This window comes from Limnovirga soli, assembly GCF_013106755.1.
Lineage (GTDB): Bacteria > Bacteroidota > Bacteroidia > Chitinophagales > Chitinophagaceae > Limnovirga > Limnovirga soli.
The window spans coordinates 115,343-346,028 of record NZ_WHPF01000004.1; the positions used below are offsets into that span (position 1 = coordinate 115,343).

158 protein-coding genes and 1 pseudogene (2 of these 159 cut by a window edge) are annotated in these 230,686 nt (G+C 37.9%); 102 read left to right on the forward strand and 57 right to left on the reverse strand.

Translation table 11 applies throughout. The features are described 5' to 3' along the window. The 3 genes from GD597_RS06215 to GD597_RS06225 form a co-directional block, all read left to right on the forward strand. On the forward strand, positions 1 to 6,342 hold the 3' portion of the coding sequence (locus GD597_RS06215; RefSeq protein WP_171606965.1) for an FG-GAP-like repeat-containing protein. 297 nt of this gene lie to the left of the window's left edge; the window shows 6,342 of its 6,639 coding nt (coding positions 298-6,639); its start codon lies off the left edge, out of view; its stop codon occupies positions 6,340 to 6,342. 9 nt (positions 6,343 to 6,351) lie between these two features. After that, a complete protein-coding gene (locus tag GD597_RS06220) occupies positions 6,352 to 6,795 on the forward strand; it encodes a T9SS type A sorting domain-containing protein (RefSeq protein ID WP_171606966.1) in 444 nt (147 codons plus the stop codon). 252 nt (positions 6,796 to 7,047) lie between these two features. After that, positions 7,048 to 7,284 carry a hypothetical protein gene (locus GD597_RS06225; protein WP_171606875.1) on the forward strand — a complete coding sequence of 79 codons (237 nt, stop codon included), beginning with the start codon at positions 7,048 to 7,050 and terminating at the stop codon, positions 7,282 to 7,284. Here the strand turns inward: GD597_RS06225 and GD597_RS22190 are convergent. Continuing rightward, entirely contained in the window at positions 7,250 to 7,465 is a 216-nt protein-coding gene (locus GD597_RS22190; protein ID WP_171606967.1) for a DUF4403 family protein, read from the reverse strand. The two genes, GD597_RS06225 and GD597_RS22190, sit on opposite strands and share 35 nt — an antisense overlap. Before the next feature lie 336 nt (positions 7,466 to 7,801). Between GD597_RS22190 and GD597_RS06235 the strand changes: the two genes are divergently transcribed. The 17 genes from GD597_RS06235 (at position 7,802) to GD597_RS06315 (ending at position 45,793) form a co-directional block, all read left to right on the forward strand. Next, complete coding sequence (locus GD597_RS06235) at positions 7,802 to 7,951, forward strand: hypothetical protein (RefSeq protein ID WP_171606968.1); 150 nt, start codon at positions 7,802 to 7,804, stop codon at positions 7,949 to 7,951. Between the two features lie 871 nt (positions 7,952 to 8,822). After that, the gene (locus GD597_RS06240) at positions 8,823 to 12,002 is read left to right on the forward strand and encodes a hypothetical protein (protein ID WP_171606969.1); all 3,180 of its coding nucleotides are present in this window, start codon (positions 8,823 to 8,825) and stop codon (positions 12,000 to 12,002) included. A 15-nt stretch (positions 12,003 to 12,017) separates the two neighbouring features. Then, positions 12,018 to 13,124 carry a hypothetical protein gene (locus GD597_RS06245; protein ID WP_171606970.1) on the forward strand — a complete coding sequence of 369 codons (1,107 nt, stop codon included), beginning with the start codon at positions 12,018 to 12,020 and terminating at the stop codon, positions 13,122 to 13,124. A gap of 41 nt (positions 13,125 to 13,165) precedes the next feature. Next, complete coding sequence (locus GD597_RS06250; RefSeq protein WP_171606971.1) at positions 13,166 to 20,605, forward strand: hypothetical protein; 7,440 nt, start codon at positions 13,166 to 13,168, stop codon at positions 20,603 to 20,605. Positions 20,606 to 20,630: 25 nt separating this feature from the next. Next, positions 20,631 to 21,383 carry a hypothetical protein gene (locus GD597_RS06255; protein ID WP_171606972.1) on the forward strand — a complete coding sequence of 251 codons (753 nt, stop codon included), beginning with the start codon at positions 20,631 to 20,633 and terminating at the stop codon, positions 21,381 to 21,383. 10 nt (positions 21,384 to 21,393) lie between these two features. Continuing rightward, a complete protein-coding gene (locus GD597_RS06260; RefSeq protein ID WP_171606973.1) occupies positions 21,394 to 29,745 on the forward strand; it encodes an RHS repeat-associated core domain-containing protein in 8,352 nt (2,783 codons plus the stop codon). A 2-nt stretch (positions 29,746 to 29,747) separates the two neighbouring features. Next, positions 29,748 to 30,074: a hypothetical protein gene (locus GD597_RS06265; protein WP_171606974.1), complete on the forward strand. Its 327-nt coding sequence runs from the start codon at positions 29,748 to 29,750 to the stop codon at positions 30,072 to 30,074. 1,121 nt (positions 30,075 to 31,195) lie between these two features. Beyond that, positions 31,196 to 31,927: a T9SS type A sorting domain-containing protein gene (locus GD597_RS06270; protein ID WP_171606975.1), complete on the forward strand. Its 732-nt coding sequence runs from the start codon at positions 31,196 to 31,198 to the stop codon at positions 31,925 to 31,927. A gap of 694 nt (positions 31,928 to 32,621) precedes the next feature. Continuing rightward, positions 32,622 to 32,774: a hypothetical protein gene (locus GD597_RS06275; protein WP_171606976.1), complete on the forward strand. Its 153-nt coding sequence runs from the start codon at positions 32,622 to 32,624 to the stop codon at positions 32,772 to 32,774. 979 nt (positions 32,775 to 33,753) lie between these two features. Further along, positions 33,754 to 33,951: a hypothetical protein gene (locus tag GD597_RS06280; protein WP_171606977.1), complete on the forward strand. Its 198-nt coding sequence runs from the start codon at positions 33,754 to 33,756 to the stop codon at positions 33,949 to 33,951. A 29-nt stretch (positions 33,952 to 33,980) separates the two neighbouring features. Then, complete coding sequence (locus tag GD597_RS06285) at positions 33,981 to 34,838, forward strand: glycosyltransferase family 32 protein (RefSeq protein ID WP_216368526.1); 858 nt, start codon at positions 33,981 to 33,983, stop codon at positions 34,836 to 34,838. Positions 34,839 to 34,987: 149 nt separating this feature from the next. Beyond that, a complete protein-coding gene (locus tag GD597_RS06290) occupies positions 34,988 to 37,045 on the forward strand; it encodes a family 16 glycosylhydrolase (RefSeq protein ID WP_262888845.1) in 2,058 nt (685 codons plus the stop codon). A 35-nt stretch (positions 37,046 to 37,080) separates the two neighbouring features. After that, on the forward strand, positions 37,081 to 38,715 hold the full coding sequence (locus tag GD597_RS06295; protein WP_171606979.1) for a carbamoyltransferase C-terminal domain-containing protein: 1,635 nt from the start codon (positions 37,081 to 37,083) through the stop codon (positions 38,713 to 38,715). Between the two features lie 469 nt (positions 38,716 to 39,184). Next, complete coding sequence (locus GD597_RS06300; protein WP_171606980.1) at positions 39,185 to 40,639, forward strand: DUF3375 domain-containing protein; 1,455 nt, start codon at positions 39,185 to 39,187, stop codon at positions 40,637 to 40,639. Next, positions 40,636 to 41,205, forward strand: coding sequence for a DUF4194 domain-containing protein (locus tag GD597_RS06305; protein WP_171606981.1), 570 nt, complete (start codon positions 40,636 to 40,638; stop codon positions 41,203 to 41,205). Before GD597_RS06300 ends, GD597_RS06305 begins: the two co-directional genes overlap by 4 nt. Then, positions 41,202 to 44,603 carry an ATP-binding protein gene (locus GD597_RS06310; RefSeq protein ID WP_171606982.1) on the forward strand — a complete coding sequence of 1,134 codons (3,402 nt, stop codon included), beginning with the start codon at positions 41,202 to 41,204 and terminating at the stop codon, positions 44,601 to 44,603. The genes GD597_RS06305 and GD597_RS06310 overlap by 4 nt, the downstream gene beginning before the upstream one ends. Next, the gene (locus GD597_RS06315; RefSeq protein WP_171606983.1) at positions 44,600 to 45,793 is read left to right on the forward strand and encodes a Wadjet anti-phage system protein JetD domain-containing protein; all 1,194 of its coding nucleotides are present in this window, start codon (positions 44,600 to 44,602) and stop codon (positions 45,791 to 45,793) included. The genes GD597_RS06310 and GD597_RS06315 overlap by 4 nt, the downstream gene beginning before the upstream one ends. Before the next feature lie 499 nt (positions 45,794 to 46,292). Here the strand turns inward: GD597_RS06315 and GD597_RS06320 are convergent, their stop codons facing one another. Continuing rightward, positions 46,293 to 46,619, reverse strand: a complete 327-nt coding sequence (locus GD597_RS06320) for a transposase (protein WP_171606984.1) — start codon at positions 46,617 to 46,619, stop codon at positions 46,293 to 46,295. Between the two features lie 17 nt (positions 46,620 to 46,636). Between GD597_RS06320 and GD597_RS06325 the strand changes: the two genes are divergently transcribed. From GD597_RS06325 to GD597_RS06355, 7 genes and pseudogenes are all read left to right on the forward strand, one after another. After that, positions 46,637 to 46,792 carry a hypothetical protein gene (locus tag GD597_RS06325; protein WP_171606985.1) on the forward strand — a complete coding sequence of 52 codons (156 nt, stop codon included), beginning with the start codon at positions 46,637 to 46,639 and terminating at the stop codon, positions 46,790 to 46,792. Then, entirely contained in the window at positions 46,789 to 47,841 is a 1,053-nt protein-coding gene (locus tag GD597_RS06330) for a restriction endonuclease subunit S (protein ID WP_171606986.1), read from the forward strand. The genes GD597_RS06325 and GD597_RS06330 overlap by 4 nt, the downstream gene beginning before the upstream one ends. 96 nt (positions 47,842 to 47,937) lie before the next feature. Further along, positions 47,938 to 53,541: a hypothetical protein gene (locus GD597_RS06335; protein WP_171606987.1), complete on the forward strand. Its 5,604-nt coding sequence runs from the start codon at positions 47,938 to 47,940 to the stop codon at positions 53,539 to 53,541. Then, complete coding sequence (locus GD597_RS06340; RefSeq protein WP_171606988.1) at positions 53,519 to 54,781, forward strand: 5'-methylthioadenosine/S-adenosylhomocysteine nucleosidase family protein; 1,263 nt, start codon at positions 53,519 to 53,521, stop codon at positions 54,779 to 54,781. The genes GD597_RS06335 and GD597_RS06340 overlap by 23 nt, the downstream gene beginning before the upstream one ends. Next, a pseudogene (locus tag GD597_RS06345) lies at positions 54,778 to 57,939 on the forward strand (type I restriction endonuclease subunit R). Before GD597_RS06340 ends, GD597_RS06345 begins: the two are co-directional and overlap by 4 nt. Before the next feature lie 14 nt (positions 57,940 to 57,953). Beyond that, the gene (locus GD597_RS06350; protein ID WP_171606989.1) at positions 57,954 to 58,697 is read left to right on the forward strand and encodes a hypothetical protein; all 744 of its coding nucleotides are present in this window, start codon (positions 57,954 to 57,956) and stop codon (positions 58,695 to 58,697) included. 236 nt (positions 58,698 to 58,933) lie between these two features. Continuing rightward, positions 58,934 to 59,233, forward strand: coding sequence for an STAS-like domain-containing protein (locus GD597_RS06355; protein ID WP_171606990.1), 300 nt, complete (start codon positions 58,934 to 58,936; stop codon positions 59,231 to 59,233). A gap of 512 nt (positions 59,234 to 59,745) precedes the next feature. Here the strand turns inward: GD597_RS06355 and GD597_RS06360 are convergent. The 5 genes from GD597_RS06360 to GD597_RS06380 form a co-directional block, all read right to left on the reverse strand. Further along, positions 59,746 to 60,885: a VWA domain-containing protein gene (locus GD597_RS06360; RefSeq protein ID WP_171606991.1), complete on the reverse strand. Its 1,140-nt coding sequence runs from the start codon at positions 60,883 to 60,885 to the stop codon at positions 59,746 to 59,748. Between the two features lie 190 nt (positions 60,886 to 61,075). Then, positions 61,076 to 63,340, reverse strand: coding sequence for a DUF5682 family protein (locus tag GD597_RS06365; RefSeq protein WP_171606992.1), 2,265 nt, complete (start codon positions 63,338 to 63,340; stop codon positions 61,076 to 61,078). Positions 63,341 to 63,618: 278 nt separating this feature from the next. Further along, positions 63,619 to 64,701 (reverse strand): ATP-binding protein, encoded by a 1,083-nt coding sequence (locus tag GD597_RS06370; protein ID WP_171606993.1) that lies wholly within the window; start codon positions 64,699 to 64,701, stop codon positions 63,619 to 63,621. Positions 64,702 to 64,727: 26 nt separating this feature from the next. After that, complete coding sequence (locus GD597_RS06375) at positions 64,728 to 66,215, reverse strand: DUF5691 domain-containing protein (protein ID WP_171606994.1); 1,488 nt, start codon at positions 66,213 to 66,215, stop codon at positions 64,728 to 64,730. Next, entirely contained in the window at positions 66,215 to 67,516 is a 1,302-nt protein-coding gene (locus GD597_RS06380) for an SWIM zinc finger family protein (RefSeq protein WP_171606995.1), read from the reverse strand. The genes GD597_RS06375 and GD597_RS06380 overlap by 1 nt, the downstream gene beginning before the upstream one ends. 746 nt (positions 67,517 to 68,262) lie before the next feature. On the opposite strand from GD597_RS06380, the gene GD597_RS06385 reads away from it, so the two are divergent. The 17 genes from GD597_RS06385 (at position 68,263) to GD597_RS06465 (ending at position 98,313) form a co-directional block, all read left to right on the forward strand. Continuing rightward, on the forward strand, positions 68,263 to 69,954 hold the full coding sequence (locus GD597_RS06385) for a hypothetical protein (RefSeq protein ID WP_171606996.1): 1,692 nt from the start codon (positions 68,263 to 68,265) through the stop codon (positions 69,952 to 69,954). Between the two features lie 16 nt (positions 69,955 to 69,970). Beyond that, positions 69,971 to 71,785: an SdrD B-like domain-containing protein gene (locus GD597_RS06390; RefSeq protein WP_171606997.1), complete on the forward strand. Its 1,815-nt coding sequence runs from the start codon at positions 69,971 to 69,973 to the stop codon at positions 71,783 to 71,785. Between the two features lie 694 nt (positions 71,786 to 72,479). Continuing rightward, positions 72,480 to 73,127, forward strand: a complete 648-nt coding sequence (locus GD597_RS06395; protein WP_171606998.1) for a lysyl oxidase family protein — start codon at positions 72,480 to 72,482, stop codon at positions 73,125 to 73,127. A 13-nt stretch (positions 73,128 to 73,140) separates the two neighbouring features. Continuing rightward, the gene (locus tag GD597_RS06400; RefSeq protein ID WP_171606999.1) at positions 73,141 to 75,213 is read left to right on the forward strand and encodes a hypothetical protein; all 2,073 of its coding nucleotides are present in this window, start codon (positions 73,141 to 73,143) and stop codon (positions 75,211 to 75,213) included. Positions 75,214 to 75,236: 23 nt separating this feature from the next. Beyond that, positions 75,237 to 76,991 (forward strand): M43 family zinc metalloprotease, encoded by a 1,755-nt coding sequence (locus tag GD597_RS06405; RefSeq protein ID WP_171607000.1) that lies wholly within the window; start codon positions 75,237 to 75,239, stop codon positions 76,989 to 76,991. 104 nt (positions 76,992 to 77,095) lie between these two features. Next, the gene (locus GD597_RS06410; protein WP_171607001.1) at positions 77,096 to 78,847 is read left to right on the forward strand and encodes a hypothetical protein; all 1,752 of its coding nucleotides are present in this window, start codon (positions 77,096 to 77,098) and stop codon (positions 78,845 to 78,847) included. Between the two features lie 6 nt (positions 78,848 to 78,853). Further along, complete coding sequence (locus GD597_RS06415) at positions 78,854 to 79,723, forward strand: hypothetical protein (RefSeq protein WP_171607002.1); 870 nt, start codon at positions 78,854 to 78,856, stop codon at positions 79,721 to 79,723. Positions 79,724 to 79,883: 160 nt separating this feature from the next. Further along, on the forward strand, positions 79,884 to 81,473 hold the full coding sequence (locus GD597_RS06420; protein ID WP_171607003.1) for an OmpA family protein: 1,590 nt from the start codon (positions 79,884 to 79,886) through the stop codon (positions 81,471 to 81,473). Between the two features lie 976 nt (positions 81,474 to 82,449). After that, positions 82,450 to 82,650, forward strand: coding sequence for a transposase (locus GD597_RS22195; RefSeq protein WP_394353236.1), 201 nt, complete (start codon positions 82,450 to 82,452; stop codon positions 82,648 to 82,650). A gap of 2,310 nt (positions 82,651 to 84,960) precedes the next feature. After that, positions 84,961 to 86,310, forward strand: a complete 1,350-nt coding sequence (locus tag GD597_RS06430) for a hypothetical protein (RefSeq protein WP_171607005.1) — start codon at positions 84,961 to 84,963, stop codon at positions 86,308 to 86,310. Between the two features lie 17 nt (positions 86,311 to 86,327). Continuing rightward, a complete protein-coding gene (locus GD597_RS06435) occupies positions 86,328 to 90,497 on the forward strand; it encodes a hypothetical protein (protein ID WP_171607006.1) in 4,170 nt (1,389 codons plus the stop codon). A gap of 15 nt (positions 90,498 to 90,512) precedes the next feature. After that, a complete protein-coding gene (locus GD597_RS06440; protein ID WP_171607007.1) occupies positions 90,513 to 91,031 on the forward strand; it encodes a glutathione peroxidase in 519 nt (172 codons plus the stop codon). A 51-nt stretch (positions 91,032 to 91,082) separates the two neighbouring features. Continuing rightward, positions 91,083 to 95,693 (forward strand): DUF6443 domain-containing protein, encoded by a 4,611-nt coding sequence (locus tag GD597_RS21875; RefSeq protein WP_216368528.1) that lies wholly within the window; start codon positions 91,083 to 91,085, stop codon positions 95,691 to 95,693. 38 nt (positions 95,694 to 95,731) lie between these two features. Continuing rightward, positions 95,732 to 96,136 carry a hypothetical protein gene (locus GD597_RS06450; RefSeq protein WP_171607008.1) on the forward strand — a complete coding sequence of 135 codons (405 nt, stop codon included), beginning with the start codon at positions 95,732 to 95,734 and terminating at the stop codon, positions 96,134 to 96,136. Between the two features lie 189 nt (positions 96,137 to 96,325). Continuing rightward, complete coding sequence (tnpA, locus tag GD597_RS06455; protein WP_171607009.1) at positions 96,326 to 96,544, forward strand: IS66 family insertion sequence element accessory protein TnpA; 219 nt, start codon at positions 96,326 to 96,328, stop codon at positions 96,542 to 96,544. A gap of 585 nt (positions 96,545 to 97,129) precedes the next feature. Beyond that, the gene (locus GD597_RS06460) at positions 97,130 to 97,936 is read left to right on the forward strand and encodes an RHS repeat-associated core domain-containing protein (protein WP_317170292.1); all 807 of its coding nucleotides are present in this window, start codon (positions 97,130 to 97,132) and stop codon (positions 97,934 to 97,936) included. Positions 97,937 to 97,938: 2 nt separating this feature from the next. Further along, a complete protein-coding gene (locus GD597_RS06465) occupies positions 97,939 to 98,313 on the forward strand; it encodes a hypothetical protein (protein WP_171607011.1) in 375 nt (124 codons plus the stop codon). Between the two features lie 527 nt (positions 98,314 to 98,840). Here GD597_RS06465 and GD597_RS06470 read toward each other — a convergent pair. From GD597_RS06470 to GD597_RS06500, 7 genes are all read right to left on the reverse strand, one after another. Beyond that, a complete protein-coding gene (locus tag GD597_RS06470) occupies positions 98,841 to 99,710 on the reverse strand; it encodes an RHS repeat domain-containing protein (RefSeq protein ID WP_317170293.1) in 870 nt (289 codons plus the stop codon). A 323-nt stretch (positions 99,711 to 100,033) separates the two neighbouring features. Continuing rightward, on the reverse strand, positions 100,034 to 100,753 hold the full coding sequence (locus GD597_RS06475) for a hypothetical protein (RefSeq protein WP_171607013.1): 720 nt from the start codon (positions 100,751 to 100,753) through the stop codon (positions 100,034 to 100,036). A 75-nt stretch (positions 100,754 to 100,828) separates the two neighbouring features. Continuing rightward, entirely contained in the window at positions 100,829 to 101,716 is an 888-nt protein-coding gene (locus GD597_RS06480) for an RHS repeat-associated core domain-containing protein (protein WP_262888843.1), read from the reverse strand. A 92-nt stretch (positions 101,717 to 101,808) separates the two neighbouring features. Beyond that, the gene (locus GD597_RS06485) at positions 101,809 to 102,876 is read right to left on the reverse strand and encodes a tyrosine-type recombinase/integrase (protein WP_171607015.1); all 1,068 of its coding nucleotides are present in this window, start codon (positions 102,874 to 102,876) and stop codon (positions 101,809 to 101,811) included. A 455-nt stretch (positions 102,877 to 103,331) separates the two neighbouring features. After that, positions 103,332 to 104,516 (reverse strand): ATP-binding protein, encoded by a 1,185-nt coding sequence (locus tag GD597_RS06490; protein WP_171607016.1) that lies wholly within the window; start codon positions 104,514 to 104,516, stop codon positions 103,332 to 103,334. A 642-nt stretch (positions 104,517 to 105,158) separates the two neighbouring features. Continuing rightward, the gene (locus tag GD597_RS06495; protein ID WP_171607017.1) at positions 105,159 to 106,703 is read right to left on the reverse strand and encodes an alpha-amylase family glycosyl hydrolase; all 1,545 of its coding nucleotides are present in this window, start codon (positions 106,701 to 106,703) and stop codon (positions 105,159 to 105,161) included. Between the two features lie 120 nt (positions 106,704 to 106,823). Beyond that, positions 106,824 to 107,660, reverse strand: a complete 837-nt coding sequence (locus GD597_RS06500; RefSeq protein WP_171607018.1) for a phytanoyl-CoA dioxygenase family protein — start codon at positions 107,658 to 107,660, stop codon at positions 106,824 to 106,826. Positions 107,661 to 107,789: 129 nt separating this feature from the next. Between GD597_RS06500 and GD597_RS06505 the strand changes: the two genes are divergently transcribed. Further along, positions 107,790 to 108,635, forward strand: coding sequence for an AraC family transcriptional regulator (locus GD597_RS06505; protein WP_171607019.1), 846 nt, complete (start codon positions 107,790 to 107,792; stop codon positions 108,633 to 108,635). A 428-nt stretch (positions 108,636 to 109,063) separates the two neighbouring features. Here GD597_RS06505 and GD597_RS06510 read toward each other — a convergent pair whose 3' ends face one another. Both GD597_RS06510 and GD597_RS06515 read right to left on the reverse strand, forming a co-directional pair. Then, entirely contained in the window at positions 109,064 to 109,915 is an 852-nt protein-coding gene (locus tag GD597_RS06510; RefSeq protein WP_171607020.1) for a hypothetical protein, read from the reverse strand. Between the two features lie 330 nt (positions 109,916 to 110,245). After that, positions 110,246 to 110,434, reverse strand: coding sequence for a hypothetical protein (locus GD597_RS06515; protein ID WP_171607021.1), 189 nt, complete (start codon positions 110,432 to 110,434; stop codon positions 110,246 to 110,248). A 390-nt stretch (positions 110,435 to 110,824) separates the two neighbouring features. Between GD597_RS06515 and GD597_RS06520 the strand changes: the two genes are divergently transcribed. After that, positions 110,825 to 113,113: a carbohydrate binding domain-containing protein gene (locus GD597_RS06520; RefSeq protein WP_171607022.1), complete on the forward strand. Its 2,289-nt coding sequence runs from the start codon at positions 110,825 to 110,827 to the stop codon at positions 113,111 to 113,113. Positions 113,114 to 113,299: 186 nt separating this feature from the next. On the opposite strand, the gene GD597_RS06525 is transcribed toward GD597_RS06520, so the two are convergent. The 9 genes from GD597_RS06525 to GD597_RS06565 form a co-directional block, all read right to left on the reverse strand. Beyond that, positions 113,300 to 114,007: a class I SAM-dependent methyltransferase gene (locus GD597_RS06525; protein ID WP_171607023.1), complete on the reverse strand. Its 708-nt coding sequence runs from the start codon at positions 114,005 to 114,007 to the stop codon at positions 113,300 to 113,302. Between the two features lie 202 nt (positions 114,008 to 114,209). Further along, entirely contained in the window at positions 114,210 to 114,752 is a 543-nt protein-coding gene (locus GD597_RS06530) for a hypothetical protein (protein ID WP_171607024.1), read from the reverse strand. A 133-nt stretch (positions 114,753 to 114,885) separates the two neighbouring features. Then, on the reverse strand, positions 114,886 to 115,500 hold the full coding sequence (locus GD597_RS06535) for a hypothetical protein (protein ID WP_171607025.1): 615 nt from the start codon (positions 115,498 to 115,500) through the stop codon (positions 114,886 to 114,888). 278 nt (positions 115,501 to 115,778) lie between these two features. Next, a complete protein-coding gene (locus tag GD597_RS06540; RefSeq protein WP_171607026.1) occupies positions 115,779 to 117,197 on the reverse strand; it encodes a Glu/Leu/Phe/Val family dehydrogenase in 1,419 nt (472 codons plus the stop codon). Positions 117,198 to 117,498: 301 nt separating this feature from the next. Further along, positions 117,499 to 117,726 (reverse strand): CcmD family protein, encoded by a 228-nt coding sequence (locus tag GD597_RS06545; RefSeq protein WP_216368529.1) that lies wholly within the window; start codon positions 117,724 to 117,726, stop codon positions 117,499 to 117,501. Then, positions 117,719 to 118,396 (reverse strand): cytochrome c biogenesis protein CcsA, encoded by a 678-nt coding sequence (ccsA, locus tag GD597_RS06550; protein ID WP_171607027.1) that lies wholly within the window; start codon positions 118,394 to 118,396, stop codon positions 117,719 to 117,721. Before ccsA ends, GD597_RS06545 begins: the two co-directional genes overlap by 8 nt. Before the next feature lie 144 nt (positions 118,397 to 118,540). Then, positions 118,541 to 119,203, reverse strand: coding sequence for a heme exporter protein CcmB (locus GD597_RS06555; RefSeq protein WP_171607028.1), 663 nt, complete (start codon positions 119,201 to 119,203; stop codon positions 118,541 to 118,543). Between the two features lie 181 nt (positions 119,204 to 119,384). Further along, on the reverse strand, positions 119,385 to 120,236 hold the full coding sequence (locus GD597_RS06560; RefSeq protein WP_171607029.1) for an alpha/beta hydrolase family protein: 852 nt from the start codon (positions 120,234 to 120,236) through the stop codon (positions 119,385 to 119,387). 147 nt (positions 120,237 to 120,383) lie between these two features. Then, positions 120,384 to 120,854, reverse strand: coding sequence for a hypothetical protein (locus GD597_RS06565; protein ID WP_171607030.1), 471 nt, complete (start codon positions 120,852 to 120,854; stop codon positions 120,384 to 120,386). Between the two features lie 213 nt (positions 120,855 to 121,067). Between GD597_RS06565 and GD597_RS06570 the strand changes: the two genes are divergently transcribed. Then, the gene (locus tag GD597_RS06570; RefSeq protein ID WP_171607031.1) at positions 121,068 to 121,292 is read left to right on the forward strand and encodes a hypothetical protein; all 225 of its coding nucleotides are present in this window, start codon (positions 121,068 to 121,070) and stop codon (positions 121,290 to 121,292) included. Between the two features lie 491 nt (positions 121,293 to 121,783). Beyond that, complete coding sequence (locus GD597_RS06575; RefSeq protein WP_171607032.1) at positions 121,784 to 122,311, forward strand: hypothetical protein; 528 nt, start codon at positions 121,784 to 121,786, stop codon at positions 122,309 to 122,311. Positions 122,312 to 122,513: 202 nt separating this feature from the next. Here GD597_RS06575 and GD597_RS06580 read toward each other — a convergent pair whose 3' ends face one another. From GD597_RS06580 to GD597_RS06590, 3 genes are all read right to left on the reverse strand, one after another. Continuing rightward, positions 122,514 to 122,999: a GNAT family N-acetyltransferase gene (locus tag GD597_RS06580; protein WP_171607033.1), complete on the reverse strand. Its 486-nt coding sequence runs from the start codon at positions 122,997 to 122,999 to the stop codon at positions 122,514 to 122,516. Positions 123,000 to 123,024: 25 nt separating this feature from the next. Then, the gene (locus GD597_RS06585) at positions 123,025 to 124,902 is read right to left on the reverse strand and encodes an Nramp family divalent metal transporter (RefSeq protein ID WP_171607034.1); all 1,878 of its coding nucleotides are present in this window, start codon (positions 124,900 to 124,902) and stop codon (positions 123,025 to 123,027) included. 127 nt (positions 124,903 to 125,029) lie between these two features. Further along, positions 125,030 to 125,695 (reverse strand): metal-dependent transcriptional regulator, encoded by a 666-nt coding sequence (locus GD597_RS06590; RefSeq protein WP_171607035.1) that lies wholly within the window; start codon positions 125,693 to 125,695, stop codon positions 125,030 to 125,032. 81 nt (positions 125,696 to 125,776) lie between these two features. Between GD597_RS06590 and GD597_RS06595 the strand changes: the two genes are divergently transcribed. From GD597_RS06595 to GD597_RS06605, 3 genes are all read left to right on the forward strand, one after another. Next, a complete protein-coding gene (locus tag GD597_RS06595; RefSeq protein ID WP_171607036.1) occupies positions 125,777 to 126,730 on the forward strand; it encodes a hypothetical protein in 954 nt (317 codons plus the stop codon). Positions 126,731 to 127,044: 314 nt separating this feature from the next. After that, complete coding sequence (gene glgP, locus GD597_RS06600; RefSeq protein ID WP_171607037.1) at positions 127,045 to 128,697, forward strand: alpha-glucan family phosphorylase; 1,653 nt, start codon at positions 127,045 to 127,047, stop codon at positions 128,695 to 128,697. Between the two features lie 147 nt (positions 128,698 to 128,844). Next, on the forward strand, positions 128,845 to 129,924 hold the full coding sequence (locus tag GD597_RS06605) for a Gfo/Idh/MocA family protein (RefSeq protein WP_171607038.1): 1,080 nt from the start codon (positions 128,845 to 128,847) through the stop codon (positions 129,922 to 129,924). Positions 129,925 to 130,223: 299 nt separating this feature from the next. Here the strand turns inward: GD597_RS06605 and GD597_RS06610 are convergent, their stop codons facing one another. The 4 genes from GD597_RS06610 to GD597_RS06625 all read right to left on the reverse strand — a co-directional run bounded on the left by GD597_RS06610 (position 130,224) and on the right by GD597_RS06625 (position 133,062). Then, positions 130,224 to 130,604 carry a hypothetical protein gene (locus GD597_RS06610; RefSeq protein ID WP_171607039.1) on the reverse strand — a complete coding sequence of 127 codons (381 nt, stop codon included), beginning with the start codon at positions 130,602 to 130,604 and terminating at the stop codon, positions 130,224 to 130,226. A gap of 435 nt (positions 130,605 to 131,039) precedes the next feature. Further along, positions 131,040 to 132,269, reverse strand: a complete 1,230-nt coding sequence (locus tag GD597_RS06615) for an RNA polymerase sigma factor (protein ID WP_171607040.1) — start codon at positions 132,267 to 132,269, stop codon at positions 131,040 to 131,042. Between the two features lie 51 nt (positions 132,270 to 132,320). Next, complete coding sequence (locus GD597_RS06620) at positions 132,321 to 132,668, reverse strand: YciI family protein (protein WP_171607041.1); 348 nt, start codon at positions 132,666 to 132,668, stop codon at positions 132,321 to 132,323. Positions 132,669 to 132,678: 10 nt separating this feature from the next. Continuing rightward, positions 132,679 to 133,062: a VOC family protein gene (locus GD597_RS06625; protein WP_171607042.1), complete on the reverse strand. Its 384-nt coding sequence runs from the start codon at positions 133,060 to 133,062 to the stop codon at positions 132,679 to 132,681. A gap of 493 nt (positions 133,063 to 133,555) precedes the next feature. Between GD597_RS06625 and GD597_RS06630 the strand changes: the two genes are divergently transcribed. Then, positions 133,556 to 134,467: a PsbP-related protein gene (locus GD597_RS06630; protein ID WP_171607043.1), complete on the forward strand. Its 912-nt coding sequence runs from the start codon at positions 133,556 to 133,558 to the stop codon at positions 134,465 to 134,467. Between the two features lie 229 nt (positions 134,468 to 134,696). Here the strand turns inward: GD597_RS06630 and uvrA are convergent, their stop codons facing one another. Then, positions 134,697 to 137,537 carry an excinuclease ABC subunit UvrA gene (gene uvrA / locus GD597_RS06635; protein WP_171607044.1) on the reverse strand — a complete coding sequence of 947 codons (2,841 nt, stop codon included), beginning with the start codon at positions 137,535 to 137,537 and terminating at the stop codon, positions 134,697 to 134,699. 205 nt (positions 137,538 to 137,742) lie between these two features. Here uvrA and GD597_RS06640 point away from each other — a divergent pair, with 205 nt between their 5' ends. The 10 genes from GD597_RS06640 (at position 137,743) to GD597_RS06680 (ending at position 146,182) form a co-directional block, all read left to right on the forward strand. After that, positions 137,743 to 138,324 carry an RNA polymerase sigma factor gene (locus tag GD597_RS06640; protein WP_171607045.1) on the forward strand — a complete coding sequence of 194 codons (582 nt, stop codon included), beginning with the start codon at positions 137,743 to 137,745 and terminating at the stop codon, positions 138,322 to 138,324. Between the two features lie 407 nt (positions 138,325 to 138,731). Next, complete coding sequence (locus GD597_RS21955; protein ID WP_235954200.1) at positions 138,732 to 138,977, forward strand: hypothetical protein; 246 nt, start codon at positions 138,732 to 138,734, stop codon at positions 138,975 to 138,977. A 14-nt stretch (positions 138,978 to 138,991) separates the two neighbouring features. Further along, entirely contained in the window at positions 138,992 to 139,780 is a 789-nt protein-coding gene (locus tag GD597_RS06645) for an arginase family protein (protein WP_235954201.1), read from the forward strand. Further along, a complete protein-coding gene (locus tag GD597_RS06650) occupies positions 139,773 to 140,339 on the forward strand; it encodes a hypothetical protein (protein ID WP_171607046.1) in 567 nt (188 codons plus the stop codon). Before GD597_RS06645 ends, GD597_RS06650 begins: the two co-directional genes overlap by 8 nt. An 8-nt stretch (positions 140,340 to 140,347) precedes the next feature. Then, positions 140,348 to 141,646 (forward strand): radical SAM protein, encoded by a 1,299-nt coding sequence (locus GD597_RS06655; protein ID WP_171607047.1) that lies wholly within the window; start codon positions 140,348 to 140,350, stop codon positions 141,644 to 141,646. Positions 141,647 to 141,840: 194 nt separating this feature from the next. Then, complete coding sequence (locus GD597_RS06660; protein WP_171607048.1) at positions 141,841 to 142,755, forward strand: S66 peptidase family protein; 915 nt, start codon at positions 141,841 to 141,843, stop codon at positions 142,753 to 142,755. Positions 142,756 to 143,043: 288 nt separating this feature from the next. Beyond that, on the forward strand, positions 143,044 to 143,535 hold the full coding sequence (locus GD597_RS06665) for an asparaginase domain-containing protein (RefSeq protein WP_171607049.1): 492 nt from the start codon (positions 143,044 to 143,046) through the stop codon (positions 143,533 to 143,535). A 77-nt stretch (positions 143,536 to 143,612) separates the two neighbouring features. Beyond that, positions 143,613 to 144,425, forward strand: a complete 813-nt coding sequence (locus GD597_RS06670) for an alpha/beta hydrolase (RefSeq protein ID WP_171607050.1) — start codon at positions 143,613 to 143,615, stop codon at positions 144,423 to 144,425. Between the two features lie 24 nt (positions 144,426 to 144,449). Next, positions 144,450 to 145,262 (forward strand): alpha/beta hydrolase, encoded by an 813-nt coding sequence (locus GD597_RS06675; protein WP_171607051.1) that lies wholly within the window; start codon positions 144,450 to 144,452, stop codon positions 145,260 to 145,262. A 491-nt stretch (positions 145,263 to 145,753) separates the two neighbouring features. Continuing rightward, positions 145,754 to 146,182 (forward strand): phage tail protein, encoded by a 429-nt coding sequence (locus GD597_RS06680; RefSeq protein WP_171607052.1) that lies wholly within the window; start codon positions 145,754 to 145,756, stop codon positions 146,180 to 146,182. A gap of 136 nt (positions 146,183 to 146,318) precedes the next feature. On the opposite strand, the gene GD597_RS06685 is transcribed toward GD597_RS06680, so the two are convergent. The 5 genes from GD597_RS06685 to bla all read right to left on the reverse strand — a co-directional run bounded on the left by GD597_RS06685 (position 146,319) and on the right by bla (position 153,873). Beyond that, positions 146,319 to 148,568 carry a glycoside hydrolase family 3 N-terminal domain-containing protein gene (locus GD597_RS06685; RefSeq protein ID WP_171607053.1) on the reverse strand — a complete coding sequence of 750 codons (2,250 nt, stop codon included), beginning with the start codon at positions 148,566 to 148,568 and terminating at the stop codon, positions 146,319 to 146,321. A gap of 264 nt (positions 148,569 to 148,832) precedes the next feature. Then, the gene (locus tag GD597_RS06690) at positions 148,833 to 150,401 is read right to left on the reverse strand and encodes a hypothetical protein (RefSeq protein WP_171607054.1); all 1,569 of its coding nucleotides are present in this window, start codon (positions 150,399 to 150,401) and stop codon (positions 148,833 to 148,835) included. 119 nt (positions 150,402 to 150,520) lie between these two features. Next, positions 150,521 to 151,390 (reverse strand): ABC transporter ATP-binding protein, encoded by an 870-nt coding sequence (locus GD597_RS06695; RefSeq protein ID WP_171607055.1) that lies wholly within the window; start codon positions 151,388 to 151,390, stop codon positions 150,521 to 150,523. Positions 151,391 to 151,688: 298 nt separating this feature from the next. Then, positions 151,689 to 152,933, reverse strand: coding sequence for a multidrug effflux MFS transporter (locus GD597_RS06700; RefSeq protein WP_171607056.1), 1,245 nt, complete (start codon positions 152,931 to 152,933; stop codon positions 151,689 to 151,691). Positions 152,934 to 153,015: 82 nt separating this feature from the next. Continuing rightward, on the reverse strand, positions 153,016 to 153,873 hold the full coding sequence (gene bla / locus GD597_RS06705) for a subclass B3 metallo-beta-lactamase (RefSeq protein WP_171607171.1): 858 nt from the start codon (positions 153,871 to 153,873) through the stop codon (positions 153,016 to 153,018). Positions 153,874 to 154,070: 197 nt separating this feature from the next. Here bla and GD597_RS06710 point away from each other — a divergent pair, with 197 nt between their 5' ends. Continuing rightward, positions 154,071 to 155,120, forward strand: a complete 1,050-nt coding sequence (locus tag GD597_RS06710) for a YncE family protein (RefSeq protein ID WP_235954203.1) — start codon at positions 154,071 to 154,073, stop codon at positions 155,118 to 155,120. Between the two features lie 144 nt (positions 155,121 to 155,264). Here the strand turns inward: GD597_RS06710 and GD597_RS06715 are convergent, their stop codons facing one another. The 3 genes from GD597_RS06715 to GD597_RS06725 form a co-directional block, all read right to left on the reverse strand. Next, positions 155,265 to 155,846: a DUF1566 domain-containing protein gene (locus GD597_RS06715; protein ID WP_171607057.1), complete on the reverse strand. Its 582-nt coding sequence runs from the start codon at positions 155,844 to 155,846 to the stop codon at positions 155,265 to 155,267. A 354-nt stretch (positions 155,847 to 156,200) separates the two neighbouring features. After that, on the reverse strand, positions 156,201 to 156,413 hold the full coding sequence (locus tag GD597_RS06720) for a hypothetical protein (protein ID WP_171607058.1): 213 nt from the start codon (positions 156,411 to 156,413) through the stop codon (positions 156,201 to 156,203). A gap of 130 nt (positions 156,414 to 156,543) precedes the next feature. After that, positions 156,544 to 157,206: a 3-keto-disaccharide hydrolase gene (locus GD597_RS06725; RefSeq protein WP_171607059.1), complete on the reverse strand. Its 663-nt coding sequence runs from the start codon at positions 157,204 to 157,206 to the stop codon at positions 156,544 to 156,546. Positions 157,207 to 158,262: 1,056 nt separating this feature from the next. Here GD597_RS06725 and GD597_RS06730 point away from each other — a divergent pair. The 16 genes from GD597_RS06730 to GD597_RS06805 all read left to right on the forward strand — a co-directional run bounded on the left by GD597_RS06730 (position 158,263) and on the right by GD597_RS06805 (position 182,285). Next, positions 158,263 to 161,802, forward strand: a complete 3,540-nt coding sequence (locus GD597_RS06730) for a T9SS type A sorting domain-containing protein (RefSeq protein WP_171607060.1) — start codon at positions 158,263 to 158,265, stop codon at positions 161,800 to 161,802. Positions 161,803 to 162,112: 310 nt separating this feature from the next. Beyond that, the gene (locus GD597_RS06735; protein WP_171607061.1) at positions 162,113 to 163,237 is read left to right on the forward strand and encodes an esterase; all 1,125 of its coding nucleotides are present in this window, start codon (positions 162,113 to 162,115) and stop codon (positions 163,235 to 163,237) included. Between the two features lie 126 nt (positions 163,238 to 163,363). Then, positions 163,364 to 164,617, forward strand: coding sequence for a flavin-dependent oxidoreductase (locus GD597_RS06740; RefSeq protein ID WP_171607062.1), 1,254 nt, complete (start codon positions 163,364 to 163,366; stop codon positions 164,615 to 164,617). Positions 164,618 to 164,620: 3 nt separating this feature from the next. Next, positions 164,621 to 165,085, forward strand: a complete 465-nt coding sequence (locus tag GD597_RS06745; RefSeq protein WP_171607063.1) for a DUF3237 domain-containing protein — start codon at positions 164,621 to 164,623, stop codon at positions 165,083 to 165,085. An 18-nt stretch (positions 165,086 to 165,103) separates the two neighbouring features. Continuing rightward, positions 165,104 to 165,979 (forward strand): alpha/beta hydrolase, encoded by an 876-nt coding sequence (locus GD597_RS06750; RefSeq protein WP_171607064.1) that lies wholly within the window; start codon positions 165,104 to 165,106, stop codon positions 165,977 to 165,979. A gap of 161 nt (positions 165,980 to 166,140) precedes the next feature. Beyond that, positions 166,141 to 167,289, forward strand: a complete 1,149-nt coding sequence (locus GD597_RS06755; protein ID WP_171607065.1) for an alpha-hydroxy acid oxidase — start codon at positions 166,141 to 166,143, stop codon at positions 167,287 to 167,289. Between the two features lie 233 nt (positions 167,290 to 167,522). Beyond that, positions 167,523 to 170,219: an alpha-L-rhamnosidase gene (locus GD597_RS06760; protein ID WP_171607066.1), complete on the forward strand. Its 2,697-nt coding sequence runs from the start codon at positions 167,523 to 167,525 to the stop codon at positions 170,217 to 170,219. Between the two features lie 231 nt (positions 170,220 to 170,450). Continuing rightward, entirely contained in the window at positions 170,451 to 173,207 is a 2,757-nt protein-coding gene (locus GD597_RS06765) for a family 78 glycoside hydrolase catalytic domain (protein WP_171607067.1), read from the forward strand. A 142-nt stretch (positions 173,208 to 173,349) separates the two neighbouring features. Next, positions 173,350 to 173,646 (forward strand): Dabb family protein, encoded by a 297-nt coding sequence (locus tag GD597_RS06770; RefSeq protein WP_171607068.1) that lies wholly within the window; start codon positions 173,350 to 173,352, stop codon positions 173,644 to 173,646. 108 nt (positions 173,647 to 173,754) lie between these two features. Further along, positions 173,755 to 175,179 carry an arabinose isomerase gene (locus GD597_RS06775; RefSeq protein WP_171607069.1) on the forward strand — a complete coding sequence of 475 codons (1,425 nt, stop codon included), beginning with the start codon at positions 173,755 to 173,757 and terminating at the stop codon, positions 175,177 to 175,179. A 214-nt stretch (positions 175,180 to 175,393) separates the two neighbouring features. Continuing rightward, positions 175,394 to 176,485 (forward strand): L-rhamnose/proton symporter RhaT, encoded by a 1,092-nt coding sequence (gene rhaT, locus GD597_RS06780; protein WP_171607070.1) that lies wholly within the window; start codon positions 175,394 to 175,396, stop codon positions 176,483 to 176,485. Positions 176,486 to 176,546: 61 nt separating this feature from the next. Continuing rightward, positions 176,547 to 176,909 (forward strand): four helix bundle protein, encoded by a 363-nt coding sequence (locus GD597_RS06785; RefSeq protein ID WP_171607071.1) that lies wholly within the window; start codon positions 176,547 to 176,549, stop codon positions 176,907 to 176,909. A gap of 25 nt (positions 176,910 to 176,934) precedes the next feature. Further along, the gene (locus GD597_RS06790) at positions 176,935 to 179,055 is read left to right on the forward strand and encodes a bifunctional aldolase/short-chain dehydrogenase (protein WP_171607072.1); all 2,121 of its coding nucleotides are present in this window, start codon (positions 176,935 to 176,937) and stop codon (positions 179,053 to 179,055) included. A gap of 260 nt (positions 179,056 to 179,315) precedes the next feature. Next, positions 179,316 to 179,630 (forward strand): L-rhamnose mutarotase, encoded by a 315-nt coding sequence (rhaM, locus tag GD597_RS06795; protein ID WP_171607073.1) that lies wholly within the window; start codon positions 179,316 to 179,318, stop codon positions 179,628 to 179,630. A gap of 10 nt (positions 179,631 to 179,640) precedes the next feature. Continuing rightward, entirely contained in the window at positions 179,641 to 180,915 is a 1,275-nt protein-coding gene (locus GD597_RS06800; RefSeq protein WP_171607074.1) for a sugar isomerase, read from the forward strand. Then, on the forward strand, positions 180,915 to 182,285 hold the full coding sequence (locus GD597_RS06805) for an FGGY-family carbohydrate kinase (protein WP_171607075.1): 1,371 nt from the start codon (positions 180,915 to 180,917) through the stop codon (positions 182,283 to 182,285). The genes GD597_RS06800 and GD597_RS06805 overlap by 1 nt, the downstream gene beginning before the upstream one ends. Before the next feature lie 291 nt (positions 182,286 to 182,576). Here the strand turns inward: GD597_RS06805 and GD597_RS06810 are convergent, their stop codons facing one another. Further along, a complete protein-coding gene (locus GD597_RS06810; RefSeq protein ID WP_171607076.1) occupies positions 182,577 to 184,457 on the reverse strand; it encodes a M1 family metallopeptidase in 1,881 nt (626 codons plus the stop codon). 363 nt (positions 184,458 to 184,820) lie between these two features. On the opposite strand from GD597_RS06810, the gene GD597_RS06815 reads away from it, so the two are divergent. After that, the gene (locus GD597_RS06815; RefSeq protein ID WP_171607077.1) at positions 184,821 to 185,702 is read left to right on the forward strand and encodes a cupredoxin domain-containing protein; all 882 of its coding nucleotides are present in this window, start codon (positions 184,821 to 184,823) and stop codon (positions 185,700 to 185,702) included. Between the two features lie 236 nt (positions 185,703 to 185,938). Further along, complete coding sequence (locus GD597_RS06820) at positions 185,939 to 186,730, forward strand: 3-keto-disaccharide hydrolase (RefSeq protein ID WP_171607078.1); 792 nt, start codon at positions 185,939 to 185,941, stop codon at positions 186,728 to 186,730. 125 nt (positions 186,731 to 186,855) lie between these two features. Here GD597_RS06820 and GD597_RS06825 read toward each other — a convergent pair whose 3' ends face one another. Continuing rightward, the gene (locus GD597_RS06825) at positions 186,856 to 188,217 is read right to left on the reverse strand and encodes a GH1 family beta-glucosidase (RefSeq protein WP_171607079.1); all 1,362 of its coding nucleotides are present in this window, start codon (positions 188,215 to 188,217) and stop codon (positions 186,856 to 186,858) included. 303 nt (positions 188,218 to 188,520) lie between these two features. On the opposite strand from GD597_RS06825, the gene GD597_RS06830 reads away from it, so the two are divergent. From GD597_RS06830 to GD597_RS06845, 4 genes are all read left to right on the forward strand, one after another. Next, positions 188,521 to 188,958 carry a hypothetical protein gene (locus GD597_RS06830; protein ID WP_171607080.1) on the forward strand — a complete coding sequence of 146 codons (438 nt, stop codon included), beginning with the start codon at positions 188,521 to 188,523 and terminating at the stop codon, positions 188,956 to 188,958. 142 nt (positions 188,959 to 189,100) lie between these two features. Then, positions 189,101 to 189,646 (forward strand): hypothetical protein, encoded by a 546-nt coding sequence (locus GD597_RS06835; protein WP_171607081.1) that lies wholly within the window; start codon positions 189,101 to 189,103, stop codon positions 189,644 to 189,646. 167 nt (positions 189,647 to 189,813) lie between these two features. Continuing rightward, positions 189,814 to 190,314, forward strand: coding sequence for a hypothetical protein (locus tag GD597_RS06840; protein ID WP_171607082.1), 501 nt, complete (start codon positions 189,814 to 189,816; stop codon positions 190,312 to 190,314). Between the two features lie 482 nt (positions 190,315 to 190,796). Further along, positions 190,797 to 194,063: a S41 family peptidase gene (locus GD597_RS06845; protein ID WP_171607083.1), complete on the forward strand. Its 3,267-nt coding sequence runs from the start codon at positions 190,797 to 190,799 to the stop codon at positions 194,061 to 194,063. Positions 194,064 to 194,209: 146 nt separating this feature from the next. Here the strand turns inward: GD597_RS06845 and GD597_RS06850 are convergent, their stop codons facing one another. Then, positions 194,210 to 195,046 (reverse strand): 1,4-dihydroxy-6-naphthoate synthase, encoded by an 837-nt coding sequence (locus GD597_RS06850; protein ID WP_171607084.1) that lies wholly within the window; start codon positions 195,044 to 195,046, stop codon positions 194,210 to 194,212. A gap of 11 nt (positions 195,047 to 195,057) precedes the next feature. Continuing rightward, complete coding sequence (gene mqnB, locus GD597_RS06855) at positions 195,058 to 195,735, reverse strand: futalosine hydrolase (RefSeq protein ID WP_171607085.1); 678 nt, start codon at positions 195,733 to 195,735, stop codon at positions 195,058 to 195,060. Between the two features lie 152 nt (positions 195,736 to 195,887). Between mqnB and GD597_RS06860 the strand changes: the two genes are divergently transcribed. The 6 genes from GD597_RS06860 to GD597_RS06885 all read left to right on the forward strand — a co-directional run bounded on the left by GD597_RS06860 (position 195,888) and on the right by GD597_RS06885 (position 202,277). Continuing rightward, positions 195,888 to 196,298: a 6-pyruvoyl trahydropterin synthase family protein gene (locus tag GD597_RS06860; RefSeq protein ID WP_171607086.1), complete on the forward strand. Its 411-nt coding sequence runs from the start codon at positions 195,888 to 195,890 to the stop codon at positions 196,296 to 196,298. A 185-nt stretch (positions 196,299 to 196,483) separates the two neighbouring features. Continuing rightward, positions 196,484 to 196,900, forward strand: coding sequence for a 6-pyruvoyl trahydropterin synthase family protein (locus GD597_RS06865; protein WP_171607087.1), 417 nt, complete (start codon positions 196,484 to 196,486; stop codon positions 196,898 to 196,900). Positions 196,901 to 196,960: 60 nt separating this feature from the next. Next, a complete protein-coding gene (gene folE / locus GD597_RS06870; protein ID WP_171607088.1) occupies positions 196,961 to 197,557 on the forward strand; it encodes a GTP cyclohydrolase I FolE in 597 nt (198 codons plus the stop codon). Positions 197,558 to 197,831: 274 nt separating this feature from the next. Beyond that, a complete protein-coding gene (gene fabD / locus GD597_RS06875; RefSeq protein WP_171607089.1) occupies positions 197,832 to 198,725 on the forward strand; it encodes an ACP S-malonyltransferase in 894 nt (297 codons plus the stop codon). A 308-nt stretch (positions 198,726 to 199,033) separates the two neighbouring features. Continuing rightward, complete coding sequence (locus GD597_RS06880; protein ID WP_171607090.1) at positions 199,034 to 201,724, forward strand: reprolysin-like metallopeptidase; 2,691 nt, start codon at positions 199,034 to 199,036, stop codon at positions 201,722 to 201,724. Between the two features lie 217 nt (positions 201,725 to 201,941). Next, positions 201,942 to 202,277 carry a cupin domain-containing protein gene (locus GD597_RS06885; RefSeq protein WP_171607091.1) on the forward strand — a complete coding sequence of 112 codons (336 nt, stop codon included), beginning with the start codon at positions 201,942 to 201,944 and terminating at the stop codon, positions 202,275 to 202,277. Positions 202,278 to 202,384: 107 nt separating this feature from the next. Here GD597_RS06885 and GD597_RS06890 read toward each other — a convergent pair whose 3' ends face one another. After that, the gene (locus GD597_RS06890) at positions 202,385 to 203,698 is read right to left on the reverse strand and encodes a cryptochrome/photolyase family protein (RefSeq protein ID WP_171607092.1); all 1,314 of its coding nucleotides are present in this window, start codon (positions 203,696 to 203,698) and stop codon (positions 202,385 to 202,387) included. 66 nt (positions 203,699 to 203,764) lie between these two features. Beyond that, positions 203,765 to 204,616, reverse strand: coding sequence for an aminotransferase class IV (locus GD597_RS06895; RefSeq protein ID WP_171607093.1), 852 nt, complete (start codon positions 204,614 to 204,616; stop codon positions 203,765 to 203,767). Between the two features lie 155 nt (positions 204,617 to 204,771). On the opposite strand from GD597_RS06895, the gene GD597_RS06900 reads away from it, so the two are divergent. The 3 genes from GD597_RS06900 (at position 204,772) to GD597_RS06910 (ending at position 208,400) form a co-directional block, all read left to right on the forward strand. Further along, positions 204,772 to 205,872: a Nif3-like dinuclear metal center hexameric protein gene (locus tag GD597_RS06900; protein ID WP_171607094.1), complete on the forward strand. Its 1,101-nt coding sequence runs from the start codon at positions 204,772 to 204,774 to the stop codon at positions 205,870 to 205,872. 115 nt (positions 205,873 to 205,987) lie between these two features. Continuing rightward, the gene (locus GD597_RS06905; RefSeq protein ID WP_171607095.1) at positions 205,988 to 206,743 is read left to right on the forward strand and encodes a zinc ribbon domain-containing protein; all 756 of its coding nucleotides are present in this window, start codon (positions 205,988 to 205,990) and stop codon (positions 206,741 to 206,743) included. Positions 206,744 to 206,834: 91 nt separating this feature from the next. Beyond that, on the forward strand, positions 206,835 to 208,400 hold the full coding sequence (locus tag GD597_RS06910) for a tetratricopeptide repeat protein (protein WP_235954204.1): 1,566 nt from the start codon (positions 206,835 to 206,837) through the stop codon (positions 208,398 to 208,400). A gap of 9 nt (positions 208,401 to 208,409) precedes the next feature. Here the strand turns inward: GD597_RS06910 and GD597_RS06915 are convergent, their stop codons facing one another. From GD597_RS06915 to GD597_RS06945, 7 genes are all read right to left on the reverse strand, one after another. Next, positions 208,410 to 208,850, reverse strand: a complete 441-nt coding sequence (locus GD597_RS06915) for a hypothetical protein (RefSeq protein WP_171607096.1) — start codon at positions 208,848 to 208,850, stop codon at positions 208,410 to 208,412. A 129-nt stretch (positions 208,851 to 208,979) separates the two neighbouring features. Next, complete coding sequence (locus tag GD597_RS06920) at positions 208,980 to 211,064, reverse strand: glycoside hydrolase family 97 protein (RefSeq protein WP_171607097.1); 2,085 nt, start codon at positions 211,062 to 211,064, stop codon at positions 208,980 to 208,982. 328 nt (positions 211,065 to 211,392) lie between these two features. Then, positions 211,393 to 214,164: a T9SS type A sorting domain-containing protein gene (locus GD597_RS06925; RefSeq protein ID WP_171607098.1), complete on the reverse strand. Its 2,772-nt coding sequence runs from the start codon at positions 214,162 to 214,164 to the stop codon at positions 211,393 to 211,395. 495 nt (positions 214,165 to 214,659) lie between these two features. Further along, positions 214,660 to 215,154 carry a hypothetical protein gene (locus GD597_RS06930; RefSeq protein WP_171607099.1) on the reverse strand — a complete coding sequence of 165 codons (495 nt, stop codon included), beginning with the start codon at positions 215,152 to 215,154 and terminating at the stop codon, positions 214,660 to 214,662. 9 nt (positions 215,155 to 215,163) lie between these two features. Further along, entirely contained in the window at positions 215,164 to 215,880 is a 717-nt protein-coding gene (locus GD597_RS06935; RefSeq protein ID WP_171607100.1) for a hypothetical protein, read from the reverse strand. A 227-nt stretch (positions 215,881 to 216,107) separates the two neighbouring features. After that, a complete protein-coding gene (locus GD597_RS06940) occupies positions 216,108 to 216,761 on the reverse strand; it encodes a response regulator transcription factor (protein ID WP_317170294.1) in 654 nt (217 codons plus the stop codon). Between the two features lie 17 nt (positions 216,762 to 216,778). Further along, entirely contained in the window at positions 216,779 to 218,764 is a 1,986-nt protein-coding gene (locus tag GD597_RS06945; protein WP_171607102.1) for a sensor histidine kinase, read from the reverse strand. Positions 218,765 to 218,992: 228 nt separating this feature from the next. Between GD597_RS06945 and recN the strand changes: the two genes are divergently transcribed. From recN to GD597_RS06960, 3 genes are all read left to right on the forward strand, one after another. Further along, positions 218,993 to 220,648, forward strand: coding sequence for a DNA repair protein RecN (gene recN, locus GD597_RS06950; RefSeq protein ID WP_171607103.1), 1,656 nt, complete (start codon positions 218,993 to 218,995; stop codon positions 220,646 to 220,648). Positions 220,649 to 220,721: 73 nt separating this feature from the next. Next, the gene (locus GD597_RS06955) at positions 220,722 to 221,534 is read left to right on the forward strand and encodes an enoyl-ACP reductase FabI (protein WP_171607104.1); all 813 of its coding nucleotides are present in this window, start codon (positions 220,722 to 220,724) and stop codon (positions 221,532 to 221,534) included. 189 nt (positions 221,535 to 221,723) lie between these two features. Beyond that, on the forward strand, positions 221,724 to 221,981 hold the full coding sequence (locus GD597_RS06960) for a SemiSWEET family sugar transporter (RefSeq protein WP_171607105.1): 258 nt from the start codon (positions 221,724 to 221,726) through the stop codon (positions 221,979 to 221,981). A gap of 179 nt (positions 221,982 to 222,160) precedes the next feature. Here the strand turns inward: GD597_RS06960 and GD597_RS06965 are convergent, their stop codons facing one another. Next, positions 222,161 to 222,382: a DUF2795 domain-containing protein gene (locus tag GD597_RS06965; RefSeq protein WP_171607106.1), complete on the reverse strand. Its 222-nt coding sequence runs from the start codon at positions 222,380 to 222,382 to the stop codon at positions 222,161 to 222,163. A 158-nt stretch (positions 222,383 to 222,540) separates the two neighbouring features. On the opposite strand from GD597_RS06965, the gene GD597_RS06970 reads away from it, so the two are divergent. From GD597_RS06970 to GD597_RS06990, 5 genes are all read left to right on the forward strand, one after another. Then, entirely contained in the window at positions 222,541 to 223,197 is a 657-nt protein-coding gene (locus tag GD597_RS06970) for an ABC transporter ATP-binding protein (RefSeq protein ID WP_171607107.1), read from the forward strand. Between the two features lie 77 nt (positions 223,198 to 223,274). After that, positions 223,275 to 225,239, forward strand: coding sequence for a sialate O-acetylesterase (locus GD597_RS06975; protein WP_171607108.1), 1,965 nt, complete (start codon positions 223,275 to 223,277; stop codon positions 225,237 to 225,239). A gap of 224 nt (positions 225,240 to 225,463) precedes the next feature. After that, positions 225,464 to 226,126 (forward strand): protein-L-isoaspartate(D-aspartate) O-methyltransferase, encoded by a 663-nt coding sequence (locus GD597_RS06980; RefSeq protein WP_171607109.1) that lies wholly within the window; start codon positions 225,464 to 225,466, stop codon positions 226,124 to 226,126. Positions 226,127 to 226,356: 230 nt separating this feature from the next. Next, entirely contained in the window at positions 226,357 to 227,757 is a 1,401-nt protein-coding gene (locus GD597_RS06985) for a sulfatase-like hydrolase/transferase (protein ID WP_171607110.1), read from the forward strand. Positions 227,758 to 227,939: 182 nt separating this feature from the next. Further along, entirely contained in the window at positions 227,940 to 229,349 is a 1,410-nt protein-coding gene (locus GD597_RS06990) for a sulfatase-like hydrolase/transferase (protein ID WP_171607111.1), read from the forward strand. Between the two features lie 229 nt (positions 229,350 to 229,578). Here GD597_RS06990 and GD597_RS06995 read toward each other — a convergent pair whose 3' ends face one another. Further along, positions 229,579 to 230,004 (reverse strand): response regulator, encoded by a 426-nt coding sequence (locus tag GD597_RS06995; RefSeq protein WP_171607112.1) that lies wholly within the window; start codon positions 230,002 to 230,004, stop codon positions 229,579 to 229,581. 635 nt (positions 230,005 to 230,639) lie between these two features. After that, positions 230,640 to 230,686 carry the 3' portion of an alkaline phosphatase PafA gene (pafA, locus tag GD597_RS07000; RefSeq protein WP_171607113.1) on the reverse strand. The gene runs 1,603 nt beyond the window's last position, so only the last 47 of its 1,650 coding nucleotides appear in the window; its start codon lies beyond the right edge, outside the window; it ends in the stop codon at positions 230,640 to 230,642.

Below are 230,686 nucleotides of genomic sequence, written 5' to 3' on the forward strand. Positions count from 1 at the left end.
TGGTTTAAACTTAATACCGATGCCACTAATCCGGTTTTGTTTGCTTATGGCGGAGCGCCATGTGGAACTTCTTTTTTTTCTACCATTAATCAAACCAGTTTTGCCAAACGTTACACAGTACAGGCCCATTGTTGGGTAGATTCCTGCTCTACAAATAAAAACTATCCTGCCAACAATGTATGGACTAACTGGACAATCAGCAGCGGAAATAATGTAACAAAGTTTTATATTAATGGTATTCTTACCGAAACGTTTCAAAACAGGGATTTTAATGGAACTGCTGTTTTTGGAAGGGAGTTTTCATTTGGTGTTTGCACTGGACCAAACACTGGAATTGCTCCTTATATTGATGGTGAAATTGGCTATTTAAATGGATCACTTGATGATATTATTGTTTATAACAGGGTTCTGGATGACAACTCCGTAAGTCAACTTTACAGTGATTTTAGCACAAATCAAAATACAGCTACAACTTACACAACCGGCTATACCAATGTAGAAACAACCGTTGGCGAAAACGGGGAAGCAATAGCTTCAGTAAAACTCAATTTACCCAAAGGCACATTTGTACAACCTTCTATTTCATTGGATTACAGTAGCCAGAATGCAGGTAGCCTTGCCGGGCAGGGAATGGTTTTAAGCGGGGTAATGCAGGCAATTACCAGAACAGCTCCCACCTATGAGCAGGATGGATTTTCAGAAGGGATAAAATTCAGTCCGGTAACTGACAGATATGCTTTAAACGGTGAAAGACTGATGGCAACTTTTCCTTACACTAAATTAGTAGGTGATTATTTAGCCAATGCGGCACAAGGAGAATTCAAAACTGAGCAGGAAACTTTTCAGAAAATAATACCGCATGTTTCTTTTAGTGCAACAAACGGATGGAAGGCAGACAGTTTCACTGTTTATACCAAAGATGGCCTTATTATGGAATTTGGTTATACCCCTGATTCTAGGATTGAAGCAGCAGGTACAGCAGATAAAGTATATGCCTGGTTATTAAATAAAGTGTCAGACAGAAATGGAAATTATTATACCATCATTTATACTGAAGATAATATCAATGGTGAATACAGGCCAGCCCAAATTCTTTATACAGGCAATACACAAAAAGGTATTTTGCCCTATAATAAAATAAATTTCAGCTACGAAACGCGGCCAGATGCAATAACTAAATTTTTTGATGGATATTCTACTATTACCACTAAACGACTAACGGCAATATCGATTTATGACCATGATACACTTTACCGGAAATACACGATGAATTATCTGCCTGTGGTAGGCACCTCCAAACTCACAAAAATAACCGAGTTTGGAAGAGATAGTGTTACCGCCTTAAAGCCAGTTGTTTTTAATTGGGCAAATTCCACTTTTGTAGGTTTTAATAAGGCAGGAAGTGGTAATTGGACTGGGCATTCTCTTGGAATTGCAAATAATTTTATTGCCGATTTTAATGGAGATGGCAAATCAGATATGGCAGGATATGAAAGTAATGGTAATTGGAAAATTTGTCTTTCTACAGGAACAAATTTTAATGTAAGCACATGGACTGGCCATACATTGGGGAATACAAATAACTTGATTGGTGATTTTAATGGCGATGGCAAGTCTGATATGGCTGGTTATGCTGGTATTGGTTCCTGGCAAGTCAGCATTTCAATGGGTAATTATTTTACCACTAGCACGTGGACGGGCAGTTTCCCCGGACCAAATTATACAAAAAAATATGTTGGCGATTTTAATGGCGATGGTATTTCTGATATTGCCGCCTATGCCGGGGGAGGTAATTGGGATATATATCTATCAACAGGTGTAGGATTTCAGACTTCTACATGGAATGACGGAAACGCTGCGGGAACTGGGGTTAGTACATTAGGGGATTTTAATGCTGATGGTAAAACTGATATAGCCTCCTATAGCTCCGGAGCAATTTGGAGGGTGGCTCTATCAACGGGATCCGGATTTATTAGTAGTTGGTGGAATGGACATGCCGGCGATGGAAATAATAGTCTTTCCGGAGACTTTAATGGAGATGGTGTGACAGATATAACAAGGTATGAATCAAACGGCCTTTGGAATATGTGCATGTCTGATGGGAAATACAGTTTTGCCTGCCAAACAGGATGGATTGCAAATTCTAATGGTACTGCTGGTAATGTAGTCGGAGACTATAATGGTGATGGGCTCTCTGATTTGGCTTGTTTTATAGGAAACTCTCTATGGAATGTTTCTTTTTCAACTGGTGTAGGGTTTCTAAAGTCAGACTATATTGTTGGTCATAATGGAGGGATCTCAAATAATGCAGTTGGGGATTTTAATGGAGATGGAATTACTGATCTTATTAGCTACTCGGGTGTTGGTTCATGGAATGTTGCTTTAGCAAATGTTGACAGAAATTTTGTTTCCTCAATACAAACAGGTAATGGGGCATTGTTTTCATTTGAATATAAGCCTATTACTGATCCTAATGTTTATACAAAGGGCGGTGATAGCAAATATCCCAATATTGATTTTGATGCTCCTTTTTACGTAGTCAGCAAACTAACCAACAATAACGGTATTGGCGGTACCAGAAGTCAGTATTTCAAATATGCAAATGGAATCATCAATTTAAAAGGAAGGGGTTTTAGGGGGTTTGGCTTGGTAACACGTATCGATTCTGTTTCCAATGCAGTGCAGGCTACTACCTATAATACAGACTATAGATATGTTGGTGCCAGACCGGTTAGGATAGAGTTACGAACTGTGGATGGGAAATTGCTGAATCTTACCCTAAATACAGTTGGCTTTACTAAAACAGGATATAATCTTGATTCTGTTTGTTTTTCTTATTTTTCAAAAGTCGAAGAACTCTCTTATGAGCTTGATGGTTCTTTAATGGTTGATAAGAATACCTTTTATACATATGATATCTATGGAAGCGTGACACAGCTAAACGAAATTTTCAATAACGCCTATACAGTTGTTACGGACAATGTATATACAAATGATGCTGCAAAATGGATACTTGGAAGACTTACCTCTGCAACTGTTTCAAAGTCAAAACCAGGTAAACCAAGTATTGTAAAAAATTCCTCTTTCACCTATAGTAATGGATTTTTAACACAGGAAATATTGTTGCCATCTGATACAAAGCTGAGACTTCAGAAAGATTACATATTGGATAGTTTTGGAAACAGGATACAAACAACTATTTCCGGCCCCGGCATTGCTACCCGCAGCGAAAAAGTGACCTATAGCAGCGATGGCCGTTTTGTGATTCAAACACAAAATGCTATTGGTTTTACAAATAAAACAAGCTACAAAAATGGTTTCCCGGCAACAATTATAGATGCAGAAGGCAGGGTTACAACTGTAACACGGGATCTGTTTGGACGTGAAATAAGGGTTGATTATCCGGATGGCACATTTAAAACAACTTCTTATAATGATTGTGTTGGTGGCAATTGTCCTCCAAACACTATTTGGTTTCTGCAGGAGCAGGCTTCTGGCTCTGTAATCAAAAAAACATATTTTGACATTTTGGACAGGCCCATTAGAAAAGAATCAGAATCTTTTTCTTCAAATAATATACTGTCTGATATTGTGTACAATGCAGATGGAACAGTAAATAAGGAATCGGATAATTATTTTAGCAACTCAAGCCCTTCTAACTGGACAACTTTCACCTATGATGAAATAAAGAGGTTGCTATCAAAAACAGAACCTGATAGCCGTACAACACAGATCCAATACAATGGGCTCTCCAAAACAGAAACCAATCCCCAAAACCAAAAAGTTACCAAGATTGAAAATCAGCAGGGTAAACTGGTTACAACAATTGATAACCAAGGCAATCAAATACTTTTTGACTACGATGCTGATTTTAACCTGAATTCTATTACCGACCCCAATGGAAATAAAGTAAGTATGACCTATGACCTGCGGGGTAATAAAACTGCAGTTAATGACCCAGATATGGGCAATTATACATACCAATACAATTGCCTGGGTTTATTAACGAAACAAACAAATCCGAAAGGGGAATCAGTTATATACACATATGATTTATTAAACAGGCAAAGCAAAAGAACAGAGCCGGAGGGAACAACGCAATGGGTATATGATCCGGCAAATGGAAAAGGGCAGGTGTACCAGATAAAGACAAACAACGTAATAGTTCAAAAGTATTCCTATAACAGCTTTGGTAAACTAAGCCAGGTTACGTATACAAGAAATGCAAAAAATAAACTGTTTTCCTATTCTTATAATAACGCAAATGGCATGCTGGAACAAATCAATATGCCCAACAACGTTTCTATAAATTATGTGTATACCACAAAAGGGTATTTGAATAATGTAATTGGGATTGGGTTAAAACCTGTAAATGTTACTTTATGGTCTGCCAATAATTACGATCAGAATAATCAGCTTACGAGTTTCATTACTGCCAATGGCGTGGTTACAAATAGGGTATATGACCCTTCTACATTTTACCTCACAGGTATTAAGGCAGGTATAGGTTCCGCCATAGATTCATTGGAAAACCTTAGTATGCATTATTCATCTATTGGAAATCTCCTGGAAAGAAAGGATGTGAAATTAAATCTGCGGGAAACATTTAATTATGATGATTTAAACAGGTTGTTAACGGCGCAGGTTGACGGTCAGAACCCATTGACCATGCAATATGATATATTGGGCAATATTTCTTTTAAATCAGATGTTGGCTCATATAAGTACGGGGAAGCTGGTAAGGGCCCTCATACACTTACCTCAATAGACCATAGTACAGTTGATTCGTGTGTATATGCTTTTAATCAAATCATAGCATACACTTCTTATAATTATACTGCCAAAATTACCAATGCAAATACTGAAATCGCCTTCCTCTATGGGCCGGGAAGGGAGAGAGAAGTGATGACGGTAAAGAAGAACAATATTTTGATTCAAACTAAGAATTACTATGGAGGGATGTATGAGGAGGTAACAGATTCAGCTGGGAAAGTTTCCTATAACTATTATATAAAAGCCGGCAATGAAGTGGTGGCAATGGTTTATAGCCCGAGTAATAAAGTTAGAAATAATAGTAAAATATCCTATCTTTTATTCGATCACCTTGGCTCTGTATATGCTTATACCGATGAAGCCGGTAAAATTACTGAAAGAGTAAGCTATAATGCCTGGGGGCAACAACGTGATCCTTTCACCTGGCAGGTATTTAAAATACCAAAGAACCTCCCATCATTTCAAAGGGGCTTTACCTTCCACGAAATGCTTGATATGGATTTCCTGGTTTGCATGAATGCCAGGGTATACAACCCGGTACTTGGCAGATTTCTTACCCCTGACCCCTATGTGCAGTTCCCGGATAATCTACAAAGCATGAACCGATATGCATATGTATTAAATAACCCCCTTTCATTTACTGACCCTAGTGGATATTTTTTAAACGGGCTAAAGGGCTTTTTAAAGAAAAATGCAAGTGCTGTTGTTTCTATCGGAATAATGATTGCAACTGGTGGAACTGGTGCAATTTTTTCTACAGTTTTGGGTAGCTCCTTTTTGGGTGCGGTGGCTTCGGGTGCAGCAGTTGGATTTGGTGCATCATTTACAAGTGTTCTTGTGAACGGAGGTAGCATAGATATCGCTTTTAAGGCTGGAATACAAGGCGGTGTAATAGGAGGAATAACAGCTGGGATTACATATGGGGTGGGAAAAGCATTTGATACAAAAACATTAAATTCAATGAATGCGTATAATATACCGAAGTCAATAGTAAACGGTGTAGTTCAAGGAGAATTTAGTAGGCTTCAGGGAGGGGAATTTAATACTGGATTTGCAATGGGATTCGCAAAGGAATTTCTTTACGGAAATTTTAAAGATGAGGCAAACAGTATAACTAATCAGATTTCGAATATTAAGGATAAAATTGGTTCTTATATAGGGGAAGGCCTTTCAAAACTTCAAGAGTATAGAATATTTAATTATCCTGGTACTATAACTATGCAGGGTCCATTCCAAGGAGGTATTACGTTCCCCCCATTAATACTTATAGAAAATGGTTTTGAAACCCCGGTTGATATTCTTGATGTATATCGTCATGAGTATGGGCATTTTATTCAATTCGGATTGATGGTAGCTTCTACACGCAACCTAAAAACCAGTTATTTAATGTATTTAGGAATGGTTGGAATTCCTAGTTTAATCAGTGCAAATCATGCGAACCAAGATAACACCTATAATCATCAGAATTTTTGGACGGAAAAATCGGCAAATTCACTAAGCTATTTTTTTAGAGGTAGCCCTTCAGATTGGAATCATAATGACTATCCAGTGTACGAAATATTTAAATAATTATTTTATATGAAAAAAAATTATGTCTTTTTATTATTATTCACGCCGCTATTGTCTTTTTCGCAAAACAAAACCACCTTCAATTACGATGTGAAAGGCAATCTGTTATCAGCAAGCTATGTGGGTAATAACAAGTGTAATAATGCACCCCAAAGTATTATTGCGGCAGATACAGCAGCTGCGAAAGAAGCAGATAATAAATTTCGATTGGTAATTACTCCTGTACCTGCACATTCTGTGATAACAATTTATTATACTATTCCAGTTTCCAGCAATGCAAGTTTAGAGATATATAATATGGTTGGGGAAAGGATGGCTAAAGTAAAATCTGGTATGCAAAAAGCAGGCAATTATACCGAGTATTTTGATATTCAAAGCTTTGCATCGGGCATGTACTTATGTGTGTTGCAAACGAATAAAGAAAGGCAGGTAATTAAATTCCTAAAGCAATAAATTAATCAAAATAAAAAATGGCTGTTTAAAAAATAAACAGCCATTTTTTTTAATTCGCCCTTTGTTTTATCAAAAAGAAATTTTATTTTACAACACATTGTAGCAAGAAAATAAGTTACAGCATCAACCCTGGTTAACGATACAAAATACGTGAGAATAAATCCACTATTTATTTAGATCGCCGAAACATTATTATCAGGTTTTATTTTTTTTCACATTTTCATAAAGAGGTGATTACCAGGTTAATTTATTATGAGATATATACTATTGGCGATAATGTATTGTCTGCAACTTAGCATAGCAAATGCACAAATCATTAACCCCGGCGGCGTTAAAGGAAATCTGTTATGGTATATAGCATCTAATTCTGCCAACACCGCTTATTTTAAATCCCTCAGCGATTTAAAAAATAATCTAACTCCGCAAGCAAATAATACGGTATCTGTTTCTCAATTTAATTTTCATCCCGCCATACTAAAGGTTCATTAAGTTTTGTAGTTACATCTTGCTTAAATTTTTCGACCTTATCAGAAAAATTAAAGCACGATTTTTCTCTAAGTATCTGAGTGATCTTGCTGTTTAGAATCCATTTTGCCAGATTGAATAGAAGACTATTGGTCTTGGCATCAAACTGCAAATCTGGAAAAGAGATAGCATTCGATAATATCATTTGATTTTATTAAATGCTTAATAGAATATTACAATTGCAACTAATGATTTTTAAAATATTGTTTAAACTTCTAAGTGTGATGATATTTTCATTTTCAAATTTTATGCAACGATTTTAGCAAATGAATGATTGAATGAATAGAATGATTTTAAAATAAAATCGTGCCAAACATTCAAAATGCTATAATCATTAGCCAAAAACGTGATAAATCACGGGCTGCGTGATTTATCACAGACCAAATTGCGTGATAAATCACGTTGTTTGGTATTTACCAGATTAATATTTTTGCTGTATTGTTTACCATAACTCAATTTTGATAACAATAAACCTAAACATATGCCTAACCTAAAGATTGGACTGTGGAGTGCGTTTTTTTTGGCATTGATAATTTTTGCAGGCGGTGTTGCAATGGGATGTATAATCATCTCAATATATAACGATCATGTAAAAAAAAGAGATTTAAAGGAATTGGATGAAAAATTATAAATGCATTTACTTGGAGCATAGTTATACATAGCCCGGGTATTTTAATACAAGGGCTTTTCTTAAAAAATTGATTTCTTGGTTCGTATCATTTTTGGGTTTTAATGTTAGTCATGCATGTGTTGTATGTGAACTTTATGTATCTGTTAGAGAAATGAGAAGGAGCTTTATTTGCCTTTACCGTTTTTGATATTATGGACATTAGCTTTAAATAAGTGTATAGATAACACTAATATTTTTTGATTCAATAAAAATGTTTAAAATTTTAAGGTAAAATACTTTTCTATTTAAAATATTTTTTCTTCCTTCACATCTCCTAATAAAAACTGTTAGCTTAAATATATCCTACATTAAAAACTTATTAACAACCAAACCTGATTACCGTATGCTATTAACAATTTGCACATAGTGCATCAACCCAAATGCAAAAAGATAAATGTTATAAAAAAGGTTAACGCCGATATTGTAGCGAAGCACTCACACCTTGTTTTATTCTGTTTTACATTTTGCTGGACAAATAAAAATTACTTGCCGTTTATTCCATGTGATGCGTGCATGCAGTAATTGTATTGCCCAATATAGAGGTGATTATGTTGCTGTATTAGCCTATGGCATTGTATTTCGTGAAATAAATCGTTGAATAGTTTTGACAATATTGTCATTGTGTAAACTACTTTGAAAAAGTGGGTAGGGGGATTTTATGCGTCAAAACGTTCTCTTGTTGCATCTGCAATTTGATAGTATTTGCGGATGAATTATTCCTAAAATGGAATGAAATGGTATGTTATTTCTGTACAAAAAATATGAAGTGTTTAATTCGAAGTTCATATACTTTTTTTATTGCATTTATTACACAAAAAGTAATCATTTTGGAATGAGAAATTACTTATTTATTGTAATGTTATTACTGGCAGGAAGAGTATATGGACAAGATTCAGTAAAAGCGCAAATACCGGAGAGTTTTAATGAAAAAATTAATAATTCAATAATAGAAAATGCTTCCAATTACCTTGATGTAATAAGCACTAAGTATGTCAAAATCAACAAGAACATAGAAAATAAAAATCTACAATATCTAAAAACTATTCAAAAGGAGGACGAACTAATTCGCCAAAGGTTACAAATGATATTTAGTAAAAAGGAGAAAGTATTGTATGCAGGTATTGCAGAAAAATATAAGTTCTTTCATAACAAAATGGAAAGACTAGCTAGTCCAAACAAAAATGTTGCTAACGGAAATATTGCAAGACTTGATAGTATTGAGGTAGCTATTGATTTTATTAAAATGAATGCGTTGGAAACACCAGGTTATGCTTGGGGTAGGATACAAAAAATGGAGGCTCTATCTAAGCAGATACAAACATTTCAATCAAGGTTACAACAATCAAATGACTTGTTGTCCTTTCTGTTTGGAAGAATTGAATCTTTAAAATTGGTATTAGAAAATGCAGGTCTAAATAAAAATTTGGTAAGACTGCAAAAACTGGCTGTAGAATATCAGCAACAAATTATTGCGTATAAAATAATGGTTACCAGTTTTGAAGAGGATGAAAATAAAGTTGTTGAAATACTAAATACAAGTGCGGAATTTCAAAAATATATGCAAACGAGGCTTATAACATTAAGATCAAAGGAGATGCTAATGATACATCAGCAAATCAATAGGGCACCCCAACATATACAGACAAAGAACAGTTCAGGTAATTGGTATTATTTATCTGATACAAATGAGATTCAAGAATTACACCCTAATCTGATTTTCGTAGGGATCAAGCGTAATGCTTGTAAATCATTTTTATACATCTATTTGGACACAAATCATTCAGCGCAAATTTTAACTTCAAATAGTATCAGAACACCAAAAAGTCTGGTATTTCCAGTACAACCTGTCAAAAATCCATTTTTAAAAATTCATGGCAATATTTATTACAATGTATTTTATCAATCCAATGTTGACACGCCATATTTGGAACAAGACTTATACCAGCATACCATCAGGACATATCTGGATGTCACAGTAAAAAATCAATATCCTCTTAAGGTAAATTTCACCACACGGTTTAGCAATTCATCTGTATTTAAGGATTTTAGTGGACTTGGTTTTCAGTTCAATACACAATCCTTTAAAAATACTATCAGGGCAAATCTGGAAAATTGGGCATTGCAGCAATTAAGTCAAAAAGTGTCATTAGACAAATTAAAGGATCTTTTAGAACGTAAAAAGAATGAGTTAGCTACACTTGGGTCCTGGATTAATGGGCCATCTACTGCACAACGTCTTATTGAAGAACGGGAACGTGCATTTCTCAAAGGCAAACAAATAATTGATACGAGTGCTTATAGTATAGTCAACAATCCTATAACAATGGATGTGGATGATCTGGATCAAATAGCAGTATCGAAATACTCAATTAATTCCGGGAAAAGACAGGCATGGTATTCATACCTAAATGCATCGAAAGATAGCCTATTTTCAAAAGCGGATTTTGATAGTGCCAAGGTCAATAAGTATGACAGCATCTTTACTTCTTTTGAAGCTGTTTATGAGAATAACAAAAGGAAATATGATTCACTCAGCAAGGAGGTTTCGGGGCTTCAACAAAAATATGAGGAAGATAAAACGGCATATAATAACATCCGAACTCAGTTAGCTGGGGACCTTACACAAATAAAGGATGTAAATAAATTGGCTGAAAAACTAAAGACATTACAACTTCCTGACACCTTACTGCCAAAAGGATATAAAACACTATTGGCAATAAAATCATTTGGTATTGGACGCACTATGTTGGATTATTCAGAATTATCTGTAAAGAATATCAATATAACCGGACTCCAGGTAGAATATAACCCGTCGTGGTATATTGCAGTAGCAAGTGGGGTAGTTGATTATCGGTTCAGGGATTTTATTGTTAATGATGGTGGCAGACCAAAACAATACCTAAACATAGTTCGAGTTGGTAAAGGTATAAAGGAAGGGAATAATGTAATATTCACCTTCTATGGTGGCAAAAAGCAATTATATAACTATTATGTTTCCAGTACGGTCAATAATCCCAATCAACCATCTCCCAATTATCATCTGACTGGTTTTACTATAGAGACCCGCCGTCAACTTGATGCCAATAATTATGTCATTCTGGAGGTGGGTAAATCCTCATTGCCCTATTATCTCCTTAATACAAATAAGCAAAGTCTTATTGGCAGTACATTTTTGTTTAAGAACCGCAGTAATGAAGCTTATTCTATCAAATTAGCCTCCTATATACCCGCGACCCGTACAAAAGTTACCGGATTTTATAAACACATGGGAGCGAATTTTCAATCCTTTACATTATTTACCACGAATGCAACACAAAGTGCATGGTCTATAAAAGCCGAGCAGCCATTATTTAAACACAAACTCAATATTGTAGGGGCAATTAGAAAAAATGATTTTTCAAACCCCTATCTCGCTAATAGTTTTCAAAGCAATACTGTATTTAAAAGTATCCAGGCAACAATGCGAATAAAAAAAATGCCTATTGTTTCGGTTGGTTATTTCCCAAGTTCACAACTGACCAAACTCAATGATTCTCAATTTGTAGAAAACCTGTTTTATACGTTTGTGGGTACCGTCAGCCATTACTATAAATATCGTGGCACTCAGATGAATACGCTGATATCCTACACACAATTTTATAACAAACAGACTGATAGTAATTTTGTGTACTTCAATACAAAAAATATCCTGATAAGCCAATTTGTCTTTCTTTCAAAATGTAGCCTTCAACTCAATATCTCAGCAGCGTCAAATACTACATACAATCTATTTGGTATTGGCGGGAATGTACAATATCAAGCAAGGAAATGGGTAAGTATTGGTGGGGGATTAAAATACAATCGGCAAACTGTTATCAGTAATGAACAAACAGGATTCAATCTTAATGCAACGATTAAAGTACCAAAACTTGGCGAGTTCCAGTTTTTTGGTGAAAAAGGTTTTCTGCCGGGGATTAACCGGCAATTGGTTCAAAACAATGTAGGCCGGTTTACCTATTACAAAAATTTCTAAAACAAGGAAAGCATTATGTATAAGAAGCTCGTATTCCTTTCAGCACTGCTTATAGCAATTTCTGCTAAAGCACAATTGACCATGACGGTGGAAGCACCGCCTTCTGGTCTGTTTTATAAAACCCAATTATGGAATATTTTAATGATTAATAGCGGTACTGATGCCACGCAAATGAGTATTGAACTAATACTAACCAATAGCAGTGGTCAAACAGTATTAACAGGCACCACTCCATTTATTCCTGTCAGTGCTGGCACAAAACAGTTACAGGCCGCGGATTTTTCACCTATTCAATATGAGTACCTTTCAACTGAAGTAACAGATCATGATCCTAATGGCTTTTTACCTATTGGAACTTATGATGCATGTTATAACTTAAATGTAATTGATCAGGGGCACCCCAAACAGTTGCAGCAAGATTGCATCAGTATCACTGTAGAACCTCTAAGCCCGCCAATACTCAGTCTACCCTTAAATGAAAGTGTTTCTGAAAATCCATATCCTCAATTCACCTGGTTACCACCAGTCCCATTAAATATGTTTAGTTTACTAACATATGATTTTGTATTGGTGGAAGTTCAGGAAGGGCAAACCTCAGCGGAAGCCATTGTACAAAATATGCCAGTTTATTTCCACAGCAATGAATCAAATATTTTTATTAATTACCCAGCCTCTGGTACACCCCTGGATACAGGCAAATTATATGCGTGGCAGGTCATAGCAAAGAATGAAGATGTCTTTGCGGCCCAAAGTGAAGTCTGGACATTCAAGGTAAGGGAAGACAGTCTTTGGTCAGTGCTTGCTGATGGACAATCTTTTGTAAAACTTACACAGGACCCCGTATCTGTAATAACATGCCAGGATATTTTAAAAATGTATTACAACAATGAGGCAGATGATACCAGTCTGGTATACAGTATTTCCAGTTTGGCCAACGAAGATTTAGGTGCTGTAGTAAAAACGGGAACTATACCGATTCAATTTGGTGAAAATTTTATTGAATTACCATTAACCAATGGAGATCGGTTGTTGGAAGGCAAAGTCTATTTGTTTTCTGTGATTAATTCACGTAATGAAAATTGGGGAATAAAAATAATGTATCAGCAAGGTACAAATCAATAAAGCTATTCAGGAATCAAGAATCAATACTAAAAAATAAGACAATGATATACGCCCTCTCCCAGAAGTATCAAAAATCAGTGGCCCTGCTGCTTATTACGGTCTTTTATGCTGAGTTTGTACTTGCTGGTTATAATCAGATAAGACAGAACAATCAGGCGCGATATCAGGCCAATAGTAACAGCTATATCAAGAGCGGGAAAAATGAATTTTTAAATAATATGGCTAGCAGTTCTGATAATGGGGGTATAGAAGAATTTGCTTTTTCCAAAAATGATGAGTCTTTCGAATTGATGACATCAGGTGAGGTTCCTTACAACATTGTAGAGGATTCAACAGAAATCAGTGGCCCCTCCCAGCCCGAAATGTCCTCTTTTAAATCGGTAGGGAGTGATAATATGGTTGACCTATTTACAGGGGATTTCTCATACAATGTCCCATTAATGGATGTTGGAGGTTATCCTGTCAATATTTTTTATAAAAGTGGTATTTCGATGGATCAGGAGGCAAGTTGGGTGGGGCTTGGCTGGAATATAAACCCCGGGACTATTACCCGTAATATGCGTGGATTACCGGATGATTTTGATGGCAGTAATGATCAGATAAAGAAGACACAAAGTATAAAGGAGAATAAAACAATTGGCGCAACACTAGGTGCTGATTTTGAATTATTTGGTTTGCCGAGTGCTTCATACACCATAGGTGCCTCATATAATACGTATAAGGGATGGGGTTTGGAAACGGGAATTAATGCGTCCCTTATGTCAGGAGATCCCAGTAAAGGTGGTTTAACTGGCGGCATGTCCTTATCGCTTAATAATAGTACCCAGGATGGATTAACTGTTACCCCTTCAATATCTCTAACGCTTTCAAAAAAAATGGGTGATGACATGGATGGTGCGATTGGAAGTAGCACTCTTAGCAATTCATTGAGTTATAATACCAGGTCTGGATTAAAAGCCCTTCAGGTTTCAACAGGTTTTAATGTAAAAACCTTTCAACGTGGGGAGGTAGGTAATATTTCTGGAGACTTGTTCTCTTCCTCTATTTCATTTGCTTCACCTTCTTATACCCCAACAATTTCAATTCCGTATACCAGCAGGCAGATAACTTTTACCGGAAAACTAGGTAATGAAAAATGGGGGGCATTTAATAATGCTTCTGTGAGCGCATATTTTTCCAGAAATGCTATTGCTGCTTTAGATACGACTATTTCAATGCCTGCATATGGGTATTTAAACTATCAATCGGCCTCAGGTAACCTATCGGCATTGCTTGATTTTAACCGGGAAAAAGATATTCCCTACCATGAAAAACCAGTGGTGCCAAATATAGGTGTCCCATCATATACTTATGATTTATTTTCTATAGCCGGGGAGGGGACAGGAGGTATGTTCCGAGCCTATCGTGGAGATATAGGCTATGTGTATGACCACCTGATGAGTTCTAAAAGTGAATCGGAATCATTTAGTGGTGATGTGGGAATAGGTGCCCTGGTGCATGTGGGTGTTGATCTCAATCAAAATTATGCGGTAACACAAACCGGTCCATGGATAAATAATAATGCACTTAAAAATAGTATCGGATTTAAAAAATCCGATTCAGTCTTTGAAGCAGCTTATTTTAGAAACCCCGGCGAAAAATCAGTTAACTCCAAAGCATTTTATGATGCAGTAGGAGGGGATGATGTAGTGACGGCAGATCTATATCAGGCTTCCATAAGTAGCCCTGACATCATTGCAACAAATAATCTAAAGCGGTATCGTAATGCAGTTCAAGTTGGGACAAGTGTTTTGTCTTCTGCTGTGTATAAGAAAAAAAGAGACAAGCGCAGTGAAATAATTACCTATCTCACTGCACAGGAAGCAAGTACTGTTGGACTTTCAAAATACATAGAAAATTATACGGTGAACCGGTGGGGGCTCAGAAACTGTAATAAAAATTTCAGCGGGTCCGTTGATACCATGAAAATTAATGATACAGTCTCCATTGAAAAAAGGGTCAATAGTTTTCGAAAGGCAAATCATATTTCCGAAATCAATGTACTCAACCCGGATGGCAGGAGGTATGTTTATGGGATACCTGTATATAACCTTCTTGAAAAAGATGTAACTGCATCTGTAAATGCTGTAAATGGTAATATGCAGGAAGGGATAGTGAAGTTTAATGCTGAGGCAGATAATCCTATAAAACATCCGGATTCGACTTCGATTGGCAGAGACAATTATTATAGTAAGGAGGAAATTCCCGGATATGCCCACTCGTTTCTATTAACTGCAATTCTTTCATCTGATTATTCAGATATCACCGGAGACGGAATTTCAGACGATGACCTTGGGGATGCAATAAAATTTAATTATTCAAAGGTTTCTGGCATTGCAAATCCGTACCAGTGGCGAGCACCTTATATTACGGATAGTGCTACTTACAATGAAGGTCTTAGAACAGATTTACGTGATGACCGGGCCAGTTATATCTATGGGAAGAAGGAGTTGTGGTATATCAATTCTATTGAATCCAAAAACATGATTGCGACATTTACGTTGGATACCACTGCGGATAGATTACCGGCAGATGAAAATGGGTATAAAAACGGTGTACGTGCCGCAAGAAAACTAACCGCAATCAAATTATATTCCAAGGCAGATTTCTTGCAAAATGGCGTTAATGCCAAACCTATCAAAACAGTACATTTTGAATACAGTTATGCATTATGCCCTGGCGTTAACAGACCAGTTAATGCAACTACAGGAAAATTGACACTTACCGGCGTATGGTTTAGTTACAATGGGAACACTAAAAAGCAAAACTATTATCGATTTTATTATAATACACTTAATCCCAATTACACCACCAAATCAAATGATAAGTGGGGGACATACAAAGATCCCATGCAAAACCCCGGATCTGTGTCAACGAATTATATCAGCAATGCTGAATACCCATATGCTATACAGGTAGATAGTTTAGCAGCAAAAAATGCTGCCGCATGGACATTGGATTCTATTGTCCTGCCTTCTAAAGCAAGTATAAAAGTGAATTATGAAAGTGATGATTATGCATTTGTTCAAAATAAGCGGGCCATGCAAATGTTTAAGGTCATGGGTTTTAAACAAGATACCTCAGATATCCTTACTCAAAACCTATATGATGTGTTAACAACAAATGGTAACCTGATAGTCTATGCAAAAGTTACGGATAATGTGTCTAATGCGCAGGAGGTCTTTAATAAATACCTGCAGGGAATAAATAAACTATTTTTCAAATTACACATTGCATATGGGGCCGGATACGAATTTGTGCCTTGCTATGCTGATATAGATTTAAGTGGCGGGGCGAATCAGGCATACGGAATCGTTTCCGGTGACAGCAAACAAATCTATTTCAAAATAAAAGGCATTAATATCAATGCCAATGGAGATGGTAATTATAGCCCGCTTGCAAAGGCTGCCACAGGGTTTTTGCGGTTGAATTTACCTTCACTTGCCTACCCCGGATCCGATGTTGGGGATAAGGTTGACTTGAAAGAAGCGGTATCAATGGTGGTGGGGCTAATTACCAATGTAACCGATGCTTTTTCCCAATTTGATGTAGGGGCCATGTGGAAAGGTTTGGGAAATCATTTTGACAGCAGCCGATCCTTTGTAAGATTAAATAATCCAGTATATAAAAAATTGGGTGGAGGGTTACGTGTAAAGAAAATAATGATTTATGATAATTGGAAAGCGATGACAACGGTTAACTCGGTTCCTGGTCAGCGTGAATCTATTTATGGTCAGGAATATACCTATACAACATCTAAAGAAATTAATGGTGTACAGACAAAAATCAGTAGTGGCGTAGCTTGCTATGAACCCTCAATTGGCGGTGAAGAAAACCCATGGAAACAACCACTTGAATATGTTGAAAAGGTGGGCCCTTTGGCACCAACCGCACTAGGATATACAGAAACTCCTTTGGGTGAAGGATTTTTTCCATCCGCTTTTGTAGGATATAGTCAGGTAAATGTCCGTTCCATACATGCTGATACAGTAAAATCATCAAATGGATATGAAGTAACCAAATTTTTTACCACATATGATTTTCCAACAATTACTGATTTTACAACATTAATTGACAACAAGAAAAGATATAAACCGGCTATCGCAAATTTTTTACATATAAATGCAAAACATTTTATAGCAGTATCTCAGGGATTTAAAATTGAACTCAATGACATGAATGGCAAAATGCGTTCCCATGCCAGTTACCCCAAAACAGATTCATTAAATGCCATAGCTTTTTCGGAAAATTTTTATCGGGTGGATGACCAAAGCGCAGAGTTTAAACACCTGTCTAATAGGGCGTATGTAATTGATCCATCAGGGGTGGTAGATACAACTGGTACTATTGGTAAGGATATCGAATTAATGGCGGATTTGAGGGAACAGCGTTCCGTCACAGAAGGGGCAAATATCCAGTTAAATGTCGATGTAATTCCATTGATATTTCCATTGGGAGTCACTCCATTTCCTATACCCTCATTATGGTTTATGCCGCAAAGGGAAGAAGATTTGTACAGGTCAGTAGCCATGACAAAGGTAATCCAGCGCTATGGGGTTCTTGATAGTGTGATACAGGTAGATAAGGGGAGCAGGGTTTCATCAAAAAATTTATTGTTTGATAGTGAGACTGGGGATGTTTTATTAACAAAAACGCAGAATGAATTTAACGATCCTGTTTACAATTTTACTTATCCGGCACACTGGGCATATAGCGGTATGGGCCCTGCGTATAAAAATATTCAGGCAATATTTAATTCTGACTCTTCAAATATGGTAACCATCAGTAATGGTGTACTTAGTTCAACCAGTAAATACCCTGGGATGGTTAATTATTTTGAAAGTGGGGATGAAATACTTGCAACAGGGTATGAGAAAACTGGAGAAATAGCACCTGGTACAGATTGCTGGGGCAACGAAACTGCATGTAGTCAAAATATTTGGGCAACCAGTATGACTTCTAAATTGATTTGGGCGATTGACGCAAAAAAATCCGACCCTTCCAGTACAGCAGGTGTGTTTTTTATTGATAGAAATGGAGCTCCTTACAGTGCTACAAACCTGCGATTAAAAATAATACGATCAGGAAGACGCAATATGAGTATGAACCCAGTTGGGTCGCTCACTTTTCTTAGTAACCCGCTAAAAACAGTATCAGGAAAATTAATGCTGGTACTGGATAGTAACTCAAATGTGGTAGCAAGTTCTGCTCTAGGAATAAAAGATTACTGGAAAGCTGCTGAATCAAGAAAGCCAACCCCGATTGATTATACTTGCACCTGTGCGCCACTTAAGGCACTTTTTGATTATTTAATTGCTTCGCAAAGGCTTTTTATTCAACAATCAAATGGAGTTACCGTTGATTCAATTGTACGTGCAGCCTCACTTGCAGGATATCCTGTTAACATAAATGACTGCGGTTTATTATCTTCAAATAAAACGGGATTATTTTATGCGTTGACAACCGGAATATCAGGTACAATTTACAGAGCACAGATAGGGAATGTAACTATAGCCATAACCTCAAATGTATCTAAACAAATTTCCTTTTATAGCCTCCAAAGTAAGGCTTGTGGCAATGACGGTAAGGTATATTATCAGGATAATTCCAGGATACTTTATAATTATCAAGCTTACAATCATGACTCTATTAGCCTACCTGTGTACTACACTAATTGTAATGGTACAGGAGGCTCTAATGTAATAAATGTATTGCCATATTCACTTTCTACTTGCTTTTATGCCTTAAGAGGTCAAATAAGCCCTCCGTCATATGTTGACACAATGCTTTGCAATCCTGTAACCACACAATCTTGTGATACAAACGCCATATTCCTGAGTGTAGAAGCTTGCAGTAATTGCCCTGCAAACAACTGTTACAATGCAATTTTAGATACAATAATCAATCCATATGTATATGGGATATTGGGAAACTGGCGGTCTGACAAAGACTATGTATACTATGGCGACAGACAACAAACAGATTTTACAAATGCTACAGATATCAGGAAAAATGGGGCCATCAAAAGTTTTATTCCGTACTGGTCTTTTGGCGCATCTTCCTTGCAGGCTTCTGTTGATAGTACCAGATGGGTATGGAATGCACAGACAACCTTGTTTAACCGAAAAGGATTTGAGTTAGAAAACAAAGATCCTTTGGGCAGGTATAATTCCGGACAATATGGTTATAATGAAACAATGCCAGTTAGTGTTACTCAGAATAGTAAGTTCAGGGAACAGTTTTTTGATGGATTTGAGGATTACGGTTACGACAATAAAAGTTGTACGGAAGCATGTGTGGTGCCAAGATCAATTAATTTTACTAAAGGCAATGGAGTCTTATCAACTTTGTATTCCCATAGTGGAAAATACAGTTTGAAAATAAATGCCGGCGATTCTGTAACACTAAACACTAAAGTGATTGCTGCCAGCAAAGACACAGTTTCCGCAAAACTGACATATGATATGCAGTCAAAGTATCTGAGAGATACAATTGTGACTCTTAATGGAACAGGATTAACAGCAGCGCAAACTGGTCAAGGGAAAATATGGTATGGTAATCTTATAACAAAATATACCGGATTCTATACCATTAGAGAAACTAGTGTTTGCCAAACAAGCGGTAATAATAATGGGAAATATATTTACACATTTTCGGTTGGGAGCAACACTGTAATCAGTGATTCAGTTAATAATGGGGTACAGAGGACTGATTCATTGGTGCATATTTTTCTTGTTGCCGGCACAACCTATCAAATGATCATAAATGCGAAATATAGTATACAAAATGTTACTTACGATTTCCCTAAACCTTCACCGATTATCTGGAGGCAATTAAGTGGGTGTCAAACCGTGAGTGCTTTAAGTGATGCAAATATTTTAAATAATTCAACAAATCCTTCTGTCGTTATCAATATTGATACCTGTACAGTACTTAAAGACTTCAAAACGGATAGTGCTGCATTATTACCTTCCTATTCACTCACCAAGGGTGGAAAATACTGGTTTAGCGCCTGGGTAAAAGAGGAACAAGACTGTTTGTGTCAGAAGTATACAAATAACCAGGTTCGCTTTGTATATACAGATAGTGCCAATCAGCAAACCACTGATACGGCCAAACCAACAGGGATTATTATTGAAGGCTGGCAGCGCTATGATTTTGTGTTTTCGGTTCCGGTCAATGCTGCATCGATGACATTAAAACTAAAATCAACGGGTTCTACAAATATTTATTTTGATGATATCCGGTTGCATCCTTACAATGCCAATATGCAAACATTTGTATATAACCCAGTTAACTTGAGACTCATGGCTCAACTCGATGAAAACAATTATGCATCTTTCTATGAATATGATGATGACGGTACATTGATACGTGTTAAAAAGGAAACAGAAAGAGGTATACAGACTATCAAAGAGACCAGGAGTTATTTGGTACGGTAATTTTTGAATTCAATAAAAATAAATAATGAAAATACGATTTCAAATCCTTGTTTTGTTTTGTTTTTTAATGATGCAAAATAAAACAATATACGCACAGACAGGTAGTGAACCAGTTTTGCAGGTTTTTGCCAGGCTCCAGCAGGTGTATCAAAATATTCCGGCATTAAGTTTTGATGTAAAGTACACTTATAGTAATGAAACAAAGCCCGCAGAAATACTAGATTCACTTTCTGGCAAATTTGAAATAAATCAAGGCAATTACCACTATTTATTGGATAGTACAGAAACCATTCATAATGAGCGGTATACCATCGTATTATTCAGAGAAGACAAATTGTTATACCTCACAAAATCCTCTGAAGAACAAAAAGTAAACCCGGTTAGTACTATTAACGATTTACTAAAAAACAAAGAGGGATTGACTTTTGATGTCTCCGATAAGGATAAATTAACCATGTTAAAGATTGGTTATCCTCCCGGCAAAGAATATAAATCAGTAGAGCTTATAATAGATACTGCAACTGGGTATTTGGCGAAAGCGGTTTACATTGTTCAAACCAAATTGTTAGTAGATGCACAAGGTGCAACAGATCAGACATCGTTGAATCAGTATGATGAATATGCCAGGGTAGAAGTTAGTTTTTTAAATTATAATAGCAACACCGTAGACACATCAATTTTTGATGAGAAAAAAATCTTTTTTAAGGAAGGAAAGGATTTCAAAACTACGGCAGCATATAAAGAATATAAAATATTTCTTGGTTCATTAAACCTTTAAAAATACGTGTATGAATTATTTTGCAAAAATAGTATTGCGTTTGGTCTTTGCATTCATGCTTGGATCATTTGTAAATAAATCTATTGCTGCCAATGACCCGCCCTATATACTTTCATTAATTGGTTATAAAGGGCAGGTAAAAAAGGATTCTTCAGTACTTGTAACGGATGCTAATTTTTATTCCGGGGCACTCGCTTCGCAATTAAATAAGCCCTACTATGAAAAAAATATCATTACACTAAAGCTTAATGAGGATACCAGTTTCTATCTGCCACCTTCATTTAAAGTAACCGTAAAAGTAAAACTCAAGTATACCAAATACAGGTCACTTACAGACTCCCTTGTTGATACATTAACCAAAACACTCGTCATCAGATACGACAGTTCGGGCAAGTACGAGAGTAGGAATAGTTTTGTCTTTGACAGCGCTCAAAGGGTTCAAATAAAAATTGTCGATGTCACAATCGATAGTACAAACTTGAAAGACCTGGTAAACAATTCGCTGATTCTTGAAAATCAGATACAGCCTTATTCTGACTATAAATTTTCCTGCTCTGCCAATGCCGTCACCGCGGTCACGGTGGACAATAATGCAAGTAGAATCAATTCAACAGGAGAGCTATTGGTTAATTGGGCCAATATTATAGGTGCAGACCAGTATGATCTCGAATGGGTTTATATTGATCAGTATGCGCTAAATGCAGGTACTTATGGAAATGCCAATACACCTGATTCAGCTTTTGTTTCAAATATCTTTTTAAACAATGCAACAAGAATATCCACCACAAAACTTTTTTATGGAATACCACTGGTATTTCCGGATACCGGCACACTCTATATCCGAGTCCGCTCAGTTCAACTAAAGTCGGATGGTTCTGCTCTGGCATCCAACTGGAGTTCAAAGACGCTGCCTAATGGCTTAGGTAAATACTATTTTTATGGCCATCAGCTCAATATTAACTGGCAGTCTTCAGTTACGTTTGCGGAAGAAGGCAAGCGCAAAGTTGTTGTTCAGTATTATGATGGAAGCTTAAGAAGCAGACAAACGGTCACGAAGGATAACTCGGTAAATATTATTGATGTTGCTGAAACCTTTTACGATTATCAGGGAAGGCCGGTGATACAGGTATTACCTGTGCCTACTTTGTCTTCGGCAATAAAATATACACAGTTGTTTAATGTGGCAAATACGGGTGAGTATGATAAGAGCGTTTACGATAAATTGACAAGCCCAGATCTTTATTGTGATTCTTCTGCTCCAGCCATGAGTACTAGTAGTGGGGCATCAAATTATTATTCTTCTTCTAATGGAAATATCAGTGGTATTGAAAGATTTATTCCGGATGCAGAAGGATATCCTTTTACCCAAACCCAATATACCCAGGATAATACAGGAAGGATTGCTAAACAGAGTGGAGTTGGCCCTGTTTTTAAAATCGGAAGTGGCCACGAAACAACATATTATTATGGTTCGCCGGATCAGGATGAATTAGATGCGCTATTTGGGACAGAAGTAGGGGATAAAAGCCATTATTTTAAAAATGCAGTACAGGATGCCAACGGTCAGTTTAGTGTTAGCTATGTAGATATGCATGGCCGTACGATTGCAACGGCATTGTCAGGAGGGAATCCCCCCGGGATGGATACAATCAGCTCATTTTTACGAAAGAATGAGATTACAGAAACCTTATCAGACCCGACATCGACAATTATTAATGACCTGGTGATGGAAAGTCATAAAAGTCTACTGGTTACCAGTCAGGGTATTGATACTTTTACATTTAACTATGATTTAAACCCGCAAAGTTTTGTAAATAAGGATTGTCAGCAGGCCGATATTTGTTATAACTGTCTCTATGATCTTGAAATAACAATTACGGATGATTGTAATAACCAGAAATTACCTTCGGGTCAGCCATTTAAGCAAACAGTATATAAAGGGTCTCTAGCTGCATTAAATGATACATGCAACAAAACATCTGCTGGAATGCATGTTGATTTTTCGCTTCCATTAGCTGCGGGTACTTATGAAATTACAAAGAAATTATCCGTTAGTAAATATGCCGAGGATTTCTACAGGACCAATGTATTCACTGCAAAAAATATCTGTAATACACTCGACACTTTTGTAGCAAGGGCAAGATTGCTTTTATCTACCCAGTGCACACCCAGTTACAGAGCATGTAGGGATAGCCTTGGCTCTTTTTCTGATTTTTATACCCGCTATATTGTTAAAACTGGCGTTGATACACAGGGCGATACCACCGGCCTATGGAAAGAAATATGGAAAACCTATCAGGATGGACTCAATGCCTGCTATGAATTAGGAGATACTGCCCTTACAGTGGATGATGATATCAGAAGGGAAATGTTACTGGATGTTAGTGCGCCGGGAGGCCAGTATGCCAATCCTGACAGCACACAGGATGTTTATTCTATTTTTCATGCAGCAGCTGGAAGTACCTATCCACGCTACCAAAAACCGGGTATTGTTTACCTGGATGATTTTGGCAATCCTGACCATGTGATAAATGATTTGACGGGCAGACTTGTTACTCCCGATTCATTGGATGTAATACAATTTGCGAGGAAGTTTAAAAGTTCATGGGCAAATGCATTATTACCCTATCACCCTGAGTATTGTAAATTGCAATTATTGGATGCATACAATTCCAGTCTCGCATGGAATAAGGATTTTGAGAAAACTGATAATTACCAGGTTGCTTTAAATAAAGGCTATTTAACGCCATTGGGAAGCAATATGGATCCGATTGCAGGAGCTGCCAGAACAAAACTTCAAAACCTATTTAATGCCTATTTGACACAAGGCACAAGCCTGTCTATGACCCAGGCAGCGATATTGCCAGTGTACTGTGTATCAGGAGATACTAGTTGTATTTCATCTTTTTTTACAACTCCCAAAGGATATGCAGATTTAAGTTGTGATCCGGCAAGGGACATGGCCTGGAGGAATTTTCGGGAAATATATCTTTCGACAAAAAAGAGGATCATAGATTCATTAATAAGTAAAGGTGGCTGTACGCCGGGTTCTCAGGCATTAATCAACGCATATAGAATGCCTCATTTTTATTCCGTTGATACAGCGGTAAGTTTGAGTAACCTGAGTTTTTTCAACAACACAAATAATTCACTAACAGTATTGACAGATTCTATTAAATCCAGAATGGATAGTGCATATACACAAAATTGCAGATCATACACAACACTTTGGCTACAGCAACTGCAATCCTGTGCGAATTACCCCCTGGATAGTATTAATAAAGTAATCATACCAAGGCTTATTCAGGTATGTAAGGAAGGTTCTAATACAACACATCCATATGGCTCCAGAGAAATATGCCCTGATAGCGCTTTGGTAGAGGGTAAATACAGCAGCTTTGATGATGTAATCAATGATTATAATCTCACGCATGGAATTGCCAGAAGCGAATTTTGCAATGCGGACTTAATTACATATCCTGAATTATATGATAAGCAATCCACCAGTACAAAAGCACCCGCTATTGTATATACAAAACCTGACGATTGTACCTGTGAGAAAATCAATCTGTTGCATACAGAATTTACAATGTATAGTTCGGGATTTACTAACTTCTCTGATTATTTGTATAAAAGATACAATACGAGTATTAGTCAGAATAATCTTGATTCGTTGATGGGGTTATGCAATAACACCAGCTCTTGCAAATATGTGAGTACACCAATTGCTATACCTGCTGTATTGCAATGCAACAGCGCCAGTACCTGTGCCACCTGTTCTTCATTTCAGGAAGTGTATAACGCATTTACAAGTTTGTATCGTTTTACACCGACCAGAACTGAAACCGATACAATACAACAAAGAAGAAATGCCCTATTCACGAGCTATATGAATGCGCACCTGGGATTTGCAAAGCAAACATGGGAGTATTTGGATTTTAAAGATAGATGTAACAGTACTGCACCAGTGGCGAACATCGGTACATCAAATAAATGTGTTGATTGCGATAGTTTGCAAGTGCTAATAAATGCATATTTTAATCAAAGCGGAGTATATGGTGGTAGTGAAACTGCAATGCTTCTGTATATCAAAGATGCTTTAGCCAATAAAGGGCTTAATACAACAACAGACAATATTAAATCTGCTTTATCTGTTTGCCATATTGGTTGGGAGAAAAATGTTGCATTTGGCGGAACAACAGTGGCTCCTGGTGCTTATTATGTTTTTAAGGATAGCACATCCAATATGAATATTGGTTCTAATGGAAATCCATTTACGATTGAATGTTGGGCAAATTTTGGTAATGATAATCTGGAACAGCCTTTACTCTATAATATTAATGCCAAAAATTCAACTTATTTTGGACCACAATTTGCTTGTACTGATAATAAAAATGGATATTATATTTATGAGGCAACGGAAAACTCTAAAAAATATTTATTTGCAAGAATCAGTGATACCCACTCCGATACTTCTAGTTATTATATTGTAAGAAGTACGGATACTCTGGTGCCATTGAAATGGTATCATATTGTTTTGACAAGGAGCGGCAACTCGGTTTCTGGGTTTAAAATGTATTTGAATGGGCAGCTAACTGGAAATGTATTGGTTAGAGGTTCTGGTAATTTACAAAATGGTAATATAACTCCATTAAGCCCTATGCTAAATGGAAAATACTTAAAGGGTCTATTTTTATTACATAATAATTATACTGGAGGTACAAATTCCACAGCATACTTAAAGAATCTTCGGTTATATGGAAGGACATTGGCACAAAATGAAGTATCCTCAAATTACACGAATTGTGATGGAATACCTTATGATACAACATCCCTAAAATTGTGGGCAAAACTAATCGAAGCCGGTAATAGACCTAAAGATTATAGTCTTTACAATACACCTGGTTATTGGTTAACAAGAGCCTTGAGTAATTGCGACACTACTGGTAATTTGTACTCTAAGGATTCGGTAGGTAGATGGAAGGGGCAAAGGGGAACTGTAGCATTAGACTCTTGTATACCAGCGTTGACGAGTGTTTTATGTAATTACCCAGATGATATATTACTCTGTGGAAATACCACACCTTATATCGCAGATATTAATCAGATAACAAATTGCAGTGACAGTGCTTTTTTTGCTTTCAGTGCCGGAATGGAGCGGTACAATGATTATTCCGATTCACTAAATAACTATTTTGACAGTGTATACCGAAGTAAATGTTTACAGGCATTTAAATATGAATTATTTACGGTTACCCATAAGTCTTCGGAATACCATTATACGCTGTATTATTATGATCAGGCCGGAAATCTGGTTAAAACTGTGCCACCACAAGGAGTGATCCCTAACCGAAACAGTACCTGGCTACAACAAGTGAAAACAGCAAGGGCTACAGGAACTGTGCAGGTGCCTGTCTATCAATTAACAACAGAATATAGATACAACTCTTTAAATCAGGTTATTGCACAGATAACACCTGATGGAGGTAAGTCTTCATTTTATTATGACCGGTTGGGAAGATTAGTGGTATCACAAAATGCGAAGCAGATTACAGCCAGTAATTATAGTTATACAAAATATGATTTGCTTGGGCGTATTACCGAAGTGGGGCAGATACACAGTACAACTTCCATGAGTCGTACAGTGAGCAAAACACAATCGCAATTAGATACCTGGTTTAATAACGCTAATAGTAGCCGGACTGAAATTACCCAAACACACTATGATAGCTCTTACTATGTATCTCTAGCGCCCTATTTATCTGCCACTGATTTGCGAAACCGGGTAGCATGGACTGCCCTATATAACACAGCAGGAAGTATAGACTCTTTAAACCATGCTACCGCCACTTTTTATAGCTATGATATCCACGGTAATGTAGATACATTATTGCAGGACTTTAAGAGTGGCATCATGGCTACAAGTGGAAATAACCGGTTTAAGAAAATCGTGTATCAGTATGACCTGATTAGTGGGAAGGTGAACCAGGTTGCCTACCAGGCAGGACAACAGGATGCGTTTTATCATAGGTATACATATGATGCCGAGAATAGGTTAACAGACGTAGAGACTAGTGCTGATCAACTGTACTGGGAACATGATGCGTTTTATAAATACTATAAACATGGACCACTTGCCAGAATGGTGATTGGTGACCAGCAGGTACAAGGAATTGATTATGCCTATACTTTGCAAGGGTGGTTGAAAGGGGTGAACAGTACAACATTATCGCCAACAGATGATATGGGTAGTGATGGAAAAACTACGGGAGGAACTTCAAGTCCAGTAGGTCGAGATGCCTTTGGGTATGCGCTTCAGTATTATGGCCGTACCGACTACACGCCGATATCAAATGCAAGGAAAATGTTTGCTGATGGTTATGATACTTTAGCGTCATTTAAAGCTTTGTATAATGGGAATATTGCAGCTATAAGTTTGAATATCCAATATCCGGCATCAGCATCTGGAATAGCATATACTGGTGGTTTGTTTTACAACTACAAATACGACCAGTTGAACAGGCTGACCAAAATGAATGCGTTTAATGGATTGAATACATCTACTAATACCTGGAATCTTAGTTCTATACAGGATGATTATAAAGAAAACATTAGTTATGACCCTAATGGAAATATTATTGGTTACCTGAGGAATGGTACTCAGGTTGGCGGTACACCACGTGCAATGGATAGTTTAAATTATCGGTATTATTACTCAAAAACCAGTGGGACATGGGGTACATATATCCCTTCTGCATTACCAACGGATGCTGCCAAACTGACTAATCAACTTGCCTATATTACAGATAGTGTAAATGCGAATAACTATACTGATGATATAGATAATCAAGGTGCAAATAATTACAGTTATGATTCGATTGGTAATCTGACGAAAGATATAAAGGAAAATATTGACAGCATATACTGGACAGTGTATGGGAAGATAGCACAGATTAATAAACATGATGGAACCGTTATTAAATATGCATATGATGCTTCGGGAAATAGGATTAGTAAAATAGTTGGATCAAAGCAAACATGGTATGTCCGTGATGCGAGTGGTAATGTATTGAGTTTGTATACCAGTGGTGATACAACAAATGCGGGGCATCTAACGCAAAGTGAAGTGGATATTTATGGCAGCAGCAGGTTAGGTTTATTGAAACCGAATATTGATGTAACATTAAATATTTCAATGCCTGGTGTAGGTAGTAAATATTTTACTACTTTCACAAGAGGGCAGAAGATCTTTGAATTGAGTAACCATTTAGGGAATGTATTAGTTGCTATAACAGATAAAAAACTAGGTGTTAGAAGTACATCTGATACCACTAAGTTTTCTTATTATAATGCAAATATTCTAAATGCAAATGATTATTATTGCTTCGGAATGCTAATGCAAGGAAGGACTTATAGTTCATCTATATATCGTTATGGGTTTAATGGAAAGGAAAGTGATATTGAGGTAAAAGGTACTGGTAATCAGCAGGATTATGGAATGCGAATATACGACCCAAGATTGGGAAGATTTCTAAGTGTTGACCCAATCGCGGCAAAATATCCTGAACTTACACCATATCAATTCGCAAGTAATAGGCCATTAGATGGGATTGATTTGGATGGATTGGAGTACATGCCATATCTACCACGATTTAATACCGAAGGAAGAAGCTTCAGTTCGTACGTAGCTGCATTCGATAACGGGGCTATTGCAATTTTAAATACAGTCCCAGAGTTGTGGAATAGTATGATAGCATCCGGGTATTCACTTAAAAAGGGTACATATGGAGAAGATCTTAGGACGCAAACAAAACAATTGGTTAATGGGATTAATCGGACCACTAATAAGATTTGGAATGAACCCTTGAAAACGTTGTCATCCCCTGACGCATTGGAGTTTTTAACTAGTGTATATTTAAGTGCTAAGGTACCATTGCCTAGTGGAGGTAGTAAAGTTAATTTGACAGCGCCGGTAAAAAGTGGGGTAAGTCTTAGCGCAGAATTAACTGAAGGTACGCAAGTGGCAGGCTTGTCATTTAAAAAGCCAGTGCCTCTCAGTGTAAAACCATTAGCTCCAAATTTAATTAGTTATGGTTGCGAAGCTCTCGCAAAAAAAGTCCAAAATGTTATCGGTGGTGATTTCTTGCAAATCACACCAACCCAAGGAAAATTTTTAGGACCAGTAAATTATTCAGAAGGGTCAGTCAACGGTTGGACACATCACGTTGCGGTTTTAAAGAATGGGAAAGTATTTGATGCAATGACAGGATCAGCGGGAATGAATTTGGATACATACAAGTCCATGTTTGAGTATTCAGATGCCTTAAAATTTGAACAAGTAAAAAATATAACAGTTAAATAATTATGGAAATTACAGATAAGATTGTTGAATGGATTAAAATTTTGAAGACTAAACCCAAAATGGTTATTGCTACCTCAAATATTGATTATTTAATTTTGAGAATATATATCGAAGGATATATAGATGGAGTTAGTCTTATTGTAAATAGAAATATTGGCAAGGATATAACATTTTGGTTTCAAGAGAAAATAGATCAAAGATCATCTAACTATTGGACAGCTCATATTGCTTTTTATTATCAAGGGAAGACCGAAGATGAACTTAAAGCAATTTTACTTGATACTACTGAAATGTTTTTTCTTGAGAATCCAGATTGGTATAAGGAGTAGAAAATTCCGAAACTTCGTTACTAAAACCTTCCACGCTGGCCTAAGATGATTTAAGAAATAAAAGTGTGAATTTTTTTTTACTAAAGTATGGTAGATACAGTTCGGAATCCGATTCACTCATTTTAGATTAAATATTTAAAATGATTCATAATTCATCATTAAAAATTATTGAATTTAGCTATGACGAAGGGTGAATGTAAACAATTAAAATTTTAATGATTATTTGGAGGATTAGAATAAATCTGGGAAGTTATATAAGTTATTTAATTACTTTATAAAATATAAGGTTATGGCTGACAAGAGAAGATCTGAAGAGAAAAAATATTAAGGAGGTGAATATTTTATAGAATGCAACTATATTAAAAGGGGGTTTAACTGGAGAAGGAGGTGCAAACAGAAATATATAAATATGGTTACATAATACACGATACTTTTTTTAGGACTTATGATTCCGATTTCAAACAATATGATTTGCATCATTTGAATAAATTACAAGGCTGCAACTTCAAATGGTGAATAACAGGAACAAATTAGAATTTTAGTGATACAAAAAGCAAAAAGGCTTGCAGTGTTGGTTTATTATAAATATTAGTTATTTTTTTTCTTTTTTCTTGAGTCATTTGCTTTCTTCTATAGGTTGTTAATTTTTCATAAAAGGGTAAAATAAAAACAGTTCGAGAGCTGGTTTTTTTGCGGTAGAATAAGCCATTTAATCTTTATGGTCAAGGAGAAAAGCATCCATTAGAACAAACAAATGTGCTTTGTCGAATGGAGAGAGTTGTTGTATATCAGTGATAAGTGTTACTGGGAAAGCTTCAATACCCAAAGTTGATAAAATGGAAATAAAAGATTTATCGGAAAATGCATTTTATTACTTCAGTCAAACTGAGTTGAAACACAAAATAATTTTAAAATTTTATTAATACTTATATTTAAATTTTCATTCAACTATTTTTTTGATTCCATTTATATTCTAAGAAAATTATTTTTTATGTAGGCTTAATATTTGGTTCATCCATACCCAAAAAACAATAAATTAGACTAAAATTATTGTCCAAATACTTTCTCTACTAAGTTTTTTTTAATATCTTGAAAGTATTATATACCTTAAAAAAAATGTAATGAAAAACAAATTTTTATCTTTCCTCCAATTCGCATTCATCTTCCTGTTTCTATCAGTAGTAAAAGCAAATGCCCAAACAGATTCCTGTTGTTCTGCACCAGATAGCTTAAAGGTTACATTTGTCGGGGATAGTACTTTTTGTGTGTCATGGGTGGTTATAAAATCACCACTTTGTGACTCTGCTGCAAGAGGAACAATTGCATGGCGTCCAATAGGAGATTCAGTATGGCTAACGCATTCAGGTAACTATAGCCCTGCTACACATACAGTTACCTATTGTGATTCTATAAAGCCCGCTACAAAATATCAATGGAGGGTACGCAATACTTGTATAACCTATGATAGTCTTACCCATAGAGATACGGTCATTCATAGCCCATGGATAAAAGGTCCAAATTTTACATCTGATACTGCCAGCTTTAAAAAAAATGGGAGCATTGATCAATTAAGTTTGCAAACTCTTCCGCAAATCAATACTAGGCAATCTATAAAAATGTATCCTAACCCAACTCATGATATAGTTACGATTGAAGGGTATGCTGCGGCTTCTTCAAATCTAAAAATTATCGTAACAAATACTGCCGGGAAGAATGTAGCAATAAGGGATTTTAGTGTACCTATGGGTTCATATAAGATTCCATATAATATTAGTACGCTAACAAAAGGGTTTTATTTTGTTACTATTAATGATGGCAAAGCATCCTCTTTTCTTAAATTAAGAAAGGAATAATCTGATTGAATTATTTGCAATATAAGCAGTACAATTTTGTACTGCTTTTTTATTTACAGAAAAGGAAAAAAGGTCTCTCTTCGGCTTTGTCGGCAAGGAGTACGCCAAACTAATGCAGTAAAAAGCATATTCTTTTAAAAGCCTTTTAAGGAATGCTTTTACCTGCATTATCCTGCGGATGCTTTGCAGTTTGTCATACTCCTTGCTACTCCTACAGCCTACGTTCGGATAACTCTTGTGACCTTCACCCAACTTCGTTCATTACTTCCTTCGTGAGCTTCATTACACCATGCTCGCTCCCAAGCTCTGAACACAAAGGGATGAAACACTTTGTTATTATGTAAATGATTCTTTTAAGTGTCCATCCCTTTGTGTCTTTACCCATACCCAGCTTGCTTGGTTCCATTTGCTCACTACATCATCCATTCTCTTCAGTATGGTTCAGTTCACCCGTTGTCCATAATTTTGCTCGCCTTGCGTGCCTGCTATGGCTACGGGTTTGTCATGCTTTTAGTATTAAAATAAACAGGGAAATGCTAAGGGTCAATTTAAGCTTTTTAGCCAAAGCTTTTTGCTACTTTCAAACAGAGTACCCTTTCAATTATTTGGAGCCCGGCGGCTGCCAATTTATCAGGCTTTACTTGCGTCGCACTCTTGTACGGTTAGATTATAGCCTTTTGAAAAAATAGTCCCTATGAAAAAAAAGCAAAAACCAACTACGGTAGAGCGTTTTGAACCCATGAGCAGTAAGTATTTGGATATTATTTTACAGGGACAGCGTGAAGAGCAGCAGTCTTTTATTGTTTTTCTCGGTATGATCTATTTTGCATGGAAAGGCTTCACATGAGCAAGCATTTATAACATTGAAAGCTGAATAATCGTCAAATACCAAAACGACCTTCAATTATGTATGCCAGATGGTATTTTATATTTTGTTTCTGCGTTCCTTATAACCTGTAGTTTTTGTTCTTAAGGACATACTATGCCTTTTATGTGTACCATTTGTAAAGATAGAAATGCCCTGTAAAAAATAAAATCATGCCAAAATATCGCCTTGCTACAAAACTTAGCCAAAAACGTGATAAATCACGGGGTGCGTGATTTATCACACCCTTGAATGCGTGATAAATCACGTTGTTTTGAATAGTTGGATGCTATACATTTGGTTCAGAATTAACCATACATTCCTATGTACCTATATCAATAATTTTCTTGGTAGCAATGGGAGCGTAAAAGCAGTTATTATCACTAAAAAAAGGGCACATTAGCTATATTTTTATTTGCAGGGCTATTTTGGTAGCCGGCACTAAACAATAATTCCCTAATAGGGCTGTAGCGTTAATTTGGTTGGCTACATGAATTTAAATAAACCGGGTTAGTTGCTTATGTGACTGACAGTGGCAGCGCCATATTGGTTTGGAAAATATGTTTTTTTAAATTGAATTAACCCTAACCCTTATTTAAAGTGTGCCAAAGGCTACCTGTATATAACCCAAATCCCTTATATAAAATTAATTAAGCGTTGTGGTAATAGGTCAAGAAGATTGACCTATTATAATTTATTCCCATATTAAAGGGTGAATGCTCCTTATGCTAATGCAATAAAGTTACAGTTTAAGCTACCCTATTGTTTGGACGCTGAAGTGTGCGACGCAAGGATGTATCATTAATAATGTAGTGCCGGGCTAATACCTGTAGAATTTGGCAAAAAGTAGTATTGTGGTTCTGTTAACTAGTTATAAATTTTTAATGGAGTAAAAAATTGAATTGTATCATTAGCTATTACCTACAAATGCGTTTGCCACCACAATTGTAACCTTATTCTTGTGCAATTTGCATCAAATATTTCCTGGAATAAAAGGATAAAACAGGTACCTGGTGCCAAATGGAGCAAAACATTAAATGGCTGGACCATACCCAATACAAAAGAAAACAGGGTAAAATGTAAGTTGGAATCATCCGAAAGCAATTTGTTAAGTTACCCGGTTATTAATAAAAAAAGCATGACTAATAACCCAAAATAAACTTTGATAAAATTTCAAGGTAATAAGGAATGAATAATCCTATGAATATTGAAAAACCCGATAAAGTAGACCCTCTAACTGAGAAGGAGCGAGATCGCTCAAATTTCGTTCGAAAATTTGTTCAAGGCTATAAAGAACCTGACCAAATGCTTAAGGATTATGACACTGGAATCCCTAAGCGTATAGTTCACTACTGGAATGATTTGGACAATTTACCTCAAGATGTAAATGAATGTATTGAGTCGTGGAGATCCCTTAAAGAGTCAGGGTTCGATTTTGAGATTTTTGACGAAAATTCTGCAAGAGAATTTATCAAAACCAATTTAGGTTCCAGATTTGAGAATGCTTTTAACCTATGTTATCACCCCTCAATGCAATCTGATTATTTTCGATACAGCTATATTTTTGTAAAGGGTGGGTTTTATATTGATGCAGACGATATTTATCACGGTATGTCTATTGATGATTTCTTTAAGGATGGGAGATTGAAATTGCAACCGTTTTGTTATGATATCGAAACGGCTCAAATGATTTCGGCTTCTAATTTTGTTTTTCAAGGTGCAGATAAATGGAGCTGGATCTTCTATTTCAATACGACACCATTAATCGCGGCAAGTAATCATCCGATAGTTGAACGAGTATTATTGAATGCTACACAAGCACTTGAAAATTGTACAAAAGAAGAATTACCCGAAGTTCAAGCGACCACAGGGCCTGGCATTCTAACCGAATCAATATTAGAAGTGATTTCTGAGCAAAAAAATCCAGAAGAAACTATGCTTGTTTTGCATAATTGGGAGAAAATCTCAACAAGTAAATGGTCACTTAGTTATCGAAATGACCAAAGAAACTGGAGACTCTCGAACCAGAAATCTTATCATTCTTAAGTGAAAATAATGAATAGATGAATTTGTTACCCGAACGTTCAGCAATTATCAGTCGTGCTTTTAGGCTTTGGTTGATTATAAGAAAACTAATTCCAAGGCGAAAGTGTCAAGCATTTGGCGCCGATAATGAGAATAATAGCCGACAGATAATGAGGGTCTATGTCATAAACCTAGATAGAGCCCCCAAACGCTGGTTCAAGATGAAGCAAGAACTTAGTCGAATATTGAACTCTTCGGGAACTAGACTTCTTGATTTAACTGAACGTCTTGTTGCAGTTGATGCTAAAGATTTTATTGAAGATCCAATCCCAGATGATAAGGTTACCCCATTTTATACACTGAGTGACCAACTTTTTGTAGAGCCTCAACCATTAATCCTTCCAACACAATTAGAATTAGATAGTCTAATTAAGATGACTCGAGCCGAATGCGCTGTTGCTCAATCACATATTAAAGTTTGGGAGAAAGTCGCGGCCGGTGAAAATGAATATACACTTATACTTGAAGATGATATCTGGTTTCATTTCAACTTTACAATAAAAATGGATAAAGTTTGGAATGATGTGTTATCAATAAGTGATGCCAAGACAAGTTTTGATATACTTTATCTATCCTATCTTGAAGTAAAATATGGTGCGCCAAAGACACTTCTTTCAAGGAATTTGTTTCGTCCAGTTCGTGGCCTTTGGCATTTATCTGGTTATGTTCTGTCAAGAGAAGGCGCAAAAAAACTAATTGACTCACTTCCAATACAAGGCCCCGTAGATCTTTGGATAAATCATCAGTTCAAAGGGTTAGATGTACTAGCATCTAAGCAGTCATTAATTAGTCAACGTAGAGATATTACATCGTCAAATTCGTATTCAATACTTCCAACCTTAACTACAATCGGAGCAATTAATAGTGAAGGTGCTTCTTTGTTTAACATATATCCTTCCGAAAGACCAGTTTTTGTATTCGGTTCCGGAGGATCAGGTCTATCATCATTAGCAATGGCTTTATCTATGCTGGGGTATCGATGTTGTAGTGATTTTGAGGACTTACCGAGTTGCGAGATTCAACGGGTTTTCGAGGGAAAAGGTGATAGGGTTTTCGATGCATACGTGAACATCGGTACTATGTATTCTAGAGTTTGGGAATTAAAAACACGATATCCACAAGCAAAATTTATTCTTACTGCAATTGAAAATATAGAAGAAGACTTTGCGCTGTTTAAGATCAAACAAATCCTTGAAGATACTGACTTGACCATCCTTTATAAAAGGGAACTTAATAAATGGCGAGTTGTTTGTGAGCATTTAAGGAGTGCACCTCCTAATTGTAGCTATCCTGAACTACATGAGGTTGGACAAAGACCGATTCGTTCTGAAAATATTGAATTTGACCACGGTGTTAGATTTACTCATCCAAAACGTGACACTTCACCATGGCTTATAGATTCTAAGAAATGCTGGCAAGGAATTAATTCTATAGCGGAAGACGGCGTGTCTAGTATCAATAGTGAGACTGTAAAAATTTCGGATCGGTTGGAATTCTGTGACACTAATCGTTGGTTAATACGGAGCGATACATTCACAGATAATTTAGCCTTGTTTAGGCCGAATAATGTGAATTTTGCACCAAAAATTGGCGCAACTCTTTCCATTAAAAGTGAATCACTTGGAGTACGAGAGTATTCGTCTGCATCTATTAGTAGTAAGAGTCAATATTTATATGGAAGGTTCGAAGCTACTATAAAAGTCTCCAATACTCCGGGCGTAGTTACAGGTTTTTTTCTTCATCGTAACTCTCCTCGCCAAGAAATAGATATAGAGATAGCAGGAAATCGACCAAACCGACTATTGGTCAATGTTTTCTACAATCCAGGAGACATAGGTGCAAATTATGACTATGGATATAGAGGGTCTCCTAGCTACATTGACCTTGGATTCGATGCATCTAAGGAAAATCACAGATATGCTATAGAGTGGAGTCCAAATGAGATTCGATGGTTTGTCGATGATGAATTAGTTCATAGGCGAGGTATTTGGGAACCTACTCCTATTCCACATCTACCAATGACACTCCATGCCAATAATTGGATAACCCGTTCTACTCAACTTGCAGGTCGAATCAATAATAGAAACCTCCCTACTGTTTCTATTTTTCATAATATCGAGGTTAAAGCAAAAATTAATGGCGCCGATTACGAGGTAAAAACTAAATAGGACAGGGCATTGAATGAATTTAAGAAATACAAAAAATGAAAATATTATCATATAACCCAGGCCATGATGGCACCTTGGCTTATCTTGTAGATGGTCGATTGGTAATCTCGATCGAGGCAGAAAAAGACTCACACTATCGACATTCACCTCTATCTATACTAGATGTACTTAGCATTTTTGGAGATATAGCAGAGCTGCCAGATATCCTCTGTAGAGGTGGATGGTGGCCTGGAAATAATAACTTAACAGAACAAAGACTAATTTCAGGATATTATGGCATAGGTAATGATGACATGGTAATTAGTCATGAACATCTATTCGGGAAAAAGGTACATTACTTCTCATCTTCACACGAACGTTCTCATATATTATGTGCTTTTGGGATGTCAAATTTTCCTAAAGGTACTCCCTGTTATGCTTTAATTTGGGAGGGAGTGTTTGGCTCGTTTTACGAAATAGATAACGAATTAAACATAACAAAGATTGCCGATGTAATGCCAGAACCAGGACATCGTTATGCATTGCTTTATGGTATAGCAGATCCAACTTTTGATAAAAGCGTTGCTGAATTTTCGAGATTGTCTGATGCAGGAAAGCTTATGGCTCTCGCTTCTTTTTCGAAACGAAATAAACCTACTAATGAAGAGGAAAAGTTAATTTTATTTCTAATGCAAGATTGTAAGCACCTTAAACCACTGCAATGTCAGACATTAAAAGATTATCGCCATTACAATATTGGATTAGATGATGTTGAATTTCGAAATTTTGCCGGAATTTTTAGTGATCGCATATTTGAACGCTTTTATCAATATGCTAAATTGAATTTGAAGCGTAACATGCCATTATTAATTGCCGGGGGATGTGGACTTAACTGTGATTGGAATACGAAATGGAAAGAGACTAATTTATTTTCAGAAGTTTTTGTGCCACCTGTAGCTAACGATTCTGGGTCGGCTATTGGAACTGCTATTGATGCTCAATTATATTTCACAGGTGACCCTAAGATAGAATGGAGTGTGTATTCTGGTCGTGAATTTGTAACCAATGGTTCATATGATGCAACCTTATTTGACGAGTATGAAGTCAGCTATGAAATGGTTTCTGAAATGTTGGCCAATAATTTAATTCTTGGATGGGTAAACGGAAAATACGAAATAGGCCCCCGTGCATTAGGAAATCGTTCAATTCTAGCAGAACCATTTCAAGATAGTACACGGGTACGATTGAATGAGATTAAGCAACGTGAACAGTTTCGCCCAATTGCACCGGTTTGTATGGCTGAAGACGCAGAAAAATTGTTTTCTTGCGATCGACCCAGTCCATTTATGTTGTATACAAAACTTGTTTCGACCGATAACCTAGCCGCAGTGACACATGTAAACGGAACTGCAAGGGTCCAAACCGTCTCTTCTGAAACTAATAATCACTTGTACAACCTGCTAATTGAATTTAAAAGGCTTACGGGTTTTGGTGTTTTATGCAATACTTCTTTAAACTTTAATGGAAAGGGATTCATAAACAATATTTCTGACCTTGCTGACTATACAGTTGAACATAAATTGGATGGTTTTGTAATTAAGGAACGATGCTACATGCTGAAATCTTCGCCGTATTATCATAAATATTTAACTATGAAAAATAGGAATAATGATCTTTTAATCCAGAGATAAAATTAATACACACAACAAAAGTATTTGCAAAAGCTGGGGCTTGACGGAAGTACAATCGGCGGCAAATCCAAACTTTTTTTCGGGCTGGAAAAGCAAACATCAACTTAAGTACAAAATTTCAACTTTTATTTTTTAATTTAGCAACAGTAGCGGGCAGAAGGAATATTAATATCCCATTTGCAGCAATACTTGGACGTTGTACATCATCCTAGACAACATCCTACCTAAATTCAAACTAACATGACTTTGCCGACACGACCCAACGCTATTTTTAGCACATTGCAAGGCACACAAAACCCCGACACAAAGCCAACCTTGCAAAGAGCTAAAAATGCCAACTCACAGCCCACCCACCCCGGCTGAAGGAATTCTTATCAGTTTTATACCAATACTTCCGCAAAGAGCATCATTCGCCAGGCCTAAAATAGCAGTCAATAATATTTATATTTGTTAGCGTAGTTATAATTCAATGACATTTAGCACAATATATCAGTTACTTAAAACTCATCGGACAGTTACCCTAATAACTGCCGACAGTGCTGCATTGATTATTAGTTTTCTTTTTAAGTCATTTAAACAAAATCCAAATGGGTTTAAATCAGAGACGATTTCTGAAAAGGATTTGATAGAACAGCTTTCAGACTACCTCTATATTCTTAATAAAGACGAAAATCAGTTTCCACGACAGCCGAAACAATATTTGACTGACTGGACTAACGCTGGTTACTTAAGGAAGTACCCAATAAAAAACGATGAGTTTCTTTATGAGCTGACTGCTGCAACCGAGAATGCTTTTAAGTGGATTGATAGTTTAGATAAAAGGGAGTTTGTTGGGCAAGAATCTCGTTTAAAAAACTTATTTGAAAGCCTTAAGGAACTTTCAACTAAATCTAAAAGGGATTATGCGAGTCGCTTAAAAGAATTAGAAGCAAAGAAAAAGCAAATTGAACAGGAGATTGAAGATTTGAAACATGGTAAAATGGAGGTACTTGACGAGAGACAGATTAAAGAGCAGTATTTCTTAATTGAGGAAACAGCCAAAAATCTGCTTGCAGATTTTAAGCAGGTAGAGCAAAATTTTCGAGACTTAGACAGACGATTTAGGCAAAAAATAATTACTACAAACTTAGCAAAAGGAAAAGTTCTGGAAGACCTTTTTCAACAGCAAAGTAATCTGTTAGAAGAAGACCAAGGGAAAAGTTTCAATGCATTTTGGGAGTTTCTCCTTTCTCAATCTAAGCAAGACGAATTTGAAAAGATGCTGAATGAAGTATTGAGTCTTCCCGCAGTGCAGGAAGTTCAACGTGAAAGTTTCAGTATAGCTAATGTTAGAAACGATTTGATTGAGGCAGGCGATAAAACAAAACGTTCAACTAATTCTTTACTTGAGCAGCTAAGAAAATACCTTGAGCATAAATCTTTTACCGAGAATAAGAGAATCTACGACAATATTCAAGAAGCTTTAAGGATAATTACGATAAACACTGATAAAGATTTCAGTAAACTTGACTGGTTAGTATTGGACAATGTAATTGATATTAATTTGATTTTAGGGCATGGTTGGGAAATTAGAGGGTTCAAGCCGCCAGAGAAAATCAAATTTGCCAATAATAACCTCGAAGAAGGCAAAAACACAAACGATAACAACCAGTTGTATAACCAATTTGAGATTAGTGTTGCAGAATTGAAAAACAATATCAAAACGGCTCTTAAAAACAAATCTCACATTGCTTTCTCTGATTTTGTAAAAGAGTTTGAAATAAGTAAAGGTGTAGCGGAAATAGTCGCATATGTTGAAATTGCATCAACTGAAAAAAGTCGACACATTGTCAAAAACGATGCATATGACTTTATTGAAATGAAAAATTCTAAAACTAATAAGAACTTCAAAGTGAAAGTTCCTCAAATTGTTTTTTGCAAATGATTAAACAATATTCACACATATTAGTTGCTTTACTTAAAGGGATAGTTTACAGTCATCAGGAAAAAGTATGGGATGAACTACTTAAGCCTGAAAATGAATCTGATGTTAAAAGGTATTTTGCTGACATTAATCTTGAACTAATAATTGATAAATCTGAAGGATATGCCTACTTGAAGCAAAAACAAAGTGAAGAGGAAGATGAGGAAGCACCAAAGCTTATTGAAAGGCGACAACTCAATTTTCATGTTTCCCTTTTGTGTTTACTCCTTCGCAAGCACTTAATAGAGAATGATAGAGAAGGTGAATCAACAAAAGCAATTCTAACCAGAGACGAAATAATTCAATTAGTAAAACCCTTTTATAGAGAAACAACCAATGAGGCAAATCAGCAGAAGCAGATTGAAGCGGCAATGAAAAGAGTAATTGAAGAGGGATTTTTACGAAAAATGAAAACAGAAGAAGAACAATATGAGATAAACAGAATTATCAAGGCATTTGTAAACGCTGACGTTGTAAAAGATGCTTTAGATAAACTTCAAAACTATGCCAACCAATATTCAGAATGAGTGAATTAGAGTTTAATATTGATAATACAAAAACAGGCTTCCGACTTCATTCGGTTGAACTGCTTAATTGGGGAACCTTTCACAACAAAATATGGAAGATAGAACCGCATGGGAATAATTCTCTTTTAACAGGCGATGTTGGTTCAGGAAAGTCTACACTAGTAGATGCCTTGACCTGTTTAATTGTACCGCACTATAAGATAAGCTTTAATAAAGCTGCTGGTGCAGAAAAAAACGAAAGAAGTTTACTTACTTATATAAAAGGCGAATACAAGAATACAAAAAACGATGATAACGATTCAAGAGAAAAAGCTGTTTCACTTCGTTATAACAATCAAAGTGATTCAACTTTTAGTGTAATTGTTGCCAACTTCACAAATGAAGGTTATAGAGAATCAGTTTCATTGGCACAGGTTTTTTGGATTGAAAATGACAAGCCACAAAAATTTTTAATTATTAGGGAAAAGTTCTCTCTTTCAATAAAAGAAAACTTTTCAAATATTGAAGATGCAAAGGAGTTAAGGAAGCGAATGAAAGACCTTCCAAATACCGAGATATTTGACGATAACTTTTCAAAGTATAGCCAGCGATTTCGTCATTTATTTGGGATGCAAACAGACAAAGCAATTGATTTGTTTTATCAAACAGTTTCAATGAAGTCAGTTAGCAGCTTAACTTTTTTTGTAAGAGAGCAAATGCTCGAAAGAACAGAAATTAAATCCCAAATTGAAGATTTAAAGAAACGTTTTGATGATTTGAACAAAGCATACGAAGCAGTTCAATTAGCACGGCGACAGAAGGAAACTCTTGAACCACTAGTTGACTTCTGCAAAAGTTTCAGAGAGTTTGAAGAAAGGATTCAGGATATTGATAATATTGTAAGTGCAGTACCAAGTTATTTTGCTTCAAAAAAAATCTCGTTACTTGAAGATGAAATTGGTGATTGCGAAAGAAAGCTGCTTCAAATTACAGGACAACTATCAAGCATTGAGGAATTGCTCAACACTAAACGAGATAATTTAAATCAGATTAAGCAAAACATAAGAAGTAATGGAGGAGAAAGATTAGAAAAAATTGCAGAAGAAATTCAGGCAAAAGAAAAATTGGCGGAGAACAAAAAAGGAAAACACAAAGAATATTCAGAATTGACTTCGCTTTGCGAATTGGAAACGGCAAATACCGATAAAACATTTTTCAAAAATAAGAAAAACGCAGAAGAAAAAGTAGAAGCATTAAAAACAAGACAAGATGAAATCCTTTCTGAAATAGGAAAAATCGCAGGAGCTAAATCAACAGTTGAAGAATACATACAAGCGGAATCTAGAGAGTTGGAATCCTTGAAGCAAAGAGAAAATCAAATCCCTTTAGAGTTTTTAAATATTCGTGGGCAATTATCTGATGCGTTAGAGATAGACGAAGAAGAAATTCCATTTGCAGGAGAGTTGCTACGAGTAAACGAACACGAAGAAGATTGGGAAGGTGCATTGGAAAGGTTATTGAGAGGTTTTGGTGTTAGCTTGTTAGTTCCTGAAAAGCATTACAGTCAAATCAGTAACTACATCAATCAAAAAAGATTGATAGACAATAGAAACAAAGGAATGAGGTTTGAATATTTCAAAGTTCCTTATTCCTTCAAGCAATCCAAGTATGCCGAAGTTGATATTGATTCGGTTGTATATAAGATTGAAATTAAGTCCGACAGCCCTTTTGAAAGTTGGTTAGAAAATGAGCTTCAAAAACGATTCAACTTGCGTTGTGTTTCACTCGACGAGTTCCAAAGATTGTCAAGTGATGTAATTACTAAGGAAGGTCAATATAAAGTTGGCAATCAAAGACACATTAAAGACGACAGGCGTGATTTGTGGGATAGAAGAAATTTTGTTTTAGGTTGGAGTAATCAAGAAAAGATCAAAGCAGTTGAAAAGCACTTGAACCAATTGCGAATTAGTTTCAAAGAATTTGAGGATAAAGAAAAAGATTTAAAAACAGAGAATAAGAACAACAGCATTATTCAAAATAAACTTTCACAACTTCTTGGTTACAAAAATTGGTTTGAGTTAAATTGGAAGGATGAAATAGAAGCTATTACAAAACTTGAGAATGAGAGAAATGAACTACAAGACAGTAATAACATTCTAAAAACCTTACAAGAAAAATTAATTGTTGTTCAAAGTGAAATAACTGAACAAGAGAAGCTACAAAAAGAAAAGTTAGGAGATGAAAGAAGTTTAAAAGATAAAGTCAAAGAGTATGGCGATGAAGTAACTGAATGTACGTCAACTGTAAATACCCTTCTTCAAGGAGAGAAGGAAAAATTCTATCCCAAAATAGAACAGGAAATAAAAGACATTACCTACACAATAAAGAACATAGATAAAGTTAGAGATAATCTTGTAAGAGAACTCAACGAAGAACGAAAAAGAGTTTCAGGAAGACAAAATACAGTAAGAGATAAAATTATTCAGAAGATGAGGGAGTACAAAGATAAGTTCCCTTCCGATTCGCTTGAACTATCTGATGACATTGAAGCAAGAGGGGAATACTTGTACAAACTCGAAAAGATTATAAATGAAGGATTGCCAGTACATGAGGCAACACTTAAAACAATGTTGAATAAAAACACAATTGATGACATTGTTGCTTTTGATAATAAACTTGACATTCACGAAAAAGAAATCAGAATCAAAATAAAAAACATTAATGAGCATTTAAGAGAAATTGAATTTAATAAGGGCACTTATATTGAGTTGATTGCCGACAGAAACAGAGACCAAGAGATAAAAATTTTTAAAGAGGATTTGAAGGCATGTTACAGTAATATTTTAGATACGAACGATGCTTACACAGAAAACAGATTTAATGATGTTCAAAAAATTCTCAACAGGTTTAGGAGTAACGAGAATAAGGATATCGACTGGACAAACAAAGTGACTGATGTAAGAAATTGGTTTGATTTCAACGCAAGTGAAAGATACTTTGTAGACAATTCAGAAAAGGAGTTTTACGCTGGGAGCTCAGGCAAATCAGGTGGACAAAAGGAGAAGCTAGCTTATACAATTATTGCTTCAGCATTGGCTTATCAATTCGGTTTAAAAATTGGAGAACCAAAAAGTAAATCATTCCGTTTTGCAGTAATTGATGAAGCGTTTGGAAAAGGAAGTGATTCGAGTGCTGAATATGGACTTGAACTTTTTAAAAAATTAAATTTGCAATTACTAATTGTTACACCTCTTCAAAAGATTCACGTCATTGAAAATTATATTAGCTCAGTTAACTATGTGTCGAATACAGAAGGAAACAATTCAGAAATTCAAAACTTGACAATTGAGGAATATAAAGACAAGAAATTTCTTTATAATACAAATAGCAAAATTGAAGTTGTAGAAGCAAAAGAATGATAACACCAAAAGATATAAAAGAGCATTGTATTAAATGGTGGAAAGAGATCTTACTTTCTTCTGTGGATTCTGCCCCTTGTTTTCCAAGGGAAATTAACAGAATTGGCAAAGTTGGTTCAAAAGATATTTTGAGCAAGCTTTCTGTCTATAAAGAATCTATTGAATTGCTTCGAAATAACTCAAAGGCAATCAAAAAGCATGGTTATAGCTTAATCTTAAGCGAAAAACTTTTCGATAAAATTGGACGACAATCAGTTCCTGAAAAAATTTCAATTGACAGTATTGAGGATTATTTAAAAATTACAGACAAGGAAAAGGAATATAATGTTTTCTTGAAAAATCTGTCACTTATCAAAACTGAATTACCTCGGCTTATTGAGTGGGTTAAATTGAATCCAACAAAACTCGTCGAACATAATACTTGGGCTGATACATTAAAAGTTTGTCAGTTTTTTTTGGAAACACCATTACCGAATATGTATATACGGCAATTGCCAATTGACATACATACCAAGTATATTTTGGAAAACAAAAGTATTATTCAACCCCTATTAGACTTTCTAATTCCTGAATACCTGAATAAAGATGAGACTAAGTTTGAACTCCGTTACAGTCTTAAATATTCCGAGCCACTTATTCGTATTCGATTTTTAGATACATCCCTTTCACCAATTTATAATGCTACTGATATTTCATTGACTCTTTCAGAGTTCAGAAACATCAAAACGGATTGCGTCAATATTTTTGTTGCAGAGAATATAATGAATTTCCTAACTCTACCCTATTTGTCAAAGACCATTGCAATTTGGAGTGGTGGAGGCTTTAGTGTCAGCTATCTGAGAGACATTGACTGGATTAAAAGAAAACAGTTTTTTTATTGGGGCGATTTGGATGCACAAGGTTTTCAAATACTCAATCAGTTCAGAAAATATTTCCAGAATACAGTTGCCGTTATGATGGATGAAGAAACTCTTTCAAGTTTTAAGAGTGCATCCGGGACACCAGCATCAAATCAAAATTTACAACAGCTGACTGATAAAGAATTAAAGCTTTACAATTATTTGAGGCAAAACAATATTCGTTTAGAGCAAGAAAAAATCACTCAGACATTTTCTGAGAAAAGTATATATGAATTATACAATAAAATGAAATTACCCAATCAAATAGACAATCATATTCACAAAACCTGACAGCCAACGCACCAAGTCAGGCACATTTGCAAGGCACACAATGCCGACACACAAAGCCAACCTTGCAAAAGAGCCTGCCTTGTTCCTATGCTTCCTGGACAGACCCTACTTCGTTAGACACACACTTTCAGTTCAAGTCACCAAGACGAAGGGCGAACATACAACATGGGGTTTGCCAAAATGGGGGCAGACGTAAGCCGTGTTTCAACTTTTGTTTTTCAATTTGGCTTCATATCCAGCTTGATGTTAGTAATTTGGCTTTAGAATATGTCATCAACTTATTATCTTTATTCAGCAACAGTTAGCCGGGGCGGACGAAATCCTATTTCCCCCACTTCGTAAAGCCCTGTTCGTCAGACTGTGAAAAAACTTAAAAACATAGAAAAAGAGCCTTTAATTTTTTCACCTAAAGCTAATATCAACACTTTTAGGCAGCTTTTAAAAATCGAAGGGAATATTTGATCAGAAAAAAGGAGGGCTTATTTTCGCTGTAAATTGCTTAGATCTGTTCTTTTTTAAAAGGGCCTAATACTTTGGTATAATCTGGTTGCCAGTTTTTGATTGTTTGCAACGTTTTTTCAAATCTAAGTATGTTTTTGGTTCGCATAAAATTGTAGCAAAACATAATCAGGTTCATTTCCCCGTTAACTTTTTGCAATCCTTTTAATAGTGTATGCGTATAACCCCAATGCCTTTTAATACTACTAAAAGGATGTTCGCATATTGCCTGTCTTCGTTTATAATATTGTGGGTTTTGTTTGATAATGTTGTTGTTGATGTCTACCGCATTCTGGTATTCACTGCGATGAATAATTCGTTTGGGCAACTTGGTAATATATTGGTTTGCCAGATGACGAAGATGATTTTGATTTTGCTGAAAGAATAGATAACCTAAAGAAAGAAATAAAAGAACAAATGCACCAAGAAGTAAAACTAAATCAGACTATTCAAAAAAATTTTGAAAAGATTGTTATGACAGAAACTGCACAAGTACAATGAATAATTGGAAAGAATATAAATTTTCTGACTTTGTTTTTATTAACCCCACTATTAAGCTAAAAGGGGGAGAAAAATATTCATTTGTTGAAATGAAGGATTTAGATAACATTCAAAAGTATTGTGAGCCTAAAGTTGAAAGAATAATGACAGGAGGCGCAAGATTTCAAAATCATGATACACTTTTTGCACGAATCACTCCTTGTTTAGAGAATGGGAAAATTTGTCAGGTAAGAAATCTAAGAAACAATATAGGTTTTGGTTCGACAGGGTTCCTTGTATTCAGAAATAGGGATGGTATTTCAGATTCCGATTTTATTTTTTATTTATCACGCTGGGATGATGTACGAAATTTTGCGGAAATAAATCTTGACGGTACATCTGGTAGGCAGAGAGTTTCAAAAGAAGCATTCAATAACCTTTATCTTGAATTGCCTCCTCTTATTGAGCAAAAAGCAATTGCTGAGATATTAAATAGTTTCGATTCAAAAATTGACCTATTGCATAGCAATAATCAAACCTTGCAAGATTACGCAGAAACCATTTTTAGGCAATGGTTTAAAGAGCAAGCAGGCACATGGCAGAAGGGTACAATTGAAGATGAGTTTGATTTCATTATGGGACAGTCTCCAGCAGGCTCATCTCTTAATGAAACGGGACAAGGAGTATTATTTTTTCAAGGGAACGCTGATTTTGATTTTAGATTTCCCAAGGCGAGAGTTTATACAACAGCACCAAACCGTATGGCAAAAAAGAATGACATACTAGTAAGCGTAAGAGCACCAGTAGGAGATTTAAATATGGCTATAAATAATTGTTATATTGGAAGAGGCGTGGCGACATTTAGGTACAAGCATAATAATGATTATTACTCTTATACTTTTTATAAAATCAATTCTTTGTTAGCGCCTATTAAACAATTCGAAGATAATGGAACTGTCTTCGGTTCAATCGGTAAAGATGATTTTAAAAAACTTGAAAATGTTATTCCTCCTAAAAACCTAATCGAGAAATTTCAAAGGGCCATAAATCCAATTGATGAAAAGTTTTAAATAACACCTTGCAAATTAATAACCTCAGAAAACTCCGGGATACATATTTATCTAAACTTATGAGCAGAGAAGCAAAAGTAAAAATGTAAAATCAATATGCCAGATACAAGACACATAATTGAGTTCGGTCCCAAATTTTGCCAAGCGCAATTTGATTTTGTGTTGAGGGAAGATGTAGCTTATAAAGATTCAGAAGGTAACCCACGAAAAATAAGTCATTGGAAAAGGAGTTTTTCCCCGGATGTTACAGAGGTGGTTTTTGATTTGACGCTTACTGAATGGGTATCAGCCGAAGAAATAGCTTTTTTATTTGCATGGATTAGAAATATAAAAGAGTCCGGCAAAAAGCTAAAAGTAAATCTCCCATTCAGGAACAATATTGAAAACTATCTCAGCAAACCTAAACTACAGCAAGTAGCTACAATTTATAAAAATTCAGATGGTAGTTTATACAAAGATAGTGAAGAAAAAATTGAGAGGCGTCGCCGTAGTTCAGCTTTCCTTATGTCCGTTTATGGCCTTTTTACAAGAACGGGGTTAGAAGATAGTGACTTTGTAAATATGGCTGACCCTAAAACCTATTTTAAAGAGTCTGAAAGATTAAGAGAGAATATTCATCAAATTATACCTTTTACACCCTTCGACCTTTCAGCTAACAGGCAACACATAAAGTACGACACTCACTTTCATGATGTAATCAATAATAATTTAGATGCTCAGGCGAAGACAGGAAACATCTTTGAATTGCAAAACAATATTCAGCAAATATTAAAACAATATGCTTGTTACACTCCATTTGAAAGTAAAATATTAAGCAATGTTGTTACGCAAGAACTATATATAAATTCATTACAGCATTCGTTTGAAAACCCAAAAGATGAAAACCTTATACATGAGTGCTACATAACCGCATTTCTCTCTAATAAGTGGAAATATCCTGGAAGCAAAAAGTTTATTCCTTCTTTTTTAGATGAAAAACTTCCCGAAACTCTAGACTTTTATAAAGATAAAGGCAAGATATTGTCGACAATAAATGCTTCCCTAAAACAGCCAAAGCATAAAAACATTGAATCAAGAGAAGCGGATTTAGAGAGTTTTAATGAATTTAAAAACAGCTCATTTCTTGAATATACTTTTCTCGATTTTGGAGAAGGGATCCATAATTCACTTGAAGTTGAATTTAAAAAGGTAACTGGTGAGGATAAAAAGGGAGGTGAAGAAGCCGTAAATCAATTGTTAAGTAATCCGGATTTATCTGATGGTTTTAAGGCAGCCAATAAGCACTCGCAAATGCTTGAGTACGCTTTTTTGATGGATACATCAAAAAATCCCTTAGACAAAACTATAGAATATTATGAGCTAGTCCCACGGGGCTTATATTTCCTGATTGATATGGTTAGGCGATATAAAGGTTTACTAATTGCAAGAAGTGGAAATGGAAAATTAATTTATGATTTTTCAGACCGCATATTTATTGAAAATAAAGGCGATAAACCTGTTGCAAAAATAAAAAGCACTTATAAAATTAGAGATGCTGTAAAATTTGGTAAGAGCAAAGATTCCGCTTTCTATCCGGGAACTATTTATACAATTGTTTTACCTGAAAAATTGCCGGAAGAAAAACCAAACGACAATACTGTAATTCCTGCGGTTCGATTAGATACAGAAATACTTTCAAATTACGCATACAGTTTAACTGATAAACTTTTTATACCCGCTGAGCACCCAAAGGAAAAATTTTACCCCAACGAATTTGAATATGTTAGTATTCTGTTTCTATATAACAGTATTATAGAGCAATTAAAACAGGAAGAAAATGAAATCCATGTAAAAGATATTTACAACAGGCTTTTCTATGAAATAAATAAAGTTCTTGACCAACACAAGAATAATAACTGCATAATATTTTTTGACTTTGCAGGTTTGAGAACCGGGAATGCGTCGTGGATTAAAATATTGTACTATTTAATTCTTACTCCTAAAGTAAATGAAGTTACAAAAGCAATAATTGTAAATCTGCCATCAGATGAGGATAAAATAATAAAAGATTTAAAAGAGAATTATGTGTATTTTGACATAGTTGGCATAAAAAGAAAGATAAAGATTCCCGAGCCATATTTATATAAACCAATCCCTTGCATAAATTTTAAAATTGATGCAAAAGATGATGAGGATTTAGTTGAATGGGTTGGCCTAAAAGAAAGTAGCGATGAAAAATTGTTAACACAGCTTTTGATTGGTAAAAACCATGATAACTATCCTTCCGAAAGATTCACCAACCCGAAAAATACAGAAGGTAGCCTTTTTGTAAAATCAAATGATAGAGTCTATCCAACTTATACAGGCATCAGTAATTTAAGAGAACGCTTCCTTGAAAAACAGGAAATAGCTACTACAGCTTTTTTGAAGCAATACATTGAGAGTGGTTATGATGAAACTTCTCAGAATGAAAATTTTGTTTATCTGGCTTCGAATGGCGGCTATCAGTTCCAATATCTTTCATTATATGAATTGCTGCACGATAAATATGTAGCAAGATATTTTGCGAAATCTCTTCTTGATAATTATTGTTACTATGTATATAGAAACACTTCTTTGGGTAAAGAGTTAACAGACTATAGATTTTCAAAGATAATTACAGTTACAGTTAGTAGTCAATTGATAGGGGTTGCAATTCGAGATTTAATTGAGGAGGATGATAATTACTCTTTTTTAAGAAAGGAGTATAAAGGTGCTGGTGGTTCAGACTCTGCTCCCGATTTGATAATGTTGTCAAGCTATTATTCATTTGAAACCGAAAAACCTTTCGACAAAATAGAAGGTAGTGACAGGATTTTAATAGTAAATGATGTTATTTCAACTGGTAGTCTTGTTAAAAAACTTTTGTTTAAGCTCGATACGATAAAGAAAGTTGCAGTTAATGCTGTTTTCTCAATTGCGGATACGAGAATACCCAATGAGGATATCGATATTAAAATAGAAATGCCTTCGGAGTTTTTTGGAACTGATGAGGAACGTTTTTTTACTCTTGCATCTTATGACGATGGTGTTGTTTTGAGAAAATTTAAAGGTCCTTATAGAGGTATAGCTGAAAAAAAGAGAATAAATCCGTTGTTAAATACAATTGTTGAACTGAAAGCTGAACATGGGGAACAAAACAAGATATTATATCCTGATTCGTCGGTATTAATTAATGATACGAATATTTATTCCTCTTTCTTTAAAATTGGCCACTTTCAACAAAATCTAACACATAATGGCTATTTGACTGACATGCGAACTTTATTTGCATCTGATAAAGGTCTGTACATAATAAAACTGCTAAAAGAAGCAATAGAAGATAAGCATAAGAAAGGAGCGACCAACCACGCAAAGGAAAATCTGGTTATTCGAATCGTAAGTATTCAAAACCAATTGCAATCAATTGAAAATATATTGGAAGGTGACACTCATCATGGTCAAATTGAGAAAATATCAACCGAGCTTTTATCTCTCAAAGAAAACATGATTAATGATACAGAAATACATTCTAAAAGAAACGTTTTTAATCCTGACTTTATATTTTATCCTGTTTTCTCGGGTATTGAAAAAATCAGCCATTTTGAGCTAAGTAACATTTTTAATACCCACCCTGATAATATAATTGGACTACAAAGATTTGATACACCTAAGGGCTGGAGATTTCCTTTTCCTGCAAAAAGATTTAATGAATTAACCAAAAACAAATCAGTATTGATTATTGATTCCGGCTCGTTAACTGGGGAGTCGCTTGTTCAATTAATAGACAATATAGGATTTCTTGACGTCAAAGAAATTGTCGTGTTATCAGTTATTACGAGAATTGAGGATTTCTATAGAGAGTTTTATTCAAGGCTTAAATCATTAAAAGTTAAGCGTCTTAAAGGGAAGAAAGAAAAGAGAGAGTTAGCTAATACAATTCGAGATAATAAATTTGGGGAAGAAAGAATTGTGCCCATAGAAGTTTTATTTGGTATTAATCTGCATATTCCGGTTTATTCTCCAGGTGTTTCTTGCCCTTTTTGTAGCGAAGTAAGCTATTTAAAAAGTGTTAGTACCAGAACACACATTGTTAACCCTCCTAAAGATGTAAACCGTTATATACAAAAAAGGATAAAAGACTTAAAAATACTTGTTACATCGAAAGACACTTTGGAGAATATTTCCTATTTACCCAGGATTAAACAGACCAATGAAATTGACACAAAAGGTATTTTTAATACCCGGGATATTATTGGAAAGATTGATAGCTATAGGTTTTACCCAGAATATTTTGAAGCTTTTAAAACCTTATTGGCAAGAATAAATAGCGAAGAAGTATGGTATCTGAAAGATGAAAATAAAAAAGAAGTTGAACTAATATTAATCTGTATTCTGCATGAGCCGAATTTAGTTGACCTCATAATTAATATGTTCAGTGAACTTGGCCAACATCTCAAAAAGTATTTGAGTATTATAATTGATAAAGGGGATTTATTCGAAACTAATTATAACTGGAATAAATCATCGTTGATTCAGCTTTTTTTAATGATTAATAGCCAGGAATTTTTAGATGTAGAATGGTTTGAAAAGCTTGTAGCTTATTCTGATGACGATGCGTTGCAACTTATCCAATTCAAAATATGGGATATGCTCTATGCGAAAGGTAATAGTGCCCAAAGCAAAACCGTTACAGAAAAGCTATTACTTGACTTTGAAAAGAGACATCAGGTTATAAAGAGAAGCGATGATAAGGTAGAGGAGGAAAGTGTGAAAATAATAAAAATACTTACAGATTACTATAAGCAACAAAATTTACATGAAGAAGAACTACTTACAACAGCGTTTTATAACTTAAAGAAATTTTATTTGAATGGGAAGTATCAAGGCAGACATTTTTTATTAACTGAAAAATTAAATAAGTTATTTGAATATGCTTCCAGTACAAAACCAAGCTTACATGTAATTAGGGAAGCTTTGCAGCAAGTACTCAGTCTAGTGGAAAGTGATATAAAACCTAACATTGAAAAAATAATCACTGACGAAAATATAGGCAAGTACTATAAATTAATAGAGACGACTTTAGGAGAGAAAAGGCCTGGTGTCCTATTTTATACTACGGAACTGGAATCCATTAATGAATTTTTGCAAAACCAATTGCAGACTGAACTATCAAGCTTGAATAAGGAAATTACAACTGTAAAAAGAATTAGTAGAGAGTTAGTTAAAAATATTTTAAAGGAGGATAATGATAGAATAGGATTTTTCAAATTATGTAACCAATACCCTTGTTCTGTTTTTGATTCTTTACAACATATAGCAGATAAAAATCCAGCAATTGAAATATATCCTGAATTAGCGAGTCAAAAAGGTGGTAACGTGATGGTTGCAATCCATACTGAGATATTCGAGAAAATGATGGAAGAAATTATTGGAAACGCATCACGAATTTGTGATGGGACTTTGAAAGTTCAAATTACTTATGAACTTTTTGATACAGGAATAAAGATTCGAATAGAACAAAACCATCCTTTTGTTGTGGAGGGCAAATTAAAAGAAGGGGGATTAACTCATAATGTTAGATATTTTGCTGAAAAATTTGGAGGCTCTTGTATTGACAATGCTGAAGAAAGTTTAGCTATAGGGAATAATTTCGTTATTACTTTAAATCTACTACGCCATGGATTCAAAATCGAAGATTAATATTGTCGTTATTGCAAAGGCAAATTCAGACAAGGATGCAGCATTTTATGAACTGCTTTTAAAGCATGATTCTTTCATGAGAAGCAAGGCATATGTATATATGGTTTCTTCAGTTGACGATTTTGCAAATCTACTGGGCAACGTTAGAATTGATTTCAGCTTTATTCTTTTTATTCACAAAGGTAATAGGGCTTCAAATCCTTCATCCGATGGTAATAGTATTGTAAAGAGTCTTAAAAAATTGCTTTACTATGATAAACTAGCTTACTATATGCTTTCCAGGGATGCAGTCGGGCAAGATATTGATGCTATGGATTTTCTGGATGAGGAATATAAATATGACCAGTTTATCCTGAATAATGTAGGGGCTTTACTTGAAATTGAGGAGAAGGATGCAGGGATAAATAAAATTGAACATTTTGATTTTGCCATATTAACAGCACTCGACAAAGATGAGAATGATGTTTTCAGAGCAAATCTTCAGGAAGAGTCACAAACTATCATTGATTTACAAACTGTAAAAGGAGCATTTAAAAAGCACTCTAGCTTCAATGATTATAAGGACAACTTCATTGTTGCCAAACAGCAAGAAATGGGAATGGTTGACGCTGCATTCTCTTCATCAAAACTCGTTCATAATTATAAACTCGATTATCTTATAATGAGTGGAGTTTGCGGGGGAAGAAAATCAAAAGTAAAAATGTTTGATATAATAATACCTAAGAAGGTTTATGATTTTTCATTTGGTTCTTTAGAAGATGGCAAATTCCTTCAAAGGGACTTGGATGCCAAAATTGACGATAAACTTATCAGCTACCTTAATACAACTGAGAGAATTAAAAAAATAAAGGCAGGTATGCTCGCTTTAGTTGATACACTGAATAATACATGGGAGCCCTATGTAAGAAATGTAGAAATTCATTTTGATGTAATGGCTTGTGGTCCTTGGGTGGTAAAAACCGAAGACTTTCTGGAAACTTTGAGTCAAGAAAAAAACAATTTAATTCGTGGTCTCGAAATGGAAAGTTATAGTATAGGTCGGGCATATGAATTATTTCAAGATAATAATCTCAAAACATTGGTAGTAAAATCAGTAATGGATTATACTGATACAAAAAAGGGTGATGAGTTTAATGGTGTCCCTGTAAATAAATTAGCTGGTTATATGAGCTACCTATGCGTAAGAGCAATTATGCCAATGCTAATAGAGTATCGAGACCAATTTCATAAACAAAAATGACCAAAATAGCTGAATCCCATATAGAAGAACTTGCAATAGCTGAAATAGAATCACTCGGCTGGCAATATTTTTATGGTCCACAAATAGCATTTGATGGAGAGTTTCCGGAAAGAGATAATTTCCAGGATATTATTTTAAAAGAACGGCTAAGGCAGGCAATTGCAAGAATCAATGTTGATGTGCCATATCCTGCCCAGGATGAAGCATTACAAAAAGTGCTAAGAATTGGCACTTCAGACTTATTGAAAAGCAACGAAGATTTTCATAATTATCTTGTGAATGGAGTGGATGTAGAATATGATTCTGAAAATGGAACAAGTGGAGATAAAGTTTTTTTGCTTGACTTTTGTCCCGGGGGTACAGGAAATGAATTTCTTTGTGTAAACCAGTTTACAATTATTGAAAGCAATAAAAATAAACGACCAGATATAATTCTTTTCATCAATGGTATTCCTTTAATAATGATTGAACTAAAAAATCCAGGAGACGAAAAGGCTACAGTAAAAAAAGCGTATACACAATTCATGAATTACAAAGATGCAATTCCATCTTTATTTTATTATAATGCTCTGCTTCTAGCCACTGATGGTTTGGAAGCGAAAACTGGTACACTAACTTCTGCCTTTACCCGTTTTATGGCAAGGAAAACGAAAGACGGTAAAAGGGAAGCATCTCATTTGGAAAGCCAGATGATAACTCTTATTGTTGGCATGTTGAATAAAGAAACTGTTATCGACTTGCTCAGGCATTTTATTGTATTTGAAAAAACAACTAAAGAAGACCTTGCAACAAAACAAATTTTTGTAGATACCGAAAAAAAGGTAGCGGCATATCATCAATATTATGCGGTAAACAAAGCTATACAATCGTCAATAATTGCATCAGAAGAATATGGTAATAGAAAAGCAGGCGTAATATGGCATACACAAGGAAGTGGCAAATCACTTTCCATGGTTTTTTATGCGGTTAAACTGGTATTACAACTGGATAATCCAACTGTGGTTGTAATCACTGATAGAAACGATTTAGACGACCAATTGTTCGACACCTTTGCCGTCTGCCGGCAGTTGTTAAGACAAGACCCATCCCAAGCTGAAAATAGAGAAGATTTAAAGTCAAAATTAAAAGTAGCAGGGGGTGGGATTGTATTTACCACAGTCCAAAAATTCTTTCCTGAAGGTGAAGAAGAAAAATTTCCACTTTTAAGTGACCGGAAAAATATTATTGTAATTGCAGATGAAGCACATCGAACGCAATATGGTTTTGAAGCTAAAGACACCTATGTAAAGGACAATGAGGGTAATGAAATTGGTACAAAAACAAGCTATGGCTTTGCGAAGCACATGAGGGATGCTTTGCCTGGTGCAACCTACATCGGCTTTACTGGAACACCTGTTGAGCTAACAGACCGAAATACAAAAACTGTCTTTGGCGACTACATTGACATTTACGATATACAACAGGCGGTAGATGATGGAGCAACGGTTCGTATTTATTACGAAAGCAGATTGGCACAAGTACATTTATTAGAAGAAAAAAAAGACAATATAGATGATGAACTGAATATTCTTGCTGAAGATGCAGCCGAATATGCGGTAAACAACGCCAAAGCTAAATGGACACGGATTGAAGCCATTGTTGGGCAAACAAATCGTTTGGAAGCAGTTGCAAAAGATATAGTCCAGCATTTTGAAACAAGGCAGCAGGTATTTGAGGGAAAGGCAATGATTGTAGCGATGAGTAGAAGAATTGCTGTATCTCTTTTTAATGAAATTATTAAACTCAAACCAGATTGGCATAATGCAGATGATGACAAAGGTTTTATAAAAGTAATCATGACGGGCTCTTCCTCCGACCCGAAAAATTTTCAGCCACATATTCGTAATAAGGAAAAACGAAAGGCAATTGGGGAAAGATTGAAGGAACCTAAAGATAGTTTGCAAATTGTTATTGTAAGGGATATGTGGCTTACTGGTTTTGATGCTCCATGTTTAAATACTTTGTATGTGGATAAACCAATGAAAGGCCACAGTTTGATGCAGGCTATTGCAAGGGTTAACAGGGTTTATAAAGACAAGCCTGGGGGGCTGATTGTTGACTACATTGGTATTGCCCAGGATTTAAGAAAAGCTTTAGCTGTTTATACAGAAAGTGGGGGAGCAGGTAAACCTACTTTGGATATTGATGAAGCAATTAATGCAATGATGGAAAAGTTAGAGGTTGTCCGGCAAATCATGCATGGCTATGATTATTCAACTTATTTCACTGCTCCATTATAAGAAAAACTAAGTATTATCCTTACTTCCGAAGAGCATGTTATTTGAGTAAAAGAAGGGAAAGAAAGATTCATTAGAGAGGTAACCCTTCTTTCTAAAGTATTTGCTTTATCGAAATCTTCACCCGAAGCAGAAATTATTGCAGCAGAAGTTTCTTTCTTTCAGGCTGTAAAGGCAAGATTACCAAAATTTGAAAGTAGTGGTTCAGGAAGAAGTGATGAAGATATAGAAACAGCCATCAGGCAGTTAGTAGATAAAGCAATAGTATCTGAAGGTGTAATTGATATATTTGATGCAGCCGGTATTAAGAAGCCGGATATTTCAATTTTAAGTGATGACTTCCTTGAAGAAATAAAAGGAATGAAACACAAAAATCTTGCGTTGGAATTACTTAGAAAAATCTTGAATGATGAATTAAAAACCCGGTCAAAATTTAATCTCATTCAAAGTAAGAAGCTGTCTCAGATGTTAGAAAATGCTATCAAAAAATATCAAAATAATTTACTCACAGCAGCAGAAATCATAAGCGAATTAATCGCAATAGCAAAAGATGTTAGGGCATCCGACAAGAGAGGAGAACAACTCCATCTTTCAGTTGATGAATTGGCATTTTATGATGCGATTTGTGATAATGGTTCTGCAAAAGAATTTAAAAAAGATGATGCATTGAGAGATATAGCAAAAATTCTGGTTGATAGAGTTAGAGCGAATACTTCAATTGATTGGCAGATAAAGGAAAATGTTAGGGCTAAACTTCGTGTAATTGTCCGCAGGGTTCTTAGAGAATACGGTTATCCGCCTGATAAACAAGAACAGGCTGTTCAGACTGTATTGCAACAGGCAGAAATGCTTGCCGATATTTGGGCAAAGGGCGAAGAATAACTAACACTTAATGAATGACGAAATACGTTATCGATATTGATTTTAGAAAGTATACATCTCACCAACAATTGGTTGATGATATTTCTCCTGCATTTGCTGCCGTTAGCGACGATGAAGTAGAGATTACAATTCACCTTATCACTTATTATAGGTTCCTTTATTCTGATTTTTTATTATTGGTTGTTGCAGCAATCCAACAATTAAAAATGAATGGTGTAAAAGTATCAGGAAGAGTATATGCAGATTCAAATGATGAAAAAGTTAAGTATGCAAGCAGGGTAAATTTCTTTCATCAATTGGGGCTCGATTTCCCTGAAGACTTTACAAGATATAGCGGTACTGGAAAATTTACAGAAATATCAACCTTTGATAAAGATAGTATTTACAAGTTGCAGGACGAGTTAGCAATTATTTTGCATAAAAATGGTGGGATTAATGTTGAAGTATTGCAGATGCTGTACTGGTGTCTAAATGAGATTATGGATAATTTTCTTGTCCATTCAAAATTATCAACAGGTTGGGTTTCAGAGCAATTTTTCCCCAAGCAAAAAGAAATAAGGATGATTATTTGTGACACAGGAATTGGGATTCACAGAGCCTTAACAACATATCCTGGTAGCAAATATCAAAATATTTCAGAAGAAGAGGCATTAGGTCTTTGCATACAAAACAGGGTCACAAGTGGTGCGGGCATGGGTTTTGGGCTTTTTGCTTCATCAGAATTTATTAGGCAAAATGCTGGAAGTTTATTAATTTAATCTGGAAATTACTATCTCCATAATAATGATAAGCCTTTCAGCGTTACAAAAGGAAGCTTTTGGCACGGAACTTTCGTATTTCTACGTATAAATACTGACATACCAGTAGATTATAAACAAATTTTACCGGCGCATCATAGTTTACCTGACGACTATCAGGAATTTATAGAAAAAGTATTTGGAATAAACAGTGACCTATGGTAACTTTACCACCTTATTTTTAAACTAAGACCATTATGTTAATAGAGTTTGGTCAAATCGGAACACACCTTGGAACAAGGTTCGCTGGTGCTTCAGTTCGTGAAAAAATCATTTCTTCATTCGGTGAAACAGACAAATTTGTATTTGACTTTACCGGAGTTGAAACTGTTTCTAATTCATTCGCTGACGAATGTTTTGCGAAATTGATTTTTAATTTCGAGATGGAATACATCAAGGGAAAAACAACTTTCCAGAATGCTTCTCCTTTTATTAAAGCAGTAATTGCAAATGCTTTTAAAGAGAGGCTTTCTAAGTCAAGAGAAGTAGTAGTTTAAATTCCTCTGCCATTATTTGCGGAAAGTATTTTTATTGCGTTTAGGTAATTTGATTTAATTCGTTGCCTGTATTTCAATTTATACATACGTGGTGATTTTGCTTTCTGTAATCCACACATATAATTCACTTCGATTAAAGTAAAGTTTCTTGCCTTTTTTGAAATTTGGAATATTCCTTTCTAAAGTTTTTTTGTACAAAGCAGATTTTGACAAGCTAACATATTCTGGAAAATCCAGTCAAATTGACCCCCTAATACCAGCGTAAACTGACCCCCTACCGCCAGAGTGTGCTACCAAATTGGAAAATCCAGTCAAATTGACCCCCTTTCGCCACGGGAAACTGACCCCCTTCCGCCATTTTAAATTGACCCCCTAAAAACGGGGAAGGTTACTTTACAAGTAATTTGGGGGCATTCATTTTTCAATAAAAAACTAACTACACTAATATTCCTTCATGCGTCACCGAAAGTAGTGAGCTAAGTAGTCATCAAAAATTCGTAAATAAAAGAATCTTACTTTTTCATCACAATATCTTCTTTCGCCGCCCATTGACTAATATCCTGTTTACTTAATGCAGCAGCCATAAGATCAGGAAATTTATCTGGCGTGCATGCAAAAATGGGAATGCCGAGATTAGAGAAAAACTGTACATTGCCGTGGTCATATCCCGGCGCACCATCATCATTCAAAGCAAGTAATACAATGAGCTGCACACCCGCTGCAACAAGCTCTCCAGCCCGCTTACGCATTCCCTCTGCATTACCACCTTCGTACAGGTCTGTTACTAATACCAAAACAGTATCCATTGGCTTGGTAATGATCTGCTGACAATATGTTAAGGCTGCATGGATATCTGTACCGCCACCTAACTGTACACCAAATAATAAATCTACAGGATCATTCAGCTCTTCTGTAAGGTCCACAACAGCCGTATCAAATACAACCATCTTTGTTTTAATGGCAGGTATAGATGCCATCACAGAACCAAAGATGCCGGAGTAAACCACGGAAGTTCCCATAGACCCGCTTTGATCAAGACAAAGCACAACATCTTTCAATGATGATCTTTTACGGCCATAACCAATGCGTGTTTCAGGGATAATGGTTTTGTATTCAGGTTGGTAATGTTTTAGGTTCTTTAAAATAGTTGTATACCAGTTTATCTCATTATGCCGCGGCCTCCTGTTTCTTGCACTCCTGTTCAAACTGCCAATGATAGCCTGCTGTGTGGGTTGTGCCAGTTTCTTTAAAAGTTGATCTACTACTTTGCGAACCACCTGTCTCGCTGTATCCTTCGTTTTATCAGGTATCACCCTGCTTAAACTCATCAGGGTTGCTACAAGTTGTACATCAGCTTCAACATTTTCCAGCATCTCTTTTTCAAACAACATTTGTGTTAGGTTCAAACGTTTTAATGCATCCTGCTGCATTACCTGCACTACTGTTGATGGGAAAAATGTACGTATATCGCCCAGCCACCTGCTAACATTTGGGGAAGAAGGCCCAAGCCCGCCCTGTTTATCATTGTCGTACAATGCTTCAAGTGTTTTATCAATAGAAACATCTGTTTCCTGCAGCGAAAATCCGGTGCCGTCATTTTGCTGACCGCCCAATATTAAGCGCCATTTACGTGTATGCTGTTCGTTGCTCATTTTATGTATTTTATTAACCAAGCTAAGAATATGCATGATACTTCTCTTGCGTCGCACTCTTGTACGGTAACAATTCTATTGAGCAATTCCAATGCTATCCCGCTGCACTTTTTGCAAGCTATGTATAGTGAATGTTGCTCAGCAAAATTCCAGGAGTACAAGTGTGCGACGCAACGATGCTTCATCTGTGTTACTGCTGCCGGTAACCTAATAATTGCATCACAACAGGTATTCCTTGTTTCGCTCTTTCAAAATCAAAATTACTTTCTAATTGTTGCGCAATAATTCCGGTATTTACCGAATCACTTTTTTTAACTTTCTCGCCCAGTTTTCTTCTTTCAGCATTTGTGAAACCGGAAAAAGTTCTGCGCAACAAAGGCAATATTTCATTAAATACATTATCGTCCAGTTCCTTTACCCAATTATCAACTACACTCCACAGGTCGTTATCAATTAACAGTATGGTGCCGCTTCCTTTTAAAAAGCCTTCGAGCCACGCAGCGGCTGTGGCTGGCGGCGTTGCGGCAGACATAGCATAATAAAATACATGTACCAGCTCTTCTCCCTTCAGTAATTTATGATCTGTCAATAATCTTGTTGCATAACCTGCAATAATCGGCGAAGTATTTTTGTTTTTGACAATGGAGGATAAAGTTTGCTTCCATTGCAGTGTGATCTCCATTTGCTGAAGCACATTAATAGCATCATTCATTTTATAGAATAGTTCTAGCAAATGCTGCGAGGCAGTTTCATCAACTGCAGTGCAAGCGGCAGGCAGGCTGATACAGATTCTTATGATCATGCTGTTGATAATACCCAGCACCAATTCTGCATCTGTTTTTCTTACGTTGCCATAACGGTTTACGGTAACAAGATTGGGTATTACCTCCATTAACTGGATGACATCACCGGCAGCAGCCGCAAGGTTATTAACGCGGTTGATAAGCACTTCAATGGCCACAGGCATTTCAGCAGGAATAGTATTTTCAAGCAATGCACATACTTCTGTCAATGCATTTGCTTTTACCGCTTTTTCTGATACAAATTTCGTAGCGGCTTCTTCAACTGTGTTGCCCCAGGTTCCCTTTTCAATAATGTCAATAGAAAAAGCAGGGTCCCACTGTAGCCGCCATTGTTCTTTGAAAGTTCCTTTGCCGGAGACAGCATACTTGTTCCCCCATTTTATTTCGAGCAATTGCAAACGATGTAAAAAAATACTTCTTTCTAAATCATTTTCTTTCCGCAGGTCCAGTATATAATCTTTAAAATCCGCCGTGGGTGGAAGCCGCAATCGTTTTTGTATTTTTTCTATATCGTTTTGCAGTGGTGGCTTGGGTATATCCGCAGGCACTACACCAATGCGGTTACCTACAATCAGTTCATCTTGGATCAGTTGCAATAAAATGGTTTCTCCATTGCACAAAACACTCAATGTTGCTTCATTCAATTCCTCCAAACCAGCTTTTGACAAGTGACGTAAAGATGCCAATGACTCCGCCAACCGCACAGCTTCTATTACATTCGCAACAGAAGTATCCATTTGTTTTTTGCGCAACAGCTTGGCTACTTTAGCCATCCATCTTGTTCCATCATCTTTGGGATACTTCCATATATGATCATACCAGCCGGGAGAAGCAATGCCTGCACCATAACCACAGTAAAAACTTAAACGGTTATAGGTCCATAGTATCCAGGTACAATCCACTTTTGCTTTTGGTAATCCCTTCAGCAGTTCATTATCATCTTTTTGTTTGGGCATGTTTAATAAAGCAGGAGCGTGCCATGCACCACAAATCACAGCAATGTTTTGAAACATTTCTTTTTCAGCCTGCCTGATGGTTTTGCGCATGTGCGCTTCACGTAATTTTTCTATTCTGTCTTCTTTCTTTGGAAATGCTTCCCGTAAAACCTGCATAGCTTCTGCCACTGCATCAAAAACCTGGTCATTGTCGTTACGGTATTCAAACATTTGTTCCCACCATTTTTCGCCATCATCATAACCTGCTGCTAATGCGAGATAGCTAATAGGATCAATTTTAATTTCTTCTATCGCTTTTTCTTCATCAATTGTTTCAGCGTTATTATTTAATGAAACTGGAGCATCGTTTTTCAATGCTTCATTTTTTGTTTCCTGCTCTAATGCAAACTGATGCCCGATGGGCAAGTCCATAAACCGGACATGAATATTCTTTTTCCTCGCATAAATAATCGCCTGCCATTCCGGTGAAAATTCTGCAAAAGGATAGAAGACCGATTGCTGTGGATTATCGGGTTGATAAGCGAGTATGGCAACAGGTAGTTTTAACTCGTCATGCGTTGCCCATTGCAAGATAGCATCTGCCTCCGGCGGACCTTCCACCAGCACAATATCTGGTTGAATCTCTTCAAGAAATGCTTTTACATTTCTTGCCGAACCAGGACCATGATGCCGTATGCCTAAAATATGAACAGCCATTTTATATTTATATCTCTAATAAAGAATGAGGTACTCTAAGGTGAAAATTTAGTTATGGGCCTTGTACAATTATGATCGTTCCTTGTTACGGATTTGTTACTTCGTCACCCAAATTCCTCACTTGTACGTTCGGAACAATTTTGAGTCAAAAGCGATCAGCTATAAAACAGGACTTAATATGGAAACCTGACTGTTTGTTGCTGAAACATATTATGCAGTACAAGAGTGCGACGCAAGAATGCTTCATACATATTCAAAAGCAGGCTTCATAAATAATTTTACGAACCCATATCCCTGCATGCCCTGTAAATATCTTTCCAATCTTCTCGTGGCTTAACAACCGTTTCAAGATATTCCAGCCAGACAATTTTATCCTGCACAGGATCTTTCACTATGGAACCAATAATACCAGCGGCGAGATCGGCGGCATTTAACTGGCCATCACCAAAATAAGCAGCCATCGCTAAACCATTGTTCACAACAGAGATAGCTTCAGCAGTACTTAAAGAACCACTGGGTATTTTGATTTTTGTTTTACCATCAATTGTAACACCACTGCGCATTTCGCGAAAGATGGTTACAATACGCCGGATCTCTTTTAGAGCCGGTGGCTCGGCGGGTAATTCCATTATTTTTTCAAAACTTTCTACACGGCGTTTTACAATATCTATTTCTTCTTCTATTGAATCCGGCACGGGAAGTATCACGGTATTGAATCGGCGTTTTAAAGCGCTTGATAATTCGTTCACACCCTTGTCCCTGTTGTTTGCTGTAGCAATAATATTAAAGCCGCGTATTGCCTGCACTTCTATATTTAATTCAGGAACAGGCAAAGTTTTTTCTGAAAGGATGGTGATTAATGTGTCCTGTACATCGGCGCCTATTCTTGTCAACTCTTCAATCCTGGCAATTTTGCCATCTTTCATTGCACGTACAACTGGTGTTTCCACCAGGGCATTTTCTGATGGTCCTTCTGCAAGCAATTTTGCATAGTTCCATCCATAGCGCACCGACTCTTCACTAGTACCTGCTGTGCCTTGGATGATTAAGGTAGAATCGCCGCTGATTGCTGCAGCCAGGTGTTCACTGACCCAGCTTTTAGCAGTACCAGGCAGCCCATATAATAACAAAGCCCTGTCTGTAGTGAGTGTAGCAACAGCTATTTCCATTAGCCTTTTATTGCCTATATATTTTGGGGTAATTTCAAAACCGTTTTTTAATTTCCCGCCTATAAGATAGGTTACTACAGACTGAGGAGAGAGTTTCCAGTTTTGCGGGCGTTTATCAGAATCCTGCTTATGCAGTTCTTCCAGTTCTTCTGCAAATAGTTGCTCTGCATGTTGACGTAGGATTGTTGCCATATTTTTATTTTTACTGTTGAGTTTTATTATTGATTAAAAGCTGATAATATTTGCTGTTTTAATTGTATAAGTTTTATAATATACTCACACATATTACTCCACATTTTAGCGTTGTACTCTTCGGGTGGCGCATATTTTTCGAGCTCTTTAATAATCGTTGCCGGAATAAGGTGAATGTGTTCATTATAAAAATTACGGTTATACTGGTAAGGATTTTTTGCTGTATGTTTAAAAATAACACTTGTTAATTCAGGGCTCCATTCTTCATTTTCGTTACTGAGAAATTGAATAACTGAATCAGCAAAAGCTTCAATTTTATTTAATAAATATTTTATTCGTATATCTTTTGTAAGTAGGGGAAGCAAATCCTGATAATATTTGCTTTCTTCCTTGATAAACAGAATGGCCCATTCATTATTTTTAAATCTCCCAGTAGCAAGGCCTAAAGCGGGAAGATATCTTTCCAGGTCTTTATTATTGCTAAAAAGAATGTATACATTTTCAGCTGTATCATTAAAATGTTCCTGCCATAAATTAGGCGGCGTAAGACTAATAAGCTGATAGATAATATATTCTTCCTCGCTTATATTTTTTTGACTACTTAATTTTTCGATGCCTGTTTTAAAAATGCTTTCATCAATTACATTTGGTAATTTTATTTGTAAAACTGTTTTGGAAGATAAACCCAGCAATTTTTTTTCTTTTTTCAGCTCAATGCTTTGCTGCAGCAGGTTCCAATATTGCAGAATAATACCTGATGTCGGAATCAACTTTAATAAATGAAGTATTTCATCTTTTACCTTTTGGCTTTTTTCATTTAATAAACTTTCGAGCCAATTGATATCTTCAGCTGAGATATTGATCTTTAATTGCTTTAATAATTCCGCTTTACTATTTGCATTTTCTGTTGACCAGGATTGCGTTAGCCATTCCCTTGCTTTTGTAGGATCAGTTTCACGAAGCAGTTGCAATACTTTTTTTCTTTCATCGGGTGTTCCTGTTTGCCATAATTCTTCTGCCGTTGCCCGAACAGAAAAATTCCAATCAGGATTGAATTCACTTAGCCATTCACCACGCTTGCCACAGCACGCGGTTATAAACGGCCGTAATGTTTTATGATGACGACCAATATCTAATAAGGTTGGTATTAAATCGAGAATTACTAATTGTTGATTAACAACACATTGCTGTAACCAGAATTTTAGTAATGGAATACTTTCTTCATCCAGTATTTCCTTTAATATCTGTAATGTCTGCTTATTACAATAGGGCAGTTCTTCTGGCTGTGCAACCTTGATCGTAATTTCTTTCCGCAGAACAGGTGTAATACCGCTCTGCCGGTAATTAAATGCTATTGCTGCAATGTGAAGGAATTTTTCTTCTTTGTCAAGTGTTTCATTTGAACTCACATCGCCAAATATTGAAGACAGGTCAGGACATAATTCACCTGCATTCACCTGTTTTTTATCGGTGCCCAATAAAGCTGTATTTATGATGTTATCCCAAAATTGCATTAAAATATTTTGTACTCATGATTATACCATGCACCCAATGGTGTGTATTTATTCTCTTTACCTAGCACAGCAACAGGTAGTGCCTCACCTCCACTTATTGATAGAAGTTTCCATATGCCTTGATAATTTTCTGCAACAGCCATCATTTTCTGATCAGCATCCTGTAGCCACCATTGATTATTAAAATGTACAGGTTTCAACTGCTGTATCACGAATGGATATGCTTCTGCAAAAGGATAAAAGCTGTTGTTTGCTGTTTCTTTTGCCACAACCTCTTCCCAGTTCTGAAAAGCCTTAACAGGTAATAGATTTTTTGTGCTGAATTGTTGTTTTACTAATGCACGGATTGGAAAAGAACTACTATAGAAAACAAGTTCGGCGTCTGTAACTAATCCTGGCGTTAATGTAACAGATGGCACTTGGTTGCGTACATAAAACTGGAGTACCAACGCATATTGGTTTGTGTGTATGCCAAATAGCCAGTTACGTTCAACAGTGAGTTGTTCTTCCTGACTTACCTGTTTACCTAATACAAACCAATCATCTCGAATGCCCTGCTTTACCTTCAGTTCATCCTGGTTCTGTGTAAACCCAATAAGACTGCGGATATCATTCTGCAGTGTTTCATTTAATGATCCGGTATTTTTATATCCCTGAATCACTAGATATATTTTTACTATTTGATCCAGGAATAAAGTTTGCCATCCTTCTTTATAAAAATTAATATCCTCCAGAACGCGGACCATGCCAGCTAAACCAGGTGCCTGTGCGTCGACCATTCTCCGCGCTACGTTTTCATAATAAGCAGCGGTCTTTTCAGGAATATTAATGATGCCATTCCGAATAATATCTTTAATCCAAAGCAGAAGCTCATCTAAGCCGTCATCAACTTTTTGTTCACGGGCCTTTTGCCGCTTTGCCTGAGCAGCTTCATCAACTGGCTTATCTTTTTTGTCTGTTTTATTCTCTTCTTTTTCTGCACGTTTATTAATCCATTCACTCACCCAAGCCGGTCCTTCAGAGATTGAAAAATCTTTTGCCTGCCTTGAGTATAATAATAATAAACCTATTCCGTGTTTACAGGGGAATTTGCGGCTGGGACAAGAGCATTTAAAAGCAAGGTTTACTATATCAATTTGTGTTTGATATGGCTTGCTGCCGCTCCCCTGGCATTCGCCCCATAATGCCATCTCATTAGCTCCTTTGCTAATCCATTTGGCAGGATTAGCTAAATCTTTGCCCGATTTTTTGGATGATTCATCGGGGGCAAGTGCTAATATTTGTTCGTCTGAAAATTGCAAGGATTTAGAAATTTGGACCTAAGTTAAGGTTTTGTATTTTATTAAGAAATGTTTACACTAGTGAGTTTACATGTACTCATACCCTTATCCTAAAAAGATTTTAATCAATGAATAATCCTTACTCGCAAGGCCAGAAATAAACCAAATTAACAAGAAAGGCGCTATTCCTACAGGCAGATTTAAAGTGGAGAAACCTTTTTTGCATGGGATTTCCGGGCAAACCAATTCACAAAGAGCAAGGTTAACACCTATCAACCGGTCAAATTTTTCCGTAAGAACGGGAGGAAGGGATGGTTTTTTAATTCATCATACAGGGCCTTAAGGCTGTGATGGTGAGGTCCTCCCTTATTCGATAGTATTTTAAAATATAGAATTTGGGCTTATTTGCTTTAATTTCTATGGATGTGATTTGATATTTTTTCTGATGCTGCTTAAGCATTTTTTGTAGTTGCAAAAAAGATCAAATCACATCCAGATGCTCCCGGCAGGGATTCGATTTATTATACTCAATTCTTTGTAAGTGAATCGAAAAGGGAAGTAAAATTAACTTTAAATAAAAATGGGAGGCTTCAATATTAATTGACTTCCATGATAAAATATTTAGCGCTTTGCTATTGCCCCTAATTTTTTTAAATGAGGATATAATATTAATTTTTTAAATAAAAAACGCATTAATAAAAAAAAATATTAAATTGTTTTAGAATACGAATTGTCCTTTCTTTTCCCATCATGAAAACTCTCCTTATATGTTTAAAAAACAATGCCTTACTATGGTATGTTTTATCTGCAGTTTTATGCTCCATGCCCAGGAAAATGCAATCTCTGTCAGCAACTTTACTGTAAAGAATCAACTGCAATCAAACATCAGCGAATGGGGCAACACGCCGGGCGCTCTTTTACTAGTAGCGCAAAATAGTAGCTGGGGCGACAGGCCTGTAAAGTTGTTAATTGCTGTAAAAAAGGGCGATAGTAAAATTTGCGGAATTGCAGATGGTATTACCCTAGACTATTTTAAAGCACGCAGCTTTGGAACAAATGAATTGCTGGCAGGGCTTGGCAATTGCGAAACGCTGCCACCCGGTATTTATTCATTGTGTGTCCAGTTCAGGGGAATGAGCGATAACCGCCAGTGGGTAAATATTAGCCCAGAAGTATGCAAACCGTTTACTGTGGATGGCGGCACAAACAATCAAAAATATACAGGGCCTGCACCAATATTTCCTGAGAATAATAAAATATTTACTGAGCAGGATATTAAAAAGCCTCTTACATTCAGATGGACTCCAGTAGTTCCTAAACCGCAAGAACCAGTAACATATCGTTTAAAAGTATGGCAGCTTATGCAGGGCCAAAACAGTACGGAGGCTCTAAGAACAAATCCGCCAATAGTAACAAAGGATGTTGATAATTTTACGCAAACAATTGTTGCAAATTTGCTAACTGGCCCATGTAAACCACCTTACCTCTGTGATTTTGTTTGGACTGTGCAGGCTATTAATAGAGAAGGAAAGCCTTGGGGTGAGAATATTGGAGAAAGTGAACCAAGTTTATTTAGTGTAAGTAGTGCCGGTTGCGGAACAAATAAAGATATTGTAACAATTACCTGTAAAGGATGGGTAAATGGATTGCCAACATACAATGTATCTATTGTGTTTAACAATGTGATTCCAATTACAGGTGGACAACAATGTACTACAATGATGAATGGGATAACGGCTACTCTAGGAACTATAAGTGGAATAAATACATTGCCCGTGACTATTCCAGTTGGCGGAAATTCACCTGCAATTTCTTTTACTTATACACCTGCAAATTCAACGCAAACCGCTGTAACATTTAATTATACCGGGATTTGGAATGATGGAAATAATAACACCAGCAATTTTAATAGTGGACTAATAACCTTACCCAGCTGCGTATGCAATTCTTGTGACCTCATTCAATGGAATATCGGTACGGCTACACAAGCATTGTTAGGCAACTACATGAATATTATACAGCCCTTTAACCCAACAGGTTATGGAAACATAGTTGGTGTAAAAGCCGAAATAATAACTTTTGAAAGATATGTAGGTGATAGCTGTATGAGCTGCAATAAAGACTGGAATCAATGGGGTAATTTTACAGCAGGCAATTATGCAGGTCTTAGCGGAAGTTTAGCTGCCGCTTCACCCCCCATTACGGGGTTTACTCACCATGCAATTTATTTCAATGCAACAGGACCTGGTAGTTTTAACCTTAGTATAAGTACACCACCTTTAAGTAATTTAAGTTGTTGTTGCGACAGGGTGGCTGTTACCATTCGTTACACTTATACTTTCAAAGCAAGTGATGGGACTTGTACATACTGCAGTTTTGTAAAAAGGTATGAATTTTTTAAAGGCAATTGCCGGGGAATTCCTGTTCCGATTGATACACCCGTTAACCCTACTAAATAATTATAAAAATTATACGATGAAAAAGATATTTTATATAAACTATTTAATTCTTATAGTTAACATTATAGAGATTAATCCTGTAAAAGCGCAAAGTTGTGTTCTTACAAATAATTTAAATGTAAGTACAGGGATTAGCACAATAGGATCAAACCTTACAACTAACGGGCAAATAGACCCATATTGGCAATTAACAAATGTTGCTCCTCCATCTGTGAATACAGTTGGAGGAATAAATATTCCTAATGCATACACAATAATATCGGGATCTTCAGTGGGTTATTCAAATTGGTGCCAGATTCCGGGAACTGTTTCTTTGAATGTTATTCCAAACTATATTTTTGGCACTAATAATATAAATCTAACACAACCCTGGAAATTTAGGAGAAAATTTTCAGTAACAGCATCTGGAACGATTACCATTAGTGGAAGTTATATAGGTGATGATCAATCTGAATTACATATCTGTGATCCTTCAGGAACAGTTTTGTTTACAGATAATCAAGCTGGTTGGAGTATAATAAAACAATTTAGCAAAACCCTTCAGGTTAACCAAGGTTGTTATTTTATCGAGCTTTCATTAACAAATGTTGGCTCAGGATTAATGGGCTTTGCAATGAATGCTAATATCACATCTACAAGTAATATTCTGTCTAATCCTTCTTTACAATGCTGCTCCGCTTCCATTATTTCAGGACAGAAATGGATTGATAATAATTGTAACGGAAAAATTGATGCTGGGGACGCGCCTGGGGCAGGGTGGGTGTTCAATTTATTGAATGGCAGCACCATAATTCAAACATCTGTTTCTGATGCTAATGGTCAATTCTATTTTAATAATATTCCAATTGGCACTTATACAATTGCTGAAGTTATTCAATCGGGTTATTCTCCTATTAGCCCCGCTGGAGGCACTCAAACAGTAAGCGTATCACAAAATAATAGCGTAATTCTTTTAAATAATTTTTTGAATTGTAAAGCGCCTCCCTGCCAATGTGGGCAATTCGACTCATTAATATATAATAATACTACATACACAACAAATTGGCCAAATCTTAGCTTGGGCCAGGGGCTTGCTTCAGGCATATTGACTGCTTTTTATCATTGTAATCCTAGTACCGAAGGTTGCACAACTTCATATAATTGGCAGGTTTTGGCAAATGGTACTCCACTTAGCCCTGCAATCATAAGCACAACAAACAGTTTCAATTTATCGTTGCTTAATGGCTTGGCTTGCGGCACGTATACTATAAAAGTAACTCCAACCTGTGGTACAACGGCTTGCACTCCTAAAACTATTCTTGTAAAATTTGATTGTCCGCCGCTCCCATGCCCATGTGTGGGAATGCCTCCTGTTATTACACAATCTGCGGTAAATGTTATTACGCAAAATAATGCAAGCAATGCCAATCCGGTTTCTACAATAACAACAAATTTTACACTTACAACATCAGTTCCGATATCAGAGGTGAGGATACTAATTGATGAGTTCAGGTTAACAACCACAGCAGGTAATGAAAATTGTATGCTTTGCAGAAATAAGCCTCAAACATGGGCAAATATCAATTCAGCTACTTTAACTGGTGTAACAAATCAAACAATTGTTAATCCATCCGCTTTGGAAAAAGATATACGAGAATTGGTATTTAATAACGGTGCGGGCACAGCCTTTAACCTTAATGGAAATATATTGAGCTTAACCCTTGGCCTACCTGGTGTTACAGGTCTCGATTGCTGCACACTTAAAGCAGATGTTTGCATCAAGTTTATCATCAGAGATGTGAACTGCTGTGAAAGGGAAATAATGAAATGCTTCACGTTTAACCTGCAATAGAAATGAATAATATTATAATACAAAGCAGGAAAATTAATATGCCTGCTTTATGTATTATTTTAACATGCTGATTTTTTTGTAATACAACGGCACAAACATTTTCTGTAAAAAATGTAGGACAGTATGATTATGCTAATAAGTTTTTTATTCAGGAAATTCCCATATATGTACATGAGTTGCCAAAAAAAGCTGATGCATATTTTGGCATTGAAAAAATACAGTTAACAATTCATCATACACGGGTAAGTAATTTAAAAACACAATTACAATCACCAAACGGGAGCAATATTTAGGTTGCCAACCCAAATGGGGGTACTAATGGCCAAAACTATATACACACTACATTTCGGCAATATGGGAAAAATGGTTTAATAAATAAGTCGAAACCGCCTTTTACAGACAATTATACATCAGACGGAGAATTGTCAAGTTTTAACAATGGGAGCAACCCAAATGGGATATGGAAATTGCTGATCGAGGATTTGAAAGAAGGTGAAACAGGTTTTCTGGACTCTGTAAATATTACGTTTGGCAGCAAGCCTGCCTTTATAAGGCAAAGACAATATTGCAATTTTAATCAGCCTGAATTATGTGTTTGTAATAAGAATGAAAAAACTTGTGAATTGTTTCCGGATTTAGTGGGGGTCCTGCAATTTTCAAAAAACAGTACAATGAGTTTGCATGGAATGACCCCATGTATCCAGGCCAGTTGAAAATAGCTGTGGCTATTGCCAACATTGGTTTAGGTCCTTTGGAAGTAGCACCAGAAACAACATTAACAGGCAGTTGTTGTGAGGGAGATACAACTGAAAATAAAGATGAAAAAAGATATTGCCTGTTTCAGAAAATATATACAAAAACAGGTAACGGCTTTTCAGAAAGAAAATTTAAAACAGGGACTATTTATTTTGAAAGCAAACCTGGCCACCAGCACTTACATGTAGATGACTGGATTGAAATGCGGCTTATAAAGATGAGTAAAGGAAAAAGAGTTGTTGCATGTAAAGGTCAAAAAGTAAGTTATTGTTTATTCACTACAGGTATGTTGTATGATAAAGACAGCAGCAGTTATTTCAATAAAAAGTTTTACGGAGAAGGCATGCCCAATTTTGCTTTGGGGGAATATTATGCATGCAGTCTTGCAAAGCAAGGCATTAGTGTTGGGGGGTACGATTATTATGGCATGATGTACGAAGGTCAGTTTTTACAACTACCAAAGGGTTTTAAAAATGGTGAATATATTATGGAATTTGAAATAGATCCTGCTCATAAATACATAGAGAGCAATAAAGCAAACAATATTTTTTCAATGAAAATAAATATTCAAAAACAAAAATTATAATAAAATCAGAAAAATGAAAAAAATATATCATATACTTTTCATACTGCTATTGAATAGCAGCTTACTCCATGCCCAGGAAAACGAAATCTCCATCACCAATTTTACAGTTAAGAACGAACTGCCGCCAAGCATCGGCGAATGGGGCAATACGCCCGGTGCTCTCTTACTGGTAGCACAAAATAATACCTGGGGTGACAGGCCGGTAAAGTTATTGATTGCTCTAAGAAAAGGGGATAGTAAAATTTGCGGTATAGCAGATGGTATTGCCTTAGACTATTTTAAAACCGGCAGTTTTCAAACCAAAGATATGCTGGCAGCTTTAGGCAACTGTGAAGCATTAACCCCCGGCGATTACACTTTATGCGCCAGTTTTAGGGGGATGAGCGATAACCGGCAATGGGTGGATATTAGCGCAGAAATATGCAAGCCATTTACAGTTGGTGGCGGCAGTTCAGATAACCAAAAATATACAGGCCCTTCAATTATTGCTCCAGCTAATAATAAGGTAATTGCAGAGAAGGAAGCAAATGCACCCATAACATTCCGATGGACGCCTGTTGTTCCGAAGCCAAAGGAGCCGGTAACATACCGCTTAAAAGTATGGCAGCTTATGCAGGGGCAAACAGGTGCACAGGCCATGAAAGTAAACCAGACAATAGTGGAAAAAAATGTAGAAAACCTTACTCAAACAAATATTACCAGTGGGTTATTTCCATGTAGCCCAAATTGTCGGTTTGTGTGGGCAGTACAAGCTACAAACAGCGAAAGTAAGCCTTTTGGAGAGAATAATGGAATGAGTGACATTGCACAAATCTATTTTGACAATGATGGTCAAAATAAAACTTCAAACTTGACTAAAACTTCTAATAAAATCAATAGTGTTGGTAATATAAATAATTCACAAAACAGACAAGATCCTAATATAGATCCTAGCACTTGGAATGATCCGAATTCCTGTGCATATATAACTCCATGGTATACAGGAGGAAACTCTAATCCTTTAAACTCAACTGCAGGAACATGCACCAATCAGGATTTTATTTTAAAAGCAAATGATAATAAAGCACTTTGGGTTAAAACCAATAGCAACATAGGTATTGGAACTGAATACCCTAATCGAAAGTTTAGTGTAAACGGAGATGTAAGTATTGGACTTGGGTATAGTAATGCAGGCATTGGAGGTAATGGAATTGAAATATTAGGAGGTGGGCAGGTGCCCACACGAAGAGGAATAAGTACTGATGCTGATCCAAATGGGCACTTTGATTTCTTTATTAATGGATGGCAATCTGCGAATGGTATTCCTGAATTCAGATTTAAGAATGGTATTTTAAATAACGGAAATGCAGGAAATTCTGCTATTGCGCCTGATTTAATGCGAATAGATGGTTTGGGCAGGATAACAATTAACAACTCTAACACTACTTTGACTGATAAAGCTTTTACGATTGTTAACAATACAAACCCGGTATTACCATTTGACTATTTTACCGTGAATGGTGATGGAAGAACGGTGATTAATTCAACTAACGCAACTCCATTTAAATTATGGGATGGGCCTGGTGGGACTTATAACTATGAATTCAAGCAATCAGGAGGTAAGCTAGGTATATGGACGCTAAATAGTTTATTTTCTTATGGTTTTGGTATTGATAATAGTGCAGTAGGACATATTTGGGCGGATGTAAATCAAAAGCACCAGGTGATAAATTTCAAAATGGGTTCCTTCGGTTCATCACAGGTTTGGATTGGTGATAAACAGCCAATTGGCACTCATTCAAACTATAGATTAGCAGTAAAGGGAAAACTTGTTGCACAATCATTATATATTACTGCTGCTACTCAGGCCAATTGGGCGGATTATGTTTTTGATGATAATTATAAGTTACCAAACCTTTATGATATAGAGTCTTACTATACAAAGAACAATCACTTACCAGAAATACCTAGCGCTGAAGAAGTGGTAGAAAAAGGAATCAATGTTGGGGAAATGAATGCACTTCTTTTGAAAAAAATTGAGGAGTTAACTATTTTAATGGTAAAGCAACAAAGAGAAATTGACGAACTGAAATCGAAAGTAAATTAGAATCACTTCCTTAAATTGATTTCATGAAAAAGCAATATCGCATTTTAATTTTTTTTACTTGTGTAACATTTTGTACCCATAATACTAATGCACAAACAATGCATTGTGGTACAACTTATTTTGAAACTGAATTAAAAAATACTGACCCTAATTACTTAGGTAGGGTGCTACAATTGCAATCAGGCATTCAGGATACGATTAATGCACATCATTTAAATTCTTTATTATCCAGAGCTTCCTTAATATGGGGAGTTAAAAGAATTCCGGTTGTTGTTCATGTCATTGGCAATGCAAGGAATAATGCAGCCTTAAGCACTGCATTTAGCGTTCAACAACTGATAATTGACAAACTTAATGAAGATTTCAGAAAAATGACTAGCACACCGGGTTATGGAAACGGTGTGGATGCAGAAATTGAATTTTGTTTAGCACAAAAAGATCCAAATGGATTACCAACCACGGGTGTTTTATCTGTAAATGACAACTCTCATGGCCCTTACTCAAAAGCAGATGATATCTTAATAAAAAACTGGTCTCACTGGCCTCCGGATAAATACCTTAATATATGGATTTGCGATTTAACGGGCAGTAATGTTCAAGCCTGGGGTTCTGACCCTTCAATGTATTTTACAAGCAATGTTCCGGCTACAAAAAACAGAGACGGGGTTGTTTGTGATATGAACGCTTTTGGTACAAGAATATTAACTCATGAAATAGGTCACTGGTTAAATCTAAAACATACATACAGTGATGCTCAAAAGGATTGCATATATACAGACTTTTGTGGTGATACCCCTTTTTGTTTCGGAGGCTCCGGTTCAGATTTAACAAATAACTGTCTTCCACCTAATCAATGTACAACTGAAAATAATAATGGAATTTCCACAAGGCAAGTTGCTAATTATATGGACGATGCTGAAGATTGTATGAATATGTTTACTACTGATCAAACAACAAGAATGCAATTAACTCTTAGTAACATAAGAAATGGAATTTTACAAAATTCTGCTGCTGCTTGTTTAGCGCCACCTATTCCAACTACTTGTTTAAATCATATACAAGATCCTGGTGAGGAAGACATTGATTGTGGCGGGATTTGTCCTCCATGTTTTGTGGGCGGGTGCAGAACCGTAGCGTTTAAGATTAATGGCCGAACAACGAGTTGGGGAAATATTACAAATGTTAATTTGAATTGTCCTATAAAAATAATACCTGATCAATGTGTTTGGGCATTTACTCAAATTTATAAAGAACATTTGTCCGCCTCTGATCCAAATGCGTGGTTTTGTACCTGCACAAATTTTTGTATGACTTCCAAGGCTAAATATGAATGCTCCTATAAGGTTTTGTATATTTCTATTCAGGAATGTGATGAGAATTTCCAAATGATAGGCACCGAATCAGGACAATGGTTTGATGTTACAAATTCATTTTTATATACGCAAACTATCGACCTTTTCGATTATTTAAATATTTTAGGTAATCCTCTTGCACATGGCAAATATTTTAAAATTAAGATTGCCTTTACAACTAATATAATGCATGAGTGGCAGGAGCATACTGGATTTATTAAAGTTTTTGAACCCAATGTTTTTCTCACAAACAAAACGATTACTAATTCTCAGGTTGCAGATAATATTACCATAAATAATTGTTCTGCTAATTCTCCAATTAATGTTGTTGCAAGCAATGCAATAGAAATATTACCAAACACATCATTAACTGATGGCAGTTATTTTATAAATACTATAGATTGTAATAATATAAGTAATTATTAGAATTGTATTTGTTAGTAGTATTCTGCAGTAATACTGTACAAGTGTGCGACGCAACAAAAGCTTCATAGTAATTCAATAGCCGGGCCAATAAAAAATTCTAAACAATGAAAAAAATTTTAATCATACTCCTGCTTTTCTCCACCGCAAACCTCTTTGCGCAGCAACCCTCACCGCCCAAAATTTCTTTGGGTGGCAGCATGGGTGTAAGCTATGAAGGCTATGGATTAGACCTTAACCCGGCGGGCAGTTATTATGCGCCACGCAGACCCTGGAACCTGGTACGATTTAACTTTGCACCCACATTTAATTTTGGCAAATGGGGCCTGCCGGTGAATATTAATTTCACACCCCAGCAAACAAATTTTGTAACACCTTCTACTCTGGGTGGCTATGGCAGCATTGGCGGCAAGCCACAAAATTTGTGGCAGTTCCTTACCAATCCGTTGAACAATTTTGGTGTCAGCCCAAAATACAAATGGGCAGAGTTGCAGTTGGGTACACAATACCTTAATTACAGTGAATTAAGCACAGGCGATATTGGCTTATTTGGTTATGGTTTTGCATTGACGCCGAAAAAATTCCGTGTCAGGTTTTTTAATGGTGTAAGCCAGCGCCCCATCAGTTACAATGCATTGGCAACACCGCCCATTATAGGCGCCTATCAAAGAAACAACTGGATGGCGCAACTGGGTATGGAAGAAGAGGGAAAATATTCGGTTAGTCTCAATTTTGCAAAAGGCAAGGACAAGCTGAGCAGCGTAAACCCTGCACCACCTGCCCTTTCAGGCATATTGCCACAGGAAGGTTTTACAGCAAGCTTTGTGGTAAAAACCACTATTGCAAAAAATTACTACTTCAATTCTGAATTTGCCCACAGCATATACACTCTAGATGAAACGCAACCCTTAACAGTTATTGGCGTTAAAGATTTGCAACCATTTATTAAGGCCAATACCAGTACATTGGCAGACAATGCAGCAAAAATTTCTATCGGGCGTAAAAGCAAAAATTTTGATATAGGTATCAGTACAAAATATTTGGGTGCAGGTTTTCAAACAGCAGGTTACCCTTTTATGCAACCCGACCGTTGGGATTATACGTTGAATACGAGACTGAACGCATGGAAAAATAAAATGAACATAACTGCAAGCATTGGGCAGCGTATGAACAACCTGAGCAATACCACGCTAAAATCGAAACAACTGATTGCAAACGTGAACTGGTTTACACAGTTCAGCGATCACTTTAGTGTAAATGCTTTCTATAGCAATTTTGGTTTTCAAACAAGCGGGATAAATGGTTTGCGCAATGTGGCAAACGATTTAAGCATCAACCCTACTTATACTTGGACGACAGAAAAAATCATGCACAATATTACAGGCACGTATAGTTGGAGTAAATATGATGAGCGTACGAATTATAACCCATTAGTTACTACGCATAACAATACACATACAGCACTGATTACCTATATACCCACTTACCTTAATAAGAAAGTTTCAACAGATTTTACGGCTATGTATTTTTTGAATAAAACACCATTGCTTCCCAATCAATTTTTAAAAACAACCTTTTATTCCCTTAGCAGCAATATTGGTTTACCCATTGCAAGAGATAAATTAAAACTCAAGGGGCAGCTGATGTACACTTATAATAAAACTGATGGAACACTACCAAAATCAGATGGCGGCAATATATTGGCAACTGCGGGTGCAGACTGGAATATAACTAAAAAACTAAAATGGAATATTTCCATGACTGGCAGCCTCTTCAAATACACAAAAGATTTTTTGCCACCCAGTGCACGGTATCTTGAAAGCACAGTGCGTACATCATTTAATTATCGCTTTAAATAAAACGGCATGAAAAAAATATTCATCATAGCACTTATATTTTTTACAAGATACAATAGTTTGAATGCTCAACTATTCAGGACACAAATGACGCTGAGTGCACGCCCAACTGCGTTGCTAAGCAACTGGGCACAGCGTCCAGAAATACTGATTTATACCATTAATTATGAAGGCCCTGAAAATTTTCCTGTAAAAATAAAAGCAAACTTCAGCGATGGTGCGGGCAATCTTATTGGCACAAGCGATCTGAATTTTGTACCCAATTCTTTTTTCAATGTAGGCACTACAATATTGCTTAGCAAAGATGCATTACTTTTTCAAAGCATACGGTTTACAGGAAGCATTCAGCGTACATTATTACAAACAGGCCGACTGCCTGCAGGCAGCTACCAGCTTACATTACAGCTTTTAAATGCAACCACACTTGAGCCGCTAAATGAGGGCGATACTAGGCCATTCACTATCCTGAGTTATCAATTACCTATATTGATGCAACCACAAAACGAAAGTATATTAAGTGCTGAACAATCGGCTGTAGCCATCACTTTCAGATGGACGCCCCTGGCACCTGCGCCTACACAGGAACGTACCAGTTTTCAACTGCAGATTTTCGAAATACAGGAAGGTCAAACACCCATGCAGGCATTTCGTAGCAACCGTCCATTGTTAGACGAGCAGGTAAACGGTGTAACACAATTCATCTGGCGTCCCCAATTATATTTGGCCGACAGTGCACAAAACAGAAAATTTATCTGGACCATCCAAACTCTTGATTCAAATGGATTTGGTTTTAATAATGGTACAGGTGATGGTCGTAGTGAACCGTTTTGGTTTCAGGTAAAATCAACAAGAGAAATATTAGAACAGAGAAAGCAGTAAGTAATATTTTGGACTAAGCATTGGAATATCTATTAAGCTTTTCTTGCGTCGCACTCTTGTTCTTTAGAATAAAATGTAACAGCTCACGATTGATTGTAAAGTTTAAATGTTAAAATGTTCGTTGCCCTTAATCATTTTTAAGGATACTAAAAAATATTGTATGAGACAAATAATAGTAAAAACCTCGATCAATTTTAAGTGCCTCTTTCAGGCCTTGGGGTTATTCATTTTAGTATTATCGTTTAGTGTAGTTCATGCACAAAACTACATAAAACCGGCAACACTTGGTATACATTATTCCCTTACCGATTTTGAAACAGCGGCAAAAATAACGTCATCATCGTTTCATGATGTGCTTAAAAACAAGCTATGGAGCAAGCCCCCGCAAATGATGACAGGCATTGGTGTTGATTATTTACAAGGCATTTCAAAACACATTGACCTTGCAGCCAGCTTTAATTATACAAAAGGGATCAATGGGTATAAACTTTCCACCACAAATAGTACCTCTTACGCACTGTTTACTTTAGATGCTGTGGCAAATATTAAATTGCTAAGCGATAAATATTATGTGCGTCCATACCTTATTGCAGGTGCAGGATTGTATAACCAGGATGGCACAGGTTTCTATGCACCACTAGGGAGCGGTTTACAATTTAATATTTTCAATGAAGCACTTGTTAATGTACAAATTCAACACAGGCTAGCTTTTGCAAATAGCGATAATAAAAACTTCTTTTACCAAATGGGTATTGCAACAGCTATCGGCAAAAAGAAAGAAAAACCCTTACCTGTAAAACCAGTAGTAGAAACGATACCTCAAAAAGTTTTAGAACCAGTAGTCGTAGTAAAAACACCTGCTAAAAATATTAAAGTTATTGTAACGGATGAAGCCACAGGTTTTCCATTGCCAGATGTTGCAGTAGAAATAAAGGGTAACGATGGAAAAAAACTAACAGGCAATACAGATGCAAATGGTAGCATTATATTCGATACTTTGCCTGCTGCAGATTACACCGTAAGTGGCCTATTAAATAACATCAGCACCACCACTGAAAACGTTGCAAAAAACAGCTTTAATACAGGTAATGCTGCAATTGATATTCATATCACCCACAACGACCCAAGGTTTACATTGCAGGGCCAGGTTATAAATAAAACAACGAACCTTCCAGAAGCCGGTGTAACTGTAAGCATAAAAAATGAAACGCAAAACAGCATTATTCGCAGCCAGAGTCAGGTTACGGATGGTAAGTTCATAATGCAATTAGACAGTGAAAGTGATTTCTCTGTATCAGGAAAAAAAGCAGATTATCTCTCAAATATTGAAGGTATAAGTACAAAAGGATTAAATCGCAGTACAACACTATATGTAAAACTTGAATTGGCTGTACAAGATGCTTCAGTAGGAACGAAGATCGTACTTAATAAAATTTATTTTGAAACAGGAAAGTCAGTGATTAATACAACATCTTCTTCTGACCTTGACAGGCTTGTATTATTTATGAACGATAACCCAACTGTAAAACTTGAAATAGGCGGGCATACCGATAATATTGGCAAACCGGCGGGTAATTTGGTACTTAGCCAAAAAAGGGCTAATGCAGTTTTAAATTATTTGGTAAGTAAAGCCATTGGCAAAGAACGTATATCAGCAAAAGGTATGGGACAAACACAACCTATTGCAGACAATGCTACTGCTGATGGCCGCTCACAAAACAGGCGTGTGGAAATTAAAGTTGTACATTAAATATTACCCATATATATAGACTTAGGAATAATTATATTAATAGTGTCCATATTTCGAAGTGTTATTTTAATAAGGACGTATAAGAATTCTATAATCTCCACAGCTCTTGTAGCCTTACCTGTTTTTGAAGCATACAATAGTGGAAAATTACAGAAGAAGATACATTTTATGACTTGGATTTTATGCTTATTAAAAGATTTCTTTCCTCGCCTTATAATTAGGTTAGATTAAACTCTTTTTATAATATTGATCGAATGAACATAAAGCAGAGGCTTACCAAAGTAGAGTGTTTGAACCTGTTATTAGCAAGGAGTTTGATATAATTTTAAATCGCCTGCAAGAAGGGCAACTGTAAGGTTACATACAGAATAGATAAATTATTTAAAATTATTGTGAAGGCTTCACTTAGTATTAAATATGGTTAGGCTTCTGTATTTATTTGTGGAAATTTGAATGATTTCTGCCATTCAAGAGCTCCGAACTTATTATCATCATCGCATACATCTCATTGAGCAGGCTTCCATTTATGTTCACAAAATGCAAAAAGCTTTGCGGCTAATGAATATCAGATTAGATATTGTTATTCGGGATGTGTTTGAAAATCTGTATTAAACATAGGTGAAGCAATTCAAGCGGGTAATAGGAAACCTAAACACTTGCCTTCCTTTGTTAAAGTAAGAGTAAACAAATCGCAAAAAGAGATTGTCAATTCGTTGCAAGAAGAATGACTGAAGGAATTATTATTTGACTTAAAAGCTTCGTTAAATATTTACAAAATATATGAGAAGGCTTTTTGGGAATATTACAAGCAAATTGAGGATAAATTAAAAAGCTACATTCCACAAAACATACTTGACCCTAAGGAAGATAAGATGCTAAAAGCAAATAATAAAAAAGCAGAAAACACTCACCCCCATTAAATGTTTCCCGACTAGCTTACCAATAATTTCACACGGATATTTTCGCCATTTTTGGTATCAGTCATACGACTGTTCTTTGCCTTTTGACTAATATTGGTAATGACTTACACATGTTTCCATCAGCAAAAAGTTTTTCTTCGTGGCTAAGGTTAGCACCGGACAATAAAACTAGTGGCGGGCAAATCATTAAAAATAAAACACCCGTGGAAAAAAATTATTGCAAATGCGTTACGCCAGGCAGCCAACTCCATAGGTAACCAGAAAGATTATGAGTTAACGCCCTTTTTTAAACGAATTGCATTTAAAATAGGGAGGATTGCAGCTATAACTGCAACGGCTCGTAAACTTGCCGTTATTATTCGGAACATGGTAACCAAGGTTGAACCCTACACTACAAAAAGACGCTGACTATAAATAGCGATAAACATAAGGGCAATCAATTGAGACACATTGAAACAAGCATTGGATTGATGCAGTAGACGCATGAAGAATTTAAAAGACTGTTTTTAAAAATTTCATTATTAGCAGAGTAAAAAGGTGTTGTATAGAAATCAAAAATGGTAAGGGTATACAAATGGAAAGGTTGCTATTAAATCCCTAAGGTTACAGCAGAACAATCAGAGTTATTTTTTTCAAAACAATTTCGATTCACTTATTTTCTTGCTTAACACTTATTCCAAAATAAGTATCAATTATTTTATAATACTAGTTCGAGTTAAAAATAAAATCGTGCCAAAAATTCAAAATGCTATAATCATTAGCCAAAAACGTGATAAATCACGTGCTGCGTGATTTATCACAGAGCAAATTGTGTGAAAAATCACGTTGTTTGGTATTTGCCAGATTAATATTTTTGCTTTAATGGTTACCATATATAAATTTTGATTACAATAATTTTAAACAAATGCCTAACCTAAAGATTGGACTGTGGAGTGTAGTTTTTATGACATTGATAATTTTTGGAGGTGGTGTTGCAATGGGATGTATAATCATTTCAATATATAGCGATCATGTATAATACAAGATTTAAAGGAGTTGGAAGAAAAATTATAAATGAATTTACTTGGAGCGTAGTTACACATGGCCCGGGTATTTTAATACAAGGGCTTTTTTAAAAAAATTGATTTCTTGTTTCGTATCATTTTTGGGTTTTAAGGTTAGTCATGCATGGGTTGTGAGTGGACTTTATGTATCTGTTAGATAAATGACAAGGAGCTTTATTTGCATTTTAGCCTTTACTGTTTTTGATGTTAAGGACAGTAGCTTAAAATAAGTGTATAGATAACACTAATATTTTTTGATGCAAAAAAATGTTTAAAATTTTAAGGTAAAATACTTTTCTATTTAAAATATTTTTTCTTCCTTCACATCTCCTAATAAAAATTGTTAGCTTAAATATATCCTACATTAAAAACTTGTTTAACAACCAAACCTGATTACCGTATGCTATTAACAATTTGCACATAGTGCATCAACCCAAATGCAAAAAGATAAATGTTATAAAATAGGTTAACTCCGATATTGTAGCGAAGCACTCACACCTTGTTTTATTCTGATTTACATTTTGCTAGACAAATAAAGATTAATTGCCGTTTATTCCATGTGATGCGTGCATGCAGTAATTGTATTGCCCAGTATAGAGGTGATTATGTTGCTGTATTAGCCTATAACATTGTATTTCGTGAAATAAATCGTTGAATAGTTTTGACAATATTGCCATTGTGTAAACTACTTTTAAAAGTGGGTATGGGGATTTTATGCGTCAAAACGTTCTCTTGTATCATTTGTAATTTGATAGTAGTTGTAGGTGAATTATCCTTATAGGGGAATGTTTTGGAGGCTATTTATATACTAATAAAATTCGAGGTGTCATTTGAAATTTATATACTTTTTTGAAAGAATTTTATACTCAAAAAGTAATCATTTTAGAATGAAAAATTACTTTTTTATTGTAATGCTTTTACTGGCATGAAGAGTATTTGAACAATATTCAGTACAAGCGCAATTACTAGAGAGTTGTGAAGAAGAATTTAATAGTTCAATAATTGGAAATTCTTCAAAATACATTGATGCAATAAGAGCTAAGTATATTAAAATAACTAAGCATATACAGAATAAAAGATTGCAGTTTATAAAAGCTATACAAAAGGAAATCGAATTAATGGAATTAATAAATGAAGAGTTACAAAAAATTGTTCATAAGCCGGAAATGTATTTTTATAGAGGTATTTTAAATAGTTATTAATGTTGTTTGATAAAATCGTAAGTATGTAATGAAAGTATTTATTTCAGCACAATGGTCTATTTTTTTTTAATATAAATGAAGCAATAGTCTTCAATATATTTTAGTTGAGTAAATGCAATATTTTTTAGTAAGTATAAGCATAAATCTGTTCCAATTCGTAGACTTTACACATACTAAAAAATATTGACTTTAAACCGATTAAATCCCTATTATGAGGTACACTCTCATGTTGTTTTTTATTTTGTTTTCCATAATCTGTTTTAGTCAAAAAACGGACAGTATTCTCGCGTCTGATACAGTGAAACAAAATATCATTTTCGCAATGAATAGTATTCCCGAAAAATCATTTGACTATTTTGATAAAAAGTATTCAAAACTTAGTAATGATGTGCAGAAGCAAAGTGAAAAGCTATTGAAGAAAATGCAACAAAAGGAGTCAAAGTTGCAAGAGAAATTGCGAGGTATAGACAGTTTAAAAACTAAGCAATTATTCGATAAATCTCAGGAGAAGTATAAAGAGTTGGAAATAAGGATTACTGGGCCTGTTACAAAGGTAAATGCAAAATTGAAAGAATATTTACCAGGTCTTGATAGTGTCAGCGGTGCACTAAAATTTTTACAACAAAATGGATCGGGGTTAGGTGGGTTTTCTTCTGATAAATTAGATCAAATTGGAGATGCTAGTAAACAAATTTGGGAACTGCAAGGCAGGCTACAACAAGCCAATGAAATACAAAACTTTATTCGGGAGAGGGAAAGGCAATTAAAAGAAACGCTTTCAAACACGGGCCTTGGTAAAGAGCTGTTGGCTATCAATAAGGAAGTTTATTATTATCAGCAAATGGTGAAAGAGTATAAAACCATATTACATGAGCCTGATAGACTTGAAGCAAAAGCTTTTGAAGTTTTAAATAGAATACCTGCCTTTCAAAAATTTATAGAGAAGAATAGTATGTTGGCAGGACTGCTTCGCATTCCATCAAATTATGGGACTCCCGCAGCACTGGACGGTTTGCAAACCTCTGCTCAAATTCAGCAACAAGTGAATCAGGCTTTTGCAGGTAGTGGAACAAATCCGCAGCAATATATTTCACAGGAGATGCAGGTAGCTCAGGCGCAGCTCAATAAATTGAAAGACAAGGTCAACCAGTTAGGTGGTGGTTCAAGTGATATGACCATGCCCGACTTTAAGCCAGACAATCAAAAGACTAAAAAATTCTGGCAGAGATTAGAATATGGTATCAATGTACAAAACCAGAGAGGAACATTGTTTCTTCCATCTATGAGTGATTTGGCTTTTTCATTGGGATACAAGATTAGCGATTCCAAATCAATAGGCATAGGGGCCAGCTATAAAATTGGTTTAGGGAGTGGGTTGAACAATATCCGTTTTACGAGTGAGGGTATAGGACTGAGGAGTTATGCGGATGTTAGGTTTAAGGGAAGTATCTGGATTGCTGGCGGATTTGAATATAACTACTTACAACGGTTTAATAATTTTAATGATATCAAGAATATTGATATCTGGCAAAGGAGCGCCTTAATTGGAGTAAGTAAAAAATTCAAGGCAGGTAAAAAGGGTGGAGATATAAAGTTATTATATGACTTACTCAATAATAAGCAGGTGCCTCCGGGGCAGGCTTTAAAATTTCGCATGGGATATAGTTTTTAATTTTTAGATACAAGTTTATGAAATCAAGAGTTGTATTTTTTATTGGATTTCTCAGTATTTTTTTAGCTACTGGGTTAGAAATTGATGCACAAACCGGACCCCAATTGGTCAAAGTTGCCCCACCTTCACCAAATGTACAGGCATTGCAAAAGTATGGTGAAATACCGGTGAGCGCATATACAGGTATTCCCAGTATTTCAGTACCTATTTACACGATAAAATTTAGAGACATTACCGTTCCGGTTTCCTTAAGTTATCATGCTTCAGGAATTAAAGTAGGTGAAGAAGCTAGTCGTGTTGGTTTAGGCTGGAGTCTAAATGCCGGTGGCGTAGTATCAAGAACGATAATGGGTGGAGATGATTTTGAAACTGGGTATTTTTCAAGCAATATTCCTGACTTTGATGAACTTTATTTCCCAAAACAATTTGTTCAGAAAAGCGACCCCTGCAACATTATCGTAATGGATCATTACAATGAAACAACTCTTTCAGTAACAAATGAAATGGATGGACTTCCTTACACCGATTTTGAACCAGACCAATACTATTTCAACTTTGCCAATCAAAGTGGTAAATTTATTTTGAAAAAGGATAAGAGTACCGCCGTATTGGAAAAGAAACAGAATCTCAAAATCTCATTGTTAACTAGTCCTAATGATTACTGGAGAATAACAGATGTCGATGGATTCATTTATGACTTTGAGGCCATAGAAAGTTATCACCCTAATAACGACCCTCTCGATCATAAATCAGCCTGGTATTTGACTAAGATTACATCACCCGCAGGAAATATAGTTACATTTTCATATACGATTGTCGCATCGAATTATATTCAATCTTTTGGGTCTTACACCGAAACAAAAGATGTTTATCAAACACCAGGTTTTGAGCTAGCACGCTACCAGTTTTCTGAGCAAAAAGGCATGGCTCCTGGAAGAAATTATACTCAGGTATTGTTATCATCAATTGATTTTACAACAGGAGTAATGGAATTTACTTATTCAACACGTGATGATGTTGAAAATGATAAGAAAGTGGATAAAATAGCGATTTATTCCAAAGATGCGGGAGGGAATAAAAGCTCCAATCCGATTAAATTTTTTGATTTAGGATATACCTATTTTGATGGAGGTTATGATAATGATTATGGCCCTAATCCACCGCAACCTGCAACGGGATTCTACGCAAAACGTTTAAAGTTAACAGGGATTACGGAAAAGGGCTATGACCAAAATGGACTGGTGGTTTCGAATAACCCTTATTCATTTATATATAATGAGTCGGGTAACCTGCCGGCTAAGACATCTTTTGCGCGGGATCACTGGGGATATTTTAATGGGAAGCATGGTAACATCAGTCTGATTCCTGATTACATTTTGACTTCAAATACCGAGGCTTACGACCAAATCTCCTATGTTTTAGGAACACAAGGGCAAAACAGGGATGCAGATAATAGTCCTGATTTAGATTTTATGAAAGTCTTTAGTCTTAAGACTATTCAATATCCCACAGGAGGTTCAACAGAATTTGTTTATGAGGCCAATGATTTTGATGAACAGGCTTCACAGATAAATGACCAATCATATTTTGCAAAACAGTATTCTGTAGTTGTTCACAATGATGCGAATGATATGACATATGATAATCTTTATAACGGTGGTGCATGGAGAACAAGTAACGTAAAGGACTTAACTGATTTATATCTTTTTTCCAGTAATCAACTCGCTTTCGTACAATTAACTGTACCTGTTAGATTTGGCAGCAACCTAACTTGTCCTTTTGTAATTCAAAATGGCGCCATCAAATTTTCAATTCTTGACGAAGCAAACAATATTATTTATGAAAAAGATTTAAGTGGGACCTACAAAAGTGATGACTCTTCATTAATATGTCAAGGATCGGCTGTTACGTTCAAAACCAATTTATATCTTACTCCAGGCTTATATACCATACAGGTTTCAGTAAATAATAGCTTATTTCCTACAGGCATTACGTTACAGGATATGCGTTTTAACTTTAATTGGTATAGCCAGGTAAGCTCAAACCCTCTTTCATTACAGGGTATTACATTTTCCAATGCTGGCGGATTAAGGGTAAAAAGAATTATTGATCATGATGGATTGAATCCTACTAACGATAAAATCAAGCGGTTCATTTATCATTATTGGGAGGATAGGAATGGCACTGGCCTTAAAGAGTATAGCTATGGTAAAAGAATGTCTCGTCCCGAGTATCGTTACTTTATCCCTTCCGAAGAATTTCATCATTCAAGAGACCCAGGTAACGGGAATGACATAGTTCAACCATTCTGGACTTATCACTTAATGAGAAACTCAGACAGTAATATACCACTCAATGGATCAGCGGCTGGAGCGGTAGTTGGGTACGATACAGTGGTTGTACTGGATGGAGAAAACGGGGAATTTGGCAAAACCGTGTATGCTTATCATAACAATCCGGATATCGTAGGAAATTATAGCTTTGATGGATTACCTATTATGCCTCCGTCAGGTTCGAATACAGCCGACCCCCTGAATGGATCACTACTTGATGAAACCGTGTATAAAGCAAATACTCAAAATAATCCTATTACTTATTCGCCGGTACAAACGACTTCCAATACCTACAATATTGGTGTCAATCCAAGCTATATATGCGGTCTGATGTGGGAAAGAATTACATATGTCAATGCCTTTCCTTCTTCGATGAATACAAATGATTATGGAGTTTGTTCAGGGTATATGAAAGCATATAGAACATTGAATCCAAATTTTAGCTATTTATCAAGCACAACAAAAAAGATATATGATCCAAATGATAAAGACATATTTTTAAGTTCAACTACAAATTATTTTTATGAAGGCAGTCAACACTATTTCCCAACAAGAACTGTTACGCAGAACAGTCTAGGTGAAAACATAACAACACATACTACTTATCCATTGGATTTTACGAGTCCATATGTTGCAAATGGTGCTTTAGGTATTCAAAATTTGAAAAATAAAAATGTTGTAAACGTTCCAATAGAGGTTTATACTGACAAATCAAATACAGATATCAATAATCCTGATCTAAGAACTCTATCGGCGGTGTTAAGTTCTTATGCGACTGCCAATACACTACCCAAACCTAATTTGCTATATGCATTAACTTCTTCGACACCTGTTAGCAATTTCTCTCCAATCTCAATTAAGGCATCAGGTTTGCATATTGATGATTCTTACAAGGCTGCCATATTTTTTGATAGCTATGACGTTAACGGAAATATTATACAGCAGCGAAAAGATAAAGATGTAGGTCAATTTTACATTTGGGACTACAAAAACAGCTTGCCGGTTGCAGAATGTGTATTTCCGGCAGTTAGTAATGTGTCACAATTGAAGACAGACATTGCATATACTTCTTTCGAAGGAGATGGCACTGGAAATTTTGATAGTTATTCCGGTGTTATAACTCCGGTAATACTCACAGATGATTATAATGGTATGCCACCAACTGGGAAAAAGTATTACAATCTTACTGGCTCTAATGTTTTGAGCAAAAGTGGCATTACTAATGGTAAAGAGTATGTTGTATCATACTGGAGTAACAAGACAACTCCTTATACCCTAAGCGGAGTCATCAATGCCAGTTATAAAACTGGCCGCATATTCAACACAAGCTGGATTCATTATGAGCATACTGTTACCGCAAGCGGAAATACTATTACAATTTCAGGTACAGGCAAGCTGGATGAGGTTCGTATTTACCCCCTTGGGGCGCAAATGACAACTTATACATATGAGCCAATAATTGGAGTTACCAGCGTTTGTGATGCAAATAATAAAATAGCATATTACCTCTATGATGGGCTATCTAGGTTGTCATCAATTCGTGATCAAAATAAAAATATAATTAAAACATTCCGGTATTATCAAAAAGGCAATGTGCCAAATGATGCTCTTGTAAATGACTGTGCTGCCTGCACCGTTGCAAATGGTTCAAAAAAATGTATGGGTAATGGTTATTGTGAAACAGGGGTACGAACCAATACCAGTGCACGGTGGGTTAATGACCATATTAACCAGGACGGATCAATAGGTGCCTGGAAATGCACCTATTATTACGTTTTTAGTGATAATTCCCATTCCGGTCCAAATTCTGAATATAGTGTCTTTACACCCTGTGATATTGATTATGTTCCTTAAACTAAAATCATACCAATGAAAAATGTTCTCTTAAGCATCGCGGCATTCTTTTTTACCACAAGTATTTATACATACACTATACCGGATACAAATGGTGAACCTATTGCATTTGCAAATTTTCAGGGAAAGAAAATATTGATTGTTAATACTGCAGGGGGAAGTGAATTTGTAGACCAATATGCTAGTCTTGAACAGTTGTATCAGATTCATAAAGATAGCCTTGTCATTATAGTAGTACCTAGTAATAGTTTTGGGAATGAACAAGGGACAGACAGTACCATTTTTCAATATGTTACGGAAACATATGGTGCTACATATGTTATTTCTGGTAAGGCAGAAGTAAAAGGAGTAAATCAAGTACCACTTTATCATTGGCTTACCAACAAATCAGATAATGGGCAAGTAGGCTATGCCATTCACGGAGACTGGCAAAAATTCCTGATTGATAAGAATGGGAAAATTATAGGTGTTTTTGCACCATCAGTTGATCCTATGAGTGATGAATTGCAGGATGCGATCAAGAATGTTGATTAATTATAAAAGATTACAGTAATCTTCACTTTTTACAAATCAAAAGTATAGACCATGCGATATACGCTTTTAACTATTTGTCTTGTAATTTCCATAATATGTTTTGGGCAGGGAAATACACCCCAAAATAGCGTAACAGGCCCGGGCAATCCCGGGATTGCCCCTCGGACATTACCAACTCTCCCAGCGACATACAATAAGAACAATGTAAATGCAATTGTTATTTATGAACCCCAATTGCCTTATTCTTTGGAAAGCGAAGTTGTCTCTATTAACAGAAGTGTTGATGAGGTACGTAGAGCTTCTCAATATTTTGACGGATTGGGTTATCAGTTACAAACGGTTGGCTGGCAAATGAGTAGCGATAAGCGTGATATCGTTTCTATAAATGAGTATGATCTATCAGGAAGGGAAACGTATAAATATTTACCTTTTGTTTCAACATTGCTTCCGAATGTAACGCTTAATACTACTGGAACTGGTAACTTCAAGACAGCACCGTATGACGAGCAAAAGAAGTTTAGTCAAAAAGAGTATGGCGGAGAAAATATTTATTATGGTCATGATATATATGAAACGTCTCCACTTGACCGGGTACTAAAAAGCTTTGCTCCAGGAAATAGCTGGGCTGGTTCAGAAGGTACAGCAACAGAGCGTACTTTTGTGAAACAATCTCTTGTCAATTCTAGCACTATCGATTTGGTGTATAAATGGTCAATCTTAATTAACCCCTCTGACCCAACTTCACTTAAGGCATCAACAAGTAAACTATTGTATAGCACTGGAGATTTATTTAAAAGTGTCACTATTGATGAAAGAGGGGTACAAACCATAGAGTACACAGATAAAGGAGGAAAAGTAATTTTAAAGAAGGTACAGGCAGACAACACGCCAACATCTTTTTATGATGGTTGGCTTTGTACTTACTATGTGTATGATGATTTTGACAGGCTGAGATTCGTGATTACACCAAAACTGGTTGCAAAAATGAACAGTCAGGATAATTGGAATATATCAAACAGTAATGCAGCAGAATTATGTTTTCATTATGAGTATGACGCAAAAGGAAGAATGACAGCTAAGAAAGTGCCTGGATCTGCTTTTGTGTATATGATTTATGATGATCGGGATCGGTTAGTATATACACAGGATGGAAATATGCGTGCAAAAAATCAATGGATGGTGACATTCTATAATGCATTAAACATGCCTATTATGACAGGCATCCTGTCCCATTCTACAACTATTATCACCTCAGCAACATTGCAGGCAGCAATTGATCAACTTGATTTTACAATTAATACGACATTAACAGCAGATAATGAAAATATCATTGTAAATGCTAATCCATTGCCTGGTATTACTGGTCAGCAATTTATTGCTTTAACAAAGACATACTACAAGACATATGATAACTTAAGCAGTAATAGCTATAATGCTGGCTTTAACACCCAGTTTGACCAGGCTATTATCAACCAGGCACCAGAGACAAATCCAGGTACTTCAAATGCAATTCTAACTGGGGTGACAACTGGTACAAAGATTCGGGTGATAAAAAATGCCGATAATCTTGCTTCAACAGAAAATAACAGCTGGATTTCCACCGCAATTTTTTACGATAATAAGGGAAGGGTAATTCAAACTAACGCTACTAATTTTAAGGGAGGCACAGACATTACAGTAAATCTTTATGATTTTGCAGGGAAACTTTTAAGTACATATACCGGCCATACTTACCCGACTGTAAATACTTTAGGTACCGGCGTTGGCACAGATATGCAGTTTGACCATGCTGGGAGAGTATTAAAAGTGAAAAAGCGTATTTATAATCAGGCATCCCCCGCAACGGGAATTAATCCGGCGGTTGTAACCAAAATAGCCGATAACACTTATACACCCATGGGTCTGCTGGAAACAAAGGAATTGGGTCAGGAAAAAGATGCATCAAGCGGAAACTACACTTCAACACTTCCAATAGAAACGCTAGATTATTCATATAATATCCGGGGCTGGTTAAAGTCAATTAATAAAGAGTACTGCAATATCAATGGTACTGCTACTGATCGCTGGTTTGGTATGGAGCTTAGTTATGACTGGGGTTTTCAGAAAAAAGAATATGGAGGCAATATTAGTGGTACGACCTGGAGAAGTAAAGGGGATGGAGAGCGACGGGCATATGGATTTAGCTATGACAATGTAAACAGGTTGCTGTATGCAGATTTTAATCAATCTAACGGCACAGCTTGGGATAAAACTGCGCAAGTAGATTTTTCTGTAAAAATGGGAGATGGGGTGAATTATAAACTTGCATACGATGAAAACGGGAATATCTTGCGGATGCAGCAGTGGGGGGTAAAGATCGGAAGCGCCTCTTCGAATTCTGTACAAATTGATGATCTCGCTTATTCCTATTATAATAATTCTAATAAACTCCAGGCAGTAACAGATCAAATCACTGCAAATAATAAGCTAGGTGATTTTTATGATAAGAATACTGATGCAACAGACTACGGCTACGATATCAATGGAAATTTAATAACGGACAAGAATAAATCATTGGACGGCGCAACAGGGATTGATGTAGCTACGGGTGGCGCAATTCAATATAGTTTTCAAAATCTTCCGTGGATGATTACCGTTCAGAACGATGCAGGAATTACAAATGATAACGGCTCATCCACTAAAGGAACTATAAAATATATATATGACGCTACTGGCAATAAATTAGAGAAAATAGTTGCAGAGAATGCTAGTTCAGCCAATAGCCATATCGTAAAAACAGTAACTACTTCATATATGGGGCTGTGTGTGTATGAAGAAACATCTTCCTATTATTATTCAACACCGAATGATCCAATACCTCAAACAAACAATGGCCTTCAATTCATTAATCAGGAAGAAGGGAGGATACGAAGGGTTGATGATGGGGCAGGTGGCTATAAGTATAATTTTGATTACTTTGTTAAGGATCACTTGGGAAATATCAGAATGGTTCTTACTGATGAACTAAAAGAAGATATTTATCCTGCTGCAACACTTGAAGATAATGCACAAGCATTAGCAAAAGAAAAGGAGTATTATTTTATTACTAATGAGTCGGTGAATATTGTGGATGAAAACGATATTCCTGGATTTGTAGCGAATACTCCATCGTATAAGAACAATAACCAGGATGCTGGTAGTGGAGGTTATGTGAATTCAAATCCATATGCCAGCACCGGGGGGAATAGTAAAAAATTATACAAGCTTAACGGAGCAATAGGCTTAAAAACAGGCTTGGGTATTACCTTGAAAGTGATGAGTGGTGACCAGGTAAAAATAATGGGTAAATCATATTATACCTACACCAATCAACCTACGCCAAATAATAATAATCTTATCAGCACCGCCTTAACTGATTTTCTAGCGGTGCTTACAGGAAGTAATGCTGTAGTTGGTAATACCCATGGAGTAGTAACATCATCTACCGTTTTGAACAGTACCCCAGATGCTTCAACACAAATAAATAGTTTTCTTAATCAATCTTCCAGAGTAACCGGAACACTGCCGCTTAAGGGTGGTATTAGCTGGATTTTATTTGATGAACAATTTAAGCCGGTGCTCACAAATAGCGGATTTTATCCACTTGGAACAAATGAACAGTTAGTTAATTATAATAATGCACCTATAGATATCACTAAGAATGGATATCTTTATGTCTATTGCAGTAATGAAAGCAATATCGATGTGTTCTTTGATAATTTTCAAGTGGTCCAAATGAGAGGACCATTGGTGGAGGAAACACATTATTATCCGTTCGGGTTGATACAAAGTGGTATATCATCTAAGAGCGCAGGCAAGCTGGATAATAAAATACTCTATAACGGCAAAGAGAAGCAAAGCAAAGAATTTACAGACGGTAGCGGGTTAGAATGGTACGACTACGGCGCAAGAATGCAAGACCCACAGATAGGAAGATGGATGACGATAGACCCTAAAGCAGAAAAGTATCCTAATTGGAGCCCTTATGTTTATGCGTTTGATAATCCTGTAAGGTTTATAGATAAAGATGGCAGAGAAGGCGAAGATCCTGTAAAAGATATTATTGATGAAGGGAAAAAGTCGCAGACATTTACAAACTTGCTTATTACCGCAGGAGTTACTAACAACAACTACAGTCAAATAATTAGCATTGGCCAACAAACAACAATCAATGATGATAAAGAGTATGGCGGCAATGGGGAAATAACAGTAAGCCCTGGCAAAACTTTAGGTAATAGCGCCGCAAACCTTTCATTTGAATTAACAAACAGGTCTAATCTTTCAGATTTGCAAAAGAACAATGAAGCAGTTAGGAGTGGTACAAAAACTGCTGATGAATATGCTGCAAACAAGATAGGCATAGAATCAAAGGGATTTGCAAATAAAATTGCGGTAGCCGTTGAGTTAGGGGTTACGTTTGGCGGAGACAAAACCAAACAAATTATTCAAGATTATAAAGATGGTAAAGTTAGTTTAGCGGACATAGCAAAGCAATTTGCATCGAATATGAAAACAGTTAAAATAGCCAATACAGACCAGACTGCTTACGATGCTTATAAAGCACAGGGTGAAGCCAAAAGAGCAGAACAGGTTCAAAAAGAAGCGGAAGAAAAAAAGAAGCAGTCAGGTAAGCCGGGTCAATAAGAAGTATTTGTTATTAAAATAAATGTAAAAATATTGCAATGAGGTACTTAAAAAATATAGTGGTTTTTTTGGGGTTATTATTGATTACAAATATTGGGTACAGTCAATTGAATGGTATTTATAAATATATTAATAATGATTCTATCCAGTATAAAGTTTTATTAACGTATAGAGAAGATAGCCTTGGAGATTTTTTACCCTCAATTTATACAGTATCGGTAAAAATTAAAGACAGTTCAATGCTTAACACTATCAAATCATTAAGTAATAGTGACTGGCTGAAATTGCTTACCAATGAAAAATCGGATTGGGCAGCCAATTTGCTATTATACAATTTGTATAATAAAGATGCCACGAGGTTTACTGTGATTAGGACAAGGGATAATTGGATAAGCCGAAGGAAGAATGAAGACGTCGAGTATTGGCGAAAGACTTTTAAATAGCCATCATTCATCGGGTAGTTCATGCTTTAAATATTACAGCCGTTTGGTAAAAGCCAAGCGGCTTTTTTACTGCATTAGGAATAATATAACAATAAAGAAGGTTGTTATAGGTTTCCCCACGTCTAAGTACACCTTGAATTAAATTTTCTGAGTCATTAGTTTTGTTTTTTAAACTTCAATTGGCTTCAGATGGATCAGCTACAAAACAAACGCAACCGCCGCACTTCGTTGGAAATAAAAAAACTCTTTGAAGACTTTACCCACAGCGGCATAAGTGCAAAAGAATTTTGTAAAGCACAAGGTGTTTCAAGAGGTGTTTTTTATAAATGGAGGTCACGATATGGCGCAAAACCTGCAGTAAAGCGGGGAGCATTCATCAAGCTGAACGTACCAACTTTACCCGAATAGCAACCGTCACTTTTTGCAGAAGTAAAAGGAAAAAAGGTCTCTCTTCGGCTTTGTCGGCAAGGAGTACGCCAAACTAATGCAGCAAAAAGCATTTTCTTATAAAAACCTTTTAAGGAATGCTTTTAACTGCATTTTCCTACGGATGCTTTGCAGTTTGTCATACTCCTTGCTACTCATACAGCCTACATTCGGACAACTCTTGTGACCTTCACCCAAATTCGTTCATTTCTTCTAGGTTGTGCTCCGGCCTTTCCCTAAGGTCATCCGAATGGTTAATCGGATCTAAACTGTTCCTAACCTACAAGTTAGGTATTGCTGTTTCAAAGCAGCAAATACCTAACAAAATGAATCCTATGAAAAACCAATGCTTTAAGCCCAAAATGGTATTTTGCATGAATATTATTTCTTTTCATATTGCAAATTTAAAAGCAGTGGACTGGGTAAGCATTATACAATAAATGTAATTTGAGATAAAATAAGTGATTATACATCGATAAATTTAAGGCGAATATTTATATATTCATGAAGGCAATTTTATTGGGTTTTTAAAAAGCTCTTTGATAAATTTCCAGCACTTTCAAGGCCATAAATTATTATCCGTTCGGACTTACCATGAGTGGCATATCAAGCAAAGCTGCAAACTCTGTGGGCAATAAGTATGAGTATAATGGCAAAGAAAAGCAATCAAAAGAATTTAGTGATGGGAGTGGTCTTGATTGGTATGATTATGGTGCAAGAATGTATGATGTGCAGATAGGTAGATGGGAAGTTGTTGACCCACTAGCGGGGAAATATCCGAGCCTATCACCGTACTGTTATGTTGCAAACAATCCCATAAAATATATAGATCCAGACGGAAGAGAAATAGTAGTTCCTAATGTTGCAGATAGGGCACCAATTTTAAAGATGATAAATGCAAGAGCAGTTGGTACATTTGCGTTTGATAAAAATGGTGTGTTGTATCAAGCTAGTGCTAAAGGAGACGCTACTAAATTTTCTAAATACTATGCCGACAAATTGGTTGAAGGAATAAACAGTGATAAAAAAATTACAATTGCAATTGCTGAGAAATTTACCTATGGTGGTAAAGAATATGACACTGATAAAGATTGGGGAGGTGCAGCAACAGCAGGTGGTGAAGGTACAGACCAATCTACTTGGATTTCGGGCAATGAAAATACAAATTTGCAAGACACAGAAGGCAAGCAGTTAAGGGATAATCCAGCAGATATATTGGCACACGAATTAGTAGGTCACGCCATTCCTAAAGCAGTAAAGTCCGATACAGGAAATGCAGTCGAAAATGAAAATAAAGTACGTAAAGAATATAAAGAGAAAGGCCAAAAAGGAGAAAGTCCATTAAGAGCTGCTGAACCAAAACATAAAGAATAATTATGAAAGTGATATTATTAGATATTGTCCTACTACTTTCATTAAGTTGTAATTCCCAAGCGATGAAAGAACATATTTTTATTATTGGAATTTGGTCATTGATAAATATTGATGGCTTGAGTTGTAATGTTTGTCCTGAAATCAAATTTACCAAAGACGGTAAAGGTAAAATTACAAAGCCTTCAAGGGAGGAAATTGATTTTACTTATACTTTATCATTAGAAAATAAGAAGATTGTATTTTCAATTGATGCTAATCAGCAATATTTTAATGAAAAAGAATATTCTTATAAAGTGTACACGGAAGATAATTTAGAAATCCTTGAATTAAGTCTAAAAGACAAACCGAGTAAGTATATTTTAACTAGAAAAAAATAACTTTTTAAGCCTTGCCATTCGGCAGGGCTTTTTTAATCCTGCATAAGGGTAGCCAAATTATCTTTCATTTTCTTTTTGGCAATAGCAATCATTTTAAGCAGACAGCTTTTTTCGTCTTTGTCTAAAGTATCAATCAATTTTACTTTATCAAGGATAGAAAAGGTTACTCTTCGGCTTTGTCGGCAATGAGTACGCCAAACTAATGCAGCAAAAAGCATTTTCTTTTACACTCAACAAAGCAGATGCTGGTAAAAACACTAAAGTTAAAATGGCTACTAAAAAAACAAAACCTAATAAATAACAAAAGCCCCGTGAGGGGCTTTGTGGTTATTTACAAAAGAAAGGAAAGTAATAACAAAAGGACTTATCTGTTGTGAAAAATCCTATCGCTAAGAGTAATAATAAGCCCGCTGCTCCTAATAATCTAATTCTTGTGATATAATCACTTTCTTTGTTATTCTTAAACTTAAATGAGAATTTTACTAGAATAACAACTATTAGTAAAATAAATATAGCAATTATCTTCGTCATTTTTCCTTCTTACTTTCTTTTACTGAATAATTAATCAATAAGTTAGTTTTACCTACTTGTGCTTTTAAAATTTTCTTTGCAGATTCATCCAAATTAGTTTTTTTAATAACCATCTCAAATGGAACAGGAGCTAATTCAAATACAGCATCAACAGCCAATTCGGTTTTAATTTCATTAGTTAATCCTTCTCTCTTAATTCTTGCTGAATACTCTAAAATACTACCACCCTTAGATATACCTTCTCCAATTCCGGCAATACTTAGTGTTGCACCCTCTGTAAAAGGGGCTGCTAAATAACCAACAGCAGCCACCCCATCTCCTATTGCAGAAACCACACTACCTGTTTTCTCTAATCCTTTATTAAGTTTTATTTGTGTTTGTCGATACTCGTTCATTTTCCTTTCTATAGACCCTGCTTTAGTAACAACCATTTTTCCTGTTTCGCCATTATAGAAAGAAACATCTCCATTTCTATGTATAAAAGTATGGTTCTTCTCACCACCGTCATTTTGAACTCCTTCACGCCTTTTCCAAGAACCGTCTTTCTGCTCATCGAAAATTCCATCCAAAGCTCCATCAGGGTCATTTCTTAAAATTGGATTGTTTTGGCAAAAATTATACGGTGATAGCCAAACTCTGAGGTGTGCTTTCTTGTCAACACTCCACCACCTGCCTATTTGTGGGTCATAATTACGTGCAGAAAAATCATAGAGTTCTAAACCACTGTTATCCGCAAATTCATTTGATTGTAATTCCTTACCTCCAAATTTATATTTGTTGGCAAGTGTTCCTGCAGCTTTAGAACTTATCCCTGCCATTGTCAACCCGAACGGATAATAATTTATTACTAATATTATTGGCCGAATTTAATCAAAGAACTAATTTGTATTCTTCATGTGATCGCTCACATAAATATACAAATAACGCTCTGGGTATTTTAAGGACTTATTATATGTATTTTCTTTTTGATTTAGATTTTTTAAAAAAAAGAATATTTCAGTCACCAGTAAGAGTATTACATAGCATCGCCCGTTTTTGTCACTCACATGAACGATTGGATTATGAATGAGCCCTTTTCGTAGCGAACCGACGAGTTCCTGCCACCCACAAAGAAACTATGGGAACAAACACTACGGATAAAGAAGCCGTTGATTTGGTCGCACTCACGGCGGCAAAAGAGAACAATATCTTAATTACCTGTTACAATATTATAAAGTAAATGAGGTTCAATTGAAGCATTAGCGTTAATAGGCGTCATTAACAATAAATAAACGCTTCTATTACGTTTTAAAAATAAACAGTCTATTGGCACTATACTGGTTTCCCCCAATGGTCTTTCTTGTCCTATTACAAGGATATCTACGGGGTCTTCCTTTGAATATCGTATCGAAAAATTATCAGCTAATAAATGATAGTTTATAATCGTATCATTTATTTCGACTTTTTGTAGCGAATCCCCAGCTAAGGTTAAATAAAGAGCAGAAGCAGGTTTTATAGCTCCTGCTTTATACCGAAATCTATAGATTATATCCCTACCTATTGTTCCATAACTATATCCTGTTGATAAATCAACGCTTTTCATTTCTACATGTAAAATATTTTCTAATGAAACATCATTCTGTAATATCATTTTATACATTATCAAATGATATTTATTATCAAAATCTAAAATTGCTATCGGAGCTCTTACTTTACTTTGATAAACTTCAATTACTTTTAATTTCCCTTGATATTTTTTTGAAATTAAATTGGAATCTTCCAAAGTGAGTGAATAGGTGGATGGAAGATCTTCGGTAAGAGCTTTTTCATTTTGCAAAAAGCCATTATATATTTTTACAACGGAAAAGATAAAAATACCTAAGATAGATAGCGCTATGATTCGTGTTCTATTTTTTACTTTTTTTTGCATCTATATTAATTGAAATATTCGTTTAATTATCAAATGTTTTGAACAACTAATAATTTTTACATAGCCTATTCTCTGCTATTTTGGTGCTAATTTTGAAAGCAAAGGAACTATAGATCCTTCTGTATTAGTAAGAATTGCCACAGCCACAACAAGTGCACCTAAACCGGGGCGTATGCTCAAATCTCCACCACCACTATTGCCATTTTTATCAATATGACTACCACCACCGGAGATTTGGCCTAAACCAACCCCCAGCCCAACTCCTATATGCCCTTCGTATCCAAAAGCGCCAAGACCAAATGAAATTGAACAATCGGTATTAACACCCACTGTTACAACACCACCAACCGAAATAGAACCACCATCAATATTACCATTACTCAATGAAATGTCATTAATTATAGAACCATCTGTTCCATTCGTCACTCCTTTAAATGATGATACTGTAACCTTATCTCCAAGACCAGAATTAAATACATCTGCTTCTTTAACGATCTTATTTGTAATTGTATAGCCATTTAAAGTAGTAGCTTTTGTACTTGTATTAGATGTTCCAATTGATTTTGATTCTATCTCATTAGTAGCTGTATTTGTTTGACCCTGATTTGCCTGGTTATTGGTCGATGTAGCAAAATTATAAGGCATAATGTGGGCTAATGGATTAATTGGTTTTGGCGGTGGTGGAAGAGAATCTCCTAACTTGTCATTATACAAAATTGGATTATTGCCCATTGAAGCATACAAGCTTTGCGAGTAATCAGGCTTTGAGTCTATCTGACACCATCTGCCTAATTGTGGGTCAAGGCTTCTAAAGTATGTTGTGTATAATTCTAATCCGCTTCCATCGCTAAATTCTTTATACTGCAACTCTGAACCGTCATTAAATTTTATTTTATTTTCTACACTGCCTGCAGCTTTTGAAGATATTCCACTCATTGTCAATCCGAACGGATAATAATGCAAATGGATTCAATGCCTTTACTGTAAAACGTTTCAAAGAACAGATTACCCTTGTAATATTGGCAAATTATGGAAAATTGAGCATGTTTTATACACTATTTTTTAAGCTGTATTTCAGTAAGTAATTTTTGCTGCGCCCTTCTTACCTCTACATTCAGATAATCTTGTACGAGGCATACATAACGGTAAAATTCTTTGCTGCCACCAGCATGACCAGATATCCTGCGAACCATCATTTCAGGTACTCCCAGCATTAATAAGGTTGTAATTGCGGTTCTGCGCATGGTATGTGCGCTCATGTGGTCACAAAAGCGGAAGGACTGCCCATTCTTCCTTTTAATTTCTATAGGCTTACCTTCCCGAAACCTTATTTTTGGCAAAGGATGTATCCAGCCTGCAAGTTGAATTATTTGTTTTATCTGTAGGTCGAAATTGGTAGCTGATAAGCAGGGTAAAAGATTGCTGCCATATTTGGATTTATAGGTTTTAAGAATTGATAAGGCATAATCGGGTAGAGGTATCTGTACTTCTGTGGTTGTTTTTTGAGTAATTATCGAGAGCAGTGCACCCTCTTGACTATGATGGATATTTTTTAGTTTGAGCCTCATTAAATCTGAATATCGAAGGCCAACTGTACATCCAAATACAAAAATATCTTTTGTGCGCTTTAGATGCCTGGATAATGATTTATCAAATTGCTGATCAAGCACAAGGAAGCGAAGTTGTTGTGGCGTAAGTACAATTGGTGCTATATTGCTTATAGGTATGCGAAAACGTTTATGAAAATTGCCTACAGGAAGTGACTTTTCTTTTGCGAGGTAATTGAAAAAGGTTTTGATTATTTTAAATACCGCGCCAGCATAAGCATCGTAATATTTTTTATCGCGATAGAGAAAATCTCTGAACTGTCTGTAAAAGGCATCCCAATATCTATTTTCTTTTTGCTGATCCCGCAAGCTGGCCCTATTGATAAAGGTAATTAAGAGTGGTTTGCCTGTGGATAGTTCAAATTCAGTAATCAGGCGACTTGCCATAGTATACTGTTCCACCGTTTCTTTTGTAATTCTTTTACCGCTTGGTTGAGTTCTGCGCCCAGTTTTGGAAGCGCTGATAAATTTTTTAAACTGTGGCAAAAGCAGTACCTGCTTAGCATTTTTCTTCATGTTTTAAGTATGAAGATAGGAGGCTATTACTACCTGTATTTTGCAAGTTAATCTGAGATTTAAATAATATTTAGTTTAGTGAATAAATATGATTGTACCGCATGAATAAAATTAGAATTCTATTCCTTTTAATTATTGGTGCAAAAGTAGAATGTGTGACACAATATAGGTGTTGCTTTATAATACAAAAGTTGATAATTTATTAGTTAATCTAGTCTGAAAATAACAATTCATTTTAAGAAAACCCATTTGCGCTTTACACTATTAGTAAAATTTAGTACTTAAAACTTTAGTGTTTTAAAAAGATTATTGTTATTTGTTAGGAGAAATATTTCAATGGAATTGCTTCAGTATTTCTAGGAATCGCTGTAAATATTGCTATTATTACACCTTAGCGTTTGCCAATCACTCACTTTAATGTTAAAAATTATTTGACCATGTTGTTATTGCATTTTTTAAAATAAGCTGACTGGGTTTAGTTTAAGGAAATCCTGCCATGGCAGCCCTGCATTTCCAATAAGTAAAACTTTATCAGGATTAAATTTTTGTTTAAAAGCAGTTATTCCTGAGGTGTAACCCGCGGCACCACTTTTTACCTCAAGGCCAATAACTTTTCCCTTTCTTTCAATAACAAAATCTACTTCCTCATTCCGCTCTCTCCAGTAATGTAAGTTGAATTTTTCGGTAAGAGAATGATTGATGAGGTGTGCACCAATGGCTGATTCAACCAAGCGGCCCCATTCATCAGGTTTGGCAAGTGTATTTTTAAACAGATCATTTCTCTGAGCGCTTATTAAAGCGGTATTATGCACCTGAAATTTAGGACTGGTTGATCGTTGACGGATCACATCCGGTGCAAATTTCTCAATGCCTGCCAGTAAACCGGCCGTATTCAGTAATGCTAAATAATGAGACAGGGTAGTAGTATTTCCGGCATCTAGTAGTTGGCCGAGTAGTTTTGTATAGGAAAGGATCTGCCCTGAATAAAGACAGCCTAATTCAAAAAGGCGCTTCATCAATGCAGGCTTATCTACACGGGTTAGCATAAGAATATCTTTTGAAATACTTGTCTCGATCAGCGATTCTGTTATGTAGGTTTTCCACCTATCTTCATCCTCTATTAAACTTGCAGATCCGGGGTAGCCACCAAACCATACATATTGATTTACATCCCATCCAAAAGCCTGTTGCATTTCCTCATAAGACCAATGACTCATATAAGTGCTTTCAAACCTGCCGGCCAGTGATTCGGTAAGTCCTTGCTGCAATAATAATCTGGATGACCCCAGCAGGATTACTTTTAGGTTTAAATTGTTTCGGGTGTCAGTATCCCACAACAGCTTAACAGTTTCACTCCAGTTATTAATTTTTTGTATTTCATCAATTACCAATAAAAATTCTTTCGTTTCAAGTTGTGCCAGTTTTGTACGGGCAGCTTCCCATTGTTGTTCCAGCCAGGTTGCATTGCTGGCAGCTACAGCGTCCGCAGAAACAAAAAGATAGTCGATTTTTACTTGGGTAACCAGCTGGGTCACTAAGGTAGTTTTACCCACCTGACGAGGTCCCATAATTACCTGCGCGAACCTTCTTGGCTCTTTCATCCTCTTTATAAGTGTCTGTAAATGAGGTCGTTCAAACATAAAATACTATTTACTCAATATAATGAGTAAAATTACTAAAAATTATGAGTAAACCAAAGAGTTACGAAGAATTCTTCGAATAAGTGATATTTTACCGTCGAAAAAAATTTTCCATCATGCTTTAAAGAAAAGAGCATTGTTACAAACAATCTTTACCTAAGTAAAATTTGGAGGTGAAACAAATTTGGCCGAAATATAACAGGTTAGTAATACAGGAAGAAAGGTTTATTTAACACTAATTACAAATCTTAGCTAAATTACCTAGCTGCGGTATAGATGGTTATTGATCTTAGCATCGCACTATACCGCTGCTTCAAGTATTTTAACTGGTATAACAGTTCTTAACGCATAAATTCTTTTAAATTTCATTAATAAATGGTTTGAAAACTGTACTATGGGGGTCACAGTGTAAACCTCAAAAAACAACGAATTCCCTGTAATACAATGTGTTACAGGGATTTTTATTTTCAATATGTCTCAATAAAGCGTGGTTTTTGTTAAGTTTTGGAACGCCATCCTGACACCAAAATGTTTTTTTTTGACACCAGGCAATGAATATGCTGTTCAGCACCTGTTGCGTCGCACACTTTTACTGCAGATATTCATCTGGTCATTTCCTTAGGGCAAATGTTTGGGAAACTGCTATTTTATTTCGCATACCAACACTTCGTATGGGGATAAAACAACTTCATTATGTTGTACAGTATTCCAGCCAAGTAGGGTTGTATAATGGTTATACTCCTGCTGCAATTTTGCTGTTTGCAATTCATTTGAAAGATTTACCAACACTACAACTTTCCTGCTTTCAAAATTGCGATAGAAGCTAAATACATTTCTGTTATTATTTGCTGCATTGGCATAAACGCCATTTGCTATAGCCGGGTTACTTTGTTTGAGATGAATGAGTTTTTTATAAAAGTTGAATAGAGAAGTTGAATCTTTTATTTCTTCCTCCAGCGATATGCCGTCGTTGGACTTAAAATTGGTATTATCCCACCAATCACCGGTATTTTTATACCAAAGAGCTGAACCTTTTCCCGCTCCAGATGCATACCAGTCAAATGCTTCCCTTACAGGGATACTATTTCCATCGCTACTCCCAGAAATTACATTTTTGCCCTGCATGCCAATTTCCTGACCATAATAAATGGATGGTATTCCTCCCATTAACAACATTAAAGCAGCGGCCACTTTTTGTTTTTGAGGATTTTTTTCCAAAGATGCAAACCTGTCTATATCATGGTTTTCTAAAAAAATAATTTGATCTTTCCCTTTTGGGCAAAGCACTAAGGTTGTATCGGCTTTATTGATTAATTGTTGTTTATCAAAAGACAGAATTGCCTGTTGCAGGTTAAACCCAAACATTCTGTCAACGCCAGCCTTTTCAAAATAGCCAAAACCATAATCTTTCCATTCAGCTTGCTCGCCCACTATTTTTATATTAGGGTTTATTTGTTTAAGTGAACTAATTAAAGGGCTCCAAAATTCAGTAAAGAGGTTGGTAAGAGCTGGTTTGTTATCTAAATTATCCATGGCATGGTCTAGCCTAAAGCCATCTGTTCCATCATCAAATTTTCCATCCTTATTAGGGTCCATAAAATAGGTAAACAATTCGCGGTTATAATCCAGCACCTTTTCGCTTTTTAAATTAACCGTAGTTGCCTTTATAACGGTACCATCATAACCGTGCAGTTCATGTAAATCAAATACCATGGTGGACGGCTTTAAATGTGCTGCATCATCAAACAAAATATAATCGCTGTAAGGCGATGAAAGATTTCCTACGGCATCTTTCCACCACAGATGTTTTTCTGTTACATATTGTGTTTCCATGTCAAGATAGATCTTCATGCCATGTTTATGAATATCTTTTACCAGTGCGATATAATCTTTCATGGTGCCAAATTCAGCATCTATTTTTTCGAAACTATTTGCGAAATAGTTGTGATAGCAATCTGCATCATAAAGCGGTAAAAGTAATATGGAAGTTATCCCTAAATCCTGCAGGTAATCAAGCCTTTTACGCAGTCCGTTTAGGTCTCCTTGCATATCGCCATTGCTATCGTAAAAACTGCGCTGACAAACATGGTAAATTACTTCACCTTTATCATTTGCATTTATTTTTTGTGCCCAAAGAGCTGAGGTGTTTATTACTAAAAAGAGGGAAAGCAGAATAGATTGTTTCATATTTTATTTTTTCAATTTTAATTTAATTCGGGCTGTTTTATGCAGCGCAGCAATACAGGTGTACAAGTGTGCGACGCAACGGCAGCTACATTATAATTATTTGCCGGGTACATTAAACATTTAAAGCGAAGCGCTATTATATAATACCGGATTTAATGGTGAGTTAATGATAGTATCTACAGTAGCCCCGGGGCACCAGGTATTCCAATCATTTATCTGATCTTTGTTTTCCGGTTGTTTTAACTTCATGTCTTTATCCATATAAATAATCGTCATCACCTTTCGCATAGTATTGGTGGTATTAGCCCCTGCACGATGAAAAAGCCAGCCCGAATGAAAACTTATTTCACCTGCATCAAAGGGTTCAATTACATGTGTAAAATCGGTAACTCTCAGTTTGTTTTGTATTAGCCTTTCGCTCTCATCGCTAATTTCCAGATCTCTTCCTTCTGTAATTTTATGACTGCCTGCACTGAACTCTAATGGCCCAAGTTCAAGTGGCGTGGCCTGTAAAGGTATCCATGCAGTGATGGTTTTATCTGATTGCAGCGGCCAATAATATTGATCTGCATGCCATGGTGTTATGCCACCGCCACCTTCTTTAAACAGGGCCTGATCGTGGTATATACGCACTCCGCTGGTTTGCATTAGTTCGGAGGCAATTTTAGCAAGTCGTTTACTAAATATAAGTTGTTGTACTGTGTCATCCTCACGCCATAAATTAAAGAGTTGTAAAAAAGCTTTGCCATAGGTTGTTCTTTCCTCTAATGGCTTGCTTTGATTGTTCATAATGTTCACTCTGTGGGTAATAGCTTCCTGGAAATAGTTAAGCGTGGGTTCGTCTAAAACCTGTTTCAATTTTATATAATTGTACTTTTCATAAAAAGCTATCTGTGCTTCTTTTAAAGTATATGGCTCGTTTAAAAAATTGGCAATTGCTGCGGGCAACTGTGTCATAGTAATTTGTTTTAACAAAAATATTGTAGCGGCAGCAGCTGCGTTTGCACCTATTTGCCAATTTGTAGCACTATATTGACAGTTTAAAGTGATTATTGCATAATTTAGGGAAATATACTGTTTTACTAGATGAGGGCTGCATTTGAAAATATTCCACTGCAAAAGGGCGAGCAGGCATTTCATGTGTTCAGGCTTGCCGTGCCTGCCTTTGAATTTAACTGGCATTATCATCCGGAATATGAGTTAACACTTATTAAAAGCGGCATGGGTAAAAGAATGGTGGGCGACAGTTATGCAGCATTTGATTCTGGTGATCTGGTGCTTACAGGATCGGGTTTGCCACATACATGGGCCAGTGAAAAAAAGAACAATAAAAAGGTAGTGGCAGAAGCTGTTGTAATACAATTCTCTGCAAATTTATTTGAGCCCTTGCTCCACTTTTCTGAGTTTAAAGCTATCAAAAAGATGTTGCTGCAAAGTAATCGCGGACTTGCTTTTTCATTCGACAAAGAGACTGTTGCGCTTATTGAATCTTTGCCGGAACTAAATGGTGCAGTGCGTATGGCTACCTTACTGCTTATTCTTGAAAAGCTTGCTTCTCAAAAACCTGAATATTTATCTTCAGTGGAATTTGTTGGCATGAAGGGAGAAGCAAATGAAAAACGGATAAATAAAATATGTGCCTATATTCAACATCATTTTAATAAACCCCTGCAATTAGAAAAAGTTGCGGCGTATATTCATTTATCGCCCAGTGCGTTTTGTAAGTTTATGAAAAGGGCTTCGGGTAAAACCTTTTCTGATTATGTAAATGATGTACGCATTGCACATGCCTGTAAACTACTTACTGAGACGGATAAACCTGTTAGAACTATTGCATTTTCCTGTGGCTTTGAATCGCTTACTTATTTTAACCGGGTATTTCTAAAAAAGAAGCATATTACCCCGAATATGTTCAGGCAAAAGAATAGTTGAGCTTTTGTGTATACAGACTTGAGGGCCAATTGTACCAGCGTGGTTTGCCAGCCTGGTTAAATATGCCAATTGGTTGGTGTTACAATAACATGCTATTTTATGTAATCGCCAGTTAGCGAAAATGGAGTTGGCTTATTTCTTTCTTAGCGCCATAAATACAGGAAATCTTATTGGGTAGGTATAAAAGAATAATAAAACATTGTTTAAATACTGTTGTACCCGGCTTTGGTTTTTTATTAGGCTTTACTTGCGTCGCACTCTTGTACGGTTAGATACTATATGGAGCAAAACCAAATGGAAGATTAATGCAAAAAATGTATGGGAAGAAAGATAATTGGGAAGAAAATTTATATAGCATTCAGTCAGGAGCAGGAGGATAAAAGCTCCCTTGCTTACTCCGCTTCAGGCAGACATTCTGTCTACTATGATTACCAAAGCTTCCATTTACCTTTCTTTTTTGTTAACTCTTTAATGGTCTGTTTGGTTGTTGGTTTGGGTTTTGTTTTTTCTGATTCAAATTGTTGGTCTGCAACTTTAATAATCCACATGACAAAGTCGGCAACAAAACCGTTCATTGATTTATTATTGTCGTAATTAATTTGAACTTCTATCATGTCAATTTTTTCAATTAAGTGTGCTATCTGCTTGTGTCGAATAGGTAAGTACCATTTAATATTAAAGTTGTTGTCCCAATTCGCATAATTAGCAATTAATACCTCGGCATTTTCAAAATCGTTTTTTGTAGGCTTTGTTGGTTGATTTATTCTCGTTGTCGCAATCAGGGTGTATCCATGCTCTGTATCTTTTATTGCTTCTAAAACAACCGCTCCACCATAATTTCCATTTGTAAGTTTAAATGTCAAGCAGTCACCTTTCTCAAAAGGTGGCTGTTTGATTACTTTCTTTTTTCTAGATTTTGCTTTTGGCCTTTCAGTTTGTAAGTCCGCCAAGAATTTGTCAAGAACAACCTCTCTTTTTTTAATGTCTTTTTCATCAGCATCAAGTCGTCGCCAAACTTCCAGGTCTAACCCTGTTTCAATTATTTTTCTTACTTTTTCTAAAATCTCTGTATTAGGTTCCTTGCATTCCCATTGTGCTTTTGCAATTGCAAACCAAAAGTTGTTACAGTCGTCAGGTTCATTGATGATTTCTTGATTGTCGGCAATTAGCTTTTTTGAAATGTCTTCTACCGAAAGTCCTTCATTATAAAGGGCGAAAAATTCATCGTATATGTCTGCGTAAGTGTCGTTAGATGATATTGCTGTTCCCCATGCTCCCATAGTTTGGTAGTGTAAGTTTATAGTTGCCTATAACTCAAAAATAGACGAACGAAATAGCGTTCCCAAAAAAAAGTGTTCTCATACTTTATTTGGTCGATTGGCCAATAGCTGTTACTTTAATTTTGGGTGTTATAACAGCCCATTCAATAATCCAACCGTACAAGAGTGCGACGCAAGCGGCGATGCCATGAAAACCATTTGCCGGGTAACAAAAGCATTATTTTTCAAGAGTAGCAAAGAGGAAATTACAATGCTTTAGATAGATAGCTATGCCAGTTTATATACAGTTGGTTTAGTAAAAATACATATGCGCATTGTGCTTTAATGTGATTAGCGCTGCAGTATTCTGCCGGGGAGCATGATAATGCCTTTTAGTAAATTTAAAACCCCATCTACCGCAATGCCCAGTATTCTGAATGGAATGGTGAGTATCCAGAAAATGGGATAGAGTACCAATGCAAGTATGGCGAGTGGCCAGCAAAGTACAAAGAGGATGATCCAGGCAATAAATGTTATCATGGTTTGAAGATAATTATTGCCTGTTGCTGCTCCAAGTGAAAATACATGAACGGCAGACGGTGCATTACTTTCTATTACTTCATTCCATTGTTTATGTGTTTGTATGGATATTCAAATCGCCAAATGCCTGCCTGATACACAGCTAAAAATTAGTACGAAATAACCTGATGCTAAGGACATTCACAGAAGCAGGTATAAACGACGTTTTGTGTTGCCGGCGGAGGACTTAGATGCTCTGTGCTTTTTCTCCAATCAACCAGTTTTATTACCATTGCTGTTATATTATTCTTAAACAGTCATTAAGCTTTAGTTAATCGCCTGTCTGGCGTTCTTGAATTAATTTGCACCCTTTCTTTAAGAATTTCATAGGCTTAGTTTCAATATCAACTCATGAAGAATTGTATACTGCTGGTTATTGGTGTTTTTGTTGTTGGTAATGCATTTGCCAATCTTACACAAGGCAATTGGCGTTGGCGTAATAATAACGGAACAGAAACCACTGCCACCTGGAAAGCCGCAGAAAACAACTCCATTTCCATAAGTGATACAAGTGCCCTAAGGCTTAGAATGGAAATCATCAATACCAATACCGATCCCAAAGATTTTTCTCAGCCCTTGCAATATGCTACCAATATAAACGGTCCATGGGAGCAGGTGAATAACGTAAGTGCTGCATTTACAGTAGGGTATTCCTCCTTTGTTGCGCAAAATGAAGCTACCACTCAGCAGCTAACAGGTTATTCCGCAAGCTTATTTGTGCCGGGCCAGCTAATAGTTACTAATCCTATTTTTTTACAAACATTGGGCGCCACCACCAAAACCGAATATGAATGGGTAATTAAACCCACCCCATATATTAAACCCGGTGCCACTTATTATTTCAAGTTAGCAGGTATGGATTATCCGGTGGTATTGCCTTCATTAACAACATCCGCTAGTTTGCCTGTTCAGCCGGATATTTTAACCAATGGGGGCTTTGAAAGCGAATTAAAGGACTGGAAAACTTCTATCGGTATCGGAGTTGCAACATTTGCTACCACCACCAATCCTTATCATACCGGTAATAAAGCCATTAAAGTGGTAGTTACCAATAAGGGGGGTAACAATAAAATTAAATTAAAGCATAAGCAATTTACCATTGATACTGCCGGCACATATGAGCTAAGGTTTTGGGCCCTTGCAGATATAAAAGACGCACTGTTGAATATTAATTTAAAAACTGCCACCGCCACAAATGGCTGTACCTATAAAATCTATAACCGTTTCGATAATACAGCCAATGGCTGGCAAATGTATCATTATACCTTCAGGGTAAGCCAAAGCCCGGTAACACTGGAAATTAATTTTAATACCAACACCACCTACTATTTGGATGATGTGGAAATACTTGCTGCCAACCGTCCAGTAACAGATGTAGCCACACAATATAAATGGCAATACCAGCAACAGGGCTATGGTTGGCTTTCCGGCGATAATGATAACTCCGTTAAATTACCCGATGGCAGCATTGCATGGATTTTCAGTGATTCTTTTTTAGGAACACCTGATGCACATTCCAATATCATCACCAATAATTCAATTGTAAATAACCTGATTGTGCACGAACAAAACGGACAATTCAACTCAATTTTTGGGGGCACTTCGGCCGCACCTGTTTCTTTATTCAGCCCCGGCAATGGCAATATTTTCTGGAATAGTGGGGGCGTAGTAGATGGCGGCAAACTAAAAATATTATTAATGGAAATTGGCGGCAGTGGCGCTTATCAAAATAAAACCTATATCGGTACCTTAACCCTGCCTGATTTACAGGTAGAAAGCCTGGTAGAATCGCCTTATCACGAAATAAATGCACCTAATACCATTTTTCAGGATAGTGGCTTTAATTATATCTACCTCAGCGAAAGGGTAAGCACTTTTGAAAATTATACCCAGATAGCCAGGGTAGCTGCAGGCAAACTAAATAATAGCAGGCCATGGCAGTTTTATAAAAACGATGGCACCTGGAGTACCAGTTATACCAATGTAAAAAGAATTGTAAGTGGGGTAGAAGCAGCTTCCGTAAAAAAACTGGGGCCGGGTAACTATGTAATGTCGGGTGTACCCAATTTAACCAATGAGGTTGCCGTATGGTTTGCACCTGCGCCTGAGGGTCCATGGACAAACAAACAGGTAGTGGCCAATATCCCGCAGGAAGAAGGTGTGCTGCCCTACCAGGGGCATATTGATGCGGGCAGTGGTGCTAATGGAGTATATACATTGTCTTATTCCGTGTACCCTTTTACCGGTTCAGTTCCGCAACAATTGTCAGATAAGGGTAGCTATATTCCCTACTATATAAAGGCCAATTTACTGGCATTATCGCCTTTTACAAATAACAATATGGCAAGCGCAGCCGTGCAGCAATCTGTTACAAATAGCATAGCCAATCATACGGTGCAGGCATTTATAGCACCCAATCCGGTGCAAGGCGATATCCGGTTTACGCTAAGGGGATTCAAGGGGGCAAGTATAACTGCCAGGCTCACCAGTTTGGCAGGCAAAATATTGTATACCCAACAACTGGCAGTAACTGAAAATGGCACTTATACCTTAACCTGTGCAAAGCCAGCTGCCGGCCTATATATTTTGCAACTCATAGCCCCGCAACTTCGCCAAAACCTAAAAGTAATTGTGGAGTAAATAATTTTTATTGGCCCGGCTATATCGCTGCAACCAGCTTCTCTTGCGTCGCACACTTGTACGTTCGGGATGCTCATCAGCTTTTAACAAAGGAATCCTGCGCATTTTGCTATCCGTTGGTGGAAATATTACCGGTTGCAGATAATAATGTTGCTGGCAGGTCTTTTGTGTTCAGCAATCCTGTTGCTACTTAATTCCTCCAAAGGCACCAAAGCACATATTTTTATGCAATATTTCTACTTTTCTAAAGCCAACTTGTTTCATCAGGTCTAATTGATAATTGATGGACCTTGGTGAATCTTCTTTAGCTACATAGTCTAACACTTTTTGGCGATATTCTTTGCCACTTAATCCTTCTAAATAGTCGCCATACCTTTCCCAGGTATATTCGTTTAGTAATGGGGTGTCTTGTGTAACTAAATCCGATATCATCAGGCAACCACCTGGTTTTAGCAGCGTAAAGAGTTTGCCAAATGTTGTTTCCCAATCTTTGTCGTCTCTTAAATGATGCAATACGGCACCTGCTAAAATAATATCGTAATAATTTTCATTTAGTTTAACTTCTCTTATATCGCCTTGCACAATGGTTACCTTATTATTTGTTTTTTGGGAAACCCTTTCAAATGCTTTATCAAGCATAGGCAAACTCAGGTCAACTAATGTGCAGTTTAAGTTGGCAATTTTTGTGAGCATCATTAAAGTATAATTTCCTCCACCACAACCTATGTCCAATAAATTGGTAGCATCAGGCACAATTCTCTTCGCTGATTCTGTGATAAGTTCTAATGAAACTGTTGCATCAATTGTTGAAAGCTGTCCGGTGTCCAGGTTTGAAAATCGTTCCACATCATTGTCAAACCGTTCTTTAATTTCTGCTACTGTTGATTTATTCATATGCGTTTTGATTTGTTATAAACATCTTTTGATGGCGCAGCGGCGGTTCTTACTCTTGCACCCAACTCAAAAATAGCCGAACCAAATACCTTTCCAAAAAAATGCGTTATTGATAATGGATATAATTATTGTGGGTTTTTTAAATAAATGGGGCGTTTATTTCTTACTGTCCCAAAAACCGCGAAGGTTACAGCAGCCTTAATTATTGTACGGTTATTTTAAATTCCTTTGCAATGACATAATTTTCATCAATGGTTATTAGCTTATAAGAAAATACTTCCCTGTTGGCTTCGAAATGAATTGTCGAAATGCCATGTTTAGTACAAACAGCTTCAACTTTTTTCGTAATTGAAATTGGAGCTTCTAACAATTTGCCACGCCCTTCCTTTAAATTGCCCACAAATGTGTCGAAAGTAAAATTGCATTGTTTATTTGTTATATATGTAATCCAATTCCTAAAGCCTAAGGTTATTGAGTCAATTGCCTCTTTGATGTCACTAATTATTTTTTCAATATCAACTGCTTTGGAATTTATATAAGTTGTGGCAAATTTTTCATTGTAGTCTAATAACAAAGGATGAGCCTCAAAATATTTCAGCTGACCATTAGTGCCTGCTAATAATTTGAACTCCTGTTTATCTTTAAGGTCAATTAGAATTTTTTGTTCCCCAACTTTAATACTTATAAAAGTTGCTTGATAATGATCAATTTCACATATTTGATTGGCTATCTCTGTTATGTCCATTGGGGCCTGTATAATTTTTCAGCTAACTCAAAAATAAAAGAACAAAATACCCTTTCCAAAAAATGCATTCTTCCACCGCTGCTGGGAGCAGGGTCCGAAATCCCTTGCTTACTCGCCCTATTAGCAATACTATTTATGTTTTAAGTTTTTTAAGCTTATTTAGTTCTTCTTCACTTGAATGTTGCGTCAATCTGCATTTACTTGTAAAAAAGGTATTTTGTAATATAGTTCGCTTAATTTGCTTAATCCTGCGATTGTCTTTAGCCACTTCTTCTATCGAATAATCTATCCAACGGTCTGCATAAATAATAAAGTCATAGTATGATGATGGAATTTGCGTATAATAAGGAGGAAACTGATAGCCACATGCAGTGCTTTGAGTACTTGTTAAAATATAAATTGTGTCGGGAAGTTGAGTTGAAGATTTAAAATTAATTTCTGGAATTAACTTGACTCGTACGAGATCTTCAAAACCGATTGAATATTTGTGCTTACCATATTTAATGCCTTGTTTATCCTGCCAAATGTAATTTCCTGCAGTTATAGTGTCAACACCAACTATTTTACCCATAACAACGAGTTCAGACCTTTTGTATTCTTCTTCTATCGTTGGAATATAACAGGTGCATGCAAGCAGATTCTTGCAAAAAATAAGCGAGAATAAGAATACCCAAAAAGTTTTTGAATATATAGTTGTCATTTGTGATGCTGTTAAATCAAAATTAAATGAACTAAATACCCTTTCCAAAAATGCGATATTGAAAATCAAAGTGATTATCCTGCGTTTTCTAAAATAGTTGGGCCCTTATTGCTAAACCGTACTTTTTTAGGCAAGCTTATCCTTAGTATTTCACTATCATAACCAGCAATAAACATGGCTGTTTTTCAATACGCTTTATTACAAGCCCAGTAATACCCCAACCGTACAAGAGTGCGACGCAAGCGGCGATGCCAGGTGTTACCACAGCCGGTAACAAAAAAGCCCTCTTTGCAGAAGGCTTTTTGTATAATTACATGTACCGGCTATTATGGGAAAATGCCCAGTTCGGCATAAGCTGTACCTACTTTGTTAATGGCAACTACATAAGCAGCCGTACGCATATCGGGAATGGCGGGATTTTGTTTCCAGCAATTCATGATTTCGTGGGTGGCTTCTATCATGGTTTCTTCTAAACCACTGTGTACCAGGTCTACCTCGCTGGCGCCATGTTCAATATAATCCCTGTCGCTTTCGGTAACTTCTTTACCGGTCATTTGCTCCATGGTGCTAAGGATTTTTTTGTTCATATTCTCGCTAAAGCGTTTTTCCATTCTGCCATATCTTACGTGGCTAAGGTTTTTTAACCACTCAAAATACGATACGGTTACACCACCTGCATTAAGATACATATCCGGAATAATAAGGGTACCTTTTTCGGCAAAAACGGCATCAGCTTCGGGGGTTAATGGTCCGTTGGCAGCTTCGCCAATAATTTTGGCTTTTACCCTTGGGGCATTTTCTCCGTTTATTACGTTTTCCAAAGCCGCAGGTATCAAAATATCGCATTCCAGTTCAAGGGCATCGGTACTTTTTTCAATATTGGTAGCACCGGGAAAATTGAGTAAGGAGCCCGTTGTTTTACGAAACTGAAATACTTCTTCTTCGTTTAGTCCGTCTGCATTGTAAATAGCGCCTTCCCACTCGGCAATAGCCACTACTTTAGCACCACCCTGACGGAAATATTTGGCGCTATGGTAGCCCACATTACCCAAACCCTGCACCACCACTTTTTTGCCTTCTATGCCTACTTCAAGGCCCAAACGTTGCATAATATCGGGCATTTTACAAACTTCGCGTACACCAAAGAAAACACCTAAACCGGTGGCTTCTTTACGGCCACGTACACCGCCCTGGGTAACAGGTTTACCTGTAACGCAGGCCAGGCCATCAATTTCGCCGGGGCGCATACTTTCGTAGGTGTCAACAATCCAGGCCATTTCTCTTTCACCGGTTCCATAATCGGGGGCGGGAACATCAATGCCGGGGCCTATAAAATTTTTCTTAATTAATTCTGCGGTGTAGCGGCGGGTAATTTTTTGCAGCTCAAACTCGCTGTAGTTACGCGGACTTATTTTTATACCGCCCTTAGCGCCACCAAATGGTACGTTTACAATGGCACATTTGTAGGTCATTAATGCAGCTAGTGCCATTACTTCGTCCTGGTTAACAAACTGGCTAAAGCGTATACCACCTTTACAGGGCGTTTTGTGCTGGCTATGTTGTACCCGGTACGCTTCTACCACTTCTATTGAGCCATTATCTCTTTTAATAGGAAATTTGATTTGATAAACAGCATTACATGCTTTAATCTGTTCCAGTAAACCATTTTCCCAGGTTGTAAATTTCGATGCTTTATCAAAGCTTTTTGTTACGCTTTCAAAAAAGCTATACCCTTGTTCTGCCATGTGTTATGGATTTTATTTTTTTAAATACTAATTAACATTTGTTTTTTAAATAACGCTGATTTTCGGCCCAACATTTAATAAAATGGCAACAGCTCTTGCGTCGCACACTTGTACTGTAGAAATTATTGGCAGCAAAAATACAATCGTTGGTGTATGTTTCACATTAAGAAATTACATACAAGTTAGTTATTTTATAATAACTAATGGGTGATTGTAACCATATTTTCGGGAAAATTATTGATGCGGCAAAGCAATCGCATAGTATGCTTTTGGCAGGTATGCGGGTATCCCTTTATGTTAACTATTTAATAGCTTTTTCAAGTTTGCTAATCTTTCTGTCCAAATTAATCAGGTAAATTAAAATGCCCAGCACAATAGTTACCACCACGGCCAGTACCACATATAATTTGCCTTCGCTGCGCATAAAATCAGTAGGCGCTTCGGTAGTATTGTCCATAGTTTGGGCAAATAAAACTACCTGTATAGTGCAAAGTAAAAACGATAAAACGATTCTTTTAATGTTATTCATGTTCCAGTTGCTTATCAGTTAATAATTGTAATCTTATTCTTAATGTGGTAATCCAAACAGCCAGTAAGGTCCAGCCAATAACGGCAGGCCAAAAAAGCATGGTCATTTCAGGGGTTGAATCGTTGGGGTTTAAAGCAGGATTGCCTTCGCTGCCCTGGCCACCGGGGTGTAATGATTCAGTAAGTCTTGGTAAAATCCACAAAGTGGGGAATAGCATGGCAAAGGCAAATACGTTGTACACTGCGCTAATTCTGGAGCGTTTATCTATATCGGTCATAGATCCCCTTAGTACAAAATAGGCCATATAAATTAACAGTGCAATAGCAGCGCCATTTTGTTTGGGGTCTCCACTCCAGGGCGAGCCCCATTGGTAGTTAGCCCAAATAGCACCGGTAACAATACCCAGGAAACCAAAAACAATACCACCACGGGCAAATTCTGCTGCATAATGGTCGTAAACCGGTTTGGGGTTGCGTAAATATTTAATGGCGTAAAAAACAGAAACGGAAAGTAATATCATCATGCCAAACCACATGGGCACATGGAAAAACAGGTTGCGAACCGATTGTTGCAGGCGGCCATCCAACACAGGCACTTTAACCAGAAAGCCCATTACACTTACATAAATCAATAATAAGAAACATAGTATTTTCCACCAGTTTTTAAGCATTATAGTTCGATTTTATTGAAGTAATCAGCAGTATCAGGCAAGTTGCTTATTTGCGGGCAAAATTAGGGGAAAGGGATAATAAATAAGATGCGTAATACAAAATTATGATTTGAACAGGCATTTGTAACTGCTAAAATGGACATCTTAGTCTTTCCATAAAAAGGGGAATAAAATAATGGCCAGTAATACGATTAAAATATCAAGACCTACCAGTAATAAAACCATTTGCCAAAGTCCGGCCTGCAAAATAGGAGAGAAGCTGGCTTTTGCAATACGCCCCAACAAAAGAAGTTGTGGTATAATAATAGGGAAACCCATGATAGCCATAAGTGCAGCCTGCTGTTGTGCTTTTGCGGCAATGGCTGCCAGAAAGGTGAAAATAAAACTAAGCCCAATGCCACCCAAAAAACTAAGGCCTATAAACTGAACAAGATAAAGAATGGGGTTGCCCAGTAATAACATGAAAATAAAGAGGCTTAGTAGGCTCATTAACATCATGAGCAAGGCATTGAAAATTAGTTTAGAGAGAATAAAATCTCTGGCGCCGGCGATAGAATAATAATATAACATACGGCCTTTATTATCCTGCAAAAAGCTTTTTGCAACTGCGTTTACGCATACAAATAGTTGAATAACCCAGAATAATGCATTCCAAACGGCGGGTTCAGGTTCGCCCATAGATAGATATACCACGAATATGGTAGAAGCTACATACAATAATACCCCGTAAAAAGTATACTGTTGCCTTATTTCGAGCAAAAGATCTTTTTTGATGAGTGTTATGATATGTGCACCTTTATTTGCCATTAGTGCGCAAATGTAAAAGCATATTTGATTAGTTGCTTAATTTACAGGAACATAGTTTATTGCCCCTGTTGCCATATGGTGTATTTGCCTTTTGCTGCCCTATTTGTTGCTGTACAAGAGTGCGACGCAAGTAAAGCTGCCTGCTTACAATAAAGTTTGGCTAATAATAGCAAAGAAAATATCAGGCGTTTTGCAAAAAGTGTATGGTTCTTTTTACTACTGCATCCATTGCCTGTGGTAAATTATCGGCCGTCCAGGGATGCTTGCGGCCAAATACATGATCGCTATCTATAATAAAAAGCGAGGCAGCAGGCTGTAACTGCGCTAAATGATAAGCACTATTAACGGGTACAGCTTTATCATTTAAACCATGGCAAATTAGTAGGGGTATATTAATGTTTTGGATGGCTTGCTCAATATTTAATATTGTACTGTTTTGAATAAAATCCTGGTATAGCTGGTAGTATAAAGGCATTTGCTGATTGGTTCGGGTATTGGTATAATAGGCTACACCTGTTTGCTGCCAATCGTTTAGTTGATTCTGCGTCCAGTTAGTCCATGGTGTCTTACAGGCTGCCACTGCTGCCCAGGTAACCAATTGCCTGATACGGGCATCCACGGAGGTTTGCAATATGGCCATACCGCCGCCAAGACTATGCCCGATAAGACTGAGTTTGGCTGGGTTTATTTGATTGGCATAGGGGTTATCCTGCTCAACAGCCCAGTTGATGACAGCGTTAAGATCATATAGTTCTTTTGTATAATTATTGTTGCCAAATAGCTCCAGCTGTGTAAATGCTTCTGGTTCCTGAATGGAAGTGCCGTTATGGGAAAAATTAAATTTGATAAATACAAATCCCAGGCTGGCAAACCTATTGGCAATTAAATCGAAATTTCCCCAGTCTTTAAAACCATTAAATCCATGTGCGTAAATTACAACAGGCTTTTTGGTGGTACTGTTGATAAAGCAAATGTCGATGCCTATTGGGTAATTTTCTGAACCCGGGATGCTGATATTTTTAATGAGTTGCATAGGGATAAAAATAAGACAAAGCTGCAGTATGCTTAATATAAAACAAAAAACAGCCACAAAAGAGTGGCTGTTTTTCTATGGTAGATGTGTTTTACAGGCTAGATTATATAGTGTTGCAGTGTTGTATATTACAATATACTATGTTGCTTAATCGTGCTCAGATTTGATGATTACTGCATCAGCACTAAAGGTGATTTCCCATTTTACAGAAGATCTTAGGAAATGCGCTTTCCAGGTACCATCATTATATAATTTCCACTCATACACATTATCACTTGGGAATTGTGACCTGAATACATTTAAAATGGCTAAAGGAACCGGTGCTTCCAAACAAATGGTGCTATGTTTAGATTCATGGCCTTTGTCATCGAAATGCGCTTCGTGACGTTGGTTGTCTTCGTTAAACTGGCAGATAAAGCTATCACTGCTATTATGTTGCCATTCAGTTTCTGTGGCGTTGCTGAAAGTGCTGGTAAATGTATTCATTACAGCTTGCGGTACGCTGGAAGCTGCGATAATGTTAACTGTACCTGTTGTACCACCTGCCTGAGCTACTTCTTTTTTACATGATACCAAAGAGAATAAAAGAACTGCTGCTAATAAAATGTTGCGTTTCATACCCGTATATTTATTTTGTTTTTAAACTGTTTACATATTTAGGTTGCAGCAGCAGAATAAAATGTAACCAAAGCAATTATATATTTTAAATTTTAATGTAGGAGATGGGTAATTGTAATGGCTTATTGGAAGAAGCCGGGTAAAATGAAAATAAAAGAAACATTGCTGATTTAAATATCATTTAATATTTTTACCGACTAATAATTTTGGTTTATGACTATTGATCAGTTTAAGACGTTGAATCATCCTGAGAAACTTAAAGAAATTAAATACAACGGTATTTTGTTGGGTAGTTTCGAACGCAATAATGAACCTGGCGGTAAAAAACAACCAGGTGATTTATTTGAATTACATGATTTCTGGGTTTTTTTAAGTGAAGACGAACAAACTGTAATTCCTACCCGCCGAAATATTTATATCCCGGAGAAATCGGAATAAATAATTTCTATCTAATCTATTATTCAGGCGAAACGGTTTATATAGTTTGCCAAAAAAATAAAAAAAGTCCCAATGGGACTTTTAATTTTTTCTCTTTCTTAAGAAAGAAAGCTTTTCGAATGGATATTGGATATTTGGATATGTCAAAAATAGCCTCCATGAATGGGTAAGCCGTGCAAAAAGGGGTTAATGGATATCCTAATCGGACCTAATATGTCTTTTTATTGTATTTCAATTCCCTTAAATTAGGTGGCAATTTACACTGGTTGTGGAAATTTGCCTATAGAGTAGATTTAACTGTAAAAGTGCAGTTTGGCAATGATTAACCAGGTGTTTTGTTATAATTTTTTAAAAAAATAGGAATACATTATCCCAAAATAGGAAAATTTGAATTTGCTGATTTCGTAAACTGTTGATTTGTAAGGATTTGTGGAAGTGGCATGTGATTGGCTATATTGTAACAAACCTTAAATATCGTTAAAACGAATCCAATGAAAAAGTCAATCCTATTTGCAATTATTTCAATTTCTTTTTTCGCTTGTACCAAAGAAACTATTCAGCCAACAGCCATTGGTTCAAATGCTAGTGGTGAATCATTACGTTTTTCTCAGCCCAGAGTAGAATTTAAAGTATCTGATCCTTATACTATTTATTTATCCCAGGGACTTAATACTTTACAAAGTGATAGCTTTTATGTAGAAAACGATACTTCTTTTATTTCTTCGTTTTTATATGTTATTTCTGGACATCCTAACTTGTCTAATTTCAAATTTTATTTGAATGGCGGACAGTTAAATGCTACAATAACTTATTTCAATGATACTATTGTTGTATCTGCCAGAAGAAAATTAAAATTAGCTCCGGGCAGTTATAGTTATATTCTTCAGGCTAAAACAACCGGCAATTCAGGTACTGAATTTTCAACTGCCTTGAATAGTGCCATTATAGTTGATAGACAAGGATTTATGGCAGAAATATTGAATTTACCTTCAGTAGGTAATTCAATGATTATAAGATAGTTTTTGGTTATTACTTTACCTCTCTTAAACCCATGTGTATTGCATGGGTTTTTTATTTTGGAAACAAGGGTGTGCCTGAAGTTTAATGCATATAATGGCTGTTAAAATAGCTGCTATGAAAACAGAACAATGAAACGAGCGTGGCAAGAGGTGATGCCAGCTGTTCAATTGCCGGTTACCAAAAAATACATGCCTTTTTGCGCTATAACTTTTTTACCATCCAGATATTACAACCAAAATGACCTGATTTACCCATTGGTCCTGTTAAATAGGAGAAGCCTTGTTGTTCATAAAGACCAACCGCAATATTTAACTCGGGCATGGTTTCCAGGTACATTTTTTCAAATCCCATTTCTTTGGCTTTTGTAAAACATTCCTGCATCAGTAATTTGCCAAGACCTCTGCCCCGGGCACTTTTTGAAAGGTATAATTTAACCAGTTCGCAACAATTTTCGGGCAAGCCAGCTGTTGGGAAAATTCCGGATCCGCCAACAATGGTATCGTTGATGGAGGCAATAAAATAACAGGAATTTGGATGCTGAAACAAGCTAAATAAATCATCAGTGGTAGGATCGTAATAAACAGTGCCGGGTTTATTGGCACCAAACTCGCTTAACACGTTTCGAATAATTGTGGCTATGTGGGCATTGTCGTGCGGAAGTATTTGCCTGATATGAATATCGTTCATTTAGTAAATTGCTTAATATATTTATTTAACTAACGATAAGAACAGGGATATCAACCCTATGCCTAACCGTATTAACTGTTTCACCAAAAATAAGGTCTTTTAACCCCGTATGTTTATGTGCACCCATTATTAATAAATCGGCTTCTTCTTCTTTTACGATGCGTACAATTTCTTTAACGCGGTTTCTATATCCTAATACCCCTTTTACGGTGTATCCCATTGCTTGTAACTGGTTTGTATATAGGTTAAGCCTTTCTGCATCTTTTCTTGTTTCATAGTCATCCGTGGCCTCCCCAAGATAACCGGATGAGGCCGTTTCTACAATATGCATTAGCACATAGCTGGCTTTGTTATTGCCCTGTGCAATGGCATAGGCAATTATTTTTTCATCACTATCAGAGAAGTCCAAAGAAACAGCAATGGTATTCATTTGCGGTACCGATAAATTTTCAATAGGTTTTTGTTCGCCATGTATCAATACCTTTTTGTTTAGTTTACGTTTGCGAATTATCGGCAAAAAAGTCATCATACAAAACAGCCATAAAAATGCCAGCCATGCTATTACAATCAGTGTTTTAAGCCAGCTATTATCACTTGAATTAAAAAACGCAATTGATTCGTCTAATACCAGTTTTACATTTAAAAAAATAAGAATGCCGGCAACAATCCATGATATTATTTTTATTGGCGTGGTAATTACAAATTTTCCCATGGTTTCTTTATCGCTAACAAAATGAATTAGGGGTATTACTGCAAAACCTAGTTGCAGGCTTAACACCACCTGACTTAATACCAGCAAGTCATCCAGATTTTCATCCCCCGAAATTAGGATAACCGCAACTGCAGGTGTAATGGCAATAAGCCTGGTAATTAGCCTGCGCATCCATGGGTTAATTCTTAATCTTAAATAGCCTTCCATTACAATTTGTCCTGCCATGGTACCGGTAACTGTGGAACTTTGTCCGGCAGCAATTAATGCTATGGCAAATAGTATAGGTGCCAGTGCATTACCTAATAATGGTGCCAGCAATGTATGGGCGTCTTCAATTTTGGCTACTTGTGTATTGCCTGTTTTATAAAATACACTTGCTGCTAATACCAGTATAGCTGTATTTACAAAAAATGCGGCATTAAGGGCAATAACACTATCAATTCTATTGAATTTTAATGCCTGCTGAATACTGGCATCATCTGTTTTTATTTTTCTTGTTTGTACCAGCGCCGAGTGCAAATACAGGTTATGTGGCATAACAGTAGCACCAATAATACCTACCGCAATATATAAGGCCCCATCATTTAAAGACGTAGGTATAAAACCTTTGAGTACTTCACCGGCATTTGGCTGCGCAAAAATAATTTCAATTAAAAACGACAAGCCAATAATAAGTACCAACGCAATAATAAAAGCCTCCAGTCTTTTTATGCCTTTTCGTTGCAGGTATAATAACAAAAAGGTATCCAGCACGGTAAAAAACACTCCATATAAAATGGGTAACCCTGTAAGCAGGTGAATACCAATGGCCATACCCAGTACTTCTGCAAGATCGCAGGCGGCTATTGCCAGTTCTGCCAGTACATACAAACAAAAATTCACCATTTTGGGATAGGTTTCCCGGTTGGCCTGTGCCAAATCTCTTCTTCTAACAATGCCAAGTCTGGCACTTAAACCTTGCAGCAGCAATGCCATAAGGTTACTCATTAACAATACCCATATCAGTTTATATCCAAATTGAGAACCACCTTGTAAATCGGTAGCCCAGTTGCCGGGGTCCATATAGCCTACGCTTACCAGGTAAGCGGGTCCAAGAAACGAAAATATTTTTTTCCATTTCTTTCCAGGTTGAGTGGTGTCAACAGTTTCATGTACTTCACTCAGCGATGTAGTTCTGTTTTTTGTTGTCATTTTAGTTATTTCAAACAGTGCAATATGTTTTACCAAAAAATGTATTCATCTTATTAGCCAGGCTTTTTTGTACTATATAGCTTTGCTTGCGTCGCACTCTTGTGCGTTCTTATCGCTATGCAGCTTTTTAAACTGGCTTTACAAATAAAACTGTAGCCAATTGTTTACTAATTGTGGCTGTATTCTCCCCATCTATCAATAATTCCAGCGATTCATCAAAATCAAATTTCTTTTTAATCTCTACAGTTGAACCTATGGTAATTGATTTATGTTTTAATAGTTCAAGTAATGGTGTAGATTGGCTACCTACCATAGTAACTACAGATTTTTTTTGTTCGGGTAATTCTGTTAACAGAATTTGTTGTACAGCATTCATTTTGCCGTTGCTGTCAGGTATGGGGTCTCCATGTGGGTCAAATCTGGGGAAATCCAGAAAGCTATCCAGCTGATCAATTAATTTTTTACTGGTTATATGTTCCAGTTCTTCCGCAATTTCGTGTACCTCATCCCAGCCAAAAGATAATTTCTCTACCAGAAAATATTCCCAAAGGCGGTGTTTACGTACTATGCCCAATGCCACTTTTTTTCCCTGAACGGTAAGCTGAAATTCTTTATAAGGTTCATAATGAACCAGTTTTTTGGCCTTTAACTTTTTCAGCATATCGGTTATAGAGGCAGGTTTTGCTTTTATGGTAGCGGCTAATTCGTTGGTAGTTACATAGCCGGTACCCTGTTGCAAATGGTAAATGTTTTTGATATAATTCTCCTCAGATGCTGAATAATTAGGTAGCACAAAAAATAAATTTAGGCAAACCTAAAAAAAAATCCCCATATCATATCCTGTGAAACCTATATTTTTATCAAAACTTTCTGCATGTATAAATACGCGATTGCCTGTTTATTAATATTGGCAGGTATTGCCTGTAAAAATGATAAAGTATCTCTTTCCGGCGATTCGCCTGTGGATATGAAAGATTTTATGGAGGCATTCCCCACTGTAGCCCTGCCTTATAAAATTGCAGACTCTAATATGGTTAAACTTGCTGATACCACCAGAATTAGCTACGCTATTTTTACTGAGTTTATACCCGACACGGTGTTAACCGCCCTGTATGGTAAGAATGCCAAAAAGATGCTAATACACCCAGTTGCAAAAATTGAGAAAGAGCAGGAAATATACTTGTTGGCTAACCTAAAATTAAATGGCAAAACAGCCTTATTTGTTTTTTTATTTAATAGCGAAAACAAATACATCACCAGATATCAGCTGCTTAGTCAGCAGGTAAAAGATGAATATGCCAGAAATGTGGCCATTACCTCAGAGCCAACTTTTATTATTTCAAGGGAGAAATCCAATAGTGCCGGCGACTTTTTTTATACCCGAAATGGGGTAGCTTATAACAATGGATCTGGTAGTTTTATTACAGTGATGAGTGATAATAATGAAGACCTGAAGAAAATAAATGAAATAATAAACCCCATTGATACCTTAGCCCATAAAAATAAACTAAGTGGCGATTACGTAAAAGATAAACGCAATTTTATCTCGCTACGTGATGGAAATAATAACAAGTATATTTTCTTTATACATTTTGAAAAAAATGGTGGCGATTGCATTGGTGAATTAAAAGGTAATTTAACCATGAGAGATGCAACGCATGGTTATTTTCAGGAGAGTGGCGACCCATGTGTAATTGACTTTGTTTTTTCCGGTAAAACTGTTAAGGTAAAAGAACAAGGCAACTGTGGCAATCACCGTGGTATTAAATGTTTTTTTGATGATGCGTATAATAAAATCAAGGATAAGAAAATTCCTTCCAGAAAATAGCTTTTAATGGGTATTAAACAATACCGCCTAAAGCTTGTTTACACCTAAATGTACCAACAAACTGCAAACTGCAGCTGCCATAAATGAGGAACCTTGAACCGAGCGTGGCAAGAGCAGTGGCATATAGATTTTTAGCTGGCTACATGATATTTTTTAATTATTAACCGCAAACCTTTGCATAGGCGTAAGTATAATTAGAAAGTTTAATATTGAGTAATAATAAAAAATAAGGATACTTTATTTTATTGTGTAAAAAATACATTTTAAATAATAAGCTGTAAATTGCGCAGGCTTTTAAATCCAAAACAAAAGATATGAATTTCAGAAACTTTCAGGTACCCTATTCGATTGACGACCGTTATAGCAAAAAAGTAGCTTATTTTTCAATGGAATTTGCAGTACATCAGCCCTTGAAAATCTACAGTGGCGGTCTCGGTTTTCTGGCAGGTTCTCATATGCGTAGTGCATTTGAATTAAAGCAAAATTTGATAGGTATAGGTATACTTTGGAAATATGGTTACTACGATCAGGCACGTAATCAGGATCAAACCCTGCAAGTTACCTGGATGGAGAAAATATTTAGTTTTCTGGAAGATACCGATATTAAGTTCCAGATTTTGATTCATGATCATCCGGTTTGGGTAAAAGCCTATTATTTAAGGCCTGAAACCTTTAATACAGCACCATTATTTTTTCTGAGTACTGATTTGCCGGAAAATGATTATGTATCTCAAACCATTTCTCACCGACTGTACGATGCAAATGTAGCTACCAAAATTGCCCAGTTTATTTTATTAGGTGTAGGTGGTGCCAAACTGATAGATGAATTGGGGTATTCTCCTGATCTATATCATTTAAATGAAGCGCATGGTATTTCAGCCGCATTTCATTTGCTGAATAAATTTAAGAGTGTTGATATGGTGCGCAAGCATCTGGTGTTTACTACCCATACGCCTGAGGAAGCCGGCAATGAAAAACACGATATTTACCTATGCCATAAAATGAGTTATTTCTGTGGCCTGAGTATTGATGAGGTTAGAAGATTATGTGGCGTTACCGATGATTTATTTAACCACTCTCTTGCTGCTTTACGTTTTGCCAAACTGGCTAATGGTGTTTCTGAATTGCATGGGCATGTTTCCAGAGAAATGTGGAGTAAATATGAAGGTATTTGTCCCATTATTTCTATTACCAATGCCCAAAACTACCGTTACTGGGCCGATAAGCAATTATACCGCGCCAAAGACGAAGCCAACGATTGGGCTTTTGATGACCGCAAAAAATATTTAAAGAAAAGAGCTTTTGATATTGTGGCCGATCAAACTGGTAAATTATTTGACCCTAATGTATTAACCATTGTTTGGGCACGCAGGTTTGCTGGTTATAAACGCGCCGATTTCCTTACCCAGGAAATGGATCGCTTTAATAAATTGATCAATAATACCAAATATCCCATACAGATTATTTGGGCTGGTAAACCTTACCCATTGGATTACCCTTCTATTTCTCAGTTTAATAACCTGGTACACTTAAGCAAAAATTATAAAAATGTTGCGGTATTGATTGGTTATGAGCTGGGCTTAAGTAAGCGGTTAAAACAAGCTTCAGATATTTGGCTTAATAACCCACGTGTGCCACGTGAAGCTTCCGGTACCAGTGGTATGACTGCCTGTATGAATGGAGCCGTAAATGTGTCTACCGATGATGGATGGATACCAGAATTTATCAACCACGGTCATAATGGTTTTGTCGTGCCTAAGGCAGATTATAAAAATATGACGGTGCATGAACAGGATAAATACGATTTTGATAAACTGTACGATATCCTTGAAAACCAGGTATTACCATTATACTACGATAGTTACGATACCTGGAGACAAGTAGTAAAAAATGGTATGACAGATGTACGCTTTCAGTTTGAAAGTAACCGTATGGCCGACCAGTACTACGAATTACTGTATAAATAATAAAGCATTTATGCTATTTATAAAAGGGCTGCCAACCGGCAGCCCTTTTTATTGTATCTATTCCCATAAAATACTCCTGAAACCTGTATTTATTGCGTAGTATTTGGCATATTTGTACACGCTTTATAAAAATAAAACATAAGGGCTATGGCAAACAATAACGATATAAAAGTACTGGTAGTAGGTTGTGGAAATATGGGTGCATCGCATGCAACTGCATACCATCACCTGGACGGTTTTAGTATTTGTGGTATTGTATCAACCGGTAAAAGCAAGGAGGTATTAAACGATAAACTCGGCGGCGGCTATCCTTTATTTAGCGATTACACAGAGGCATTGGCTGCCACCAAACCAGATGCGGTATGCATTGCTACTTATCCGGATACGCATGAAAGCTTTGCCATTCAGGCTTTGGAAAGTGGCTGCCATGTATTTATTGAAAAACCTTTGGCTGATACCGTTGCCGGTGCCGAAAGGGTAGCAGCAGCTGCAGCAAAAGCGGGTAAGAAACTGGTGGTTGGTTATATTTTAAGACACCACCCCTCATGGGAGAAATTTATTGAACTGGCACAGCAATTAGGCAAACCATTGGTAATGCGTATGAACCTGAACCAGCAAAGCCATGGCATTATGTGGAATGTACACCGCAACCTGATGAAAAGCCTTAGTCCAATAGTTGATTGTGGTGTGCACTATATTGATGTAATGTGCCAGATGGTGCGCAGCAAGCCCATTCAGGTAAGTGCTATTGGTGCCCGGCTTACCGAGGAAATACCAGCCGGCAATTATAATTACGGACAATTACAAATACGCTTTCAGGATGGCTCTGTGGGCTGGTACGAAGCCGGCTGGGGCCCAATGATGAGCGAAACCGCCTTCTTTGTAAAAGATGTAATTGGCCCGAAAGGGGCCGTTTCTATCGTGGCAAAAGAAGCCTCTGGTGCAGGAAAATCTGACGCCGTGGAAGCACATACCAAAACCGAGAATATTCGCCTGCACCATGCTGATTTGAACGATCAAAATGCCTTTACAAAACCAGATGAATGGTTTCAGCTGGCCGATGAGCCCGATCATCAGGAGCTGTGTAACCGGGAGCAGCTGTATTTTAAAAATGCCATTTTGCAAAATATAGACCTTACCGATCATGTAGAAGATGCTGTAAACAGTTTACGTATTGCTTTTGCCTGCGACGAAAGTGTGCGCACAGGCCAGGTGGTAATGCTTTAAATACCTATACATTTTATGTACCGGGCTGTAGTTATTATGGCAGCGCTGCTTGCGTCGCACTCTTGTACGATTAGATACCCTATTGGGCTTTTACAAAAGCAAAAACATTTATTAAATAACTATTCATGCTTCTGTTGGCGTACCCGTCAAAGAAAGTCTAGTGGTGAAAACAACAGCAGCGTAAGTGAGGTGTTTTGTTGTAGCTTGGTTGATGCTTTTGTTTGCTATTGCACAAACACGCTACGCTTCATGGCTTGGCTGTATAATCTCCCTTGAATGGTTAGGCCATTTTTTTATCTTTACTTTTTTCTAGCACCCATAATTATAAAACTAATGCCTATAATAGCAAAAAGCCCAGCTGAAATAAATTCTGATTCCTTATTCTCTGTTTCAAATAGGAAAATATCTGTACTGTCATTATGCATTAAATTAATTGTATCTCCAACTTTATGAGTGTCAGAAAAAGCACAGCCAACACTTTTGTCAAATTCACTTCCTGCATATGTAAATTTCATGAATTGGTTTGATTTTGTACCAATGCAATTTGGAATATATGTAATTGTTGCTTTTACTATTTCTCCGGTTATTTGAACCTTGTATTCTTGTATATCTCTTTTTAGTGGAACTAAACAGAAAAATATAATCATAAGAAGTCCGCCGATAATTAGAAATAGTTTCATTTTATTAAATATTTTAGAAAATGCCTACCTATATTTTCATTTATAAGTTTGCTTAATATACTAGCAAACAACTCTAAGCCTTAGACTATAAACGATATCCTGTATATTGTAAAACGATTGATAATCAACAAACTGTCATTATGCACTTTGTATTGCTTATCATATCAATCCAACTTGTTCGGTTTTGTTACCGTTTCACGCCCTAAGGTACAAGGCTGAGGGCGTGAATGATTGCTTTACAATTTACTATTTTGTTAAAAATATGGATTTGTTTAAGTAGCCAATTTACAATTTGGTTTATTTAGATAAATGCAACACCAAACATGGCAAAGGCGGCCACGGAGTTAAAAAGAATAGCCCCATTTGTAACCAACCGATGAAGTGCTTGCGACGCAAGGGACGATGCCATGAAACTCCTCTGCTGGTATTAAAGGGCTATTTAAACGAATTTATTTTTTTAAGAATGGTCTCTTTGTCGGCAGTGGTTTTGGCCAATGCCAGGGCCTGTTTGGTGTGCTGCAATGCTTTGGCATCATCTATACTTGTATATAAATTGCCCAGCAGCGAGTGGTATAAATGGTTATTGGTAAGCTGCAATTTCTCGGCCTGTATAATGGCTTCTTTTTTGCCATTGGCTTTAGACAGGGCATAGGTTCTGTTTAATGCAGCAATAGGTGTGTACTCAATCTGCAATAATTTATTGTATAACTGTAAAATGTTTTCCCATTTTTCGAGCGTATCTGCTTTATGGGTATGCCAGTAAGCAATGGCCGCTTCTACATGGTATTTGGTAAGCGTATTGCCGGTAGAGGCACGGGTTAAATAATACTCACCCTTTTGTATTAATGCTTTGTTCCAAATGGTTTCATCCTGTTCTTCGTACAAAACCATTTCGCCCTGTTTATTTATCCTTGCCTCAAAACGGGAGGCATGAAAACACATCAATGCCAGCAATGCATTAGCAGCAGGTATATTCGTTTGCTCATGTTCGGTTAGCATTAAGTTGAGTCGCATGGCTTCCAGGCAAAGCTCTTTACGCAAACCGGTGTTTTGAGATGCGGAGTAATACCCTTCGCTAAACAATAAATACAAAGTGGTTAAAACGGTATGCAGCCTGCTCTCAATTTCTTGTTGTGCCGGTATGGCAATACTTATTTTTTCTGTTCTAAGTTTTTCTTTGGCCCTTGCCAATCTTTTATAAATGGTTTCTTTATTGGATAAAAAAGCATCGGCAATTTCCTCTGCGCCAAACCCGCACAATATGCTAAGCGATAAACCAATTTGCGCTTCGGCCGGTATGGCCGGGTGGCAAATGGCAAACATCATTTGTAACTGGCTGTCGCTAATGTTTTTGGTGGATAGGTCAATTTCCGGTGTGGTATCAGCCATATCCTGTTCTTGCAAAACGTTACTAATTTTTTGCTTAAAAAGGGTATCGCGTCTTAAAAAATCTACGGCTTTATTTTTAGCCACCATATATAGCCAGGCCGCAGGGTTATTGGGTAGGCCTTTAAGTCCCCATGTTTCGGCAGCCAATAAAAAAGTATCGCTTACAATATCTTCTGCGGTGGCAATATGTTCTACCCCAAATAACTTACACAGCACCGAAATAATTTTGCGGTACTCGGTACGAAACAAATGTGGTATTAATTCATTTTGCTGCATAATAAAAGCCTCCCGTCAACAGGCGGGAGGCGGTAAAAGTATCAAACCCTTTTAGTTCATGGATACAATTGTTCTAATTTCAACATTGCCGCCAACCATTAAAATAGGACAGCCTTTAGCAAGTTCGGTAGCTTCTTCCAAAGAGTTGGCTTTTACAATGATATAGCCCCCAATGGCTTCCTTAATTTCAACATAGGGGCCATCGGTTACTATATTGCCAGTTTTTAAAACACGGCCATCTGCTTCCAGGCGGTTGCCGGAGTTAGCCAGTTTGTTTTGTGCGGCAATATTGCCAATCCAATCCTGCCAGGGTTTCATCATAGCCTGCAATTGCTCGGGCGATAATGCCGGCTCGCTGGCTATATGTTCTCTTCTAAAAATCAATAAAAATTCTTTCATGAGTAATTATTTATTTGTTTGAATGTAAGGCAACCGCATTGCCTTCGGTATCTAAAAAAAATGCCATAAAGCCAATATCATCGCTAATCTTTGTTTTGGGCATCAACACCTGTCCGCCTGCAGCAGCTATATTGCCAAGAGCTGCAGACAAATCAGGATTGCCATTCAGGTAAATTTTGGCACCACTGGCGCTGGGTTGGTGCATACTGCTTTCTACCAGGGCGCCAGATACTTTGCCATTCATATTTTCTGATGGAAAGTAAGCCATTTTTCGGCCCATCATTTCCTGTAATGGCATTTCAATATTAAATACTTTTTCATAAAAATCTTTTGCACGGTTAATATCCAATACAGATATTTCAAACCAGTTGAGTGCATTGGCTGTGGCTGTCATTTTTTTTATTTGTTTTATTGTTATAAAATGAGTGTTACATCATTATTACGAACAGCCTTTGTATCACTGGACAAATATGTAAATATATTTTTTTTTGAGCCCGGCAAAACAACTTATAAGGGGCATTCTTGCGTCGCACTCTTGTACGGTTGGATTGTGTATGGGACTTTTACAAAGCCAAAAGAGCACGGTTTAAAATTAAAATCGTGTCACAAATTCATATTACTATAAACCTTAGCCAAAAACGTGATAAATCACGGGGTGCGTGATTTATCACAGACCAAATTGCGTGATAAATCACGCTTTTTGGTGTTACCAGGATATATAAATTTGTTGAAGCGATTTCAAACTATTTTATTTAAAAGATTGACGCATTAAACAATACAAATTGTATTATTAAAGTTTGTGTATTAGCAATGGTTTTAAAATATATTTTATTAAATGATAGGATCTATCCTTAAGTTAGTAGCAATTTTAAAGAAAACATCTCTATATGAAAATTAGACTTTTAGTATCGATTTTAGCATTTGCACAAATTGTTTTTGCACAGACAGATAAACTCTCAAAAGTATCAGGTACAAAATGCAGCTTAGTTGCGCCAAGTGGTTTTGTTGCAGCAACAAGTTTTAGTGGTTTTCAAAATATTAAAAATGGTGCATCTATAGTAATTAACGAACTTCCAACACCTTATCAATCTCTTGTTGAAGGCTTTACAGCAGAAGCTTTAAAATCAAAAGGTATGATTCTGGTAAAGAAAGAAACTATTGACTTCAATGGCGCAAAGGCTACACTAATAAATCTTACCCAATCAGCCAATGGGACGACTTACTTAAAACAGATGCTGGTTTTTGGAGACACAAAAAATACTGTTATAGTAAATGGCATATATCCAGAAGCGTCAAAAGAAATTGGTGCAAAAATTAAGGAGGCTTTATTATCGACTGTTTATTCCAATTCGCAAACTGATAAGCCACTTGAGGCTTCAACTTTTGGAATTGACGTTAAGGATACAGATTTCAAACTTCTAAAAAATATGTCAGGTAGTTTTCTTTACTCTACTGATGGAAAATTTCCTTCTGAAAAGCCAACTTTAATTGTGGGTAACTCTATAGCAAAAATTGCTAGCCAAAATCAAAAGAAATATTCGGAAGAGAGACTTAAAAAACTTCCTGGAGGAGAACTTAGTGTTATCAAGGAAATTAAAGAAATATCCGTTGACAATTTAAAAGGCTATGAGATTGTTGCTGATGGAAAAACAAAGGATGATAAGCCTGTATTAGTGTATCAAGTAATGCTCTTTAATGACAAAGGAGACTATTACATAATTGTTGGGCAAGCCAAAGATGAGTTTCAGAAAAATTTGGCGGCATTCCAAAAAATTACCCAAACATTCAAACGCATGTAGACTAAACTGCTATCGACATAGTTTGACTGCTACTGTTGGTGTCCGCGTTGCGCTTCCGGTGGCGTCCCCGACAACGGTAAACGAAATTAAACTTCCATAATCAATTTATTCGCTTCGGTAAAAGCCCAATAGATAATCCAACCGTACAAGTGAGTGACACAACGATGCTCCATAGCCATTCTATTGCTTGCTTACTAATAAACAAATGATTTGCCTTGCTGATTTTACTTTATAAAAACCTGGCGGTATGGCTGTTTTTTTGCTTTTTTAATTCGGCCGGGGTGCCCGCAAATACAAGGCTGCCGCCACCATCACCTGCTTCGGGGCCGAGGTCTATTACCCAATCGGCATTTTTAATTACATCGGTATTGTGTTCAATTACAATAATAGAATGCCCCTGCTCAATTAACGCATGAAAGGAGGCGAGGAGTTTATTGATATCGTTAAAATGCAGCCCCGTTGTTGGCTCGTCGAAAATAAAAAGTATATGTCCGCTGGCTTTATTTTTACCCAGAAAAGAAGCCAGTTTTACCCGCTGCGCTTCGCCACCACTTAGTGTATCGCTGCTTTGTCCAAGTTTGATATAACCAAGACCCACATCCTGTAATGGCTGCAGGGCTTTGGCCAGGTTTTTTTCTGCCGCAAAAAAGGCAATGGATTCATCTACACTCATTTCCAGTACATCAAAAATGCTTTTGCCTTTGTATTGTACTTCTAATACTTCTTCTTTAAATTTTTTGCCGCCACAAACTTCGCAGGTTAAATGTACATCGGCCAAAAATTGCATTTCTACAACCTGTTCGCCTTCGCCTTTACAGGCATCGCAGCGGCCGGCATCCACATTAAAAGAAAAGTGCTTGGGCAAAAAGCCACGGATTTTTGATAAGGGTTGCGAGGCATATAATTCCCTTATTTCATCGTAGGCTTTTATATAGGTTACAGGGTTACTGCGGGATGATTTACCAATAGGGTTTTGGTCTATCATTTCTACCTGAGTAATATAACTGGTATCTCCGGCAATGGCTTTATGAAAGCCAGCTTTGTCGCCAAATTCGCCGGTAAGCTGACGCATAACGGGATAAAGTATTTTTTTTACCAGCGTGGTTTTCCCACTGCCGCTAACACCACTTACCACGCATAACATGTTCAGCGGAAAATCTACCGTAATATCTTTAAGGTTATGGTGGCGGGCACCTTCAATACGTATATATCTGTTAAATGGCCTTTGCACTTTGGGTACACTTACGGTTAATTCTCCCGTGAGATACTTACCGGTAAGGCTATTGGGGTTACTGATGATAGCATTATAGTTGCCTGTGGCAGTCACTTCTCCGCCCAGGTAGGAGGCCAGTGGCCCCATATCGATTATATGATCAGCATTGCGCATCATCATTTCATCGTGCTCTACCACTACCACGGTATTGCCTTCATCCCTTAACTGTTTTAATACCGTTATTAATCGTTCTGTATCCCTTGAATGCAAGCCGATGGATGGCTCATCCAGAATATACAATGAGTTGGTTAAGTTGCTGCCCAAACTGCGTGTAAGTTGTATACGCTGGCTTTCACCACCACTTAAAGTATTGGCTAAGCGGTTAAGGGTTAAATAGCCAAGACCAACATCCAGTAAGGTTTGCAAGCGCTGGTTTATTTCTATTAATATACGTTTGGCCACCGTGGCATCATGATCGGATAATTTGATATTGTTAAACCATTGCTTTTGGTCTTTTACCGGCATTTCGCAGAGTTCGCCTATATGCTTTTGGTGCACTTTTACATACAGTGCTTCCTTACGCAGGCGGTAGCCTTTACAATCGGGGCAATTGGTTCTGCCGCGGTAGCGGCTTAACATTACCCGGTATTGTACCTTATACAGGTTTTGTTCTACTTCTTTAAAAAAGGCATTGATACCATCCAGTTTTCCGGCACCTTCCCATAACAGGTTGTATTGTTCTGTGGTTAAATCGGCAATTGGTTTATGAATAGGAAATTTGTAGGCTGCTGCATTGCGCATAAAATACTCCCGCCATTCGCCCATTTTTTCTCCTTTCCAAGGGGCAATGGCACCATCAAAAACGCTTAACCTTTTGTCGGGAATTACCAAATCGGCATCTATACCCAAAACCTGACTAAAACCTTCGCAGGTAGGGCAGGCGCCATAGGGATTATTAAAAGAAAACAAGTTGGGTACAGGTTCTTCGAAACTTAGGCCATCCAATTCAAATTTATTGCTAAAGTGAATATGCTTTTTACCATCTACTTCAATATACATTTCACCTTCGCCTTCGTAAAAGGCTGTGCCAATAGAGTCTGATATACGGTGAATATCTTCTTCGTCAAATGCTTTGGTAATAATGCGGTCTACCAGCACATAGGCAGGTTCTTTACTTTTTTTGGTAGCTATTTTGTCTTTAAGTGCTTTATCGGTAAGTTCAAGCAGGTCTTCAATTCTCACCGGTTCCTGGTCCAGGTATAAGCGGGAGAACCCTTTTTGTACCAAAATGTTTAATTCTTCCCTTGCCTCTCTGTTGGCATGTTGTTTAAATGCAACCAGTATTACTACTTTGCTGCCATGGGCTAATTGGCTGATGTGTTGCATTACATCGGCTACATCATCTTTTTTTACTTCCCGGCCACTTACCGGCGATATAGTGTGCCCGGCACGGGCAAATAACAACCTCAGGTAATCATAAATCTCCGTCATACTACCCACCGTACTACGGGGGGTACGGGTAATCACTTTTTGTTCAATGGCAATGGCAGGGCATAAACCTTTTATATAGTCTACATCGGGTTTTATCATGCGGCTCATAAACTGCCGGGCATAAGCGCTTAAACTTTCTGCATAGCGGCGCTGGCCTTCGGCAAATAAGGTATCTATGGTTAAGGAAGATTTTCCGCTGCCCGAAACACCGGTTACAACAATCAATTTGTTTCTGGGAAAAGCAACGGTAACATTTTTAAGATTATGTACCCGGGCCCCGTGCACCACAATTTCATCGGCCCCGCTTTTGTAGACATTATTCGACTTTTTTGTAGAAATCTTTTCTGCTCCGCTTGTATTTGTCATTTTTTGCATTGTCTATTACTAACAAAGCAAAATCAATTTTGATTAATTCACAATTTTTTTACATTTTGCATGAGTAATAGTAAATTAATAATTCTATTTTCACATTCACTTCACAAAAACGACACGTATAAGTTAAATTTTACTCATAACCATTTACTGCAACAATAACAGTTTAACCGGTTTGCTTAACCATAAATTAGCAGGTATGAGTAACATTATTGAATTTAACGACACCCAATTAGTCATTGCTTTTCAGGAAGGTAATTCCAACGCACTTGAAGTGCTTATTAACCGCTATAAAGACAAACTCTTTAGCAGCATCCAGTTTATTGTAAAAGACAAATACCTGGCCGAAGACCTGTTTCAGGAAACTTTTGTGCGTATTATTGATACCCTGCGCAGCAGGCGTTACAATGAGGAAGGTAAGTTTTTACCCTGGGCCATGCGTATTGCGCACAACCTGTGTGTAGATCATTTTAGAAAAGTAAAACGCACACCACCCATTGTTACCAGCGATAATAAAGATGTATTTGAACTGGTAGTAGTGGCCAGTGAAAATGCAGAACAAAAGATGATGCGCCAACAGGGGTACGACAGAATGCATACCATGCTGGCTGCCTTACCCGATGAGCAAAGAGAAGTTATTGTACTACGCCATTTTGGTGATATGAGCTTTAAAGAAATTGCCACATTAACTGATTGTAGTATTAACACAGCTTTAGGACGTATGCGTTACGGATTAATTAACTTGCGTAAGATGATGTTAGAAAAACAACTCAGTATTTAATCCAATTAATATATTGTCATCCCAAAGTGTTACCTGCACTTTTTTGCTTGCCAGCATGGGTTCTTTGGGATGACAGCCTAATACAGGCCTTGCTTTGCAGGGCTTTTTTTATGGGCCAAACCTTAGATGCATTTATTGGGCTTTACTTGCGTCGCACACTTGTACCGGGGGAATACTATGCAGCAAAAAATAATATTTCGGTTACAAATTATTGATAATAAAGCCTTTTTACTGCCCGGCCTTTATCCAAACCCTGAAGAGTGCGACGCAAGTAAAGCCCCATATACATTCTATTGCCCGGTACAATAGATTAAATTAACCTTTGCAATGGCAGTTTAAACAATAAAATCAAGGCTTTTAGCAAATAAGGGTTTACCTTGCATGCCGTTTTAACGTTATTAATAGTTATGAGAGACCTTTCTAAATTTGATCCCAACGGCGCCAGCAACCCCAACAATAATATTTTTGGACTTCCCTTTACGGAAGAAGAAGCAAAAGTGGTTATACTTCCTGTGCCATGGGAGGTAACTGCCAGTTATGGTGCAGGTACGGCCCGCAGTCCGGATCATATTTTTAAAGCCAGTATGCAGGTAGATTTATTTGATGCCTATGTACCCAATGGCTGGAGACGCGGTTTTTTATGCGTGAGATAGATAAAAAAGTGCTGATGAAAAGTGATTACTTACGCAAAGAAGCCGAGTTGTATATTGATTATATTTCTAAAGGTGCCAATGTGGATGATAATAAATTCATGACCAAGAGCCTGAAAGAAATTAATGAAGGTGGTAAAATGCTGAATAACTGGGTGTACGAACAAACCATTCAGCTTTTGGATAATGATAAACTGGTGGGTATTGTTGGCGGAGACCACAGCACTCCACTTGGTTTTTATAAAGCACTGGCCGAGAAATATAAAAGCTTTGGCATTTTACAGATTGATGCCCATTGCGATTTACGCAAATCGTACGAAGGGTTTAAATATTCACATGCTTCGGTAATGTATAATGCTTTAGAAACCTTCCCGCAAATAGATCGTTTGGTACAAGTGGCAGTTAGAGATTATTGTGAAGAAGAATGGAATTATATATGTAACAGCGATTATAGGGTAATTACTTTTTTTGATGAACAACTAAAGCATCGCCAATTTGAAGGGGAAAGCTGGAGCAGGATTGCTGATAGTATTGTAGAAAAATTACCACTGAATGTGTATATTAGTTTTGATATAGATGGGCTGGATAGAAAGCTTTGTCCCAATACAGGTACACCTGTAGTGGGCGGTCCAGATGCAGAACAGGTGATTTACTTATTTAGAAAAGTAATAGAAAGTGGCCGCAAGCTGATTGGATTTGATTTGGTAGAAGTAGGTATTGGTGAGCACAATTACGATAGTAATGTTGGTGCCAGAATATTATGGAGAATGTGTAATTTATTGATTAAAAGCAATGTAAATGCCTGAGCAGGTTTATAAGATTGTTATACCCAATGAAAGGTTTAAATATTTATCATCTTTCCAGATATTTATTCTGGGGATTAATGCTATATGTATTTCGTTAATTGCTTATCTGCATAACAAGCCACTTAATTTTATTTGGGCTGTTTTATTGGTTATAAGTATTGTATTTATTTTAAAAAAAGAACACTTAATGCAGTTTCCTTTTTTTAAGAAAACTAATCTGGTTGATTCTGGTTTTTTATGGGCTATTTTTGGTTGGTTATTCTTATTGGAATTCTGGGTGGCATTGGCCGTAACTGTGGTAGGTTTATTACAGGGCCTTGTTAAAAAGCAGTTTGAATTTGTATTTCGCGATAAAGAAATTCATCTCCGTATTTTTCCTCAGCGCAGAATCAGGTGGCAGGACCTGAACAATGTTGTTTTAAAAGATGGCTTATTAACCGTTGACTTTTTAAGCAATAAAATTATTCAGGGTGAAGTTATTCCCGGCGAATCGGATTATACATCTGAAGAAGAATTTAATCAGTTTTGCCAATCTCATTTTACAAGAAAAGATATTTAATTGTTGGTATGCTAACACAATCACCATTTTTATTATACTCAGATAGTAAAGGCAATATTTTTGAAGACAAAACCTTATATGCCGTTGGCCGAGAAGGTTGGGATGCCTTTCCTATACCCGAAGAAGAATGGATAGAATTACCTGATGGTGGCAATTTATACGAATTGCCGGGCCGTAAGGGTATTGGCATAGATGTGCTAACCGGTGATATGCGTTTATGCGAAAAAGGTTGGGCCGTTGCAGCTTTTATTCCCCCGGCACATACCGGGTTATATTTATCGGCTTACGAAACCGAACCCAATGCGCCTACTTTGCCATTGTTTTGTTACACTGCTGCCGGCTGGCATGATAATAAATTTTATGTTCCTGCCGTACGAATTGAGCAGGATATCAGACAGGAATGTGCAGGATATGACGATAAAAAGATTCAATCGGGGGCGCAAATGTTGTTAACGCAATATCCGCATAACAGGCTGGTAAAACACCTGATGGAAAATTGTTGTTTAACCTATACCTGTCCTGCCGCCCGTAATTTTTCCCTTGGCCGGTGGGAATGCCCGGTGCCTTCTTCCCCTGCATGTAACGCTAATTGTATTGGTTGCATCTCTTTTCAGCCGGAGGAAGAAACCATTGTTTCTACCCAAGATAGGTTAACTTTTAAACCTACCGCCGAGGAAATTGCAGAATTTACGGTACCTCATCTAATAGAAGCACCATTCCCTATTATTAGTTTTGGGCAGGGCTGCGAAGGAGAACCCTTACTGATGTGGGAAACTATTCGGGAAGCAATTATTGAAATTCGCAAACACACCCAACGGGGTAGCATCAACATTAATACAAATGGATCTAAACCCGATGCTGTTAAAGCATTATGTGAGGTTGGTTTAAATAGTATAAGGGTAAGTATGAACTCTGCCAGAAAACATATTTATACGCCTTATTACAGACCAAATAATTACCAGTTTGATGATATTGTAGAAAGTCTGAAAGTGATGAGTAGTTTTGGTGGCTGGACAAGCATTAATTATTTTGTTTTTCCTGGTATGACTGATACTGTTGAAGAATATGAAGCATTAAGGCAGCTGATAATCGATACCGACTTAAAAATGATTCAATGGCGCAATTTCAATATAGACCCGGATTGGTATCTCGGAAAAATTGGCATTGCCGAAACCGGCGAATTATTAGGTGTAAAACAATTAATGGAATTGCTGCAGGAGGAGTTTCCTGCACTTAAATTTGGTTATTATAACCCACCAATGGAAAGGCAAACGGGCAATTACGAAGCTGATTTTGCGCATTATTAATTTCCGGCAACTATTCAACTATTGTAATTTGGCTAGCCAAAGAGAAGCATTCATGTGCAATTTTGCATGATCTCCATTGTTATCTTCATCCCGGAAACAAATCTTTGTCAGGTTCAAAACAGGTTTAATCTTTTAAAACTCATATGTGTTAAACCCCTGTATTCTTCATCAATGCTTTTTTATAATATTGTTACATGATAAAAATTCCGCCATACCTAAAAAAGGGCGATACCATTGGCATTGTTTGCCCGGCCGGTTTTATGCCGGCCGAAAAAGCAGCAGCCTGTATTAACACCTTGCAGCAATGGGGCTTTAAGGTTAAAACGGGTAACACGTTGGGCAGTCAATTTCATTATTTTTCCGGCACTGATGAAGCCCGTTTGGCCGATTTACAACAAATGATTGATGATGATACCGTTAAGGCCATCCTTTGCGGAAGAGGTGGCTATGGGGTTACCCGTATCATTGATCAACTTAATTTTAAACGTTTTGCCAAAAAGCCAAAATGGATTATTGGCTATAGCGATATCACTGTATTGCATGCCCATCTGTATAGTACATTACATATTGCTTCCTTACATTCGCCCATGGCCGGCGCCTTTAACGATGGAGGTAGTAATAATGAGTTTGTTGGCTCGCTTCGTAAAGCCTTATTGGGTAAACCGGCAAGGTATACCTGCGCAGCGCATGCAAACAACAGGGCCGGCACGGCTACAGCCCAAATAGTGGGAGGTAACCTTTCGCTGGTAACCCATTTGCTGGGCTCTGCCAGGGCGTTTACCACTACGGGTAAAATACTTTTTCTGGAAGATGTGGGTGAATATATTTATACCATCGACCGCATGATGATGCAACTGCTACATGCCGGTAAACTGGATAAACTGGCCGGACTAATTATTGGTGGCTTTACCGAAATGAAAGATACCACCATACCTTTTGGCGACGAGGTATATAATATAATTGCCGATAAAATAAAGCATTTTAAATACCCTGTTTGTTATCAGTTTCCGGTAAGCCATACAAATGAAAATTATGCTTTAAAAACAGGCGTTGTTCATCAGTTAATCGTAGGTAAAAAAGTAACGCTAAAAGAAATTGTTACCGCATAATTATAGGAAGATAAAGTGTTAGCGCATAGTGCGTTTTTACAATTGAATATTATTTAATAAACAGCATTCAATTTTTTTACCCGGCTATCTGCGCTCTGCTCAGCACCGCTTGCGTCGCACTCTTGTGCTGTAGAATGCTCATCTGCTGTTTAAGAAAAGCTTATACATGTTCCCAAAGTACAAGAGTGCGACGCAAGTAAAGCCGCCCTTTGATTTGCAGTGTGGCTAATAAAACAGCAATCTATAATCTGCAGTATATTTGTTATTGCAAAACCAAAAACGTGTATCATGGCAATCAGAATATTTATTACAGGTGGCACATTTGATAAAGAATACAATGAACTGAAAGGTGAATTGTTTTTTAAGGATACGCATATGCCAGAGTTATTGAAACTTGGCCGTAATAAGGTGGAAGTGGAAATACGCACTTTGATGATGATAGATAGCCTTGAAATGAGCAACGACGACAGAGAACTGATAGCCAGGCAATGCAATAATGCCGATGAAGATAAAATTATTATTACCCATGGCACAGATACAATGGCCGATACAGCAGCGGTTTTAGCCAGAGATGTGAAAGACAAAACCATTGTACTTACCGGCGCCATGATTCCCTATAAATTTGGTAGCTCCGATGGGTTGTTTAACCTGGGTAGTGCATTGGCATTTGTACAAAGTTTGCCCAAAGGTGTTTATGTGGCCATGAATGGCCGTTATTTTCATTGGGATAATGTTAGAAAAAATAAGCAAACCGGTTCTTTTGAAGAAATACATAAATAGCATGTCTGTTGTAAAATAGCAGCATATTACATACAGAATGGTTAACTTTAAAACTACTGTTGTTAAAGCAGGTAAATATGTTACAGGGATTGCTGCTTACTATTAATCCAACCATACTATACATTGCCATTGGCTATATAGCTGTTGTGGTGCTTGCCTACTTTATACAGGAGCGGTTTATATTTAAGCCCGAAAAACTTTCCAGCGATTTTACCTACAAATACGATATTCCTTTTAAAGAGCTTTTTTTTGAAATAGAACAGGGCGTAAGCATCAACGGATTACATTTTTATTGCAACAAACCCAATGGATTAATTCTGTACCTGCATGGCAATACCCGCAGTATAAAAGGTTGGAGCAAATATGCAAAAGATTTTTACCGGTATAATTATGATGTAGTGCTTATAGATTATCGCGGATTTGGCAAAAGCACCGGTAAGCGCAGCGAAAAAGACATTTTAAAAGACATACAGTTTGTATATGATACTTTGGCTGTGATGTATCATGAACATCATATACTGGTGTATGGCCGTAGCATGGGTAGTGGTTTTGCAACAAAAATTGCTGCCGATAATAAGCCCAGGTACCTGATTATAGATTCGCCTTATTTTAGTTTTAAAAAAGTTGCTGAGCGTTATATTCCCTTTTTGCCACACCAATGGGTATTGAGGTATCATTTGCGTACCGATAAATGGATTACCAAAGTAAACTGCCATACCTATATTATTCATGGTACCAAGGATTGGTTAATACCTATTAGCCATAGCGAGCAATTGCAGCAACTTAACCCACATAAAATTACCCTGATACGCATTCATGGTGGCGGACATAATAACCTGCCTTCTTACCCAGAGTACCATAATTTTATCAGGGATATTTTATTGTATTGATATTTGCACCATAACAACAGCAGCATGCGTAACAAAATAAGAAAATGGGTAGTGGTAATTGTGGGTCTGTATATTGTAATTGGTGCTGCACTGTATTTTTTTCAGGATAAGCTGTTGTTGCATCCAACACCGTTGGCGGCCAATTATCAGTTTCATTTTCAGCAAGCTTTTACTGAGATAAACCAGCCTTACGATCATACTACCAGTTTTAATATTATCCGTTTTGCAGCCCAGGGTTTGGTTCGCCATGGTGCGGTAATTTATTTTCATGGTAATATGGAAAATATAAACCACTATGCTGCATACGCACCGAATTTTACCAAAAATGGTTATGATGTTTGGATGATGGATTACCCGGGTTATGGTAAGTCAACCGGCCCGCTAAATGAAGCAATCTTATATACAGAAGCACTGCAGGTGTATAAAATGGTAAGGGGCGCAGGCTATGCTACGGATAGCATTATTATATACGGAAAGTCATTGGGTACGGGCATTGCAGCCCAATTGGCCAGTATAAGAGATTGTAAAAAATTAATCCTGGAATGCCCCTATTACAGTATAGAACACCTTGCTGGTGCATATGCATGGATGTATCCGGTATCGTGGATGTTGCATTATCATTTACCCACCTTTCAAAACCTTCAAAAAGTTACAGCACCTGTTATTATTTTTCATGGTACCAAGGATGGTACGGTGCCCTTTAGCAATTCCTTGTTATTGCAATCTACCGTATTTAAAAAGGGTGATACGCTGTTTCCTGTAAATGGTGCAGACCATAATAATATTTTCGATTTTACACAAGCCCGGCAATTGCTGGATAGTGTGTTAATACAATAAATACAATTATTGGCCCGGCAGAAAACCAAAAAGCAGCTTTACTTGCCACAGTTTACCCCGATAATTTCGGGGCTCGGTTCAGGGTTCGGAGCTTTGGGCGGCAGGCGGGGAGTGATGTTTATTACGCCATTTCTGCCGCCATTATAACAAACCGTACAAGAGTGCGACGCAAGTAAAGCCCCAACAAAAACAACTGCCGGGTACAAAAAAATCAGCAGATAATACTTCAATTGGCCATAATAAGACTTGCTTGTCATATGCTACTTACCAACTTGCAATGCTGGCTAGTAGCATGAACAATTTGTGCATCGCAGATACCAATAGTAAAATAGCTTAGGTAAGCCCACCAAAAATTAACCATGTACATTATAGTATACGCTAACCAAAAAACTATTAAATTTAAGTATTAAACCGTGCTTATGATTGTTATTATATTGCTTGCACTCATCTTGCTGCTATTGTTGTATTTCTTTATTATAAAACCTTTATTTATGTCACAAGTATTAACCCATTACCACTTCAGGGTTGAATGGGGTGGAACCAACATTGGCTTTACGGAAGTATCAGGACTTGATATTGAAGTAGAAGCTATTGAACATAGAAATGGCAGCTCGCCGGTGGATAGTGTTGCTAAAATTCCCGGTCTGCGTAAATATGCCAATATTACCCTTAAGCGGAATATTAGTGCCGGAGATAGCGACTTTTTTGATTGGATTAACACCAAGCTGATGAGCACTATCGAGCGAAGAGATGTAGTAATTTCCCTGCTTGATCAGGAACATACTCCAGTGATTACCTGGCGGGCAAGAAATGCTTTTCCCATACAATACCGTGGTCCGGTGCTGCAATCCTGCGATGGCGGTATAGCCACAGAAACCCTTGTGTTGGCGCATGAGGGGCTAATAGTGGAAAACGTTTAGTATCTGTTTATTTTACCTTGCTATAACGGGCACTTTAGGATTAAACAGGATAATTTATGTTTACACCTTATCCTGCTTGCAAAAAAACAGCCGAACAAAGTATTTGCATTTGTTCGGCTGTTTGCTATAATACAGGTTATTGTGCGTAGGTAAATCGGGCTTTTTTAGTGCCTATCATTAGTTCAAAATCTCCTGGTTCGGTTACTGTTTTTAATTGTGCATTTACAAAGGCGAGATCATTTTTATTAATAGTGAAACTTACCTGCTGGCTTTCGCCGGCCTTTAGTGTTATCTTTTTAAATGCCCTCAATCTTTGCATATTTGGTGTTATGCTGGCAAACAAATCATGCGAGTATAATTCTACTGTATGCTTGCCATCAATTGCTCCGGTATTTTTTACTGTAACCGATACTGTTAGGTTTTCTTCACCTTTTAGGATGGTGTTGCTTAGGGTGATATCGCTATATTCAAAACTGGTATAGCTTAAACCCCAACCAAAAGGAAACAAAGGCATATAGCCGGTTTTAATATTGTCGTTAAACACTTCTCTTACATCTTCAGTTGGTTTGCGGTCGTATAATACCATTTCGCCCATACTACGCGGATAGCTGAATGGCAAAATGCCGTTGGGGTTATAATCGCCAAACAATACATCGGCAATGGCTTCTGCTGTTTTCTTTCCACTCCAGTAAGCCATTAATATACCTTTCATAGCAGGTGCTATTGAAGTAATAAAACGAGGCCTTCCTTCGGTAAGCACCAATATTACCGGTTTGCCTGTTAATGCAGCCGCCTGTGCCAATTGCAATTGTTCTTCTGGTAAGGCCAACTCTGTAGTATTGCCCGGACTTTCAGCATATGCATTTTCGCCCAAGCAAAGGATGATAACATCCACATTTGCTGCCGCTTTTTTTAACTGACTGGCATCAAAGTTTACTACATTGTCAAAGCCCTTGCCGGTAGTCGTTACTATATTGGCAGCACCTACTTTCTCTGTAATGGTTTGTAGAATTGTTTTACTGTCTGCAGGATACCATTCTTCCTGATTGCCTTGCCAGGTATAACTCCAGCATCCGTTCATAGCGCTGATGCTTTGTGCACCAGGGCCGGCTACCAGCACTTTTGTATTTTTAGAAAGGGGTAATACTTTGTTGTCGTTTTTTAATAGGGTCATGGCTTCTCTGGCTGCATCAAGTGCCAGTGCCTGATAGGCTGGTTTGCCAAAATTGGCTACTGCAGCATCTTCAGGATAGGGGTTGTCAAACAAACCCACTTTCATTTTTAAGGTTAAAATTCTGCGTACAGCATCATCAATACGGCTCATAGGTACTTCTTTATTTTTTACAGCCTCCAACAATAAATCATAAAATGAAAAATCGTTGGGTACCATGCTCATGTCAATACCGGCATTAATGGCCATGGCAACTGCTTCACGTGGCGATGCTGCCACATTATGGCGGTCGTTCAGGCGTTTTATATCTTCCCAGTCAGTTACAATTAATCCTTTAAATCCAAGCTCAGTGCGCAATACATCGGTAAGTAAGTATTTGCTGGCATGTACTGGCTCACCATTTATTTCGCTGGAGTTAATCATAATACTTGATGAACCAGCTTTTACCGCTTCGCGAAACTGGGGTAAATAATATTCACGCATTTCAATTTCGGGCATATAAATCGGCGTTCTGTCTTTACCTGTTCTGGAGGCAGAATAGCCCAAATAATGTTTCATACAACTGGCTACAGCGGTTATATTTTTTAAACCATCTTCTTCATAAGCTTTTATTCCGGCCGCGCCCATGGTGGTGCCAATAAAAACATCCTCACCATAGGTTTCGGGGAAACGTGACCATAGGGGTTGGCGGCCGCAATCCAATACAGGTGCAAAGTTCCAGCGCACACCCGATGCCCTTAATTCATTGGCCGTAACCTTTGCTGCGCTTGCAACCAGTTCTGTATTTCTGGTTGCAGCCATGGCTATATTCTGAGGAAACAAGGTGGAGTTAAGAGTGTAGGTTTGTCCGTGTATCGCATCCAATCCGTAAATCACCGGAATTTTTAATCGGGTATTTTTTGTTTCATCCTGTATCTCGGTCATCATGTTACGCCAGGTATCTACACTTAAAGCATGTGCGGTAGTGTTTAAAATAGAGCCCACTTTGTAATCGTTAATAGCTTTTTTTAAAGCAGCAGGGTCCAGGCTGCCATCCTGATTACCACCCCCACCTTTTGCTACTACGGCAAGGGTTACTTCTGTCATTTGACCCACTTTTTCTTCCAGGGTCATTTGTTTAATAATCGTTTCTATTTTTTGTTTTTCTGCTGGCGTTTGTGCCAAAGCCAATTGGAAAATGGCAAGGCAAATAGCAATGCTGACAAGCTTTTTCATAAAGTATTTTAATTGGGTTTTAAAATGGCAATAAAGGTAGTACCAATTTTGGTAAAAAAGGGTTTCATAATGTCATAGTGACACAATGATTATTATCAGTTAAAAAAGTATTGATTTGAGCACGGGAATTACTAGCCAAACAAAGGACGACGATTGCACATTCGTTGCGTCGCACTCTTGTACGTTCCGATCCTTTATTGAACTCTGCTAAAGCAAAAGGCTAATCCAAATCTAAGTATTACCTGAAGCTGTATTGATACCGAATTATAAATGCCTGATCTCGTATTTTCTTATTGTAAATCCGGTAATAATTAACCCCGAAATCATTAAAAGCATCAGACTTAAATAAGCTGAACTATTATTTAGTGCACCAAAATAATCGGCAAATGGTATACTGTTCAGGTTGGTATAGGTTATAGCAAAAAACAATATCTCGAATAGTTTTTTACCTCCGGTAAGTATGCCCAGCGCCGCTGCCAATAACACAATAAATATGGCACCTGCAAGCAGGTAAATCACCGGCATAAATTCACCACCTGCCAGGTAGCGCACCATAAGCGGGAGCGCAAGTCCGGCCATTAAAATAATGCCGGCTATAATTTGCGAAGGCAATAATCTTTCAATAGGCTTGTAGCTGGCATAGGTAAAATAATGTATCCGGTTAGTTTTTTCTTTTGTGGTAAGATCACTAAGGCGGCCCACCTGTAAAAACCAAAGTGCCGGCAATACAAATTGATGGGCAATGTTTAGTGTGGTAAATAGTAAAGCAATCATACCCCCAATATTTAGTACCCAAAACCATTTTGGCCCTTTACGAAAAAGCATCAGCAATTCTGTTTTAATAAATGGCAGTATACCATAATCTGTGCTGATAGCAGGTAAGGCAGCAATTTTAATATCCTGTAATAGATTACCTGCAGGCAAATTTTCGGTAAGATTTTTTTTCTTCTTTTTTACTTTTATCACCGCTTTAGCATCAAATCGGTTAAAAAACAAAGAAGCTATAAAAACCAATGCCACACTCAACGCCACCCAAATCAACCTGCTTACAATATATAGTGCTGGCCAGGGCATTCCATTAAATACAAAAGTTTTTAATTCCTTCTTTGCACTAAAATTAAACCCAATAGAAGAAACGGTTGCTTTTGCATCAAAATGCTGTTGTACAAAGCTTTCCATACCCATGGTTACCACTTTTACACCAAATGGGTCAAGAATCATTTTTAGGGTTGATCCGCCGCCGGGCAAAATATTGGCCGTAATAATGCCAAAAAGGAAAAAGAAACTCATATAATGCAGGGCCAGCCACCTGCCCAGAAACACTTCTGAAACAATAGCAAAAGCAGCAATAAAAAATATGGCTGGCAGGGTAGTAAGCAGGTAGGGTAATACAAACTGGACTATATTAAAATCAGCCCCGTTGCTGCGGACAAAGAACAGTATAATACCCATGGCAAAAACAATTCCGGTAATGGTGAGCAGTACCAAAAAATTACTCAGCATTTTAGACAACAGGTATTTAAAATTGCTGATTTGAGTGGTGGCAATAATCATCCCCACTTCGGTTTCAATATCTTTTTTAATACTGTTGTTTACCAGGTAAAAACCAATGAGTGAAAGGAATATGCTGGTCATAATCGCGGTAACATATCCAATCCATGTAGCATTATTTTCGCCCACATAGTTGCCAATTTTAACGGTACTGTAATTGGCATCTGCTGCGGGTAAAAAAGTATAAGCCAAATACAGGCTAATGGCAAGTGTAACCAGAAATGCATAACTTCTGGTGCGTTGCAGGTAATCTCCTTTTATTATACTTTTAAATAAAATCATTTGGTTGCTTTTTTAATTCAGCATTGGTAGCTGTTTTTTTGTTGAATAGCATTACCGGTGTACAAGTGTGCGACGCAAGGAAAGCTGTATACTTGTACCACAGTCCGGCTCAAAAAAAGTTATGAGGCATTGCTTTTTGTGAGAAATAAATATGCGTCTTCCAGCGAGGCATTGCAAGGAGTTGAACCCTCAGTTGGATTATTGCTGATATAACGCAGCCTTGTTTTATCTTTTTGCCTGATGCTGTTTACTACCAGATGCCTTGTTTTAAATTCGCTTACCTCATTGCCGCCAATTACGGTTTCAAACACTTTGCCGGCAACGGTTTGTATTACTTCTGGTTGAGTACCTTTTGTAATGAGTTCACCACTTTTCATGATGGCAACTTCATCTGCAATGGTTTCAATATCCGAAACAATATGTGAGGAGAGAATGATGATGCAGTTTTCTGCCAGCTCGCTTACCAGGTTGCGGAAACGCACCCTTTCTTCGGGGTCTAATCCAACGGTAGGTTCATCAAAAATCAATACTTTGGGCTCATTCAGTAGTGCCTGCGCAATGCCTATGCGTTGTTTCATACCGCCGCTATAAGTGCCAATTGGCAACTTTGCAGCTTCGGTAAGGTTTACACCTTCCAGCAACATATCAATGCGTTGGCGAAGGTTGGCGCCACCCACGCCTTTCATGGCGGCGATATATTCCAGAAATTCATACGCATTAAGATTGGGATATACACCAAAATCCTGTGGTAGGTAGCCCAGTACTTTTCTTATATAGTTGGGATTTTTTACAATATCCTGCCCATCCAGTGTTAGCGTTCCCGAACTGGGCTGACTAATAGTGGCAATAATTTTCATCAGGGTAGATTTACCGGCTCCATTAGGCCCCAGCAATCCCAATATGCCATTACTTATTGAAAGCGAATAATTGCTTAACCCAAATTTTTCTTTATTGTATTTCTTCGAAACGTTGTTAATATCCAGTACCATAGCATTGGTTTATATTGCAAAGTATTATTATTTGCATCAAGCTTGTAAGGTTAATGGTAACAATGGAAAATAAGCTGCATAATTAGTTGTTATTGGGTTATGTGCGGTTTTTGGATGTATAATTTGGGCGGTTTTATATACTTTTATGTCCTACTTTTTTGGGCCCGACAGCAAAGCATTTTTCAGCTTTACTTGCGTCGCACTCTTGTACGTTCGGGTTATACAGCAGCTTTTAATACACGCATAATGTAGGGCTAATAAATATGACCTTTTGAAGAATAAAAATATTAAACCAGCATTACATAGTGCTCATCATTTCTACCTCTTCTTCCAGCATCGTTGCTTTGCTGATATTGCGAATAATAATTTTGCTGCCTAAATGAAAAACAGTAAAAGCGGTAATGGCACAGAAGGTCATTACCCCACTCATGGGTAATGCAGTATTGTTTTGCAATAAGCCTACAATGGCAGAAGCGCAGGCGCCAATGGTCATTTGAATGGCACCAATTAATGCAGAAGCATTACCGGCATTTTTAGCCAGTGGCGCCAATGCCAATGCAGTTGCATTTGGGAATATGAATCCCTGACAAACCAAAAAGAAAAATACGCAAACCACCGTTAGCAATAAATTACTAAAACCCAACATTGTTAAAGCCACAAAGCAAATACCAATAATACTTTGGCATAGGGTGGCGGCCTTTATAATTTGTTCACTGCTATAATATTTTAACACCAGATTATTAACCTGACTGGCACCAATTAAACCTGCGGCTATAATGGCGAATATCCATCCAAACTGTGCTTCACTTACCTTAAAAATTTCCATAAATACATGTGGGGCACCGCCTATATAAGCATACAAACCGGAATAGGAAATAGCACCGGTAAGTGCGTAGGTAATAAAATGCGGGTTTACCATAACAGAAGCATAGTTCTTTACAATCAACCTGGGTTTTAAAGAATAACCGGGGTCGGGTTGTTTACTTTCGGGTAAGTAAAAATAGGCGCCGGAAAGTATAATCAGCACTATAAAAATAAGCATGGCAAACACATAACGCCAACCCAGCAAAGCAGTTATATAACCACCCAATGTTGGTGCAATAATGGGCGATACAGAAACTACCAGCATTAACAGGGAAAATACTTTGGCATTTTCTTTAACATCAAACAAATCCCTTACCATGGCCCTTGCAGCTACCATACCCACACAGCCACCAATTGCCTGAAACAACCTGAGTATTATTAGCATATTAACTGATTGTGCAAATGCACAACCCACTGAAGCCAGGAAATAAATAAATAAACCGGCATATAGTGGCTGTTTACGGCCATAACGTTCAAGTAGTGGGCCGTAGAGTAACTGCCCAAATGAAATGCCAATAAAAAAACTGGAAAGCGATAACGTAACATTTGCAACCTGGGTATGCAGGCTTTTCGCAATGGCGGGAAATGCCGGCAGGTACATATCAATGGATAAAGGGCCGATAGCTGTAAGTAGCCCCATGATCAAAATAACTTTAAATGGCTTGTTGGTACTATTCATGCTGGTATAAAGGTAGGTTGGTGTCCCCTATTGAAATAATGATTTTCAAACCAATTGCTACCCATTTCAAATAATTGAATTATTATTTAGGTTGCTCCTCATATTGTTGTTGCAGGTCAGTTAAGGCTTCCAAATAACCGGCATGATCCATAAAAGCTGCGGGATTATAAGCACCACCCGCCTTATATTTTTGGTGCAAATTAAACTGGCTGGCATGTGATGCCAGCCAAATATCGAAAATAATATTTTTCATTGCAGCAAGTGTATAGGCATAGTCGCTGGCAATGGTGGGATAGTTGCTAATGGTATTAAATGGCCTGTCGGTAATAATGCTAGGCATATTGGCAATTAACACCTTGTATGTTTTTTGCTCGTCTTGCACAGTAAATAAATAGCTGCACGAGCCTTTGGTATGGCCGGGATGATGCAATATGACCAGCTGCATATTGCCTAATGCAATAGTATCTCCATTCTGTAATAATTTATCTGGTTGTATGGGGGTAAAGGTGGTGCCATACTTGCCCAACTCATAATCGGTTTGGCCACCGCTTGCCAATACATCGGCTTCTTTTGCATCGGCCATAAATTGTGCACCTGTTGCTTTTTTTATTGCGGCCATGGCGCCCATATGGTCGTAATGAGCCTGAGTGGTAAGGAGTATTTTGGTATCTGCCAATTGAAAGCCCAGGCTTTTAATATTATTTTTTATTTGTGTGGCTGATGCTGCCAGCCCGGTATTGATAAGTATATTTCCCTGCGGGGTGGTGATGAGATAACAGGCCAGGTCGTAAGTGCCTACATAATACAAATTGCCTGCAATACGAAATGGCGGAAAGGGTTTTGACCACTCCGGATGATTGCCTTTGGGCTCTTGTACTTTTTGTGCATCTACTGATGTAGCAGGTAAAAAAAAGATAATGGCCCACATGGTATTTCGCAATACTTTCTTGCGCATAGATTGTAGTTTAAATAAAATTGAATGGTCAAATATATTTGCTTTTTTTGGCCATGCCCAATTGCCTTTTGCTGCATAGGGTTAGGAACGTACAAGTGTGCGACGCAAGCGGTGCTGATACATGTGCTCAATGCCCGGCTAATAACAACAGATTGCGTATATTTCCATAAAATATTCAGGCTATGAAGCGATTTACTTACCCTTTGCAACGGCTAATTGCATTACCTGTTTTCTTGCTTTTAATTATTGGTACAGTTACCCAAGCTGTAGCCCAGACTGCACCAAAGCGGGTATTGCTGGCTTTGTCTAAGGCAGATAAAATGTTGTCTATAGTAGATCCTGCAACGCTTAACATTCTTGTGCGTATTCCCGTTGGCGAAGACCCGCATGAAGTGGTAGCTTCTACTGATGGTACAACCGCCTATGTGTGTATTTATGGCGGTGGCAGCCTGCACGAGATAAATGTGATTGACCTGGTTGCACAAAAACCATTGCTGAATATTGATACAAGGCCGCTTTATGGTCCACACGATATTACTTTTGTTCAAGGAAAAGCATGGTTTACAGCCGAAGGCTCTAAAGCCATTGGCCGCTACGACCCTGTTAGCGGAAAGCTTGACTGGAGCATGGGAACAGGACAGAACCGCACACATATGATTTATGTTAGTGCCGATGCTAAAAGTATTTACACTACCAATGTATCATCGGGTACGGTAAGTATTTTGGTAGATACCATTTTGCTGCCAGGAAAAATGGCACCACCTAATGCCAGGCCCAGACAAGAATGGTTGCAAACAATTGTGCCAACTACAAGGGGATCGGAAGGATTTGATGTATCGCCCGATGGAAAAGAATTGTGGACGGCTTCCGGTGAGGATGGAACTATTTCTATCATTGATGTACCTGCCAAACTACTGGCCCAACAAATTGATGCCAAAGTAAATGGTGCCAACCGTTTAAAATTTACACCCGATGGTAAGTTGGTTTTTATTTCCAGTTTGCAAACAGGCGAATTAACCATTTATAATGCCAACACGCGTCAGCAAATAAAACGTTTAAAAATTGGCAAAGGCGCTGCCGGTATTTTAATGGATCCCGTTAATGCACGTGCTTTTGTAGCCTGTTCGGCCGATAATTATATTGCCATTATCAATCTTGCCACATTAGAAGTAAGCGGGCATTTGGATGTAGGCGGCGTGCCTGATGGACTTGCATGGGCGGTGCAGCCTTAAAAAAATAAGCCATTATTTTATTAGCCCGGCGGAAGTTGTGTATTGCAACTTTACTTGCGTCGCACACTTGTGCTTAGGTAATGCTATGCAGCATTAAAAAGTCAGTTTAAATGGCAGGATAAAATGGTAAATATTTTCCTATTTCTAAAAATACCTTACTGGCCTAAGACCATAGGAATAAATTTTCAAGGATTTTACCTGTTGTCCATTACCAAAATTCTGAAACCAGGCTTTAGAAATATTTACTTCTGTTGAGCTCCAATAGGCGTATGGTTTAAAACGGCCTATCAGGTCTTTATGCAAAAACATTTCATTCAGTTCATCTTTCGAAGGCAAAAACCAATCAGAAAAACCATTGACAGCATATTCTTTTATCTCAAGTGCGGCATAATCCTCTGGTGCATCAACTGGGTCGCCCTGAACTTGAAAAATTCTTTGGGTATTAATAGCGCCAGTGCCGGGATTGGCGGCAATAGCATGGGTAATCGTATCGGTATAGGCCCATACTGCCGGCTCTTCCAGATCATCCTCAGCAGCAATTATACCATGTTGGCCGCCACGGTTTATATAAAATATAATCCCGCCACCAAAATGCTCCCCAATATAATGATTAGTGGTTATGGCCGATGCCGTATTTGCTGGCACTGCAGGCACTGCAGCTTCTTTTGAACAAGCTGCCACAAGTAAAATGCAGCATACGGTTGTTAAAGTAAATATTTTTTTCATAAATTTATTTTCTTGGCTAAAAATCAACATTTCTTAAAACCAATGCTAAGCAACTGCCTTTCTCTGTGGGGTGTAATAAAATATTTCGCAGCCCTAATTTACCAAATATTGCTATTGTTCTTATTTATAGTTTTGTACATGCGTTTTGTTTATATCTAATAAACGTTATCAGGAGAGTAATTTTAAGATTAGCTGAAATAGGATAACATCTTTTCTTATAATGTACTTGTAGCTTAGCCTCACAAGTACCTCATAGCAAAATATTTTATAATTCCCTGGCGCTGCACCATGCACCGGAATTTAACAAAATGCAAATAGAAAGTTTATTGAGGACATGAACCTTGGCAATAAATATTATCCCTTTCTGTTGTCCCATTCTGCTTCTTTTCCAAAGTGCTTTTTCGAATTGGCTTTAATAAATTCTTCGGCTTGTTTAATGGTCATAACATCAAAGCCTTGATATTGTGAAACTGCCGGATTTGAACGATAAATATAAAAGTCAGATAGGTCAGCTAACTCGAGGTGGTGAATATTAAGGCTTGTTGTTTGTATTTTCAGTATCTCCATTATTTAAATTTCTGGGGGCTATTATTTGTGGGGATTGCTTTTTCGCTCTGGTCAATGTCTTCACCAACCCTGGCAGTAAGAGAATCTTCAACCGGATTAAAATAGTAAACGAAATGATACAGGATTTTCATTATCTCATTTCTGTAATAAAGATATTTTTGTACCACACCTTTGTTTTACCGCCACCATGAATCTGTAGGCCTATCAGGCCTTCTTGCGGAATGAAATTATTAGTTTCTGTATAGTTCACGGTTTGTACGCCGTTTAAAAATATTTCAATATGATTGCCCATAGCGTGTACCTCAAAATCATTCCAGTCATCGGGTTTAAGCAACTTTTTTATTAACAGGGAATCTGTACCTGCCAGTGTTTTATTTCGTCTTGATTCATCATAAAGGCTTGCCCAATAACCGGGACCCAAATCGGCCTGGTATCCAACCATTTCATACGAAGAATCAACCATTTTCATGCTGCGAAATTGCACACCGGCATTCATAAACCCTTCTTTACAAACCAACTTGAATTGCAGCGTTAATATAAAATTGCTGTAACTCTTTTCTGTTGTGAGAAAAAAATTGTGGGCCACCGTCACTTCAAGTGAGCCACCTGAAATAGCAGTATTTTCTAAATGCCATGTGTTACCAGTATCTCCGTCCCACCCGCCAAACGTTTTTCCGTCAAAAAGCTTTACAGTTTTTTCTTTAGCAGCCTTGTTACTAGCTACCTGGCCATCTGCCGGCGGGTGAACAAAAAGGGAAAAACATGCAAACATGCAGTATAAACAGTATTTCATATAGCGCAAGATTTAAAAACAAAGAACGGGTTATAATCCAAATTACCCAATTTTTAATCTTTTCACTCTGGTTCGTGGCTCCACAAACTTTTTCGCTTACATCTACGCAGCAATAAAAGCCCCATTAATGGTCTAACCGTACAAGACTGCGACGCAAGTATAGCTACATGGAAAACCAATGCCGGGTACAAAAACAATGACTTAATTTCCTTGATTAAAAACGCTATTATTAGCAGTGCCAAAAATACAAAATAAACTTGCGCAATACCACCATGGTTAGGGTGCATTAGCAGTGAAATTGTAATTTGGTAAGGCGACTAAGAAGCTAGGCAATAGGCTGAGCCCGGCACTACCTATTATGGCAGCCTGCTTGCGTCGCACTCTTCAGGTTCCTGGTCAATAATCGGAAAGGCGAAATCACGGCACTCGCAAAATATAAAATATACGTTTACTTTGGCAAGGATGAGGCAAACAGCATTTATTGTAAACCCCAGAACGGTTACTGCTCTTCGGGAAGCCAATTGATGCATTTATGCCAAATACAAATTTGCGAGCTGCCGCAAAAGGACTTATGAAATTTAGTGATGAATAATAGATATTTATATTAGCGGCAAGAAATTCAGCTTGCAGAAATCAGATGTATATTGTAACTAAAACTAAAAAATAAATATAAAGAAATATCGATATTTGATTTTTTAGCAGTTCAACTTCGTTACATATATTTTGCCTTCTTTGGTTTACTCACTTGTGCAATCTAAGCTTTATTGAGTTAAGCCATTTTTTTAAGGCTAAGGTTTATCAGAAAAGGTAAGTTAATTCATTTGTATTATAGGTTTAGGCACACATCTTTGCGTTTCTTTTTTTGATTACAAAGCAATCGGAGCAATTGACATTCTTTACCAACTTGTGAGCTAACCTTTCGATTGGTTAGTTTTCATAGGTTATAAAAATTATTATCCTTAGTTTAGGGTAGTAATTATCTAGGGAAATGGACAAAGTATCATTCGTTTCTCTGTTTAGTTGCAACTCATCTTTATTATTAATAATTATCAGCATATGCCAAGTAGAGTAAAATTCATTAAAAAGGGATTTATCCTGCTATATTTTTGTTTATTGTTCAGGCAGCAAATAAATGCTCAAAGCACAGATTTTCAACTACCGGCTCCTATTGGTGGACAAACAATTACGTTAAAAGTATTGACTAACGGCAACTATGTAATTGCAGATCCTTATTTTAATGATGGATCTATTCCACAGGTGGGTGTAGTTTTTCTTTATGATGGTTTAACCAATACATTAATCAGTACACTTAAAGGAACCACTGCCTACGACCTGATAGGGTTGTCGGTAACCGCCTTAAGCAATGGCAATTATGTTGTTAGCAGCCCCTATTGGGATAATGGCAATATTATAAATGCAGGGGCTTTTACCTGGTGCAATGGTACAACCGGTCTAAATGGGGTGGTAAATATTAACAACAGTTTGGTGGGTAGCTCTAAAGATGATTTAGGAGCTTCAATCTACCCTTTAAGCAATGGCAATTATATTTTACGTTGCAACTCTTGGGATAATGGTGCAATTACCAACGCCGGTGCTGTAACCTGGTGCAATGGAGCCACAGGGATAACCGGTGTTGTGAGTAGTAATAATAGCCTGGTGGGCAGCCACATTGATGATTATATCGGGTCTGACATAGTACTTCTAAAAAATAGTAACTACATAATAATTAGTCCCAATTGGAAATGGGATGGTGGTTATGGTGCGGTAACATGGGGAAGCGGTACTGAGGGGGTAAAGGGCGAGATAGGTAGCAATAATAGTCTTTTAGGAAGAAGTGAGGGTAGTATCGGATCAGAAATATTCGTATTGAATAATGATAACTATGTGGTTTTGAGCAATCATTGGAAAAGCGACTCTGTTAATGAAGCTGGTGCAGTCACCTGGGGTAGCGGCACAAATGGAGTAAGCGGCTATATAGACGTGAACAATAGCCTCGTAGGTATAGGTGAAGGAAATCCCAACATAATACCGCTTACTAATGGCAATTATGTGGTAATGAGCCCACAATGGCGTAAATTAAAAGATGGAATAGAAAATGTTGGTGCGGTTACCTTCTGCGACGGTTTTACTGGCACTAGTGGGGTGATCAACAGTAACAATAGTCTGGTAGGTGCTGATTTTGCTTCAGAATTAGGTAACAGTGTGATCGCCCTATCCAATGGAAATTATGTGGTAAATACCCCTCTCTGGGACCTAGACACGATAAAACTTGTGTTTAATGGAACCAAATATGACACCATAAAAGTCCGGATAGAAAATGTTGGTGCCGTTACATGGGGTAGCGGTACGGAAGGTATACATGGTGTTATATCCAAATACAATAGCCTGGTAGGAACTCAGGCAAATGATTTAGTTGGCCTCGGCATAATTCCACTAAGAAGCGGGGATTATGTCACGATCAGCTCGTTATGGAATAATGAAACTATACCGAACGCAGGAGCGGTAACTTTATGCCCCGGAAACGCAAGTGTAACGGGTGAAGTTAACAAATTCAACAGTGTTGTAGGCAGCACAGCTTATGATCATGTTGGCAATGGAGGCGTTGCTGAACTCACCAATGGCAACTTTGTTGTTAGCAGCTATAGTTGGGATAATAGTACAACAGGCACTGTTGATGCAGGTGCAGTTACCCTGTATAATGGCTTGAAGCCTTTTAAGGGAGAAGTAATTGAACTATATAGCCTCGTGGGTGACAAAACCAACGGCAATGTGGGCAGTTATGTAACACCTTTGACCGATGGAAATTTTGTAGTTTCCAGCCCCGCTTGGGATAACATTGCAGGCGCAGTAACCTGGTGCGATGGGTTTTCTTTTTTAGGGGCAACTGTAAATAACTTAAACAGTCTTGTAGGCAGTGCAGCCAACGATAGGGTGGGCTATAAAATAGTGCCTCTTTCAAATGGAAATTATATAGTTGCAAGTCCTTTTTGGGATAATGGTGCATTAAATGATGCGGGTGCAGTTTCCTTCGGAGGCTATGGATTCGATTTAACCGGGGCAATATCCAAAAACAATAGTTTGGTTGCAAACGAGGCTGGAGCGTGGTTAGGGTATAATGGATTAAGGACGCTTAGTAACGGCAATTATGTAGTAGAATACCCTGATTGGGATAATGGCACAATCATCAATGCCGGTGCTGTAACCTGGGGTAACGGGTTGACCGGCACATCTGGAGATATTAGCAGCAGCAATAGTCTTGTAGGTAGTTCAATAGGTGAAAGGGTGGGAATTAGTGTTGTTGCGCTTACTAACGGCGATTACATTGTAAAAACTGCAGGCTGGGATAATGGAGCAATTTCTGATGGTGGCGCCGTGTCTTTTGTTAGTGGTATAAATGGTCTAACCGGAACCATTAACTCCTGCAACAGTGTATTAGGCACAACCATCGGTAGTGGTAGTAAAACGGTGAGTGAATTTAATTACATTTATAATTACCTGCTGGTTGTTCGACCACTGGATAATATAATGACGAGATATGACCAGGCAGATGCAACACTTGCATCTGCTAAAGCAAACAACTCGGTAAATATAGCCGGCAATGGAGACCTGCCCTTATTAAGCAATGATTGTAAATTGATTGCAACAATAGAAACTGGTGTTAGTAATGGAACATTAAGTGGTACAGTTAATAGTAAGTTATGGATAGATGGAACGCAGTCCGCCAAATATGCCAAACGCCATTATGAAATAACACCTGCATCAAATGCATCAACTGCTACTGCCAGAATTACATTGTATGCAACCCAATCTGAGTTTAATGATTATAATAATCAAATACCTTCTCCTACACTTTTAATGCCGACCAATAGCAACGATAATCTGGGTATTGCGAACCTTAGAATTGAAAAACGCGGTGGTACCGGCGACGAAAATGGTTCTCCTGATTCTTACCAAGGCCCCAAACAAATTATTGACCCAGCTGATAAAGATATTGTTTGGAATAATATTCAAAACAGATGGGAAATAAGTTTTGAAGTAACAGGGTTTAGTGGCTTTTTTATCACCACCGGTTCAATTGTTTTAGCAACTAATTGGTTATCCTTTACAGGCAATCTAAATGGCGAGAAGCATGCGATTCTAAATTGGAAGGTACAGGAGCAGGCTGTTGCCAGATATGAAATTGAAAAGAGCATAAATTCTTTTCAATTCAGTAAAATAGGAGTTCTAAATAGTAAAGGCGAGGGTGTAAACTCTTATTCATTTATGGAAAGCATGGTACTTTCAGGCGAGGGTTATTATAAAATAAAGCAAATAGATAAGAATGGCAATTACACCTATTCACGCATAGTAAAATTATTCGCAAATGAGAATCCCCTTTTGTCCATCTTTCCAAATCCTGCAAATGATAAGGTAACATTATTGGTTGATAAGGCTTTGTTGAATAAAAAAATTGTCCTCACAGATCTTTGTGGTAAGCCATTGCAAGTATTAACTATTAATGAATTATCACTTAATATTAAAATAGGTAACTATGCTAATGGTGTATACATATTGAATTTTGAAGATGGAACCAGAAGAAAAATTCTTAAACAATAAGGTAAATTAGAATAACTTTTGGGCATAAAGATTAACATCAGTCGTTTTTCACATTCTTTGCAATCCTTCTAGATATTTGTCCAACACTGATATTTTTTAGATTATTGGTATAATAATCAAATAACCCCAAATTTTCTTGGTGTTAATAAATGCATATTTTATTCTTCTTATTAAAACATGTTGTATTAAAAAATATCTCGCCCCCGTTGACTAAAATCATTAATCGAAAATATATCCCAATAAGTGTTTTTCGACCTAATAATAAAAGGATTTTTATAAATGATATGAACCGTCATAATTATTCACAAGTATGAGAAAAATATTAATTCCTGTATTATTGTTATTGGCGATTGCTGCTAAGGCCCAACCTCCAAGACCTTCACCAACACCAAACGATACGTTGCAAGCGATAAGAGTTGTTGGCGATGGCATAGTGCTATTAAGCATTTATGCACCCAAAGCAACTTCGGTTACCGTACTGGGCGATTTTTTAAAGGAATACAAACCACTAGCACTAAGTAAAGCCGATAACGGCGTATGGTCTGTAACTATAACTGATCTTTTACCTGATGTATATACCTACGATTTTACAGTTGACGGTATAAAAACATTTGACCCTAAAAACCCGCAATACAAAGAAGGAGAAAATGGCTTATCAAATATTTTTGAATTAACCGGTACAGAGGCCGATTACTGTGCTGTAAAAAATGTACCACATGGCAAAGTGGAAACAGTTTGGTTTGCCTCTGCCGTAATGGGCAATACCTGCCGTATGCATGTGTATACACCACCGGGTTATGAGAAAATGAAGGGCAATTTGCCTACCCTGTATTTACAACATGGCGGTGGCGATAATGATGCCGCGTGGACAACCGCAGGGAAAGCCAATTTTATTCTTGACAATTTATTGGCCGAAGGAAAAATTACTCCTATGGTTATTGTAATGCCCATGGGGCATCCATCTCCGGGTTTTCATATGGAACCCGGAATAGATGCAGATCCTTATTACAAACAGTTGTTTACCGATATAATGCCTTATATAGAATCGCACTACAAGGTTTCTGTAAAGCGAAATGATAAGGCCTTTGCCGGTTTATCCATGGGTGGTATCCAGGCGTTGAATATTGCTTTGTTTGCACCGGAAAAATTTGGTTATGTGTTGCCCCTTAGCACTGGTTATTTCCCTGCACAGCTAAAATCGCTGGAAGATAAATACAGTGCTGTTTTAAAAAATCCTGCCATTAATACCTTACAGCTTTTTTGGATAGCCATGGGTGGTGAAAAAGATATTGCTTATCAAAATGGGTTAAATGTAAATGCCCTGTTTGATAAGTATGGCATTAAATATACTACTAATACCTATGCAGCTGCTCATACATTTATTACCTGGCGGCATAACCTGTATGAATTTGCGCCTTTATTATTTAAAAAATAGCCAGCAATACCTTTTGCGTGATTACAGTTTAGATTATAGTTGAATAAAAATGTACAGAACTGTTGAATAAGATTATTTTTAGGTGTGCCTTTATAAGTAAATCGGTTAAAGGTAAACAGTGCAGATATGAAGGAAAATAGCATTATTATTGTTGGTGCTGGTATTGGCGGACTTACCACCGCACTTAGCCTGCATGCAAAAGGTTTTAAGGTTGAGGTATATGAATCAGCCAGGGAAATAAAACCTTTGGGGGTGGGTATTAATTTATTGCCTCATGCAGTTAGGGTATTAACCAATTTGGGTATTCAACCTCACCTTCAGGAAGTGGCAGTAGCCACCAAAGAATTGGTTTATTATAACAAATTCGGGAAAAGAATATGGCAGGAACCCCGCGGTAAATTTGCCGGTTATAACTGGCCTCAGTTTTCTATTCACCGTGGTACTTTTCAAATGCAGTTGTTGCAGGTGGCTAAAGAACTACTGGGCGAAGCAAATATTCATACAGGTCATTGTTTGCAATCATTTAGTCAGAACGAAAACAAGGTAAAGGCAATCTTTATTGATAAAGAAACGGGTATTTTAAAAGCTGTTGCAGAAGCCGATATGTTAATTGGCGCCGATGGCATTCACTCAATAGTACGTAAACATTTTTATTCAGAGGAAGGCGCTCCTAAGTTTTCAGGAATTATTTTGCACCGGGGTACCACCATGGCTACGCCATTTCTTTCCGGGGCTTCTATGATTATGGCGGGTAGTGCCAGTAAAAAATTTGTAGCCTATCCCATTTCTCCGGTTTTAGATGAAAATGGCCGGCAACTCATAAATTGGATTGCAGATTTGAAAGTGAATCCCGAGGATAATATTATGCCCCAGGATTGGAACCGCAGGGCCGACAAGGATAAATTATTGCATGAATTTGGTACCTGGCAATTTGACTGGTTGGATATCCCTGCCATCATTGGCAATGCTTCAGCCATTTATGAATTTCCGATGAGCGACCGCGATCCATTACCCCAATGGTCATTCAGCCGCATTAGCTTATTGGGCGATGCGGCACATCCCATGTATCCTATTGGCTCCAATGGTGCTTCTCAGGCCATACTGGATGCGGAATGCTTAACAGAATCATTGCTGCAGCATAATAATGCTGTACAGGCTTTGGAACATTATGCATCCATACGTTTGCCAGCTACCGCCAAAATTGTTTTGCAAAACAGGCAAATGGGGCCTGAGCAGGTAATGCAGATTGTGGAAGATAGGGCGCCCAATGGGTTTGAACATTTGGATGATGTAATTAGCCGGGAAGAACTGGAAGCCATTGCGGCACGATATAAACAAATTGCAGGATTTGATAAGGATGCATTAAATCAAAAACAATAAAGGATGAAAGCTCCTCAATTAGCATTTGCATTCGAAATAAATATTATGGTTGCTCCTGGTCAAATGCAGGAGCTGGGCCTGACGGGTAAAGGTGTTAGAAGGGTAATTCCAATACTAGGTGGCAGCTTTGAGGGGCCTGCTATTAATGGCACTATTGTACCCGGTGGGTACGACTGGCAATTATTGCGTAATGATGGGGTGGCAGAAATTGATGCCCGTTATTTGTTGCAAACCAACGATGGCGTTTTAATCACAATAGTAAATACCGGTTTGCGCCATGGCCCTGAGGAAGTAGTGCAAAAAATGGCCAGGGGAGAAGCAGTTGACCCTGATGCATATTATTTTCGCACCATCCCGGTTTTTGAAACAGCAGATGCACGTTATGATTGGCTTACTAAAAATATTTTTATTGCCAATGGCATTCGTAAACCTGATCAGGTTACTATTCAGGTTTGGAAAGTTGTATAAAATTATAAATCAAATAGTATGTGTAAGCGTTGTTTGTTTTTGCTGGTACTCATGGTATCAGTAGCCCATGCGCAAAAAGTAATAAACCTGTACAATGGGGCAGCACCCGGTTCAGAAAAATGGAGCTGGCGTGAGCAGGAGAATGTAAAAAACATGTTTCAAACGCCGGTAGTGTATAATGTTGTACAACCTACCTTAACCGTATTTCTTCCCGATCCTGCCAATGCTAATGGTACTGCAGTAATCGTTTGCCCCGGCGGTGCATTTCATACTTTATCAATAGAAAGTGAAGGCAATGAAGTAGCCAAATGGCTTAACAAAAAAGGTGTGGCAGCCTTTGTGTTAAGGTATCGGCTGGTGCATAGTGTTACTGATGATCCGGTAAAAGAGTTGATACCTAAAATGGCCGATTTTAAAAAGCTCGATCAGGAAAATGATTCTGTGGTAGCCATGGCTATTGCCGATGGCAAAAAAGCGATTGAATATGTACGTCAAAATGCTGCAGCATATGGCATTAATCCACACCGTATAGGTATTATGGGTTTCTCCGCCGGTGGTACGGTAACCATGGGTGTTGGATTTACCTACACACCCGGCAATCGCCCCGATTTTTTAGCGCCTGTGTATCTGTATAAAACCGCTTTGGGCAATCCTGCCGTACCTGCTGATGCGCCCCCCGTTTTTATTTGCGCTGCCAGCGATGATCAGCTGGGGCTGGCAAAACACAGCACTACTTTATATAATCAGTGGCTCGATGCGGGTAAATCGGCTGAATTGCATATGTATCTTAAGGGTGGTCATGGTTTTGGCATGCGAAAAAATAATATTCCAACCGATACATGGATTGAGCGCTTTGGCGATTGGCTTTCCCTGCAAGGTTTATTAAGCAAATAAAGTATAAATAATGTTGAGCCCGGCTATAGTGCTGCTATCAGGCATCCGTTGCGTCGCACTCTTCAGCGTTTAGCCCAATCTTCGGCAAGGCGTACAAGTGTGCGACGCAAGTAAAGTTCAATAGTCTTACAAAAGCTTGGCTCATCTGCAAAAAAATAGTTATGACAATAAAATACAACAGCTCATATCCATCCATAGAAGATTTAAAGAAAAAAGCTCAACAAAAAATTCCCCGTTTTGCTTTTGAATACCTGGATGGTGGTTGCAACGAAGATGTAAACCTGCATAAAAACACTACTGAATTAAGGCAGGTAGAATTAAAACCTTATTACCTGGAAAACTACCGTACACCCGATATGCGTACCGAATTGTTTGGCCATGTATACGATGCGCCGTTTGGTATTGCACCGGTTGGTTTACAAGGGTTAATTTGGCCCGGATCGCCTGAAATACTGGCCCGTGCTGCATTTGAACACAATATACCTTTTGTGTTAAGTACCGTGTCAACCTCCTCTATTGAAAAAATTGGGGAAATCACCGAAGGCCGTGCCTGGTTTCAATTGTATCACCCCGCCGAAGCATCGGTAAGAGACAGTATAGTTAAACGTGCCGCTGCCGCAAACTACCCCGTATTGGTGTTGTTATGCGATGTGCCTTCCTTTGGTTTCAGACCAAGGGATATTCGCAACGGGTTGGCCATGCCGCCGCGTATGACACTTAGAAATATTTTACAAATCATGGGTAAACCCCATTGGGCAATAAACACGTTAATACACGGGCAGCCTTCATTTGCCACCATGCAGCCATATATGCCCAAAGGTTTAAACATGAAACAGCTGGGTGCATTCATGAATAAAACATTCTCAGGCCGTTTAAATGAGGAAAGAATAAAGCCAATACGCGATTTGTGGAAGGGTAAAATAGTTTTAAAAGGTGTTGCCAGCGAAGAGGATGCCGCTATGGCATTAAAACTTGGGCTGGATGGCATTATCGTATCTAACCATGGAGGCAGGCAGTTGGATGCCGCTCAGTCATCCATCAAATCAATGCCCCCCATTGTAGAAAAATATAAGGGTAAATTGACTATAATGATGGATAGTGGTGTACGCTCCGGCCCAGATGTGGCAAGGGTTTTAGCCAGCGGCGCAGATTTTGCCTTTCTTGGCCGTTCGTTTATGTATGGTGTGGCGGCATTGGGTAAAGAGGGCGGTAATCATACCATTTCCATGTTAAAAACGCAATTGCAACAGGTAATGGAGCAGGTTTGCTGTACAACTGTAAAAGGTTTCCCTAATCATATTATTCCCTAATCTTACATCATGGACCCGGCATAGCAAAATACTTGAAGCCTCCGTTGCGTCGCACTCTTATACGTTCAGTAATTTATGCAGCTATTCAGCAAACTTCATTGCCTGGCTCATATTTGTCATAAACCAATAAAAATTATGTTTTCAGGATAGTACATGATGGTTACCAGTATTTACTATAGTACTTTCATTAAATTCATCTAACGTTTCAATAAAATAAGCCTCAATTATTTGCCATGAAGAAAATATTTATATCAGCTGCTGCCTTTTTGTGCATACTTGCGAGCAACGCACAGGTAAAAGTGCAGTACCTGCTAACTGAAAATCGCAACAACCCCATAGGTATTGATGTACAACAGCCACGCTTTAGCTGGCAATTGGCAAGTGACCAGAGAAATATCATGCAAACAGCTTACGAAATAGTTGTTTCCGGCGCCAAAGGGCCCATTTGGAAAACAGGAAAGGTAATGGGCGATCATTCTGTACAGGTACCATATGCAGGTCCGGCATTGGAAAGTACTAAAAAATATACCTGGCAATTAAGGGTATGGGATAACAGCGACAAGCCATCTGCATGGAGCGAACCTGCTTTTTTTCAAACGGCATTGGTTAAACCCGAAGATGGTAAAGCCAAATGGATAGAAGCCGGTTTTCAGGAAGATTCTGTTAACAGACCTGCTATTTTATTTCGCAGACAATTTGGATTAAATGGTAAAATAACCTCTGCAACGCTTTATATTACCGCACATGGTATGTACGAAGCACAGATCAATGGTAAAAGAGTAGGCGATGCCTATCTGGCACCAGGTTGGACAAGTTACAATAAACGCCTGCAATACCAGGCTTATGATGTAACCAATATGCTAACCAGCGGCAATAATGTAATTGGCGGTATGGTAGGCAATGGCTGGTACCGGGGTTATCTTGCCTGGGAGGATAATAAAAATATTTATGGTAAAAAGCTTGGCCTGCTGGTACAGTTAGAAATTACTTATAGCAACGGGAAAAAAGAAACCATCATATCAGATGAAAAATGGAAATCATCAACCGGGGCCATAAAAAGTGTAGAAATTTACCATGGCGAAACTTATGATGCAAGAGACGAAAAAATCGGCTGGTCTGCCACGGGCTACAATGATGCAGGCTGGAGTGGTGTTAACTTGCCTGCTGCTACTTACGATAATTTAATAGTAGCAGAAAACGAACCGGTAAGAAAGCATGAAACATTTAAAGCTGTCAAACTAATTACCACCCCCGCAGGTGAAAAAGTGCTTGACTTTGGGCAAAATTTAGTTGGCTGGGTAATTGTAACAGCCAATGGAAAAGCAGGTGATAAGATAACCATTAAACATGCCGAAGTGTTAGATAAGCAGGGTAATTTTTATACAGAAAACCTGCGTGCAGCAAAAGCTACGGCTACTTATATTTTAAAGGGCGGTGGCGAAGAGCATTTTGAGCCTCACTTTACTTTTTATGGTTTCAGATACATTAAAATTGAAGATTATACCGGAGAAATAAACCCCGATAATTTTACCGCTGTAGCATTGTATTCTGATATGCAGCCCACCGGCACATTTACATCTTCCAATGCTTTAATCAATCAATTGCAACACAATATTCAATGGGGGCAGCGGGGTAATTTTCTGGATGTGCCTACCGATTGTCCGCAACGGGATGAAAGATTGGGCTGGACAGGTGATGCCCAGGCTTTTTCCCGTACGGCTACTTTTAATTTTGGGGTAAATAATTTCTTTTCCAAATGGTTAAAAGATGTAGCTGCTGATCAGGAACCCAATGGCAGTATACCTTTTGTAGTTCCCAATGTACTTGGCCATAATGCCGTTGCTTCTGCCGGTTGGGCTGATGTGGCCACTATTATTCCATGGAATATGTACCTGGCTTATGGCGATAAAAAAATTCTGGAAACCCAATATCCCAGTATGAAAGCATGGGTAAAATATATGACCGACAGCAGCAAAAATGATTTATGGAATCATGGCTTCCATTTTGGCGATTGGCTCTTTTACCGCCCATTTGATGATAACGACGGAAGAGCTGCAGTAACAGATAAATATTTAATTGCACAATGCTTTTACGCTAATTCGGTACAATTGTTAATCAATACTGCAAAAGTGTTGCATAATGCTGCAGATGAGCAAATGTATACAGCTTTATTACAAAGGGTAAAAGATGCTTTTGTAAAAGAATATGTAACGCCCAATGGCCGTCTTATTTCAGGTACACAAACCGCATATGTGCTGGCACTGAATTTTGATATGTTGCCCGAAAACTTAAGAGCCCAGGCTGCAGCAAGGCTGGTTGAAAATGTAGAAAGTTATGATACCCATTTAACCACAGGCTTTTTAGGAACGCCATATTTATGCCATGTATTAACCCGTTTTGGTTATAATGATCTTGCATATTCCCTGCTGTTACAGGAAGACTACCCCTCCTGGTTGTACCCGGTTAAAATGGGCGCAACCACTATATGGGAAAGATGGGACGGACAAAAGCCCGACAGTAGCTTTCAAACACCTGGTATGAACTCTTTTAACCACTATGCCTATGGCGCTATTGGCGATTGGATGTATCGCAAAATGGTTGGGTTGGATACGTACGAAGATGGAGTTGGATACAAGCATATAAAAGTACAACCACATATCGGTGGCGGTTTTACCAATGCAACTGCCTCGCTTAAAACCTATTATGGTACAGTAAGCAGTGGCTGGAAAATACAGGGCAATACCACAATGCTTGATGTGGAAATTCCTGCCAATACCACTGCAACGGTTTTTATACCTGCGCCAAATGCAGCCGCCATTACTGAGGGTGGAAATGCATTACCCGCCAGCATAAAAGTGGACGGCTCAGAAAATGGATATGTGATGGTTAATATTGGCTCGGGCAGCTATCATTTTGCTGTAAGCAAATAATAGCCAGTTAAAAATTATCTATTAAAACCTGTGGTGCATAGCATTACAGGTTTTAATAATTATGGGCCAGACCATAGAATAGTTATCAGGCAGCACTTGCGTCGCACTCTTGTGCTGCAGAATGGTTATGGGCTGTTAACTCAAAGCTCAGTATGGTTCAGAACGTACAAGTGTGCGACGCAAGTAAAGAATAATAGTAAACAACAGCCGGGTAAAAAAACTTATCGTAGCATGAAAAGAAAAGTACTGTTTTATTTTTTTGTATTACTCTGCTCCATGCCGGCAACAGCACAAATACAGGTAGTTGCTGCCTTATGCGAAAACAAAGTGAATCCAATGGGCGTTGGTACCAGCGGTATTCATTTTGGGTGGGAGCTGGAAAGTGCTACCACAAATCAATACCAAACAGCCTATCAATTGGTAATTGCTTCTACTGCTGAAAACTTAGGCCGAAAACAATTTGATGTGTTTAATTCAAATAAGGTTGTCAGCAGCCAAAGTACCATGATAAATTTTACTGGACCTGCTTTGATGCCTGCACATACCTATTACTGGAAAGTTGGTGTTTGGGATAAAAAGGGAAAAAGGATTACCTGGAGTGCTGCACAGCAATTTACCACCGGTCTTTTTACCACCGGCGATTGGCTTAACGCTAAATGGATTGGATATGAAACGCTAGCCGATTCGTTAAGAACAGCACCAGCCATACACGCCCCTTTTGCCGATTCTCTGGGCAATAAATGCCTGCAACGCCCCGTGGTGCCGATGTTTAGAAAGCAGTTTGCCATTGGTAAAAAACTACAATCTGCCACATTGTTTATTACTGGTTTAGGTCAGTACGAAGTAAGTATTAATGGCGCTAAAGTGGGTAAGGCCTTTCTGGCACCTGGCTGGACCTATTTTGATAAAACAGTTTTGTATAATACCTACGATGTTACCAGCCAGTTGCAGCAAGGTAAAAATGCCATTGGTGCATTGGTAGGTAATGGTTTTTATAATATTAACCGCGAAAGGTATTTTAAAATAGTGTCGGCTTTTGGCATGCCACAAATGATATGCCGCCTGCAAATTGAATATGCAGATGGCAGTACCGAAAATATTGTATCGGATGAAAGCTGGAAAACCGCCCCATCGCCCATTACTTTTAGCAGCATTTATGGTGGTGAAGATTATGATGCGCAGCTGGAACAATTTGGTTGGAATACCAATGTATTTGATGATAGTAAATGGAAAAATGCGCTGGCCGTAAAAGCTCCTTTGGGCAAGCTATTGCCCGAGCAGGATTATCCGGTTGTGCTAACAGATAGTTTTTTGCCACAAAAAATATGGAGAACAGATACCGGGTTTTATGTGTACGACTTAGGTCAAAATATTTCAGGTATTGTACAATTAAAAATTAAAGGCAAAAAGGGAAAAACAGTAAAACTGGTACCAGCCGAATTAGTAAAATCAAATGGTACCGCTAATCAGGATGCTTCAGGAGATCCTTTTTATTTTACCTATACCTTGCGTAGCAACGAAGAAGAAATTTGGCAACCCCGGTTTACCTATTATGGGTTTCGCTATGTACAGGTAGAAGGGGCATTGCCCGATACTGTTGCCAACCCTGATAACCTGCCCATTATAACCGGGCTTAATTCTTTACACAACAGAAATGCCAACCCGCAAAATGGTTCTTTTGCCTGTTCCAATGCTTTGTTTAACCGTATTTATACACTGATTAACTGGGCCATTAAAAGCAATATGCAAAGTGTGGTAACCGATTGTCCGCACCGCGAAAAATTAAGCTGGCTGGAACAGGATTATTTAATGGGTGCCGGCATTCACTATAATTATGACATATACAGTTTGTACAGGCAATTAGTAAACGATTTAATAGATGCCCAGTATGAGCAAGGTTTTGTGCCCGATATTGCCCCTGAGTTTGTGGTGTTTGATGGTGGCTTTTTGGATTCACCGGAGTGGGGCAGTAGTGCTGTTATTTTGCCCTGGCTTTTATACAACTGGTATGGCGATACTGCTATTGTACAAAAAGCATATCCAATGATGGAGAAATATGTGGCTTATTTGGAAAGCAAATCAAACAACCACATTTTAACCCACGGATTGGGGGATTGGTTTGATTATGGTCCCAAAGAACCTGGCGAAGCGCAGCTTACACCCAAAGCGCTTACTGCCACCGCCATTTATTATTACGATGTTAGCTTGCTGGGTAAAATGGCTGATGTACTGCATTACACACAAGCGGCCAATGCATTAAGGCAACAGGCGCTGGCCATAAAGCAATCATTTAACCATACTTTTTTTAACCCAACAACAAAAGTATATGCCACCGGTAGCCAAACGGCAATGGCAATGCCATTACATGTTGGTTTGGTTGACGAATCAAATACCAAAGCTGTACTGCAAAATCTGGTTGACTCTATTTATGCCGGCAATAAAGCCCTTACTGCGGGTGACATTGGCTTCCATTTTTTGGTAAAAGCATTAGACGATGGTGGCGCCTCGCAATTATTGTACGATATGAATAACCGGGATGATGTACCCGGCTACGGCTTTCAGTTAAAAAAGGGTGCTACCGCATTAACCGAATCCTGGCCTGCCTTGGAGAATGTTTCCAATAACCATTTAATGTTGGGGCATATTATGGAGTGGTTATATAGCGGCCTGGCCGGCATAGGGCAGGAGGATAGCTCTACTGGCTATAAGATTATCAAAATAAGACCGCAACCTGTGGGTGATATTACTGCTGCCAATGGTAGCTTTCACACGCCATATGGTTGGGTTAGTACCAGCTGGACAAAAAACGAAAATGGCTTTGCGTTGCAAACACAAATACCGGTAAATACCACAGCCAATATTTATGTGCCGGCCACTGCCACTTCCTCCATTTTTGTAAATGGAAAAAAGAAAAATGACGTGCCTATAAAAGACAATGCAGCTATTGTAACCACCGGCTCTGGCAAATATTTAATTGAAGTAAAATAAAAGAACAAATGCATTATTTAGCCTGGCAGTTAGTAGTTTCAGCGGCTTCACTTGCGTCGCACACTTGTACTGTTGGTTCTTTATGCAGCAATAAAAAAGTTATTATAATTATAAATTAGGTAAACAGTATAAACATAAGAATATGATAAAGCATATGGTATTTTTTAGCCTGCATTATGCCAAAGGCTCAGCAGAAGTAAAACATTTTTTTGAAGGTGCGGCTACTTTGACTGCTATTGAAGGTGTTCAGCATTTTGAAAGTCTGCAGCAAACCAGTAAGAAAAATGATTTTCAATATGGCTTGTCCATGGAATTTGAAAACGAAGCCATTTACAAAGCCTATAATAATCACCCATTGCATGTGGCATTTATACAGCAATACTGGATACCCGGTGTGGCCGCATTTATGGAAATAGACCATGTGCCATTAGTATTTTAAGGCCGAGGTTGTTTACTGCTGCAATACTTGTTGCCGTACAAGTGTGCGACGCAAGTAAAGCTAAATTCGGCAACACATGTTGGGTTCAAAAAATTAAAACTACAGCACATGAATACATGTAAAGTGGGCTTGTTTGGTATTGGCCTGGATACTTACTGGCCTCAGTTTGAAGGACTAAAAGAGCGGCTGGAAGCTTACTTGCAGGTGGTGGAGCAAAAACTTACTGCAATGCATGGTGCTGTAGTAAACGCCGGCCTTGTGGATACCATTGATAAAGCTTTTGAAACCGGCCTGCTGTTTAAACAACAGGATGTTGATATTATTTTTTTACATGTTACCACCTATGCTTTGTCGGCAACGGTTTTACCTGTTGTTCAAAAGGCAAAAGTGCCTGTCATAATTTTAAACCTGGCACCTGAAGCGAATATAGATTATGCAATGTTCAATGCCCTGACTGACCGAACCACTATGACAGGTGAATGGCTGGCGCATTGCTCTGCCTGTTCTGTACCAGAAATTGCGAATGTGTTTAGTCGTGCAGGTATTCCCTTTAATCAGGTTACAGGCATGTTGCATAATGACCCCGGGTGTTGGAACGAAATTGCAGAATGGGTGCAGGCAGCCAATGTAGCGCATATAATGCAATATAACCGCATGGGTTGTATGGGCCATTATTATAGCGGTATGCTGGATATTTATACCGACCTTACCCAACAATACAACAGCTTTGGCGGACATATAGAATTGTTGGAAGTAGAAGAGCTGGCAACGCTACGCAAAGAGGTTACCGCCTCCCAAATACAAGAGCGTATGCATTTGTTTAATATCAGTTTTGATGTACAGGATGATTGCCCGGCAAAAGAGTTGGAGAAAGCCGCAATTACTTCGGTGGCATTGGATAAACTGGTTGAAAAATACAAGCTGGGGTCTATGGCTTATTATTATAAAGGCACTGGGAATAAAGACAATGAAGAAGCGATTAGTTCCATAATTCTTGGTAACTCATTGCTTACGGCAAGGGGTATACCTGTAGCAGGAGAATACGAAATAAAAAATGCACAAGCCATGAAGATTATGGACAGCTTTGGTGCAGGTGGTTCTTTTACTGAGTATTATGCCATGGATTTTGCCAGCGATGTAGTATTGATGGGCCATGATGGTCCGGGCCATATTGCCATTGCAGAAGGTAAAACTAAAGTTCGGCCATTACAGGTATTTCATGGAAAAGTGGGCAAGGGTTTATCTGTAGAAATGTCGGTAAAAAACGGGCCGGTTACCTTACTTAGTGTAGTAGAAAAAAAAGGCGGCGGATTACAATTACTGGTGGCAGAAGGTACCTCTGTAGCAGGGCCCATTTTGCAAATTGGCAATACCAATAGCCGCTATAGCTTTCCGATAGGCGCCCGCAAATTTGTAAACAGCTGGAATAGTTATGGGCCTGCCCACCATTGTGCAGTTGGGGTGGGGCATATTTATTCAAAAATTGAAAAGCTGGGTAAATTGCTGCAAATAGAGGTGATAAGAGTGTGCTAGCTTAATTTTTATTTTATGGTGGTGAGTTGCTGCTTTTTATTAAAAGTATAAGTTTTCGGATAATAATCCTGAGTATACTGTGTAGATAAAGCCCTATACTTTGGTTATGCCGGCTATAAAAATGGCAAATTTATCAAGACAGTACATGACAGTTGCCAGACATGGAGTTACTATTTTTACCACCTGTTCTTGCTATATAGAAAATCAATACAACATGGAGTCAATACTCGGCGTTATTTTTCATTTTATCGGCGGCTTTGCATCGGGAAGTTTTTACATGCCTTATAAGAAAGTAAAAGGCTGGCATTGGGAAAGCTTCTGGATTGTTGGCGGGATATTTTCCTGGTTTATTGTGCCACCTGTTGCAGCCTATTTAACCATTCCAGGTTTTATGGATATTATCAAAGGCGCCGGAGGAAGTACCATTGGCATTACTTATTTTTTTGGCGTGCTATGGGGCATTGGGGGCTTAACTTACGGGTTAGGTGTTCGTTATCTTGGCGTATCGTTGGGCAGTAGTATTATACTTGGTTTATGTATGGTTTTTGGGGCCATCATACCATCAGTTTATTATGATCTTTTTCCCAAAGAAGGGAAAGATACTTTTAGCATGCTGGTAGGTTCGGGCTGGGGACTTACAGTGTTGGCTGGACTGGCAGTATGTATATTGGGCATTACTATTTGTGGTAAGGCAGGTATGATGAAGGAAAAGCAATTGTCTGCCGCCAATACTACCGATCCTCATGGTGCCGACACCAAAACAGAATACAAATTTGCCCTGGGTATGTTTGTGGCCATAGTGTCGGGTGTGTTAAGTGCCTGTTTTAATTTTGGATTGGAAGCCGGTAAGCCCATGGCCGACCTTGCCAATGAATTATGGAAAGACGGCAACCCTAATCAGGGTAATTTCTTATACCAGAACAATGTAACCTATGTAGTGGTTTTATGGGGTGGGCTAACCACCAATCTTATCTGGTGCATGATCTTAAATGCACGCAATAAAACCTTTGGCGATTACACAAATAAAAAATCGCCATTACTTACCAATTATATTTTTTCGGCATTGGCGGGCACTACCTGGTTTTTGCAATTCTTTTTCTATGGCATGGGCGAAAGTAAACTGGGCAATGGTGCCAGCAGCTGGATTTTGCATATGGCATTTATTATACTTACCGCCAATATGTGGGGACTAGTATTAAAAGAATGGAAAGGCGTAAACAAAAAAACAATCACTACCATTATAGTGGGTATTTTAACTATTATTGTTTCAGTGCTATTGGTAGGGTATGGGAATGCGATAAAGTGATGGGCAGCTATTGGCCAATAGCTTTTAGCTGTTAGCTTTTGGTCTATAAAAAACAAATAATATGAAGAATTATAAGGAACTTATTATTTGGCAAAAGGGTATTGAAATTGTGAAAAGGATTTATGGCTTTGCAAATAAATTTCCGGATGAAGAAAAATTTGGGATAGTAGCACAAATGACCAAGGCAGCAGTTTCAATTCCGGCAAATATTGCAGAGGGAAGCAGTAGAAACAGTGATAAAGATTATGTCAGGTTTCTTCAAATTTCTTTGGGGTCTGTCTTTGAAGTACAAACATATTTGATTATCGCTAAAGAAATGAACTGGTTAATGGTGGAAGAAATAAAGGATATAGAAACGTTATTAGAAGAAGAAATAAAAATGATTCATCGATTTATAAATACTTTAAACAAAGCTAATAGCTAATGGCTAATAGCTGAAAGCTTTCATTATGAGTACAATACCAACCCAATTCAAACACGTAAGCTACCTGTGGGATGATGCAAAAGCCGCTGAACTGGCAGGCGATGAAGTAGCTTTACTCGTTTACCGATCTAATTTATTAGGTGCAGATTTGCGCCTGACCAACTATGGTGGTGGCAATACATCCTGCAAAGCCATGGCCAAAGACCCTATTACCGCACAAGAAACTGAAGTTATGTGGGTAAAAGGAAGTGGTGGCGATTTGGGCACCATGAAACGTAATGGCCTTGCCGCCCTATATGTTGAGCGCCTTCGCAGTTTAAAAAATATTTACCGTGGCCTTGCTTTTGAAGATGAAATGGTAGAATTATTCAACCATTGTATATACGATCTTTCTTCAAAAGCGCCATCTATTGATACGCCTTTGCATGGTTTTTTACCATTTAAACATATTGATCACCTGCACCCCGATGCAGCCATTGCCATTGCGGCGGCAAAAGATGGTGAGCAAATTACCAAAGACTTATTCAAGGGAACTATTGGCTGGGTAAAATGGCAAAAACCGGGTTTCGAACTGGGGTTGATGTTAAAACAATGCCTGGATGAAAATCCCGGTATCCGCGGAATTATGCTTGGCTCTCATGGTTTATTTACCTGGGGTGATACAGCTTATGAAAGCTATATCAATACCCTTGAGGTAATTGAAACCTGTGCCCAATATTTGGAAGATCATTACGGCAAAAAAGGCCCCATTTTTGGCGGACAAAAAATAAACGCTTTGCCAAAAGAAGAAAGGCTTGCAAAAGCTGCTACACTGGCGCCTGTTTTAAGAGGCTTCTGCTCTTCACAAACAAAAATGATTGGCCATTTTACAGATGATGACAGGGTATTGCAGTTTATTAATTCAAATGATTTGGATAGGCTGGCACCACTTGGAACAAGCTGCCCCGACCATTTTTTGAGAACCAAAATTTCTCCGTTGGTATTAAATCTTTCAACTGATGAAGATGTTACCAATACCACCGCAATAAAAGAAAAAATTGCACCCTTATTTTTAGAATACAGGGCTATGTATGCCGATTATTATAATAGTTGCAAACATCCAAACAGTCCGGCTATACGCGATGCCAACCCTGTAATTATTCTATACCCCGGTGTAGGTATGTTTAGTTTTGCAAAAGACAAACAAACTGCAAGGGTAGCTGCTGAATTTTATATCAATGCCATTAACGTAATGCGCGGCGCCGAGGCGGTAAGTGCATATACCTCGTTGCCCCGGCAGGAAGCTTTTAATATAGAGTACTGGCTATTGGAAGAGGCCAAACTGCAACGCATGCCCAAGCCAAAATCATTAAGTGGCCGTATCGCATTAATTACCGGCAGTGCCGGAGGTATTGGCAAAGCCATTGCAAAACGTTTTGCAGATGAAGGTGCCTGCATCATCATCAACGATATTAATGAAGAACGGATGCAAACCGCCATGCAGGAGTTTCAGCAACTATATGGCCGCGATACGGCTGCTGCTACTCTGTTGGATGTTACCGATAGTGCCTCTATAGAAAAAGCATTTGCCGCCGCTGCATTGGCATTTGGCGGCGTAGATATAATTGTAAATAATGCGGGTATCAGTATCTCCAAATCCATCACCGATCATACGATTTCCGATTGGGATAAGTTGTATGATATTTTGGTTAAAGGGCAGTTCCTGGTATCGCAACAGGGCATTGCCACTATGCGTAAACAAGGGTTTGGAGGCGATATCATTAACATCGTTTCTAAAAATAGTGTAGTAGCTGGTCCTAATAATGCCGGCTATGGTTCTGCAAAAGCAGCACAGGCACATTTGTCACGATTGCTGGCTGCAGAATTGGGTGGCGATAAAATTCGCGTTAACACCGTAAACCCCGATGCTGTTATTGCCGATAGCAATATTTGGGCAGGTGGCTGGGCCGAAGGGCGGGCCAAAGCATATGGTATAACGGTAGAAGAACTGCCGGCTTATTATGCAAAACGCACTTTGTTAAACGAAATGATTTTACCGGCCGATATTGCCAATGCCTGCTATGCGTTTGTGGGTGGTTTATTAAACAAATCAACCGGTAATACCCTTAACGTAGATGGGGGTGTGGCAATGGCATTTTTAAGATAAAGGCAATTTATGAAGCGGGCTTTTGTGCTTTGCTACTCATTACTTGCGTCGCACACTTGTACTATGGAATATAATGCAGCTTTTACCGAAGCGTAGTTTCTGCTATACCTGGTACAGAGAATATTATAAACGAGTTACAAAAGTTACCCGGTTTATGTTGTATTTAAAAAAGCCCATAAATGGTTGGAACGTACAAGTGAGTGACACAACCACAGCTGCAAAAAGAATCAATTGTTTGTCCCCAAAAAATAAAATTCACCATGCACCGTATAGCATTTAAAATGAAACTTTTTACAGGTTGCGAAGCCGAATACAAACGCAGGCATGATGCACTTTGGCCCGAATTGCAACAATTGCTTAAAGATGCGGGCATAAAAGAGTATTCTATTTTTTTAGACGAAGCAACTAATATATTATTTGGTTACCTTACCATATTCGACAAATCAGCTTTAGACGATTTGCCCAATGCACCTGTAATGAAAAAGTGGTGGGCCTATATGAAAGATATAATGGAAACCAACGAAGATTTTTCACCGGTAAACATACCATTGCAGGAAGTTTTTTATTTGCCATAAACAAGATTGTATGCAATTAGACAAAAGTGCTATTGAGGCACACAACGAATATCTCATAAAAGATCATGAGCGCAGGTTTAATTATATTGCCGCAGAGGTACAGGATGTAGAGGCATTGCTGCAAAAACTCATCGATTTTCAGGTAGCCATTCCCAGTTGGGCATTGGGTACAGGTGGCACCAGGTTTGGCCGTTTCCCCGGTGGTGGTGAACCCCGTAACCTGGAAGAAAAAATAGAAGATATTGGCTTGCTGCATGCATTAAATAATAGTAGCGGCGCCATATCATTACATATTCCCTGGGATATACCGGAGAATGCCACACATATAAAAGCACTGGCAGCACAGCATGGCCTGCAATTCGATGCCATGAATTCAAATACATTTCAGGATCAGCCGGGGCAGGCATTTAGCTATAAATATGGCTCTATGCAGCATGTAAACAAAGCTGTTCGCCAGCAGGCAATAGATCATAATATTGAAGTGATTAAGTATGGACTGGATTTGGGCTCCACCTCACTAACCGTATGGCTTAGTGATGGCTCTTGCTTTCCTGGTCAGTTAAACTTTAGAAATGCTTTTCAAAATACATTGGAAAGTTTGCAGCAAGTATACAGTGCATTACCTGATGACTGGAAAATGTTTGTTGAGTATAAGGCTTTTGAACCCAATTTTTATTCCACTACAGTTGGCGATTGGGGGCAATCATTATTATACGCCAGTAAATTAGGCAGCAAAGCCTATACGCTGGTAGATTTGGGCCATCATTTACCCAATGCCAATATTGAGCAGATTGTGGCTTTATTATTAATGGAGGGCAAGCTAGGCGGTTTCCATTTTAACGACAGCAAATATGGCGATGATGATTTAACCGTGGGCAGCATAAAGCCTTATCAGTTATTTTTAATTTTTAATGAACTGGTAGAAGGGATGGATGCCAGGGGCATGAAACATGCCACTGACCTGGGTTGGATGATTGATGCCAGCCATAATGTAAAAGATCCGCTGGAAGATTTACTCCAATCAGTAGAAGCCATAATGATTACCTATGCACAGGCTTTGTTGGTAGATAGAAAAAAGCTCGCCGAAGCGCAGTTAAATAATGATGTGGTTACCGCACAGGAAATACTGCAACAGGCATTTAGAACCGATGTAAGGGCGTTAGTAGCAGCAGCGAGGTTAAGAAGCGGTGGTGCATTAAACCCCTTAGCCTTTTACAGGCAACATGATATAAGAGCTGGTTTAATAAATCGTAGAGGTAGTAAATCAATGGCAACAGGATTGTAATGACTAAAACCCCCACCATAGCCATATTTGATATTGGTAAAACCAATAAAAAATTATTGTTGTTTGATGAACAGTACAATGTAGTATTTGAGCAAAGTATACAATTACCCGAAACTACAGATGAAGATGGCTTTCCCTGCGAGGATATTGCTTTGCTCACCCAATGGGTAAAAGACAGTTTTAATGCTGTTTTGCAAATGCCGGCATTTACCCTAAAGGCGGTGAATTTTTCGGGCTATGGTGCCAGCTTTGTGTATATAAACAAGGAAGGAAATATTATAGCCCCGCTGTATAATTATTTAAAAAGCTATCCTCCGCTATTACTTGAAAAATTTTATACAACGCATGGTGGCGAAAGCCTTTTTGCAAAGCAAACCGCTTCTCCTGTGTTAGGTAGTTTAAACTCGGGCATGCAGGTATACCGCTTAAAACTGGAGCAGCCCGCATTATTTGCCCAGGTAGCATTTGCGCTACATTTACCGCAATACTTAAGTTATATACTTACCTCCAAACCGGCTACCGATATAACCAGTATTGGTTGCCATACCAATCTTTGGAACTTTCAAAACAAATGCTATCACGAATGGCTGGCAAAAGAAAAGATATTACCTGTGTTTGCCCCAATAATGCCCGCAACAACTGCGGTGCCATTTACCAATAATGATAATGAATATATTGCGGGTATTGGTTTGCACGATAGTTCAGCAGCCCTCATCCCTTATCTGGCCAGTTTTAGTGAACCCTTTATTTTATTGTCAACCGGTACCTGGAGCATCAGTTTTAACCCATTTAACCATGAAGCATTAAGCGATGTGGAATTACATCAGGATTGCCTTTGCTATATGTCGTACATGGGTAATCCCATAAAAGCCTCAAGGTTATTTGCCGGGCATGAGCATGAAGAGCAGGTAAAGCGGCTGGCAGCCCATTTTAATAAGCCCTATAATTATTTTACCACGGTGGTTTGCGATAAGCAAATACTCAGCCGCTTGCAACAGAAAAAAAATACGGTTATGCAGTCGGCTGGAAGTGCACAGGTAGCTTCCTCGGCCTTTGCAAAACGTGATTTGCAATTGTTCAATACGTATGAAGCAGCGTATCACCAATTAATTGCTGATATTATGTTGCTGCAGGTGCATGCTATCAAACTGGTATTGGCCAGCACCAAAGTAAAGCGCATATTTGTAGATGGCGGGTTTAGCAAAAATCCTATTTATATGCATTTGCTGGCAAAGGCATTTCCACGCATAACAGTGTATGCAGCTACTGTAGCACAGGCTTCAGCATTAGGTGCCGCCATGGTATTACACGAGCACTGGAATACAAAAGCATTGCCCAATAATTTAGTTCAACTGCAGCAATACCCTTAAGTCTTTCTCCAATAATATATCCAGGTAATTAGACAACTGTCTGCAATTTGAAGCCAGGCATTGGTTTGCATGGCCGGCTTTACTTGCGTCGCACACTTGTACTGCAGATGATTAGGCAACAAAATAAAGGTAATCAGGGTGGCAATCGGCAGGCTTTTAGCAAAAAAATCTTATTTAAAAACAATACATGTAGTGATAAAGATAGGAGGGGGTGTAAATGTAAATAACCAGCACAACGCCGGTTAAAAAAGAACAGCCACCGCTAATCAACGGCAGCTGCAATGCTTCTTATTATTTTATAGAAAAGTAATTATCCTGCTCATTAGCGTCCATAAAAATACCTCCGTCCAACTGTATGGAACTTATTTTCCTTTTTGTGGCAATACTTACGCTGGTCTGCAATTGATTTATGGCCCAAATAGCCGGTGTTTGATGAAAAGATTCTTTGGCGCCATCATCATAAGTACCAATTATATCAACGGGGGCCGGCATGCCTCCAATATTTTTTAAGCTGATCTCGTAACCCTTTTTATTTGGCCTGGCATCACTAATTGCCAGATCGATATAATTATTGCTAAAAAACCAGCTGCTCCAGAACCAGTTTAAATTTTGGCCTGCCACATCGTTATAGGTATAAAAGAAATCCCATGGTATTGGGTGTTTTCCATGCCAGCGGTCCATATAGGCATGTAGGCATTTTTTAAATAGGGCATCGCCCAGCAAGTCTTTCATGGCCAGGTAACCAATAGATGCTTTTCCATATTCGTTATTGGAGAATCCCCTTCCGGTTAGAGCATCACCCGGTGTTATAATAGCAATATCTTCCTCTGCAGAGGGATCGTTTATCCAGCTAGCGATTCGAAACTGTTTATACAACTCTTCTGCAGCTTCTGCACCCAGGTCTTCCCTGCCAATCAAAATTTCAAAGGTGGTAGCCCAGCCCTCATCCATAAAGCCAAAGCGGGTTTCGTTAATGCCCATATAAAATGGCATATAGGTATGTGCAATTTCATGTTCAGCAACAAATCTTGAAAAAAGTGTATCACTATACGATTCATCATTCGCCATCATAGGATATTCCATTCCTGCATAACCCTGAAATACAGTTGTTTTTTCATAGGGATATGGCACTCCCGGCCAATTATGCGATAACCAGTTTAGTGAGTGTCTGGCATATTGTGCTACATAATGGTAATCAGATGCCGTATCGTTATAAGCTGCATTGGCCACGGCCCTGCGGCCGGTAGCATCGTCAACCACAACACTGCAACCATCCCATACAAAATGGTCGCTTAAACCAAAAGCCATATCGGGTATATCTGTTGCTGTAAACTGCCAGCTATTTATTGCATTTTGGCTGGTTACATTTTTAGCCAACAGATCTTGCTGCGTTACAATACGCACCGTTTCATCTGAAATAAACGACTGTTTAAAACGCTGCAAAATGGCAGGCTGTAAAAGCGTTTCCGGGTGTTGTAATGTGCCGGTACCCCAAACTAAATAATTTTTTGGTGCATTAATGGTAACCGTATAATCATTAAAATCGCTGTAGAATTCATGGCTATCCATAAAGTTCATTCTATCCCAGCCATTATAGTCATCATATACCGCCACACGGGGATAAAAATAGGCCAGAAAGTAGGTGGTAGAATCTATCATGCCTTCACGGCCACTTTGTTTTGAAATTTCATAGTGCCAGTCAAATGACAGTTGTACTGAATCGTGCGGGGCAAGCGGTTTGGGTAACCTGAAACGCTGCCAGGTAAAAACAGATTCATCGTCATCCCACGCTGTTTTTTTGCTATTTACTGCAAATGCATCTATGTGCATGCCACTGGTAAGGTAATCTTCGGCTGCACCCCCGTTTCGCGGAGCGCCTGGTTTGTGGATATTGAGAAAAAGTTTTATTACGGGCGACTTTAGCGTATCGGGACTATGGTTGATATAACTTATTGTTTCACTGCCTTTAATGGTTCTGTTAGGCGGCAGGGCATTGATGGTGATAGTATAGCGGCCATGGTTTTGCCAGTAATGGGGTCCGGGTTTTCCATCTTTGGAACGGGTGCCTTTATTATATGCCTGTTGTATATTCCTGGGCATGTATAAATCCTGGGCAAAGGTTGAATTAATGCTTATAAAAGCCAATAAAAAAAATAGTGTAATGCGGTACATAGCGTTTATTTAGGCTGGTAAGGTATTAAGAAAACAAATTTGTTGGCCATACTTGTGATAAAAGGCTGTATGGCTGGATACAGGTTTTTTTATTTAACTAATTGGTATTGAATTGGTTTTTATAACACCACTGTGGAATTGTTTTTTGGCAGATATTAAAGTTTTATTAAATGCGGAAATTTGCAAATGGTAAAAACCTTCATATAAATTAATGTTGTAACTTAAATCTTGAAACTGATTGCTGAATAGAGAACCTTTTGCCAAAGTGTGCGACGCAAGTACTGCTACATTCATGTTTCTATGCCCGGCTAATAATTGTATTTAAATATATTTCTACACATTCTAAAACCAACATTAACGATTATGAAAAAGTCATTACTTTTTGTCATGCTCCTAAGTTTTGTTTTGGGTACATCCAAAGCAACTATTATTACTATTAAGGTATCAGATTTTCAATTTAAACCTAAAACGGTAAATGCCGTGGTGGGCGATACCATTCAATGGCAATGGAAAAATGGTATTCACAATACCGTTTCCTTAACCATTCCTTCCGGCGCACCTGCATGGAATGCTGCTATGGATTCTGCACACAAAAAATTTAAGTATATTCTACAGGTATCGGGTGTGTACAAGTACCAATGCACTTTTCACTTTACTGTAATGAAAGGTACCATCAATGTATCGCCTTCATTGGCAGCTGGTTTAAACAGTTTTGCTATCAGCGATTATAATGCTGAGGCCCTGTTAAACTGGAAAACAGCTTCTTCAAAAGAAGTGTCTTATTTCTCTGTTCAAAAAAGCGATGATGGAGAACATTTTTCTGAAATTGCCAAATTAAAACCAACAGCTGCCAACACATTTAGTACGGCCGATAAAACGCCATCCTCAAGCAAATATGTGTATTACCAAATTGATATGGTTGATACCAAAGGCAACCACCAGTTATCGCCCATTCAAATGTATGTTAATAATAAAGTGGCGGCTTCCAAACTGGTTACCAGCCTTAGTCCAAATCCGCTCACAAAACCCGGCCATTTAATGTTACAGTTTAATGCCGATAAAGATGGTGAGATGCTGGTTAAACTATACAGCCAAAACGGCAATTTTATTAAGCAGGCAAAAATGAATGCCACCAAAGGCATTAATAACGGGCATTTTCATATTGGTGAAATGGCACCCGGAGCTTATTATATAGTTTGCACACTCGGTAATATTACCGAGAAGCATACCGTAATTATGAAGTAAACAATTGATTACACTAATAAAAAAGAGCTATCTATACAGGTAGCTCTTTTTTTTATTAAAGCATTTAAGGGCCAGGCTGTTTAGGCACTATTTAACTTTACTTGCGTCGCACACTTGTGCACTATAACATTCGGCAGCTAAGTACAAATGGACTATTAGTTACTATGGATAACTATGAGCCGCTTTCAGTTAAATATTGCCATCGTTATTGCGTATAAATCATTTACCTTTCCTTTATGAAATACATGCTTACCACACTACTTGTTGCCTGTTTATTTTTTAGTGCCAACGCCCAATATAACGGCAAATGGAAACAACTGTTTAATGGCAAAAACCTGCATGGCTGGCACCCCAAAATTAGCGGACATGCCTACAACGAAAACTTTGGTAATACCTTTAGCGTAGAAGATGGTGTAATGAAAGTACGTTATGATGCCTATGATTCTTTTAACAACCAGTTTGGCCATATTTTTTATAAAAATCCCTATTCCTATTATCTTATTGCAGTAGAGTATCGCTTTGTGGGCACGCAGGCCAAGGGCGGGCCAGGGTGGGCATATAAAAACAGTGGTATCATGATTCATTGCCAGTCACCGGCCACCATGCAAAAAGACCAGGATTTCCCTATTTCCATTGAAGTGCAATTGTTGGGTGGCGACTCTACCGGTCAGCGCTCCACCTGTAATTTATGTACACCAGGCACTAATGTTGAAATGAACGGCAAGCTTTTTACAGATCATTGCATCAACTCCAGCTCAGCCACCTTCCGTGGTGATGAATGGGTAAGGGCCGAAGTATTGGTATTGGGCGATTCTATTGTAAAACATATTGTAAATGGTGATACCGTTTTAACCTATAATAAACCCCAAATGGGTGGTGGCGTAGTAAGCAATTACGATGCTGCAATAAAAAAAGACGGACAGCTATTATCATCGGGTTATATATCGCTGCAAAGTGAAAGCCACCCCATAGAATTTAGAAAGGTAGAAATTATGGATTTGGAAAAATACTATAAGAAAAAGCAATAGTGTTTAATGCGCCCATTTTTTTACAAGTAAAACTGTATTTATACTGCCCAGCCATGGGCTAACCGTACAAGAGTGCGACGCAAGCGGTGCTGCGCAGTGTTACAAGAGTTGGGTACCCACAAACCCTAGCTATGTTGTAAAAAATCCCTAAACCAATAGCCGGAGTTTTTGATGGTTCTTAGCTGGGTATTAAAATCTACATGTATTAATCCAAAGCGGGTTTTATAGCCTTCGGCCCATTCAAAATTATCCATCAGGGTCCAGGCAAAATAGCCTTTTACATTCATGCCTTCATGTTTGGCCTTTAACAGTGCCTGCAGGTATTGCTGATGATAGTTAATACGCTCTGCATCGTTTACCACACCATTTTGCAACTTGTCTTTAAAAGCCGCACCACTCTCGGTAATAAAAATTTCTTTTACATTACCATATAGCCAAAATCGTTTTATGATGCGGTAAAAACTATCAGCATTAATTTCCCAGCCCATAGCGGTATGGGGCACTTTGCGGGTAACGGCTTTTACTTCGCTGGCCTGTATAATGGGCATAAGCGCATTGTATTTAACCACTACCGGAAAATAATTTTGCAGCCCAATAAAATCAAAATTAAAATGCATACGTTCGGTATATTTCCAGGCATGGTTATGCATTTCCAGTTTTTCCATAAACTTAAAATCGTCCCGTGGATAACCGCGGCCAAGGGCAGGTTCTATAAACAGCCGGTTGGCTAAAATATCTACTCTTTTAGCAGCTTGTTTATCTTCTTCGGTATCGGTAAATGGTATTATTTCGCTGCACGAAAAAGTAGTACCAATATGTGCATTTGGAACCAGCGCCCTTAATACCCTGCCACCCTCTGCAGTTGCCATAACGGTGTGGTGAATGGCGGGTAAAAAATTGGCCAAACCAGTTTTGCCCGGTGCATGTTTACCCAGCATATAACCCAATGATGTAAAGCCGGCCGGCTCGTTCATCACTATCCAGTTTTTTACTTTATCGCCATACTCTTCCGCGCAAACGGTTACAAAACGGGCAAACCATTTAATAATGTTATGATTGGTCCAGCCGCCCTCTTTTTCTAACGCCTGCGGTAAATCCCAATGATATAAAGTAATATAAGGTGTAAGACCAAGTTGAATACATTCATCAATTACTTTATGGTAAAAGGCAAGACCCTCTTTATTGGTGCGGCCCATGCCTTCGGGCAATACCCGGCTCCACGATATCGAAAACCTAAACACCGAAAAACCCAGTGCCTTGGTAAGTAGTAAATCATCCTTATAGCGGTAATAAAAATCGCAGGCATGGGTGGGTTTGCCGCCCTCTTTAATTTTGCCCTGGCGGCGGGCAAATACATCCCAAATAGAAGGGCCGCGGCCATCTACATTCCAGGCACCCTCATTTTGCTGGGCAGCCATGGCTACCCCCCAAAGAAAATCTTTTCCAAAAGCACTGGCAGTAATCGTGTTTTTTAAATAGGCACACATGTTTTACAAAGCTGGTGTAAATGAATATTATTTCAATGTTAAACTATTATTACCAATGTGTTGTGTTTATGCAAAATGAGCCGAGCTGCAAAACAAGGATGAAGCCTGGTTGCGTCGCACTCTTGTGCGGTTGGATAGTTGATTGGACTTTTGCCGCAGCGGAGATGGAGGCAGATAACTATTGTGATATTGACCAACATCTGTGATGCTTTTTAATTTATGAGCGTCAACAAAATTGGCTTTAATTCTTATCTTCAACCATAACAAGGAATCAACTTTATTTGTAACCCGGCCTTTGAGGCCATGATGGCATTTGTTATGTATACTTCCTTTCTGAATATCAAACAAAAAATTGCACTTCATTCCTTCGGTTATGTTTTAATTTTATTGCTTCTTCTTTTTGGTTCGATGGCTGTAGATGAAATACCAATTGCCATGTATTCAATTATTGGCTTGTTAACCGTTAAAATATTGGAAATCATTTTTAGCCGCAGAAAATATCTCTCTTCTATTGTGGAGAATGATGTTACTATCACCATCAACTATTATAACAGAATATTGGTTGGAAATTCCATTACAATCGAAAAAAGAGATGTAGAGGTTGTTTATATTAAAGAAGTTAATTGGTGGTATGGTAAAATAGATAAAATTAATTTTTCAAACGGAAAACAAGATTTCACCTTTTGTTGCATTGATAAAAAGGTAAAGGGGATTGCCCTTGCAATTGTTGAGGAATCATAATTGATTATAAAAATGCAATCATTGCCAAATTTGTTGACCAGCTGAAAATCTTTTAAACTAACAGCCAATAGAAGCACCCAAAAACCTAAAATACCTTAGAATAGATTAATTTTGGCTTGATACCAACCGAAAAAAAGCCATCATGAAATTTTACCTTTTAGTCCTTACCTGTTGCCTGAGTTTGCATACATATGCTCAGGTAAACAAACCAAAAAAGCTACAAGCCGGAATAGAATTGGATGTGCTTCCATACGCTACTGGTGGCTATTTTGGAGCCGGCTGGTTGGGTAAAGATGTGTGGCGGGTAAGGGCACTCACTGCTTTTGTAAAAAAGCCTGACTGGTCAACCAAAAAAGAATTCTCCAATCACCAGATACATGCCTATGCATTGGTGGTAGACCGGTTTTTAAAAAAAGATTGGAAAGGCTGGTGGGCCGGTGCTGGTGTAGTATACTGGAACAGCACTATTCAAACGGATGCAAAAATACAAACCGCCCAATTTAATAACCTGCTATTGAATGGAAGTATTGGCTATAATATTACCCTTTGTAAACATGTGTATCTCTCGCCGTGGGCCAGTTTAAATTTAAAACTGGCTGGTGATAAAAACGTACTGGTTGATAATAAAATCTATACCCTCCCAACCATAAACTCGGAAGCCTCTTTAAAATTGGGTTATACTTTTTAAATTTGTTTTCCATTTTATGATATGCGCAATAGCATGGATATTGGAAATGATTAACCAGATTTGGGGGCATGGGAATCTGAGCGATAAAAGTTGAGCAGATATTTGCCTGTGTGCAAGGCGGGTACAACGTTACCAACTAATTATTTGTAAATTGAATAAACAAAATTATGCGAGCACTACTTTTTATATTGTTGATAAGCGCCATTTGCCTTTCCTGCAAAAAGGGTGCTGTAATAGAAAATCAGACTGGTGAAAAACTGGAGATTTATTTGCTGAAATCTTACCGGTTGGTTACAGGTAAATGCCAGATAGATGAAGGTACTGCCGTTTTGCAGGACACGGCAATGGTAAAAAATCAAGACATATTAGAATACTTTCAGGCAGCATATCAATTTACATTGTCTGACAATTCAATAAAGCAATTGAAAGCGTTGAATGATGGGACACCATTTGCGGTAGCTGTTGATAAAAAGGTAGTTTACTTTGGTATTTTAAAGCCCTCTTATTCAAGCTCCACCTGTGCTAATTCAATTACAATGGATTACGTGGGGGGATATAACAAAGTAACCATGAATCTCGGCTATGCCGGAACTGATATCAATATAGACGACCAACGTAATAATTCATTATTAATAACAACACTTTCCAATCAGGGAAAGTTGAGATAGCGTTCGGCATTGAGATGAATATTGCCGGAAAGCAGAGTGGGCACGGCACCTTTCGCAATTGGTTTCTTGTTCAAAAAGGTTTGTGGGGTTGGGAAGCTAGCCTGAATTTATTTAATCTGTACCACAAATTCCAGCCAAGGTATGCAGCTATTCATTTAGCAGCCATATGTACTTCTACCTTTACAAATGCAATTATTAACAAATGAAGTGCATAACACTACACACTCACCAGGAGGCCCGGTAACGAGTTAGGAGTGACGGCCACATTTTTTAATTTCCACCTCGATAAAAGCTGCATAAAGTACCTGCAGCACAAGAGTGCGACGCAACGAATGTTTGATGCCTTAGGTTTTGCCGGGCCAATACTGAAATGCTTTCTTATCAGGGATATTCACCATTCTTACTTTTAGCCACCAATATTTACACCTGTCATTTATTATCTTTCCAAAACAATTCACCCCCACTGATAAAATTTAACCTGTATGAAAAAGATGATGATGCTGTATGGTATGGCATGCTGCCTGTTGTTTTTAAAAGCAAGCGCACAAATTGATGCCGGACTATTTCATTACCCCGATGTATCGCAAACACAAATTGTTTTTACTTATGCCAATGATATTTGGGTGGTACCCAAAGCCGGCGGTATGGCGGCTAAATTGAGTTCACCTACCGGCGTGGAAGTGTTACCCAAATTTTCACCCGATGGACAACAAATAGCATTTGGAGCCGTATATGATGGCAACCGTGATATTTATGTAATGCCGGTTAATGGAGGCATACCTGCAAGAATTACTGAACATGGTTATCCTGAGCGTATTGTTGACTGGACAAATGATGGCAAAAGCATTTTGTTTGCATCACGAAGGGAGAGTGGTAAGGCCAGGTTTAACCAGTTTTTTATGGTGCCGGCCAATGGTGGAGCAGAAACAAAATTGCCATTGGCTTATGCTGAATATGGCAGTTATTCGCCCGATGGTAAACAAATGGCGGTGGTTATATTATCTCAGGCTACCAGTAACTGGAAGCGTTACCGCGGTGGGATGAATGGAGATATACGCCTATACAATTTTGATAAACAAGTACAGGAAAACATTAGTGCCACCAGCGATGCCGATGATGAATTTCCCATGTGGCATGGCAACTACATTTATTTTTTAAGCGACCGCGGCCCCGAAGTAAGAATGAATTTGTGGCGCTATGATATTGCTAAAAAAAGCTTTGAACAATTAACCAGATTTACAGATTATGATGTGCATTTTCCATCACAGGGGCCAGATGATATTGTATTTGAAGGCGGTGGTAAACTCTATATTTTTTCATTTGCCAGTCAGCAAGCGAAAGAAGTAAAAGTTACTGTTGTAACGGATGAGGCTTTATTAAAGCCCAAAACCATTGCAGTAAATGATTATGTGCAACACGCTTCCATAAGTGCGGATGGAAAAAGGGTGTTGGTAGAAGCAAGGGGAGATATTTTTTCGGTGCCTGCGGAAAACGGGTTTGTTAAAAACCTTACCATGACTCAGGGCGTAGCTGAACGATTTCCTTCCTGGTCCCCTGATGGAAAAACAATTGCTTATTGGAGCGATAAATCTGGTGAATATGAACTTTGGGTAATGGAAGCCGGTAAAGAGACCAGTGCCCGCAAACTTACAGATTATGGGGCCGGTTACCGCTATGCATTATCCTGGTCGCCGGATAACAAGAAGCTGGCATTTATTGATAAGGCTGGTAAAATTAAAGTGTATGATATGGCCACCGGCATTACTGCTGATGTGGATCAGGGATTGTTTTTTTCTCATGGTAATATGGAGAATTTTAGTTTCAGCTGGTCGGCAGACAGCCGCTGGCTGGCTTATAGCCGCGATTTGGAAAACCAACATTTTGCCGCTTTTATTTACGATACAAAGGATAAAAAAGCCCGTCAGGTAACCAGCGGTTTTTATAGTTGCAGCAATCCCGTATTTGATACGGAGGGGAAATATTTGTTTGTGCTTACCTCGCAAACCTTTCAGCCTTATTATAGTGACGCAGATAATACATTTATTTATGCCAATAGTAGTCAGTTAGCGGCTATAGGATTACAAAAAACTACTCCCTCTTTATTATTCCCCAAAAATGATACGGTAGCAGTTACCGCAGAAGAAAGGCCAGTAGTAAAGGAAGAGACTAAAAAGAAAACGGATAAGCCAGTTGCCGAAGAAAAGAAAGCAGATTCAAATGCAGTAGGTATTGATTTTGAAGGGATGGAGCATAGAATGGAACTACTACCTGTTACACCCGGCAACCTGGGTGTATTAAATGTGATTGCAGGTAAGGCGGTGTACATACGCTACCCCAATACAGGTGCACCAGAAGGGCCTGCCACCATTAAAATGTATGATATAGAAAAACGGGAAGAAAAAACCATGCTGGAAGCTGATTACTATATGTTGAGTGCTAATAGAGAGAAAATGCTGGTGGCTAAATCAGGAGCATGGGCGGTAATATCGCCCGGCGAAGGCGCCAAATTTGATAAGCCTTTACGCCTTAACGAAATGCAGATGACCGTTGATCCCATGCTGGAATGGAAACAGATTTTTACCGATGCCTGGCGTATTGAAAGAGACTATTTCTACGATGCCAATATGCATGGCGTAAACTGGCAGCAAACCAAAGTAAAGTATATGAAAATGCTGGAAGGCGCTGCCACCAGAGAAGATGTTGATTTTATTATTGGAGAAATGATTGGGGAATTAAACTCCTCCCATACCTATCACTACGGTGGCGACTTTGAGAAAATAAAATTTGAGCAAACCGGTTATATTGGTATTGATTGGGAACCGGCAGGTGAATATTATAAAGTGAAAAAAATAATTCATGGCGCCGAATGGGATGCCGAGGTAAGATCGCCATTAGACTTGCCAGGTATTACCATCAAAGAAGGGGATTATATTTTGGCCGTAAATGGTATACCCATTACCACCAATAAAGAGCCCTTTGCTGCATTTCAGGGGCTGGCCAATAAAACGGTGGAGCTCACTTATAACTCAACCACTACTTTTGAAGGTGCTAAAAAAGCAATCATAAAAACCATGGCAGATGAATACCGGTTGCGCAACCTGGCCTGGATTGAAGCCATGCGCAAAAGGGTAGAAGTAGCTACCAATGGCGAGGTAGGCTATATTTATGTGCCAAGCACAGGGCTTGATGGACAGAACGAGCTTATGCGCCAGTTTAATGCCCAATGGAATAAAAAAGCACTGATTATTGATGAACGTTTTAATGATGGCGGCCAAATTCCCGATCGGTTTGTAGAAATGCTAAACCGTACTCCGCTTTCCTTTGTAGCCACCCGTGATGGTAAACCATGGCAATTGCCAGCTTATGCCAACTTTGGCCCTAAAGTAATGTTGATAAATGGCTGGAGCGGTAGTGGTGGCGATGCCTTCCCCGATTATTTTAAAAAGAAAAACCTGGGGCCATTAATTGGTACTCGCACCTGGGGAGGATTAATTGGCATCAGCGGTTATCCTGATATGGTAGATGGCGGCGGCATTACAGCTCCCTCATTCCGAATTTATAATCCGGATGGTACGCAGTTTAGAGAAGGCTATGGTGTTGACCCCGATATAGAAGTGCCCGAAGATTTAGGAGCGATGGCAAAAGGTATTGATCCTCAGCTAGAAAGAGCAATCACCGAAATAAAAAATTTACTTAAAACCAAGGGCTTTACGGCACCGCCGGTGCCACCGGTTGAAAAGAGAAATTAACAAAAAGGCTGGTTTATTACCAGCCTTTTTTTATGTTTTTGGGTAATTGTTTTATGTGCCCGGCTTGGGAGAAGTTACATCAACTTTACTTGCGTCGCACTCTTGTACAGTATAACATTTTGCAACTTCTATTAAAAGTGGATTGGTTAGTCAACAAAAATAGTAGAGGTGTCCATATTTGTTGCAGGGTAAAGCTGCTGGTATACACCTAATAAAGTTGAAACCGCTTTTTTGCCTGCATCACCCAATGCAACTGAGTAATTATTTACATATAGGTTAATATGTTGTTTCATCACGGCTACGCTCATTTCCTGTGCATGTTTCTGTACGTATGGTGCCAGTTCTTCGTGGTTGTTGGCAAAAGCATATTCCACACTCTGTTTAATCAGGGCATCCAACTCTTTCATTACGTTTTGTGGCAAATGTTTGCCTGCAACAATACCTCCCAGCGGAATGGCTGCGCCGGTGGTTTGTTCCCAATATTCGCCCAGGTCAATTATTTTATACAAGCCTTTATCTGCATAGGTAAACCTGTTTTCATGTATAATAACACCTGCATCAACTTCACCTGTTAAAACGGCGCTTTCAATTTCATGAAACACTTTAAAATGCTTATTCGTAGCATTAGGAAAAGCCAAGGAGAACAACATATGCGCCGTGGTGTTTACACCAGGTACTGCAATTGTTTTATGGTTTATTTCTTCAGGTGGTATGGCTGTTTTGGCAATTAATAAGGGGCCCACACCCTTGCCTAAAGCGCCGCCACTATGTAAAACTTTGTACTTGTCTAGTACCAGCGGCAGTACCCCATAACTAATTTTTGAAACATCCAGTTTGCCCTCAATAGCCCATTGGTTAAGTGTTTGCACATCTTCCAGTACAACATCAAAACTATAGTCACCGGTATCAATTTTACCGTTAACAAGTGCGTCAAAAATAAAAGTATCATTCGGACATGGAGAAAACCCCAGCGTAAGTTTCATAAATAGTTCAATTAATCAGGGCAGAATGTGGTTAACAAACATTCCAAATACAATAAAATGGTTTCGTTCAGGTTGGTAAGGGCTTCTTTCATTTGCCAGTTGGCCTTATTACGTTCCCCAACATAATTGCTGATGGCCCTTATCTGTATAAAAGGAATATTCATTTCGGTACATACAAAATGAAGGGCAGCACCTTCCATGCTTTCTATATGGGGGCCATATTTTTCTTTTAGGTGTACAATTCTTTGCTGGCTGGTGGATATTTCATTTACGGTTAAACCGGTAACCGCATCCATGCCAAGCAGGTTAAATTGCTTTAGTTGTAGGTTGGGTAAGCTGCAGTTTATAAACGGTGAATCATTTGGTTGCTGTAGTTGCATATCAAACAAATCCTTCCAGCCACCATTTTCTTCTACACCGGTATCGCCCAGTATTTCATTGGCTACCACTACTACTTTGCCTAGTGGCATATCATTTTTAAAACTGCCGGCAATGCCTGTTTGAATCACCAAGTCAGGTTTTTCCTGATATAGGCAAGTCATTAATTTTACCGCATAGGGTAGCATGCCCACACCACCTGCATGAAAAATCACCTGTAAAGGCTTATTTGTTTTTGCCAAAACAGTATTGATGATTTCGCTGGATTGCAGCCACTCACCCTTTGTTGCAGCGGATATGATTACTTTCATGCAATTGCAAATTTCGGTGATATTTAATAAATAAAAATCTATTTATGTTTTATCCCCCATATTTAGGTAGGCACAACAATTCTGTATGCATCGCTTTGCTAAGCCATTTATTTTTCAATTATTACCTTTGCCAAAATTGATTGAAGTATAAAATGGTTTACCTAACACGTTTAGAGCATTTTAATGCCGCACATAAATTATACAACCCCGGTTGGAGTAAGGAGCAGAATGATATGGTGTTTGGGGTTTGTGCCAATGAAAACTGGCATGGCCACAATTATGACCTTTATGTAACCATTAAAGGCGAACCTAACCCAGATACCGGCTTTTTAATGGATGTGAAAAAGCTGAAAATACTGATTAAAGAACAGGTAATTAATAAGGTAGATCATAAAAACCTTAACCTGGATGTAGATTTTATGCAGGGTAAAATGTGCAGTACCGAAAACCTTGCCATGGGTATTTGGCAGCAGCTGCAACCACATTTACCACCCCAGGTTAGCCTGCATTGTATTAAACTGTACGAAACAGCCCGCATTTATGTTGAATATTTTGGCGATTAAAACATTTTGCTTCCCGCTATGTTATAATGGCCAATACCTTACTTGCTGCATGTAATTACTACAGTACAAGAGTGCGACGCAAGTAAAGCATCGTATTGGTATAAAGCCGGGTACAAAAATTATACAATTAGGTTGGTGAAAAATTAGCACCTGTATATGAGCGTGCCTGCTTAATTTTAATGAGTATGAATAATAAAGTTGCCGTTTACCGGAAAGAACATTTTAATGCAGCACACCGGCTTTTTAATGCCACATGGAGCGATGCTACCAATGCAGCTGTGTTTGGTAAATGCAGTAATCCCAATTACCATGGTCATAATTACGAACTAATTGTAAAACTGGTGGGCGAGCCCGATGCCAATACCGGCTACGTTATGGACCTGAAAATACTAAGTGATATTATCCGCGAAACCGTTTTGGATAAATTTGATCATAAAAACCTAAACCTGGATACCGAGGCATTTAAACACCTGAACCCAACTGCTGAAAACATTGCTATTGTAATTTATAACCTGTTGCGTCCAAAAATAAAACCTGAATTGGAATTACAGGTACGTTTATACGAAACCGAACGCAACTTTGTAGAGTATCCGGTGTTATAATCCGGATTTGCAAAAAGGAATATTTATTTTATTGTATAGAAACATACACAAACAAATACCATGGCGTATAAAAAAACAGAAAATTACGATGCAGATACTACCGCATTGCTAATGAATAACTATAAGCAGGTAATTGGCGCATTGGGCGAAGACCCTGAAAGGGAAGGACTGATTAAAACACCTGAACGTGTAGCCAGGGCCATGCAGTTTCTTACGCAGGGCTATCAGCAAGATGCAGTGGCTATTTTAAACTCGGCCAAATTTCACGAATCGGTTAGTGAAATGGTAATAGTAAAAGATATAGAATTATACAGCATGTGCGAGCACCACATGTTACCTTTCATTGGCAAGGCGCATATTGCCTATATACCTAATGGATGGATTACAGGTCTTAGCAAACTGGCCCGTGTGGTAGATGTTTACTCACGCCGTATGCAGGTGCAGGAACGTTTAACCGTGCAAATTATGGATGCCATACGCGAAAGCCTTAACCCGCTTGGTGTTGCGGTTGTTATTGAAGCCAAACATTTATGTATGATGATGCGTGGGGTTCAAAAACAAAACTCATCTACCACCACTTCTGCTTTTTATGGCGAGTTTGAAAAAGATAAAACCCGTAGCGAGTTTTTAAAATTAATCAGTACACATTTAGGCTAATTATTTTTTGCGAGCCAGGCTGTTGGTAGCACTGGCATCGCCGCTTGCGTCGCACACTTGTGCTTTCTGAACCTGAATAGGCTTTTAAACAACTGCCCATATATATTCTGGAGTACAAGAGTGCGACGCAAGTAAAGCCTCATTTTTATGGCAAAGCCCGGCCAATAAAATACTTTTTCCCCCTTCTTTTACTGCTTATTGCCAACCAAAAAAATGGATGTTTGCTGTTATAATGGCCAAACACCCTTATTTTTGGCGCCAAAAATTAACTATTATGAGCAAACATGCATGTGTATTTCCTGGTCAGGGTTCACAGTTTAGGGGAATGGGAAAAGCTTTGTATGATTCAAATGAAATAGCCAAAGATTTGTTTGAAAAAGCAAATGATATTCTTGGCTTTCGTATTAGCGATATTAAATTTAATGGCACCGATGAGGAACTAAAACAAACCAATGTTACGCAGCCTGCCATTTTTATACACTCCGTTATTGCCTACCAAACATTACACGATGATAATACTGATATGGTAGCCGGCCATTCTTTGGGCGAGTTTTCGGCCCTGGTAGCCAACAAAGTGCTAAGCTTTGAAGATGGTTTAAAATTGGTAAGTATACGTGCCAATGCCATGCAAAAAGCCTGTTTATTACAACCCTCTACCATGGCAGCTATTTTAAATTTGGCCGATGAAACTGTAGAGGAAATTTGTGCAGCCATACAAAACGAAACCGGAGAAATTGTAGTGCCTGCCAATTATAATTGCCCCGGACAAATAGTAATAAGTGGTTCAATAAAAGGCATTGAAATTGCCTGCGAAAGAATGAAAGCTGCCGGTGCCAAAAGAGCATTGGTTTTACCGGTTAGTGGTGCCTTTCACAGTCCTTTAATGGCGCCGGCAAGGGAAGAATTAGCCGCTGCCATAGAAGCTACAAGCTTTAGCACACCCAGCTGCCCTGTTTACCAAAATGTGGTAGCCACGGCTGTTACAGATGCCGCAGCAATTAAGCAAAACCTGATAGCACAGCTAACCGGCGCCGTAAAGTGGACGCAATGTGTACAGGCGATGATTTCCGATGGCGCCAGAATATTTACCGAGGTAGGTCCGGGTAAAGTATTGCAGGGCTTGATTCAAAAAATTGATAAAACGGTTGCTACCGGACATATTCACTAAGTACTTATTGGAAATTGTTTTTAAAAATCCGCAGCAATGCGGTTTTTTTGTGTGGGCTGCCATTTAATGGTGAAACACATAAAAATTGCCTTAAATTTTTGGTAGCTGGCAAAAATGAAACCTGCCATAAAGTAGGAATATTTATGCTTGGGAATTGGTATTTTTATAACAAATGCTTGAAAATCATTGAATTTATCCATCAATAGGCCTTATCATTTCAAATTTATATTGATTTGAAAATAATACATTTGGCTTTACTGTTATTTGTAACCTAAACAGGTTGCTATTTCTATTTAAAAACCAGTTACATGAAAAAAGTATTACTCACCACAGGCGTATGCCTGGGATTAATGGTTTCCGCTATAGCGCAAAACACCAGCGCAGTTTGGAAACAAAGCAGTGAAGCAGCCCTTAGCCAGAAAAGCAGGTTGGCTTTTGATAAGCATTTTAAGCCGGCAGCTTATAAATTATTTCAGTTAAATGAAAATAGTTTACAGTCAGACTTAAATGCGGCTCCTTCAGAAAAAGCGTTGCCGATTAGTGCATCCGGAAAAATTATAACTGTGCCTGCACCGGATGGTAGCCTGCAACAGTTTCGGTTTGTTGAATCGTCTGTAATGGCTCCAAAGCTGGCCAGCAAATACAGCAATATAAAAAGTTATATTGGTCAAAATGTTGCCAATGCAGCGGCTACAATTCGTTTCGACTTTTCTCCTTATGGTTTTCATGCCATGGTTATGCAACCGGGTAAACCAACCTATTATATTAATCCGCTGGATAAAGAAAACAGAGTGTATGTTGTAAATGCACGTAATACAGCAGATAATTCAAAAGGGTTTGATTGTACTTTAGACGAAAAAGCATTTACCAATATTGCACCGGAACTGTTAAGCATAGCATCTGGTTTAACCGGAAATGCCGATCAGGGCAAACTGCGTGTGTACGATTTGGCTTTATGTGTAAATGCTGAGTTTTCTCAGGTATTTCTGGATGGCAGCGAACCAGATTCTGCCACAAAGGTAAATAAGGTAATGGCTGTATTGGTAACTTGTATTACACGTGCCAATGCTGTTTATGAAAGAGATTTTGGTGTTAGATTATCTTATGTTGCCAATCAGGATACCCTGGTATTTTTAAATGCCATTACAGATCCCTGGCCTACAAAGCCACCATTGTTGGGCTCTAGCTGGAACTCAAAAACACAGCAAACTATTGATGCCCGTATTGGCGCTGGTAATTATGATATTGGTCACCTGTTAGGCAAGGTGCCTACATTCGCTGATAACAACGGTAATGCAGGTTGTATTGGTTGTGTTTGTACCAATGGCTCTAAGGGAAGTGGATTTACCGCCTACTATGATCCTACATTAATTGATTATATGGTAATTGATTATTGGACACATGAAATGGGCCACCAGTTTGGCGCGAACCATACCTTTACTTATAGCAATGAAAATTCAGGTGCTAACGTAGAGCCAGGAAGTGGTTCAACCATTATGGGTTATGCAGGTATTACCGGTTCTACTGATGTTCAGCCTCACTCAGATGATTTGTTTCATGCTGTAAATATTGCTCAGGTATCTAATTATACTGAGACTGGTAATGGTAATACATGTGCCGTTACTACAATAACCGGCAATACTGCCCCAACAGCTAATGCCGGATTGGATTATACCATTCCTGCCTCAACACCATTCCTGTTAACAGGTAGCGGTAGCGATGTGGATGCTGGTGATGCACTTACCTATATATGGGAGCAAACAGACATTTTTGAGAAAACTACTTCTAATAAATTTCCATTAGCTACTTCTACTACCGGTCCTCTTTTCAGGGTGTATAATGATAGTACTTTGCCTGTAAGGGCATTCCCTGCTTTGTCTACTATTTTAGCGGGACAAACAGGTACTACATGGGAGGTATTACCAGGCGTAGCAAGAGATATGAATTTCCGTTTTACCGTTAGAGACAACCATGCCGGTGCCGGAAATAATATGAGTGATGACATGAAAGTTACAGTTGCAGCAACTGCTGGGCCATTTGTAGTTACTCAACCCAATACAGCAGTAAACTGGAATGGTGGTTCACAACAAACTATTACATGGGATGTAGCTTCTACCAATCTGGCACCTATTAATTGTACCAATGTAAAAATAAGTCTGTCTACTGATGGTGGTTTAACCTTCCCAACGGTATTGTCTGCAAGCACAGCCAACGATGGAACTGAATTAGTAACCCTGCCAAATATCAGCAGCAGCACCTGCCGTATTAAAGTAGAAGCAGTTGGTAATATTTTCTTTGATATTTCCAATACCAATTTTACTATTACCTCAGTTGTGTCAAGTTGCCCGGGCACTTTTGATACCAATAATAACAATACACTGGGATCTGCAGTGGCAATACCATTAAATACCGATGTTAAGGGCACTATTAGTACAAGTACAGATAAGGATTTCTATTCCTTTACCATTACTAATGGTGGCACTATTACGGTAACATTGGGTACTTTGCCGGCAAATTATAACCTGTCATTATACAACAGCGCAAAAACCATCGTGGCAAGTTCTAATAATACCGGTACCAATAGCGAAACCATCAATTTTACAACAGTGCCTGGCGTTTATTACTTAAGGGTATTAGGTAAAGGTGGTGCTACTGATGCTGCTAATTGTTATACACTTAAAGTAGCTACAGGTACAGCTTCAAAACAGGCTGGTATTGCTGCTGTTACAAATGCTGAACAAGCAGTTGCTTCAGTACAGTATAACGTTAAAATGTATCCTAACCCGGTTGATAATGTGTTAAACATTAGTTTGCCATCCTATTCAGCCAACAGCGAAGTAAGATTATTTGATGCCTACGGTAAATTGGTAGCTGCTAAAAAAGTTACTCAAAACCTTGTGCAGATGAATGTTAACCGTTTATTTGCAGGCGTTTATTTTGTAAAAGTGGTAGATGCCAATGGCGCCGCTGTTTACAACGCCAGTTTCATTAAAAAATAGACTCATTATTCTCATTTTCAGAAAGCTACCTCAAAAGGGTAGCTTTCTTTTTTTGCGTAGGCCAGTCTTGATACCAGCAGTGGAATATATGGCTTCGCCGCTTGCGTCGCAATCCTTTCATCTTCCTGTTTTCATGGCAGCATATTAAAACTAATTGCGCATTAAAAAGTAGTTTTTACCAATATGGACAACTTGTATATTTCTGTATCTTTAAATTATGACAAACGAATATTTTAAATTGTTAGCTGATATACCTGCCAAGGAAATATTTCCCGGTTTTTTGGGCCGTATGATACATACCCAGCAACTTACTATCGCTTATTGGGATGTTACTGCAGGCAGCGAAGTGCCATTGCACCACCATATACACGAACAAATGGCTACTGTTTTGGAAGGCGAGTTTGAATTGGAAGTAAATGGTATTAGTCAGATAATGTTACCTGGAATGGTAGCGGTAATACCTTCAAGTATTCCACACAGGGGAGTGGCCATTACCAATTGTAAATTAATGGATGTTTTTACTCCGGTAAGAGAGGATTACAAAAACCGTTGACAACTATAGGGGGTTTAATAATTGCTGTTGCTGCTGCAATATATTCTGTTGTACAAGTGTGCGACGCAAGTAAAGATGCCATATAAACTGTGGCATGGCTACAAAATTTATTGCTTTTTTAAAACGCTGCTATACACTTCTATTGCCCGCTTACGTGCAAGTTCGTGGTTTACAATTGGCTTCGGGTAATTAAACGAGTTTAATTCGGGTACCCATTTGTTGATATAGATTAGTTGTTTGTCAAATTTCTCCGTTTGCAAGGTTGGGTTAAATACCCTGAAATAGGGTGCTGCATCGCAACCGCTGCCTGCAGCCCACTGCCAACCGCCATTGTTGGCAGCAAAATCAAAATCGAGTAATTTTTTGGCAAAATAGGCTTCGCCCCACCGCCAGTCTATTAGCAAATGCTTGGTTAAAAAAGAGGCGGTTATCATCCGAACCCTGTTGTGCATAAATCCGGTAGTGTTTAATTCCCTCATGCCTGCATCTACAATGGGGTAGCCGGTTTTTCCTTCGCACCAGTGTTGAAATAACACTTCCTCATTTCTCCATGGAATTAAATCGTATTCTGCCCTAAAAGCCTTGCCATGCGCTATATGAGGAAAATGCCAAAGAATCATATGGTAAAAATCACGCCATATCAGTTCGTTTAAAAAAGTTTCACTTAAAATAATACTTTCTCTTGCCAATGCCCTGATGCTGATAGTGCCAAAACGTAAGTGTATACCCAGTTTAGAAGTGCCGTTTTTAAGTGCAGGAAAATCTCTTTGTAAAGCGTATTGTTTAATAATAGTTGTATCGGTTTCTTTTGTTGGGAAAGGGATATTTGTTTTGCTAAATCCTATCTGCTCCAATGAGGGAATCGCTTTTGGCGTTTGCTTAAAAAAAGCATGCAAAAGTGTTTCACTTTTAAAATGGTAAAAAGTGTTTTCTTTCAGACATGCTTTCCATTTTTTACTGTAAGGCGTAAATACAGTATAGGGTTTCCCATCATCTTTTAATACCTCGTTTTTTTCAAAAATAACCTGGTCTTTATAGGTATACATAGTAGCACCCTTCTTTTCCAGTAATGCACCAACCGCTGCATCGCGGTTTTGTGCATAGGGTTCATAGTCATGATTGGTAAAAAGGTGTTTGATAATGTATTTTTCCAGCAGGTTTTCAATAACTGCAATTGGTTTTCCGTAATAAACTTCCAGACTGGCACCTGCAGCTATTAGTTGTTGTTGCAGGTTTTGCACACTTGCATGTATAAAATTTACCCTGGCATCCGTTTTGTCATCCAGATCATCAAGGATATTGGTATCAAAAATAAAAATGGGTACTACTGGTATTCCGCTATTGAGGGCATGAAATAAGGCGGTATTGTCAGTTAACCGTAAATCTCTTCTAAACCAAAAAATATTTACTTCTGCCTTCATGTTTTATATTGTTTTCTTCTAATCCCGGAATAAATTTATTTGAACAAACCAACCCAAAATGTATTATTACAAAAACAAAGGGGCGATAAATTTTTTATGCAACATGGACGATACATTATTGCTGTATTGGCTGTTGCCCAATTGCTTTACCCATTTAATGCCATAAATGGCATTGGTAAAAAATAATTCAGCAGCCTGTTTTAGTTCTTCTGCTGTTATGGGACTTTCCTCCACCGGCATATTTTCTTTTCGTAAGCATTGCAATAAATAGCGGCGCATATTACCGCTTACCGGTCCTTCGGTTAAAGGTGGGGTTTTAATAACGCCGTTTTGTACAATAAATATATTGGCGATGGTGCTGTCTGCAATTCGGTTATTGGCGTTTAATAAGATGGCATCGTTCAGGTGTTCCTTTTTTGCCCATAAGGCAGCCATGGCATAGCTGAGATAATTATTGCTTTTTATAGAGGAAAACTGATCGGCTGCTTTACGGGCATCTGGGTAAATATCTGTAATTAGGCCGTTTTCGTTTAGGTTATTATTGGCAGGGTTTAAGGCCCAAGTTTGAATAATATAATTGGGGAAATGGTTTTCGGGATCGTATAAACCGCCATTGCCCCTAAAAATGGTTAAACGAATTCTACCCAATTTATCATGATAGTTTTGTTTTGCCAATGCTAGTATTTGTTCCTTGACGTAGTCAGGGGTAAAATAACTGGGTTTTTGGAAATACAGCCGGTCCATAGAGCTGAATAATCTTTCCATATGTAAATCTTCCAGCAATATTTTTCCTTTCACCATTTTGATGGTTTCAAAAAAACCGTCTCCATACCTGAAAGAACGGTTGTCTGGTGAAATTAAAAGTTTATCAGCCTTGTATGTTTTACCATTATACTGCAGGAATGTTGCTGTTGCCATAAATACAAATGTAATTGCTGTGGGTAATTTTTTACCCTTTATTGCCTTTTTGCTTTGGTAGTTTAACAGCGCTACCTGGTATTTGTTGTGAGGCGGGTGAAGGAATTATGTAACCTAACGGATGCAGGCAAAGCTGCTTTGCTTAACTTGCAGGTATGAAGATCAGCGATATTATTTACACACTGGAATCTTTTGCACCACCTGCTTACCAGGAATCATATGATAATGCAGGACTGATTACCGGTAATAGTAGTTGGGATTGCACAGGCATTATTTGTGCTTTGGATGCTACCGAAGCTGTTGTGGAAGAGGCCGTGAAAAAGGGATGCAATTTAATAGTGGCGCATCACCCTATTGTTTTTGGTGGGTTAAAAAAAATCACCGGGAAAAATTATGTTGAACAAACCATTATTGCGGCCATCAAACAGGATATTGCCATTTATGCAATACATACCAATCTGGATAATGTGATGGCTGGCGTTAATAGCCGCATAGCGGATAAGCTGGGTTTAGAAAACCGCACCATATTGCAGCCCAAGCCTGCCCAGCTGGTTAAACTGTGCACATTTGTGCCCGACGAGCAAGCCGATGCAGTAAGAAATGCATTGTTTGCAGCCGGTGCCGGCCATATTGGTAATTACAGTGAAGCCAGTTTTAATACCGATGGCATTGGTACCTACAAAGCAAACGAAAGGGCTAACCCTTACGCAGGTAAAGCGGGTAAACGGCACGAAGAACCGGAAGTAAAAATTGAAGTACTGCTACCTGCCTATTTGCAAAACAGTTTGGTAAAGGCCTTACTTGCTGCGCATCCCTATGAAGAAGTGGCGTACGATTTGGTTCCTCTGGCAAATGCAAATAAAGAGGTGGGTAGCGGTCTGGTTGGCCAATTGCCGCAGCCTTTAACCGAAGTTGAATTGTTGCATAAATTAAAAGCTAGTTTTGGTTTATCGGTGGTTAGGCATACACCATTATTGCAAAAACCGGTTAGCACAATAGCTTTATGCGGGGGTGCCGGTAGTTTTTTAACAAAAGCGGCCATTGCTGCCGGGGCACAGGTGTTTATAACGGCAGATGTGAAATATCATGAGTTTTTTGATGCCAATAACCAGCTGGTAATTGCCGATATTGGCCATTGGGAAAGCGAACAATTTACCATTGACTTGTTATTTGATATTTTAATAGCTAAATTCCCTACCTTTGCCGTCCAAAAAACTGAGGTTAGAACCAACCCGGTGTATTATTTTTGCCAATGATTTGCCGAGCAGCGTACAAAACGTTCAAGAGTGCGACGCAAGTAAAGGGGAAACATAAATAAACAGCCGGGAAAATATAACTTCATCATTCAAAAGATAAATTACAAACTAGAATATGGCAGCAGTTAAAGATTATTCTGTAGAAGAAAAGCTTTCTTCTCTGGTAAAATTGCAGAAAGTTGATGCTAAACTGGATGAAATTAAAATTCTGAAAGGTGAGCTTCCTATTGAAGTTAGCGATCTTGAGGATGAAATACAGGGTTTAACCCACCGTAAAAACCGCTTTGAGGAAGAGATTAATGGTATTGCTGAATTTATTGAGCAAAAGAAAAAAGCCATTGTTGATGCCGATGCATTGGTGAAAAAATACGAAAAACAAAGCGAAGCTGTTAAAAACAGCCGTGAGTTTGAAGCTATTAACAAAGAAATAGAAATGCAACAGCTGGAAGGTAAACTGGCTGAAAAACATATTCGCGATGCCAATGAAGAACTGGCAGATAAAGTGCGTTTGCTGGAAACAGTAAAAAAGCAACTTACTACCAAAGAAGCTACATTAGGCCATAAAAAAGGTGAACTGGATAAAATTATCGCCGAAACCGAAAAAGAAGAAAGCCATTATAACGAACTTTCTTTAGCAGCCCGTAAGGGTATGGAAGATCGCCTGTTATATTCTTACGACCGTATTCGCAAAAGCTACCGCAATGGTTTAGCAGTGGTACCGGTTGAAAGAGATGCCTGTGGTGGTTGCTATAATTCTATCCCTCCTCAACGCCAAAGCGAAATTCGCCAGCGCAAAAAAGTAATGATTTGCGAAAACTGCGGTCGTATACTTGTTGATGATGAACTGAATAACAATACCGAAGTAAAATAATGTTAAAGCAGTATAAAGAATCTAAAAAGGGTGCTGGTGTCAGCATCCTTTTTTATTTTCGGGCTTTCAAGTAATGCAGTTGTAAAATAGTATGAGCCAAACTTTTAAATCAATAACCGGCAGCCGTTGCGTCGCACTCTTGTGCGGCTATAGCACTATGCAACAGGGCTTGAGTAAAGGGTTTTTACTATTGCTTACCATATTTTTTTTGCAAACAGCCCATGCCGAAAAAGTATACGATTTTAGCGCCACCTGCCAGCAGGCCTATCAACAAATTACAGCACTAAAACTACATGCAGGTGCGCAACTGGTAAACCAGGCAAGAAAAGAAAACCCGGATAACCTTATTCCCGAAATTTTAGATAGTTATATAGATTTTTATATACTATTCTTTAACGAAGACCCTTCTGATTATTCAGCACGTATGCCTCATTTTGCTGAGCGTTTAGATAAGCTGGAAGATGGGCCAGTCAGCTCCCCGTTTTATAACTATTGCCGCACCGTGGTATATATGCAAAAAGCCTGTGTAGAAATAAAATTTGGCAGGCAATGGGCAGCTGGCTGGGATTTTAGAAAAGCCTTTACCATTATTCGGGATAATAAAAAAGCATTCCCCGGTTTTTTACCCAATAACATGATTTATGGCCCCATGCTGGTAGCCGCAGGCACCATACCCGATGGATATAAATGGCTTACCAGTTTATTTGGTGTAAAAGGATCCATAAAGGATGGTGTTGCCTTAATGCAGCAATTTGTAAATAGCAATGATACTATGGCAAAGCTGTTTTTTAATGAAGCCAGCTTTTATTACTGCTATATCATGTTCTATATTCAAAACAAGCCCCAGGAGGTGATGCAATATATTCAGCAGCGTAAACTGGATGTGGTTAATAACCATTTGCTGGCATATATGGCCACTAACCTGGCCATTAATAATAAATCTACCGAGCAGGCAAGAAGTATTATGTTACATAGGAATATGTCGGCCGAGTATATGGCTACACCGGTATGGGATATGGAAATGGGCTATACCACGTTGCACCACCTGGAAACCCAGAAAGCCATTAGCGCTTACGAAACTTTTTTGGCCAGTTTTAAGGGCAAATTTTATGTAAAAGATGTATGCGAAAAACTAAGCTGGTGTTATTATATACAAGGCAATATAAAGGCAGCTAATGCCACCAGGGTAAAAATATTGAAAGAGGGTAACCAAATTACCGATGCGGATAAGCAGGCATACAAAAATGCCCAATCAGGCCAATGGCCCGATTTGTTATTGCTAAAAGCAAGGATATTAAATGATGGCGGTTATAATGCCGAGGCACTGGCTTTACTGGCCGGTAAAACTGCTACAGATTTTAATACACCGGAGGAGCAACTGGAATTCTCGTACCGGGTGGGGCGTATTTACGATGATTTGGGTAAGGACGATGATGCTTTAAAAGCATATGCTTATGCCATTAAAATTGGGGAAACCAGCACTGCTTATTATGCGGCCCGTGCAGCTTTGCAAATGGGTATTATTTATGAAAAGCAGGGCAATAAGAATTTGGCCATCAGCTATTTTCAAAAATGCATTGCGATGAAAAACCACGATTACAAAGACTCTCTCGATCAAAAAGCCAAGGCAGGTATTGCCCGCAATAATGGTGGCTAATCGTTTTTATTACTCTTTTAATTTTTGTGTTGAAACGGCTGCGGCTGAATAATCTTCCTTGGGTACTTTATGGCCGTACAAACCATTTAGCATAGCTAACTGACCAATATGTGTAATGATATCAGATAAAGGCCCCTGTAACAAGCGCTTGCTGCTAATGGTATCTATTTCTGTGGTGGCCAGTGTTTGCTCCAGTATTTGCAAGGCGGTTAACAATCTATCAGTTTCTCCCTCCAGATCCAACTGGACTGGGGATGGTGTATTGAAATGTTTATGTGTGACAAAACTGTTGGTTTTATTTAGCAAATCGCACATATGATTGATGATCTCATTCGGCGTTCTGGTTGCTTCTGTAAGCCGGTAATCTCCAAAACCAGGCAATGAATATCTAATGGCTTTTTGAAAGCGATAAGCTATAGTTGCCACTGTATGTTGTAATAAAACATTCATCGGATACAATTTATTATTGTAACAATACCGGCTGTTGGCAGCTGATAGTAGCGTTGCCCTACAAGAGTGCGACGCAAGGATGTTGCCAATTATTGAATTGCCTGGCCCACAATACTAATACTTTCTACTTTAATTCTTTTTAAAAATACTAATGGCACAACCACCGCCTTTTGCAAGTTTTACCTGCAATACAGTGCTATTGGTAACCATTATTTTTTCGATGGTATATGCTTCGGGATTGGTTTGCCAGTCTGCATTATCGGCATCCCGGTAAATAGTAGCTTCGTAACTGCCACCGGCATTTAAGAAACTAAGCGGCAATTGAAGCTGGCGGCTATTTTCATCGGTAATGGCACCAATAAACCAGTTGTTTTTATTTTTTGCTTTGCGGGCAATGGTAATATAATCTCCGGGTTCGGCTTCCAGTACTTTGGTATCGTCCCAATCAACCGGCACATCTACAATAAACTGAAAGGCATCCAGGTATTTGTTGTAATTCTCGGGTAAATCGGCGGCCATTTGTAAGGGGCTATACATGGTAACATAAAGTGCCATTTGTTTGCACAGTGTAGAACGTACCCGTTGCTTTCTGCTGCTATCGAACTGGTTAAGCTGCATATGAAATAGGCCTGGAGTGAAATCCATTGGTCCGCCCATTAAACGGGTAAAAGGCAGTATGGTGGTATGTTCGGGAGTCATGCCAATAGTTGGGGCATTATTAAACTCGCTGCCCCTTGCAGCTTCATTGGCCATCCAGTTGGGGTAGGTTCTTTGCAAACCGGTAGGGTGTACAGATTCGTGCGCATCCAGCATAATGCCATAGGTGGCAGTTTTAGCGGCAACACGCACAAAGTGGTTTACCATCCATTGCCCATCGTGGTGTTCGCCACGTGGTATAATTTTACCTACATAACCGGTTTTTACGGTATTCATATTATGCAGCACCATATAGCGATAGGCGGTATCCATCCAGCGTTCGTAGTTGGTAACCGCACCGGAGGTTTCGTGGTGCATGATTATTTTTACGCCCTTTTGTTTTGCATAGGCGGTAAGAGCGTCAATATCATAATCGGGGTAGGGGGTAACGAAATCAAACACGTCTTCTTTCCAGTTACCAAACCAGTCTTCCCAACCAACATCCCAGCCTTCAACCAGCACCCCATCAAAACCATATTTGGCTGCAAAATCAATATAATGCATCACGTTTTGGGTATTGGCGCCATGTTTACCGCCATCTTTTTGCCAGGTGGCTTTGCCCACATGCATCTCCCACCACATGCCCACAAATTTTTGTGGTTTAATCCAACTGGAGTCGGGTACCACCGATGGCTCATTTAAATTAAGTATTAGTTTGGAGGCGAGTATATCGGTGGCTTTATCGCTAACTACAATCGTTCTCCATGGGGTAATGGCAGGTGTTTGTAAATAGGCTTTATTGCCTACTGCATCTGGTACCAGTTGAGATTGAAAACTAAGGTTGCTTTTATTTAACACCAGGTTCATGGCAGGGTAATTTACCAATGCCGCTTCATGCAGATTAATATAAATGCCTTTTGCGGTTTTCATCATCAGTGGTGTTTGTACTGCATTGGCACCAATTAGGCTTGTAACGGCAATGTCTTTTTCTTTGGCAGCGGCGGCAAGTGCATTTACCTCACTTAATTTGGTGGTGTTATAGGCATATTCGTTAGAGTCGTAATCCCCGGGTATCCAAAATGCTTTATGGTCTCCCGCCATTGCAAATTGCGTTAGTTCGTCGGCCACAACAAAATAGTTAAGCCCCTCTTGTTTTGGAAATTCGTATCTAAAACCCAGCCCATCGTTAAATAGCCTGAATACAATGTTTACCGCAATCTTGCTGCCGGCTTTATCAGTAAGCGATACAACCAACTGTTTGTAATGATTATTAATATGACTTACCTCTCCCCATACCGGTTGCCAGGTTTCGTTAAATGTAGATGAATCTACCCCCGATATACTAAAGCGACTTAAGGTAACAGCTGGTTTGCTTAACACAAAACCCAGCCCCGATGGTTGTATAACCGCGGCGCCTTTATAGCTAAGACTATACGTGGTTTTACCTGTAGCTAGCTGACTAATATTAAGCTGTAAAGCATTATCCGGAGAATGAATGCTGATAACTTTTTGAGCCTGGGAAGAACCAGTTATAACAAAGCTCATCAGTACCCATAAAACAGCGGATTTACATTTCATATACAGTTGTTGAAAATGGCAATAATTGGGATGTAAACAAAAGCATTGCAAACAGCAAAATGCTTTACTGTATAAAGTTATGGTAGAATATATTTCTGCGAAAAGACAATAAAAATCTGCAACGTTTGCAGTGGGTAAGTTTTTATTTTAAAGGCATTAACTAATAAGTCTGGGTTTTTTATTAGCCAGTCTGTAGATTATATAGCAACACCGCTTGCGTCGCACGCTTGTACTGTAACAAATAGCCAAACTTTCTATTACATTGGTAAACACAAAAAAAAGAGACTGTCTTTTCAGATCAGTCTCTTTGGCTTTACACAAGTTTCTGCTATTTAGAAACAATAACCTTCTTTGTAATAATGGTGTTATTACTTAAGTCTGTAATAAGTAGCATATACATGCCACCTGGCAAGTTGCTGGTATTAACCCTGGTACCGGATAATGCTGATGCAGTAGTATTATTTGTCTTCCAAACAATATTGCCCATCATATCTTTTAATACAGCAGTAAGTTTTGTATTACTATTTGCTGTACCATATTGTATAGTAAATTGGGTGCTTACCGGATTAGGATAGACGGTTACATCTACACCATTGCCAAGGGTTTTTGCGCTTACATCGCTGCTGCTGCCATCGTTGTTGGCAGATGCAAACAATACCGCAGTAGTAAAGCTAACCGAATCAGTAAACTTACTGGTAGCTACTACTTTTCCTACGCTATCAGCTGCTTGTACACGCCAGTTATAGGTAGTGTTCGCGGTAAGACCATTTAGTGTAACAATCCCGGTATTGCCAACAGAATTTTTGGTTAACCAGGCACTGTCTCCTGCTTTATGGTATTGTACCACATAAAATTTAGCACAGGTAATAGTAGTAAAGTTTACTTTGGCCGATGCAGCAGTAATATTGGTAGTGCCGGTAGTTGTTACCGCTGGAACCATATTTATTACGGCAGATTTTCCAAAAGCAGTGCCGGTGGCGCCATCACCAAATGCTGTTGCAAAATACTGGCCCTGCGGAAGATTTTTAAACTGGAAGTTTTTAGTACTGGTAATGGTAACCGGGCTGCCATACGCTATGCCATAGCGGAACAACTGAACTGTATAGGGTGCCTGGCTTTTGCTGCACTTCATTGTAATAGCATTTGTGCTGGTACATGTAGTGGCGGTATCGGCTGCAATTACTTTGATACTGGCTTTTGTTACCTGAGTAAAAGTATTGCCTAATGAATAGGAAGCAAATTCGTTACCATAATAGGTTTGAACCCTTATCCAATAATAACCTTGCGTTAAACCTGCCATATTGTATGACCATGAAGCTGCTGAACTGTTTTGATATCCAATATTTCCTGCTGCGGTATCTTTATATACATACAGGCTAATATTATGTGTGCCACCGCCATTCAAATGTGGTTCCTGGTTAACGTTAAGCGTAAGTGCACCAGAGCCGGTATAGTTTATTTTATACCAATCTGCACCATCCCTTGATAAATTGTAATAGAAATTAATATGGCCGGTTACTGCACCATTGGCTGGAATTGTTTTAGCCTGGTAAGGTGCATTATTAGGCTCTGCATCATTTGCGTTTGAGTATAGCTGTGAATTATTGGTAAGTGTATAAGGTGCAAACTCGCTTGTATAGTAATTATTAATTCTAATAAAGTAAGTGCCGGCCTGTAATCCATCCGTATTTATGGTGGCAGTTGATGTGGTATTCATGTAATTAAGCTGTGTAGTGCCATCATTATCATACAAATAGCACGATACATTTTGCCCATTATTGCTCGTAAGAGTTAACTGCAGGTTTGCATCAGAAGGCAGTGTAAGCTTATACCAGTCAAACCCGTCACGTACCAGGTTGTAATAGTAGCCTGTATGCCCGGTTATAGTGCTGTTTGCCGCGAAAGTTAAAGCCTGCGCCTTTGTGTCGTTAGGCTCTGTATCATTAGCCTGTGCAGGCAAAAATAAACTATCACTCAGTGTATAGCTCGCAAATTCATTACCATAATAGGTATTAACCCGAACATAATAGGTGCCTGCGGCCAATCCATCTCTGTTGGTGCTTAAAGTGCCGGTAGTGTTTCCATTGGTTAGCAATGTGGTGCCATCATTATCATATAAATACCAGGAAACATTCTGGCCATTAAATGATTGCATGGTTAGGCGTAAACGGCCATCAGCAACTGTGGTTACTTTATACCAGTCAAATGTATCACGTGTTGCTATATAATCGCTGTAGCCAATATGGCCGCTGCGTGAATTATTTAATGGAAGCAATTTGGCTTGTGCCCTAGTACCATTCGGTTCTGCATCACTTACAATAGATGGTGTAAATAGACTGTCGCTAAAAGTATATGGTGCAAATTCTGATGAGGTATAATAATTATTTACCCTTACATAATAAGTGCCTGCCAGCAGCCCATCGGAATTTGTAATGCCGGTAGATGTGGTATTGCCACTTGCAAGCTGTGTGGTAGCATTGGAAGAATATAAATACCATGAAACATTCTGGCCATTCAGCGATTGCATGGTTAATTTAAGTCTGCCATCTACATTGGTGGTTATTTTATACCAGTCAAATGTATCTTTCTGGTTATTGTAGTAATAGCCAATATGCCCATTTACCGTGCTGTTTAAGGCAAAAGTAAGCGCCTGTGCAGCGGTGCCATTGGGTTCTGCATCAATGGGTACTGCCGGTAAGTTTAGTGTATTGGATAGTGTGTAGGTTCCCGTTTCGGTGCCATAAAAACATTGCATCCGAATATAATAAGTGCCCACGGCCAATCCATCTTTACTCATACTGCCGGTTGAGGTTGTATTATTACTGGTAAGTAAAGTAACGCCATCGTTATCGTATAAATAGGCCGATACGTTCGAACCCGTTCCCGATGTCCAGGTAATATCCAGCCTCCCATCTTTATTGGTAGTTACTTTCCACCAATCCACTTCCCCTGCGGGGGTAATGGCGCCATTATCGCTGCCATTCAGGGCTAGCGTATTTGCCTGTGCCCTTGTATCATTTGGCTCCGTTTCGGTTGCGTTGGCAGTACTCCATATAAGGGTACTGCAAAGCAATATCAATTGTAAAAATTGCTGTTTCATAAATGCTTTTTTGTGTAAAGTGATAAAAATACTATAGCAGGCTACCTCAGGCAGCTAAAATGTAAACCATTAAAATGTGTGGATATTAGATTGTACTTCTTCTATGTTGCGCAAATAAAAGCGATAGGTCAAATGTAAATCAGTATCTACGCAAAGTCAATACCCAAATTTGGGTAAATTTTATTGGTAGGGCTATAACCCTTTGTGGTAAAGGGTTATGCAAACATAGCTGGCCGGCCTTTTATCTTTATTTAATCGTAGCCCGGCTGCAAGGTATTAATTAGGCACCGCTTACGTCGCACTCTTGTGCGTTTGATTGTTTATGCAGCTTAGCCAAAGGCGTAACTATAAACGTTTAGGCCTTCACCCTTAATTTGATTCAGGTTCTCCTGATGTGCGTGTAATGTGATGCTTTGGTTGATGCTTGCATTTGATATGGCACAAGTACGCTATGCTGCATATGCTTGGCCGCATACTTGAGCCAGGATGTGGGAGTCATTTCTTAAACTTCAAAAATTCGGAAGTTCCATCTTCTGATTCAAGAATTAAAGTGTCATTTTTGAAAATTACTTTAGCAGCATAAATCCAATCTGGATAGATGATTTTTATGGAGTCATCATTCAGGACATATTTATATGATTTGAATTGATCCACATAATAAACTGAATCGGATTTGATTATAAAAGTGGCATTCTCGGATGATCCATCAGACCAAATACCAAGCAGTTTGTTGTTTGCTTGTTTAATTGGATCAATTTTGACTGGTACTATTTTCGAGGTGTCTTGTCTTTCATTTCCAGCTTTGGAATCTTGCAAATTATTGCATCCCAAAAGTAGCATAGCAATCAGTAAAGAAAATGTTGTGTATTTCACAAGGATTGTAATTGTGTTCAACTCAAAAATAGCAGAACTAATTACCCTTTCCAAAAAATTGCATTCTTCTGCCGCTTTTGTTAGCAAGGGGTGAAATCTCCCTTGAATACGCGACAACCAAGCGTATTATTTTCTGTCATAATCTGCTGGCTTCGTTTGCCCAAAGTCCTTCATTTTTTGTCTTGATATTTTGTTAGTTATTTTAAAATTGTCTCGATTCAAAAACTGAATAAGAATGGGGTAATTGTATTTATTGTTTGTGCTTACGAAGTCATTTTTTTTAAAGTTGAAAAGATTGAATGACCAATAACTATGGTATTGATAACTTGTAAGTGTCATTGTTATTACTTCATAATTTCCGTCACCATTGAAATCTCTTTCGGGTCTGTTGTCGCTCATTTTGTCCATGAAAGAAATCTTTATAAAGTTCTTGTCCTTTTGTTGAAATAAATATATAACCCTTGTGTTTAAGGAAGCTGTTCCATTACCCATGTAGGGAACAATTAACTTAATGTCTTGAAGATTGTCACCATTTACATCTGCAAGCATAATGGGTTCAAACAGATTTGTTTCATAAAATAACATCGGTTCAAAAAATCGTTGTATTTGCTTGCCATTTTTAAATACAGTTATATATGAACTGTCCCACTTGCCAGCGAAAGATGTAAGCACTAACGTTAAACTATCTATTTTGTCATAGAACTTTGGTATTGTCAAAATAAATTCTGTCTTTTTTTCCTTCCCGTTTGTATTGTAAACTTTCCAATCTTTATATACCTTGTATTTAATTGCGGGATATTTTTCAAACGGATATTGTCCAAATGAATTTAAGGTAAATGTCAATAAATATAGTATTATGAAGTTGCGCATAGAGTATTGCTGCAAACTCAAAAATAGCCGAACTAAGTAGCCTTACAAAAAAAATGTATCCTGCCGCTGTTTTACCTTTCGCTAATAGTTTCAGCTTCTTTGGTTGCTTTGGTAAAAGCCCAATAAATAATCAAACCGTTCAAGTGAGTGACACAAGTAAAGCTGAATAGCATTACTAACGCCGGCTACATAATTGGCTTTTAAGAAATGAGTTTGCGTTGTTTGGCAAATTCAATGAGGGAGGCTTCGCTTTTGGTGTTGGTTTTGCGGTATATGTTTTTGCGGTGGGTTTCTACGGTGCGCTCACTAATAAAAAGTTCGTCGGCAATTTGTTTGTTGCGGTAATGCTTTACAATGCATTCTATAATTTGTATTTCGCGGGTGCTTAGGTTGATGTCTTCGTTACCGCTTCTTATTTTTTTAAATATTTCGTATTGCTGTAAAATAGGCGCTGCAAAATATTGCCCGCCGTTTACAATGGTTTCTATGGCAAGGATGAGTTCTTTTTGTCCGGATGCTTTTGGTATATAGCCATCTACTTTTGCTTCTTCCAGCATTTTTGCAATGGTGGCACCTTCCTCGCTCATGGAGAGGGCCAGGATTTTTATATTGGGCAGGTTGGCTTTTACCTGCTGTGAGAGCTGAAAACCATTCATACCATTGGGCATGGTAATATCGGTTAGCAGTACATCGATGGGCGTGGAACTTAATTGCTGCAGCATGCTTTCAGCTGTATTGGCTTCGGCTGCAATGTTAAAGCTGGCATGGTTTTGCAGTAATAGTTTTAAACCATCTATCACAATTTGATGATCGTCTACAATGGCAAGGCGGATGGTATGTTGGCTACTGCTGATAAGCTGTTTTTATTGTTTTATTGTTGATGTAAGGGAATATAAAAAGCAATCATGGTGCCATTGCCAGGGGTGCTGTTAATGTCTACCTTACCATTTAAATATAATATTCTTGACTGTATATTTTTTAGTCCGTTGCTATTTACCAGATTAGGGTTATTGATGTTAAAGCCAATGCCATTGTCTTCCAGGGTAATATCCAGTTCATTGTTTTCGGCGTTAACAGTTACGTGAAGTTTGGTGGCTTGTGCATGCTTTAATACATTTTGCACACATTCCTGTACCACGCGATATACCATTAGGGCGGTGTTTTCTTCAATGAAAGTGAAGTTGCCGCTGGCGTTGTAATATATGTGCAGGGTGGGGCTTACTATTTTATCCAGGAAATTTTTAATCGTATCTGCCAGACCTGTTAGGGCAAAGTCCTGCGGCATCATGCTATGGCTAAGGTCGCGTACTTCGGCAGTAGATTCTTCCAGCAGGGTGCTGATATTGTTATAAATTTTTTGGCCGGGCTCCTGCAGTTGCAGTTGGTTGGCCAGGGCTTCCAGATTTAATTTAGCAACCACCATTTTTTGGGCAACACTATCGTGTAAGTCGCCGGCTATACGTTTGCGTTCTTCTTCTTCTGCCTGCATTACAGCCTGGGTAATTTTTCGTTTCTGCTCTATTTCCATAGCCTGCAAATGAAGGGCCTGGCTTTTTTTTCGGTTTTGAAAAAAGGCGAGGCCAAAAAGCAAGGTAGCTGCCAGAATGCCTATAATGCTATAAATAAAATAGTTCTTCTTGGCAATATCGTATTGCTGCTGAATAATGGTATTTTCTTTTTTCTGCACCTCGTATTTGGTTTGCATTTCGGCAAGTGCTTCGGCAGAATTTTTTTTGTACAGGGAATCCTTAAGTACGATTAAAGTATCTAATGTATTACTGTATAGTTGATAATTGCCGGCGGCCTTATAGTTTTCTGCCAGTGCAGTAAATAGTATGGGCAGTTTAACGTACATATTATTTTGGTGCGCCATAGCAATACCTTCTTTTAGCAGGGCAATGCCTTTATCTGTTTCATGAATAGTAGCATAAAAAGAACCAATTTGAAAAATATCCGAAACAATATAAAAGGGATCTCCAATTAACCTCCTGATACGCAAGCCTTCCTCTAAAAGCTGTTCTGATTTTGCCTGGCTGGAGCCATCACTGTAAATACCGGCATAAATAAAATAGGCGTTGGCCTGAAAGGTAAGGTCGTCTTTCTTTTTGGCAAGTTCGATAGCTAGTTTACAAAATATTTCTGCCGAATCGTTTTTATACAGATTATTGTATACTGCAGCAATATTGGAATAGAGGGAAGGCTGGCGTTTTTCCATGGCAATTGTTTTTTCCATGGCCACTGCATCCAAAAACCAGTTAAGTGCATTGCGGTATTGCTCAATTTCCATATAGGCCCAGCCGATACCAATTTTGGCCCTTATTTGTGTGAGGTAATCATTGGATTGTTCGGCAGCATGTAATAGTTCTAAGCCATTATTAATGGCTTCTTTTTGCTTATCTGACCTTACCAGTATATTGGTTTTTAAAATAAGAAAACGGTACCTGAGCGGAACATCTTCTTTTTTATTAAGCACATTAATGGCACTGTCTATGATGGCAGCGGCAACAGGCAATTTACTGGTTTTTGTAAAATAAGTAGCCCTGTAAAAGGCAGTTTGAATTTGACCCAGCCTGTTATTGGTGCTGCTGGCAAGACTATAGGCTTTGGCGGTATATAAATTCAGGGAATCCAGATTAATAGAATTTACCTGATCGCATAAGGCAAATAATGTTTGTAACTGCTGTTCTTTATTAACGGAGGTATAATATACGTTGCGAAGGCTATCTACTTTTTTTGTTTGCGCCTGACCTGGTGCGCACACAAAACAGGCGAAGCATACAAGTATAGGTAGCTTTTTAAATGGGCTTACTTGTTTTGCTAAGGATGAAAAAATGACAATTACTTGGTTGATAATCATATGAATACTTCTAAATTAAACAAACACAACAATGTTTTAGCGCTTATTAAATGGTTTATGCCAAATTTAATGTAAGAATAATTACATAAAAGTTGCAGGATAGTTTGCCTATGCAAATTATAATTAGGGTGGAATGGAAATCGAACTGGAGCCCAATAACAAAAAAATAGGAGCTAATAAGTATTCCACATTGTGCGGGAAATTGAATTAAAATTGCAAAATTTGCCTATGCTTGAAAAATTATACATACAGAATTATGCTATTATAGACGAAATAGCCATTGTATTTTCTGATAAGCTGAATATCATTACCGGCGAAACAGGTGCCGGTAAAAGTATTCTTATGGGCGCACTTAGCCTTATCTTGGGCGAAAGGGCTGATACCTCTGTTTTAATGAGTGCCGACAAAAAATGCTTTATTGAAGGCTTTTTTAATATTAGCCATAAACAGGAAGTAAAAGCTTTTTTAGCAGCCAATGAACTGGATCATGATGATGAGCTGGTAGTACGCAGGGATATTGCCGCAAATGGAAAATCGAGGGCCTTTATAAATGATACCCCGGCTACTTTACAGCAACTAAAAGAACTGGCCGGTTTACTGGTAGACCTGCACCAGCAATTTGATACATTAGAATTAGGCGATGCCGGTTTTCAGCGTGAAGTGTTGGATGCTTTGTCCGGTAATCAGGATAAACTGGATGCCTACCATTTGGTGTATACCGAATGGCATCAAACTAAAAAAGCTCTGGAAGCTTTACAATTACAAAAAAGCAATTTTAATAAAGAGCTGGATTATTTCCAGTTTTTATATGATGAACTAAAAGAAGCTGCTTTTACACCCAACGAATTGGAAGACCTGGATGCCGAATTGCAAATGCTTAGCAATGCAGAATTAATTAAAACTTCCCTTACCAAAGCGGTTTATGATTTAAAGGAAAGTGAGCAACCCATTGTACAAACACTAAAGCAAATGGTGATTCAGTTACATCATTTTGCAGGCATGCATAAGGATATTGCCGCTATTGCCGAACGTTTACAAAGTGCACAAATTGAGATTGCAGATATTGCCTCCGATATTGAAAATATGAACGATGATGTTCATTTTGATGAAAAAAGAATTGAACTGATTAACGACCGGCTGTCTATCGGGTACAAAATGTTTAAAAAGCATGGCGTAGCTACCACCGATGAATTGCTAACCATACAGGCAGGACTGCAGGAAAAATTACAGGCCGTTTTGCATATAGATGAAGCTATTATTGCCAGGGAAGCAATGGTGAAAGAGCTAATGCAAAAGGCCGGGGATTTGGCTGATGCCATATCTGCGGCAAGGCAAGCACAAGCTACACCATTGGTGAACGAAGTAAATAACCTGTTACAACAAGTGGGCATGCCCAATGCCCGGTTAAAAGTAGAAATAAAATCTACCAGCTTGCAACCATATGGTAAAGATGCTATCGAGTTTTTGTTTGATGCCAATAAAAGTAACCGATTCGAGCCATTGCGTAAAGTAGCCAGCGGTGGTGAACTTAGCAGGTTAATGTTGTGTATCAAATCGCTGGTAGCAAAATCCATAGATTTGCCCACACTTATATTTGATGAAATTGATACCGGTATTTCCGGCGAAGCGGCCAGGCAGGTAGGCATTATTTTAAAAGAGCTGGCCAATAGCCGTCAGGTTATTTGTATTACCCATCAGCCACAAATTGCGGGTAAGGCCAATACCCATTTTTTTGTTTACAAGGAAATTAAAGGCGATCAGGTAAAAACCAATATACGAATACTTACCCAGGATGAGCGTATAAACGCCATAGCGCAAATGCTAAGTGGCGAAAGACCCACCGCCGCCGCATTAGAAAATGCCCGGGAAATGATTATGAACTAACGGCTTGGCTGCAAATATTATCTTTACAGCCTTGAGTCTTGCGTTAAAAACTACCAATTATAAAATTGATATTATGTCTTACAACTTATTAAAGGGAAAAAAGGGAATCATATTCGGTGCTTTGGATGAAAAGTCAATAGCCTGGAAAACAGCTTTGCGCTGCCATGAAGAAGGTGCTCAAATAGTGTTAACCAATGCGCCTGTGGCTTTGCGAATGGGCGAAATAAATAAACTGGCCGAAGCAATACAGGCCCCCGTAATTGGTGCCGATGTTACCAATATGGACGATTTGAAAAATCTTTTTGAAGCGGCCATGCAACATTTTGGTGGCGGCATAGATTTTATTTTACACTCCGTAGGCATGAGCCTGAATGTGCGTAAGGGCAAACATTATACCGATATTGATTATGCTTTTAACCAAAAAACACTCGATATATCTTCCATGAGCCTGCACCGTGTATTGCGCACAGCATGGGATTTAGATGCACTTAACGAGTGGGGAAGCGTGGTTACGCTTACCTATATTGCTGCACAACGAATTTTCCCCGATTATAACGAAATGGCCGATGCCAAAGCCCTGCTGGAAAGTGTAACTCGTAGTTTTGGTTATCACTATGGCAACCGTAAAAATGTACGGGTAAACAGTATTTCACAATCGCCAACTGCTACAACAGCAGGCTCTGGTGTAAAGGGTTTTGATGGCTTTATAAAGTATGCAGAAAAAATGAGCCCCATGGGCAATGCCTCCGGCGAAGATTGTGCTAACTACTGCGTAAGTATGTTTAGCGATTTAACCCGAATGGTTACCATGCAAAACCTGTTTCATGATGGGGGCTTTAGTTTTACCGGTGTAACCCAGGCGGTAATAGAAGCCATGGAAAAATAGCAAAGTGTAGTAAGTAACCTATACAGCACCGGGTTTTATAGCCTGGTGCTTTTTTTTGGGCCAGACTCCAATACTGCTATTAAGCATCCGTTGCGTCGCACTCTTCGGGGTTCGGTACTTTAATGGGCAAAAAATAGGGCCTGTTTTTATGTGCAACAATCCTTAATTTCAATTACCAAAACCTAATATATGAATTGGATAGAATTGGTAGGATATGCAGGATCATTTTTATCGGCTATTACTTTTATACCACAGGTGTACAAGGCCTGGCAAAGCAAAAGCGTCGGCGATTTAAGTATCTGGATGATATTGATTATCATTTTTAGTACACTTTTATGGCTGGTATATGGTTTTGGAATGGGCAGCGGTCCGGTAATTTTGGCCAATTTGGTGGTGCTTTCTTTATCGCTGGTATTATTGTATTTTAAATTAACTTTTAAACAGTAGGCCTTGCGGTTAAATCGCAGCCTGCTGCCACAAAGCCGGAACCCTGAACCGAGCGTGGCAAGCGGCGATGCCATGCAACACTGCAGCCGGTAACAAAAAAGCAGGTATTGGTGCAACAAAAAAGCCATTCAAATTGAATGGCCTATTCGTTAAAAACACCCCGCAGGGTGGTGATGAAGTTAGTATTCGTCTTCGTTAAACATAAAATCTTCCTGACTAGGGTAATCTGGCCAGATGTCTTCAATACTCTCGTATATTTCGCCTTCGTCTTCCAGTTCCTGCAGGTTTTCTACTACTTCTATTGGTGCACCACTACGGATAGCATAATCAATTAACTCGTCTTTTGATGCCGGCCAAGGTGCCTCTTCAAGGTAACTTGCTAATTCCAATGTCCAGAACATAGGCTGTAAATTTTGCGCAAATGTAAGGGTTGTAACGAAATAACCAAATTACCCATTGCGCTATCGGGCAAATTATCTTTAAAAACATAGTTAAATAAAGATTTTATTTGCAATTGATAGCCTTACCGGCAACTAATTATATTTTAAAACCAATTTTCATGTTACTCAGGGCTACGGGCATTCAGAAGCATTATGCACAATTGCATGTGTTAAAAGGGGTGGATATATCGGTAAGTAAGGGAGAGATTGTGTCTATCGTAGGCTCATCAGGTGCCGGCAAAAGCACCTTGCTGCATATTTTGGGTACTTTGGATATGCCGGATAGCGGGCAGATATTTTTAAATGATATACCTGTACACACTTTAACCGGTAAAAAGCTGGCCGCTTTTAGAAATACCCAGATTGGTTTTGTATTTCAGTTTCACCATTTATTGCCGGAATTTACTGCGCTGGAAAACGTATGTATTCCAGGTTGGGTAGCCGGGAGAAAAAGAAAAGAAGTTGAAACAGAAGCTGCCAGACTGTTAGACCTGCTGGGATTAGCAAACAGAATGGATAATAAACCCAATATGCTGAGTGGCGGTGAGCAACAAAGGGTAGCCGTTGCACGTGCATTAATTAATAAACCTGCCGTAGTTTTTGCCGATGAACCCACCGGTAATCTGGATAGTAAGAATGCCAAAGAATTACATAACCTGTTTGTACAACTACGTAATGAGTTAGACCAAACGTTTTTAATTGTTACCCACAACGAAGAACTGGCCACCATGAGCAACCGGGTATTGCATATGAAAGATGGTTTGATATTGCCATGATAATTAATTATTTGCCTTGTTTTGCCTGTAAATCGCTTTATCTTTAAAAGCTATAATTCTAACGTTAACTGTTATATATGAAAAAGGAATGCTACTCGCTGATTCTATTGTTAATTATTTCTATTAGTGCTTCTGCTGCCGTACGATTGCCTGGCATTTTTGGCAATCATATGGTATTGCAAAGAGATAAACCTATACCTGTTTGGGGCTGGGCTTTGCCTAATGAAAAAATAACCCTGCATTTGAATAAACAGCTGGTTACCATAAAGGCGGATAAGCAGGGCAGATGGAAAACACAGTTGGCTGCTGAACCTGCCGGCGGCCCTTTTGATTTGACCATAAAAGGCCAAAATACAATCGTTTATACCGATGTACTGATTGGAGAAGTTTGGATTTGCAGTGGCCAAAGTAATATGGAATGGATACTTAGAAATACTAATGAAGCAGCTGCTGAAATTGCTTCTGCAGATATGCCTATGATACACCATATTACAGTAACAAAAGCCATCAGCCTGTTACCAAAAGATGATATTGCCGGTGGCAGCTGGAATGTGTGTTCACCAGCAACTGCCGGAGATTTTACTGCTGTGGGTTACTATTTTGCCAAACAATTATATAACGAGTTAAAAGTGCCTGTAGGTTTAATCAATACTTCCTGGGGTGGTACGCATTCAGAAACATGGACCAGCAAAGAAGCTTTTGAAAACGATAGCTATTTTAAAGACATGATTGCCGGTTTGCCAGCTCTGCGATTAGACTCGCTGAATAATATAAAAAAGGCAGCAGCACTTAAACATATAACTGAATTGCAGGGCGGTTTTAAAACGGCTACTGAAATAGAAACCTGGAAAGAGTCCAGTGCAAATGATATTGACTGGGGAACAATGAAATTACCTGGCGTATGGGAACATCAGGAATTGGGCGATATTGACGGAGTGGTATGGTTTAGAAAAACTATAAACCTTACTGCCGATGATGCCGGCAAACCTGCCCAGCTGGAACTGGCAATGATTGATGATAATGATATTGCCTATGTAAACGGCGTTAAAGTGGGTAGTACCAATGGTTATAACACCAAAAGAAAATACAGCATTCCTGCAGGTGTATTAAAAAAGGGGAAAAATGTGATTGCGGTAAGGGTAGAAGATACCGGTGGCGGTGGCGGTATTTATGGCGAGAGCAGCGACTTATTATTAACGATTGGTGATAGCATTATTTTATTAGCCGGGGAATGGAAATACCAGGTAGAAACATTAAGTGGTGCCGCTGCTTCCATTGGCCCCAATGAATACCCAACATTGCTCTATAATGCCATGTTGTACCCGTTGATACCTTATGCTATTCAGGGTGCCATATGGTACCAGGGCGAATCCAATGCTGGCCGGGCATATGAATACCGTAAAGCATTTCCATTAATGATTACTGATTGGCGTACCAAATGGAACCAGGGCAATTTCCCGTTTTATTTTGTGCAATTAGCCAGTTTTAATTCAGCCAATGGCAATAGTAAAAATGGTAGTACCTGGGCTGAGTTAAGAGAAGCCCAAACCATGACTTTACAATTGCCGCATACCGGAATGGCTGTAACTACAGATATTGGTGTATCAAACGATATTCACCCACGCAATAAACTGGATGTGGGTAAAAGGCTTGCGGCCATTGCCTTACACGATATATATGGCAAACAAATAGAATTTAGTGGGCCCATGTACAGTGGTATGCAGGTAAACGGCAATGCCATTAGTATCAGCTTTACCCATACGGGCAAGGGGTTAATGGCAAAGGATAAATATGGCTATGTAAAAGGGTTTGAAATTGCCGGCGCCGATAAACAGTTTTATTATGCCCGTGCCTGGATTGAAGGCGATAAAATTATTGTAATGGCCGATGAAGTAAAAAGCCCTGTAGCGGTAAGATTTGGCTGGACAGATGATGCCGGTGAGAATAACCTTTTTAACAAAGATGGTTTTCCTGCATCGCCATTTAGAACTGATGACTGGAAAGGTATTACAGAGCATAATAAATTTAGCTTTACTAAATAAACATGTATACTGCCCTGCATTGCGTTAGGGATTGCAGCGAAAAGCCCGCAGCGCAGCGAGGACTTGCAGCGTAAAGCCCGACCCGATAGGGTAACGCCATACATTTTATTGCATATATTTTATAATGCTGTGGATAATTTTCACGGCATTATTTTTATTAACAATACAGGCAAACCCGGCAACTTGCCTTAGTAATAGACAAACTTATTTTTAGATTTGCAGCAATGAGAAAATTTGAGGATACATACCAGCACAAAGGCATGCGTAACCAGTTGGTAAAGCTGCTTAGAACAAAAGGTATTACCGATGAAAATGTGCTAACTGCAATAAATAATATTCCACGCCATTTTTTTCTTGACTCTGCTTTTGATAAAATTGCATACGAAGACAGGGCTTTCCCCATTGGAGAAGATCAAACTATTTCTCAGCCTTACACAGTGGCCTATCAAAGCCAGTTATTGCAGGTAAAACGAAACGAGAAAATTCTTGAAATAGGTACGGGCAGTGTTTATCAGGCCAGTGTACTTGCCGAAATGGGTGCCAGGGTGTTTACCATTGAGCGACAAAAAAAATTGTACGACAGGCATAAGGATTTTGTATTTAAGGCAAAATATCCCAATATAAAATTTTTCTTTGGAGATGGTTTTTTGGGGCTTCCTACCTATGGCCCATTTGATAAAATAATTATTACAGCTGCGGCACCATATATTCCGCCAAAATTAATTGAGCAATTAAAAGCAGGTGGCTTTATGGTAATACCTGTAGATGATGCTGAAGCTAAATCTCAACGCATGCTAAGGCTTACCAAAAATGAAAATGGCAGTTATGCCGAAGAAAGTTTTGATGCTTTTTCTTTTGTACCCATGCTTACCGGCAAGAATGGCTAGTTTTTTTGTTACTTAACAGCGGCAATGCTATGTAGCATTGTTGTGTCACTCACTTGTACTTGCATAACGCTATTTGGCAAAAAATATAAAGTATTAACCGCTCTTTTTTTAATTACAACACTTCTTAATGGAGTCTGTTATTGACAAATAGGTTAAGCTTTAATTTATATTAATTTAATTTGAAATGGGTGCTAAAGTGAGGAAATTTACAAAAACCAAAACTCTTCCACATGAACCGTATTTCAACCTTTTTTATTACACGGCTATGCTGTGTGATTATTGTTAGCTGCGCCTTTTTTAGCTGTAGGAAAATAGAAGATACAAATCTTTTAACTACTGCATCGGGCAACGAAATGCAATCAGTCCTTCAGGCAACAGCACAGCCCAATATATTAATTATACTCGGTGATGACATTGGCTACGAAATACCAACTTGTAACGGAGGCCAGTCTTATACAACACCTAATCTTGATAAAATGGCTTCTTTTGGTATGCGTTTTACACAATGCCATGCATCGCCACTTTGTTCACCATCCCGCTTTATGTTACTTACAGGTAAATATAATTTTCGTAATTATACCCAATGGGGGCATATGGATCAAGGTGAAAAAACAATTGGTAATATGTTTAAAGATGCAGGCTATGCAACCTGTTATACCGGAAAATGGCAGTTAGATGGCGGCGATGCTTCTGCCAAAATTTTTGGTTGGGATAGGTACTCATTATGGTTACCTTTTTTATGGGATAATGAATATATGGAAGGCTCCAGGTACAAGGGTGCAAAAATTTACCAGGATGGCGGGTATTTACCCCAGGAGCAAACAATTGATAAATATGCCGATGATGAATTTACCGATTATCTGTTAAATTTTATTGATAGTACCACAGTTATAAAAAAGCCTTTTTTTGCTTATTATGCTATGGATCTTAGTCACTCTCCCATGAGTCCAACACCAGATGATGCAGAATACGCCACCTGGGATTTTAATACTCCAGGCAATGGCGAGCCCAGGTTTTTCCCATCGATGGTTAAGTATATGGATAAAAAAATTGGTGAAATACTCGCACATCTTTATAAAAAGGGTTTATTAAATAATACCATTGTTTTTTATATGGGTGATAATGGCACCCCACCAAACATCACATCCATGTTCAATGGGTTTAGTGTTGTAGGTGGTAAGCACTCTACCAATGAACCAGGTACGAATGTGCCTTTGCTTGCATTGTGGAATGGAAAAATTAAACCTGGGAGTACATCAGACAGATTGGTAGATTTTACTGATTTTCTACCTACCCTGGCGGATATAGCGCGTATTCCCAAACCTATTAGTTATGGCAGTCTTGATGGTTTTAGTTTTTATAATGCCCTTGTTACAAAGGGTAAGGACACTACAAAGCGCTCATGGATATACGATGCTCATAGTCCTGAGCCTGCGGCTACTATTTGGCGTAATTGGGTACAAAATGATGAATATAAACTATATGATACCGGTAAGTATAGCCAGGCCGGCCAGTTTGTAAAAATAGAAAAAGCAAAACCCGATTTTATTGCCATACCAGATAATCAACTTACCAGTGATGAAATAAAACTAAAACAAAGCTTTCAAGCAGTTTTAAATAGCTATCATTAATTCCTGTTTTAAGAATACAGCGATTTTTTGCTTAAAAAAACTTTATGATTTTTTTATAAAATACAGTTTGCATTAAATTTTATTAATCCATGTTTTTTCGAAGGCCAGGCGGAACGTAGATTCAAAATCAATATGTAATTTAGGCGCCTACTTAATTAAACACTAAAACCTGAAAATTAAATATGTTACACCTTAATATAGCAAAAGTTTCTAAAAAATCATCGTTGCTAACCATACTACTACTTACTGTTTTAGTTGCTTTTACTGGCTGTAAAAAAGAGTTTGAAAGCACATTTAAAACAAATTTGCCTGTAGCCTATATGGGGGACAATGTAAAAGCTGGAATAACAGGTAAGCCCAATATTATATTGGTACTTGCCAACGATTTTGGTTTTGAATTACCCACTTACAATGGTGGCCAATCATACAGTACGCCTAATTTAGATGCCATGGCAGGTAACGGTATGTTTTTTCAACAAGCCTATAATCATCCTGATGGTTCTCCTTCCAGGATTGCAACCTTAACAGGAAAATACAATTTTAGAAATTTTTTATACTGGGGCTATTTACCTCCCGATCAAAAAACATTGGGCAATATGCTGCAGGATGTAGGTTATAAAACCTGTTTTGCCGGTAAATGGCAATTAGATGGTGCAGATACCCGTATTCGCAGCGCCGGTTTCGACCAATACCTTGTATATCTGCCTGATGGCAAAGGCCAACGTGTTAACAGGTATAAAAGTCCACAGCTATATTCAAATGGGGCTTATTTACGTGCAAGTCAGGTACAGGGTAAATACTCAGAAGATTTATTATTCAATTTCATGAGTAATTTTATTGATTCCAGTAAAAACAATTCCTTCTTTGCTGTTTATGCCACATTACTGCCGGCACAACCATGGGTGCCTACACCAGATAATCCTGATTATGCAGCATGGGATCCGGCAAACGACAACAGGCTTTCCAACAAAACCAAATATTACCCCGGTATGGTAAATTACCTGGATAAAAATATTGGTAAAATTGTACAAAAACTACAGGCCGCAGGTGTGGCACAAAATACGGTTATACTGTACACTTCAGCTACCCAAACCGATAGCCGTATAGTTTCTAAATGGAGGGGACAAAAAATACAGGGTACCAAAACCAATACATTTAAATATGGTACCAATATACCTTTATTGGCATACTGGCCCGGCCATATTTTACCTGGGCAAACCTCTCAAACATTAATAGATTTTACTGATTTTATGCCAACGCTGGCAGATATAGCTCAAATTCCTGTACCTACCACATACGGTACTTTAGACGGTACCAGTTTTTATGATAATATGTTAGGCATAACAGGTAAAAACCGCGATTGGGTATTTTGCCAATGGGATAATAACCCCATTGATAATGTGCCTGTAGAAAGGTATATAAACGATGCAGAATTGAAATTATACGATACGGTGGGTGTAGGTAATGGCAAATTTTACAATATTGCTGTGGATCCTTACGAGAAAAGCCCAATTCCCGATAGCCAGTTAACGCCAACCCAATTGGCCCGTAAAGCCTATTTTAGAAGCGTTTTAGATACTTTGCATAAATAGCAATCGCATTATTTAATTATATTAAAAAGCTTACCCAAACAGGTAAGCTTTTTTTATGGGCCCAACTTATGGTATTCATAGCATCGCCACTTGCGTCGCACTCTTGTACGTTCTGCATTCATGGCACCAAAACAGCCCAATAATACCTAAAACGGCAAAATAAAAGCTGCCGGTATTTACCCGCAGCTTATGGCTCACGCTTGAGTTTACATATGAAATGCAACCTATATTAACAGGCAATTTCTCTAAAATATGGCCGGCGATCGGTAAAGGTTTGCATATGGTTTTTTTGTAAAAATGGTTTGGTTAAATACCCTGTAACCTCCGGTATGGCTGCGGCTTTTGAAATATCAGCCTCATCAATAGAGGAAGACAAAATGTATACTTTTACATTGTTTTTTACATTTTCATTTAAAAGCGAAAACGCTTTCATAAACTCCCAGCCATCCATGCCAGGCATATTAATATCCAACAATAAGGTTGTTGTGGTGGCCATATCAGCATCGAAATCGGTTTTTAAATAATTTAACGCGGCTTCCGGTTTTTCGTAAGCTTTTGTGTTACTGATGCCATAGGTTTTTTCTATGGTTAATTTACAAATCAGATTACTGGTAGGATCGTCATCCACAAGAATGAATTGAAAAGGAGGTTTCATTGTAGTATATTTTTAGGTGAGCAATAAAAGCGACAACAATTTGAAAAGGCAGCAAAATGATGTAAAAGAAATTCCTGACTTAAAGTAAAATCCGGTCGGTATTTTTGGCAGCCTGCAAACTATTTTTAGACCCTGTTTGTAACCCAAAAACCAAATAAGAAATCAATTAATAGGTAGCTGTTGAGATGTTAGAATGTAATCTTTACCATCTTCTTTAAAATTAGTTTATTTTCTAATGAACAGCGCACTATTTTTTGTTATACTTATGTTTTTTAACAATAACAATGTTCGAAGTTTTGGTAAATTATTTTTATGATGTAAGTCAATAGGGACAGGCATTGTGTATGATTTTTATCAATCCGAAGTAGAAATAAAATAACTTTTACAGCATACGTTTAAACATTGGTTAGCTGCGAATGAGAAATTGTTGTTTTGCCAGCGCAAATTTTCTTGAATTATTACCAGAATAATGCCTTTTGTAGCTGCCATAAAACTGGAACGTTCAAGAGTGCGACGCAAGCGGCGATGCCATACGTTACCAAAGACTGGTCCATAAAAATATTTATTGAGTTGTTGACGTAGGTACAAATAAAAACAGCGACAATTCTTGCCGCTGTTTTATATAAAATTATTGACTATTTTTTTATTACTTCTTCAATAACATGACCTACGCAACCACTGG

Excerpts from the sequence above, each read along its gene's own strand:
- GD597_RS06220 (WP_171606966.1), top strand. The coding sequence starts at position 6,352 with ATGAAAAAAAATTATGTCTTTTTATTATTATTCACGCCGCTATTGTCT.
- GD597_RS06225 (WP_171606875.1), top strand. The coding sequence starts at position 7,048 with ATGAGATATATACTATTGGCGATAATGTATTGTCTGCAACTTAGCATA.
- GD597_RS22190 (WP_171606967.1), bottom strand. The coding sequence starts at position 7,465 with ATGATATTATCGAATGCTATCTCTTTTCCAGATTTGCAGTTTGATGCC.
- GD597_RS06235 (WP_171606968.1), top strand. The coding sequence starts at position 7,802 with ATGCCTAACCTAAAGATTGGACTGTGGAGTGCGTTTTTTTTGGCATTG.
- GD597_RS06240 (WP_171606969.1), top strand. The coding sequence starts at position 8,823 with ATGAGAAATTACTTATTTATTGTAATGTTATTACTGGCAGGAAGAGTA.
- GD597_RS06245 (WP_171606970.1), top strand. The coding sequence starts at position 12,018 with ATGTATAAGAAGCTCGTATTCCTTTCAGCACTGCTTATAGCAATTTCT.
- GD597_RS06250 (WP_171606971.1), top strand. The coding sequence starts at position 13,166 with ATGATATACGCCCTCTCCCAGAAGTATCAAAAATCAGTGGCCCTGCTG.
- GD597_RS06255 (WP_171606972.1), top strand. The coding sequence starts at position 20,631 with ATGAAAATACGATTTCAAATCCTTGTTTTGTTTTGTTTTTTAATGATG.
- GD597_RS06260 (WP_171606973.1), top strand. The coding sequence starts at position 21,394 with ATGAATTATTTTGCAAAAATAGTATTGCGTTTGGTCTTTGCATTCATG.
- GD597_RS06265 (WP_171606974.1), top strand. The coding sequence starts at position 29,748 with ATGGAAATTACAGATAAGATTGTTGAATGGATTAAAATTTTGAAGACT.
- GD597_RS06270 (WP_171606975.1), top strand. The coding sequence starts at position 31,196 with ATGAAAAACAAATTTTTATCTTTCCTCCAATTCGCATTCATCTTCCTG.
- GD597_RS06275 (WP_171606976.1), top strand. The coding sequence starts at position 32,622 with ATGAAAAAAAAGCAAAAACCAACTACGGTAGAGCGTTTTGAACCCATG.
- GD597_RS06285 (WP_216368526.1), top strand. The coding sequence starts at position 33,981 with ATGAATAATCCTATGAATATTGAAAAACCCGATAAAGTAGACCCTCTA.
- GD597_RS06290 (WP_262888845.1), top strand. The coding sequence starts at position 34,988 with ATGAGGGTCTATGTCATAAACCTAGATAGAGCCCCCAAACGCTGGTTC.
- GD597_RS06295 (WP_171606979.1), top strand. The coding sequence starts at position 37,081 with ATGAAAATATTATCATATAACCCAGGCCATGATGGCACCTTGGCTTAT.
- GD597_RS06300 (WP_171606980.1), top strand. The coding sequence starts at position 39,185 with ATGACATTTAGCACAATATATCAGTTACTTAAAACTCATCGGACAGTT.
- GD597_RS06305 (WP_171606981.1), top strand. The coding sequence starts at position 40,636 with ATGATTAAACAATATTCACACATATTAGTTGCTTTACTTAAAGGGATA.
- GD597_RS06310 (WP_171606982.1), top strand. The coding sequence starts at position 41,202 with ATGAGTGAATTAGAGTTTAATATTGATAATACAAAAACAGGCTTCCGA.
- GD597_RS06315 (WP_171606983.1), top strand. The coding sequence starts at position 44,600 with ATGATAACACCAAAAGATATAAAAGAGCATTGTATTAAATGGTGGAAA.
- GD597_RS06330 (WP_171606986.1), top strand. The coding sequence starts at position 46,789 with ATGAATAATTGGAAAGAATATAAATTTTCTGACTTTGTTTTTATTAAC.
- GD597_RS06335 (WP_171606987.1), top strand. The coding sequence starts at position 47,938 with ATGCCAGATACAAGACACATAATTGAGTTCGGTCCCAAATTTTGCCAA.
- GD597_RS06340 (WP_171606988.1), top strand. The coding sequence starts at position 53,519 with ATGGATTCAAAATCGAAGATTAATATTGTCGTTATTGCAAAGGCAAAT.
- GD597_RS06350 (WP_171606989.1), top strand. The coding sequence starts at position 57,954 with ATGACGAAATACGTTATCGATATTGATTTTAGAAAGTATACATCTCAC.
- GD597_RS06355 (WP_171606990.1), top strand. The coding sequence starts at position 58,934 with ATGTTAATAGAGTTTGGTCAAATCGGAACACACCTTGGAACAAGGTTC.
- GD597_RS06360 (WP_171606991.1), bottom strand. The coding sequence starts at position 60,885 with ATGAGCAACGAACAGCATACACGTAAATGGCGCTTAATATTGGGCGGT.
- GD597_RS06365 (WP_171606992.1), bottom strand. The coding sequence starts at position 63,340 with ATGGCTGTTCATATTTTAGGCATACGGCATCATGGTCCTGGTTCGGCA.
- GD597_RS06370 (WP_171606993.1), bottom strand. The coding sequence starts at position 64,701 with ATGGCAACAATCCTACGTCAACATGCAGAGCAACTATTTGCAGAAGAA.
- GD597_RS06375 (WP_171606994.1), bottom strand. The coding sequence starts at position 66,215 with ATGCAATTTTGGGATAACATCATAAATACAGCTTTATTGGGCACCGAT.
- GD597_RS06385 (WP_171606996.1), top strand. The coding sequence starts at position 68,263 with ATGTTTAAAAAACAATGCCTTACTATGGTATGTTTTATCTGCAGTTTT.
- GD597_RS06390 (WP_171606997.1), top strand. The coding sequence starts at position 69,971 with ATGAAAAAGATATTTTATATAAACTATTTAATTCTTATAGTTAACATT.
- GD597_RS06395 (WP_171606998.1), top strand. The coding sequence starts at position 72,480 with ATGTATCCAGGCCAGTTGAAAATAGCTGTGGCTATTGCCAACATTGGT.
- GD597_RS06400 (WP_171606999.1), top strand. The coding sequence starts at position 73,141 with ATGAAAAAAATATATCATATACTTTTCATACTGCTATTGAATAGCAGC.
- GD597_RS06405 (WP_171607000.1), top strand. The coding sequence starts at position 75,237 with ATGAAAAAGCAATATCGCATTTTAATTTTTTTTACTTGTGTAACATTT.
- GD597_RS06410 (WP_171607001.1), top strand. The coding sequence starts at position 77,096 with ATGAAAAAAATTTTAATCATACTCCTGCTTTTCTCCACCGCAAACCTC.
- GD597_RS06415 (WP_171607002.1), top strand. The coding sequence starts at position 78,854 with ATGAAAAAAATATTCATCATAGCACTTATATTTTTTACAAGATACAAT.
- GD597_RS06420 (WP_171607003.1), top strand. The coding sequence starts at position 79,884 with ATGAGACAAATAATAGTAAAAACCTCGATCAATTTTAAGTGCCTCTTT.
- GD597_RS06430 (WP_171607005.1), top strand. The coding sequence starts at position 84,961 with ATGAATAGTATTCCCGAAAAATCATTTGACTATTTTGATAAAAAGTAT.
- GD597_RS06435 (WP_171607006.1), top strand. The coding sequence starts at position 86,328 with ATGAAATCAAGAGTTGTATTTTTTATTGGATTTCTCAGTATTTTTTTA.
- GD597_RS06440 (WP_171607007.1), top strand. The coding sequence starts at position 90,513 with ATGAAAAATGTTCTCTTAAGCATCGCGGCATTCTTTTTTACCACAAGT.
- GD597_RS21875 (WP_216368528.1), top strand. The coding sequence starts at position 91,083 with ATGCGATATACGCTTTTAACTATTTGTCTTGTAATTTCCATAATATGT.
- GD597_RS06450 (WP_171607008.1), top strand. The coding sequence starts at position 95,732 with ATGAGGTACTTAAAAAATATAGTGGTTTTTTTGGGGTTATTATTGATT.
- tnpA (WP_171607009.1), top strand. The coding sequence starts at position 96,326 with ATGGATCAGCTACAAAACAAACGCAACCGCCGCACTTCGTTGGAAATA.
- GD597_RS06465 (WP_171607011.1), top strand. The coding sequence starts at position 97,939 with ATGAAAGTGATATTATTAGATATTGTCCTACTACTTTCATTAAGTTGT.
- GD597_RS06475 (WP_171607013.1), bottom strand. The coding sequence starts at position 100,753 with ATGCAAAAAAAAGTAAAAAATAGAACACGAATCATAGCGCTATCTATC.
- GD597_RS06485 (WP_171607015.1), bottom strand. The coding sequence starts at position 102,876 with ATGAAGAAAAATGCTAAGCAGGTACTGCTTTTGCCACAGTTTAAAAAA.
- GD597_RS06490 (WP_171607016.1), bottom strand. The coding sequence starts at position 104,516 with ATGTTTGAACGACCTCATTTACAGACACTTATAAAGAGGATGAAAGAG.
- GD597_RS06495 (WP_171607017.1), bottom strand. The coding sequence starts at position 106,703 with ATGAAACAATCTATTCTGCTTTCCCTCTTTTTAGTAATAAACACCTCA.
- GD597_RS06500 (WP_171607018.1), bottom strand. The coding sequence starts at position 107,660 with ATGACACAGTTGCCCGCAGCAATTGCCAATTTTTTAAACGAGCCATAT.
- GD597_RS06505 (WP_171607019.1), top strand. The coding sequence starts at position 107,790 with ATGAGGGCTGCATTTGAAAATATTCCACTGCAAAAGGGCGAGCAGGCA.
- GD597_RS06510 (WP_171607020.1), bottom strand. The coding sequence starts at position 109,915 with ATGGGAGCATGGGGAACAGCAATATCATCTAACGACACTTACGCAGAC.
- GD597_RS06515 (WP_171607021.1), bottom strand. The coding sequence starts at position 110,434 with ATGATAACATTTATTGCCTGGATCATCCTCTTTGTACTTTGCTGGCCA.
- GD597_RS06520 (WP_171607022.1), top strand. The coding sequence starts at position 110,825 with ATGAAGAATTGTATACTGCTGGTTATTGGTGTTTTTGTTGTTGGTAAT.
- GD597_RS06525 (WP_171607023.1), bottom strand. The coding sequence starts at position 114,007 with ATGAATAAATCAACAGTAGCAGAAATTAAAGAACGGTTTGACAATGAT.
- GD597_RS06530 (WP_171607024.1), bottom strand. The coding sequence starts at position 114,752 with ATGGACATAACAGAGATAGCCAATCAAATATGTGAAATTGATCATTAT.
- GD597_RS06540 (WP_171607026.1), bottom strand. The coding sequence starts at position 117,197 with ATGGCAGAACAAGGGTATAGCTTTTTTGAAAGCGTAACAAAAAGCTTT.
- GD597_RS06545 (WP_216368529.1), bottom strand. The coding sequence starts at position 117,726 with ATGAATAACATTAAAAGAATCGTTTTATCGTTTTTACTTTGCACTATA.
- ccsA (WP_171607027.1), bottom strand. The coding sequence starts at position 118,396 with ATGCTTAAAAACTGGTGGAAAATACTATGTTTCTTATTATTGATTTAT.
- GD597_RS06555 (WP_171607028.1), bottom strand. The coding sequence starts at position 119,203 with ATGGCAAATAAAGGTGCACATATCATAACACTCATCAAAAAAGATCTT.
- GD597_RS06560 (WP_171607029.1), bottom strand. The coding sequence starts at position 120,236 with ATGCAACTCATTAAAAATATCAGCATCCCGGGTTCAGAAAATTACCCA.
- GD597_RS06565 (WP_171607030.1), bottom strand. The coding sequence starts at position 120,854 with ATGAAACGCAACATTTTATTAGCAGCAGTTCTTTTATTCTCTTTGGTA.
- GD597_RS06570 (WP_171607031.1), top strand. The coding sequence starts at position 121,068 with ATGACTATTGATCAGTTTAAGACGTTGAATCATCCTGAGAAACTTAAA.
- GD597_RS06575 (WP_171607032.1), top strand. The coding sequence starts at position 121,784 with ATGAAAAAGTCAATCCTATTTGCAATTATTTCAATTTCTTTTTTCGCT.
- GD597_RS06580 (WP_171607033.1), bottom strand. The coding sequence starts at position 122,999 with ATGAACGATATTCATATCAGGCAAATACTTCCGCACGACAATGCCCAC.
- GD597_RS06585 (WP_171607034.1), bottom strand. The coding sequence starts at position 124,902 with ATGACAACAAAAAACAGAACTACATCGCTGAGTGAAGTACATGAAACT.
- GD597_RS06595 (WP_171607036.1), top strand. The coding sequence starts at position 125,777 with ATGTATAAATACGCGATTGCCTGTTTATTAATATTGGCAGGTATTGCC.
- glgP (WP_171607037.1), top strand. The coding sequence starts at position 127,045 with ATGAATTTCAGAAACTTTCAGGTACCCTATTCGATTGACGACCGTTAT.
- GD597_RS06605 (WP_171607038.1), top strand. The coding sequence starts at position 128,845 with ATGGCAAACAATAACGATATAAAAGTACTGGTAGTAGGTTGTGGAAAT.
- GD597_RS06610 (WP_171607039.1), bottom strand. The coding sequence starts at position 130,604 with ATGAAACTATTTCTAATTATCGGCGGACTTCTTATGATTATATTTTTC.
- GD597_RS06615 (WP_171607040.1), bottom strand. The coding sequence starts at position 132,269 with ATGCAGCAAAATGAATTAATACCACATTTGTTTCGTACCGAGTACCGC.
- GD597_RS06620 (WP_171607041.1), bottom strand. The coding sequence starts at position 132,668 with ATGAAAGAATTTTTATTGATTTTTAGAAGAGAACATATAGCCAGCGAG.
- GD597_RS06625 (WP_171607042.1), bottom strand. The coding sequence starts at position 133,062 with ATGACAGCCACAGCCAATGCACTCAACTGGTTTGAAATATCTGTATTG.
- GD597_RS06630 (WP_171607043.1), top strand. The coding sequence starts at position 133,556 with ATGAAAATTAGACTTTTAGTATCGATTTTAGCATTTGCACAAATTGTT.
- uvrA (WP_171607044.1), bottom strand. The coding sequence starts at position 137,537 with ATGACAAATACAAGCGGAGCAGAAAAGATTTCTACAAAAAAGTCGAAT.
- GD597_RS06640 (WP_171607045.1), top strand. The coding sequence starts at position 137,743 with ATGAGTAACATTATTGAATTTAACGACACCCAATTAGTCATTGCTTTT.
- GD597_RS21955 (WP_235954200.1), top strand. The coding sequence starts at position 138,732 with ATGAGAGACCTTTCTAAATTTGATCCCAACGGCGCCAGCAACCCCAAC.
- GD597_RS06645 (WP_235954201.1), top strand. The coding sequence starts at position 138,992 with ATGAAAAGTGATTACTTACGCAAAGAAGCCGAGTTGTATATTGATTAT.
- GD597_RS06650 (WP_171607046.1), top strand. The coding sequence starts at position 139,773 with ATGCCTGAGCAGGTTTATAAGATTGTTATACCCAATGAAAGGTTTAAA.
- GD597_RS06655 (WP_171607047.1), top strand. The coding sequence starts at position 140,348 with ATGCTAACACAATCACCATTTTTATTATACTCAGATAGTAAAGGCAAT.
- GD597_RS06660 (WP_171607048.1), top strand. The coding sequence starts at position 141,841 with ATGATAAAAATTCCGCCATACCTAAAAAAGGGCGATACCATTGGCATT.
- GD597_RS06665 (WP_171607049.1), top strand. The coding sequence starts at position 143,044 with ATGGCAATCAGAATATTTATTACAGGTGGCACATTTGATAAAGAATAC.
- GD597_RS06670 (WP_171607050.1), top strand. The coding sequence starts at position 143,613 with ATGTTACAGGGATTGCTGCTTACTATTAATCCAACCATACTATACATT.
- GD597_RS06675 (WP_171607051.1), top strand. The coding sequence starts at position 144,450 with ATGCGTAACAAAATAAGAAAATGGGTAGTGGTAATTGTGGGTCTGTAT.
- GD597_RS06680 (WP_171607052.1), top strand. The coding sequence starts at position 145,754 with ATGTCACAAGTATTAACCCATTACCACTTCAGGGTTGAATGGGGTGGA.
- GD597_RS06685 (WP_171607053.1), bottom strand. The coding sequence starts at position 148,568 with ATGAAAAAGCTTGTCAGCATTGCTATTTGCCTTGCCATTTTCCAATTG.
- GD597_RS06690 (WP_171607054.1), bottom strand. The coding sequence starts at position 150,401 with ATGATTTTATTTAAAAGTATAATAAAAGGAGATTACCTGCAACGCACC.
- GD597_RS06695 (WP_171607055.1), bottom strand. The coding sequence starts at position 151,390 with ATGGTACTGGATATTAACAACGTTTCGAAGAAATACAATAAAGAAAAA.
- GD597_RS06700 (WP_171607056.1), bottom strand. The coding sequence starts at position 152,933 with ATGAATAGTACCAACAAGCCATTTAAAGTTATTTTGATCATGGGGCTA.
- GD597_RS06710 (WP_235954203.1), top strand. The coding sequence starts at position 154,071 with ATGAAGCGATTTACTTACCCTTTGCAACGGCTAATTGCATTACCTGTT.
- GD597_RS06715 (WP_171607057.1), bottom strand. The coding sequence starts at position 155,846 with ATGAAAAAAATATTTACTTTAACAACCGTATGCTGCATTTTACTTGTG.
- GD597_RS06720 (WP_171607058.1), bottom strand. The coding sequence starts at position 156,413 with ATGGAGATACTGAAAATACAAACAACAAGCCTTAATATTCACCACCTC.
- GD597_RS06725 (WP_171607059.1), bottom strand. The coding sequence starts at position 157,206 with ATGAAATACTGTTTATACTGCATGTTTGCATGTTTTTCCCTTTTTGTT.
- GD597_RS06730 (WP_171607060.1), top strand. The coding sequence starts at position 158,263 with ATGCCAAGTAGAGTAAAATTCATTAAAAAGGGATTTATCCTGCTATAT.
- GD597_RS06735 (WP_171607061.1), top strand. The coding sequence starts at position 162,113 with ATGAGAAAAATATTAATTCCTGTATTATTGTTATTGGCGATTGCTGCT.
- GD597_RS06740 (WP_171607062.1), top strand. The coding sequence starts at position 163,364 with ATGAAGGAAAATAGCATTATTATTGTTGGTGCTGGTATTGGCGGACTT.
- GD597_RS06745 (WP_171607063.1), top strand. The coding sequence starts at position 164,621 with ATGAAAGCTCCTCAATTAGCATTTGCATTCGAAATAAATATTATGGTT.
- GD597_RS06750 (WP_171607064.1), top strand. The coding sequence starts at position 165,104 with ATGTGTAAGCGTTGTTTGTTTTTGCTGGTACTCATGGTATCAGTAGCC.
- GD597_RS06755 (WP_171607065.1), top strand. The coding sequence starts at position 166,141 with ATGACAATAAAATACAACAGCTCATATCCATCCATAGAAGATTTAAAG.
- GD597_RS06760 (WP_171607066.1), top strand. The coding sequence starts at position 167,523 with ATGAAGAAAATATTTATATCAGCTGCTGCCTTTTTGTGCATACTTGCG.
- GD597_RS06765 (WP_171607067.1), top strand. The coding sequence starts at position 170,451 with ATGAAAAGAAAAGTACTGTTTTATTTTTTTGTATTACTCTGCTCCATG.
- GD597_RS06770 (WP_171607068.1), top strand. The coding sequence starts at position 173,350 with ATGATAAAGCATATGGTATTTTTTAGCCTGCATTATGCCAAAGGCTCA.
- GD597_RS06775 (WP_171607069.1), top strand. The coding sequence starts at position 173,755 with ATGAATACATGTAAAGTGGGCTTGTTTGGTATTGGCCTGGATACTTAC.
- rhaT (WP_171607070.1), top strand. The coding sequence starts at position 175,394 with ATGGAGTCAATACTCGGCGTTATTTTTCATTTTATCGGCGGCTTTGCA.
- GD597_RS06785 (WP_171607071.1), top strand. The coding sequence starts at position 176,547 with ATGAAGAATTATAAGGAACTTATTATTTGGCAAAAGGGTATTGAAATT.
- GD597_RS06790 (WP_171607072.1), top strand. The coding sequence starts at position 176,935 with ATGAGTACAATACCAACCCAATTCAAACACGTAAGCTACCTGTGGGAT.
- rhaM (WP_171607073.1), top strand. The coding sequence starts at position 179,316 with ATGCACCGTATAGCATTTAAAATGAAACTTTTTACAGGTTGCGAAGCC.
- GD597_RS06800 (WP_171607074.1), top strand. The coding sequence starts at position 179,641 with ATGCAATTAGACAAAAGTGCTATTGAGGCACACAACGAATATCTCATA.
- GD597_RS06805 (WP_171607075.1), top strand. The coding sequence starts at position 180,915 with ATGACTAAAACCCCCACCATAGCCATATTTGATATTGGTAAAACCAAT.
- GD597_RS06810 (WP_171607076.1), bottom strand. The coding sequence starts at position 184,457 with ATGTACCGCATTACACTATTTTTTTTATTGGCTTTTATAAGCATTAAT.
- GD597_RS06815 (WP_171607077.1), top strand. The coding sequence starts at position 184,821 with ATGAAAAAGTCATTACTTTTTGTCATGCTCCTAAGTTTTGTTTTGGGT.
- GD597_RS06820 (WP_171607078.1), top strand. The coding sequence starts at position 185,939 with ATGAAATACATGCTTACCACACTACTTGTTGCCTGTTTATTTTTTAGT.
- GD597_RS06825 (WP_171607079.1), bottom strand. The coding sequence starts at position 188,217 with ATGTGTGCCTATTTAAAAAACACGATTACTGCCAGTGCTTTTGGAAAA.
- GD597_RS06830 (WP_171607080.1), top strand. The coding sequence starts at position 188,521 with ATGATGGCATTTGTTATGTATACTTCCTTTCTGAATATCAAACAAAAA.
- GD597_RS06835 (WP_171607081.1), top strand. The coding sequence starts at position 189,101 with ATGAAATTTTACCTTTTAGTCCTTACCTGTTGCCTGAGTTTGCATACA.
- GD597_RS06840 (WP_171607082.1), top strand. The coding sequence starts at position 189,814 with ATGCGAGCACTACTTTTTATATTGTTGATAAGCGCCATTTGCCTTTCC.
- GD597_RS06845 (WP_171607083.1), top strand. The coding sequence starts at position 190,797 with ATGAAAAAGATGATGATGCTGTATGGTATGGCATGCTGCCTGTTGTTT.
- GD597_RS06850 (WP_171607084.1), bottom strand. The coding sequence starts at position 195,046 with ATGAAACTTACGCTGGGGTTTTCTCCATGTCCGAATGATACTTTTATT.
- mqnB (WP_171607085.1), bottom strand. The coding sequence starts at position 195,735 with ATGAAAGTAATCATATCCGCTGCAACAAAGGGTGAGTGGCTGCAATCC.
- GD597_RS06860 (WP_171607086.1), top strand. The coding sequence starts at position 195,888 with ATGGTTTACCTAACACGTTTAGAGCATTTTAATGCCGCACATAAATTA.
- GD597_RS06865 (WP_171607087.1), top strand. The coding sequence starts at position 196,484 with ATGAATAATAAAGTTGCCGTTTACCGGAAAGAACATTTTAATGCAGCA.
- folE (WP_171607088.1), top strand. The coding sequence starts at position 196,961 with ATGGCGTATAAAAAAACAGAAAATTACGATGCAGATACTACCGCATTG.
- fabD (WP_171607089.1), top strand. The coding sequence starts at position 197,832 with ATGAGCAAACATGCATGTGTATTTCCTGGTCAGGGTTCACAGTTTAGG.
- GD597_RS06880 (WP_171607090.1), top strand. The coding sequence starts at position 199,034 with ATGAAAAAAGTATTACTCACCACAGGCGTATGCCTGGGATTAATGGTT.
- GD597_RS06885 (WP_171607091.1), top strand. The coding sequence starts at position 201,942 with ATGACAAACGAATATTTTAAATTGTTAGCTGATATACCTGCCAAGGAA.
- GD597_RS06890 (WP_171607092.1), bottom strand. The coding sequence starts at position 203,698 with ATGAAGGCAGAAGTAAATATTTTTTGGTTTAGAAGAGATTTACGGTTA.
- GD597_RS06895 (WP_171607093.1), bottom strand. The coding sequence starts at position 204,616 with ATGGCAACAGCAACATTCCTGCAGTATAATGGTAAAACATACAAGGCT.
- GD597_RS06900 (WP_171607094.1), top strand. The coding sequence starts at position 204,772 with ATGAAGATCAGCGATATTATTTACACACTGGAATCTTTTGCACCACCT.
- GD597_RS06905 (WP_171607095.1), top strand. The coding sequence starts at position 205,988 with ATGGCAGCAGTTAAAGATTATTCTGTAGAAGAAAAGCTTTCTTCTCTG.
- GD597_RS06910 (WP_235954204.1), top strand. The coding sequence starts at position 206,835 with ATGAGCCAAACTTTTAAATCAATAACCGGCAGCCGTTGCGTCGCACTC.
- GD597_RS06915 (WP_171607096.1), bottom strand. The coding sequence starts at position 208,850 with ATGAATGTTTTATTACAACATACAGTGGCAACTATAGCTTATCGCTTT.
- GD597_RS06920 (WP_171607097.1), bottom strand. The coding sequence starts at position 211,064 with ATGAAATGTAAATCCGCTGTTTTATGGGTACTGATGAGCTTTGTTATA.
- GD597_RS06925 (WP_171607098.1), bottom strand. The coding sequence starts at position 214,164 with ATGAAACAGCAATTTTTACAATTGATATTGCTTTGCAGTACCCTTATA.
- GD597_RS06945 (WP_171607102.1), bottom strand. The coding sequence starts at position 218,764 with ATGATTATCAACCAAGTAATTGTCATTTTTTCATCCTTAGCAAAACAA.
- recN (WP_171607103.1), top strand. The coding sequence starts at position 218,993 with ATGCTTGAAAAATTATACATACAGAATTATGCTATTATAGACGAAATA.
- GD597_RS06955 (WP_171607104.1), top strand. The coding sequence starts at position 220,722 with ATGTCTTACAACTTATTAAAGGGAAAAAAGGGAATCATATTCGGTGCT.
- GD597_RS06960 (WP_171607105.1), top strand. The coding sequence starts at position 221,724 with ATGAATTGGATAGAATTGGTAGGATATGCAGGATCATTTTTATCGGCT.
- GD597_RS06965 (WP_171607106.1), bottom strand. The coding sequence starts at position 222,382 with ATGTTCTGGACATTGGAATTAGCAAGTTACCTTGAAGAGGCACCTTGG.
- GD597_RS06970 (WP_171607107.1), top strand. The coding sequence starts at position 222,541 with ATGTTACTCAGGGCTACGGGCATTCAGAAGCATTATGCACAATTGCAT.
- GD597_RS06975 (WP_171607108.1), top strand. The coding sequence starts at position 223,275 with ATGAAAAAGGAATGCTACTCGCTGATTCTATTGTTAATTATTTCTATT.
- GD597_RS06980 (WP_171607109.1), top strand. The coding sequence starts at position 225,464 with ATGAGAAAATTTGAGGATACATACCAGCACAAAGGCATGCGTAACCAG.
- GD597_RS06985 (WP_171607110.1), top strand. The coding sequence starts at position 226,357 with ATGAACCGTATTTCAACCTTTTTTATTACACGGCTATGCTGTGTGATT.
- GD597_RS06990 (WP_171607111.1), top strand. The coding sequence starts at position 227,940 with ATGTTACACCTTAATATAGCAAAAGTTTCTAAAAAATCATCGTTGCTA.
- GD597_RS06995 (WP_171607112.1), bottom strand. The coding sequence starts at position 230,004 with ATGAAACCTCCTTTTCAATTCATTCTTGTGGATGACGATCCTACCAGT.